This is a genomic window from Rhizobium sp. RAF36 (assembly GCF_052114105.1).
Taxonomy (GTDB): Bacteria; Pseudomonadota; Alphaproteobacteria; order Rhizobiales; family Rhizobiaceae; genus Rhizobium.
The window spans coordinates 498,906-724,699 of sequence record NZ_JBFREC010000001.1 but is presented as its reverse complement, the minus strand read 5'-3'; the positions used below and the strand labels follow the sequence as shown (position 1 = coordinate 724,699).

Annotated in this window: 216 protein-coding genes, 1 tRNA gene and 2 riboswitches (2 of these 219 cut by a window edge); of the genes, 85 read left to right on the top strand and 132 right to left on the bottom strand. The window is 61.2% G+C overall.

The window, feature by feature from the left end; translation table 11 throughout:
• Positions 1-1,128: the 3' portion of a multidrug effflux MFS transporter gene (locus AB4Z25_RS03580; RefSeq protein WP_112516152.1), read on the top strand. The gene continues 153 nt to the left of window position 1, outside the view; the window shows 1,128 of its 1,281 coding nt (coding positions 154-1,281); the start codon falls outside the window, past its left edge; its stop codon occupies positions 1,126-1,128.
• 56 nt (positions 1,129-1,184) lie between these two features.
• On the opposite strand, the gene AB4Z25_RS03575 is transcribed toward AB4Z25_RS03580, so the two are convergent.
• From AB4Z25_RS03575 to AB4Z25_RS03565, 3 genes are all read right to left on the bottom strand, one after another.
• On the bottom strand, positions 1,185-1,349 hold the full coding sequence (locus tag AB4Z25_RS03575; protein WP_442207863.1) for a hypothetical protein: 165 nt from the start codon (positions 1,347-1,349) through the stop codon (positions 1,185-1,187).
• Between the two features lie 111 nt (positions 1,350-1,460).
• A complete protein-coding gene (locus AB4Z25_RS03570; protein WP_112387250.1) occupies positions 1,461-1,670 on the bottom strand; it encodes a cold-shock protein in 210 nt (69 codons plus the stop codon).
• A 209-nt stretch (positions 1,671-1,879) separates the two neighbouring features.
• Positions 1,880-2,116, bottom strand: coding sequence for a DUF982 domain-containing protein (locus AB4Z25_RS03565; RefSeq protein WP_112516151.1), 237 nt, complete (start codon positions 2,114-2,116; stop codon positions 1,880-1,882).
• Between the two features lie 195 nt (positions 2,117-2,311).
• Between AB4Z25_RS03565 and AB4Z25_RS03560 the strand changes: the two genes are divergently transcribed.
• Complete coding sequence (locus AB4Z25_RS03560) at positions 2,312-2,440, top strand: hypothetical protein (protein WP_310300038.1); 129 nt, start codon at positions 2,312-2,314, stop codon at positions 2,438-2,440.
• 115 nt (positions 2,441-2,555) lie between these two features.
• On the opposite strand, the gene AB4Z25_RS03555 is transcribed toward AB4Z25_RS03560, so the two are convergent.
• The 5 genes from AB4Z25_RS03555 to AB4Z25_RS03535 form a co-directional block, all read right to left on the bottom strand.
• Positions 2,556-3,380 (bottom strand): inositol monophosphatase family protein, encoded by an 825-nt coding sequence (locus AB4Z25_RS03555; protein ID WP_442207862.1) that lies wholly within the window; start codon positions 3,378-3,380, stop codon positions 2,556-2,558.
• A 30-nt stretch (positions 3,381-3,410) separates the two neighbouring features.
• Positions 3,411-4,295 carry a tRNA 2-thiocytidine(32) synthetase TtcA gene (gene ttcA, locus AB4Z25_RS03550; RefSeq protein WP_442207861.1) on the bottom strand — a complete coding sequence of 295 codons (885 nt, stop codon included), beginning with the start codon at positions 4,293-4,295 and terminating at the stop codon, positions 3,411-3,413.
• 59 nt (positions 4,296-4,354) lie between these two features.
• Positions 4,355-5,284, bottom strand: coding sequence for a glutaminase (locus tag AB4Z25_RS03545; protein WP_112387246.1), 930 nt, complete (start codon positions 5,282-5,284; stop codon positions 4,355-4,357).
• 72 nt (positions 5,285-5,356) lie between these two features.
• The gene (rpsD, locus tag AB4Z25_RS03540) at positions 5,357-5,974 is read right to left on the bottom strand and encodes a 30S ribosomal protein S4 (protein ID WP_112387245.1); all 618 of its coding nucleotides are present in this window, start codon (positions 5,972-5,974) and stop codon (positions 5,357-5,359) included.
• 198 nt (positions 5,975-6,172) lie between these two features.
• Positions 6,173-6,700: a MarR family transcriptional regulator gene (locus AB4Z25_RS03535; RefSeq protein ID WP_112539243.1), complete on the bottom strand. Its 528-nt coding sequence runs from the start codon at positions 6,698-6,700 to the stop codon at positions 6,173-6,175.
• Positions 6,701-6,799: 99 nt separating this feature from the next.
• On the opposite strand from AB4Z25_RS03535, the gene AB4Z25_RS03530 reads away from it, so the two are divergent.
• Positions 6,800-7,135: a cupin domain-containing protein gene (locus AB4Z25_RS03530; RefSeq protein ID WP_112539244.1), complete on the top strand. Its 336-nt coding sequence runs from the start codon at positions 6,800-6,802 to the stop codon at positions 7,133-7,135.
• A gap of 6 nt (positions 7,136-7,141) precedes the next feature.
• Here the strand turns inward: AB4Z25_RS03530 and AB4Z25_RS03525 are convergent, their stop codons facing one another.
• The 6 genes from AB4Z25_RS03525 to AB4Z25_RS03500 all read right to left on the bottom strand — a co-directional run bounded on the left by AB4Z25_RS03525 (position 7,142) and on the right by AB4Z25_RS03500 (position 14,288).
• A complete protein-coding gene (locus AB4Z25_RS03525; protein WP_112539245.1) occupies positions 7,142-8,656 on the bottom strand; it encodes an ATP-binding protein in 1,515 nt (504 codons plus the stop codon).
• Between the two features lie 97 nt (positions 8,657-8,753).
• Positions 8,754-9,941: an MFS transporter gene (locus AB4Z25_RS03520; protein WP_442207899.1), complete on the bottom strand. Its 1,188-nt coding sequence runs from the start codon at positions 9,939-9,941 to the stop codon at positions 8,754-8,756.
• Between the two features lie 83 nt (positions 9,942-10,024).
• On the bottom strand, positions 10,025-10,828 hold the full coding sequence (gene murI / locus AB4Z25_RS03515; protein WP_112539246.1) for a glutamate racemase: 804 nt from the start codon (positions 10,826-10,828) through the stop codon (positions 10,025-10,027).
• On the bottom strand, positions 10,809-11,639 hold the full coding sequence (locus AB4Z25_RS03510; protein ID WP_112539247.1) for an RNA methyltransferase: 831 nt from the start codon (positions 11,637-11,639) through the stop codon (positions 10,809-10,811). The genes murI and AB4Z25_RS03510 overlap by 20 nt, the downstream gene beginning before the upstream one ends.
• 56 nt (positions 11,640-11,695) lie before the next feature.
• Positions 11,696-13,690, bottom strand: a complete 1,995-nt coding sequence (locus AB4Z25_RS03505) for an FUSC family protein (RefSeq protein ID WP_112539248.1) — start codon at positions 13,688-13,690, stop codon at positions 11,696-11,698.
• 73 nt (positions 13,691-13,763) lie between these two features.
• The gene (locus tag AB4Z25_RS03500) at positions 13,764-14,288 is read right to left on the bottom strand and encodes a hypothetical protein (RefSeq protein WP_112539249.1); all 525 of its coding nucleotides are present in this window, start codon (positions 14,286-14,288) and stop codon (positions 13,764-13,766) included.
• A 189-nt stretch (positions 14,289-14,477) separates the two neighbouring features.
• Between AB4Z25_RS03500 and AB4Z25_RS03495 the strand changes: the two genes are divergently transcribed.
• The 3 genes from AB4Z25_RS03495 (at position 14,478) to AB4Z25_RS03485 (ending at position 16,938) form a co-directional block, all read left to right on the top strand.
• Complete coding sequence (locus AB4Z25_RS03495; RefSeq protein ID WP_112387238.1) at positions 14,478-15,692, top strand: NADP-dependent isocitrate dehydrogenase; 1,215 nt, start codon at positions 14,478-14,480, stop codon at positions 15,690-15,692.
• Positions 15,693-15,767: 75 nt separating this feature from the next.
• The gene (locus AB4Z25_RS03490) at positions 15,768-16,211 is read left to right on the top strand and encodes a GNAT family N-acetyltransferase (RefSeq protein WP_112539250.1); all 444 of its coding nucleotides are present in this window, start codon (positions 15,768-15,770) and stop codon (positions 16,209-16,211) included.
• An 88-nt stretch (positions 16,212-16,299) separates the two neighbouring features.
• A complete protein-coding gene (locus tag AB4Z25_RS03485) occupies positions 16,300-16,938 on the top strand; it encodes a glutathione S-transferase family protein (RefSeq protein ID WP_112539392.1) in 639 nt (212 codons plus the stop codon).
• Here AB4Z25_RS03485 and AB4Z25_RS03480 read toward each other — a convergent pair.
• The 3 genes from AB4Z25_RS03480 to recA all read right to left on the bottom strand — a co-directional run bounded on the left by AB4Z25_RS03480 (position 16,930) and on the right by recA (position 21,827).
• Entirely contained in the window at positions 16,930-17,781 is an 852-nt protein-coding gene (locus AB4Z25_RS03480) for an AraC family transcriptional regulator (protein WP_112539251.1), read from the bottom strand. The genes AB4Z25_RS03485 and AB4Z25_RS03480 overlap by 9 nt on opposite strands.
• 133 nt (positions 17,782-17,914) lie before the next feature.
• The gene (gene alaS / locus AB4Z25_RS03475) at positions 17,915-20,578 is read right to left on the bottom strand and encodes an alanine--tRNA ligase (RefSeq protein WP_112539252.1); all 2,664 of its coding nucleotides are present in this window, start codon (positions 20,576-20,578) and stop codon (positions 17,915-17,917) included.
• Between the two features lie 163 nt (positions 20,579-20,741).
• On the bottom strand, positions 20,742-21,827 hold the full coding sequence (gene recA, locus AB4Z25_RS03470; protein ID WP_112387234.1) for a recombinase RecA: 1,086 nt from the start codon (positions 21,825-21,827) through the stop codon (positions 20,742-20,744).
• Between the two features lie 241 nt (positions 21,828-22,068).
• Between recA and AB4Z25_RS03465 the strand changes: the two genes are divergently transcribed.
• Positions 22,069-23,013 carry a carbohydrate kinase family protein gene (locus AB4Z25_RS03465; protein WP_112539253.1) on the top strand — a complete coding sequence of 315 codons (945 nt, stop codon included), beginning with the start codon at positions 22,069-22,071 and terminating at the stop codon, positions 23,011-23,013.
• Positions 23,014-23,043: 30 nt separating this feature from the next.
• Positions 23,044-23,970 (top strand): pseudouridine-5'-phosphate glycosidase, encoded by a 927-nt coding sequence (locus AB4Z25_RS03460; protein ID WP_112387232.1) that lies wholly within the window; start codon positions 23,044-23,046, stop codon positions 23,968-23,970.
• A gap of 36 nt (positions 23,971-24,006) precedes the next feature.
• On the opposite strand, the gene cckA is transcribed toward AB4Z25_RS03460, so the two are convergent.
• Positions 24,007-26,613: a cell cycle histidine kinase CckA gene (gene cckA / locus AB4Z25_RS03455; protein ID WP_112539254.1), complete on the bottom strand. Its 2,607-nt coding sequence runs from the start codon at positions 26,611-26,613 to the stop codon at positions 24,007-24,009.
• A gap of 277 nt (positions 26,614-26,890) precedes the next feature.
• Here cckA and AB4Z25_RS03450 point away from each other — a divergent pair, with 277 nt between their 5' ends.
• Positions 26,891-28,003, top strand: a complete 1,113-nt coding sequence (locus tag AB4Z25_RS03450; protein WP_112539255.1) for a flagellar biosynthetic protein FliO — start codon at positions 26,891-26,893, stop codon at positions 28,001-28,003.
• A 76-nt stretch (positions 28,004-28,079) separates the two neighbouring features.
• Here the strand turns inward: AB4Z25_RS03450 and dksA are convergent, their stop codons facing one another.
• A complete protein-coding gene (gene dksA / locus AB4Z25_RS03445) occupies positions 28,080-28,499 on the bottom strand; it encodes an RNA polymerase-binding protein DksA (RefSeq protein WP_112387229.1) in 420 nt (139 codons plus the stop codon).
• Between the two features lie 275 nt (positions 28,500-28,774).
• On the opposite strand from dksA, the gene AB4Z25_RS03440 reads away from it, so the two are divergent.
• The 4 genes from AB4Z25_RS03440 (at position 28,775) to AB4Z25_RS03425 (ending at position 32,661) form a co-directional block, all read left to right on the top strand.
• Positions 28,775-29,269, top strand: coding sequence for a SixA phosphatase family protein (locus AB4Z25_RS03440; RefSeq protein ID WP_112539256.1), 495 nt, complete (start codon positions 28,775-28,777; stop codon positions 29,267-29,269).
• Between the two features lie 76 nt (positions 29,270-29,345).
• Complete coding sequence (locus AB4Z25_RS03435) at positions 29,346-30,821, top strand: YcjX family protein (RefSeq protein ID WP_112539257.1); 1,476 nt, start codon at positions 29,346-29,348, stop codon at positions 30,819-30,821.
• Positions 30,818-31,900, top strand: coding sequence for a TIGR01620 family protein (locus AB4Z25_RS03430; RefSeq protein ID WP_112539258.1), 1,083 nt, complete (start codon positions 30,818-30,820; stop codon positions 31,898-31,900). Before AB4Z25_RS03435 ends, AB4Z25_RS03430 begins: the two co-directional genes overlap by 4 nt.
• 212 nt (positions 31,901-32,112) lie before the next feature.
• The gene (locus AB4Z25_RS03425) at positions 32,113-32,661 is read left to right on the top strand and encodes a hypothetical protein (RefSeq protein WP_112387226.1); all 549 of its coding nucleotides are present in this window, start codon (positions 32,113-32,115) and stop codon (positions 32,659-32,661) included.
• 54 nt (positions 32,662-32,715) lie between these two features.
• On the opposite strand, the gene folK is transcribed toward AB4Z25_RS03425, so the two are convergent.
• From folK to folP, 3 genes are read right to left on the bottom strand one after another with little or no spacing between them, the layout of a single operon-like run.
• The gene (gene folK / locus AB4Z25_RS03420) at positions 32,716-33,234 is read right to left on the bottom strand and encodes a 2-amino-4-hydroxy-6-hydroxymethyldihydropteridine diphosphokinase (RefSeq protein ID WP_442207860.1); all 519 of its coding nucleotides are present in this window, start codon (positions 33,232-33,234) and stop codon (positions 32,716-32,718) included.
• Complete coding sequence (gene folB, locus AB4Z25_RS03415) at positions 33,224-33,595, bottom strand: dihydroneopterin aldolase (RefSeq protein WP_112387225.1); 372 nt, start codon at positions 33,593-33,595, stop codon at positions 33,224-33,226. Before folB ends, folK begins: the two co-directional genes overlap by 11 nt.
• A complete protein-coding gene (folP, locus tag AB4Z25_RS03410) occupies positions 33,592-34,461 on the bottom strand; it encodes a dihydropteroate synthase (protein ID WP_112539259.1) in 870 nt (289 codons plus the stop codon). The genes folB and folP overlap by 4 nt, the downstream gene beginning before the upstream one ends.
• Positions 34,462-34,560: 99 nt before the next feature.
• Here folP and AB4Z25_RS03405 point away from each other — a divergent pair, with 99 nt between their 5' ends.
• The gene (locus AB4Z25_RS03405; RefSeq protein WP_112516137.1) at positions 34,561-35,187 is read left to right on the top strand and encodes a DUF922 domain-containing protein; all 627 of its coding nucleotides are present in this window, start codon (positions 34,561-34,563) and stop codon (positions 35,185-35,187) included.
• A gap of 286 nt (positions 35,188-35,473) precedes the next feature.
• Here the strand turns inward: AB4Z25_RS03405 and AB4Z25_RS03400 are convergent, their stop codons facing one another.
• Together AB4Z25_RS03400 and AB4Z25_RS03395 are read right to left on the bottom strand one after the other, a co-directional pair.
• Positions 35,474-35,794 carry a 2Fe-2S iron-sulfur cluster-binding protein gene (locus AB4Z25_RS03400; protein ID WP_112387222.1) on the bottom strand — a complete coding sequence of 107 codons (321 nt, stop codon included), beginning with the start codon at positions 35,792-35,794 and terminating at the stop codon, positions 35,474-35,476.
• Between the two features lie 228 nt (positions 35,795-36,022).
• Positions 36,023-36,391 carry an Hpt domain-containing protein gene (locus tag AB4Z25_RS03395; protein WP_112539261.1) on the bottom strand — a complete coding sequence of 123 codons (369 nt, stop codon included), beginning with the start codon at positions 36,389-36,391 and terminating at the stop codon, positions 36,023-36,025.
• A gap of 464 nt (positions 36,392-36,855) precedes the next feature.
• Between AB4Z25_RS03395 and AB4Z25_RS03390 the strand changes: the two genes are divergently transcribed.
• Both AB4Z25_RS03390 and AB4Z25_RS03385 read left to right on the top strand, forming a co-directional pair.
• Positions 36,856-43,281, top strand: a complete 6,426-nt coding sequence (locus AB4Z25_RS03390) for a hypothetical protein (protein WP_442207859.1) — start codon at positions 36,856-36,858, stop codon at positions 43,279-43,281.
• Positions 43,282-43,522: 241 nt separating this feature from the next.
• Entirely contained in the window at positions 43,523-44,383 is an 861-nt protein-coding gene (locus tag AB4Z25_RS03385; protein ID WP_112539263.1) for a D-alanyl-D-alanine carboxypeptidase family protein, read from the top strand.
• A 6-nt stretch (positions 44,384-44,389) separates the two neighbouring features.
• Here the strand turns inward: AB4Z25_RS03385 and AB4Z25_RS03380 are convergent, their stop codons facing one another.
• From AB4Z25_RS03380 to AB4Z25_RS03360, 5 genes are all read right to left on the bottom strand, one after another.
• The gene (locus AB4Z25_RS03380; protein ID WP_112539264.1) at positions 44,390-45,043 is read right to left on the bottom strand and encodes a glutathione S-transferase family protein; all 654 of its coding nucleotides are present in this window, start codon (positions 45,041-45,043) and stop codon (positions 44,390-44,392) included.
• 99 nt (positions 45,044-45,142) lie between these two features.
• Positions 45,143-45,757 (bottom strand): ABC-type transport auxiliary lipoprotein family protein, encoded by a 615-nt coding sequence (locus tag AB4Z25_RS03375; RefSeq protein WP_112539265.1) that lies wholly within the window; start codon positions 45,755-45,757, stop codon positions 45,143-45,145.
• A gap of 32 nt (positions 45,758-45,789) precedes the next feature.
• Positions 45,790-47,160: an MlaD family protein gene (locus AB4Z25_RS03370; protein WP_112387216.1), complete on the bottom strand. Its 1,371-nt coding sequence runs from the start codon at positions 47,158-47,160 to the stop codon at positions 45,790-45,792.
• Positions 47,161-47,169: 9 nt separating this feature from the next.
• Entirely contained in the window at positions 47,170-48,018 is an 849-nt protein-coding gene (locus AB4Z25_RS03365) for an ABC transporter ATP-binding protein (RefSeq protein ID WP_112387477.1), read from the bottom strand.
• Between the two features lie 9 nt (positions 48,019-48,027).
• The gene (locus AB4Z25_RS03360; RefSeq protein ID WP_112539266.1) at positions 48,028-49,209 is read right to left on the bottom strand and encodes an MlaE family lipid ABC transporter permease subunit; all 1,182 of its coding nucleotides are present in this window, start codon (positions 49,207-49,209) and stop codon (positions 48,028-48,030) included.
• Positions 49,210-49,292: 83 nt separating this feature from the next.
• On the opposite strand from AB4Z25_RS03360, the gene dgcA reads away from it, so the two are divergent.
• Positions 49,293-50,276 (top strand): N-acetyl-D-Glu racemase DgcA, encoded by a 984-nt coding sequence (gene dgcA / locus AB4Z25_RS03355; protein WP_112539267.1) that lies wholly within the window; start codon positions 49,293-49,295, stop codon positions 50,274-50,276.
• Here the strand turns inward: dgcA and AB4Z25_RS03350 are convergent.
• Positions 50,228-51,448, bottom strand: coding sequence for an MFS transporter (locus tag AB4Z25_RS03350; protein ID WP_112539268.1), 1,221 nt, complete (start codon positions 51,446-51,448; stop codon positions 50,228-50,230). The genes dgcA and AB4Z25_RS03350 overlap by 49 nt on opposite strands.
• A 150-nt stretch (positions 51,449-51,598) precedes the next feature.
• Positions 51,599-52,402, bottom strand: coding sequence for a UDP-2,3-diacylglucosamine diphosphatase (locus AB4Z25_RS03345; RefSeq protein WP_112387475.1), 804 nt, complete (start codon positions 52,400-52,402; stop codon positions 51,599-51,601).
• Positions 52,403-52,615: 213 nt separating this feature from the next.
• Between AB4Z25_RS03345 and AB4Z25_RS03340 the strand changes: the two genes are divergently transcribed.
• Both AB4Z25_RS03340 and AB4Z25_RS03335 read left to right on the top strand, forming a co-directional pair.
• Positions 52,616-54,928: an NADP-dependent malic enzyme gene (locus tag AB4Z25_RS03340; protein ID WP_112539269.1), complete on the top strand. Its 2,313-nt coding sequence runs from the start codon at positions 52,616-52,618 to the stop codon at positions 54,926-54,928.
• Between the two features lie 124 nt (positions 54,929-55,052).
• Entirely contained in the window at positions 55,053-56,150 is a 1,098-nt protein-coding gene (locus AB4Z25_RS03335; RefSeq protein WP_112539396.1) for a DUF2865 domain-containing protein, read from the top strand.
• Here the strand turns inward: AB4Z25_RS03335 and bluB are convergent.
• From bluB to AB4Z25_RS03315, 4 genes are all read right to left on the bottom strand, one after another.
• On the bottom strand, positions 56,147-56,830 hold the full coding sequence (gene bluB / locus AB4Z25_RS03330) for a 5,6-dimethylbenzimidazole synthase (protein ID WP_442207858.1): 684 nt from the start codon (positions 56,828-56,830) through the stop codon (positions 56,147-56,149). The two genes, AB4Z25_RS03335 and bluB, sit on opposite strands and share 4 nt — an antisense overlap.
• A 43-nt stretch (positions 56,831-56,873) precedes the next feature.
• Positions 56,874-57,054, bottom strand: a riboswitch (cobalamin riboswitch).
• Positions 57,055-57,072: 18 nt separating this feature from the next.
• Positions 57,073-57,903 carry a TolB family protein gene (locus AB4Z25_RS03325; protein ID WP_112539271.1) on the bottom strand — a complete coding sequence of 277 codons (831 nt, stop codon included), beginning with the start codon at positions 57,901-57,903 and terminating at the stop codon, positions 57,073-57,075.
• 141 nt (positions 57,904-58,044) lie between these two features.
• Positions 58,045-58,251 (bottom strand): hypothetical protein, encoded by a 207-nt coding sequence (locus AB4Z25_RS03320; RefSeq protein WP_112539272.1) that lies wholly within the window; start codon positions 58,249-58,251, stop codon positions 58,045-58,047.
• A 44-nt stretch (positions 58,252-58,295) separates the two neighbouring features.
• On the bottom strand, positions 58,296-59,975 hold the full coding sequence (locus AB4Z25_RS03315) for an NAD+ synthase (protein ID WP_112539273.1): 1,680 nt from the start codon (positions 59,973-59,975) through the stop codon (positions 58,296-58,298).
• Between the two features lie 242 nt (positions 59,976-60,217).
• On the opposite strand from AB4Z25_RS03315, the gene AB4Z25_RS03310 reads away from it, so the two are divergent.
• Complete coding sequence (locus AB4Z25_RS03310) at positions 60,218-62,107, top strand: LTA synthase family protein (RefSeq protein WP_442207857.1); 1,890 nt, start codon at positions 60,218-60,220, stop codon at positions 62,105-62,107.
• An 82-nt stretch (positions 62,108-62,189) separates the two neighbouring features.
• Positions 62,190-62,723 carry a DUF1003 domain-containing protein gene (locus AB4Z25_RS03305; RefSeq protein WP_112387207.1) on the top strand — a complete coding sequence of 178 codons (534 nt, stop codon included), beginning with the start codon at positions 62,190-62,192 and terminating at the stop codon, positions 62,721-62,723.
• Here the strand turns inward: AB4Z25_RS03305 and AB4Z25_RS03300 are convergent.
• Positions 62,720-63,115 (bottom strand): GFA family protein, encoded by a 396-nt coding sequence (locus tag AB4Z25_RS03300; RefSeq protein ID WP_112539398.1) that lies wholly within the window; start codon positions 63,113-63,115, stop codon positions 62,720-62,722. The genes AB4Z25_RS03305 and AB4Z25_RS03300 overlap by 4 nt on opposite strands.
• Before the next feature lie 300 nt (positions 63,116-63,415).
• On the opposite strand from AB4Z25_RS03300, the gene AB4Z25_RS03295 reads away from it, so the two are divergent.
• Together AB4Z25_RS03295 and AB4Z25_RS03290 are read left to right on the top strand one after the other, a co-directional pair.
• On the top strand, positions 63,416-63,838 hold the full coding sequence (locus AB4Z25_RS03295; RefSeq protein WP_112387206.1) for a TadE/TadG family type IV pilus assembly protein: 423 nt from the start codon (positions 63,416-63,418) through the stop codon (positions 63,836-63,838).
• A complete protein-coding gene (locus AB4Z25_RS03290; protein ID WP_112539275.1) occupies positions 63,839-65,566 on the top strand; it encodes a pilus assembly protein TadG-related protein in 1,728 nt (575 codons plus the stop codon).
• Between the two features lie 44 nt (positions 65,567-65,610).
• Here AB4Z25_RS03290 and AB4Z25_RS03285 read toward each other — a convergent pair whose 3' ends face one another.
• A complete protein-coding gene (locus AB4Z25_RS03285) occupies positions 65,611-66,984 on the bottom strand; it encodes a class II 3-deoxy-7-phosphoheptulonate synthase (protein WP_112387204.1) in 1,374 nt (457 codons plus the stop codon).
• Between the two features lie 315 nt (positions 66,985-67,299).
• On the opposite strand from AB4Z25_RS03285, the gene AB4Z25_RS03280 reads away from it, so the two are divergent.
• On the top strand, positions 67,300-68,589 hold the full coding sequence (locus tag AB4Z25_RS03280; protein ID WP_112539400.1) for a pilus assembly protein TadG-related protein: 1,290 nt from the start codon (positions 67,300-67,302) through the stop codon (positions 68,587-68,589).
• A gap of 3 nt (positions 68,590-68,592) precedes the next feature.
• On the opposite strand, the gene gor is transcribed toward AB4Z25_RS03280, so the two are convergent.
• The 3 genes from gor to rpiA all read right to left on the bottom strand — a co-directional run bounded on the left by gor (position 68,593) and on the right by rpiA (position 71,453).
• A complete protein-coding gene (gor, locus tag AB4Z25_RS03275; protein WP_112539276.1) occupies positions 68,593-69,978 on the bottom strand; it encodes a glutathione-disulfide reductase in 1,386 nt (461 codons plus the stop codon).
• Positions 69,979-70,096: 118 nt separating this feature from the next.
• Positions 70,097-70,738: a DUF2059 domain-containing protein gene (locus AB4Z25_RS03270; protein WP_112539277.1), complete on the bottom strand. Its 642-nt coding sequence runs from the start codon at positions 70,736-70,738 to the stop codon at positions 70,097-70,099.
• Between the two features lie 16 nt (positions 70,739-70,754).
• Positions 70,755-71,453: a ribose-5-phosphate isomerase RpiA gene (gene rpiA, locus AB4Z25_RS03265; protein ID WP_112539278.1), complete on the bottom strand. Its 699-nt coding sequence runs from the start codon at positions 71,451-71,453 to the stop codon at positions 70,755-70,757.
• A 177-nt stretch (positions 71,454-71,630) separates the two neighbouring features.
• Between rpiA and AB4Z25_RS03260 the strand changes: the two genes are divergently transcribed.
• Positions 71,631-72,356, top strand: coding sequence for an HAD family hydrolase (locus tag AB4Z25_RS03260; protein ID WP_442207856.1), 726 nt, complete (start codon positions 71,631-71,633; stop codon positions 72,354-72,356).
• 63 nt (positions 72,357-72,419) lie between these two features.
• Here AB4Z25_RS03260 and AB4Z25_RS03255 read toward each other — a convergent pair whose 3' ends face one another.
• Positions 72,420-74,294 carry a L,D-transpeptidase family protein gene (locus tag AB4Z25_RS03255; RefSeq protein WP_112539280.1) on the bottom strand — a complete coding sequence of 625 codons (1,875 nt, stop codon included), beginning with the start codon at positions 74,292-74,294 and terminating at the stop codon, positions 72,420-72,422.
• 392 nt (positions 74,295-74,686) lie between these two features.
• Between AB4Z25_RS03255 and fumC the strand changes: the two genes are divergently transcribed.
• From fumC to AB4Z25_RS03235, 4 genes are all read left to right on the top strand, one after another.
• The gene (fumC, locus tag AB4Z25_RS03250; protein WP_112516063.1) at positions 74,687-76,078 is read left to right on the top strand and encodes a class II fumarate hydratase; all 1,392 of its coding nucleotides are present in this window, start codon (positions 74,687-74,689) and stop codon (positions 76,076-76,078) included.
• Positions 76,079-76,572: 494 nt separating this feature from the next.
• Positions 76,573-77,670, top strand: a complete 1,098-nt coding sequence (locus AB4Z25_RS03245; protein ID WP_112539281.1) for a porin — start codon at positions 76,573-76,575, stop codon at positions 77,668-77,670.
• A 149-nt stretch (positions 77,671-77,819) separates the two neighbouring features.
• Entirely contained in the window at positions 77,820-79,427 is a 1,608-nt protein-coding gene (locus AB4Z25_RS03240) for a fumarate hydratase (protein ID WP_112387196.1), read from the top strand.
• A 381-nt stretch (positions 79,428-79,808) separates the two neighbouring features.
• Positions 79,809-80,876 (top strand): GGDEF domain-containing protein, encoded by a 1,068-nt coding sequence (locus AB4Z25_RS03235; RefSeq protein ID WP_112387195.1) that lies wholly within the window; start codon positions 79,809-79,811, stop codon positions 80,874-80,876.
• A 21-nt stretch (positions 80,877-80,897) separates the two neighbouring features.
• Here AB4Z25_RS03235 and AB4Z25_RS03230 read toward each other — a convergent pair whose 3' ends face one another.
• Together AB4Z25_RS03230 and AB4Z25_RS03225 are read right to left on the bottom strand one after the other, a co-directional pair.
• Positions 80,898-81,509, bottom strand: coding sequence for a pyridoxamine 5'-phosphate oxidase family protein (locus AB4Z25_RS03230; protein ID WP_112539282.1), 612 nt, complete (start codon positions 81,507-81,509; stop codon positions 80,898-80,900).
• 50 nt (positions 81,510-81,559) lie between these two features.
• Positions 81,560-82,513 carry an alpha/beta fold hydrolase gene (locus AB4Z25_RS03225; protein WP_112539283.1) on the bottom strand — a complete coding sequence of 318 codons (954 nt, stop codon included), beginning with the start codon at positions 82,511-82,513 and terminating at the stop codon, positions 81,560-81,562.
• Positions 82,514-82,558: 45 nt separating this feature from the next.
• On the opposite strand from AB4Z25_RS03225, the gene AB4Z25_RS03220 reads away from it, so the two are divergent.
• Positions 82,559-83,026 (top strand): MarR family transcriptional regulator, encoded by a 468-nt coding sequence (locus AB4Z25_RS03220; RefSeq protein WP_112539284.1) that lies wholly within the window; start codon positions 82,559-82,561, stop codon positions 83,024-83,026.
• Between the two features lie 3 nt (positions 83,027-83,029).
• Here AB4Z25_RS03220 and AB4Z25_RS03215 read toward each other — a convergent pair whose 3' ends face one another.
• Positions 83,030-84,220: a low temperature requirement protein A gene (locus AB4Z25_RS03215; protein WP_112539285.1), complete on the bottom strand. Its 1,191-nt coding sequence runs from the start codon at positions 84,218-84,220 to the stop codon at positions 83,030-83,032.
• A 25-nt stretch (positions 84,221-84,245) separates the two neighbouring features.
• The gene (locus tag AB4Z25_RS03210; RefSeq protein ID WP_112516058.1) at positions 84,246-84,620 is read right to left on the bottom strand and encodes a gamma-butyrobetaine hydroxylase-like domain-containing protein; all 375 of its coding nucleotides are present in this window, start codon (positions 84,618-84,620) and stop codon (positions 84,246-84,248) included.
• Between the two features lie 134 nt (positions 84,621-84,754).
• Between AB4Z25_RS03210 and moaA the strand changes: the two genes are divergently transcribed.
• Positions 84,755-85,801 (top strand): GTP 3',8-cyclase MoaA, encoded by a 1,047-nt coding sequence (gene moaA, locus AB4Z25_RS03205; protein ID WP_112539286.1) that lies wholly within the window; start codon positions 84,755-84,757, stop codon positions 85,799-85,801.
• A 28-nt stretch (positions 85,802-85,829) separates the two neighbouring features.
• Here moaA and AB4Z25_RS03200 read toward each other — a convergent pair whose 3' ends face one another.
• Positions 85,830-86,021 (bottom strand): hypothetical protein, encoded by a 192-nt coding sequence (locus AB4Z25_RS03200; protein WP_112387188.1) that lies wholly within the window; start codon positions 86,019-86,021, stop codon positions 85,830-85,832.
• 216 nt (positions 86,022-86,237) lie between these two features.
• On the opposite strand from AB4Z25_RS03200, the gene AB4Z25_RS03195 reads away from it, so the two are divergent.
• The 3 genes from AB4Z25_RS03195 to mobB are packed head-to-tail and all read left to right on the top strand — an operon-like array spanning position 86,238 to position 88,305.
• Positions 86,238-87,146 (top strand): DMT family transporter, encoded by a 909-nt coding sequence (locus AB4Z25_RS03195; protein ID WP_112539287.1) that lies wholly within the window; start codon positions 86,238-86,240, stop codon positions 87,144-87,146.
• Positions 87,147-87,154: 8 nt separating this feature from the next.
• Positions 87,155-87,787, top strand: a complete 633-nt coding sequence (gene mobA, locus AB4Z25_RS03190; RefSeq protein ID WP_112539288.1) for a molybdenum cofactor guanylyltransferase MobA — start codon at positions 87,155-87,157, stop codon at positions 87,785-87,787.
• Entirely contained in the window at positions 87,784-88,305 is a 522-nt protein-coding gene (gene mobB / locus AB4Z25_RS03185) for a molybdopterin-guanine dinucleotide biosynthesis protein B (protein ID WP_112539289.1), read from the top strand. The genes mobA and mobB overlap by 4 nt, the downstream gene beginning before the upstream one ends.
• 48 nt (positions 88,306-88,353) lie before the next feature.
• Here mobB and AB4Z25_RS03180 read toward each other — a convergent pair whose 3' ends face one another.
• Entirely contained in the window at positions 88,354-90,618 is a 2,265-nt protein-coding gene (locus AB4Z25_RS03180; RefSeq protein ID WP_112539290.1) for an OmpA family protein, read from the bottom strand.
• A gap of 320 nt (positions 90,619-90,938) precedes the next feature.
• Between AB4Z25_RS03180 and AB4Z25_RS03175 the strand changes: the two genes are divergently transcribed.
• From AB4Z25_RS03175 to AB4Z25_RS03135, 9 genes are all read left to right on the top strand, one after another.
• The gene (locus AB4Z25_RS03175; RefSeq protein ID WP_112387471.1) at positions 90,939-91,709 is read left to right on the top strand and encodes an ABC transporter substrate-binding protein; all 771 of its coding nucleotides are present in this window, start codon (positions 90,939-90,941) and stop codon (positions 91,707-91,709) included.
• Between the two features lie 112 nt (positions 91,710-91,821).
• Positions 91,822-92,625 carry an ABC transporter permease gene (locus AB4Z25_RS03170; protein ID WP_112387183.1) on the top strand — a complete coding sequence of 268 codons (804 nt, stop codon included), beginning with the start codon at positions 91,822-91,824 and terminating at the stop codon, positions 92,623-92,625.
• Positions 92,622-93,452, top strand: a complete 831-nt coding sequence (locus tag AB4Z25_RS03165) for an ABC transporter permease (RefSeq protein WP_442207855.1) — start codon at positions 92,622-92,624, stop codon at positions 93,450-93,452. Before AB4Z25_RS03170 ends, AB4Z25_RS03165 begins: the two co-directional genes overlap by 4 nt.
• 161 nt (positions 93,453-93,613) lie before the next feature.
• Positions 93,614-93,880, top strand: a complete 267-nt coding sequence (locus AB4Z25_RS03160; RefSeq protein WP_112387181.1) for an usg protein — start codon at positions 93,614-93,616, stop codon at positions 93,878-93,880.
• A gap of 94 nt (positions 93,881-93,974) precedes the next feature.
• Positions 93,975-94,787 carry a methyltransferase gene (locus AB4Z25_RS03155; protein ID WP_112539292.1) on the top strand — a complete coding sequence of 271 codons (813 nt, stop codon included), beginning with the start codon at positions 93,975-93,977 and terminating at the stop codon, positions 94,785-94,787.
• 174 nt (positions 94,788-94,961) lie between these two features.
• Positions 94,962-96,485 carry a hypothetical protein gene (locus AB4Z25_RS03150; RefSeq protein WP_442207854.1) on the top strand — a complete coding sequence of 508 codons (1,524 nt, stop codon included), beginning with the start codon at positions 94,962-94,964 and terminating at the stop codon, positions 96,483-96,485.
• 92 nt (positions 96,486-96,577) lie between these two features.
• Positions 96,578-97,270, top strand: a complete 693-nt coding sequence (locus AB4Z25_RS03145; RefSeq protein WP_112539294.1) for a glutathione S-transferase family protein — start codon at positions 96,578-96,580, stop codon at positions 97,268-97,270.
• Positions 97,267-97,602 carry a metalloregulator ArsR/SmtB family transcription factor gene (locus tag AB4Z25_RS03140; RefSeq protein ID WP_112539295.1) on the top strand — a complete coding sequence of 112 codons (336 nt, stop codon included), beginning with the start codon at positions 97,267-97,269 and terminating at the stop codon, positions 97,600-97,602. Before AB4Z25_RS03145 ends, AB4Z25_RS03140 begins: the two co-directional genes overlap by 4 nt.
• The gene (locus AB4Z25_RS03135; RefSeq protein ID WP_310300215.1) at positions 97,599-98,075 is read left to right on the top strand and encodes an SRPBCC family protein; all 477 of its coding nucleotides are present in this window, start codon (positions 97,599-97,601) and stop codon (positions 98,073-98,075) included. Before AB4Z25_RS03140 ends, AB4Z25_RS03135 begins: the two co-directional genes overlap by 4 nt.
• 5 nt (positions 98,076-98,080) lie before the next feature.
• On the opposite strand, the gene AB4Z25_RS03130 is transcribed toward AB4Z25_RS03135, so the two are convergent.
• The 4 genes from AB4Z25_RS03130 to AB4Z25_RS03115 are packed head-to-tail and all read right to left on the bottom strand — an operon-like array spanning position 98,081 to position 101,939.
• Positions 98,081-98,902 carry an ATP-binding cassette domain-containing protein gene (locus AB4Z25_RS03130; protein WP_112539299.1) on the bottom strand — a complete coding sequence of 274 codons (822 nt, stop codon included), beginning with the start codon at positions 98,900-98,902 and terminating at the stop codon, positions 98,081-98,083.
• Positions 98,903-98,912: 10 nt separating this feature from the next.
• Positions 98,913-99,749, bottom strand: a complete 837-nt coding sequence (locus tag AB4Z25_RS03125) for an ABC transporter permease subunit (protein WP_442207853.1) — start codon at positions 99,747-99,749, stop codon at positions 98,913-98,915.
• Between the two features lie 25 nt (positions 99,750-99,774).
• Entirely contained in the window at positions 99,775-100,944 is a 1,170-nt protein-coding gene (gene ssuD, locus AB4Z25_RS03120; protein ID WP_112539303.1) for an FMNH2-dependent alkanesulfonate monooxygenase, read from the bottom strand.
• A 26-nt stretch (positions 100,945-100,970) separates the two neighbouring features.
• On the bottom strand, positions 100,971-101,939 hold the full coding sequence (locus AB4Z25_RS03115; RefSeq protein ID WP_112539305.1) for an aliphatic sulfonate ABC transporter substrate-binding protein: 969 nt from the start codon (positions 101,937-101,939) through the stop codon (positions 100,971-100,973).
• A gap of 262 nt (positions 101,940-102,201) precedes the next feature.
• On the opposite strand from AB4Z25_RS03115, the gene AB4Z25_RS03110 reads away from it, so the two are divergent.
• Complete coding sequence (locus AB4Z25_RS03110; protein ID WP_442207852.1) at positions 102,202-103,071, top strand: NAD(P)-dependent oxidoreductase; 870 nt, start codon at positions 102,202-102,204, stop codon at positions 103,069-103,071.
• Positions 103,072-103,244: 173 nt separating this feature from the next.
• Here AB4Z25_RS03110 and AB4Z25_RS03105 read toward each other — a convergent pair whose 3' ends face one another.
• From AB4Z25_RS03105 to AB4Z25_RS03095, 3 genes are all read right to left on the bottom strand, one after another.
• Positions 103,245-103,733, bottom strand: coding sequence for an Lrp/AsnC family transcriptional regulator (locus tag AB4Z25_RS03105; protein ID WP_112387170.1), 489 nt, complete (start codon positions 103,731-103,733; stop codon positions 103,245-103,247).
• A 67-nt stretch (positions 103,734-103,800) separates the two neighbouring features.
• Entirely contained in the window at positions 103,801-104,418 is a 618-nt protein-coding gene (locus tag AB4Z25_RS03100; protein WP_112539402.1) for a uracil-DNA glycosylase family protein, read from the bottom strand.
• Complete coding sequence (locus tag AB4Z25_RS03095) at positions 104,415-104,963, bottom strand: thermonuclease family protein (RefSeq protein WP_442207851.1); 549 nt, start codon at positions 104,961-104,963, stop codon at positions 104,415-104,417. Before AB4Z25_RS03095 ends, AB4Z25_RS03100 begins: the two co-directional genes overlap by 4 nt.
• A gap of 105 nt (positions 104,964-105,068) precedes the next feature.
• Between AB4Z25_RS03095 and AB4Z25_RS03090 the strand changes: the two genes are divergently transcribed.
• The gene (locus AB4Z25_RS03090; protein WP_112539311.1) at positions 105,069-106,604 is read left to right on the top strand and encodes a sensor histidine kinase; all 1,536 of its coding nucleotides are present in this window, start codon (positions 105,069-105,071) and stop codon (positions 106,602-106,604) included.
• A 2-nt stretch (positions 106,605-106,606) separates the two neighbouring features.
• On the opposite strand, the gene AB4Z25_RS03085 is transcribed toward AB4Z25_RS03090, so the two are convergent.
• The 3 genes from AB4Z25_RS03085 to cobT form a co-directional block, all read right to left on the bottom strand.
• Positions 106,607-107,677 (bottom strand): hypothetical protein, encoded by a 1,071-nt coding sequence (locus AB4Z25_RS03085; protein ID WP_112539313.1) that lies wholly within the window; start codon positions 107,675-107,677, stop codon positions 106,607-106,609.
• 97 nt (positions 107,678-107,774) lie between these two features.
• On the bottom strand, positions 107,775-108,212 hold the full coding sequence (locus AB4Z25_RS03080) for a diacylglycerol kinase (RefSeq protein ID WP_112539404.1): 438 nt from the start codon (positions 108,210-108,212) through the stop codon (positions 107,775-107,777).
• Positions 108,213-108,297: 85 nt separating this feature from the next.
• Entirely contained in the window at positions 108,298-109,314 is a 1,017-nt protein-coding gene (gene cobT, locus AB4Z25_RS03075) for a nicotinate-nucleotide--dimethylbenzimidazole phosphoribosyltransferase (RefSeq protein WP_112387164.1), read from the bottom strand.
• A 157-nt stretch (positions 109,315-109,471) separates the two neighbouring features.
• Here cobT and AB4Z25_RS03070 point away from each other — a divergent pair, with 157 nt between their 5' ends.
• The 5 genes from AB4Z25_RS03070 to AB4Z25_RS03050 all read left to right on the top strand — a co-directional run bounded on the left by AB4Z25_RS03070 (position 109,472) and on the right by AB4Z25_RS03050 (position 114,450).
• Positions 109,472-110,254 carry an adenosylcobinamide-GDP ribazoletransferase gene (locus tag AB4Z25_RS03070; protein WP_112539315.1) on the top strand — a complete coding sequence of 261 codons (783 nt, stop codon included), beginning with the start codon at positions 109,472-109,474 and terminating at the stop codon, positions 110,252-110,254.
• A gap of 18 nt (positions 110,255-110,272) precedes the next feature.
• Positions 110,273-110,485, top strand: a complete 213-nt coding sequence (locus AB4Z25_RS03065) for a DUF1289 domain-containing protein (RefSeq protein WP_112387162.1) — start codon at positions 110,273-110,275, stop codon at positions 110,483-110,485.
• The gene (locus tag AB4Z25_RS03060; RefSeq protein WP_112539317.1) at positions 110,482-111,183 is read left to right on the top strand and encodes a retropepsin-like aspartic protease family protein; all 702 of its coding nucleotides are present in this window, start codon (positions 110,482-110,484) and stop codon (positions 111,181-111,183) included. The genes AB4Z25_RS03065 and AB4Z25_RS03060 overlap by 4 nt, the downstream gene beginning before the upstream one ends.
• A gap of 90 nt (positions 111,184-111,273) precedes the next feature.
• Entirely contained in the window at positions 111,274-112,776 is a 1,503-nt protein-coding gene (locus tag AB4Z25_RS03055) for a UbiA family prenyltransferase (protein ID WP_442207850.1), read from the top strand.
• A gap of 21 nt (positions 112,777-112,797) precedes the next feature.
• Positions 112,798-114,450 (top strand): hypothetical protein, encoded by a 1,653-nt coding sequence (locus tag AB4Z25_RS03050; protein WP_162698784.1) that lies wholly within the window; start codon positions 112,798-112,800, stop codon positions 114,448-114,450.
• A gap of 418 nt (positions 114,451-114,868) precedes the next feature.
• On the opposite strand, the gene tet is transcribed toward AB4Z25_RS03050, so the two are convergent.
• Positions 114,869-116,044 carry a Tet(A)/Tet(B)/Tet(C) family tetracycline efflux MFS transporter gene (tet, locus tag AB4Z25_RS03045; RefSeq protein WP_112539406.1) on the bottom strand — a complete coding sequence of 392 codons (1,176 nt, stop codon included), beginning with the start codon at positions 116,042-116,044 and terminating at the stop codon, positions 114,869-114,871.
• 76 nt (positions 116,045-116,120) lie between these two features.
• Between tet and AB4Z25_RS03040 the strand changes: the two genes are divergently transcribed.
• Entirely contained in the window at positions 116,121-116,735 is a 615-nt protein-coding gene (locus tag AB4Z25_RS03040; RefSeq protein WP_112539323.1) for a TetR/AcrR family transcriptional regulator C-terminal domain-containing protein, read from the top strand.
• A gap of 7 nt (positions 116,736-116,742) precedes the next feature.
• On the opposite strand, the gene AB4Z25_RS03035 is transcribed toward AB4Z25_RS03040, so the two are convergent.
• From AB4Z25_RS03035 to AB4Z25_RS03015, 5 genes are all read right to left on the bottom strand, one after another.
• On the bottom strand, positions 116,743-117,504 hold the full coding sequence (locus AB4Z25_RS03035) for an ABC transporter permease (RefSeq protein WP_112387159.1): 762 nt from the start codon (positions 117,502-117,504) through the stop codon (positions 116,743-116,745).
• Entirely contained in the window at positions 117,501-118,427 is a 927-nt protein-coding gene (locus tag AB4Z25_RS03030) for an ABC transporter ATP-binding protein (protein WP_112539333.1), read from the bottom strand. Before AB4Z25_RS03030 ends, AB4Z25_RS03035 begins: the two co-directional genes overlap by 4 nt.
• A gap of 386 nt (positions 118,428-118,813) precedes the next feature.
• Complete coding sequence (locus AB4Z25_RS03025) at positions 118,814-119,062, bottom strand: hypothetical protein (protein WP_112539335.1); 249 nt, start codon at positions 119,060-119,062, stop codon at positions 118,814-118,816.
• Positions 119,063-119,127: 65 nt separating this feature from the next.
• Positions 119,128-120,417 carry an extensin-like domain-containing protein gene (locus AB4Z25_RS03020; RefSeq protein WP_442207849.1) on the bottom strand — a complete coding sequence of 430 codons (1,290 nt, stop codon included), beginning with the start codon at positions 120,415-120,417 and terminating at the stop codon, positions 119,128-119,130.
• A gap of 125 nt (positions 120,418-120,542) precedes the next feature.
• Entirely contained in the window at positions 120,543-122,363 is a 1,821-nt protein-coding gene (locus AB4Z25_RS03015) for a methyl-accepting chemotaxis protein (RefSeq protein ID WP_112539410.1), read from the bottom strand.
• 567 nt (positions 122,364-122,930) lie between these two features.
• Between AB4Z25_RS03015 and AB4Z25_RS03010 the strand changes: the two genes are divergently transcribed.
• Positions 122,931-123,317: an acyl-CoA thioesterase gene (locus tag AB4Z25_RS03010; RefSeq protein ID WP_112516033.1), complete on the top strand. Its 387-nt coding sequence runs from the start codon at positions 122,931-122,933 to the stop codon at positions 123,315-123,317.
• 11 nt (positions 123,318-123,328) lie between these two features.
• On the opposite strand, the gene AB4Z25_RS03005 is transcribed toward AB4Z25_RS03010, so the two are convergent.
• From AB4Z25_RS03005 to AB4Z25_RS02995, 3 genes are all read right to left on the bottom strand, one after another.
• Positions 123,329-124,501: a DUF1501 domain-containing protein gene (locus tag AB4Z25_RS03005; RefSeq protein ID WP_112539337.1), complete on the bottom strand. Its 1,173-nt coding sequence runs from the start codon at positions 124,499-124,501 to the stop codon at positions 123,329-123,331.
• 11 nt (positions 124,502-124,512) lie between these two features.
• Positions 124,513-126,024, bottom strand: a complete 1,512-nt coding sequence (locus AB4Z25_RS03000; RefSeq protein WP_112539339.1) for a DUF1800 domain-containing protein — start codon at positions 126,022-126,024, stop codon at positions 124,513-124,515.
• An 80-nt stretch (positions 126,025-126,104) separates the two neighbouring features.
• Positions 126,105-126,341, bottom strand: coding sequence for a hypothetical protein (locus AB4Z25_RS02995; protein WP_112539341.1), 237 nt, complete (start codon positions 126,339-126,341; stop codon positions 126,105-126,107).
• A 193-nt stretch (positions 126,342-126,534) separates the two neighbouring features.
• Here AB4Z25_RS02995 and AB4Z25_RS02990 point away from each other — a divergent pair, with 193 nt between their 5' ends.
• Positions 126,535-126,756, top strand: coding sequence for a hypothetical protein (locus AB4Z25_RS02990; RefSeq protein ID WP_112539343.1), 222 nt, complete (start codon positions 126,535-126,537; stop codon positions 126,754-126,756).
• A gap of 1 nt (position 126,757) precedes the next feature.
• Here the strand turns inward: AB4Z25_RS02990 and AB4Z25_RS02985 are convergent, their stop codons facing one another.
• Both AB4Z25_RS02985 and AB4Z25_RS02980 read right to left on the bottom strand, forming a co-directional pair.
• On the bottom strand, positions 126,758-127,222 hold the full coding sequence (locus AB4Z25_RS02985) for a phage regulatory CII family protein (RefSeq protein WP_112539345.1): 465 nt from the start codon (positions 127,220-127,222) through the stop codon (positions 126,758-126,760).
• A gap of 197 nt (positions 127,223-127,419) precedes the next feature.
• A complete protein-coding gene (locus AB4Z25_RS02980) occupies positions 127,420-127,773 on the bottom strand; it encodes a DMT family protein (protein WP_112387466.1) in 354 nt (117 codons plus the stop codon).
• Positions 127,774-127,997: 224 nt separating this feature from the next.
• Between AB4Z25_RS02980 and AB4Z25_RS02975 the strand changes: the two genes are divergently transcribed.
• A complete protein-coding gene (locus tag AB4Z25_RS02975; protein ID WP_112539347.1) occupies positions 127,998-129,254 on the top strand; it encodes an MFS transporter in 1,257 nt (418 codons plus the stop codon).
• 320 nt (positions 129,255-129,574) lie between these two features.
• On the opposite strand, the gene AB4Z25_RS02970 is transcribed toward AB4Z25_RS02975, so the two are convergent.
• Positions 129,575-130,825 (bottom strand): MFS transporter, encoded by a 1,251-nt coding sequence (locus tag AB4Z25_RS02970; protein WP_112539349.1) that lies wholly within the window; start codon positions 130,823-130,825, stop codon positions 129,575-129,577.
• Between the two features lie 173 nt (positions 130,826-130,998).
• Positions 130,999-132,999, bottom strand: a complete 2,001-nt coding sequence (locus tag AB4Z25_RS02965; protein WP_442207848.1) for a putative bifunctional diguanylate cyclase/phosphodiesterase — start codon at positions 132,997-132,999, stop codon at positions 130,999-131,001.
• 318 nt (positions 133,000-133,317) lie between these two features.
• Between AB4Z25_RS02965 and AB4Z25_RS02960 the strand changes: the two genes are divergently transcribed.
• Together AB4Z25_RS02960 and uvrB are read left to right on the top strand one after the other, a co-directional pair.
• Positions 133,318-134,361, top strand: a complete 1,044-nt coding sequence (locus AB4Z25_RS02960; protein WP_112539353.1) for a class I SAM-dependent methyltransferase — start codon at positions 133,318-133,320, stop codon at positions 134,359-134,361.
• A 150-nt stretch (positions 134,362-134,511) separates the two neighbouring features.
• Complete coding sequence (gene uvrB, locus AB4Z25_RS02955) at positions 134,512-137,436, top strand: excinuclease ABC subunit UvrB (protein WP_112539355.1); 2,925 nt, start codon at positions 134,512-134,514, stop codon at positions 137,434-137,436.
• Positions 137,437-137,456: 20 nt separating this feature from the next.
• Here the strand turns inward: uvrB and AB4Z25_RS02950 are convergent, their stop codons facing one another.
• Together AB4Z25_RS02950 and AB4Z25_RS02945 are read right to left on the bottom strand one after the other, a co-directional pair.
• Positions 137,457-140,591, bottom strand: a complete 3,135-nt coding sequence (locus AB4Z25_RS02950; RefSeq protein ID WP_442207847.1) for an NACHT domain-containing protein — start codon at positions 140,589-140,591, stop codon at positions 137,457-137,459.
• Positions 140,592-140,676: 85 nt separating this feature from the next.
• Positions 140,677-141,282, bottom strand: coding sequence for a DnaJ domain-containing protein (locus AB4Z25_RS02945; protein WP_112516125.1), 606 nt, complete (start codon positions 141,280-141,282; stop codon positions 140,677-140,679).
• A 397-nt stretch (positions 141,283-141,679) separates the two neighbouring features.
• Between AB4Z25_RS02945 and dusA the strand changes: the two genes are divergently transcribed.
• Positions 141,680-142,726, top strand: a complete 1,047-nt coding sequence (dusA, locus tag AB4Z25_RS02940; protein WP_442207846.1) for a tRNA dihydrouridine(20/20a) synthase DusA — start codon at positions 141,680-141,682, stop codon at positions 142,724-142,726.
• 74 nt (positions 142,727-142,800) lie between these two features.
• On the opposite strand, the gene AB4Z25_RS02935 is transcribed toward dusA, so the two are convergent.
• Positions 142,801-143,013, bottom strand: a complete 213-nt coding sequence (locus AB4Z25_RS02935; protein ID WP_007533154.1) for a cold-shock protein — start codon at positions 143,011-143,013, stop codon at positions 142,801-142,803.
• 395 nt (positions 143,014-143,408) lie between these two features.
• On the bottom strand, positions 143,409-143,618 hold the full coding sequence (locus AB4Z25_RS02930) for a hypothetical protein (RefSeq protein ID WP_112537640.1): 210 nt from the start codon (positions 143,616-143,618) through the stop codon (positions 143,409-143,411).
• A 3-nt stretch (positions 143,619-143,621) separates the two neighbouring features.
• Here AB4Z25_RS02930 and AB4Z25_RS02925 point away from each other — a divergent pair, with 3 nt between their 5' ends.
• Both AB4Z25_RS02925 and AB4Z25_RS02920 read left to right on the top strand, forming a co-directional pair.
• Positions 143,622-144,320: a fumarylacetoacetate hydrolase family protein gene (locus AB4Z25_RS02925; protein WP_112537641.1), complete on the top strand. Its 699-nt coding sequence runs from the start codon at positions 143,622-143,624 to the stop codon at positions 144,318-144,320.
• A gap of 8 nt (positions 144,321-144,328) precedes the next feature.
• Positions 144,329-144,859 carry a gamma carbonic anhydrase family protein gene (locus tag AB4Z25_RS02920; protein WP_112537642.1) on the top strand — a complete coding sequence of 177 codons (531 nt, stop codon included), beginning with the start codon at positions 144,329-144,331 and terminating at the stop codon, positions 144,857-144,859.
• Here the strand turns inward: AB4Z25_RS02920 and AB4Z25_RS02915 are convergent, their stop codons facing one another.
• From AB4Z25_RS02915 to AB4Z25_RS02895, 5 genes are all read right to left on the bottom strand, one after another.
• Positions 144,860-145,216, bottom strand: coding sequence for a hypothetical protein (locus AB4Z25_RS02915; protein WP_112537643.1), 357 nt, complete (start codon positions 145,214-145,216; stop codon positions 144,860-144,862). It lies immediately after the preceding gene.
• A 12-nt stretch (positions 145,217-145,228) separates the two neighbouring features.
• Positions 145,229-145,672, bottom strand: coding sequence for a hypothetical protein (locus AB4Z25_RS02910; RefSeq protein ID WP_112537644.1), 444 nt, complete (start codon positions 145,670-145,672; stop codon positions 145,229-145,231).
• Between the two features lie 106 nt (positions 145,673-145,778).
• Positions 145,779-146,177 carry a Fur family transcriptional regulator gene (locus tag AB4Z25_RS02905; protein ID WP_112387139.1) on the bottom strand — a complete coding sequence of 133 codons (399 nt, stop codon included), beginning with the start codon at positions 146,175-146,177 and terminating at the stop codon, positions 145,779-145,781.
• On the bottom strand, positions 146,174-146,986 hold the full coding sequence (gene znuB / locus AB4Z25_RS02900) for a zinc ABC transporter permease subunit ZnuB (RefSeq protein ID WP_112387138.1): 813 nt from the start codon (positions 146,984-146,986) through the stop codon (positions 146,174-146,176). Before znuB ends, AB4Z25_RS02905 begins: the two co-directional genes overlap by 4 nt.
• On the bottom strand, positions 146,979-147,875 hold the full coding sequence (locus AB4Z25_RS02895) for a metal ABC transporter ATP-binding protein (RefSeq protein ID WP_162698672.1): 897 nt from the start codon (positions 147,873-147,875) through the stop codon (positions 146,979-146,981). The genes znuB and AB4Z25_RS02895 overlap by 8 nt, the downstream gene beginning before the upstream one ends.
• A 101-nt stretch (positions 147,876-147,976) precedes the next feature.
• Here AB4Z25_RS02895 and znuA point away from each other — a divergent pair, with 101 nt between their 5' ends.
• Together znuA and zigA are read left to right on the top strand one after the other, a co-directional pair.
• Positions 147,977-148,981: a zinc ABC transporter substrate-binding protein ZnuA gene (znuA, locus tag AB4Z25_RS02890; RefSeq protein ID WP_112537646.1), complete on the top strand. Its 1,005-nt coding sequence runs from the start codon at positions 147,977-147,979 to the stop codon at positions 148,979-148,981.
• Positions 148,982-149,076: 95 nt separating this feature from the next.
• On the top strand, positions 149,077-150,282 hold the full coding sequence (gene zigA / locus AB4Z25_RS02885; RefSeq protein WP_112537647.1) for a zinc metallochaperone GTPase ZigA: 1,206 nt from the start codon (positions 149,077-149,079) through the stop codon (positions 150,280-150,282).
• Between the two features lie 213 nt (positions 150,283-150,495).
• Here zigA and AB4Z25_RS02880 read toward each other — a convergent pair whose 3' ends face one another.
• The 10 genes from AB4Z25_RS02880 to AB4Z25_RS02835 form a co-directional block, all read right to left on the bottom strand.
• Positions 150,496-150,819 (bottom strand): RcnB family protein, encoded by a 324-nt coding sequence (locus tag AB4Z25_RS02880; protein WP_112516013.1) that lies wholly within the window; start codon positions 150,817-150,819, stop codon positions 150,496-150,498.
• 413 nt (positions 150,820-151,232) lie between these two features.
• On the bottom strand, positions 151,233-152,846 hold the full coding sequence (locus tag AB4Z25_RS02875; protein ID WP_112537648.1) for a glycoside hydrolase family 43 protein: 1,614 nt from the start codon (positions 152,844-152,846) through the stop codon (positions 151,233-151,235).
• A 247-nt stretch (positions 152,847-153,093) separates the two neighbouring features.
• Positions 153,094-154,125 carry an L-glyceraldehyde 3-phosphate reductase gene (gene mgrA / locus AB4Z25_RS02870; protein WP_112537649.1) on the bottom strand — a complete coding sequence of 344 codons (1,032 nt, stop codon included), beginning with the start codon at positions 154,123-154,125 and terminating at the stop codon, positions 153,094-153,096.
• A gap of 85 nt (positions 154,126-154,210) precedes the next feature.
• Positions 154,211-155,344, bottom strand: a complete 1,134-nt coding sequence (locus tag AB4Z25_RS02865; RefSeq protein WP_112537650.1) for a Gfo/Idh/MocA family protein — start codon at positions 155,342-155,344, stop codon at positions 154,211-154,213.
• An 8-nt stretch (positions 155,345-155,352) separates the two neighbouring features.
• Complete coding sequence (locus AB4Z25_RS02860; protein WP_112537651.1) at positions 155,353-156,114, bottom strand: sugar phosphate isomerase/epimerase family protein; 762 nt, start codon at positions 156,112-156,114, stop codon at positions 155,353-155,355.
• Positions 156,115-156,149: 35 nt separating this feature from the next.
• Entirely contained in the window at positions 156,150-158,615 is a 2,466-nt protein-coding gene (locus AB4Z25_RS02855; protein WP_112537652.1) for a glycoside hydrolase family 2 protein, read from the bottom strand.
• Between the two features lie 121 nt (positions 158,616-158,736).
• Complete coding sequence (locus tag AB4Z25_RS02850; protein WP_112537653.1) at positions 158,737-159,822, bottom strand: ABC transporter ATP-binding protein; 1,086 nt, start codon at positions 159,820-159,822, stop codon at positions 158,737-158,739.
• A gap of 2 nt (positions 159,823-159,824) precedes the next feature.
• Positions 159,825-160,769 carry a carbohydrate ABC transporter permease gene (locus AB4Z25_RS02845; protein WP_112537654.1) on the bottom strand — a complete coding sequence of 315 codons (945 nt, stop codon included), beginning with the start codon at positions 160,767-160,769 and terminating at the stop codon, positions 159,825-159,827.
• Entirely contained in the window at positions 160,762-161,667 is a 906-nt protein-coding gene (locus AB4Z25_RS02840) for a carbohydrate ABC transporter permease (RefSeq protein WP_112516006.1), read from the bottom strand. The genes AB4Z25_RS02845 and AB4Z25_RS02840 overlap by 8 nt, the downstream gene beginning before the upstream one ends.
• A gap of 197 nt (positions 161,668-161,864) precedes the next feature.
• Positions 161,865-163,097, bottom strand: coding sequence for an ABC transporter substrate-binding protein (locus AB4Z25_RS02835; protein ID WP_112387125.1), 1,233 nt, complete (start codon positions 163,095-163,097; stop codon positions 161,865-161,867).
• Between the two features lie 456 nt (positions 163,098-163,553).
• On the opposite strand from AB4Z25_RS02835, the gene AB4Z25_RS02830 reads away from it, so the two are divergent.
• Positions 163,554-164,591, top strand: coding sequence for a LacI family transcriptional regulator (locus AB4Z25_RS02830; RefSeq protein WP_112537655.1), 1,038 nt, complete (start codon positions 163,554-163,556; stop codon positions 164,589-164,591).
• An 84-nt stretch (positions 164,592-164,675) separates the two neighbouring features.
• Here AB4Z25_RS02830 and gndA read toward each other — a convergent pair whose 3' ends face one another.
• Positions 164,676-166,106 carry an NADP-dependent phosphogluconate dehydrogenase gene (gene gndA, locus AB4Z25_RS02825; RefSeq protein WP_112537656.1) on the bottom strand — a complete coding sequence of 477 codons (1,431 nt, stop codon included), beginning with the start codon at positions 166,104-166,106 and terminating at the stop codon, positions 164,676-164,678.
• A 187-nt stretch (positions 166,107-166,293) separates the two neighbouring features.
• Here gndA and AB4Z25_RS02820 point away from each other — a divergent pair, with 187 nt between their 5' ends.
• The 3 genes from AB4Z25_RS02820 to AB4Z25_RS02810 are packed head-to-tail and all read left to right on the top strand — an operon-like array spanning position 166,294 to position 167,642.
• On the top strand, positions 166,294-166,692 hold the full coding sequence (locus tag AB4Z25_RS02820) for an SRPBCC family protein (RefSeq protein WP_112516122.1): 399 nt from the start codon (positions 166,294-166,296) through the stop codon (positions 166,690-166,692).
• Positions 166,693-167,046, top strand: coding sequence for a VOC family protein (locus AB4Z25_RS02815; protein WP_112537657.1), 354 nt, complete (start codon positions 166,693-166,695; stop codon positions 167,044-167,046). It begins immediately after the preceding gene.
• 2 nt (positions 167,047-167,048) lie between these two features.
• Entirely contained in the window at positions 167,049-167,642 is a 594-nt protein-coding gene (locus tag AB4Z25_RS02810) for a YdeI/OmpD-associated family protein (RefSeq protein WP_442207845.1), read from the top strand.
• A gap of 39 nt (positions 167,643-167,681) precedes the next feature.
• Here the strand turns inward: AB4Z25_RS02810 and AB4Z25_RS02805 are convergent, their stop codons facing one another.
• The 14 genes from AB4Z25_RS02805 to AB4Z25_RS02740 all read right to left on the bottom strand — a co-directional run bounded on the left by AB4Z25_RS02805 (position 167,682) and on the right by AB4Z25_RS02740 (position 180,471).
• Positions 167,682-168,392, bottom strand: a complete 711-nt coding sequence (locus tag AB4Z25_RS02805; RefSeq protein WP_112537659.1) for a PAS domain-containing protein — start codon at positions 168,390-168,392, stop codon at positions 167,682-167,684.
• Between the two features lie 186 nt (positions 168,393-168,578).
• Positions 168,579-169,514: a lipid A biosynthesis lauroyl acyltransferase gene (locus tag AB4Z25_RS02800; protein ID WP_112516001.1), complete on the bottom strand. Its 936-nt coding sequence runs from the start codon at positions 169,512-169,514 to the stop codon at positions 168,579-168,581.
• A 4-nt stretch (positions 169,515-169,518) separates the two neighbouring features.
• Entirely contained in the window at positions 169,519-170,547 is a 1,029-nt protein-coding gene (locus AB4Z25_RS02795; RefSeq protein ID WP_112516000.1) for a zinc-binding dehydrogenase, read from the bottom strand.
• A 55-nt stretch (positions 170,548-170,602) separates the two neighbouring features.
• A complete protein-coding gene (locus AB4Z25_RS02790; RefSeq protein WP_112515999.1) occupies positions 170,603-171,889 on the bottom strand; it encodes a beta-ketoacyl-ACP synthase in 1,287 nt (428 codons plus the stop codon).
• Positions 171,890-171,900: 11 nt separating this feature from the next.
• Positions 171,901-173,106 carry a beta-ketoacyl-ACP synthase gene (locus tag AB4Z25_RS02785; protein WP_442207844.1) on the bottom strand — a complete coding sequence of 402 codons (1,206 nt, stop codon included), beginning with the start codon at positions 173,104-173,106 and terminating at the stop codon, positions 171,901-171,903.
• A complete protein-coding gene (locus AB4Z25_RS02780; RefSeq protein ID WP_112387113.1) occupies positions 173,106-173,585 on the bottom strand; it encodes a 3-hydroxyacyl-ACP dehydratase FabZ family protein in 480 nt (159 codons plus the stop codon). The genes AB4Z25_RS02785 and AB4Z25_RS02780 overlap by 1 nt, the downstream gene beginning before the upstream one ends.
• A gap of 113 nt (positions 173,586-173,698) precedes the next feature.
• The gene (locus AB4Z25_RS02775; protein ID WP_112387112.1) at positions 173,699-173,977 is read right to left on the bottom strand and encodes an acyl carrier protein; all 279 of its coding nucleotides are present in this window, start codon (positions 173,975-173,977) and stop codon (positions 173,699-173,701) included.
• A gap of 173 nt (positions 173,978-174,150) precedes the next feature.
• Positions 174,151-174,579, bottom strand: coding sequence for a L,D-transpeptidase (locus AB4Z25_RS02770; protein WP_112387111.1), 429 nt, complete (start codon positions 174,577-174,579; stop codon positions 174,151-174,153).
• A gap of 146 nt (positions 174,580-174,725) precedes the next feature.
• Positions 174,726-175,706 (bottom strand): adenosylcobinamide-phosphate synthase CbiB, encoded by a 981-nt coding sequence (gene cbiB, locus AB4Z25_RS02765; protein ID WP_112537661.1) that lies wholly within the window; start codon positions 175,704-175,706, stop codon positions 174,726-174,728.
• Positions 175,703-176,704 (bottom strand): threonine-phosphate decarboxylase CobD, encoded by a 1,002-nt coding sequence (gene cobD, locus AB4Z25_RS02760; protein WP_112537662.1) that lies wholly within the window; start codon positions 176,702-176,704, stop codon positions 175,703-175,705. The genes cbiB and cobD overlap by 4 nt, the downstream gene beginning before the upstream one ends.
• Positions 176,701-178,008 (bottom strand): cobyrinate a,c-diamide synthase, encoded by a 1,308-nt coding sequence (locus AB4Z25_RS02755; protein ID WP_112537663.1) that lies wholly within the window; start codon positions 178,006-178,008, stop codon positions 176,701-176,703. The genes cobD and AB4Z25_RS02755 overlap by 4 nt, the downstream gene beginning before the upstream one ends.
• Complete coding sequence (cobA, locus tag AB4Z25_RS02750; protein WP_112537664.1) at positions 178,005-178,844, bottom strand: uroporphyrinogen-III C-methyltransferase; 840 nt, start codon at positions 178,842-178,844, stop codon at positions 178,005-178,007. The genes AB4Z25_RS02755 and cobA overlap by 4 nt, the downstream gene beginning before the upstream one ends.
• Before the next feature lie 186 nt (positions 178,845-179,030).
• Positions 179,031-179,981: a nucleoside hydrolase gene (locus AB4Z25_RS02745; RefSeq protein ID WP_112537665.1), complete on the bottom strand. Its 951-nt coding sequence runs from the start codon at positions 179,979-179,981 to the stop codon at positions 179,031-179,033.
• A 70-nt stretch (positions 179,982-180,051) separates the two neighbouring features.
• Positions 180,052-180,471: a cobalamin biosynthesis protein gene (locus tag AB4Z25_RS02740; protein WP_112537666.1), complete on the bottom strand. Its 420-nt coding sequence runs from the start codon at positions 180,469-180,471 to the stop codon at positions 180,052-180,054.
• 104 nt (positions 180,472-180,575) lie between these two features.
• Between AB4Z25_RS02740 and AB4Z25_RS02735 the strand changes: the two genes are divergently transcribed.
• Positions 180,576-181,361: a TSUP family transporter gene (locus tag AB4Z25_RS02735; RefSeq protein WP_112537992.1), complete on the top strand. Its 786-nt coding sequence runs from the start codon at positions 180,576-180,578 to the stop codon at positions 181,359-181,361.
• On the opposite strand, the gene AB4Z25_RS02730 is transcribed toward AB4Z25_RS02735, so the two are convergent.
• Entirely contained in the window at positions 181,358-182,035 is a 678-nt protein-coding gene (locus AB4Z25_RS02730; RefSeq protein WP_112537993.1) for an isochorismatase family protein, read from the bottom strand. The two genes, AB4Z25_RS02735 and AB4Z25_RS02730, sit on opposite strands and share 4 nt — an antisense overlap.
• Positions 182,036-182,203: 168 nt before the next feature.
• On the opposite strand from AB4Z25_RS02730, the gene AB4Z25_RS02725 reads away from it, so the two are divergent.
• Positions 182,204-182,566: a nuclear transport factor 2 family protein gene (locus AB4Z25_RS02725; protein ID WP_112537667.1), complete on the top strand. Its 363-nt coding sequence runs from the start codon at positions 182,204-182,206 to the stop codon at positions 182,564-182,566.
• 2 nt (positions 182,567-182,568) lie between these two features.
• Positions 182,569-183,366, top strand: coding sequence for a helix-turn-helix transcriptional regulator (locus AB4Z25_RS02720; protein ID WP_112537668.1), 798 nt, complete (start codon positions 182,569-182,571; stop codon positions 183,364-183,366).
• Here the strand turns inward: AB4Z25_RS02720 and AB4Z25_RS02715 are convergent.
• From AB4Z25_RS02715 to cobU, 5 genes are read right to left on the bottom strand one after another with little or no spacing between them, the layout of a single operon-like run.
• Positions 183,363-183,788, bottom strand: coding sequence for an EamA family transporter (locus tag AB4Z25_RS02715; RefSeq protein ID WP_112387101.1), 426 nt, complete (start codon positions 183,786-183,788; stop codon positions 183,363-183,365). The genes AB4Z25_RS02720 and AB4Z25_RS02715 overlap by 4 nt on opposite strands.
• On the bottom strand, positions 183,788-184,420 hold the full coding sequence (gene cobO, locus AB4Z25_RS02710; protein WP_112537670.1) for a cob(I)yrinic acid a,c-diamide adenosyltransferase: 633 nt from the start codon (positions 184,418-184,420) through the stop codon (positions 183,788-183,790). The genes AB4Z25_RS02715 and cobO overlap by 1 nt, the downstream gene beginning before the upstream one ends.
• A gap of 19 nt (positions 184,421-184,439) precedes the next feature.
• The gene (cobN, locus tag AB4Z25_RS02705; RefSeq protein ID WP_442207843.1) at positions 184,440-188,552 is read right to left on the bottom strand and encodes a cobaltochelatase subunit CobN; all 4,113 of its coding nucleotides are present in this window, start codon (positions 188,550-188,552) and stop codon (positions 184,440-184,442) included.
• Between the two features lie 3 nt (positions 188,553-188,555).
• Positions 188,556-189,602: a cobalamin biosynthesis protein CobW gene (gene cobW / locus AB4Z25_RS02700; RefSeq protein ID WP_112537672.1), complete on the bottom strand. Its 1,047-nt coding sequence runs from the start codon at positions 189,600-189,602 to the stop codon at positions 188,556-188,558.
• Positions 189,603-189,607: 5 nt separating this feature from the next.
• On the bottom strand, positions 189,608-190,132 hold the full coding sequence (cobU, locus tag AB4Z25_RS02695; RefSeq protein WP_112537673.1) for a bifunctional adenosylcobinamide kinase/adenosylcobinamide-phosphate guanylyltransferase: 525 nt from the start codon (positions 190,130-190,132) through the stop codon (positions 189,608-189,610).
• Positions 190,133-190,411: 279 nt separating this feature from the next.
• A riboswitch (cobalamin riboswitch) is annotated at positions 190,412-190,802 on the bottom strand.
• A gap of 222 nt (positions 190,803-191,024) precedes the next feature.
• On the opposite strand from cobU, the gene AB4Z25_RS02690 reads away from it, so the two are divergent.
• Positions 191,025-192,815, top strand: coding sequence for a chloride channel protein (locus AB4Z25_RS02690; protein WP_112515983.1), 1,791 nt, complete (start codon positions 191,025-191,027; stop codon positions 192,813-192,815).
• Here AB4Z25_RS02690 and AB4Z25_RS02685 read toward each other — a convergent pair.
• On the bottom strand, positions 192,812-194,266 hold the full coding sequence (locus tag AB4Z25_RS02685; protein WP_112537674.1) for a cobyric acid synthase: 1,455 nt from the start codon (positions 194,264-194,266) through the stop codon (positions 192,812-192,814). The two genes, AB4Z25_RS02690 and AB4Z25_RS02685, sit on opposite strands and share 4 nt — an antisense overlap.
• Before the next feature lie 453 nt (positions 194,267-194,719).
• Here AB4Z25_RS02685 and AB4Z25_RS02680 point away from each other — a divergent pair, with 453 nt between their 5' ends.
• On the top strand, positions 194,720-195,718 hold the full coding sequence (locus AB4Z25_RS02680) for a glycine betaine ABC transporter substrate-binding protein (RefSeq protein WP_112537675.1): 999 nt from the start codon (positions 194,720-194,722) through the stop codon (positions 195,716-195,718).
• 90 nt (positions 195,719-195,808) lie between these two features.
• Positions 195,809-196,159 carry a hypothetical protein gene (locus tag AB4Z25_RS02675; RefSeq protein WP_112537676.1) on the top strand — a complete coding sequence of 117 codons (351 nt, stop codon included), beginning with the start codon at positions 195,809-195,811 and terminating at the stop codon, positions 196,157-196,159.
• Here the strand turns inward: AB4Z25_RS02675 and AB4Z25_RS02670 are convergent, their stop codons facing one another.
• Positions 196,160-196,315 (bottom strand): entericidin A/B family lipoprotein, encoded by a 156-nt coding sequence (locus tag AB4Z25_RS02670; protein ID WP_112387092.1) that lies wholly within the window; start codon positions 196,313-196,315, stop codon positions 196,160-196,162.
• A 96-nt stretch (positions 196,316-196,411) separates the two neighbouring features.
• Positions 196,412-197,353, bottom strand: a complete 942-nt coding sequence (locus AB4Z25_RS02665) for a LysR family transcriptional regulator (RefSeq protein WP_310294781.1) — start codon at positions 197,351-197,353, stop codon at positions 196,412-196,414.
• A gap of 65 nt (positions 197,354-197,418) precedes the next feature.
• On the opposite strand from AB4Z25_RS02665, the gene AB4Z25_RS02660 reads away from it, so the two are divergent.
• The 3 genes from AB4Z25_RS02660 (at position 197,419) to AB4Z25_RS02650 (ending at position 199,215) form a co-directional block, all read left to right on the top strand.
• Positions 197,419-197,643 (top strand): hypothetical protein, encoded by a 225-nt coding sequence (locus tag AB4Z25_RS02660; protein WP_112537678.1) that lies wholly within the window; start codon positions 197,419-197,421, stop codon positions 197,641-197,643.
• Between the two features lie 64 nt (positions 197,644-197,707).
• Entirely contained in the window at positions 197,708-197,902 is a 195-nt protein-coding gene (locus AB4Z25_RS02655) for a hypothetical protein (RefSeq protein WP_112537679.1), read from the top strand.
• A gap of 293 nt (positions 197,903-198,195) precedes the next feature.
• Entirely contained in the window at positions 198,196-199,215 is a 1,020-nt protein-coding gene (locus AB4Z25_RS02650) for a GlxA family transcriptional regulator (protein WP_112387088.1), read from the top strand.
• Between the two features lie 37 nt (positions 199,216-199,252).
• On the opposite strand, the gene AB4Z25_RS02645 is transcribed toward AB4Z25_RS02650, so the two are convergent.
• The 7 genes from AB4Z25_RS02645 to AB4Z25_RS02615 form a co-directional block, all read right to left on the bottom strand.
• A complete protein-coding gene (locus AB4Z25_RS02645) occupies positions 199,253-200,584 on the bottom strand; it encodes a diguanylate cyclase (RefSeq protein ID WP_112387087.1) in 1,332 nt (443 codons plus the stop codon).
• A 210-nt stretch (positions 200,585-200,794) separates the two neighbouring features.
• The gene (locus tag AB4Z25_RS02640; RefSeq protein ID WP_112387086.1) at positions 200,795-201,625 is read right to left on the bottom strand and encodes a response regulator; all 831 of its coding nucleotides are present in this window, start codon (positions 201,623-201,625) and stop codon (positions 200,795-200,797) included.
• Between the two features lie 215 nt (positions 201,626-201,840).
• Positions 201,841-202,104 (bottom strand): hypothetical protein, encoded by a 264-nt coding sequence (locus AB4Z25_RS02635; protein WP_112537680.1) that lies wholly within the window; start codon positions 202,102-202,104, stop codon positions 201,841-201,843.
• Positions 202,105-202,227: 123 nt separating this feature from the next.
• The gene (locus AB4Z25_RS02630; RefSeq protein WP_112537681.1) at positions 202,228-204,816 is read right to left on the bottom strand and encodes a mechanosensitive ion channel family protein; all 2,589 of its coding nucleotides are present in this window, start codon (positions 204,814-204,816) and stop codon (positions 202,228-202,230) included.
• 88 nt (positions 204,817-204,904) lie between these two features.
• Positions 204,905-205,456 (bottom strand): DUF924 family protein, encoded by a 552-nt coding sequence (locus AB4Z25_RS02625; protein ID WP_112537682.1) that lies wholly within the window; start codon positions 205,454-205,456, stop codon positions 204,905-204,907.
• 13 nt (positions 205,457-205,469) lie between these two features.
• On the bottom strand, positions 205,470-206,525 hold the full coding sequence (locus AB4Z25_RS02620) for a sensor histidine kinase (RefSeq protein ID WP_112515973.1): 1,056 nt from the start codon (positions 206,523-206,525) through the stop codon (positions 205,470-205,472).
• A 273-nt stretch (positions 206,526-206,798) separates the two neighbouring features.
• Positions 206,799-208,250, bottom strand: a complete 1,452-nt coding sequence (locus AB4Z25_RS02615) for an MFS transporter (protein ID WP_442207842.1) — start codon at positions 208,248-208,250, stop codon at positions 206,799-206,801.
• A gap of 212 nt (positions 208,251-208,462) precedes the next feature.
• Here AB4Z25_RS02615 and AB4Z25_RS02610 point away from each other — a divergent pair, with 212 nt between their 5' ends.
• From AB4Z25_RS02610 to AB4Z25_RS02595, 4 genes are all read left to right on the top strand, one after another.
• Complete coding sequence (locus AB4Z25_RS02610) at positions 208,463-208,723, top strand: hypothetical protein (protein WP_112537684.1); 261 nt, start codon at positions 208,463-208,465, stop codon at positions 208,721-208,723.
• 98 nt (positions 208,724-208,821) lie between these two features.
• The gene (locus tag AB4Z25_RS02605) at positions 208,822-209,757 is read left to right on the top strand and encodes a DMT family transporter (RefSeq protein ID WP_442207841.1); all 936 of its coding nucleotides are present in this window, start codon (positions 208,822-208,824) and stop codon (positions 209,755-209,757) included.
• A 70-nt stretch (positions 209,758-209,827) separates the two neighbouring features.
• A complete protein-coding gene (locus AB4Z25_RS02600; protein ID WP_112387078.1) occupies positions 209,828-210,058 on the top strand; it encodes a hypothetical protein in 231 nt (76 codons plus the stop codon).
• 58 nt (positions 210,059-210,116) lie between these two features.
• Positions 210,117-210,353, top strand: a complete 237-nt coding sequence (locus AB4Z25_RS02595; protein WP_112515970.1) for a hypothetical protein — start codon at positions 210,117-210,119, stop codon at positions 210,351-210,353.
• A 15-nt stretch (positions 210,354-210,368) separates the two neighbouring features.
• Here AB4Z25_RS02595 and AB4Z25_RS02590 read toward each other — a convergent pair whose 3' ends face one another.
• Positions 210,369-210,557, bottom strand: coding sequence for a hypothetical protein (locus tag AB4Z25_RS02590; protein ID WP_112537685.1), 189 nt, complete (start codon positions 210,555-210,557; stop codon positions 210,369-210,371).
• A 311-nt stretch (positions 210,558-210,868) separates the two neighbouring features.
• Here AB4Z25_RS02590 and AB4Z25_RS02585 point away from each other — a divergent pair, with 311 nt between their 5' ends.
• Entirely contained in the window at positions 210,869-211,273 is a 405-nt protein-coding gene (locus AB4Z25_RS02585) for a hypothetical protein (RefSeq protein WP_442207840.1), read from the top strand.
• A 45-nt stretch (positions 211,274-211,318) separates the two neighbouring features.
• On the opposite strand, the gene AB4Z25_RS02580 is transcribed toward AB4Z25_RS02585, so the two are convergent.
• Positions 211,319-211,474, bottom strand: coding sequence for an entericidin (locus tag AB4Z25_RS02580; RefSeq protein ID WP_112387074.1), 156 nt, complete (start codon positions 211,472-211,474; stop codon positions 211,319-211,321).
• A 251-nt stretch (positions 211,475-211,725) separates the two neighbouring features.
• Between AB4Z25_RS02580 and AB4Z25_RS02575 the strand changes: the two genes are divergently transcribed.
• The 3 genes from AB4Z25_RS02575 (at position 211,726) to AB4Z25_RS02565 (ending at position 213,109) form a co-directional block, all read left to right on the top strand.
• Positions 211,726-211,932, top strand: coding sequence for a hypothetical protein (locus tag AB4Z25_RS02575; RefSeq protein WP_112537687.1), 207 nt, complete (start codon positions 211,726-211,728; stop codon positions 211,930-211,932).
• Positions 211,933-212,025: 93 nt separating this feature from the next.
• The gene (locus tag AB4Z25_RS02570) at positions 212,026-212,742 is read left to right on the top strand and encodes a YoaK family protein (protein WP_112537688.1); all 717 of its coding nucleotides are present in this window, start codon (positions 212,026-212,028) and stop codon (positions 212,740-212,742) included.
• Positions 212,743-212,800: 58 nt separating this feature from the next.
• Positions 212,801-213,109, top strand: coding sequence for a hypothetical protein (locus AB4Z25_RS02565; protein WP_112387071.1), 309 nt, complete (start codon positions 212,801-212,803; stop codon positions 213,107-213,109).
• Between the two features lie 90 nt (positions 213,110-213,199).
• On the opposite strand, the gene AB4Z25_RS02560 is transcribed toward AB4Z25_RS02565, so the two are convergent.
• The 7 genes from AB4Z25_RS02560 to AB4Z25_RS02530 all read right to left on the bottom strand — a co-directional run bounded on the left by AB4Z25_RS02560 (position 213,200) and on the right by AB4Z25_RS02530 (position 220,031).
• Positions 213,200-213,275 (bottom strand) — tRNA-Lys (locus AB4Z25_RS02560).
• A gap of 146 nt (positions 213,276-213,421) precedes the next feature.
• The gene (locus AB4Z25_RS02555) at positions 213,422-214,336 is read right to left on the bottom strand and encodes a PhzF family phenazine biosynthesis protein (protein WP_112537689.1); all 915 of its coding nucleotides are present in this window, start codon (positions 214,334-214,336) and stop codon (positions 213,422-213,424) included.
• A 65-nt stretch (positions 214,337-214,401) separates the two neighbouring features.
• Positions 214,402-215,148, bottom strand: a complete 747-nt coding sequence (locus AB4Z25_RS02550; protein ID WP_442207839.1) for an NUDIX hydrolase — start codon at positions 215,146-215,148, stop codon at positions 214,402-214,404.
• Entirely contained in the window at positions 215,145-216,254 is a 1,110-nt protein-coding gene (locus tag AB4Z25_RS02545) for an endonuclease/exonuclease/phosphatase family protein (RefSeq protein ID WP_442207838.1), read from the bottom strand. The genes AB4Z25_RS02550 and AB4Z25_RS02545 overlap by 4 nt, the downstream gene beginning before the upstream one ends.
• A 69-nt stretch (positions 216,255-216,323) precedes the next feature.
• Positions 216,324-217,352 (bottom strand): ABC transporter ATP-binding protein, encoded by a 1,029-nt coding sequence (locus AB4Z25_RS02540; protein WP_112537692.1) that lies wholly within the window; start codon positions 217,350-217,352, stop codon positions 216,324-216,326.
• On the bottom strand, positions 217,340-219,034 hold the full coding sequence (locus AB4Z25_RS02535; RefSeq protein ID WP_112537693.1) for an ABC transporter permease: 1,695 nt from the start codon (positions 219,032-219,034) through the stop codon (positions 217,340-217,342). The genes AB4Z25_RS02540 and AB4Z25_RS02535 overlap by 13 nt, the downstream gene beginning before the upstream one ends.
• A 16-nt stretch (positions 219,035-219,050) precedes the next feature.
• Entirely contained in the window at positions 219,051-220,031 is a 981-nt protein-coding gene (locus AB4Z25_RS02530; RefSeq protein ID WP_112537694.1) for an ABC transporter substrate-binding protein, read from the bottom strand.
• 178 nt (positions 220,032-220,209) lie between these two features.
• On the opposite strand from AB4Z25_RS02530, the gene AB4Z25_RS02525 reads away from it, so the two are divergent.
• Positions 220,210-221,268, top strand: coding sequence for an aldo/keto reductase (locus AB4Z25_RS02525; protein ID WP_112537695.1), 1,059 nt, complete (start codon positions 220,210-220,212; stop codon positions 221,266-221,268).
• A gap of 54 nt (positions 221,269-221,322) precedes the next feature.
• On the opposite strand, the gene AB4Z25_RS02520 is transcribed toward AB4Z25_RS02525, so the two are convergent.
• Positions 221,323-221,769: a GNAT family N-acetyltransferase gene (locus AB4Z25_RS02520; RefSeq protein ID WP_112537696.1), complete on the bottom strand. Its 447-nt coding sequence runs from the start codon at positions 221,767-221,769 to the stop codon at positions 221,323-221,325.
• 103 nt (positions 221,770-221,872) lie between these two features.
• Complete coding sequence (locus AB4Z25_RS02515; protein WP_112537697.1) at positions 221,873-223,096, bottom strand: aminotransferase-like domain-containing protein; 1,224 nt, start codon at positions 223,094-223,096, stop codon at positions 221,873-221,875.
• A gap of 283 nt (positions 223,097-223,379) precedes the next feature.
• Here AB4Z25_RS02515 and AB4Z25_RS02510 point away from each other — a divergent pair, with 283 nt between their 5' ends.
• Both AB4Z25_RS02510 and AB4Z25_RS02505 read left to right on the top strand, forming a co-directional pair.
• Positions 223,380-224,480 (top strand): branched-chain amino acid aminotransferase, encoded by a 1,101-nt coding sequence (locus AB4Z25_RS02510; RefSeq protein ID WP_112515956.1) that lies wholly within the window; start codon positions 223,380-223,382, stop codon positions 224,478-224,480.
• Between the two features lie 79 nt (positions 224,481-224,559).
• A complete protein-coding gene (locus AB4Z25_RS02505; RefSeq protein ID WP_112537698.1) occupies positions 224,560-225,147 on the top strand; it encodes a class I SAM-dependent methyltransferase in 588 nt (195 codons plus the stop codon).
• 52 nt (positions 225,148-225,199) lie between these two features.
• Here AB4Z25_RS02505 and ilvC read toward each other — a convergent pair whose 3' ends face one another.
• A protein-coding gene (ilvC, locus tag AB4Z25_RS02500; RefSeq protein ID WP_112387060.1) for a ketol-acid reductoisomerase crosses the window boundary here: on the bottom strand, positions 225,200-225,794 show its 3' portion. 425 nt of this gene lie beyond the right edge of the window; 595 of the gene's 1,020 nt are visible here — the last part of the coding sequence; its start codon lies off the right edge, out of view; the stop codon is at positions 225,200-225,202.

Below are 225,794 nucleotides of genomic sequence, written 5' to 3'. Positions count from 1 at the left end.
TCGCTCAACGTCACCAATACCAACGACGCCCAGCTGGTCATCGCCGTGTTCTTCTTCGGCTTCGGTGTGTCGCAAATCCTGTTCGGCAGCCTCTGCGATGCCTTCGGCCGCCGCAACATCCTGCTTGGCGGTCTCGCCGTCTACGTGCTTGCGATGTTCGGCGCGGCCGCGACCTCGAGCTTCGAAATGCTGCTCGTCATGCGTTTCGTCCAGGGCATCGGCGGCGCGGCGGTGCGCATCACCAGCATGGCGATCGTCCGCGATTGCTTCGGCGGCCGCGAAATGGCCCGCGTCATGTCCTTCGTGATGATCGTCTTCATGATCGTGCCGATCGTCGCCCCGTCGGTCGGCCAGCTGATCATCAGCTATGCCAACTGGCACTGGATCTTTATACTGCTCGGTCTCGTCGGCTCGATCCTTTTCATATGGGCAGCCGCCCGGCTGAAGGAATCGCTGCCGCGTGAGGAGCGCATACCGCTCTCGTTTGCCGCCGTCGGCAATGGCTTCAAGACCGTTTTGACCAACCGCATTACCTGCGGCTACATGATCGGTCTCACGATGTTCACCGGCGTCATCAGCGCCTATGTCATCTCCGTCCAGCAGGTATTCGGCGAGGTCTATGGCCTCGGCGACTGGCTGCCGATCGCCTTTGCGGCGACCGCCGGTGGCATCGCCGTCGCCAACTTTGCCAACGGCTTTTTCGTCCGCACCTTCGGCATGCGCCGCATTTCCCATGCAGCGGTGCTTCTCTTTACCGTCATCTCCGCCTTCGGCTTCGTCGTAGCGCTCGGCGGCACAGTCAATTTCGCGCTCGACTACGCCCTCTTCACAGTGCTGCTGATGCTGTTTGCGGTGATCGCCACCAATTTCACGGCAATCAGCCTTGAGCCGATGGGCAACCTGGCCGGCACAGCAACCGCGATCACCGGCTTCGTATCGACGACTTTCGGCGCCCTTCTCGGCGGCGGCGTTGGCCAGCTGTTCAACGGCACGGTCCAGCCGCTCTTCGCAGGCTTTGCCGTCTTCGGTGCGATCAGCGTTGCCGCAACGCTCTGGGCCGAAAAAGGCAAGCTCTTCACCCATCCCGGCGACAGCCCGCAGCTCGATCCCGGTGCTGCCCACTTCTAATAAAAAAAGCCCGCCGGATTGGCGGGCTTTTTTGATTGCGGCACTGATGGCGAAGCTTATCGCTTGCCCATCGGCTTGCGGCTCTTGTCGCCCTTTACCGACGATGTCTTTGCATCGTAGGCCTGACCGAAATTCGTGCCGCCGAGATGGCCGCCGCCGCTGGTGTTGGCAACCTGGCGTTCGGCTCTGCGAAGAAGCAATTCTGCATTTGTCTTTTTCATCATGGCTCTCAATATTGGATCAATGAAAAAAGGCTGGGCGAAAACCCAGCCTCCCGATCGTCTGAAGACCCGTGCCAGTACATCCGTGGTCAAAGGTCGAAGACGGTAGTGTTATGCAGTCGCGAGGTTCTCGGCAGCATTCTTGCCGCTGCGATTATCGCGCACGACGTCGAAAGTGATCTTCTGACCTTCAACGAGGTTGCTCATGCCCGACCGTTCGACGGCCGAGATATGAACGAAGATGTCAGGCGAGCCGTCGCTCGGCTGAATGAAGCCGAAGCCCTTGGCGGAATTGAAAAACTTGACGATTCCATTGTTCATGACGATTTCCTTTCAATCGCGTTGAGATTACCGCCCGGCGCACGCCGTCGGTGTGTGATCGATTTGAGAGGAAAGATTAGCTCGGGCGCTCGAAGCGCAAAAACGAAGCTCAACAGGCAAGTTCGATGCGCCGGTATATAGACCTCAATTGTGCTCGCATAAAGGCAGAGCGTGATTTGGCGAAAACTATTGCGTGTGGAGCGCCGAAATCACCCAATGAGGTGCGCCTCTGTAGCGGCCACCAGAAATTTCTTCCGGGCCTCGCCGGCATCCGCCAAACCATTGAAGGCGTCGAGACAGGTAACCTCCGCACGATACAGAGCAGGTCCTTCCTTCAACGGCCACTCCGTCACCATCAGGCGGTAGGCGTCATGAACAGTCTTGACGACGCGGTAACGGCCACCGAGCCTGATACGCACTGGAGAAAATGCAGGGGCGCTCTTCATGACATCAACCTCACGCAAAACATGCGACTCAACGAATCACCTTGCGAGTCGTTCCGGACCAACGCGCGCCCATGCCAATCACGGTTCAAGACCGCTTCGGCATGGGATTGATGGCGTTTCGTTCATCTGGCGTTCATATTCCTTGCTGCCATCGCTCTTTGGGGCTACTCTCCGTGGGCAACGTTGGAGCAAGAGATGATCAAGACCACCGTCGCGGCGTCCGTATTTGCCGCTTATGCCTTTGCGATGTTCGCAATCGCCTCCCTTCCGCAGAACCTGCCGGCAGTGCCGGTCGACCAAATCACCACGAGTTCGACGAACTGACAAAACGAAAAACCCCGCTCGATAAGCGGGGCCGTTTCGTGATCAAAATGCTTGGGAGGAAATATGCTTTTCCTCCTATATATCGAGCATGGATCGAGGCTTTCGGCCTCGCCACTTAAACGGTGAAAACTTCTCTCCGCAACAACTCCCAGGACGCTTTGTCCGGCGCGATCAGCAATCCGCCATCGACGTGATGCGGCAGATAAAGCGTGCCGTCGAAACGCGCCGCATGGGCTCCTGATTCCTGAGAGATCAGCGTCCCTGCCAGATGATCCCACGGCATCAGCTTGTTGTACGAGAGATAGTGCACGTGCCCGGATGCAAAGGCGCGATATTCATGCGCGGCGCAACGGTAGTTGGCGAGAAAGCGCACCTTGGCCAGATTTCCGAGGATTTCGGCGCGCTTTTCCTTGGCAAAGAAACCGGTCGAGGCCATGCCGACCATCTGGTCAAGTTCGACAGGCTCAGCAACCTTCAGCCGCTCCGTGTCACCATCCGGCCGCTTCAACCAGGCGCCGCCACCCTTCTCCGCCAGAACCCAATCGTCACCCATCGGATCGTAGATGATCCCCGCAACGGTTTCGCCCTTCGACACCACCGATGCCATGACGCCGAAAGCCGGAATGCCGGACGCGAAATTGAACGTGCCGTCGACTGGATCGACGATGATCGCGAGATCCGCGCCTTTCAGGCGCTCGAGCAATACCGGATCGGCAGCCACCGATTCCTCGCCGATAAACAAGGCGTTCGGCCAGAGTTTGGCAGCCTCGGCCTTGATCATCCGCTCGGCCTGCTCATCGGCCTCCGTCACCAGATCGGTCGCCTCACTCTTGGCGCGCACGTCGCCGGCGCTAAGCCTGCGGAACCGCGGCAATATTTCGGCCTTCGCCGCCCGCCGAAGGAGATCGGAAAGCGTCGTGATATCAACTGTCGAGGTCATGATAAGTCCCTGTTTGAGCGTTCCGCCCAGTTACTCGCTCTTCGGTGACGGTTCCGTGACCATCAGGCTCGAAAAATCGAAGAGCTTCGGATCGAGAAGATGCGACGGGTTCACATGCGAGAGTGCGCGCAGCATCGTGTCCTTGCGGCCAGGCATCCGCCGTTCGATATCGCCAAGCATATCCTTCATCGCATTGCGCTGCAGACCGTCCTGCGAGCCGCAGAGATCGCAGGGAATGATCGGGAACTGCATCGCCGCCGCAAACTTCGCCATGTCATCCTCGGCGCAATAGGCAAGCGGCCGGAGAACCATGAGGTTGCCTTCGTCGTTGAGCAGCTTCGCCGGCATCGAGGCCAGCCGCCCGCCGTGGAAGAAATTCATGAAGAAGGTCTCGAGAATATCCTCGCGGTGGTGGCCGAGCACCAGCGCATCGCAGCCCTCTTCCTTGGCAATACGGTAGAGATTGCCGCGGCGCAGGCGCGAACAGAGCGAACAGTAGGTGGCCCCCTCCGGCACCTTCTCCTTCACGATCGAATAGGTGTCGCGATATTCGATCCGGTGCTTGACGCCGATGCTCTTCAGATATTCCGGCAGAATATGTTTCGGGAAGTTCGGCTGGCCCTGGTCGAGATTGCAGGCGATCAGTTCGACAGGCAGCAGCCCGCGCCATTGCAGGTCGAGCAGAAGCGCCAACAGACCGTAGCTGTCCTTGCCGCCGGAAACGCCGATCAGCCAGCGCTTCTGGCCCTTCAGCATATCGAAATCGTCGAAGGCCTGGCGCATCTGCCGCAGCAGACGCTTGCGCAGCTTGTTGAACGAAACCGAAGACGGCGCATCGGCAAACAGCGCATGGCCGATCCCGCCTTCGTCGGCGGTTTCATCGAGTGCATCGGCAATGTTGGCTGCAATATTCATCGTTTCTTCCAGATGGTCAGGACTTTGCCTTTAGCAGAAAGCGGCTGGCAGACACAGCATCAATCGCCGAAAATGGACCAGCCGGTGCGCGCCGCCAGCATCTCCAGCGCCACGGCGCCGAGCTGCGAGTTGCCGACCTTGTTCAGCCCCGGAGACCAGACGGCGATCGAGGCGACACCCGGCGCCACCGCAAAGATCCCGCCGCCGACACCGCTCTTGCCAGGCAGGCCGACATGATAAGCGAAGTCGCCGGATCCATCATAGTGGCCGCACATCAGCATCATCGCGTTGATACGCCGCGCCCGCTTCGGCGAAACCACCGAATGGCCGGTCACCGGATTGCTGCCGCGGGCCGCCAGGAACAGGCCGGCACGGGCGAGCTGCTCGCAGGTCATCGACAGCGCGCATTGATGGAAATAGACGCCGAGCACATGCTCGACCGGATGATCGATATTCTTGTAGGCGCGCATGAAATTGGCGAGCGCGAAATTGCGGTAGCCGGTCTGTGTCTCCGAGCGTGCCACCTTCTCGTCGATCGTCACCGATTCGTCGTCGGCGAGATAACGGACGAAGCGCAGCAGCTCACCGATCGCCTCACGCGGCGCATGTCCCGCCATGACGACATCGGTCACGGCGATGGCGCCGGCATTGATGAAGGGATTGCGCGGGATGCCGCCCTCGTGCTCCAGCTGGACGATGGAATTGAAGGCCGAACCTGATGGCTCGCGGCCGACGCGCTTCCACAGGCTCTCGCCCACCTTGCCGAGCGCCAGCGTCAGCATGAAAACCTTGGAAATGCTCTGGATCGAGAAGGGCACGGCGGCATCGCCGACGCTGTAGACCTTGCCATCGACGGTCGAGATCGTCATCCCGAACTGGTTCGGATCGATCTTGGCGAGTTCGGGAATGTAATCCGCAACCTTGCCCTCGCCGATCCGCGGCGTCAGTTCTTTGTAGATGCTGTCGAGGACTGCCTGCAAATCCACCATGACTTCTCTCCAGAGAACAAAAAAGCCGCCCTGTGAGGCGGCTTTTCCGTATGCGAAAACGCCTCGCGTTGATTAACGCGAATAGAATTCGACCACCAGATGCGGCTCCATGACGACCGCGTACGGCACGTCGGAGAGCGTCGGGACGCGAGCGAAGGTCGCAACCATCTTGTTGTGATCCACTTCGATGTAGTCAGGAACGTCACGCTCAGCGAGAGAGACGGATTCCAGAACCGTTACGAGCTGCTTCGACTTCTGACGAACTTCGATGACGTCGCCGGCCTTGCAACGGTAAGAACCGATGTTGACGCGAACGCCGTTCACAGTCACGTGGCCGTGGTTGACGAACTGACGTGCAGCGAAGACGGTCGGAACGAACTTGGCGCGATAAACGATCGCATCCAGGCGCGACTCCAGCAGACCGATGAGGTTTTCAGAAGTGTCGCCCTTGCGGCGGTCGGCTTCAGCGAAGATTGCGCGGAACTGCTTCTCACGCAGGTCACCGTAGTAACCCTTCAGCTTCTGCTTGGCGCGCAGCTGCACACCGAAGTCCGAAAGCTTGCCCTTGCGGCGCTGACCGTGCTGGCCCGGGCCGTATTCGCGGCGGTTCACCGGGGACTTAGGACGGCCCCAGATGTTTTCGCCCATACGGCGGTCAATTTTGTACTTAGACGATTCGCGCTTGCTCATCGTATTTCCTTTCAGAGTGTTAGAGCGGTCTGTTGTCAGATCGCTCGAAGGAAACACGCCCTCCTTTGGCCCCTTTTGGGAGGCCCGACAGGATTTTCCGGTTACGCGAACTGGAAAGATCCACGGGACATGTCAAATGAAACACGGGACATTGCTGCCCCGTGCTGGCGCGGTCTTTAGGGATAAGTCACGGGATTGTCAAACGGAATTTGGCTCCGCCGCGTCTGCGCCAGCCGCCTCGATCGAACCGGCAAGCTTGCGCAGCAGACCGGCAAGCGCCCGCCGCTCGCCCTCATCCAGCACATCCAGATGACGGAGCTCACGGGCCATGTCTTCGCGGAACGCAGCCTCGGCACGAGCGATACCCGTTTCCGTCAGCGCCACCTCGAAGCTGCGCTTGTCCTGCTCCGACCGCCGCCGTTCGATCAGCCCCGCCTTCTCCAACCTGTCCAGCCTGTGCGTCAGACCGCCGGACGAGATCATCAGCAGGCGATAGAGATCGGTAGGGATCATCCGGTAGGGCGGCCCTGCCCTGCGGATCGTCGAAATCACATCGAACTCGCCACGATCGAGACCAAATTCCGCGAAGGTCGCTTCGATCGACGGCCGCACTAGATTGGAAAGCCGGTAGATGCGCCCGAGGATGCTCATCGGCACAGTATCGAGATCGGGCAGCTCCTCGGCCCAAAGCGCGCGTAGCCGGTCAACGTGGTCTTCCGTCGCCATCAACAGCTCCAATTTATCTTGACGAGAAGATAAATTGGACTATCTTCCCACTAAGATACTTAGATAGCGAAGTCCGGCGCACGATCCAAGGAGGAAATCATGTTCCACGTCATCCCGCGTGCAGATCAGAACCAGTTCCCCAATCGCACCATTCTCTTCGAAGGCGGAAATTTCGGCGCACCCGTCTCGGTCTTCCTGATCGACAGTGAACCCGGCCAGGGGCCGGCACTCCATACGCACCCCTACACGGAAATGTGGATCGTCCGCTCCGGCCAGGCGCGCTTCACGGTCGGCAACGAAACGCTCGACCCCAATCCAGGCGACATCGTCGTCGTCAACCCCGAGACGCCGCACCGCTTCAAGAATATCGGCACGACGCGGCTCGAGCTCACCTGCATCCATGCAATCCCCGAGATCATTCAGACTTGGGTCTGAGCAAGATTATTCCGCGGCACTCTTCAGTGCGTCATCGTCTGGCGCGTCCGCAGAGCCCGGCGCCGTCTCGGCCTGCAGATCGGGGAATGCAACGATGCGCTTGCCGGTGAAGTCGGTGTGGACGACGATCAGGCCCTGTTCCTCGAAATAACCGAGAAGACGGCGGGCACGGCGGGCGGAGTGGGTACCGTAGGCGCGGGCGATCCGGGCATCCGACGGGCATTGTTCGCCGCCGATTGCGGCCTTCGCCATCATCAGGAACACGCCCTGCAGGTCGTCGGTGACGCCGTTTGAAAGCGAGAGCGCCGTCGCCCAGGCTTCGCCTGCTGCCATGTCCGCATCGACGCCGGAGCGCGACACCGCAACGCGGCGGCGGAATTCCGGCAGCGGCATCGGCGGGCCCGGCACGCGGCGCATGCGCAGACGCACCAGGAACTCCTGGTAGAGCACCGAATCCGTGCGGAAACCCGAGGCCGGATCGTCGAGAATTTCGGCAAGAACGGCCGACAGGCGCTCTTCGCGCTCGTCCGCCGAGAGCTCCGGCTGGCTGCTGCGCGGCTCGGATGGTGCCGGCGTGGCTGCTGGTGCCGAGCGGGCCAGTTCGGCAAGGATATCGGTGGTCGGGCGTGGTGCGGGCGGAGCGCGGCGAACGAGCGGCCGCTGAAACTCTTCCGGGTCCGGCGTGAAGATCAGGTCTTCGACATCCTGCGGAGCGTCCGGCAGCGGCATCAGCTTCGGGCTCGACGAGCGCGCCGACGTCTCGACATTGCCGATCTGGATCGGCAGCGGGCGGCGCGACAATGCCGGACCGAGCGCCACGAAGTTTCCGCGCTTCAGGTCGCGGAACATTTCCGCCTGGCGCCGGTCCATGCCGAGAAGATCGGCGGCGCGGGCCATGTCGATATCGAGGAAGGTACGGCCCATCAGGAAGTTGGAGGCTTCGGCGGCAACATTCTTGGCAAGCTTTGCCAGACGCTGCGTAGCGATGACTCCGGCCAGGCCGCGTTTACGGCCACGGCACATCAGGTTGGTCATCGCGCCCAGCGACATCTTGCGCGCATCTTCCGAAACATCGCCACCGACCGATGGCGCGAACATCTGTGCCTCGTCGACAACGACGAGAACCGGATACCAATATTCGCGGTCGGCATCGAACATGCCGTTGAGGAAGGCAGCGGCAGCGCGCATCTGCTGCTCGATATCGAGCCCTTCCAGCGTCAGGACGCAGGAGACACGGTGCTGACGGATGCGGTTGGCGATACCGGCAAGCTCGGCCTCCGTCCGCTCGCCATCGACGACGATATGGCCGAAGCGGTCGCTCAGCGTCACGAAGTCGCCTTCGGGGTCAATGATGACCTGCTGAACCCATTGGGCAGACTGCTCAAGCAGCCGACGCAGCAGATGTGATTTTCCGGAGCCAGAATTGCCCTGCACCAGCAAACGGGTTGCCAGCAGCTCCTCGATATCGAGTGTCGCCGGGCTGCTGCCGGACGCCGTTCCCATATCGATGCCAACCTGCAAGTCGAATTCCTTTTAAGATCTGTCCGCCGTCTCTAGCACATTCGCCGCTGTCTTTGTTACCCGTCTCTGATGGAAACCCACAGAAAGACTGCAGGCTTCAGACAGCCTCGCGTTCCACAAGACGGCTCTGCGCATCGCCGCTGCGTGGCGTCAGCATCCGGGTGAAGATCAGGCTGACGGAAAGCGGCACGATCAGCACCGCAAGCCCTGCCCTCAGTCCCCAATATTCGCCGATGAAGCCAATGATCGGCGGACCGATCAGGAAGCCGAGAAGTGCGACGAAGGACAGGATCGCAAGACTCGCGGCCGCCGGCCGGTCGGTCAGCGCTGCAGCCGCCGTAACCGCAAGCGGAAAGCCGACCGAGACGCCGACGCCAACAGCCGCAAATCCGATCAGCGCCAGGGGAGCTGCCGGTGCCAGCAGGATGATCGCCATCCCAGCAAGCGAAGCGGTGCCGCAGGCCCGTGCGATCGCCACCGCGCCGAAGCGGCCTTTCAGATAGTCGCCGCTGAACCGCCCGGCGGCCACCATGCATGCGAAGACCGAATAGCCCAGCCCCATCTGCGCTCCCTCTGAGCCAAAAACATCACGCAGATAGACCGCCGACCAATCGGCGATCGCTCCCTCGGTCATGGTCACGCCGAAGACGAAGGCACAGACACCAAGCAGCGCCAGTCCCGGAAGCTTGAAGCCGCTCTTCACCGCAGTCTCCGCATGGTGACTTTCCGGCAGTTTCGGCAATCGGGTGCTGACGATGAGCGCGATCGGCAGCACGATCACCGATATCGCCAGGATCGACCAATGCGGCGCAGCGCCGATGGCGATCGCGCCAACGCCGAGCAGACTGCCGAACATGATGCCGAGACTCCAGAAGCCATGCGACCGGCTCATGATGATCAGCCCGGTGACTTTCTCCGTCAGGTCCGCCTCGACATTCATGCCGAGCTCGACGGTCGACAACGCAACGCCGAGGATCAAAAGCGAGAAGAACAGCAATGTGACGGTCGGCGCAAAGGCCGGCAGCGAGACAACGGCCAGGAAGAAGACGAAGCCATAGATAATCGCCGCCCGTCCGCCGATATGCGAGACGACGCGTCCCGCAAAAGAGAGCGTCAGCAGCGTGCCGACAGGCAGGCCAAGCAGGGCGATCGCCAAATCGGCGGTGCCGAGCTGCAGTTTCGCCTGAATGTCGGGAATCCGCGGCAGCCAAGCGCCGAAGGCGATCGGCTGCAGGAAAAAGATCAGCATGACAAGTCGTTGAAGCGGCACGGCGCATTCCTTCATTCTCAGGCACGGAAGGCGCCGCACCTGATTCCCCGGCAGCGAGTCTGCGTCATCACCAGAGCGAAAGAAAGCGTTGAAACGCCTTAGCGGGTGCTGAGACCGAAGCCCTGCATCAGCCGTGTGGTGGCAAAATCCGGGTTGCCCGACGTGAAGACCGCAAAATCGAAATTGTCAGGATGAACCGCATCGGCAACCTCAGGCACGAGGCTGCGGGCGCGGCGCGCAATCGCCTCGGCCGGATCCAGCCAATCGACAGGCCACGGTGCCAGCCGCCGGAAAAGATTGGCCATGAACGGATAATGCGTGCAGGCGAGCACGACGATATCGGTCTTGCGCCCGTCCTTCTCGACGAAACATTGCTCGATCTCGCGCATCACCGCGGCGTCCGATACGGTCTCGCCGCGGATATAGGCCTCGGCCATCCGCGCCAGATTTTCCGATCCGACCAGACGGACATGGCATTGTTGCGCGAAGGACTGGATCAGGTCGCGCGTATAGGCGCGCTTGACGGTGCCAGGCGTTGCCAGCACCGAAACCAGCCCGGAACGTGTCCGCTCGGCCGCCGGTTTGATCGCAGGCACCGTTCCGACGAAGGTCATCTGCGGAAACGCCGCGCGCAGATCGGCGCCGACAAGCGTGAAGGCCGTATTGCAGGCGATGATGCAGACTTCAGGATCATGCTCTTCGAGCAGCCTGGCAAACAGGCTGACGACACGCTCCTTCAGCGCCTGCTCCTCCCAGCCGCCATAGGGAAAGCCGGCGTCGTCAGCGATATAGATGAAGCCGCGCTCCGGCATCAGCACGCGCGCTTCGCGCAGCACGGTCAGCCCGCCGATACCGGAATCGAAAACCAGGACCGGTTTCAGCTCATTCCCCGCTGCTGTCATCTTTCGGCCGTTCCTTGGTCTTTTCGGGAGCCCGGCTGCCACGCGGATATTGCCGCGAGAACCGGTCGAGGGAGGAGATCACTCCGCGCAGCACGCTGATTTCCTGCTCAGTGAAGGCGCGGCGCGACAGGACGGCACGCAGATTGTCCACCATTTTGGGCTTTTTCGCGGGCGGGTGGAAATAATTGCGCGCATCCAGCGCCTCCTCCAGCTGGTCGAAAAAGCCGAACAGCTGCTCCTTGGTCGATGGCGTCTGCTCCATGGCCTGGAAGCGCACCTCGCCCAGATCGTCCATCCCGGACTTCATCCATTCGTAGGACATCAAAAGCACCGCCTGGGCGATGTTGAGCGAGGCGAATGCCGGATTGACCGGAAAGGTGACGATCTCGTCCGCCAGCGCCACTTCCTCGTTGCTGAGGCCCCAGCGTTCGCGCCCGAAGAGAATGCCGACACCCTCCCCGGCGCGAAATCTCGTCCGCAGCGTCTTGGCAGCAACCACGGGAGAACGCACCGGCTTGAAACCGTCCCGCTCGCGCGCCGTCGTCGCATAGACGAAGTTGAGGTCGGCGATCGCCTCCTCCAGCGTGTCGTAGACCTTCGTGCCGGCTATGACGTGATCGGCCTTCGACGCCGTCGCTTGCGCCCTTTCGTTCGGCCAGCCGTCGCGCGGATTGACGAGCCGCAGCTCCGCAAGGCCGAAATTGGCCATGGCGCGTGCCACCATGCCGATATTCTCGCCCATCTGCGGTTCGACCAGAATGATCGCCGGTCCTTCGGTCAGAAGTTCCCGCTCGCTGTTTGTGCCTGCCATGAATGCCGTCCTTGCTTTCGAGCCGGAATAGCCTTGCGCGCGGCAAACGGCAAGACTTATGCGGCCGGATAGAGCCGGTCGAGGACGCCGCCGACCATCTCCACGCCGAGCCTTGCGCCGCTCATCGAGATCGGCAGATGACGGGCGGCCGAGGCGGCCGACTGGCGCTCGACGAAGAAACACTCCGAACCCCGCGGCGCCACCGCCGAGAGCCGCGTCCGCGCAGCCGCCAGCGCCGCCCTCACCTTTTCACGGTCCGCATCGCTCAGACCCTCGCCATAGGAGCTGGCGACGATCCGGGCCCAATAGGTGCCCGACAGAAAGATCGCCAGCGTCTGCCGGATCCGGCCGGGACGTGTCACCACCGACCAGGCCGACCCGAGAGGCCGTGCGGCGACGGTGACATCGCGATAGGCACCATCGAGCGTCTGAGAAAGCGAGATGAGCTCGTAGCGCGGCTTGCCGTCGAGGATCGCCGAGAGCAGCGCATCGAGCGCGTCGAACCATTTCTGAAGTGCGGCATCCAGTGCGCCGCGGGTGCGCGCCGGAAAAACCAGGAAGGCGACCGCCGTCCCGGCCAGCGTCCCGATCAACGTCTCCTCGATGCGCAGCGCCAGCAGATCGACAGTCAACGCACCGGTCATCCCGTAAACAAGACAGAGCACGATCGACACGAAGAAGGTCATGGTCGCATAGGAAATCTGCAGGAAGTAGAAGGCCAGGAAGATGCAGACGACCGCGACGGGGATGGCGATCGCGTCATGGCCGGTCAGCAGCGTTGCAAGCCCGAGGCCCACGACGATGCCGAACAGCGTGCCGAGCGACCTCTGCAGCGCCTTCATCGCCGTGTCGCCGCGGGAATTTGTATTGGTGAAGACCAGAAACGAGGCCAGCACCGCCCAGAACCATCGTTCGCGCGACAGCATCAGCCCGAAGCTCATGGCCAGCGCGGCGGCGAGCGTGATCTGCAAGGCGGACTTGATCAAAGGATTGGCAAAAGAAAAATCGATCGCCGCAGCGGTCGGCTCGTCATCGGCGGGCTCCACACCGGCGAACGCGGTCATCTGCGCCTGCGCGATCGTCTCTACAAGGTGACGTCTGGCGTCACCGAGCCAGAAAAGCGCCCGCCTCGTCTCGGCTGCCGGGTCGGAAGATGCGTCGTCCTGTTGAGCAAGGCTTCCTTGCTTGCCTTCGATGACGGCGTGAACCAGCGCAAAATCCGGCAGGCTCTGCTGGCTGAGCACGATCGCGCTTTCGGCGGCGAGATGCAGATCGAAAAGACGGATCGCCAGTTCCGCGGCCGGATCCCCGCCCTTGTCGAAGACGCCGCCGGCCGGCCGCGGAATGAAGCTTTCCGCCATCAGCACCACTTCCTTCAGCCGATCCTCCAGCTGGCGCAGTTCCTGACGGTCGTGTTCACCGACCTGCCCGTCCGAAGCAAGTGCTGCCAGCTTGAAGAGGATCTGGTTGACCCTGCCCCGCACGCTTTCCAGGGATCGCAGCAGATCGCGCCGCCAGTTATCCGGCAGCAGCATCGCGCGGACGACATGGCCGGTCAGCGCCGAAACCACGGGACCGACCGCGATCAGGGGCAACTCGCCGATGTCTGGGTGGAAATAGGCCCCCATGAAATAGGAGGTAAAGGCAAACATGCCGATGGCAAACCCGCGTGGCCCAAAGACGCGCGCCGAGGCCGCAAGGCAGATCACCACCAGAAAGGCCAGATCGGTCAGCACCCGATGATCTTCCAGCGCCGCGGCGATCGCCACGACGGCAAGACTGGCCAGGCATCCGAGCAGCCGCGTGATCAGCTGCCGCGAATTGCCCTTGTCGCGCACGGCGACGCCCCCCTCGATCGACAGCACGATGCCGAGACCATAGGAGGCCGTCGGTAGCGGCACAGCAAAGAGATGGATCGCAAACAGGATCGCAAAGGAGATGACGATCGTCAGCGTCACCCGCGATGCCATGCGAAAGCGCGACAGCGCCGGGTCGTTGGCAAGCAGCCAGTCACGAAGATCGAAGCCCGAAAACAACCGATGAGCCCTCATCCGGCGCAGTCACGAAACATGCCCTCTCCGGACATACCGCCAAACGGGGCGAAATCAAACGCCGGGCCGGCGCTCACTGGCCCTTGGCGATCTCGTCCATCGTCGCCTTCAGCGAACTGGTGGCCTTGGTCTCGGGATCCTCGAGCATGATGTCGTCGATCACGGCCTTGCCGCCTTCCGTCGCCATCTCGAAGCGCACGGTTGAGACCGCCTGGGCTTCTTCAACCTCGCCGCATGCCATCTTGCGGAACGATGCCACCACCTCATCCTGACCATCGGCCGTCTTCTGCGGCGTCAGCTTCAGATCTTCCAACGGGCAGGCATCCTGTCCGTTGACGATGACGTCATAATCGAAGGGTGAAATGCCGTCGTCCACGGCGGGATGCTTTGACGCCTCGCGGTACTTGGCGGCGAAATCCTTGCTGTAGCGCGTGTCGAGTTTACCGGGGTCGAAGATGTCGACCCATTCGATGTCGTCGCCCGACCAGTTGTTGACCGTGGCGTCCATGACCTCCTGAACCGGCGCCGGGATTTCGGCAGCTTTTGCAAGGGTTGGAAGACCGGCGAATACGGTAAAAAGCAAGGCAATCGTCTTCATGATGAAATGTCCGTTAACGAAGCAATTGCCGCGGACACTAATCAAATCCGCGGACTTGGCAATGGCCCCAAAATGCTCTTTCCGGGGTGCTTGCGGCTTTGCGTTCCAAGCACACAATGCTATAGCGCTCGGGATTTCAAAAATCACCCGCCACGGGACCTAGTCCCCACCAGCTTACGAGGCAGATACATGAAAAAGATCAAGGTCGCTAACCCCGTCGCCGATCTCGACGGCGATGAAATGACGCGTATCATCTGGCAGCTTATCAAGGACAAGCTGATCCATCCGTATCTCGACCTCGATATCGATTACTTCGACCTTTCCGTCGAAAACCGCGACGCCACCAACGACCAGGTGACCGTAGACGCCGCCAACGCCATCAAGAAGCACGGCGTCGGCATCAAGTGCGCGACGATCACGCCGGACGAAGACCGCGTCAAGGAATTCAATCTCAAGCAGATGTGGAAGAGCCCGAACGGCACGATCCGCAACATCCTCGGCGGCGTGATCTTCCGCGAGCCGATCATCTGCCAGAACGTTCCGCGCCTCGTCCCCGGCTGGACCAAGCCGATCGTCGTCGGCCGTCACGCTTTCGGCGACCAGTACAAGGCAACCGATTTCAAATTCCCGGGCAAGGGCAAGCTCTCGATCAAGTTCGTCGGTGAAGACGGCGCGGTCATCGAGAAGGACGTTTTCGACGCTCCCGGCGCCGGTGTTGCCATGGCGATGTACAACCTCGACGAGTCGATCCGCGAATTCGCCCGCGCCTCGATGAACTACGGCATCATGCGCGGCTGGCCGGTTTACTTGTCGACCAAGAATACCATCCTGAAGGCCTATGACGGCCGCTTTAAGGACATCTTCGAAGAAGTCTACCAGGCCGAATTCAAGGCCAAGTTCGTCGAGCTCGGCATCACCTACGAACATCGCCTGATCGACGACATGGTCGCCTCGGCGCTGAAGTGGTCCGGCGGTTACGTCTGGGCCTGCAAGAACTACGACGGCGACGTCCAGTCCGACACGGTTGCACAGGGCTTCGGCTCGCTCGGCCTGATGACCTCGGTCCTGCTCTCACCGGATGGCCGCACGGTCGAAGCGGAAGCCGCGCACGGCACGGTCACCCGCCACTACCGCCAGCACCAGAAGGGCCAGGAAACCTCGACGAACTCGATCGCCTCGATCTTCGCCTGGACCCGCGGCCTCGCACACCGCGCCAAGCTCGATGACAATGCCGAACTTGCAAAGTTCGCGGCAACGCTCGAAAAGGTCTGCGTCGATACAGTCGAAGCCGGCTTCATGACCAAGGACCTGGCGCTGCTCATCGGCCCGGATCAGCCGTGGCTGTCGACGACTGCCTTCCTCGACAAGATCGACGAGAACCTCAAGAAGGCCATGGGCGCCTGAGGCGGCCAGAACCAGAAAACAGCAGAACGGCGGGATCTTCCCGCCGTTTTCATTTCAACAACAAGGGAACAGCACATGACGACGATCCGCCTGCTTGAGCCATCCGACCGCTCGCAATGGGAGCCCTTGTGGAAGGGCTATCAGACCTTCTACGACGTCGTCATTCCGCCTGAGACCACTGAACTGACCTGGGCGCGCTTCCACGCTGCAAACGAGCCGATGCATGCCTTTGGCGCCTTCGATGACGACGGCAAGCTGAAGGGCATCGTCCACGCCATCTTCCATCGCTCCACCTGGCTGCCGAAATGGACCTGCTACCTGCAGGATCTCTATGTCGAGGCGGACCAGCGCGGCCTTGGAACCGGTGCCGCACTGATCGAGCGCGTTGCCGATCTTGCCCGCGAACAGGGTGCCGGCCGGCTCTACTGGATGACGCACGAGAGCAACGAGCGCGCCCGCCGCCTCTACGATCAGATCGCCGAACGCTCCGGCTTCATCCAGTACCGAAAGCAGCTCTGACTGCTGACAGAAATTGGCAGCATCCTCCACTAGACATTGCCGCGTCGCTGGCCTGCGCCAGATATCAGCAATCGATGAGGAGACAATGATGACCGAAGAGCTGGTGTTCTACACAAACCCGATGTCGCGCGGCCGGATCGCCCGCTGGATGCTGGAGGAAACAGGCGTTCCCTACCGCACGGAGATCAAGACCTTCGACGGTACGATCAAGGGAACGGACTATCTCTCGGTCAATCCGATGGGCAAGGTTCCGGCGATCTCGCATCGCGGCACCATCGTCACTGAATGCGCCGCGATCTGCGCCTATCTGGCCGATACCTTTCCGGAGAAGGAGCTGGCGCCGCGCCCTAAAGAGCGCGGCTCCTATTACCGCTGGATGTTCTTCGCCGCCGGTCCGCTGGAATCGGTCGTCACCATCCGTATGCTCGGCTTCGTCACCCCTGCCGACAAGGCCCGAAGCGTCGGATATGGCAGCTTCGGCGATGTCATGGACACGCTGGAAAAGGCAGTGACCGACAACCCCTATATCGCCGGCGACCGCTTCACGGCCGCCGATGTCTATGTCGGCTCGCATATCGGCTGGGGCCTGAATTTCGGTTCGCTCGAGCAGCGGCCGGCCTTTGCCGATTATCTCGGCCGTGTCGCCAACCGGGATGCCTACCGCCGGGCCAACGCACTGGATGATGAAGCGATGCAGGACATGCAGCTGAAGGCCCACTCACACTAGCGGCATGTAGATATCCGTCAGCAGCCCGGTCGGCGCCGTGTCGCGCGGGTTGTTCAGATATTCTTCGAACATCAGCCCATCGCGGAGCTGCCGACCGGAAACCGGCAGCCATTCGGCATAGAGCCACTGATAGGCCTTGTGCATATCCGCATAGGGACCCTTGTGGCGCAGGACCGCATAGTCGCCGCCGCTGAGAGACTGCCGGACGAAAGGCGGCTCGGCGGCGATGGTCTCATCAGCGCTGACGCAGGCAACCGACCGCAGTCTTTCAGCCGGAACAATATCGGGATCGTCAAAATAGACACCGATCATCCGCATGCCGGGTGACGCCAGCCCACGGGCATAGAGCGTTCCGAACAGCGTCTCGAACGCCTTGCTGATCTGCATGTAGGAACCGGTATGCGGCACGCCGATCAATTCGATCGGCCCAATGGTTTTCAATGTCACGTCAAACATGGCTGTCGCCTTTCCTGAAATCGAGGGTTCGAAGACTGTATGGCTTCCCTCTTTCCGGTAGCGCGCCGGCGGCATGCCGTAGACCGACTTGAAGATGCGGTTGAAGGATTGGAGATTGGGATAGCCCGATCGCTTGGCAATCTCACTGATATCAAGACCGGTGCGGACGATATCGCCCGCCGCGCGATGCAGCCGCAGCCGCTTGACGGTGGCCGCCAGCGTCTCGCCGTAGATCGCCCGGTAGATCCTGTGCCAGTGATAGCTCGACATGCAGGCGATATCGGCCAGCCGCTCCATATCCAGCTCCTCGTCGAGGTGGTCGTGGATATAGGCCGAAACCCGCCTCAGGCGGTCTTCATAGAGAGACCAAGCCGTTTGCCCGTTCATGTCAGACCTCATGCAAATCGATCACCTGCAGACAACCATAGTCCGGTTTGACAAATCCTGCGGAGTTCAGGCGTAAAACAAAAAAAGGCGGAGACCGAAGTCTCCGCCTTTCACTATCACTATCCGGTGACGATCAGCCGGCGAGCGCTGCCGCAACGGCTTCAATCGCCTCGTCGGCCTTCGATCCGTCCGGACCACCGGCCTGGGCCATATCGGGACGGCCGCCGCCGCCCTTGCCGCCGAGTGCTGCCGAAGCGATGCGCACCAGATCGACGGCGCTGAAGCGACCGACGAGATCTTCGGTAACGGCAACCACGGCGCTGGCCTTGCCGTCGTCGGAAACGCCGATCAGCGTCACGACGCCGGAGCCGAGGCTGGCCTTGCCGTCGTCGGCAATGCCCTTCAGATCCTTGGGATCAACGCCAGTAATGGTCTTGCCGAGGAACTTGACGCCGGCGATCTCACGGGCTGCGTCATCCGCCGAACCGCCCTGACCGCCGCCCATGGCGAGCTTGCGCTTGGCATCGGCCAGTTCGCGTTCCAGCTTGCGGCGCTCGTCCATCAGCGCTTCGACGCGCGAAACCACATCGCCTGCCTGCACCTTGAGGGCCGAAGCCAGCGTCTTCACGCGGTCGTCCTGTTCCGCCAGATAGACACGGGCCGCTTCACCGGTGACTGCCTCGAGACGGCGCACGCCGGAGCTGACGGCACTGTCGCCGAGAATGCGCACCAGCCCGATATCACCGGTGGCAGACACATGCGTGCCGCCGCAGAGCTCGATCGAATAAGGCTTGCCGGTCTTGGCGCCATGCAGGCCTTGGCCCATGGCCACGACACGCACTTCATCACCGTATTTTTCGCCGAACAGCGCCATGGCGCCCTCGGCACGGGCATCGTCGACGCTCATCAGACGCGTCGTCACCGGCGAGTTCTGCAGAATGATTTCGTTGGCCATATCCTCGACCACCTTCAGCTCTTCTGAAGACATCGGCTTCGGATGCGACACGTCGAAGCGCAGGCGTTCCGGCGTCACCAGCGAGCCCTTCTGGGCAACATGGTGGCCGAGCACTTCGCGCAGCGCCTCATGCAGCAGATGCGTTGCCGAATGGTTGGCGCGGATCTGCGAGCGGCGGGCGTGATGGACGGTCATCGCAACCGCGTCGCCGGTCTTGATCGTGCCTTCGACGACGGTGCCGATATGCACGAACAGCCCCTCGCCGCGCTTCTGCGTATCGGTGATCTCGATCTTGGCACTATCCGAAGAGATGATGCCGGCATCACCCACCTGACCGCCGGACTCGCCGTAGAACGGCGTCTGGTTGACAACGATCTGCACCTTCTCGCCGCTGACGGCCTGCGGAGCAGAGGCGCCATCCTTGACGATCGCCTGGACGACGCCCTCGGCGCTTTCGGTGGCATAGCCGAGGAATTCGGTTGCCCCATGCGCTTCACGCAGCTCGAACCAGATGGTTTCGGTCGCCTTGTCGCCGGAGCCGGCCCAATGCGAACGTGCCTCCGCCTTCTGGCGCTCCATGGCATCGGTGAAGCCGGCGAGATCGACGTTGATCTCGCGGGCGCGCAGGGCATCCTGCGTCAGGTCGAGCGGGAAGCCGTAGGTATCGTAGAGCTTGAAGGCGGTCTCGCCGTCGAGCATGTCGCCCTTGCCGAGCGTGGTCGTGGCTTCCGACAGCAGCGACAGGCCGCGCTTCAGCGTCGTGCGGAACTTGGTTTCCTCGAGCTTCAGCGTTTCGGTGATCAGCGCTTCGGCGCGCACCAACTCCGGATAGGCGCGGCCCATCTGCTGGATCAGCGCCGGCAGCAGCTTCCACATCAGCGGTTCGCGGGCGCCCAGCAACTCGGCATGGCGCATGGCGCGGCGCATGATGCGGCGAAGCACGTAGCCACGGCCCTCCGCGGAGGGCAGAACGCCGTCGGCGATCAGGAACGCCGAAGAACGCAGATGATCGGCGATGACGCGGTGGCTGGCTCGCTGATCGCCCTCAGCCTTGACGCCGGTTGCCTCTTCGGACGCCTCGATCAGCGCCCGGAACAGATCGATATCGTAATTGTCATGTTTGCCCTGCAACAGCGCCGCAACGCGCTCCAGGCCCATGCCGGTGTCGATCGATGGGCGCGGAAGATCGACGCGCTCTTCCTTGGTGATCTGCTCGTACTGCATGAAGACGAGGTTCCAGATCTCGATGAAACGGTCGCCGTCTTCCTCCGGCGAGCCGGGAGGGCCACCCCAGATGTGATCGCCGTGATCGTAGAAGATTTCCGAGCACGGACCGCACGGACCGGTATCGCCCATCGCCCAGAAATTGTCGCTGGTCGGAATGCGGATGATCCGGTCTTCGGAGAGACCGGCGATCTTCTTCCAGAGACCGAAGGCTTCGTCGTCGGTGTGATAGACGGTGACCAGCAGGCGCTTGGCGTCGATGCCGAATTCCTTGGTGATCAGGTTCCAGGCAAGCTCGATCGACCGCTCCTTGAAATAATCGCCGAAGGAGAAGTTGCCGAGCATCTCGAAGAAGGTGTGGTGGCGCGCGGTGTAGCCGACATTGTCGAGGTCGTTATGCTTGCCTCCGGCGCGCACGCATTTCTGCGCCGTCGTCGCTGTCGAATAGGGGCGCTTTTCAAGACCGGTGAAGACGTTCTTGAACTGCACCATGCCGGCATTGGTGAACATCAGCGTCGGGTCATTGCGCGGCACGAGAGGGCTCGACGGAACGACTTCGTGGCCGTTGGTCTTGAAATAGTCGAGGAAGGTCGACCGGATATCATTCACACCGCTCATGCTATGCCCTTCAATGCTGCCCACGGCAGGTCAAATCTTAAATCCAGTGGCTTTTATCGTCCGCATTAACCACTGTCCAGCAGGCAAACCCGCCTGCAAAACGAAACGGCCGCATTCCTGGTGGAATGCGGCCGTTTCGAACGCAAAAATGCTAGGGCGAGGATCAGGGCTCGCCGTCGCCATCGCCGTCATTGGCATCCGGTCCGCCGTTCTGCAGCTTCTCTGCAAGCAGGCCGGCATTCTGGCGGATCGAAGTCTCGATCTCGCGCATCGTATCCGGATTGTCGCGCAGGAAAATCTTGGCGTTCTCACGCCCCTGCCCGAGCCGCTGGCTGTTATATGAGAACCAGGCGCCTGACTTCTCGACGATGCCTGCCTTGACGCCGAGATCGACCAGCTCGCCGGTCTTCGAGACGCCTTCGCCATACATGATGTCGAATTCGACCTGCTTGAAGGGAGGCGCCATCTTGTTCTTGACGACCTTGACGCGCGTCTGGTTGCCGATCACCTCTTCACGCTCCTTGACCGCGCCGATACGGCGGATGTCGAGGCGAACCGAGGCGTAGAATTTCAGCGCGTTGCCGCCGGTCGTCGTTTCCGGAGAACCGAACATCACGCCGATCTTCATGCGGATCTGGTTGATGAAGATGACCATGGTCTTCGACTTCGAGATCGATGCGGTCAGCTTGCGCAATGCCTGGCTCATCAGACGCGCCTGGAGGCCCGGCAGGCTGTCGCCCATCTCGCCTTCGATTTCAGCGCGCGGCGTCAGTGCAGCGACCGAGTCGACGACGAGAACATCGACGGCGCCGGAACGAACCAGCGTATCGGTGATTTCAAGCGCCTGCTCCCCGGTATCCGGCTGCGAGATCAGGAGATTGTGCAGATCGACGCCGAGCTTGCGGGCATAGACCGGGTCGAGCGCATGTTCTGCATCGACGAAGGCGCAGATGCCGCCCTTCTTCTGGGCTTCTGCAATGGTCTGCAGCGCCAATGTCGTCTTGCCGGAGCTTTCCGGTCCGTAAATCTCGATGATGCGGCCCTTGGGAAGACCGCCAATGCCGAGTGCGATATCCAGTCCGAGAGAGCCCGTCGAAACAGTCTCGATCTCGACCACGCTCTCATTCGAGCCGAGCTTCATGATAGAGCCCTTGCCGAACGACCGCTCGATCTGAGAGAGTGCCGCTTCAAGTGCCTTGCTTTTGTCCACCGATTTGTCCTCTACAAGCCGCAATGTATTCTGTGACATTCGATCCACCTTTAGGTTATTGAAGCCGCTCTAGCAATGTTGCCGCCGATGCCGATTTTGTACGTGATTTGTTCTCATTGCGCAAGTGGCGTTCAAATGATTGAAACGAAAAGGTAAATCAGTACGTGTTCTACATTTGTTTTATTGATGTGGCGCAAGAGCTTAGCAGCGTGACACGGCCTGACGGCGAGCTGCAGCGGATGGCTCGATTCGGCGAAATCGCCCCCTCTGGAGCTCACGCATGAAGCGCAAGATTCTCGTGCTCGGCGGCGCCCATATCGACCGGCGTGGACGCATATCCGGCGACACGGCGCCGGGCTCCAGCAATCCGGGATCCTGGTTCGAGGAAGCCGGCGGCGGTGGCTTCAATGCGGCGCGCAATCTAGCCCGCCTCGGCTTCGACGTGACGATGATTTCGCCGCGCGGTGGCGACCCGACCGGCGAGATGGTGACGGAGGCTGCCTATGCAGCCGGTGTCAACGACCGCCCCTTCGTCTTCCTCGACCGCAAGACGCCGAGTTACACCGCAATCATCGAGCGCGACGGCAATCTCGTCATCGCGCTCGCCGATATGGACCTCTACCGCTATTTCTCGCCCCGCCGCCTCGCCATCCGCGCGGTGCGCGAGGCCTTTGCCGACAATGATCTGATCCTCTTCGACGCCAACCTGCCGGAAGACACGATCGCGGCAATCGTCACCCGGGCAAACGGCCTTGGAAAACCGGTGGCGGCGATTGCCATCTCGCCAGCCAAGGTGATCAAGCTGAAGGCCTGTGCCGAAGGCATCGACTTCCTGTTCCTCAACGAGGCGGAAGCCACGGCACTCGCCGGAGCACGCCCTGACGATGCGACAGACTGGGTGTCTCTGCTCGGTGACACCGGATTGAAGGGCGGCGTCGTCACCCGCGGACAGCGCGAACTCATCGCCTTTGCCGGCAAGCAGTCGATCGCGCTTCAGCCGCCTGCGGTCGATAGCGTGGCCGACGTCACGGGCGCCGGGGATTCGCTTGCCGCAGGCGTGCTGTCGGCATTCATGCACGGCTTGCCGCTGGAGGAAGCCGTGCGTCATGGCGCTGCGGCAGCAGCGGTCACCGTCCAATCGCCGCTTGCCGTCAGTGAAAAACTGACACCGGAGCTCCTCCGCGACACGCTGGCCCTTGTTCCGGCCGCCAGAATTCTGCATTGAAGCGCGCTTATCGATGAACTGGAAACGACAATGACGAAACCGATCTCCCCTCTGCTGCCGATCTCCTATTCGAAGGAAGTTGCCGCCGCCAAGCAGCGCGGCGCACCGCTGGTCGCGCTGGAATCGACCATCATCACCCATGGCATGCCCTACCCTGGCAATATCGAGATGGCCCGCAGCGTCGAGGCGATCATCCGCGAACAGGGCGCCATTCCGGCGACCATCGCGGTCATGCACGGTGTCCTGCATATCGGCCTGGAGCCGGAAGAGCTTGAAAGGCTCGCCAAGGAAAAGGACGTCATGAAGGTGTCGCGCGCCGACCTCGCCTTCTCGATCGCCGAGCGCCGCACCGGCGCCACGACCGTGGCTGCGACAATGATTGCGGCGGCGCGTGCCGGCATCAAGGTCTTCGCCACCGGTGGCATCGGCGGCGTGCATCGCGGCGCCGAAGAGAGCTTCGACATTTCGGCCGACCTGCAGGAACTCGCCCGCACCGGCGTCATCGTCGTCTGCGCCGGCGCCAAGGCGATCCTCGACATTCCGAAGACGCTAGAAGTGCTGGAAACCTCCGGCGTTCCCGTCGTCACCTATGAGAACGAAGAATTCCCGGCCTTCTGGTCGCGCAAGTCGGGCCTCAAGAGCCCGCTGACCCTGAACAGCCCGGCGGCAATCGCCAATTTCCAGACGACCCGCGAGCAGCTCGGCATCGACGGCGGCATGCTGATCGCCAATCCGGTTCCGGAGGCTGACGAAATTCCGCGCGAGGAAATGGAAATCTATATCGAGCGCGCGCTCGACAGCGCCGAGCGCGACGAGATCACCGGCAAGGCGGTCACGCCCTACCTGCTCAGCACCATCTTCGACCTGACCGACGGCCAGAGCCTGAAGACCAATATTGCGCTGGTTGAAAACAACGCGCGGCTGGCGGCCGAAATCGCCGTGGCGCTGGACGCCTGAATGAATTGAGAATCCGGGAGGCGGAAACGCCTCCCGTCATTTGCTGTCGAGCGTTTCCTTGACGACGACGGCCAGCTGCTTCAGCGAGAACGGCTTCGGCAGGAAGCCGAATTTCGATCCCTCCGGCAAGTTGCGCGCAAACGCATCTTCGGCATAACCGGACACAAAGACAAATTTCATATCAGGATATGTCTTGCGCAGCTCGCGCAGCAGGCTCGGCCCGTCCATCTCCGGCATCACTACGTCCGAAACGACGATATCCACCTTGCCGTCGAGTTCTTCCAGAATGTCGAGCGCCTCGATGCCCGATCCGGCCTCGTGAACAGTATAGCCGCGGGTCTCCAGCATGCGCTTGCCGCCGCGGCGCACCGCTTCCTCATCCTCGACAAGCAGGATAACAGCATTGCCGGTCAGGTCTTCCGGCTGTTCCGGCTGCACCGCGACAGGCATCTGCACGACGTTGCTCGCACCGACACCATCTGCGCCGCCTTCGGCTGCTATGACCGGCTCGACGATATGGCGCGGCAGGAACACCCGGAAGGTGGTTCCCTTGCCCACTTCCGATTCCGGCTGGATATAGCCGCCGGATTGCTTGACGATGCCATAGACCATCGCCAGCCCGAGGCCGGTTCCCTTGCCCACTTCCTTGGTGGTGAAGAACGGCTCGAAAATCTTGTCCATGATCTCGGGCGCGATACCGGTACCGGTATCCTTGACCTCGACCAGAACCATGTCTTCGTTCGGCATATAGGAATAGTTGAAGGCCGCGACTTCGTCCGCCGTCACATTGCGTGTCCGCACCGTCAGTTTGCCGCCTTCGGGCATGGCGTCGCGCGCGTTGACGCAAAGGTTGATCAGCACCTGTTCGAACTGCGAGAGGTCGGTTTTGACCGGCCAGAGGTCGCGGCCATATTCGACATCGAGCTTGACGTTGGTGCCCGACAGCAACCGGTCGACCAGCATGCGCAGATCGCCGACGACATCCGTCAGGTTCAGCACCGACGGCCGCATCGTCTGCTTGCGCGAGAAGGCCAGCAGCTGGCGCACCAGCACCGCCGCGCGGTTAGCGTTGCGCTTGATTTCCATCAGGTCGGCGAAACTTGCGTCGGCCGGCCGCGCCTGCAGCAGCAGGTGGTCGGAGGATAGCAGGATCGCCGTCAGCACGTTGTTGAAGTCATGTGCGATGCCGCCCGCCAGGGTGCCGACGGCGTTCATCTTCTGCGTCTGCGCCATCTGTGCCTCGAGCGCCTTCTGCTCGGTCACCTCAACGGCATAGACGATCGCCGCCTCTTCCGGCGCCTCATCGCTCTGGTCGATGACGGCATTGATGTAGAAGCGGAAATGGCGTGCATCGTCGTCAGGCGTGCGGGAATCGATCGGCGGAATGTCGCCCTGCCGGTCCTTGGCGGCGTCGAGCGCGCCCTGCAGCCGTTCGCGGTCGCTTTGCTGGACGATGGCTTCTAGCCGTGCACCATTGTCCACGTCATCGCGGGATACGAGGCCGGAGAACAGCTTCAGGAACGGCGCATTGGTACGCAGGATCCGGCCTTCGCCATCGACGGAGGCGATCGCCATCGGCGTATTGTTGAAGAAGCGGGTAAAGCGCATGACCGCGGCAGAGGCGGATTGCTCGTTCTCGGTGCCCGGCTCGCGCCGCAGCACGATCGTCCGGCTTTCGCCCGGCGCCCCGTCGCGCATCGACGTGACGCTATGGACGATCTGCACCGGCAGGCTCTGGCCGTTCGACTTTTTCAGATCGAGATCCAGCGTATCGGTCTTTTTCAGACCCGGCTCGGCCTGGACAGACTGGATCAATGCCAGCCCCTCGCCCGCCACCACGTCGCCGATCGTCATCGAGCCCGGAATGAATTTCGTCAGGTCGAGACCAAGCCATTCGGCCAGCGTCGCGTTGAGATAGAAAATCTCGCCCTTGCGCCCGGCGGAAAAGAAGCCGGCCGGTGCATGGTCGAGATAGTCGATGGCGTTCTGCAATTCCTTGAAGAAGCGCTCCTGATCGTCGCGCTCCGAAGTGATGTCGCTGATCTGCCAGATATGCAGCGGCTTGCTGCCGCTCTCTTCGGTCTTCAGCGTCCGTGCCTTCAGGCGGTACCAGTGTGCCCCGGAACCATTCGGCGATGGTCCGAGCGCCCGCAGCAGCCGGAACTCTTCCTGCCCCTCGCGGCCCTCGCGCAGCCCGTTCGACAGACGGTAGAGCGCCTCGTTGGACTCGCGGTGACGCGACAGCAGCGCTTCCAGCGTCTGCACCTCGGTTGCCTTGCGCGCGCCGGTCAGCTTTCCATAGGCGCCGTTGGCATAGATGATCCGGCCCTTGTCATCAGTAATCAGCGAACCATCCGGGTGACTGTTGAGAAATGAGCGGGCCAGGCTGTCGGACTGGCGCTGCGGCATCACTTCTATGAAGCCGATCACCGAAGACACCAGAAAGAAGATACCGACCATGGCCAGCACGCCGAGAACGCCGAGCACCATCTCGTTGTCGAGCGAACTCTTGAACACCACGAAGGCGGCGGCGGCGGCGATCAGCACCAGCGCCAGGAGGAGGATGCGGATAGCCGTGCCGGAACGTCCTCCTCGATCCACGATCGGGGAATTGTAGTCGTCAGCCTGACGCGGTGTCGTCATCTAGTCCTCGCATGCGCCGATCCGGCATGGCGCTTTGTCACCGGAAGACAAAGCAGGAATCAGGCGTTCGTTCCTTCTTAGCAATTTGTAGGCCTTGCAAAAACAGTGCCGTACCGCCGGAACGCTTGAATTCACAAGGAACAGCGCCAGTTTCGCAAGCCATCGGGCTTCTGAGGTGTTCTTCTCGCGCGGGCGTGACTGGACAAGCACACAGCCTATTGCCTAAGGAACTGAAAAGCCTTCATGATGCGGCCTGCGTATAGGGGAGTTTAAGATCATGTTTGACAGCGTAGTGAGCGACTACGGCAGCCGTTTCCTCCTAGCAGCAGGCGGCGTCGGCCTTGGCCTGGTCGTCCTGATCGGCGTACTCTGGCTGATGCGCAACCGCGCACCCTCGCCTTTCGTGCGCGGCGGCAAGAACCGCCAGCCGCGCCTGCAGGTTCTTGACGCCGCTGCCGTCGATACCCGCCGCCGCCTCGTGCTGGTGCGCCGCGACGACGTCGAGCACCTGATCATGATCGGCGGACCGAGCGATATCGTAATCGAAAGCCGCATCCTGCCTGAGGGCGCCGAACAGGCGAAACCGTCGTCGGAGCTCCGCCCGGCGCCGGTTGCACCACCGGCAGCTCCCGTAATCGAACGGCGCCCGGCCGTGGCCGAACGCCCTGCACTCCGCGCCGTCCCCGAACAGCGGCCGGAGCCCCGGGTTGAACCGAAGCCGGAACCGGTGGCGATCTTCGGAGAAGAGGAGGCCGAGCCTTACATCTCTGCACCTGCCCCTACGCCCGCTCCGGCACCTTTCATCGAGCCGCGCCGCCCGCAACCTATCGCACCCGCCGCCGCCGCACCCGTCTTCGCTCCCGCTCCCCCTGCACCGGCTCCCACTCCGGCCATCAGCGTTCCTCCGGTCATTGCCGCGGCAGAAAACCGTGTCCCGCCAACGATCACCGTCCGCCCGATTGAGCAGCAGCAAGCGGCACCGTCGCTCGAAACCACCAATGCCGCCGATATCCTGGATGCCGCTCGCGCCCGCGTCCTGCCGCAACAGGCGCGTATCGAACCCGAAGTGCTAACGCCGCCGGCACAAAGCCTGCCGACGATTTCGGAGGGCCATCCGGTGGTGACCGCCGATGCGGGAGCGCCGCCACAACAGCCGAAAGGCGATTTTCAGCGCATTCTCGAAGAAGAGATGAACACAACGCTGGCCGCCGAACGTGTCGTCCAGCCGGTGCAATCCATTCAGAGCACGCCGATCCGCACCATTGCGCCGCAGCCGGTCAACCTGCAGCGCCGCGACCCGGAAGCACCGCCGGTCACCGGCGCCGATGCCGAGTTGCAGAAGGAAGTGGCGCGCATCTTCGGCGAAATGAGCGTCAACCGAGACAAGTAACCGGTCAGCCAGACCGCCAAAACGAAAAAGGCACCGCAATGCGGTGCCTTTTATTTTATGCCTGCTCCCAGGACGCTTATTCGTCGCGGTAAACCTTTTCGCGGCGTTCGTGGCGTTCCTGCGCTTCGATCGACAATGTGGCGATCGGGCGGGCGTCGAGACGCTTGAGGCCGATCGGTTCGCCGGTTTCTTCGCAGTAGCCGTAAGTGCCTTCCTCGATCCGCTGCAGGGCAGCATCGATCTTGGAGATCAGTTTTCTCTGACGGTCACGCGCTCGAAGTTCGATGGCGCGGTCTGTTTCGGAAGATGCCCGATCCGCGAGGTCGGGGTGGTTGGCGCTTTCTTCAGCGAGATGATCCAGTGTCTCGCGCGCTTCTCTAAGGATGTCATTTCGCCATGCGACCAGCTTCGTGCGGAAGTATGCTCGCTGGTTTACGTTCATGAACTCCTCGTCTTCCGAGGGAACGTAGCTGCTAAGATCGATCTTCTCACTCAACGCGATTCTCCTGAAGAACATCTCATGTGGCGGGCTGTATATCTCATGCGCCAATATCGATTCAAGCCAAATACGACATGTAAACAGATTTTTAAATCTGTCATATTTTTAGGCTAACAGTCTATTTTCTCACCACTATTCCAGATTCGCTTTCTCACCCCGCCTTCAACAAGCCGTGTAGGCCCAGCGCTTTTGCACCACCACGGCACGTCACCGGTTGACGCCGGCAATACCCGGCGGCTACTGAAAAGGCTCCTTCGCACGTGGATTTTTCTATGGCCGCAACCTTGCATACGCCTTCACGAATCTACCTGTTGCGGCATGCCGAAGCCGCCTGGGCGCAGCCCGGAGAACGCGATTTCGACCGCGCGCTGAGCGAAAAGGGATACGGCGATGCCGAGATCCTCGCCGACCGCGCAGCGGACAAGGGCTATCGTCCGGACATTATCCTGAGCTCGACGGCGAAACGCTGCCGCCAGACGGCCGATGCCGTCCACCGCGCCATGGGGCTATCGCTGGAGCTGCGCTATATCGACGAACTCTATAACGCGGCCCCCAATGTCTATCTCGAGCTCCTCGATACGCAGGAAGCCAATGCGGTGATGCTCGTCGGCCATAATCCGACGATCGAGCAGACGCTGGAGGCGCTGATCGGCCACGAACAGCTGCTGCGCGCTCTGCCCGGCGGCTTTCCCGCAGGCGGCCTCGCGGTTCTGGATTTCGACGCCGCGGCGGCAGCGTGGAAGCTGCGTGAATTTCTGAGCGGCTGACGCCGTTGCATGCCGGTTCTTTTTCCGGCGGCCTCGCCATCCTATATGCTTGAGCAATGACAACCGAGACACCGCCTTGCCGCCAAGCTTGACCTCCTTCGCTGACGATGCCCGCATCGCTCTCGACAATCTCACCGACCGTGCCGCGGGTCTGGTCAATCCGACCGTCCGTCTCGGCGTCACCGGTCTTTCCCGTTCCGGCAAGACGGTCTTCATCTCTTCCCTCGTCCATAACCTCCTGCATGGCGGCCGCCTGCCGCTGTTCGAACCGGTGCAATCGGGCCGCGTTTCGGCGATACGCCTCGAAGAGCAGCCCGATGATGGCGTTCCGCGCTTTCAGTACGAAGATCACATCCGGGCGCTGGTGAAGGATCGCGTCTGGCCGGATTCCACCCGCGCCATCTCAGAACTGCGGGTCACCATCGACTATCAGAGCGCCAGCGGCTGGAACCGCATGTTTTCGCCAGGGCGCCTGTCGATCGATATCGTCGACTATCCGGGCGAATGGCTGCTCGACCTGCCGCTGCTCGCCAAGGATTTCCGGACCTTCAGCGAGGATACCCTGGCGCTCGCCCGCACCGGCATCCGCGCCGAACTCTCGAAGACCTGGCTCGAGCTCACGCAAGCAGCAGACATCCACGCGGCCGCAGACGAAATGCAGGCCCGCGACCTCGCGAGTTCCTTTGCTGCGTATCTGAAGGCCTGCAAGGCCGACGAACGCTCGCTCTCGACCCTGCCCCCCGGCCGTTTCCTGCTGCCGGGCGATCTCGACGGCTCACCGGCGCTGACCTTTGCGCCGCTGCTCCTACCCGCGGACGGCAGAGCTGAAAAAGGTTCGCTCTGGGCGATGATGGAGCGGCGCTACGAGGCCTACAAATCGGTCGTCGTCAAACCGTTCTTCCGCGAGCACTTTGCCCGTCTCGACCGCCAGATCGTGCTTGTCGATGCGCTGCAGGCAATCAACCGCGGCCCCGAAGCCGTGCAGGACCTTGAACGGGCGTTGACGGACGTGCTGGCCTGCTTCCGTCCGGGCACGAACTCGCTCCTCTCCTCGCTTCTCGGCCGCCGCATAGATCGCGTGCTGGTCGCCGCCACCAAGGCCGACCACCTGCATCACGAAAGCCACGACCGCCTCGACGCCCTGACGCGGCGCCTCGTCGAACGCGCAGTCCACCGCATCGGCATGGCCGGCGCGGGCATCGACGTCATGGCGCTTGCCTCGGTGCGCGCCACCCGCGAGGCGACCGTCAGGCGCGACGGGCACGACCTGCCTGTGATCGTCGGCACGCCGATCGATGGCGAGACGATCGGCGGCGAGCGTTTCGACGGCATCCGCAAGACCGCCATCTTCCCCGGAGACCTGCCCGAGAACCCCGAAAGCCTGTTCGCAGCCATTGAATCCAATGCGGGAGATATCCACCTCCCGGATGTCAACGTCGTCCGCTTCAGGCCACCGCAGCTTGAGGAAACCGGTGGCGGCATCAAGCTCTCGGTGCCGCATATCCGCCTCGACCGCGCCATGCAGTTCCTGTTTGGAGACCGTCTCGCATGAGCAAGTCCAATCCAGAAAATGCCGCGGGCAACACGCGCAAGCCCGCAGCCTTCGTTTACGAAGACGAGCCTCGCCCGCTGGAAACGGCTGTGCCGGCCCAGCGCCGCAAGCCGTCCAGCTTCGAGGCCGACGTCGTCCTGACACCGGATGAAGATGATCCCTTCATTAACCCCGACAAGGATGCTGCGCCGCTTCCGGTCGCAATGCCGCGCAGACGCCGCACATCCTTCGCGAAAATCGCCGGAGCGGCGTTCGGCGTGCTTTTGTCGCTCGCCTTCGGTCTCTGGACCGACAGCCTGATCCGCGACCTCTTTTCCCGCGCCGACTGGCTGGGTTACGCCGCCCTCACCTCCCTTGCGATCGGCATCCTTGCCGTGATCGGTATCGTCATCCGCGAGACCGCGGGCATGATGCGGCTCGCCGCCGTCCAGACGATCAAGGCCGAGGCCGAGGCAGCCATTCTGGAAACCAAGCCGGCCAAGGCGCGCAGTCTCGTCAAACGGCTAGCGGCAATGCTTTCGGCAAAGCCCGAGACAGCCAAGGGCCGCGCCACGCTGAAGGCCTCCGAAAACGACATCATCGACGCCCCGCATCTGGTGGCGCTTGCCGAACGCGAGTTGCTCGGACCGCTCGACCGTCAGGCGCGCGCATTGATCGTCAATTCCTCGAAGCGCGTCTCGATCGTCACCGCCGTCAGCCCCCGAGCCATCGTTGACCTGCTCTACGTGCTGTATGAGGCATCGCGGCTGATCCGCGCCATGGCGGAGCTCTATGGCGGGCGGCCGGGTACGCTCGGCATGGTCAGGCTGATGCGCGACGTCCTTGCCCATCTCGCGGTCACCGGCTCGATCGCCGTCGGCGACAGTCTGGTGCAGCAGGTTCTCGGCCATGGACTGGCGTCGAAGCTGTCAGCGCGCCTTGGCGAAGGCGTCATCAACGGCCTGATGACGGCCCGCATCGGAATCGCCGCCATGGATCTCTGCCGCCCGCTGGCATTTCACGCCCTGAAGCGCCCGGGAATCAGCGATTTCATCGGCGATCTCACGCCTTCGATATCGGGCCGCGACCAGCAGAAGTGATCCCCACGGTTTTTTCTCAGCTTCGTCGCCTGACGCAACGGAAGCAATCAGGAAACCTATAATTTTCATGGGCGTAGCTACGCAGGTTGAAGGCTGTCCAGACGCCGAAAATGCTGGTTTTCCAGAGCCCTTTGTCATCCCGGAAACCAACCGTTAACCATTATTCGGCAAAACTCCAAGGCAGTAGCGGGTAGGTGTGCCAAGGAAAATCCATGTATTTGCGCAAGCTTCTTTTCGTCTGCGGCCTGGCCGCCGTGGCCCTGTCGCCAATGGCTGACGTCACTCCTGCAGCAACCGCTGCGACACGCGATAAGGCCTTCTTCGAATCGGTGGCCGGATCCTGGCGTGGACCGGGCGAAATCGTCGCTGGCAAGTACAAGGGCACGAAGTTCACCTGCAACCTCGTCGGCTCCTCGGTTACCGATGGCACGGGCATAAAGCTTGACGGCTCCTGCCGCGTCGGCGTCTTCAAACAGCCGATGACCGCGACGATCACCCAGTCGGGCAGCAGCTACAAGGGACAGTTCCTGGATGGCGCCGCCGGCAAGGGTCTGGACGTTGTATCCGGCACCGTCACCCCGGATACCGTCGTCGTTGGTCTCAACCGCTCCAAGCTGAACGGCGCGATGATCGCCCGCATCCGCGATGACAAGACAATGAATGTCACCGTCTCGGTCAAGGTCGAAGACCGCATGATCCCGGTGATCGGCCTCACCCTCACCCGTCAGCTGGACGAGATGACGGTCGGCTCGGTTCAGTAAGGCCGATCATAGTCAGGACACACCCAGGCGGCGGATTTTCCGCCGCTTTCCGTTTCAGGGCTTCCGCCACCACTCGAAGCTGGCGTCGGCGACTTCGATCCCCTGAACATCGGCAGCAGCAAGCCAATCCCGGACCGCCCGCCCCTTCACCAGAAGATCCGCCGCAAAATCGGCGAGCGGCATCAGCACGAAGCCGCGATCCGTCATGCGTGGATGAGGTAGCTCCAGCCGCGGCGCTTCCTGCTCGACACCTTCGTAGGTCAGAACGTCGATATCGAGTGTGCGAGGGCCCCAGCGCTCGATCCGCTCGCGCTTCATCTCCCGCTCGATCTCAAGACAGACATCGAGCAGTGCCTCCGGCGCCAGACACGTCTCAACCCCGGCACAGGCATTGAAGAAGAAAGATTGATCGGTCTTTCCCCATGGCGGCGTCCGGTAAAGCCTGGACACCGCAGTCAGCCGACAATCGTCCCGCGCATCGAGGTGCTGCAGTGCCGAGGCCATCGCGTTGACGGGATCGCCGATATTACCGCCGAGACCGAGCGTGGCCGCCTTGAAACGATCAGTGTGCAAAGTGTTCGACGCTCACCTGAACGAAATCGAGCACGCCCGGAACCGGCGCGCTCGGCTTGCGCACCGTGATCTTCGCCCGCGTGATCTGGTGGAAGCGCTCACAGAGCCCCTTGGCGATATCGAGCGCCAGTGCCTCGATCAGATAGCGCCGCTTGCCGACGACGATCTCCTCGATGACCGTGAAGGCGATACCGTAATTGACGGTATCCTCGATCGAGTCGCTTTCCAGCGCTTTGCCGGCCGTCACGTCGAGTTCGGCATCGACAAAGAACCGCTGCCCGAGGAACTCTTCCTCGTCATGCACGCCATGGCGCGCGAAGAACGCACAGTTCTGCATCAGGATCGTGTATTTCATGGTCATTGGCCCCGGCGTCCTTCGTAATTTCGGCGTGCCGCCAGCATAGCATCGGCAACAGCCAGCGCATCCCTGTTGATTGCGACATTGTGGACCCGGAAAACCGCAGCCCCCGCCAATCTGAGCAGCGCGCTGCTGGCCGCCGTCGCCGCGTCGCGATCGGCGGAATCTCGGCCGGTGACCGCGCCGATGAAGCGCTTGCGCGAGGTTCCGGCCAGCAGCGGAAAGCCGAAGCGCGACAGCTCCGCAAACCGCGCCATCAGCTCGAAATTCTCGTCGGCCGTTTCCTTGGCAAAACCGAATCCCGGATCGAGAACGATCTGCTCATTGGCAATCCCCGCCTCACCTGCCAGCGCTAGAGACCGTTCCAGGAAAACCGCTTGGTCAGCGACCATGTCGGGCAGCTTATCGCGCTCGCGGCCCGTATGCATGATGCACACGCCGGCATTCGCCCGCGCGACAACGCCAGGCATCGCCACATCCTTCTGCAGCCCAAACACGTCGTTGACGATATGCGCGCCCACTTCGATCGCGAGCCTTGCGGTCTCCGCGCGGTAGGTATCGACAGAAATCAGCGCCTCGGTCTTGCCGCGCAGCGCCTCGATGACGGGCAGCACGCGCCGCTGCTCCTCGGCCGCATCGACCTTGGCGGCACTCGGCCGCGTCGACTCGCCGCCGATGTCGATGATCTCAGCACCTTCGGCCACCGCCGCCAGCGCGTGCGCGACGGCCGCATCGGAGTGATCGTACTTCCCGCCATCGGAGAACGAGTCCGGCGTCACGTTGACGATCGCCATGATCACGCTCGTTGCGCCGAGCGCCAATTCGCGGTCATGGGCGACCCGCCATCGGCTGACCTGAAGCTCACTCACCGGCGTTTATCCTATTGATAATAAAAATCCTGCGCCTATTGCGCTCGCGGTGGCTATGCCCCAAGCTCCGCCAAACTTCAACATGGGTCACCGTCTAGAATGCCTTCCGCATCGCCGAATATGCGTCTTCTCCTTGCTTTTTCCATGACGATTGCCCTTTGCACCTCAGCGTCGGCCGAAGTGGTCGCCACGAAGAGCTATTCCTATTTCGACATCCGCGGCAGAACCGCCGACGAGCTCGACCAGCAGCTCAGCACCCGCGGCCCGACCGCAAACGGTTCATCGGCCCGCCACCCCGGCGCCACCAAGATCCGCTTCGGCGGCGAAGCCACCTATATCCAGCACGACGGACGCTGCAAGGTCGGCAGCGCCAAGGTCACCGTCCACACGCAGATCATCCTGCCGCGCTGGCGTAATCGCAAGGGCGCGACGAAGGACCTGTCGATGATCTGGGATGCGCTATCGAGCGATATCAAGCGCCACGAAGAGCGCCACGCCGAAATCGCCAGAACACAGGCACGCGCCATGGAGCGCGGCATCCTCTCGCTTCCCGCACAGCGCAACTGCGAGGCAATGCAGGAGTTGGTATCGGAAGAATCCACTCGCGGAATAGACGAGCACGACCGCCTTCAGGCGCGCTTCGACAAGGTCGAGGCGGTCAATTTCCAGAATCGGATGATGCGGCTGCTCAACAACCGACTCAAATCATCCGGCGGCAAAAACTAGCGCATTTGCCGGCAAAATACGACGCAAGATCGTTAGCTGCACAACGAAACCTGTGCGAAACTTACGTCCTCCCCAGCCTCTCAATGGTGAAAATTAGCGATAGGCGACTCAACTGAGGCGCGCTAATATGAACACATTCGAAAGTTCAGGACTGAACTACCTGATCTTTCTGTCGCTGGGTTCTCCTGGCGCGTTCCAAGCCGCGGACGGTCCTCCCTCGTCCGATGGTTATGCGCCCGCCTCGCCTCGCTCGTCATCCGGCGCGCGAGGCTTTTTTTGGGCGAGATCAGGCCTGACGTTCCGGTACGTGAACCGTCAGCCCATCCAGCACAGCCTTCATGCGGATCTGACAGGAGAGGCGCGAGGTCGGGCGGACGTCGAAGGCAAAGTCCAGCATGTCTTCTTCCATGGCTTCGGGCGGACCGACGCGTTCGACCCATTCTTCGTCGATATAGACATGACAGGTGGCGCAGGCGCAGGCACCGCCGCATTCGGCTTCGATGCCCGGGACGGAGTTGCGCACGGCATTTTCCATGACGGTGGAACCCTGATCGACGTCAAGGTCAAAGCGCGTGCCGTCGAAGGCGACAATGGTCAGTTTGGGCATTGTGATTTCCGGTAACCGTATTGAGGGAGGATCAGAATTTTTCTTCCAACAAATCTGCGAGGCAGTCAACATCGACAGCCCCGGCAGTGTCATCCCATACTTAAAAGCGACAGGCTTGCTTGATTGCGGCATGCCGCTGGTCACAAAAAGACCCGCTGCTCATCGGAAACAGATAGGCCTGTTCCGGAATGATGCAGCGGGTCCAGCTTTGCGACTGATGCCTGGCTCTTAGCGGCTCAGCTTCAGGATGAAATTCTCGGCCTCGACGACAGCAGCACCGACGGCTGCCATCGATGCGGCGTCACCAGCATTGTCCTCAAGCGTTTCCGCCGTCTCCGACACCCGGAAGGCACCGACAGCGCTTGCCGCGCCCTTCAGCCGGTGCGCGGCTGCGACGATCTTCTGCGCCTCTCCGGAGGCGATCTCTCCGAGACACGCGCGTGCCTGGCGCGCGAACATCTGGAGGACTTCGATTTCGAGGGCCTTGTCGCCCATCGTCTGCTTTGCAAGATGCACCAGGTCGATCGGACGGACCTTGGAGGGGCACGGCCCCTTCGAATTATCCGGCGCCTCGAACGCGATACTGACTGCTGCCATGTGCCAAACTCCCGTCTTTATCCCCGCGGTTGAACTCTACAGTGCGGTTGGAGAGTGGCGATCGCGTTAAATTCCGGCACATTGAGGGCGGGATTCTGGCGCTATGGTTAATATCCGTTAAACATCGCTAAATTATTGGTTTTTCAACAGGCTCTGCCGTTAAATCATGTTAACAACCCATTAACGGCAGGTGATTAGCAAGCCTTCGTTAATTGTCTCCGAAGCCCGGATGTGTCACTACGATACTGGTACAGTGGGTTTGTGCTACGCGCCTTTGCGGGCCAAGTGGATAATGGTAATGTTTTGATACCGTCCGTTTGAAAAAGCGGCTATCCACTCTGAAATGACATGCTTATCCGTCCGTCGTCTTGGATGGGAAGGTCAGAGGCAAAAGGTTGACGTCCGGACGCGGCGATGTCCGGACCAGCGGCTGAACCGGCTGAGATGTAACGAGGCGTAACGGAATGGCGAACAACAAGTACAACGAGTCGATCGAGGACAAGGCGTTCAAGGCATTGGACGAGGCGCTCCAGATCGATTTCAGCCAGCAGAAAGCGCCGTCTCGCAGCGGCAAAACGCCCGACGCCCCGGAGGCCAATGTGTCTGAGAACCCATCTGCGCGTAATCAGCAGGACCAGGACGACAGCCAGCGCCGCCGCGGTCGCTCAAAGGCTGCAGAGCAGCAGGCACCCCGCGCTCCCGCCTTTGCTCCGGCAAACGATGCCAACCGCAACACGCCCGCTTCGCTGCTGAAGTCGCTCGACGGCAGCTCGACGCGCGTCGCCGTGCGCAACGCCACCCTGTTTTCGCTGATCTGGATTGTCGGCGGCATCGGTCTGATGTCCCTGCTCTATTCGCCTCAGATCTGGCAGATCCGTTCGGTCGCCGATCTGGTCGGCCTGCCTGGCGTGATCGCCGGCATCGTCGGCATCATCGTTCCCGTGCTGCTGTTCTACGCCTTCGCGATCATGATTTCGCGTGCCCAGGACATGCGCAATGCCGCCCGCTCCATGGCTGAAGTGGCGCTGCGCCTCTCCGAACCTGAGACGATCGCCTCCGAGCGCATCATGACCGTCGGTCAGGCCGTACGCCGCGAAGTCTCCGCCATGAACGAAGGCATCGAGCGCACCATTGCGCGCGCCTCCGAGCTGGAAACCCTCGTCCATTCTGAAGTGAACGCGCTTGAGCGCAGCTACGCCGATAACGAACTGCGCGTGCGCGGTCTCGTCCACGAACTCGGCTCCGAACGCGAAGCGATCGTCAATCACGCCGAGCGTATCCGCAGCTCGATCGTCGGCGTTCACGACCAGCTGAAGGAAGACCTGTCGCTGGCGACGGAAGAAATCGCCGTCCGCCTCTCGACCTCGGGCGAAGCCTTCGCCTCGATGATCGACACCCGCGCCGCGACGCTGACCGAAAAGTCGGAAGCCGCGATCCAGTCGCTCGGCTCGCTGCTTGCCGCCAAGACCGATTCCCTGCTGCAGACCCTGACCTCGTCGGGCTTTGCGCTAGCCCATGAATTCGACACCCGCCTGGACACGCTGACGTCGAGCCTCAGCGAACGCGGCGAGCACCTGCTCAGCCAGTTCGAAACGCGCGCGTCCACCATGGACAGCAGCGCCGAGAAGCTGAACGCCGCGCTCAACGACCGCGCCCGCCAGCTGAACGAAATCCTGATTGCCCGCACCCGCGAGATCAACGAGACGCTGACCGGCAGCGAACGCGAGATCACCGGCTCGCTGGATGGCGTGCTTGCCAAGCTCAACAGCGCTCTCGACGAGCGTGGCCAGAGCTTCCGCCAGAGCCTGCAGTCCAGCGCCGACGACGCGATCATGGACCTCGACCTGCGTTCGGGCTTCTTCGAAGAGCGCCTGCAGAGCACGGTCGCGCAGATGTCCACCGCTTTCGACGAACGCGTCGCCGAATTCGCGACCGCTTTCGACAAGCGCGCGGGTTCTCTCGACACCAAGCTGATGGAAAGCCTTGCCCGCATCAACGAGACGCTGGCTGGCGGTTCGGAATCGCTGGATGGCATCCTGACCTCGAGCATCGAGCGTCTCGGCGCATCGCTGACCGACCAGTCCTTCGCGCTGGCAACGGCATTCGGCACCGGCCAGGAAGTTCTCGAAAGCTCGCTCGGCAGCAAGGTCGATGAGATTTCCGAAGCGCTGGCCGCCCGCACCAAGGAAATCAACCAGACGCTGAAGAGCGCCTCTGGTGAAGTCAACGAAGCGCTGGCAGCAGGCATGGCCGATTTCCACGGCAGCCTCGCAGGCCGCACCAGTGAATTCTCCGCAGCGCTGCAGGGCGCTACCGGCGAGATCACCAACGCGCTGGCCACCGGCACGTCCGAACTGCATGCCGGCCTTGCCGACCGCACCGCAGCCCTGTCGTCTGCCCTCCACAACGCCACCGGCGAAATCTCGCTGGCGCTGGCAGCAGGCACTTCGGAACTGCACAACAACCTTCAGGCCCGCTCGACCGAATTCCGTGACACGCTGCTGTCGACGACAGCGGAACTGACGGCAGCGGTCTCCTCGGGCACCGAGCAGATTACCTCGGCCTTCGGCCGCGCCGACGACCTGAACACTGTCATCTCCGAGCGCGCAGCAGCGATCACCACGGCCCTGGATTCTGCCCATGAGCGCATCGACAGCGCCATGGCCGAACGCGCCAACGCTCTGGAAAGCACGCTGTCCGGTCACCACGACCGTGTCGCCGACGCTCTCGACGAGCGCACAATGGCACTTGCCATCTCGCTCGACTCCGCTCAGGAGCGCTTTGAGAACACCATGTCCGAACGCAGCAATGCGCTTGTCGATGCCATGGCAGGTCATCATGACCGTCTGTCGGACTCGCTCGACGAGAAGACGATGGCAATGGCGATTTCGCTGGATGACAGCCAGAGCCGCTTCGACAGCGCGCTCGAAGCCCGCGCCAATGCGATGCTGGATACAGTTGCCGGCGCCGAAGCCCGCGTTGCCGGCGCCTTCGCCGACAAGTCGGAAGCCATCCGCAGCGCCTATATCGACAGCCAGGAGCGCCTCGAACGCTCGCTGAGCGACCACGCGGCCGCCCTGCACTCTTCGCTGTCGAGCAACAGCAACCGTATCGAGACCGTCACCGGCGATGCAGCCACGCGCCTGCAGACGCTGACCGGCGAAGCCGCCGATCGTATCGAGGCCGTTACCGGTGATGCCGCTGCCCGCATGCAGTCGCTGACGGGAGAAGCTGCCGATCGCATCGAAGCCGTCACCGGCGATGCTGCTCAGCGCCTGCGGACATTGACCGGCGAGGCCGCCGACCGCATCGAGGGTGGCCTGGCATCGGCGCATGACCGCATCCGCTCGACGCTCGAAGACCGCACCAACGCCATCAGCCTGGCGCTCGGCGAAGCCCATGCGCAGATCAGCGATACGCTGTCGGAGCAGGCAACGACGATCAGCGCCTCTGTCGCCGCCAGCGCCAGCATGCTGGAAATGTCGCTCGAAGATCACGAAGCCTCGCTGCGTCAGACGATCGACAACAGCTCCCGCGCACTCGACGAGCGTCTGCGCGAAGGCGCCGGCCAGATCGCCGAGCGCTTCCAGGGTGCTGCGGCCGAGATTTCCCGTACGGCCGAAACCTTCTCGACCCATCTCGATCATTCCGTCGGCGGCATGACCGAACGCTTTGCCGCAACCGGCTCGCGTGTCGAGGCCGGCCTGACGGCGCTCGAAAACCGCATCCGCGACGGCGTCGGCGGCGTTGCCGAACAGGTGGATTCAGCTGGTGCGCGTCTCTCCGAAACGCTCTCCGACAGCATCAATCAGCTGCGCGAACTCGGCGATGATGCGGCCTTCCGCGTCACCACGGTTCTCGAAAGCACCACCGACACGCTGACCGGCGCGATCGACGATCGCACCGCCAACCTCGCTTCGACGCTTGAAGAGCGCGCTCGCAGCCTTTCGTCCTCGATCGAGGCACAGGCCTCCAGCCTCGCTGCGAGCCTCGATGGCCGCGCATCGCAGATGAACGCCTCGCTTGCGGCGAGCTCCGCAAGCCTGACGACAGCACTCGATGAGCGCACCACGCATCTCTCCTCCGCGCTCGATGAGCGCACCGCCCGCCTCGCCTCGTCCCTCGATGATCGCACGGCGAGCCTGACCTCTTCGCTCGATGAGCGCACGGCGACGCTTTCGTCGTCGATCGACGAGCGCACCGCCAATCTCGGCGACACCATGGACCGCGGCGGCGAACGTCTCGGCGAACGCCTGTCCACCATGGACCGGGCGCTGACCATGGGCCTCGACGCCGTCAACCAGACGATCGAAGGCAAGGCTGCCGGCCTCGCCTCGACGCTGCGCAACGCCGTTGCCGATGCAGCCCAGGGCATGGATGCCGAAGCACAGCGCACCGCAGACCTGATGGGCCGCACCGGCCAGCAGTTCACGGAAACGCTGGACAATAAGACCGGCGAATTCGCCCGCTCGATGGACGAGCGCTCCGAGCAGATCGTCGGCCGCGTTTCCGAGGCGCAGAACCGCCTCGCAGGCCAGGCCGCCGCCGTCGCCCAGACCTTCTCCGAAGCCGGCAACGCCATCGTCAACAAGGTTGCCGAAGCCGAGACCCTGGTCAGTGGCCAGGTCAGCGCCATCTCGCAGGCTCTCTCCGAAGCCCAGTCGTCGCTCGAGTCACGCGGCGACGCCATCCGCACGACGATCACCAGCGCCAGCGAAGGCATCGCCAGCACCATGTCGAATGTCGACCGTGCGCTGGAAGCCCGCAGCACGGCGATCCGCACCGGCCTCGAAGATCGTGCCCGCGAAATCGACGCATCGCTGACCGATGTCGAGAAGGCTCTCGAAGCCCGCGGAACCTCGATCCGTGCAACGCTCGACGAGCGCACCCGCGAACTGAACTCGATGCTGGCCGGCCGCTCCTCTGAGCTCTCGCGCCTCATCGACGAGACCGCCCGCCCGATGATCGAGCGCTATGCCGAAACCGGCCACGAAGCCGCTGCCCGCATCGCCGCTGCTGCCGAGCAGAGCGCCGATCGCCTGCGTGCCGAAAATGCCGCTCTCGCCAACGCGATTGCGGCCCGCACGGAAAGCGCCTCGACGGCCGTCAACGCCATCGAGACCAGCCTGCTTGCCAACGTCAATTCGCTGATAGAGCGCCTCTCTGACAACAGCGCCTCGATGGCCCTGATGATGAACCGCGCCGCCCAGGATCTGACCGATGTCGACGGCCGCCTCGGCGACACGACCTCGCGCTTCACGGACTCGGCTGCCAAGGCTGCCGAAATGGTCTCCGCCTCCACCCGCCTTCTCGAAGGCAAGGTGGATCGCCTGTCGGATATCTCCGGCCAGACGCTCGCCCAGGTCGGCTCGATCATCGGCCGATTCGACGAACACTCCAAGGTTCTGACGCAGGCCTCCGGTCTGCTGGGTGCCGCTCAGTCGAACCTCGTTTCGACCCTCGAAGAGCGCGAAGGCGCTCTCCAGAGCCTGTCGATCGGCCTTGTGCAGCGTTCGGAAGAAATCGAAAAGACGATGCGTGCGCTTGGCACCATGGTCGAAGGCGCCTTCGAGCGCGCCGAACAGCGTTCCAATCAGGTCAGCGGCAATCTGCGCCAGAGCGTGCAGTCCTCCTTCGCCGATATCGGCCGCGTGCTCTCCGACACCGAGAAGCGTGCCGAAGAAGCCGCCGAGGCCATGCGCAGTTCGATCGTCAAGGCCGGCGAAGAAGCCAATGCCACGATCGACGGCACCTTCGGCAATGCCGAACGCCGCTCCGCCGAACTGTCGAACCGCCTGCGCGGTGGCCTCGCGGCCTCCCTCTCGGATGTCGAGCGCATGCTCGGCGAAGCAGGCCGCGCCTCGGATGGCGCTGCCCAGCAGCTGCGTGAATCGCTGCGCGAAGCCGTCGATGAGGCGGTTGCCCGCTTCTCGGGTGCGACGGAAGAAATCCGCCGCTCGGCTGGCGATATCCGCAAGGAACTCGACATGACCCGCAGCGAGCTGAAGCGCGGTGCCTTCGACCTTCCTGAGGAAGCCAAGGAAAGCGCTGCCGCCATGCGCCGCGCCGTCGCCGAACAGATCAAGGCGCTGCAGGATATCTCGCATATCGTCGGCCGTTCGGTGCAGCAGTTCGAAGTCTCCGAACCGGCACCGCGCGCCGCCCAACCTGCCCCGGCGCCCGCGCCGCGCCAGGCTCCGCCGGCACCTGCTCCGGCTCCTGTTGCAGCACCGGTCGTTGCTGCACAGCCGGCCCCGCAGCCTGTCGCAGCTCCGGCACCCCGTCCGCAGATCGAAGATGGCTTCGCACTTCGCGGCACCATCGCTCCGGCACCGGCGGCAGCGCCGCAGCGCGCTGCTCCCGTTGCGCCCGCACCCGTGGCCGCAACACCAGCGCGCCAGGAATCCGGTGGCTGGATCAGCGATCTGCTGCGTGGCGCCTCGCGTGACGAGGATACCGAGGAAGCACCTGCACGTTCGGCAGCACCGCGCGCCGAAGCAGCCGCTCCGGCACAGCAGCGCGCCGCCGACAGCCGCAATCCGCGCCACGTCGTCGAGTCGCTCAACTCGCTCTCGGTCGATATTGCCCGCGCCATCGATCACGACGCCTCGGTCGATCTCTGGCGCCGTTACCAGCGCGGCGAGCGCGACGTCTTCACGCGCCGCCTCTATACGCTGAAGGGCCAGCAGACCTTCGACGAGATCAAGCGCAAGTATGACCGCGAGCCGGAATTCCGTACCGCCGTCGATCGCTACATCGCCGACTTCGAAAAGCTGCTCGCCGACGTTGCCCGCAGCGACCGCGACCGGACGATCACCCAGTCCTATCTGACGTCCGATACCGGCAAGGTCTACACCATGCTGGCCCACGCCGCGGGCCGCCTGACCTAACGGAAGAAAACCTGCAGTTTGCTACACAAAGGGCCGCTTCATCAGCGGCCCTTTTTCATTCGGCATGAAGCGCCTCACGGCAAAGTGAGACAAACGGCCGCCGCAAATCCGGGCTTATAAGCAAGACACGCTTGTCATAATGCCGTAGATTTGCTCAATCCGGTGGCCAGACAACGTCACTCCGTCACGACCCTATTCAGGTTGCCAGCGCGCTGCCGCCGTTTTGAAGAGACCACATTCGATGCCAAAGACCATGCCGCTGCTTCTCTCCGCAGCGTTCTCCGCTTCCCTGTTCCTCGGCCTCTCCTCCACATCCTCGGCCGGACAGGCGAGTTTCCTGATCGACGCGCAGACGGGCCAGGTGCTGGCAAGTGCCAATCAGGACGAGCTGAACTACCCGGCGTCGCTGACCAAGATGATGACACTCTACCTGGCATTCGAAGCCATGCATGCCGGCCGCCTCGGCTGGGATCAGAAGCTCACGATGTCCGAGAATGCCGAGAGCAAGGAGCCGTTCAAGCTCGCCGTCGGCGCCGGCCGCAAGGTCACGGTCCGCGAAGCCGTCGAGGGCATCATCGTTCTCTCCGCGAATGATGCGGCGGTGGCGATCGCCGAACAGCTCGGCGGTTCGGAAGATGCCTTCGGCAAGCTGATGACCGCCAAGGCCCATCAGCTCGGCATGACCAATACGACCTTCAAGAACCCGTCCGGCCTGCCCGATCCGGAACAGATGACGACGGCGCGCGACATGGCGACGCTCGGCGCCGCGCTGATCCGCGACTATCCGGAAGAGTTCAAGATGTTCTCGATGCGCGGCTTCCAGTTTCGCGGCATGAAGCTGCGCGGCCACAACAATGTCATGTATCGCTATCAGGGCGCCGATGGCATCAAGACCGGCTATACGGATGCATCCGGCTATAACGTCGTGACCTCGGTCAACAAGGACGGCCGCCACGTCGTCGGCGTTGTCATGGGCGAAAAGACCGCAGCGATCCGCGACGACAAGATGGCCGCCATGCTGGACGCTGCATTGATCGGCGCTCCCGCCGCGGCGACAGCCTCGGCCGATCCGGCGGCAGCCACCGCCGTCCCTGCCAACTGATCGCGTCTACGCCGGCTGCCTGATATCGGCAGCCGCGAAATGCGCCATCTGGTCCGCATGGGCCTTCGCAAAAGCCGGCCGCGCCGTCGCGCGCTTGACATAGGTGCGGCAAGCCGGAAAGTCCGACAGCCCGTCGAAACGGTCGACGAGGCGCAGCACATCCGCCATCAGGATATCGGCGACGGAAAACTGCCCGGCCAGCCATTCGCGCGCGGCAAGCACTGGCTCCATATGCTTCAGTCTGGCCTTCAGGAAGGAATCCAGGCTTTTCCAGGCCGGCGTATCGCCATCCTGCCCGGAGAAGATCATGATCGTCCAGGGCAGGCTTGCCGCCTCGACGGAGTTGAGCGCTGCAAACAGCCACTCCAGCGCCTCACTGCGGCCCTTCGCGTCATCTGGCATTAACGCTTCGCTCTTGCTACCGAGATGCAGCAGGATCGCGCCACTTTCGAAGATCGAGAGATCATCATCGGTCAGCCACGGCACCTGGCCGAACGGCTGATGCGCGAAATGCTGCGCATCGCGCTTTGCAAAGGGTATGCCCGCGACACGGTAAGGCAATCCCGCCTCCTCCAGCGCCCAGCGCACGCGGATATCGCGCACATAGCCGCGCGGCAGATCGGGAACCCAGTCGAAGGTGGTGAGGACGAGGCCGGTCATTGTCTGTCTCCTTGATATCTCCTTAGCAAAGGACGTCCCGGCACTTCATGTTCCGACACCGGCATGTGATTTTTCTCGCTCGCCCGCCGGTCTCCGGTATCAGATCGACTGCAGCGTCCAGTCGACGATCTCGGTTGTTACTGTCGAGAAGGACCGGTCGAGCGACTTAATCATGCCCTCGACTGCACCTCCAGCCGGAGCAGCAGCTCGGAATACCTTCTGGGCGCGCACCGTGCCGTTGCGATCGTTCAGGATCTTCGCGGAGATCTCCACCACGGCCTGGCTTCCCTTGCTGCTGTCGATCTCAAAGGCGCGAATATCGGTCACGACCTGATAGTCGATCGCCAGACCCTGGCCGGGCTTGCCGACGCCACCGAACTTGCCGGAGTTTTCATAGGCCTCGACCAGCTTCGACTGCACCATGCGGGGCAGCTTGTCGCTCCATTGCGAGCGGGCCAGATACTGGATTTCGGAGGGCGAGACGCGAACGACGATCTGCTCGCTGTTCAGCGCTGCCAGCGCCGTTGGCTCCGGCACCAGGATCTGGCTGCGCTTGGCGGCCGGACCTGCACCGCTGCCGACGGCCGCAGACAGATCGTAGGTGTCGTTCTTGGCGCCCGTGCCGCAACCGGCAAGGGTCAGCGCCACCAGCGGCAGCGTGAAGGCTGCTCTCGCCAGCAATGAACGGCGCGCCAACAGATGCGATACGGCCATATTATGCTTCCCCTGCTTTTCTCATATCGAAATCAACGGCGCGAGCGGCCGTCGGTCTGTTTGACCGTATCGCCACCGAAGATCAGGCGCTGCGGGTTTCTGTCGAAATTGCTGATCGCGTCGTTGAGGTTCTGCACCGTGTTGCGCGTATCGTTGACCAGCGACTGCACGTCCCGCAGCCCGCCGCTCGAGAACTTCTGCAGATTGTCGGCGATCGGCCCGATACGGGCATTCAAGTTGTCGGCAACCTTCTTAAAGGATTCCAGCGTGTCGCGCGCTTCGGCAAACAGCGACTGCGAATTGTCGGTTCCGAGCAGCGCGTCGAGCTTGATCAGGATGCCGTCGACGCGCGTCGAAGCCGAGTTCAGCTTGTTCGCCATCTGCGATACGTCCTGGATCGTCTGGTTGATGTCCTTCTGATGCGACGAGACGGTATTGGCCACATCGCGGATCGACGCGACGGCAACGCGTGCATCCTTGGTCGCCTGCGAGATATCGTCGACCGAGCCCTTCAGCTTCTGCGGATCGATCTGCGCCACCAGCGTATCGACCCGATCAAGTGCCGACTGCGCCTTCTTGCCGACATCGTTGAAGGTCGTCGCAGTCTGGTCGAACTTGTCGATCGCGCCCTTCAGACCACCGGATGCGTCGGCGATGTCCTTGCTGACCTTCTCGGCATTGGCGAGGATCGTATCTATCTTCTTGGCATCGACGGCCTTCACCAGCGCCTCGACGGCAGCCAGTGTCGAATCCACCTTGCCGGAAACGTTGCGAACGGTCTCGGAAAGCTGACCCACACTCTGCAGGAAGCTGTCGATATTGCCGGAATTCTTGGCAAGCGCATCGGAGAAGGTCTCGGCATTCTGCAGCGTCTTGGTCAGCGGCCCGCGCGCATCCTGCACGAAGCCCTGAACCTGGCCGACGGCGTCATTGGCGCGGTCGAGAATCTTGTCGGCAGTGGCGAGCAGGTTGGTCACGCTCGACTGGTCGGCGACGATCACCGCCCGCTTGCCTGAATCGATCGACTTCTGGAGAATGTTCTCTTCGCCCACCTTGCCGCCAGACATCTCGATATAGGCAGCACCGGTCAGACCCTGAATTTCAAGGATCGCCTTGGTCGACGGGTAGATCGGCGCATCGACGCGCACCTCGGTGAAGGCCAGCGAATATTGCGGATCGTCGGCATCGATCGACAACGACTTCACCGATCCCACCTGAATGCCGTTGAAGCGCACCGGCGAACCGACGCTGAGGCCGTTGGCCGATCCGGGAATACGCACGACAAGCTCGGCCATCGGGCCGCTGCGGCCATATTCCGCCATCCAGTAGACGAAGCCGAACGCCGCTGCGATCACCAGAACGGTGAAGATGCCGACAATCGTATAGTTCGCTTTGGTTTCCATCGTCTCCGGTCACTTCCCGCGGCTGTCGTGACTGCCCGCGCGCGAGGCGCCGGCAGTCTCTTCCTGCGGCACGATCGAGCGTGCACGCTTGCCCTTGAAATAGGACTGAACCCACGGATCATCGTAGGCCAGCATATCGTCGATCGTCCCTTCCACCATTACCCGCTTCTTTCCAAGCACGGCAATACGGTCGCAGACGGAAAACAGGCTGTCGAGATCGTGGGTCACCATGTAGACGGTGAGCCCCAGCGTATCGCGCAGCCTGGCAATGAGATCGTCGAATTCGGCGGCACCGATCGGATCGAGACCCGATGTCGGCTCATCCAGGAAGACGAGATCCGGATCGAGAGCCAGCGCACGGGCGAGCGCCGCGCGCTTGATCATCCCGCCAGACAGTTCGGACGGGTACTTGTCGGCCGCGTCGGCAGCCAGTCCCACCAGCTTGATCTTCAGATGCGCCAGTTCGTCCATCAATGACTTCGGCAGATCCAGATATTCGCGCATCGGAACCTGGATGTTCTCCTTGACCGTCAGCGACGAGAACAGCGCACCCTGCTGGAAGAGAACGCCGAGGCGCATGTCGAGCGAGTTGCGCTCGCTCTCGTTCAGTTCGTCGAAATTCTGCCCGAGGATCTCGATCGAGCCCGAACGGCGCGGCAAAAGACGCAGGATCGTGCGCATCAGCACCGACTTGCCGGTACCGGAAGCGCCCACGAAGCCGAGGATCTCGCCGCGGTAGATATCGAGGTTCAGCTTGTCGAGCACGATCTTCGAGCCGAAGCCGACCGTCACATCGCGTGCCGAAAGCACGATGTCCCGCTCCTTTTCTCCGCCCGTTTCCGTCTGTTGCTCGTTCACGCTCAAACCCTAGAAATTGATGGCCGCATAGAAGATGGCGAAAAGCCCGTCCATGAGGATGACAACGAAAATCGCCTTAACGACCGCAGCCGTCACATGCTGGCCCAGCGATTCGGCACTACCGCCGACCTTAAGCCCTTCGACGGCGGCGACAATGCCGATAACCAGCGCCATGAACGGCGCCTTGATCATCCCGGCAAGCACGGTGGACAGCGTCACAGCCTCGTGGAGGCGCGACGTGAAGGTTGCGAAGGTGATACCGGAATAGGCCCAAGCAACGGTCGCAGCCCCCAGCAGCGATGCGAAATTGGCAAGCACGGTCAGCAGCGGCAGCGCAACGGTCAGCGCCACGAGACGTGGAAAGATCAGCACGCCGACCGGGTTGAGGCCCATGACCTTCAGCGCATCGACCTCTTCGCGCATCTTCATCGAGCCGATTTCGGCGGTGATCGCGCTGCCCGAGCGGCCGGCAATCATGATTGCCGTCAGGAGCACGCCGATTTCGCGAAGCTGCAGAATGCCGACGAGATCGACGACGAAAACCTCGGCACCGAAATAGCGAAGCTGGAAGGCGCCCTGCTGCGCAATGATCGCACCGATCAGGAACGACATCAGCAGGATGATCGGCACTGCGCGAACGCCCATATGATCGATCTGGTTGACGATCGAGGCCGGCGAAACACCGCTGCCGCGGCCGAACTTCATCTGCGCGCCGCGCACCGCGGAGCCGAGAATATACATCGCTGCCGCAAAATTATCCCACAAATCGTAGGCCATCTTGCCGACTGGCGCAAAAATCCTCTCGGCGAGTGAGCGCTTCTTCGCGGGTTCGGATTCCTGTTTTTCCGGCCGCTGCGAGAATTCCTCGATCATCTCGTCGATGTGCTGATTGGTGCCCTCGAAATGCACCTGGCGGCCAGCGGCTTCCTCTTCGAGCTTCAGCCGCACCAGCAGCCAGACACCGGCAGTATCGATATCGGTGACACCGGAAAGATCGAGCGTCAGATCGCCGTCGCCGCGCGACAGCGCTTCGAAATCCTTGAGAACGGTGTGGATGTTGGCGCTGCGCCAATTGCCTTCGAGATGCACCAGCCGTCCGGAGCCATTGGCTTGGTCGTCCACGTGGAGTGAGGCGGCTTTGCTGGGCTCGGGCTTCAAAATGCTTGTGTCTTTCAGGGCTTGCAGCGACATTGCCGACTCGCGAACATCTCTCGCACCCGGCGGGTTAATATACTCAAGCCCCGCAGAATTTCCATGCGTTCAGGATTGCAAATATGCCACGGTCCCTCGAAATCCAAATGAATTCGTTCCCGATTGCGGGTACTTTCACCATCTCGCGCGGCGCAAAGACCTCCGCGGAGGTGATCTGCGTCACGCTGAGGGAAAATGGCAGAATCGGTTGGGGCGAATGCGTGCCCTATCGACGCTACGGCGAGACGATGGAAAGTGTCGAGGCACAGATCGAAGCGGCACGGCCGTTGATCGAGGCCGGTATTTCAAGAGATGACCTGCAGTCGGCGATGGCGCCCGGTGCTGCCCGCAACGCCGTCGATTGCGCCCTTTGGGATCTGGAGGCCAAGCTGACCGGTGCCACCGTCGCGGCCAACATCGGCCTTGCGGCGGCAAAGCCGCTGACGACCGCGTATACGATATCGCTCGGCGAGCCCGAGGTGATGGCGGCACAGGCACGGGAACATGCCGGACGCACGCTGCTGAAAGTCAAGGTCGGCACCGGCGACGACGAAAGCCGTATCCGCGCCGTTCGCGCCGCTGCCCCCAGCTCGGCTATCATTCTCGATGCCAACGAGGGCTGGTCCGAAGCGGCGCTGGAGCACCACCTACGGATCTCCGCCGAAATGAACATCGCACTCGTCGAACAGCCGCTACCGGCGGGCAAGGACGAGATGCTCGCGGTGATCAAGCGGCCTGTCATCGTCTGCGCCGACGAGAGCGTCCATCACACCGGCGATCTTGCCAGCCTCCGCGACCGTTACGATGCGATCAACATCAAGCTCGACAAGACAGGCGGCCTGACGGAAGCCTTGGCGATGAAGCGCGAGGCGCAGCGGCTGGGCTTCCAGATCATGCTCGGCTGCATGGTCGGCACATCGCTCGCCATGGCGCCGGCGGTGCTGCTGGCGCAGGACGCCGAATTCGTCGATCTCGACGGACCCTTGCTGCTCGCCAGGGATCGTGAGCCCGGCCTGCACTACGAAGCTTCCCTCGTCTTCCCGCCGGACAAAGAGCTCTGGGGCTGAAGGTAATAGGCGACGAACACCAGCGCCATGCCGATGGCCGCGACCAGCGCCATGACGTAGTAGCTGGCGAGGCCGAGCCAAGCATACAGATAGCCTGAAGCGAGCGTCATCAGGCCCAGGAACATGCCGTTGTAGAAGAAATAGGCGCCCTGCGCCGAGGATTCCTGCGTCGCCTGTACCGAAGCCACGATCCGCCGCTGCACCCCCGTATGCACGAAGGCATAGGTGCAGGAATGGAAACATTGCAGGAAGAAGAATCCGGCAAAGTCCCAGTGCATCGGGAACAGGATCCAGCGGCAGATGCACATGGCGCAGCCGAAGCGGATCAGCGTCCAGGCATTGAAGCGGCGGCTGAGATGCTTCGAGACGAAGAACACCAGAACCTCGGAGGCCACGCCGGCGCTCCAGAGAATACCGACCTGCGTGCCGGTGAAGCCGAGCTGATGCCAATAGATCGATGCGAAGGCATAGAGCAGCGCGTGGCTGGACTGCTGGATCGCCACGCCCCAGAGCAGCACCAGCAGATGCGGCTGACGCAGCGAGCTGCCTGTTGCCTGCTGCAGATCGACAGGCGTATTGCGCCGCCGCGTCGGGCCGATACGCGGACAGTAGATCGCCATCGCCATGGTCATCGCAAAGCCGAAGATCATGACCGGCAGCACCATATCGCCGCCCCACAGGCCGATCATCTCGCCGCCGATCATCGTCGAGACGATGAAAGCGATCGATCCCCAAACGCGCATCGAACCGTAATCCAGCCCCCAGCGCCGGACGCCTGAAATGACGATCGATTCGACGATCGGCACGTAGGGCGCAAAGGTGGCGCCCTGGACGCTGTAGACGATCAACACCGGCCAGAAGCTCGTCGTCCAGTAAAGCGCGATCGCCGTCAGCAGCGACAGCCCGCCAGACCATAGGAGCACATCGGCGCGCTCCTTCATCCGGTCGGCATACATCGCTACGACAGGTGCCACGAGGACGCGTACGACCATCGGCACGGCAAGGATGACGCCGATCTCGTGATCGGTGAATTTGTGAACAGCAAGCCAGACAGGGAAGAATGGAAGCGCGACACCGTTGACGATCAGCGGGGCGCAGTAAGACAGGGCGCTGAGCAGCCGGAAACGCGGCGGAGCCCCCTCATCGACAGAGGCATTCTGGGCGGGAATCATGGTGGACCTGCAGGAAACTGTGCGCTGCCTAACACATCAACCTAGGGGCGACTATGGCGAGAAATAGCCCATTTGAAACGTTTTAAAAAATAGATAGGGCCGTTGCCCGGAGGCAACGGCTAAATGTCTTGCAATATGGCGGGTTGAAAATCAGGCGGCCTGCGGCGCGCGCTCGGGCTGGTGCGTCAGCTTCAAAGTCACCGGCTCGCTGCTGGCGATCGCATTCCAGGTGATAAGTTCGAAAGTGCCGTCCTCATGCTCGGCAATCGCCGTGCAGCTCTCGACCCAGTCGCCGGTATTGATGTAACGCACACCGTCCATCTCCTCGATGACGGCATGGTGGATATGGCCGCAGATGACGCCGTCGGCGCCACACTTGCGGGCCTCGTCGGCGACGACGCGCTGGAACTCGCCGATGAAGTTGACTGCATGCTTGACCTGCAGCTTGGCCCAGGCCGAGAACGACCAGTAGGGCATGCCCATGCGGCGACGGATGGCGGCCAGAACGATATTGATGCGGATCGCCATGTCATAGGCCCAGTCGCCGAGATAGGCGAGCAGGCGGGCATTGCGGACGACGACGTCGAATTCGTCGCCATGCAGCACCAGATACTTCTTCCCGTCGGCGCCCTCGTGCATCATCCGCTCGGCCACTTCGATGCCGCCGAAATGCATGCCCGGGAAGTCGCGGAGGAATTCGTCGTGATTGCCGGGAATGTAGACAACGCGCGTACCCTTGCGCGCCTGGCGCAGCAGTTTCTGGATGACGTCGTTGCAGACCTGCGGCCAGTACCAGCTGCGCTTCAAGCGCCAGCCATCGACGATATCGCCCACGAGGACGATCGTGTCTGCCTCGTGGTGGCGCAGAAAGTCGATCAGGAAGTCGGCCTTGGCAGCCTTGGAACCGAGATGCACATCGGAAATGAAGAGCGTACGGAAGTGTCGCGTATCCATGTAATCCATCACAGGCATCCTGCCCGTGCCCCATCGTTCATCTGGCCTTCCAAAATCAGACTCGTGTTTCAGGAAGATGACAGCGCGGTTGTTTGACGCATCCTCCGGGCATAAGAGTTTTCCGCTTTCAACCTCAAATTCCCGCTGTCCCGCCGCACCGATTGTTGTATGGAGAAGGCTTCAAACGACATGACTGCGGTATTGGAGAAGGCAATGGATAATCAGGACAAATCCAAGACGGAGAAGAACCTGACAGGTGGAACTCTTGACGAACAGGCGCTGTTCTTCCACCGCTATCCCCGCCCCGGCAAACTCGAAATTCAGGCGACCAAGCCGCTCGGCAACCAGCGCGATCTGGCGCTCGCCTATTCGCCTGGCGTCGCCGCGCCGTGTCTCGCGATCCGCGACGATCCGGAGACGGCCGCCGACTACACCTCGCGCGCCAATCTGGTCGCCGTCATCTCCAACGGAACCGCCGTTCTCGGCCTCGGCAATATCGGCCCTCTCGCCTCCAAGCCGGTGATGGAAGGCAAGGCCGTTCTCTTCAAGAAATTCGCCAATATCGACGTCTTCGATATCGAGGTCGATGCCTCGACCGTCGAGCAAATGGTCTCGACAGTCGCCTCGCTTGAGCCAACCTTCGGCGGCATCAACCTCGAAGACATCAAGGCGCCGGAATGCTTCGAGATCGAACAGCAGCTGCGCGCAAAGATGCGCATTCCCGTCTTCCATGATGACCAGCACGGCACCGCGATCATCGTCGCCGCCGCCATCCTCAACGGCCTGGAACTGGCCGGCAAGTCGATCAGCAACGTCAAGATCGTCACGTCTGGCGCCGGCGCTGCGGCGCTCGCCTGTCTCAATCTGCTCGTCGAACTCGGCGCCAAGCGCGAGAACATCTGGGTCCACGACATCGAAGGCCTCGTCTACGAGGACCGCAACGTGCTGATGGACCAATGGAAAGCCGTCTACGCGCAGAAGAGCGATACCCGCACGCTCGCCGAAAACATCGGCGGCGCCGATGTGTTCCTCGGCCTCTCTGCTGCCGGCGTGCTGAAGCCGGAACTGCTCGAGCAGATGGCCGAAAAGCCGCTGATCATGGCGCTCGCCAACCCGACGCCGGAGATCATGCCGGAACTCGCCCGTGCCGCCCGGCCGGACGCGATGATCTGCACCGGACGCTCGGACTTCCCGAACCAGGTCAACAACGTTCTCTGCTTCCCCTTCATCTTCCGCGGCGCGCTGGATTGCGGCGCCGAGGAGATCAACGAAGCGATGAAAATGGCAGCCGTCCGCGCCATCGCCGGCCTCGCCCGCGAAGAGCCGTCCGATGTCGCCGCCCGCGCCTATTCCGGTGAAACGCCGATCTTCGGACCGAACTATCTGATCCCCTCGCCGTTCGATCCGCGCCTGATCCTGCGCATCGCGCCTGCCGTCGCCAAGGCAGCGGCCGAGAGCGGCGTCGCACGCCGTCCGATCACCGATTTCGACGCCTATCTCGACCAGCTGAACCGCTTCGTCTTCCGCTCCGGCTTCATCATGAAGCCGATCTTCACGGCCGCCAAGGCTGCCGAAAAGAAGCGGGTGATCTTCTCCGAAGGTGAAGACGAACGCGTGCTCCGCGCCGCTCAGGTTCTCATCGAAGAAGGCATTGCCGAACCGATCCTGATCGGCCGTCCGCAGGTCATCGAAACCCGCCTGCAGCGCTATGGCCTGCGCATCCGCCCGCTTTCCGACTTCGCCGTCATCAACCCGGAAGACGATCCGCGCTTCCGCGAATATGTCGATCTCTATCTGTCGCTCGTCGGCCGCCGGGGCGTTATCCCGGAAGCGGCCCGCACGATCGTGCGTACCAACACCACCGTCATCGGGGCGCTGGCGCTGCGCCGCGGCGAAGCAGACGCGCTGATCTGCGGCCTCGAAGGCCGTTACGAGAAGCACCTGCGCGACGTTCGCCAGATCATCGGCAAGCGCAAGGATGTCCGCGATTTTTCAGCGCTCAGCCTGCTGATCTCGCAGCGTGGCGCCACCTTCTTCACCGACACCTACGTGACGTTCAATCCGAGCGCCGAGGAAGTGGCTGAATCAGCCGTTCTGGCTGCCGAGGAAATCAAGCGCTTCGGCATCACGCCGCGCGCCGCCCTCGTCTCGCATTCCAACTTCGGCTCGCGCGAAAGCGAAAGCGCCACGAAGATGCGCGGTGCCCTGCAGCTGATCCGTGATGCCGCCCCTGATCTCGAAGTCGATGGCGAAATGCATGGTGAGAGCGCAATCGCCGACGAAATCCGCAAGCGCGTCATGCCGTCCACCACGCTGCACGGTGAAGCCAACCTGCTGGTCTTCCCGAACCTCGATGCGGCCAACATCACGCTCGGCGTCGTCAAGTCGATGACCGACGGCCTGCATGTCGGCCCCATCCTGCTCGGCACCGCGCTCCCGGCCCATATTCTGGCGCCGTCGGTGACGTCGCGCGGTGTGGTCAATATGGCGGCGCTTGCCGTCGTCGAGGCCCAGCAGCCGGCGTGATTTGCCGTCGATCGGAAAAATGCGTTAGAATTCCTTCGTTAGCTTGTTAACGGAAGGCAGCTAGACAGAACGGATGCGGCAAATGCTCTGCCGCTTCCGGTTTATTATGCTGCGGGATGATACCGTGAAACGCCGAAGCCTGACCCTTGCTCTCTTTCTCGCTGCTGCCGCGCCCGCGGCGGCGCAGACCAGCGCGATCTGCGAAGATCTGCGCGGACGCCTTGCCGACCTGCCGCAGGTGATCGGCAACGGCCCGGAGATCCGCCAATATGCAAGCGCCATAGCCGAACAGAACCTCGAGCTCCGCAAGCTGCGCAACGACCTGCGCAGCAACGGCTGCAGCGTCGACAGCATGGTCGTCATCGGCGGCGAGAACGACCGCTACTGCGGCGATCTGCAGGAATCGGAATCGCGGATGATCGACAACATCCACTACCTCCAGGAGCGCCGCAACCAACTGCGGGAGGCCGGCGGCAGCGACGTCAACGAACGCCGCGAACTGATGGCGGCCCTCGACGATAACGGCTGCAACGACGATCCGGGCTATCAGCCGGACGAGCGCGCCTATGTCCCGGCGCCAAGTACCGAAGAACAGGCGATGCGCGGCGATACCTTCATTCCGCTCGGCAACGGCGAGGAAGGCAACACCCAATATGGCGTGCCCCGCGGCGAGATGATGTCGCATGTCAGCACCATGTGCGTGCGAAGCTGCGACGGCGGCTTCTTCCCGATCAGCACCAATGCGACCTCGATCGATTTCAGCCGCGACGCCTCCACTTGCTCGAAAATGTGCCCCGGCATCGAGACGGAGCTGTTCTATCAGGACGTCTCCAACACCGACGCGGCCAACATGATCTCGGCCGCGACCGGCGCGCGCTACAGCGCCATGCCGAACGCCTTCGCCTACAAGAACCGGGCGCCCGGTGAGAAATCCTCCTGCAGCTGCAATCTGACCGCCTATTACGAGCAGATGCGCAAGAACCAGACGGTCAGCGCGCCGCCGCCAAAGGGCTCGATCACGACGATCACGACCAAGCCGCCGGCAACTGCAGCCCCCACACCGGCTGCGCCGCAGGCACAGGTACCGGACCGCCCCTACGACCCCGGCAACAGCAAGGTACGCCAGATCGGCCCGCAATTTCTCGCGGGCGACCAGGGCAGTATCGACCTGAAGAACCCGGCGACATCTGGGCCGCAGCCGCAGCAGCAACAACAGAATTAGCGGCGGCCCCAGCCATCGCGGAAGATCAAATCGTCGAGCGAAAGCCGCTGCCGCCAGCCTTTAACGGCCAGCTCGGGCTCGCTATAGAGCGTATCGACATAGCCGACGCATAGCCAGGCGACGATCTCGATATGCGCGGGCACGCCGAGAATGTCCTTGAGCTCGCTCTCATGGAAAATGCTGACCCAGCCGACGCCAATGCCTTCGGCCCGTGCCGCGAGCCAGAGGTTCTGCACCGCACAGACGGTTGAATAGCTATCCATCCGCGGATTATGCGTGCGCCCCAGCACGACGTCACCGCTGCGTGACGGATCGCAGGTGATGCAGATGCCGAGCGGCGCCTTGAGGATACCCTCGAGCTTCAGCGACCGGTATGTCGCCTGCCGCTCACCATCGAACATCCCGGCCGCCTCGCGGTTCGCCCTGTCGAAGGCGTTCCACACGCGCTGACGCACACCTGCATCTTCGACAACGATAAAATTCCAGGGCTGCATGAAGCCAACCGAGGGCGCGTGGTGCGCGGCTCCGAGTAGCCGCATCAGCACGTCGGATGGTACAGGATCAGGCAGAAACTGGTCGCGCACATCGCGCCTGGTCATGATCGCCCGGTAGACGGCGTCGCGCTCGTCAGCGGAAAAGGCGGACGCGCCTTCAAGCGCATCCTTGTTCATGGGCCGCATCGTCAAATCCCCAACAACGCAACCGCCCCGCCGTCCGCGCGGGATCAGTCTATGATGCCAGGCCGGTCTTCTGACTTGGCGTCATCCGCCCACCGCAGCCTTCCCGGTGTCAACCAGTGGCATGATGCGGCAGGCGTCGGCCTTACAGCGTTGGGCACGTTCCGGGCTTGCACCGGATTCCCGATTCTCCCGCGGCAAGCGGGCACCTGACCCATGCCTCTTGCCCGCTTTTACGAGAAGCTTCAAGTAGCCGGGAAATACCGGACATAGGCAAACTCGTCACCATCAGGTGACCAGCAGGGAACATTGATCGTGCCCTGCCCGCCGAACAGCTCGAAGAGCGTCGTCAGATTGCCGCCGTCCATATCCATCAATCGCAGGCGCACATGCAGGTCGCGCGGATGATCGAAGACGTCAGGATCGTAGGAAAGCAGCAGCACCTTGTCGTTGGTAGGCGCCGGATGGGCAAACCAGTTGCCGTAATTGTCGTGCGTGACCTGCTCCAAACCGGTCCCATCGGGATGAATGCGCCAGATCTGCATCAGCCCGGTGCGGCTGGAATTGAAATAGATCCACTGCCCGTCGAAGGAATAGTCAGGCCCGTCATTGCGCCCCTCGCCATGCGTCAGCCGCCGCTCGGCGCCGCCATCGACGGAAATCGTGTAGATATCGAAGAGATCGCCGCGAATGCCGCAATAGGCGAGTTCCTTTCCGTCAGGCGACCAGCCATGCCAGTAGGACGGCAGGTTTTCGGTGATCTGTTTCGGCGCGCCGCCTTCCGACGGCAGGGTATAGATGCAGGATTTGCCATGCTCGGTCTTGTCGGAGATCACATACTGCCTTCCGTCGGGCGAAATGCCGTGATCGTTGTTGCAGGCCGTGGCAAAGCCGGTATCGACCTGCTGCAGACCGCCCTCACCGTCCGGTGACAAGCGATAGAGAAGGCCATCACCGTTCAGCAGTAGGTAGCGGCCATCGGGCGAAAAATTCGGCGCCTCGATCAGCTGCTCCGTCTGGAACACGACCCGGCTCCGACCGGTGCGGATATTGTAGATCTCGACCGAACTGCGCATGCATGCCTCCCGCATTTGCTGCGGCCCGGCGCTTAGCCGTTCCGCTTCATTCTGATTTGCATGCGGTTTGTGCCATGCATCTGCGTTTCGATAAAGGCGCATCGCTTCAAAAGCGAGCTGAGGTTCAAGGACACGAAATCCTCAGTTCAGAAGATGCCAACTCACTAGGAAAGGATGAATTCCAGATGCGACAGCGCCGACCGTAGCCAATGTAGCGAGAACAATCTGATATGTTTCGAGCTTCAACCGGCGCTCAAGAACGACCGTCTCGCCCCGCCAATAAAGCCGGTTTGCTTCGTCCAATTGAAAACCATCGAGCTCATCCAAGGCAATTGTGCGCAATGCCATGCTCGTCCCCTCTCAATCTAGACAAACTGCAAATGATAATACCCCTACCGATCCCTAAAACGGTTGGTGATCGGATAGCGGCGGTCGCGGCCGAAATTCTTCTTGGTGATCTTCACGCCTGGCGCCGACTGGCGGCGCTTGTATTCGGCGAGATAGAGCAGATGCTCGATCCGGTGCACCGTCGCGACATCGTGGCCGCGCGCGACGATCTCATCGACGCCCATTTCCTTCTCGACGAGGCATTCGAGAATGTCGTCGAGAACCGGATAAGGCGGCAGCGAATCCTGGTCGGTCTGATCAGGCCGCAGTTCGGCAGAGGGCGCCTTGTCGATGATGTTTTGTGGGATCACCACGCCTGATGGGCCAAGCGCATCCGGCGGCACATGCGCATTGCGCCAGCGCGAGATCGCATAGACCTGCATCTTGTAGAGGTCCTTGATCGGATTGAAGCCGCCGTTCATATCACCGTAGAGCGTCGCATAGCCGACCGACATTTCCGACTTGTTGCCGGTGGTGACGACCATCGAGCCGAACTTGTTGGAGATCGCCATCAGGATCGTGCCGCGGGCGCGGCTCTGCAGGTTTTCTTCGGTGATGCCGCTATCGGTGCCTTCGAAGAGATCGGAGAGCGCCGAGGTAAAGCCGGTCACCGGCGCCTCGATCGGCACGATGTCGTAGCGGCAGCCGAGCGCCTTGGCGCATTCGGCGGCATCGTTCAGCGAATCCTCGGACGTGTAGCGGTAGGGCAGCATGACGGTGCGGACCCGCTCCTCGCCCAGCGCATCGACGGCAATTGCCGCGCAGATCGCCGAGTCGATGCCGCCGGAGAGCCCAAGCACGACATTCTTGAAGCCGTTCTTGTTGACGTAGTCGCGGAAGCCGAGCAGGCAGGCCCGGTAATCGGCCTCCTCTTTCTCCGGAATATGCGACATCGGTCCTTCGCTGCAACGCCAGCCGTTGTCGCCGCGCTTCCAAGTGGTCACGGCAAGCGCCGGCTCGAACTGGCTCATCTGGAAGGCCAGCGACTTGTCGCCGTTGAAGGCAAAGCTCGCGCCGTCGAAGACCAGTTCGTCCTGGCCGCCGAGCTGGTTGGCGAAGATCAGCGGCAGGCCCGTTTCGATCACCTGACGCAGCGCCACCTGATGGCGCACATCCACCTTGCCGCGATAATAGGGCGAGCCGTTCGGCACCAGCAGGATTTCGGCGCCGCTTTCGGCCAGCGTCTCGCAGACGCCGAGATCGTTCCAGATCTCCTCGCAGATCGGCACGCCGATCCTGACACCACGGAAATTCACCGGTCCCGGCATCGAGCCTTCGCTGAACACACGCTTCTCGTCGAATTCGCCGTAATTCGGCAGATCGATCTTGTCCCGGAACACCAGGATCTTGCCGCCATCGAGCACCGCGACGGAATTGTGCCGCCCGGTCTCGCCCTGCCGCGGGAAGCCGACAATCAGACCCGGTCCGCCATCCGCGGTATCGGCTGCGAGGTCCTCGATGGCCTTGAGGCAGGCCTTCAGGAATGCCGGTTTCAGCACCAGATCCTCGGGCGGATAGCCGGAAATGAACAGCTCGGTCAAAAGCAGCAGATCCGCGCCCTGACGGGCCGCATCGGCGCGTGCCTCGCGGGCTTTGGCAAGATTTCCAGCAACATCGCCAACCGTTGGGTTGAGCTGGCCGACGGCAATCCGGAGCGTGTTCAAGGGAGCGTTTTCCTGTGTCATGTCATCTATTTAGCGCGCGCGCGTTCGCCCCGCAACGTGTCCTGCCATGAAAAGCCGCCGGGTCTGCTCAGACGAAAATTCAAATCTTCGGGAAAAGCAAGGAAACATTAACGGTTCATCTAGCGTTCATGGCGGGCATGTGACAGTTCGGTGAAGGTTTTATGACGCCGGGATGACGGCGGGAATGACATTGGAGTCCGCCCTTGATCGCGTTGGTCATGAAGTCCGCGCAGGCCAGAAGAATGGCGCTGCTTTCTGCTGGTCTCGGCGCGAATGTCCGCTCTCCCGCCGCCCGAGCCGCCCTCAGCATCGCATTCACCTTTTCGATGGCACTGCTCAGCGTCATCGCCGTCGAATGGATCGCCCGCAGCACGCTTGCCGATGTCGGCGATTTCCTGACCTCGACGGCCCGCCCCGGTATGACCACCGTCGTCATGCTGACCATCCTGATGCTGACGCTCGATGCCGCCTTCGGCCGCCGCTATCTCTCGGCGCTGATCCTCGTTCCGCTTGTCTTGATCCCCGCGTTCGTCTCCAATCAGAAGCAGCATTACCTGTCCGATCCCTTCTATCCCTCGGATATCCTCTTCGGCCGGCAGATCATGGAGTTGCTGCCGGTGATGGTGCGCGACCGGCCGTTCACGGCAATCGCCATCGTTGTCGGCCTAGTGCTGCTCGCCGCCGGCATGGTGTTCGGCTGGCGTTATGCCTGGCGCACCTTTCCGAAGCTGTCGAACCAGGCGCGTCTTCGCCGCCTCTGCCTCGGCCTGCCGGTGATCGCCGCCTTCGGTTCGCTGATGGATTATTCGCAATATTCCTACATCCGCGACCGCCTGCAGGTCGTGCCGATGATGTGGGACCAGAAGGAAAATTATCGCAGCAACGGCTTCATCCTCGCCTTCATCTTCAATGTGCCGATGGCCGATGTCGCCGCCCCTGCCGGCCTCAACGCCGAGGCGCTCGACGCGATCCCGGCCCGCAATTACGGCTATCTCGCCGGTCCGCGTGAAAAACCCGATGTCATCATGCTGATGAGCGAATCCTTCTGGGATCCGACGCGGCTGAAGAAGCTGAATTTCAGCGCCGACCCGATGCCGACGATCCGCGCCTCCCAGTCCGGCTATGTCTTCTCGCCCGAATTCGGCGGCATGACCGCCAATGTCGAGTTCGAGGCGCTGACGGGGTTCTCCAATGCCTTCCTGCCCTATGGCAGCATTCCCTATCAGCAATATATCCGCCGCGACGTCCCCTCGCTCGCGACCTTCTTCCGCGGCGAAGGCTACACGGCGCGCGCGCTCCATCCCTTCAGCGGCTGGTTCTGGAACCGCAACGAGGTCTACAAGGATTTCGGCTTCGAGGAGTTCCGCACCGAGGAAACCCTGCCGCCGATGGAAAAGCGCGGCATCTTTGCCTCCGACGACTCGCTGATGAAGGAAATCATGCGCGAGGGCGACGGACTGGATAAGCCGTTCTTTTTCTTCGCTGTCACGCTGCAGGGACATGGCCCGTACGAGGCCAACCGCTACGCCCATAACTCGATCGATATCCAGGGCGACATTCCGGAAGCCGACCGCGCAACGCTCGCAACCTATACGCAGGGCGTCAAGGAAGCCGACGACAGCCTGAAGATGCTGATGGACTGGGCCTCGCACCGCGACCGCGAGACGATCATCGTGCTCTGGGGCGACCACCTGCCTCCGCTCGGTAATGTCTATATGAGCGCCGGTTACATGCCGGACCAGGTCGCCACCCGCAAGGCGCCGCTCGATGTCATGAAGCAGCAGCACGAGACGCCGCTGGTGATCTGGTCGAACAAGAAGGGCGTCAAGCAGGATGTCGGCACCATCAGCCCGTCGCTGATCTCCTACAATCTTCTGAAGTTCGCCGGCTTCGAGCATCCCTACTACACCGGCTTCCTCGGCCGGGTGCAGAAGAAATACGACATCATCGACCGCTACCAGCTGGCAACCCGCAAGAACGAGGTGACGCCGGACTGGGTGCTCGATCCGAAGAAGCTCGATCCCTTGGTGCGCGATTACCGCTACCTGCAGCACGACGTCATGTTCGGCAAGGCGCAGACGCTCGACCGCTTCTTCCCGCAGCATGTGATGGTCAACGAAGCCAGCTACTGAGCAGCTAAGACACTAATTCGCATTGCATTCAGGCCATCAGCGGGAATACTGGCTCCGACGCGATACAGCATCGGAGCCTCGCATGTATAACCTCCCCAATTTCATCCACACGCATTTCGGCAAGAGTGCCGACGAACTCGGCGACATCGAGAAGCGCGTGCTGCAGAAGGCGCATGAACGGAAGATCATCTCCACCAACGTCAATGCCGTCCTTTCGGCCGAGTCGTCCTTCGGTCAGCGCATTGCCGATGGCATCGCCCGCGTCGGCGGCTCCTGGTCCTTCATCCTGACCTTTCTGGCCTTCCTGGTGATCTGGACTGTCATCAACACCATCATCCTGGCGACCGGCGCCTTCGACCCCTACCCCTTCGTCTTCCTCAATCTCATCCTCTCGATGCTCGCCGCGATCCAGGCACCGATCATCATGATGTCGCAGAACCGCCAGGCCGAGCGTGACCGGCTGGAGGCAGCCAAGGATTATGAGGTGAACCTGAAGGCCGAGCTGGAAGTGCTGGCGCTGCACCAGAAGATCGACATGCGCGTGCTGACCGAGCTGACCTCTTTGCGCGAGGACGTCGCAAGGCTCAGTGCCGCGCTCGACGCCAAACGCATCTAGGCACTTTCGGGATATTGCGGCAGGCCGTCGTTGATCTCGTAGAAATCGGCCTTGTCGGCGCAGTAGATATGGTAGCCGATGGACAGCCCGCTCGGCTGATCGAAGGCACCGGCAAGGATCGAGACCGTGTCGGCGCCGGTGCGCTGCCAGAACAAGCCCGATCCGCAATTGCGGCAGAACCCGCGCTCTGCCGCATCGCTCGACTGATACCAGTGCAAAGCCTCCCGGCCGTCAATGACAAGCCCCTCAAGCGGGACGTCGGTTGAGGTAAAATACAACCCCGTCTGCCGCCGGCACTGCGAGCAATGGCAGGCAACGACAGGCCCCGGCTTGCCAGTGCCCCGAAACCGCACGGCGCCACAGGCGCATCCTCCAGCATAGTCTCCGCTCATTGCCGCCGTCTCCATTTGAACTCCTGCTGAAACTGACGGCAGACGGCGAAGGGGTCAAATCCAATCTGTTGATGGAAAAGCTCAGTGTTTTTGATGGTTTGAAAGACCGCCCCGCACTGGTCGAGTCAGGCCCTCTCCGGCCGAAAGCCATCGGGAGTTGCATGGAAAAGCAGGAAGGCCTTCCCGAAATAGGTCATCTTGCCGCAGCAAAACACACGCATTACTTTTATTAGCTAATCCAAAATTAATAGTTTCAGGCCTATACAGAACACAGCTTACAAAGCTCGCATGAGGCGCAGTATGACAGTGTTTCGCCGTTTCCGTTCGAACGACAAGGGAGCCGCCGCGATTGAATTTGCGATCATCGCTCCGCTGTTCCTGCTCGTGATGTTGACGCTGATCGCCTACGCGATCTACCTGACCGCCGCCCATTCCGTCCAGCAGATCACCGCCGACGCCGCCCGCACGGCTGTCGCCGGCATTTCCGCCAAGGAGCGCGAAACGCTGGTCGACAATTTCATCACCGCTTCGACGATCAATCATCCTTTGCTGCAGAAGGACAAGATCCACGTTACCGTGACCACAGATCCCGGCAACGTCAACCAGTTCACGGTGACGACGGAATATGATTCCGCCAATCTACCCATATGGAATTTATACACTTTTCCGCTTCCGGACCATACCATCAAGCGCTTCGCGACGATCCGGATGGGAGGCATCTGAATGACATTGAATGCCTTCAGGCTTTGCCGTGACAAGCGCGGCAACATTGCCATCAGTGCCGCTCTCTGCGCGCCCCTCATCATCTACTCCCTTGGCCTCGGGGTCGACTACGGCATGCTGACGCTGCAGCAGCGCCGGCTGCAGCAGATGAGCGATATAGGCGCCATCGCCGCCGCGTCGGACATCAACCGTGCCGCTGACCAAATTCTTGCCAATTTCACAGAGAACGGGATCAACGTGGCGGTGCTTACCGAGAACGGTTACCTGACCGGCAAGGGATCGCTCCCGAAGGGCTCGGATACGTCACAATTCCAGGCTGTCGTCAGCTATTCGCTGGGCGCCTATCTCGCCGACGAGACCGTTGCCCCCGATCAGCGCTTCGTATCCGGAAAGCAGCCCTACGATGCCGTAAAAGTTGCAGTATCGCAGAAGGGTGAATTGGCCTTCGCCAATATCTTCGCCAGTGCCCCGACGCTGAGTGCCACCGGCACCGCCTCGGCAGCAAAAGTCGCAGCCTTTTCCGTCGGCTCGCGTCTGGCAAGCGTCAATGATGGCGTGCTGAACGCCCTGCTCAGCGCCCTCCTCGGCACCACTGTCTCGCTGAAAGCGGTCGATTACGAAGGCCTTGCTTCGACCGACATCAACCTGCTCTCCTATCTCGATCTCCTGGCGACCAATCTCAATGTCAACGCCGCGACCTATGACGAGTTGCTGGCGACCGATGTCTCCTATCCGCGTCTGTTGAACACGCTCGGCAAGACGCCCGGTCTCCCGGCTGCGGTCAACAAGACGATCACGGCGCTGGAGAAGGGCCTCGGCTCCACCCAGCTCAAAGTAAAGCTTGAAGATATCCTCAATCTCGGCTCCACCGGCGAACGCGCCATCGGCAGCGGTTCGCATCTGCAGGTCGATGCCACCGCGATGGAGCTGATCTCGGCAACCGCGCTGGCCGCCAACCAGAAGAAGCAGGTAGCTGCCAACGTCAACAGCACCGTTCCCGGTCTGCTGAACGTCAAGCTCAGCGTCGCCGTCGGCGAGCGGCCGGTCGGCTATGCGGCGACAGCTGTGGGCTCTGCAGGTTCCGCCGTCCGCACCCCGCAAATCCGTCTGGCGATCGAAACCAGCGTGCCGGGTCTCGGCTTGCTCGGCGGCCTGAAACTCCGCGTACCGCTCTATGTCGAGGTGGCCTATGCGGAAGCGAGGCTTTCGAACATCACCTGCCTTGGCGGCGGCGCCAAGAATACTAGCGTCGGCGTCGAAGCCGTGCCTGGTGTTGCCGAGATCGCGCTCGGCGATGTCGATACGACGGCATTCGCGAATTTCGGCAGCAAGCCACGCGTCAATCGCGCCACGCTTCTCGATGTCTTCGGACTTCTGAAAGCAAGCGCCATGGCCGACGTCAATGTCACCAACCTCGACAAGAGCAAGCTGACCTTCCAGCCCGCCGACATCGCGGCAAAGACGGTCAAGAACATTTCGACGAAGGATAGCCTGACCTCAACGGTTCAGAGCCTGCTCGGCAACACCGATATCGAGGTGCAGCTGCTGACCCTGACGCTCGGCACACCCAAAGCGGTGACCGCGGCCGTGGCACAGACCCTGACCGGGTTGACCAAGCCGCTCGACGAGCTGCTCTACAACACGCTGATGATGCTCGGCATCAAGATCGGCGAAGCCGATATCCGCGTCACCGATGCGCGCTGCCAGCAATCGGTCCTCGTCCAATAAAAAAGCCCCGCAGTGCGGGGCTTTTCCAATTCAGTCATTTGCACTTAGGCGCTGACGGCCAAACGCTTCTCGTCGCGGCCGCCCTTCATGCGCTCGGCAAGCAGGAAGGCAAGCTCGAGGGCCTGGTCGGCATTGAGACGCGGGTCGCAATGCGTGTGGTAGCGGTCGGACAGCGAGTCCGCCGTCACGGCGCGGGCGCCACCGGTGCATTCCGTCACGTCCTTGCCGGTCATCTCGATATGGATGCCGCCCGGATGCGTGCCTTCGGCGCGATGGATCTGGAAGAAGCTCTCCACCTCCGACAGGATCCGTTCGAACGGACGCGTCTTGTAGTGGTTGAGCGTGATCGTGTTGCCATGCATCGGATCGCAGGACCAGACGACCTTCTTGCCTTCCTTCTCGACGGCGCGGATCAGCTTCGGCAGGCTGTCGGCAACCTTGTCGTGGCCGAAGCGGCAGATCAGCGTCAGGCGGCCGGCTTCGTTGGCCGGGTTCAGCGCATCGATCAGCTCGATCAGGTTGTCGGGCGTCAGCGACGGGCCACACTTCAGACCGATCGGGTTCTTGATGCCGCGGAAATATTCCACATGCGCATGGTCGAGCTGACGCGTGCGGTCGCCGATCCAGAGCATATGGCCCGACGTCGCATACCAGTCGCCCGAGGTCGAATCGACGCGGGTCAACGCCTCCTCGTAGCCGAGAAGCAGCGCTTCGTGGCTGGTGAAGAAATCCGTCTCGCGCAGGCTCGGCTGGTTCTCGGCAGTGATACCGATCGCCTTCATGAAGTCCATGGTTTCGGAGATACGGTCAGCCAGCTTGCGGTAGCGATCCGCCTGCGGGCTGTCCTTGATGAAGCCGAGCATCCACTTGTGAACGTTTTCGAGGTTGGCATAGCCCCCCATCGCAAAGGCGCGCAAGAGGTTCAGCGTTGCCGCCGACTGACGGTACGCATCGAGCTGGCGCTCCGGGTTCGGAATGCGGGCTTCTTCCGTGAATTCGATACCGTTGATGACATCGCCGCGGTAGCTCGGCAGTGACACGCCGTTCATCGTTTCGATGTTCGACGAACGCGGCTTGGCGAACTGACCGGCGATGCGGCCAACCTTGACGACAGGAAGCTGCGCGCCATAGGTCAGAACCACGGCCATCTGCAGGAAGGCGCGGAAGAAGTCGCGGATATTGTCAGCGCCATGTTCGGCGAAGCTTTCGGCGCAGTCGCCACCCTGAAGCAGGAATGCGTCGCCATTGGCAACGCTGGCGAGCTGCTTCTTGAGGCGGCGTGCTTCACCGGCAAAAACCAGCGGCGGATAAGTGGCAAGCGTGGCTTCCGTTGCCGCCAGAGCGGCCTGGTCCGGATATTCCGGAACCTGCTGGATCGGTTTTTGCCGCCAACTGTTCGGGGTCCAAGTCTGTGCCATCTTACTCACCTTTGCTACACCGGATAACGCCGGGCATCGTCCTTGAAGAATAACGGCGGCTTATAAACCTTTAGGCCCGGCTTGCCTAGCGGCGTTTCGGACACTTTCAAGGGCAAAAGACGACGTTTTTCCTGCATATAAAGGAACGCCGCGTCTGCACTTCAATCCCCGCCATTAAGACAAACTATACCACGTCGTTTTGCTGACGATTTAGCTTTCGCTGTTACAACACCCTTCAATATTAATGGGCCGCACTGGTGCCTTTCCTGAAAATGCAGGCGAGCGGCCGAGACAGGGATTTCGACGCCGATGACCATGCGCCGTTTGCTCGCCGACCGTTCCGGAAACTTCGGTTTGCTGACTGCCCTGCTCGCCGTGCCGCTGATCGGCTCGGCCGGCATGGCGATCGATTTCGGCCATGCAATGAGTCTGCGGACACAGCTTTATGCTGCGGCAGACGCCGCAGCTGTCGGCTCCATCTCGCAGCAGTCCAGCGCGGTCACACAGGCGATGACGAGTGGCGATGGCCCGCTTTCGACCGGCCTGGCGGATGCGCGCAGCATCTTTCTTGCCCAGATGCAGGGAGAACTGAAGGCAAGCGACGTCAGCCTTGACGTTCAGGTCAACAAGGTCGCCAATCAGCTGAATTCCCAGGTGTCGTTCAGCGCCAGCATTCCGACGACCTTCATGCAGATCTTCGGCCGGAACAGCATCCAGATCGACGGCACGGCAAATGCCGTCTTCCAGACCGCCGCCTTCATGAATTTCTACATCCTTCTCGACAACACGCCGTCCATGGGCGTCGGCGCGACGCCGACCGATGTCGCGACAATGGAAAAAAAGACGTCGGATACCTGTGCCTTCGCGTGCCACGTCGTCTCCGACGCCGGCGTCGAAGACCCGAACAGCTATTACAATCTCGCCAGGAAGAACAACGTCACCCTGCGCATCGACGTCGTGCGCCAGGCGACGCAGCAGCTGACGCAGACAGCGAAAGTCCAGCGCGTCACCGATAACCAGTTCGCCATGGGGGTCTATACCTTCGGCAAACGCGCGCAGGATGCCAACCTGACGACGATTTCCGACCCGATCACTGATCTCGACAAGGTGGCGAATTACACGAATGCCGTCGATCTGATGTCGATCCCCTTTCAGGGATATAACAACGACCAGCAGACCAGCTTCGACAACGCCCTGACACAGATGAAGACGATCATCGGCAACCAAGGTGACGGCAACAGCCAGACCCAGCCGCAGAAGATCCTGTTCTTCGTATCGGATGGTGTCGGCGACAGCTACAAGCCGTCAACCTGCACCAAGGCGACGACAGGCGGACGCTGCCAGGAGCCGATCGACACGTCCTTCTGCAAGCCGCTGAAGGACAAGGGCATCAAGATTGCCGTACTCTATACGACCTACCTGCCGCTGCCCAACAACAGCTGGTACAATAGCTGGATCAGGCCCTTCCAGAGCCAGATCCCGACCAAGATGGCAGAATGCGCCTCGCCCGGGCTCTATTTCGAAGTGACGCCGACCGACGGTATCGCTCAGGCGATGAATGCCCTGTTCCTCAAGGTCATTCGTATGCCGCGCATCACCAGCTGACGATCAGACCTTCTGGCCGTCGACGATGCGATAGCTCGGCGCATACATGGTGACGAGCTCTTCGGCGGCGGTCGGATGGACTGCCATGGTGCGATCGAAATCGTCCTTGGTGCAGCCGGCCTTCAGTGTGATGCCCAGAATCTGCGCCATCTCGCCTGCGTCATGCCCCAGGATATGGGCGCCCACGACCTTGCGGCTGGCAGCATCGACGATCAGCTTCATCAGCATCTTCTCGCCACGGCCTGACAGCGTTGCCTTCAGCGGCCGGAACTGGGCGCGATAGACCTCGATCTCGCGGTATTTCTTCGCAGCCGCTTCTTCCGTCAAACCCACAGTGCCGATCTCCGGCTGCGAGAACACCGCCGTGGCGATCAGGTCGTGATCCGGCTTGGTCGGGTTGTTCTTGTACTCGGTCTCGATGAAGCACATCGCTTCGTGGATCGCGACCGGCGTCAACTGTACCTTGTCGGTGACATCGCCGAGCGCGTAGATGTTATCGACGCTGGTGCGCGAATAATCGTCGACGACGATCGCGCCCCGCTCGTTGGTCTTCACGCCCGCTGCCTGAAGCCCGAGGCCATCGGTATTCGGATCGCGGCCAAGCGCCAGCATGACGACACCGGCGTTCAGCGTGCCGTTGTTCTTGGTCTCGACAACGAGGCCTTCACTGCCCTTGGAGACCTTCTCGATCAGATCGTGGCAAAGAATGCGAATGCCCTTGGCCGTCATCGCTTCGTGCAGGCCGCGGCGCAGATCGTGGTCGAAGCGCGAGAGGATCTCCGCGCCGCGATAGATCAGCGTCGTCTCGACACCGAGGCCATGGAAGACATTGGCGAACTCGACGGCAATATAGCCGCCGCCGGCAATGACGATCGACTTCGGCAGCACTTCAAGATCGAAGGCTTCGTTGGACGAGATGCAGAGCTCGTGGCCGGGAAGCGCTGCATGCGCATTCGGCTTGCCGCCAGTGGCGATCACGATCGTCTTGGCCGTCACCGTCTTGCCGGTGTTGATGAGCCGAATGGTATGATTGTCGACAAGCTCGGCGCGGGTCTCCAGAATCTCCGCGTTGGCGGTGGAAAGTCCCTTCTTGTAGAGCCCTTCCAGCCGTGAAATCTCGGCATCCTTGGCCGCGATCAGCTTCTTCCAGTCGAAGCTGGTTTCACCAACGGTCCAGCCGAAGCCAGCCGCATCCTCGAAATGCTCATGATACTGAGAAGCATAGACAAACAGCTTCTTCGGCACGCAGCCGCGGATGACGCAGGTGCCGCCGTAACGATACTCCTCCGCGATCGCCACCTTCTTGCCGAGCGAAGCCGCCACGCGCGCGCTTCTTACGCCTCCCGAACCGCCGCCAATGACGAAGAGGTCGTAATCATATGCAGACATGAGGAAATGCTCCGGTTGGGAATCGGGAGGGAAGGCTGACAAAGCATATAGTATCGGTGGCCACGAAAACAAAAGCCCGGCGCGAGCCGGGCTTTCGTCATGGTAATCGTGAAACCGCTTATTGCGGGGTCTGCAGGTTGAGGGCCGGAGCGGCCGGAGCCTTGGCAGGTGCCTTTGCCGGAGCCTTGGCGGGCGCCTGAGCCGGAGCGCCGGAAGCATCGGCCGGTGCTGCCGGCGTGTCGAGCTGAACCGGCTCGACCTTGATGATCTTGCCAAGTTCGTCGCTGGCATTCTTCTGCAGGTCGCGGGCGATACCCTGAGCCCAGATATCGGCCGCACGGTTGGTCTCGCGCGAAGCGATCGGGCCGTCCTTGAGCAGCTTCTTGCCGACGTCGGACCCGTAGAAATCGGCGATCGCCTTCAGCTCTTCAACGGTGAAAGCCTTGGCATAGTTGGTCGCAGCTTCCTTTTCGAGGTCAGCGCGGCGCGGCGCCAGGGCGAGAGCGGTCGCATCGACCGTCTGCGAAATCTGGTCTTCATAGTTCGGCGAATCCTGGATCAGGCCGGCCTTGAGGCGCTCTGCCAAACCCGGCAGGATGTTGTCGAACTGAGCGGTGGCGCCGATCGCAGCGATTGCCGCGCGTGCTGCCTTCAGCTGCTCTTCCGTGACTTCCTGAGCCTTGACGGCAGTACCGAAAGCGAAGCTGGAGAGAATTACGGTCGCAGCGGCGATGCGGCCAAGACCTGCAAATGTCTTCATGAGTTCAATGCTCCTGTTATCTGTTCGCTTGCAGCGTGCGGGCACCGGATGGACCAGCAATGATCGCAAGTGCCGCCATATTGAGAAAAAGCCCGTGTTCAACGACACCGGGTATTGAATTCAGCTCGCTCGAAAGCGCCTCTGCATCAGGAATGCGGCCAAATGATGCATCGATAATGTGGTGGCCGCCATCCGTGGTAAAATCTCCGTCACCCGATCGGCGGATCGCAAGACTGCCGCTGAGGCCAAGTTTCGCGGCGACCTTCTCGATCGTAATCCGGGTCGAAACCAGACCGAACGGATTGACTTCGATCGGCAGCGGAAACTGGCCGAGCGTCTCCACCAGCTTGCTTTCGTCGGCAATGACGATCATCCGTCCGGATGCTGCGGCGACGATCTTTTCACGCAGCAGCGCACCGCCGCCACCCTTTATCAGACGCAGGGCGCCATCCACCTCGTCGGCGCCATCGATGGTCAGATCGAGTTCCGGCAATTCATCGAGCGATTTCAGGGGTACGCCGAGTTCGACGCAAAGCCGCGCCGTGCGTTCGGATGTCGGAACGCCTTCGATCTTGAAGCCGCCTGCGACCTTTTCCGCCAGCAGCCGCACGAACTCTTCAGCCGTGCTCCCCGTGCCGATACCGAGGCGCATACCGCTTTTCACATGGGTCAGCGCAACCGCGGCAGCCTTGATCTTCATCTCGCGGGCATCCATGCGCCGCTTACTCCGATTGTTTCGTTGGATGTGCTGTTAACACGGCTCGCATGCCAAACGAAAGCCAAAATAACCGAAGCAAACTGAAAAGCAAAAGCATCGCGGCGGGCCCGAAACAGGCTAGTCTTGACGTTGCTTTTTCACCGCCCTTCGCCTACTCCGGACCGACCCGTTTTCATGAAGAGGCAACAGACCTTGACCCCTGCCCTTGTCGTACTCGATCTCGATGGCACGCTTCTCGATACCCATGCCGATCTCATTGAGAGCCTCAATCACTCGATCGGCTCGATCGGCCTCGAGCCCGTCAGTTATGACAACCTGACCCATCTCGTCGGTCACGGCGCCAAGGTGATGATCGAGCGCGCCTGCAAGCTGCGCGGTCACCCGCTGACCGAAAGCGAGGCCCCATTGCTGCTGGAGCGCTTCATCGCGCATTATACGGAGACCATGCCCGGCCACACGAAGCCTTATCCCGGCCTTGTCGCCGCCATGGACAATCTGAAGGCCAACGGCTTCAAGTTGGCCGTCTGCACCAACAAACTGGAATCGCTGGCACGCACGCTGCTGGAAAAGCTTGGCCTCACCGGCTATTTCGACGCGATCACCGGCGGAGACACCTTTCCGGTACGCAAGCCCGATGCCCGTCATCTCCTCGGTACGATCGAAAAGGCCGGCGGCACGCCTGAGCGGAGCATCATGGTCGGTGACAGTTTTAACGATATCGCCGTCGCCAAGAACGCCTCGGTCGCCTCTATCGGCGTCCCATTCGGCTATTCCGACGTGCCGATCGCGAGCCTGGAACCCACCCGTATCATCCAGCATTTCGATGAACTGACGCCCGATTTCGCCAACGCGCTGATCCGCGATTATGCGGCAGGCAACAAGGCCGTACAGACCGCCTGAGCCCGCCAGCATGGCAAACAAAAAGGCGGCCACCGGCCGCCTTTTTCATGACTATTAAAACGCTCAAATCTGAGCGCCGCGCGCCTTGCTGGTGATGTCGAAGGCCTTCATCGTGTAGGTATCGCGATCATAGACGTCGTTGAAATATTCAACATTGCCGTCCTTGTTCGGCCAGGCCGTGAAGTAGGCGATATAGATCGGGATCCGCTGCGGCACCGAAACAGCCTTGTTCTGGCCACTGGCGATCTGCTTGGCGACATCGTCGACCGTCGTGTTCAGCACGGCAGCCGCCATCGCCCGCGGATCGGCAAGACGCACACAGCCATGGCTCAACGCGCGCATATCACGCTTGAAGAAGCTCCGCTGCGGCGTGTCATGCATGTAGATCGCATGCGAATTTGGGAACAGAATTTTCAGTTCGCCGAGCGCATTGTCACCGCTCGGTGGCTGGCGCACCGAAACGTTGGCGGTCGAACCGTACCAGTCGACACTCGAAGACGGAACGGCACGGCCGTTGACGGCGACTTCATAGCCCATGCGATCGAGATAGTTCGGATCGGCGCGCAGCTTCGGCAGCATCTCGTTGATGATGATCGACTGCGGCACGCCCCAGAACGGATTGAACTCGACGGTTTGGATCTCATCTTCGAAGAAATTAGTCTGATGCGTCGGCTGGCCGACGACCACGCGCATCGACAGCTGTTCCTTGTTGTCGTTGTGGTAATAGACCATGAAGGCAGGCTGGTTGATCATCACGTAACGCGAGCCGAGATCTTCCGGCAGCCAGCGGGCCTGCTCCATGGCGACGACGAGCTTGTTGATCTTCGCCGTGTTGCTGTCGCCGCCGGTCATGACGCGGACGGTCGCCTGACCGATGACGCCATCAGGCTTCAGGCCATGCTCTTTCTGGAAGTCCTCGACCAGCGACACCACCTCGGGCGAATAGTCCGAGCCGCCGGTATAGGCAGCGAGCATCGCAGCATGCTGGGTCTTCAGTGCTTCCGAACCATGCTTGCCGACAGCCTTGACGATATTGGCGATCTCCGGCGAGCTGTCGCCCGGGCGCAGCAGGCCGTTGAGCGAGATGGTGATCTGCTCCTGGTCGCCGCCTTCGGCCTTCAGCTTGGCAAGCTCCTTCTTCAGGATATCGAATTCGCGCCCATCCGGGCTGCGGCTGGCGAGATAAGAGCCGACATCCGGGCTCATGCGCGCGAGCTTCAGTACCGGATCGAGATTGACGACCTTGCGCTTGAAATCGTGATAGCCCGACAGCTTGTTCGGATCGATACGACCGCGCACCGTGTCCTGAACATAGGCCAGAACCTTCGACGACAGCTCAAGTTCGAACTGCGTCAGCGCGTGATCGCGAACGGTCGAGTCAGGATTGGCGGCATCGGCAGCCGGAAGATCGACGGCGTAGTCTGCCGGATCGAGACCGATGGAACCGGCGCTTGCCAGGAAGCTCATGGCGGCCTTGGCGCGATCGTTCACTTCCGTGCCGCTGACCCAGACGAGCGGGTTCTTGGTGTCGCCGTAATAGGTTTCGAGCGACTTCGCGACATTGCCGTCGGCGCGAACCTTGGCATCGGCGAGATAGCGGCGCTGAACGCCGGACTGGTCGCCCGACGTTGCCGACGCATCGACGACGGCACCGGTTACGACCGGGTCTGCAAACTTCGCCGTGTTCACCAGACGCATCGGGTCCGGCTTATACGTATAATAGGTCGGCGACGTCACCTTCGGCAGCGGCGCGTCGACGGGGGCCTGCATGGCCGGCATCTGCGCGGGATTGGAAGGATCGATGATGGTGCTCTGGGTGCGCGGCCGGTCACCGCGGATCATGTCCATCAGCGTATAGGCATGCGCGGGCGCAGCAAGTGCCGCAAAGCCGCAGGAAAGTGCCAGTGCGGAAACCGCACCCTTGAAAAACGATGTCATGCTTTTTCCAGTCCCAGTGTCATGCTGTCTTGGCGTGGGCCCGAGCCCATTCGAGATTTCTACCGCCTGGCTCACTGCTCCATTGGCAGAATCCAGCCTGCGCCGCCAGCGCCGGACGACTCAACTTTGCGTGACGTGATCCTTCGCGGCGGCGCTCCGCAGTTCACACAAAATTATGAAATTATTGGTTAATTTTTTACCCAATTTCGCGCCGCCGCCAAAGCCCGTTTTTCAGCTGTTCCGCATAAAATTCCGGCCGTGTCCCAAATACCACGCCAACCGGGCCTAAAACATGAAAATAACTCTCATATTTTAAGCTGCGAGACGGTTTTCTTGGCGGCGCTCCAGGCCTATAAGACGCCATCCTGACGACAGCAGAGGAAGGCACTGCGATGAGCACGACCCGTACCGAAACAGATACCTTTGGCCCGATCGAAGTTGCGAGCGACCGCTATTGGGGCGCACAGGCCCAGCGCTCGCTCGGCAACTTCAAAATCGGCTGGGAAAAGCAGCCGCTGTCGATCGTCCGCGCACTCGGCATCGTCAAGCAGGCGGCCGCGCGCGTCAATGTCGAACTCGGCCAGCTCGACCCTGAGATCGGCAAGGCGATTTCAGTGGCGGCGCAGGAGGTCATCGACGGCAAGCTCAACGACCACTTCCCGCTCGTCGTCTGGCAGACGGGCTCCGGCACGCAGTCGAACATGAATGCCAACGAAGTGATCTCCAACCGCGCCATCGAAATGCTGGGCGGCGTTATGGGCTCGAAGAAGCCTGTTCATCCGAACGATCACGTCAATATGAGTCAGTCGTCGAACGACACCTATCCGACAGCGATGCATATCGCCTGCGCCGAACAGCTCGCTCATCACCTGCTGCCCGCCCTCAAGCACCTGCACGCCGCGCTCGACATGAAGGTGGTCGAGTTCAATCACATCATCAAGATCGGCCGTACGCATACGCAGGACGCCACGCCGCTGACGCTGGGACAGGAGTTTTCGGGCTATGCTGCACAGGTGGGTTCGGCGATCAAGCGGATCGAGATGACGCTTCCCGGCCTCTGCGAACTCGCACAAGGCGGCACGGCCGTCGGCACCGGCCTGAATGCGCCGGTCGGCTTTGCCGAAGCGGTTGCCGATGAGATCGCCAAGATCACCGATATGCCATTCGTAACGGCGCCCAACAAGTTCGAGGCGCTGGCATCGCATGACAGCATGGTCTTCAGCCATGGCGCCATCAATGCCGCAGCTGCAGCCCTCTTCAAGATTGCCAACGACATCCGCCTCCTCGGCTCCGGCCCGCGCGCCGGTCTCGGCGAGCTGGCACTGCCGGAAAACGAACCCGGCTCGTCAATCATGCCAGGCAAGGTCAACCCGACCCAGTGCGAAGCGCTCACCCAGGTCTGCGCCCAGGTCTTCGGCAACAATGCCGCCCTCACCTTCGCCGGCAGCCAGGGCCATTTCGAACTCAACGTCTACAATCCGATGATGGCCTATAACTTCCTGCAATCGGTTCAGCTCCTTGGCGATGCCGCGATCTCCTTTACCGACAATTGCGTCGTCGGCATCGAAGCCCGCGAAGACAACATCAAGGCAGGCCTCGAGCGATCACTGATGCTGGTCACCGCCCTTGCCCCGACAATCGGCTACGACAACGCCGCCAAGATCGCCAAGACGGCTCACAAGAACGGCACGACCTTGAAGGAAGAAGCGCTCGCCAGCGGGCTGGTGACGTCGGAACAGTATGATTCGGTGGTCCGGCCGGAGCAGATGATCGGACCGAAGTAAGGCTGATCAAGCAACGCCTGTTGAACAAGAAAGGCTCGCGGAGGTCACTTCGCGAGCCTTTCGCCGTTTTTTCCCGGCATAAACGGGCCTTGGGTTTGCCCGGGGCGAACCTCTAGCGCCGCTCCATGACGGACGTATAAAAACGCCGAGACTTCGGAAAATAAGATTAATATTCGAATATCGAAATGTAATTACAATATATTATAAAATATAAACTCAACATCAGGATTCATTATAATTATGTAATATATTACCTATAGTTCAGTATATTACTGTACGTTGGCGTTTATATATACATACGCGTGACAAATACGCAACATCGATACTTTACCACCCGTTGTGACAAACTTGTAATTTTGACGTTTCGTTCGCCCTGTACCCACCGCCTCGAAGTTGGGGGCATGCCACCTTCTTCTCAAAAACAAGGGCCGGGAAAGGGAATGCTGTTGGCAAAAAATCCCAGCCCAATCGAAACTTTGAATTGGAGGTTATCCATGAACATCAAGAGCCTTCTCCTTGGCTCCGCTGCAGCTCTCGCAGCAGTTTCCGGCGCTCACGCCGCAGACGCCATCGTCGCTGCAGAACCGGAAGCCGTCGAATACGTTCGCGTCTGCGACGCCTACGGCACCGGCTACTTCTACATCCCGGGCACTGAAACCTGCCTGAAGATCAACGGCTACATCCGTTTCGACGTCAACTTCGCGTTTGGCGACGGCACCGACAATCCGGCCACCGGCAAGGGCGGCGAAGACTGGAACGTCCGTACCCGCGGTCAGGTTCAGTTCACTGCCAAGAGCGATACCGAATACGGCCCGCTCACCGGCGTTATCGTTTACCAGGCCAACTATCGTGGCCCGTCAATCAAGGACGGCGCTCTGAGCCCAAGCGGCGCTCAGAACGCAACCGTTCTCGACACCGCCTACATCGACATCGCTGGCCTGCGCGTCGGTAAGTTCGTCAACTGGTGGGATAACGACTTCTCGGGCGAATTCGACATCACCAACTCCGGCACCACGAGCTTCAACACGGCCCGTTACCAGTACGAAGCCAACGGCTTCTACGCTGGCGTCGCGCTCGAAGAACTCGGCGGTAACGGCTTCGCTTGGGAAACCGGCGGCAACGACCTCGGTATCGACGCTGCGATCGGCGGCAAGGCCGGCAGCTTCACATACGAAGTTCTCGCTGGCTACGACGTCGATGCTGACAACTTCGCTGTTCGCGGCAAGATCGGCGCCGACATCGGCCCCGGCACGCTCGGCATCGCAGCGATCTGGGCTGACGGTCCTAGCGCCTACTTCACCAAGGGCGAATGGACTGTTGCAGCCCAGTACGCCATCAAGGCGACCGACAAGTTCACGATCACCCCTGGCTTCCAGTACACCGGCAATGTCGATGTCACCGGCCTGGCTGGCGAGCAGGAATTTGACGGTGGTAGCGAGTGGCGCGCAGGCGTAACGCTCGACTATCAGGTCGTTCAGAACCTGGCAGCGAAGCTGGCAGTCACCTACGTCGATCACGACTCTGACACCTCTACGGTTGGCGCAAGCTACACCGGCGTTACGGGCTTCTTCCGCCTGCAGCGTGCATTCTAATCTGATCTGACTCCTTCGGATCGAGGCCCGTCCGGCTCTGCCGGGCGGGCTTTTTGCCGCGGCGGAACCAAGACCCTTCTCCAGCGCATTGCATTTCGCCGCGCCCGGATTTAGATCGCTTCCAAACTAGCCCATTCGAAAGGTTTCCAATGGCTGACGATCTCTTCCCGCTCGGCAAAGACACGACGCAATACCGCAAGATCAGCAGCGACTACGTCTCGGTCGACAGCTTCAAGGGTCAGGAGATCCTGGCGGTCGAGCCAGAGGGCATCCGGTTGCTGGCCGAGACCGCCTTTGCCGACATCAACCACCTGCTCCGCCCCGGCCATCTGAAGCAGCTCGCCTCGATCCTCGACGATCCCGAGGCCACAGACAACGACCGTTTCGTAGCCTACGATCTGCTGAAGAACGCCAATATTGCCGCCGGCGGCGTTCTGCCAATGTGCCAGGATACCGGCACCGCCATCATCATGGGCAAGAAGGGCCGCCGCGTCTGGACCGAAGGCGGCGATACCGCGGCGCTCTCCAGGGGCGTGCTTGACGCCTATGAAAAGAAGAACCTGCGCTATTCGCAGCTGGCGCCCATCAAGATGTTCGAGGAAAAAAACACCAAGAACAACCTGCCGGCCCAGATCGATATTTATGAAGAAGGCACCGACAGCTACGACTTCTTGTTCGTCGCCAAGGGTGGTGGTTCGGCCAACAAGACCTTTCTTTACCAGGGCACGCCGTCGCTCCTGACGCACGACCGGATGATCGACTTCCTCAAGGAGAAGATCCTGACGCTGGGTACGGCAGCCTGTCCCCCCTACCATCTGGCGATCGTTATCGGCGGCACTTCCGCCGAGATGAACCTGAAGACGGTCAAGCTCGCCTCGACGCGCTATCTCGACGACCTGCCGACCGAGGGCTCGGAAAGCGGTCACGCCTTCCGCGATATCGAGATGGAAAAGGAAATCCACAAGCTGACGCAACAGATGGGCGTCGGCGCCCAGTTCGGCGGCAAGTATTTCTGTCATGACGTGCGCGTCATCCGCCTGCCCCGACACGGCGCTTCGCTGCCGATCGGCCTCGGGGTTTCCTGTTCCGCCGACCGTCAGGCCAAGGGCAAGATCACCCGCGACGGTATCTTCGTCGAACAGCTCGAGACCGACCCCTCGAAATACATGCCGGAGATCGACGAAACGAAGCTGTCGGAATCGATGGTCCGTATCGACCTCAACCAGCCGATGGCCGGCATTCTCGCCGAGCTTTCCAAGCATCCGGTCAAGACCCGCCTGTCGCTGACTGGCACCATTATTGTCGCCCGCGACCTTGCGCATGCGAAAATCCGCGAGCGCCTGGAAAATGGCGAAGGCATGCCTGACTATATGAAGAACCACCCGGTCTATTACGCCGGTCCGGCCAAGACCCCGGCAGGCTATGCCTCCGGCTCCTTCGGTCCGACGACTGCGGGCCGCATGGACAGCTATGTCGACCAGTTCCAGTCCTTCGGCGGTTCGATGGTGATGCTCGCCAAGGGCAACCGCTCGCGCGCCGTGCGCGAAGCCTGCAAGAAGCATCAGGGATTCTATCTCGGCTCGATCGGTGGCCCGGCCGCCCGTCTGGCACAGGACTGCATCAAGAAGGTCGAGGTTCTCGAATATCCCGAACTCGGCATGGAAGCCGTCTGGAAGATCGAGGTCGAAGACTTCCCCGCTTTCATCGTCATCGACGACAAGGGCAACGACTTCTTCCAGGAACTCAATCTCGGCTGATGCCGGGACTACACGCATTAGCTTCCGGAGCGTTCAAAATAGCTTCGGAAGCAATGATCTTGATATCTCTCTGACGGCAGGGCAAAGCCGCGTTCACAAAAGACGGACGCCGTCGCCGTCACCGTCAATGAAATAAGAACACGCTTATGCAAATTTTTTCAGAGATTTTCCGGGAAACTTTCAACCGGCCACAGCCGGAAGACAGCCTCAGGTGTGAGCATCCCTCAGATTCCTGAGTTTTTTCAATGCTATAGTATTTCTGGAATATACAACCAGAATAATCACATGTAATCGTTGGTATATATCGTCTTAATTGTTTCCCAACGAATTTAAGCTAACCAATAGAAGATTGCTTTTCTAATTCCTTGAGGAGTATGCCGGATGAATACGGCTGCAGCGCAGAAAGCGCAGATCCCGGATGTCGCAGGCCAGATCACTTTTGCCATGCGTTCTATGGGCGTCGCGCCAATCCCGCGCAATTACGAACTCTTCTACGAAGCCTATATCGGTTCCAATCCGGCCCTGACGCGCGATCTCGCGGCACTCGGCGGACAGGCGACGCAGGAAGAACTCGACGAGCTCGGCTCGCAATACTTCACCCACTCTCCCGCCCGCGTCTTCGACGATGTCCATTCCCGCATCGCCGCCGAACTTGAGGGATTGCTCAGAGTGCTGCGCCAGGAGCAGACCTCTCTCGAGAGCTACAACAAGCTGCTCGGCGAAACCTACCGCCGTATCAACACCAAGAACACCACCAGTGTCGATCTCCTCGAAAACGCCATCACCCTACTGACCCAGGCAACCGGCGACACCATGGCCCACGGCGAACGTACCGTCGAGAATGTCGCTCAGCGCTCGCAGGAAATGGATGAGGTCCGCAAGGAACTCGACGAGTACAAGCGCATCGCCAACACCGACTCGCTGACCCGCCTGTCCAACCGCCGCGCCTTCGACGACCGGCTCGCCGCTGTCTTCGACAACGTCGCCCTGAAGCCTGTGACCGCTCTGGTGCTGGCCGATATCGACAACTTCAAGAAGATCAACGACACCTACGGCCACCCGGTCGGCGACAAGATCCTGGCCACTGTTGCCTCGGTCATCCGAGCCAATGTCCGCCGCGATATCTTCGTGGCACGCACGGGCGGCGAAGAATTTGCCCTGATCATCGACGGCAACACGCAGGAAGAGGTCATGGGCATGGCCGAGCGGATCCGCCGCACCCTCGAAGCGACACCGTTCAAGAACTCCCGCACCCGGATCAACTATGGCCCGGTCACGGTTTCCATGGGTGTCTGCATGGCATCCCATGCCGACGACGCGGGAGAGCTCTATTACAAGACCGATATCGCCCTCTACGGCGCCAAGCACGCCGGCCGCAACTGCAGCGTCCTCTATGAGGATGGCATGCAGAAGGACTTCACCAAGAGCTGGCTGATCTACAAGGCCTGACCATCACCATCCGGTGACGCGCTACCACATCGTCTTCGCAGCGCGTCCCGCCCATTCGCGATCATAGGTTTCGTAGTCGAAATCGCCTGCTGCCGCCTTCAACATCATGCCCGGTGTCGGCAGGCTTGCCGGATCGGCGAAGGTTTCCGGGTTCCAGATCTGCGAGCGCATCAGCGCCCTGGCGCACTGGAAATAGACTTCATCGACAGTGATCACCACGACCGTGCGCGGATGCCTGCCGTCCATCTCGAAGCTTTCGAGCAGGCTCTCGTCATCGGAGACCACGCCGCGGCCATTGATCCGCATCGTCGTGTTCGATCCGGGCACCAGAAACATCAGCGCCAATCGCGGATCGCGAACGATGTTGGAAAGCGAATCGACGCGATTGTTGCCGCGCCAGTCCGGAAGATGGAGGGTCTTCTCGTCGACGATCCTGACGACGCCGCCGATGTCGCCGCGCGGTGAGCAGTCGAGACCCTCAGGTCCAACCGTCGCCAGCGCCACGAATGGCGAGGCCTCGATCATCTGCCGGTAGAGCGGCGTCAGCACCTTGGTGACCTTGGCAACCGAAGCCTGCGTCAACCCGCCTGCATAGATCTCGCCGAGCTCTTCCACTGTCCTGATGATTTTCATGATCGCCTGCCATCCTGGTTCACGGCTTTCATTAGCCGCCTAAGATGACGCTACAATGACGCGCGCCTCGCCGGAAGCTCGAAAAGAGAAACGATCTCGGCATCGCTCTTGCCGGGCGCGGCATCAACAAACGACTTAATCTCCTGCAGCACCGGTTCGGCGCCGATGATCCGCCGGTGGCCGAAGCCGTTGGCCCAGAAGAGTCTGACATTCTCTCCCGACGCTGCATAACGCCGCGCATGATAGGCGCCTACTTCCTTGTCGTCTTCGGCATGGACGGCAAGAACCGGCACTGCGAGACGGCCAGCCGAAGTGCCGACATCGAAATCGGCGAGCTTGCGCCCGGTTACGCGCTGAACCTTGCGCTCCAAGAGCGCCTGCGCCTGCTTGCCAAGGCCGATCATCCGGCCGAAATCATGAAACAGCCAAGCCATCTCGCTTGGCGATCCGATGGTGACGATCTTTTCCGCTTCCAGTTTGTGGATCTGCGGCAAGATGCCGGTCGCCGATACCATCAAAGCTGCACCGCCGAAGGAGTGACCGATGGCGGCATCGAAGCGGCCAAAACGATCTTGGGCTACAGCAATCGTCTCCACCGCCAACCCCATATGCAGCGAGCGCCCGCCGGAGATACCATGTCCCGGGAAATCGAGCGCGATGACTTCGGCACCGTCCTTGGCCAGCACCGCGATCAGATCGGTCATATAGGCCATGCCCGAGCCCCAGCCGTGGGTTACGAGATAGCGCTTGCGCTGCCCGCGCGCGCCGCCATTGATCCTGTAGGCTCTCGCGCAGCGGCCGTTCGCAAGCCGGATCGCGATGCGCTCCGCATCTTTCAGCCACAAGGATCCAGCGGCGTGTGCGGCCTTGGCCTTTGGTCCCTTCGGGCGAAGCGAGGGCGTACGGCAGAACAGGCGGAAGGCCGCCTCGCCCGACAGATCGGGCGAAAGAGCCTGCAGCGCGCGAAATCCGAAGCGGGTGACCGCAAGCGCAAAGTTTGCCATAGTGGGAATCCAATAATGTTCAACACTGAACAATAAAGTACAACGATGAACAAAAATCAATCCCTTCCCTGGGATCATCCGCGTTTTCGCAGCTGGATCGCCGTTGCCCGCGCCTGCCAGCTGATGCAGCAATCGCTCGGCCGCTCGCTGGCCGAGCTCGATATCAAGACACCGCATCTCGATATCCTGATCAATCTCTACCGCTTCGAAGGCCTGACGCAGCAGGATCTGGCCCGCAAGCTGCTGGTTGGCCGCTCCAACATGAGCATGTTGCTGCCGCAGATGGAAAAGCGCGGCCTGATCGAGCGGCGCGGAGACGAGCGCGACAAGCGGGTGCTGCGGCTCTATTTCACGGAAGACGGCCGCGCGCTGACGGAAAAGGCCATGGTGATCCAGACCGACCTGATCGACCGCATGCTCTCCGACGAGCCGCTGGAGCAATGCATGGCCATGGCCGGCTCAATGGAGCGCATCATCGCATTGCTCCAGCAGGACCTGAAGGACGACGACTGAGCGCTAGTGCAGCGTCGGCGCGGGCGCCGCCGAACCCAGCGACCGGTACTCCCAGACCGCGACGATGACGAGCACCAGTGCTGCCAGTATCCCCATCACGTAGATCTCGACGGCTGGCGAAAGAAACGCGAGCAGGATCAGAAGGATGATGCCTGCCAGATGCGAGAGTGGCGCCCGTCCGCTGACGGCACCCTTGAACCAGAGATTTCCCGCCAGGAACAACCCGGCGCCGCCAAGCACGGCAGCGGCAATGCCGATATCGCCAACCTCGTGCGGATGCGAGAACATGAATTCCACAGCCACGGCATCGACGATGATGCCAGCCAGAATCGGGATATGCGCATAGGTGAACGCCTGGCGTGCCAGACTTCCTGGCGTCTCCTCGTGTTCGATCCGATGCGCCGCCCGCTCATGGCCGAAACGGAAATATAGCCACCACATGGCAACGGTCGATGCAAAGCTGGTGACCAGAACGAGGCCGGTCATCGGCGAGAACGGCATTTCGGAAAAGGTCCGGCCCGAGACGAGAACGGCCTCGCCGAGGCAGATGATGATGAACAGAGCGCAGCGCTCAGCCATATGCGCACCGGAAACATCCCAGTCGGCGGTGGTCGATTTGCCAAGACCCGGCACGAAGAAACCAGACGCAGGACCGGCATATTCGATGGCGAGCGCAATCACCCAGGCGATCAGTCTCGCCTCATGCTCGAGCAGGCCTCCGGCGATCCAGAACACACCTGATACCGCCAGCCAGATGCTGATACGCGTGAAATTCAGATAGTTGGAATGGCTGGAATGCCGCACCGCATAGACGGTGAAAAGCGAGCGCCCCACCTGCATCAGCACATAGGCGCCGGCAAACAACAGCCCCTTGTCGCCGAAGGCTTCGGGGATCGACGAGGATAGAACGAGGCCGAGCAGCATCAGGACGATCAGCATCGCCCGCACCGGCATTTTATCGGGGTCCAGCCAGTTGGTCACCCAAGCCGTGAAGATCCAGACCCACCAGACCGCAAATGTCATCAGCGCCGCTTCGGCGGCACCGAGCGGTGTGTAGTGGGCGGCAAGCGCGTGTGAGAGCTGCGAAATCGAGAAGACGAAGACAAGGTCGAAGAACAATTCCAGAAAGGTGACCTTGCTGCCGCCCGGGCTGCCCTTCGCCCGGAGCCAGTTTCTCATCGCAGTTCCTGCCATCCATGCCCCCTATGGCTGTTGTCAATCAACGCGGCTGTTCCGCCACGTCCCGGCTCATGCCTTTTTCGGCCAGTTCCTTCTCGTAATCTGCAAACAGCTCGACACCCCGTTCGCCGAGTTCCCGCAGATAGGTCCAGGTGAAGATGCCGGTGTCGTGCATATCGTCGAAGCCGATGCGCACGGCGTAGTTCCCGGTCGGCGTCATGGCTATGATCGCCACGTTGCGCTTGCCGGGAACCGTGAGCTTTTGCCCCGGGCCATGCCCCTGCACCTCCGCCGAAGGCGATAGAACACGCAGCATTTCGGCCGAGAGATCGAAGCTCTGACCATCGTTGAACGTCACGGCAAGACGCTGCCGGTCTTTCGAAACCCTGAGTTCGGTGGGCCAGATGTCGCTCATTGCTGCACTCCGTTCGCATTCGTTGAGTAGGCATTGAGGCGTTTTCTGGCAAGCTCAATCTACCGTGTGCCTGTACCGTTTACCTTGACGGCACAGTCACATATGACCACATTAACATGATTGCGGAGGTATTGGTGAACAGCAATGTCGGCACGATAGGAAGCGCTGCACCGCTCGTTGCGGATGCAAGCCCGATGATCGACCCGTTCGGACGGGCCGTCAGCTATCTGCGTGTGTCCGTCACCGACCGCTGTGATTTCCGCTGCACCTATTGCATGGCCGAGAACATGACCTTTCTTCCGAAGAAGGATCTGCTTTCGCTGGAAGAGCTGAACCGGCTCTGTTCCGCCTTCATCGCCAAGGGCGTCCGCAAGATCCGCCTGACGGGCGGCGAGCCGCTTGTGCGCAAGAACATCATGTTTTTGATCCGCGAGATCGGAAAGCAGGTCGGCACCGGCCTCGAGGAGCTGACGCTGACCACCAACGGCTCCCAGCTCGCCCGTCATGCCGAGGAGCTCTATGATTGCGGCGTACGGCGCATCAATGTCTCGCTCGATACGCTCGACCCGGACAAATTCCACAAGATCACCCGCTGGGGCGACCTGGAAAAGGTCATGCAGGGCATCGATGCGGCGCAGAAGGCCGGTTTGAAGATCAAGCTCAACGCCGTCGCGCTCAAGGATTTCAACGAGCATGAGATCCCCGGCATGCTGCGCTTCGCCCATGGCCGCGGCATGGACCTGACGGTGATCGAGACGATGCCGATGGGCGAAATCGATGAGGATCGCACCGACCAGTATTTGCCGCTTTCGGAGCTGCGCGCTTCGCTGGAAAAGCAGTTTACTCTGACCGATATCGGCTACCAGACCGGCGGCCCGGCGCGCTATGTGACCGTCGGCGAAACCGGCGGCCGCCTCGGATTCATCACGCCGATGACCCATAATTTCTGCGAGAGCTGCAACCGCGTACGGCTGACCTGCACCGGCACGCTCTACATGTGCCTCGGGCAAAACGATGCCGCCGACTTGCGCTCCGCGTTACGCGCCACCGAAGATGACGGCCTGCTCTACGCGGCGATCGACGAAGCCATCACCCGCAAGCCCAAGGGCCACGACTTCATCATCGACCGCACGCATAAAAAACCCGCCGTCGCACGCCACATGAGCGTCACCGGCGGGTGACTTCGTGGAATTTGCGTTAGCGCCTGCGCTACGCCGCCCCCGCGGGATCGCCGATCGGCAGCAATGCCGGATTCGGCGGCGTCGGGTCGTTGGGGTTCTTGTTGTCGGCCGGATCCTGAGCCGGCGTCAGCGGCGGCTTCTCCTGAACACGATCCGGTATCCCGGGTGTCGGCGTCGGGCCGCGGGGCGTTTCGGCCGGGTTTGGAATTTCGGTCGGCATGATGATCTCCCTGGATTTTCGAAAGCCGCGGACATGCCGCTTTCACTCATAAGGGAAACGCTACCGCTCCGCTTTTGTTCAAGTGGCCGTCGTCGCGACGGACTGCTGCCTATTGTGCACTGCGCCATCGATTTATGCAGACTGTGACTTGCAATCGATTTCATTCCCGCTTCTTCCCCTCTAAAAGGGCCTCAGCATTATCGGGAATCTCTTAGCATGCCGCGGTCTCGCAATACCCAGGGCGCCATTTTCATGAGCATGGCCATGGCCGGTTTTTCGGCCAGCGACGCCCTCTCGAAATCGGTGATCGGTGACATGAATGCCGGGCAGATCATGTTCATCCGCGGCCTGTTCACCAGCGTCCTGGTCTATCTGATCGCCCGCAAGATGGGCGCCCTGCGCTCCTGGACGATCATTCTGAAGCCGATCATCATTCTGCGCGTCATCTGCGAGATGCTGGCTGCCGTCACCTACATCACGGCGCTCGGAATGATGCCGATCGCCAATGCCTCGGCGATCCTGCAATCGCTGCCGCTGGTGGTCACTTTCGGCGCCGCGCTGTTCTTCAACGAGCCGGTCGGCTGGCGCCGCTGGTCGGCGATCCTCGTCGGCCTGATCGGGGTGATGATCATCATTCGGCCCGGACCGGAAGGCTTTACGCCGGCAGCCCTGCTCTGCGTTGCCAGCGTTTTGACAACAGCTGGACGCGATCTCGCGACACGCTCGATCGATCCGGAAATTCCGTCGCTGATGGTGACTGTCGTCACCGCCATTTCGGTCGCCTTCTTCGGCGCCCTCTTGATGCCGCCGCTTGGCGGCTGGCACCCGACGACATGGACCGCGCTGTCCCATCTGCTACTCGCTTCTGTTCTCGTGCTGATCGGCTACCAGTCGGTGATCACGGCCATGCGGACCGGCGAAGTCTCCTTCGTAGCGCCCTTCCGCTACACGAGCCTGATCTTTTCCGGCCTCCTCGGTTTCCTGTTCTTTTCCGAACTGCCGGATGCCTGGACGCTGACGGGTGCAGCGATCGTCATCGCGTCCGGCCTCTATACGTTCTATCGTGAGGCCAAACGCCGCGTTGCACCGCTTGCGCAGGAATCCGAACCGAGAAGCCCAGTCTGAGATCCACCATGGCCGATTTCCCGCCACAGAAGACCAATATCCCGGGCGTCATCCTCGCCGGTGGACGCTCCTCGCGCATGGGCTCCGACAAGGCCTCGGCCCATCTCGGCGGCCGCACGCTGCTGGACCACGCGATATCGCGGCTCTCGCCGCAGGTCTCGTCGGTTGCCGTCAACGCCGGGAGCGAACCGCAATGCGGCCTTGCCTTCATTCCGGATATCATCCCCGGCAAGGCCGGACCGTTGGCAGGCATCCACGCTGCCATGGCCTATGCGGCGAAGCTCGAAGGCGTCAGCCACGTCGTTACCATCTCGATCGACAGCCCGTTCTTCCCGGCCGAACTGGTAGCAGATTTCATCGGTGCGCTCGATCACCCGGAAAGGATCGCGATCGCCGCATCGGAAGGCCGCAGCCACCCTGTCTTCGGCCTGTGGCCGGTTGCGCTCGCGGCAGACCTGGAATCCTGGATCGCCACCGACGAAAAGCGCCGCGTCCGGGACTTCCTGTTACGTCATGACGTTGCGGAAGTTCAATTTCCGCTCCGTCCGACTCGTGCCGCTATGCTCGATCCCTTTTTCAACATCAACACCCCTGACGATCTCATCGAGGCCGAGCGCTGGCTGCAGGCGCTGCCGTCATGAGCGGCCCGCGGGTCTTCGGCATCGCCGGCTGGAAGAACTCCGGCAAAACCGGACTTGCCGTGCGCCTCGTCGAAGAATTCACCCGCCGCGGCTATCGCATCTCGACGATCAAGCACGCCCATCATGACTTCGATATCGACAAGGTTGGCGCCGACAGCTACCGCCACCGGCAGGCCGGCGCCCATGAGGTGACGATCGTCTCCGGCACGCGCTATGCCATCATGCACGAGCTGCGCGGCGAACCTGAGCCCGCCTTCGAAGAAATACTGGCTCGCCTAGCCCCTTGCGACCTGGTGCTGATCGAAGGCTACAAGCACGAAAAGATCCCGAAGATCGAGGCCCGCCGCCTGCAGGCCGCCAAGCGCGAGCCGCTGGCGCCCACCGATCCCTACATCTGCGCCATCGCCGCCGACCATCCCGTCACGGATACGGCCCTGCCGCGCTTCGACCTCGACGACACGCTGGCGATCGCCGATTTCATCGCCACAACCCTCGACCTTCCCGCCTTTCAGCCATAGAAAAAGCCGCCGGTCGCCCGGCGGCTCTTATTTCGATATCGGCCCGCCTCAGTTGTTGGAGGCGACTGGACGCACCAGCGGCGTGACGCGGCGGATGGTGACGCGGCGGTTTTCCTGGTTCGGACCGGCCGTGTTGACCTTCAGGTAGCGCTCGCCATAGCCCTGCGTCGCCATGTTTTCAGGCGGGATGCCATAGACATCCGACAGCACGTTGGCGACCGATTCCGCACGCTGGTCCGAGAGAACCAGATTGCTCTGGTCGGAGCCGACGGCATCCGTGTGACCTTCGATCAGGAACGTCTCGCTCGGATCCTTCTGCAGCACCTCATTCAGCGCATCCGCGACCTTGCGCAGGCTGCGCGCCTGGCTCATCGGGATTTCGGCACTGCCGGTGGCGAAGGTGATGGTATCAAGGTCGATACGGCGCACCTTGTCGCGGATACGAGCCGAATACTTCACTTCGTTCAGCGAGTAGACGCGCTCGACCGGCTCGACCGGCGGCTCGCGCAGGAAGTCGTAATAGTCACGATCCGGATCGCTGCTCGTATCGATGATGTAGTCGCGAACCGGGATCCGCAGACGCATCGGCGGCAGATCGGCACCCGGATCCTCGAAATAGTCCTGATCCGGATTGTCGTAGAGCTCCGGCGAGTAGTAGAGAACATACTCACGGCCGCGGCTATCGACACGCGAACGCTGGATGATGTCGCCATAGCGGTTGCGGATCGTCACGATGCGATAGCCGTCCGGGCGGTCGATCGTTTCGCGATAGCGGTCACGCGGCAGCTGCTCATACATCGGCCGTTCGCCATCGCGGATGAAGCGGCGGTCGTCGTCGCTGCGCACCACGATATTGTTGTTGATCTGCAGCAGAACGCGGTTGTCGTCGCCGACACGTCCTTCGACCTGCGCGCCGTCAGGACGCTGGAACTGCGGACGGCGGTCGAGCCGGCGGCCTTCCTCGGCGGTAACGGCTTCGATCTTGACCGGCGGACGGGCTTCGCCGCCAGCTGCGCGCTGTGCATCAGCATCCGACTTCGGCACGAAGACCGGCTGCTGCTCGTCCGCACGCTGCTTGTCGCGCTGGCGGCGGCCGTCACGGCCGCCCGAACGGTCGGCATCCTTGTCGCTATCGAGAACGGCCGCACCATTCTCGACCGGCAGAACCACCGTCTCCGTGCTCTTGCTCGGATCGGCAGCGATCTGCTTGCGGCGCTCAAGCTCCTGTGGCGTCACCTTTTCGGGTGCCGGGATTGCCTGTTCGGCCACCGGCTGCTGACCGTTCACGGCGGGCTGTTCGGCAGTATTGGCACCGGGCTGCTGACCGGGAGCCGGCTGCTGCTCACCCTGCTGCGGCTGGCCTTCGGCTGCAGGCTTCTGCGCCTGGCCGGGTTCTGCCGGAACCGGCGGCTTTGCCGGTACCGGCGATTCGGCCGGTACGGGTGCCTGATCGGGGGCTGGCGATTCCGTCGGCACAGGCGTCTTGCCTTCGGCAGGCTGCACGGCCTGCTGGGCATTCTTCTTGCCGGGCTTTGCGGCAGGCTCTTGCTGCTGCTCGCCTTCGGTCGCGGGCTGCTTCTTGTCGCCCTTGCGCGGACGCTGCTGCTCGGGCTGTGCCTCTTCGGTTACTGCAGGCTTCGCTTCACCGGCCTGCGGCTTGGCTTCTTCGGCCTTTGGCTTTGCCTTTTCTACTTCCGGCTTCGCCTGCTCTACCTGAGGCTGGGCTTCATTCTGGACCGGAGCGGCCTCCTGCTGTGCAGGCTGCTGATCGCGCTTGCGGCGCGGCTTCTCGGCTGGCTGTTCGGTAGGTTCTGCCTGCGGAGCTGCCTGCTCCTGCTGTTGAGCTTCGGGAGCCGCCTCGCGCTTCTTGCGGCGTGGCTGTTCCTGGTTTTCAGCGGGCTGTGCCGGCTCGGCCTGAGGGGCAGCCTGTTCCGGCTCGGGGGCTGCTTCCCGCTTCTTGCGGCGCGGCTGCTGCTCTTCCGATGGCTGCGCCTGTTCTGCCTGCGGGGCTGCTTCCTCGGCCTGCGGCGCGGCCTCGCGCTGCTTGCGGCTCGGCGCCTCCTGCTGCTGCTCGGCCTGCGGAGCGGCCTCCTGCTGTTGCTGTTGTTCGGCCTCCGGCTGCTTGTGGCGCTTCTTCAGCAATTCCTCTTCCGAAGGCGCATCCTGGGCAACCTCATACGAGCCGCTGATCGCCTGGGGCGACTGCGCCGCGCCGGTACCGCCGAGCGCTGACGCATGCACCGGCGTGACGGCCAATGTCAGCGAAAGCAGCGGAAAGGCAGCGCTGGCGAACAATCTCGATTTCATTCCCATAGGGTTTCCTCGTTCCTTATTGGCTTTTCAGAGTGCTTGTTGCGCGCACCCCGCATGTTGAGTCGGGACCGAAATTTCCGAGGCCCGGATTTGTTCCATGCGTTTTTTTAGGAACACCTCCATTAACCCGCTATGAACACCTCGGTCCGCCTCCGTTCATCTTCGCCATAGTTTGCGACGCAACAAAGGCGCGCGGATTCCAGTTGCAATTTGCGACAAAAAGGTTTGATTATCGCGCCAAGGCGGTGCTTATGCCCGCCGCATTCTGGCCGCTGGCGGATAAAAAGAAGACGCAGCGGTCGCCAACAGAGAGGATCTCTATGCGTATCTCCAATCTCCTCGCCGCAGCGTCGCTTGCAGCGTTGTCCCTCTTCGCCGGCTCGGCAATGGCCGATGGCGAAAAGCTCGTGATCGGTACCGATTCCACCTACCCGCCTTTCGAATTCGTCGACGCCAGCGGCGAGATCAAGGGCTTCGACATCGACATCGCCAAGGCTCTCTGCGCTGAAATGAAGGCTGAATGCTCCTTCGTCAGCAACGACTGGGACGGCATCATCCCGGCTCTCCAGGCCAAGAAGTTCGACATGATCGTTTCGTCCATGTCGATCACGCCGGAGCGCTCGAAGCTCGTCGACTTCACCAACAAGTACTACAACACCCCGCCGGCAATCGCCGTACCGAAGGATTCGACGATCACCGACGTCGCCGGTCTGAAGGGCAAGACGATCGGCGCCCAGACCTCGACCACCCACGCCAACTATGCTGAAAAGCACCTGGCTGACACTGAGCTGAAGCTCTACCCGACCGCCGACGAGTACAAGCTCGACGTTTCGAACGGCCGTATCGACGCCGTTATCGACGACGTCGTCGTTCTCTCGCAGTGGGTCAAGTCTGACGCCGGCGCTTGCTGCAAAATCCTGACCACGCTTCCCGTCGACAAGGAAATCAACGGCATCGGCGCCGGTATCGCCGTCCGCCAGGGTGACCCGCTGAAGGACAAGCTGAACACGGCGATCGCCGCGATCCGCGCCAACGGCAAGTACAAGGAAATTCAGGACAAGTACTTCGATTTCAACGTTTACGGCGATTGAGAAAAACTGTAACTGACCTGTAAAGATGATGGCGGAAGGCTTGCTCTTCCGCCATTTTTGTCTGACAACATGCTAAAGATCAAAACGGCATAAGCCGTGAGGGGAAAAGTGGATGGGCGGATTGTTTTCCGCGCTGGGCTCGCTCTGGGCCTGGATAGGATATGTTTTCGATCCGCTATGCGGACCTGCCGGTCTTTTCACCTGGTTCGGCCAGTCGACGATCCTCGCCTGCGGCGATACCGGCTGGGGCGATGAAATCGCCGTCGGCCTGAAGACCACCGTCGCTGTCGCGCTGCTGACGCTGCCCGTCGGTCTGGTGATCGGCTTTCTGGTGGCGCTCGGCCAGCAGTCGGAAGAGAAGTCCGTGCGGCTCGCCGCCGGCATTTACACCACGATCTTCCGCGGCCTGCCCGAGCTTCTGACGCTGTTCATCATCTATTACGGCATGCAGATCCTGATCCAGTCGGTGCTCGCCTCTTTCGGCTATGACGAGCGGATCGAGATCAACGCCTTCGTCGCCGGCATGATCGCCCTTTCTGTCGTCTTCTCGGCCTATTGCTCAGAAGTGCTCCTCTCGGCCTTCCGCGCCATTCCTAAGGGACAATATGAAGCAGGCGATGCGCTCGGCTTTCACCGCGGCCGCACGCTGCGGCTGATCGTTCTGCCGCAGCTGATCCGCATTGCCCTTCCCGGCATGACCAATCTCTGGATGATCCTGCTGAAGGATACGTCCTACGTCTCGATCATCGGGCTCGCAGATATCCTGCGCCAGACCGCCGTTGCCGTACGCGTCACCAAGCAGGCCTTCTTCTTCTATCTTCTCGCCTGCATCATCTATCTGGTGCTTGCAGTCATCTCCTCCTACGGCCTCAGCTATATCGAACGCTGGGCCAAGCGCTCGGAGGTTCGCCGGTGAGCATTGCAGAAACCCTCATTCCGCCGCAGCCTGCGCCGAAGCATATCGCCAAGCCGCTCTCGGCAGCGCGCGTTACCGGCACGGTTCTCGTCCTCATCTGGCTGGCGCTCGCAGCAACGCTGATCTACATGGTCATCGCCGGCTGGGATCCGGACAAGTTCACCCGCTACGGGCCGCGCTACCTGCATGGCCTGATGACGACGATCATCCTGGTGGCTATATCTGTGGTTTGCGGCGCCGTCCTGTCGCTGCCGCTGGCCTTCGCCAGAATGTCGAAGAACCGGATCCTTAGCACTTTTGCCTATTGCTACGTCTACGTCTTTCGGGGCACGCCGCTGCTGGCGCAGCTCTTCCTGATCTATTACGGCCTCGGCGGCTTCCGTCCGCAGCTCGAGTCCGTCGGCCTCTGGTGGTTCTTCCGCGATGCCTGGTATTGCGGCCTGTTCTCGATGACCATCAACACGGCCGCCTATCAGGCCGAGATCCTGCGCGGCGCCCTCGAAAGCGTGCCGAAGGGCCAGCATGAGGCAGCGGATTCGCTCGGCGTGTCCAAGGCCGTATCCTTCCGCAAGATCATCCTGCCGCAGGCGCTGATCGTCGCACTCCGCCCCTACGGCAACGAAATCATCCTGCTGATCAAGGGCTCAGCGGTCGTCGCTATCATCACCGTCCTGGACCTGATGGGCGAGACCCGTTACGCCTTCTCGCGCACCTTCGATTACCAGATCTATCTCTGGGCTGCGATCTTCTATCTGACGATGGTGGAAGCGCTGCGCCATTTCTGGAACTGGATCGAGCGCCGCCTGACCCGGCATCTAATCCGCTGACAGCTTTGGCAGCACTCGCGATGCGATGCTGCCAAACTATTGAAATCAAAGAAAAATGAATGGTTCTTTTGCCCGTTTGATGTCAATCTTCGGTTAACCACGCCGTGTTTCCATTTTAACTGCCGCTCATAGGCGGGAGTGGGAACGAAAGCGAGACTGACATGACAAAGGACATGGAAAAACAGCTCCAGGGTTACGGTCTGACGACGGCCCAGATCCTCTATCGGATGCCGGATCATCCGGCGATCCTGCAGACCTATCTCTGGCAGGAATACGACCTCGCCCCGGATTTTCCAGAGATGCGCGGCTTCCTGAAGTTCTGGCAGGAAAAGCTCGACGGCCCGCTGCACTCCGTCCGCTACATCCACCGCAAGCTGATCTCGGCGACCGAATGGCGCGCGCTGCGCGGCGAATTCATCATTCACTGAGCGGCCCGCCGCGTTCCATCACCGTCACGCTTGCCATTGCCAAAGCCGCCTCGCCGCCTTAGAGGCATCCATAAAGCGAAAAGGTGGACCGGCAATGGCAAAGAAGATCGACGAAGACGCACTGGCAGAAGCCTATAACCGCGCGCTCGCCCTCGAAAAGGCAGGCGACGTCGATGCGGCCGTCAAGGCCTACGAAGACGTACTTGCAATCGATCCCGACGACCACGGCGGTGCTGCCGTCCGCATCGCCTCGATGGGCCGCGGCGAAACGCCTGCAAAGGCGCCGGACGCCTATGTCGAGACCCTGTTCGACCAGCATGCCGAAGTCTTCGAAGACGTGCTCGTCGAGCAGCTCGGCTACCACGTGCCGATGATGGTGCGCCAGCGCCTGCAGGAGCTCAAGCTCGGCCCCTTCAAGCGCCTGCTCGACCTCGGCTGCGGCACCGGACTGACCGGCGGCACGCTGCGCGATCTCTGCGAAGACATGACCGGCATCGATCTCTCCGAAAACATGGTCGAGATCGCCCATGAAAAGGATCTCTATGAGACGCTGTTCGTCGCCGAGGCCGAGGATTTCCTCGAAGACAACGACGAAGACGCCTTCGACCTGATCACCGCCACCGACGTTCTGCCCTATCTCGGCGCCCTCGAACCGCTGTTCTTCGGCGCCGCCGAAAACCTCACGCCGCGTGGCCTCTTCATCTTCTCCTCCGAAAGCCTGCCCGCCGTCGACACCCGCCCCTACGCCGTCGGCCCGCACCAGCGCTTCCTCCACGCCGATACTTACATCCGCGAACGCCTCACGGCGACCGGCTTCGAATTGGTCGAGATGACAGAGATCAATGTGCGCATGCAGGAAGGCGAGCCAAGCCCGGGGCATTTGGTGATTGCACGGCTGGCTGGGTGAACGCCAAAGACCAGTCACAACTTAGGCGTTTATGACGTTGGTGGACGGCAGGCTTTAAACGACGGAAGCTCCTCCTGGGATGGGGGAATGTCCATGTTCGAAGACTTGTATGCGGTTTGGGAAAAAGCCGGCGTCCTCGGCCTTTTAGATTCGGTATGGCAATAAATTGCGACGATGAGCTGGGCGGCGCTTCTTCTGGCGCTTTTCGTTCCCGTACTTCTGATCTATTGCCGGAATGAAATACGAGTTCGCCGGCTGCGGCTCATAGCCGATTTCGTGCTCTCCTATCCGACGACGCGTGACAAGCGATCGGCCACATCCTCGGCAGGGCTTGAACCAGCAAGCAATCCGTCGCTTGAGCTGGTCACGGCGAAATACCTGGCCGATCTCGGTGACCCCGACTACAAACTCTCTCGCTCGAACTCCATGGAACTCGTCGAAGAGATCGAGCGGCGCATCCGGTCTTCTCGAATTTTCGGGAACCTCGGTGACTATAGACTGCTCGCCGCCTCGGCAGGCTTTGCTGTCCTCTGCTATTTCGGCTTCCTGAACCTGTTCAGCGTCGTAACCAACGGTTTCGAGATCCTGACGGCTTCCGGTGGCCGCGTATGCAGTATCGCCGCCGGTGCAACCACTTGCTGCCCGGAAGGTAGCGTCAACAGCCAGCTTCAAATAGTCGGATCACTCGCCTTTGCTGGGGCCTTCATTGCAGCATCTCGCCAGTTCGTCCGCAGTCTCGCGGTCTTCGACCTTTCTGCCTACACCTTCCTTTGGCAGACGGTCGAAATCTTCGCCTCGGTCATCATCGTGATCTTCCTCTACGAAGCGTTCGAAGACCCTTCAAAAGCGATTGAAGCGATCGTCGCAGGCGGAGACGCAGCGGCACGTCAGTGTGACGAAGTGCCTTGGATTTGGATGGCGCTGGCGCCGCTTCTTGGATTACTGCCGCAGAGCGCAACAAAATTTCTGTTGTTGAAGATGCAGTCACTCGTGGCTTGGGTCAAAACGGACGATGACCGCTTCAACGCGGTAACGCGCCTGACGCCGCTGGATGTAATTGATGGCATCGATTACTCGACGCGTTTCAGGCTTGAAGAGTGCGGCATCTACGATGTTCAGAACCTCGCGACCTATAATCCGATCATGCTGCATGTCGAGTCACCCTACGGGATCTATCAGACGATCGATTGGGTCGGACAAGCGCAGCTTTGTAACATCCTTGGCCTCGACAAATTCCTGCTGTTGAAACAGATGAACATCCGAACCGTTTTTGACCTTGAGAGGTCGCTGGATTTCTGGAGCATCGACGAGCGTCGATGGCGACCGTTCGAAGGACCGGACGAGTTCGATAAGATTTATGCCGGTGTCCTCTTTGCTGCGACAAACGCAATGCGGAAAATCGGCGAGGTGAGCGGCATTCAGCCACTCGTCAGCAGACAACCCAAAGCCGACTTACCTCCAGTGATCGAAGCCGTAGGCATAGATGCCTACTGCATCTGGGCATGCGAAGTTATCACCGCCGATCCGGCGACCACAAAGCGTTGCATCGAACACTTGATGGGCTGGATTGCCGACGATCTCCATGTCAGACGCTTGCGGCGTATTTGGCAGGAAATGTCGGATGACCTCGGAGAGCGTTCCAAGCGCATGGATACCTCATTCGTTCTTCGCCCTCCCGCGCCGGAGCCCGCTCAATAGTTACCCAATCAGCAAACTATCCCTTGCCACATCCATCCCATCCTGATACTTAGCCAATCAGCAAAGTTTTATCCCAGCTGAAAGGCCGCCTCATGTCGCTCGTGCTTTACGGACATCCGCTCGCCTCCTTCTGCCACAAGGTCCTGATCGCGCTTTACGAGAACGGCACGCCCTTCGAAGACCGGCTAGTCGATCTCTCGGACGAAAGTTCGCGGGCCGACCTCTTCCGCTACTGGCCTGTCGGCAAGATGCCGATCCTCAGGGATGAAGCGCGTGACAGCACCATTCCCGAAACCAGCATCATTATCGAATATCTCGACCGGCACTATCCCGGCGAAGCGCATCTGATCCCGGTTGATCCGGACCGCGCCCTGCAGGTCCGTCTGTGGGATCGTTTCTTCGATCTCTATGTCCAGACGCCGATGCAGAAGATCGTCGCAGACACGATGCGCGCCGCCGATTCGAAGGACCCGCAGGGCGTTGCCGACGCCCGCGGCACGCTTGAGATGGCCTATGACATGATCGAGCGGCAGCTGGCGGGCAATCTCTGGATATCAGGCGATGCCTTCACCATGGCCGATTGCGCTGCCGCCCCTGCGCTCTTCTACAGCGAGACATTGGTGCCCTTCGGTACGGAACGGCCGAAACTTGCCGGCTACTACCGCCGGCTCGTCGAGCGCCCCTCTTTTTCCCGGGTGTTGAAAGAGGCGCTGCCCTATTTCAAATTCTATCCCTACAAGCACCAGCTGCCCGAGACGATCCGCAAGGCGATGCCCGCCGAATGATCATCGAAGCCGCCACACTCGACCGGATGTTCCACGCGCTCTCGGATCGCAGCCGCCGTGGCATGATCGATCGCCTCGGCCGCGGCCCGGCATCGGTCACGGAACTTGCCGAACCCCTGACGATGGCATTGCCAACGGTCCTGAAACATCTGAACGTGCTTGAAGACAGCGGCCTTGTTCAATCTGAAAAGACCGGCCGCGTCCGCACCTACCATCTGCGGCAGGAACGGCTGGCAGAACTCGAGCGCTGGATCGGCGAGCGCAAGGCCGAATGGAACGCTGCCTTCGACCGCCTGGACCAGTTTCTTGCCGAAGAGGAACCGACACCGTGACCCAGCCATCCGCAACGCATACGACCTTCACGATCGAGCGTCAGCTGAAGGCGAAGCCCGAGCGCGCCTTTCGCGCCTGGGCCAATCCGGCCTCGAAGCAGACCTGGTTTGCCTGCCATGACGGCTGGGTGACGATCGAATACCGGCTGGATTTTCGCGCCGGCGGCAGCGAGCGCAATCACACCGCTGATGGCGAAGGGTTGCTGCATGCCTATGACGCCCATTATCTCGACGTCGTCGAGAATGCCCGCATCGTCTACGCCTACGAGATGAAGCTCGGCGAGACCCGCATCTCCGCGTCCCTTGCCACCGTCACTTTCGAGCCGTCAGCGGCGGGCACCCGCATGCTGTTTACCGAGCAGGTGGTGTTCCTCGACGGCTATCCCGATGATGGCCTGCGCCGCCAAGGCACCGAAATCGGCCTCGACAATTTCGAGGCCTTCCTGGATCGCGAGGCAAGCGGCACGCATTGACGCCTTCAGCGGCCGGTGCCCAGAATGGCGCCAAGCAGCTTGCCTTCGAGTTCGGCGAGCTCCGGATTGCCATGACGGCGCGGATGCGGATACGGAACCGCAACATCAAGCGCGATCCGTCCCTCTTCCAGCACGATCACCCGGTCGGCCAGATGCACGGCTTCGCTGACGTCATGGGTCACCAGCACGCTGGTAAAGCCGAGTTCGCGCCAGACGCGGTTGATCAGTTCCTGCATGCTGATGCGGGTCAGCGCATCGAGCGCGCCGAGCGGCTCGTCTAGCGCCAGAACGCCGGGCTTGCTCACCAGCGCGCGCGCCAATGCCACGCGCTGACGCTGCCCGCCGGATAGCCGCGAAGGCCATTCCTTCGCCTTCTCCGCCAGCTGAACTTCGGACAGCACGGCCACGGATTCTGCAAGTGCCCGCCGCTTATCGACGCCGTCGCCAAGGCCAACCGCAACATTCTCGACGACGCTCAGCCATGGCAGAAGCCGCGGCTCCTGGAAGACGATGCGAGCGTTCGGCTGGCTTTCCTCGCCATTGCTGCTTTCGAAGCGGATGCTGCCCGCCGTCGGCTGGTCGAGGCCCAGCAGCACGCGCAGCAGCGTACTCTTGCCGCAACCGCTCTTGCCGATGACCGCGATAAATTGACCGGCCGGGATATGCAGGTTGATGCCGCGCAGCACGCGGTTGCCGTCAAAGCTCTTCTCGAGCCCCGTCAGGGTAATCGCGGCCGCAGTGCCCGGCGCAATCCGGGCGGCATCGACGTCTGTGTCATACTCTGCCTCGACAGGCTCGCGGAAGCGTTCGTGGGTGATCGCGGTCATCGTCTCGCTCCTACTTCTGATAGATCGGGTTCCAGGTGAGCGTGCGCCGCTCCAGAGCCCGCGCCACGACATCGGCGAGCTTGCCGAGCACCGCGTAGATGACAAGCGCCAGCACCACGACGTCCGTCATCATGAATTCGCGGGCATTGTTGGCCATATGGCCAATACCCGAGGAAGCGGCGATCGATTCCGAAACGATTAGCGTTAGCCACATGATGCCCAGCGCATAGCGCAGGCCGACGAAGATCGAAGGCAGCGCGCCCGGAAAGATAACCTTCCGGAACAGCGTCCAGTTGCCCATCCCATAGACCCTGCCCATCTCGATCAGGTCGCGCTCGACATTTCGAACGCCATGATAGGTGTTGAGATAGACGGGGAAGAGAACGCCGAGCGCCGTCAGGAACAGCTTGGATTCCTCGCCGATGCCGAACCACAGGATAACAAGCGGGATCATCGCCAGATGCGGGATGGTACGCAGCATCTGCAGCGTCGTGTCGGTCAGCTGCTCGGAGAGTTTCGACACGCCATTGGCGATGCCAAGCAGGAAGCCGATCGAGCCACCAACCAGCAGGCCGGCAAAGGCGCGCCCGGCGCTGACCAGCACGTCATGCGGCAGCTGGCCCGAGGTCGTGGTCGACCAGAAGGCGACGGCGACATCGGCGGGAGACGGCATGATGCGCGAGGAGATGAGCCCTGCCGACGACGCGATCTGCCAGCAGATCACGATTGTCACCGGCAGAAGATAGGGCAGCAGCGCGGAGCCGTCAGGTAGCCGCGGCAGCGCCCGGCCCTTCCGGCTTGCCTGCCTTGCGGCGACGCGTGCGAGCGGCGTTTCGAATACCGACATGATCATCTCCTCGTTATTATCCGGATCAGGAACCCGAAACGACCTTCAGGTTGCCGCCATGGCTGCCGCCGCCGAAGACCTGCTTCGAGCCGAAATCGTTGCGGAGACCGTGACGCTGTTCGCTCTGTCCAAGACCGAGCTCGGGGAACAGCAGTTCGGCGACACGGTAAGCTTCTTCGAGATGCGGATAACCGGAGCCGATCACCGTCTCGATGCCGAGCTTCTGATATTCGCGAAGCCGCGCGGCAACCGTCTGCGGCGAGCCGACAAGCGCCGTTCCGGCACCAGCGCGCACTAGGCCGACACCGGCCCACAGGTTCGGAGAAACCTCCAGATTGTCCCGGCGACCGTTATGAAGCGCTGCCATGCGAGCCTGGCCGACGGAGTCGGATTCCTTGGCGAAGCGCGCCTGCGCTTCCTCGATCGTCGCATCATCGAGCTTGGAGATCAGCCGGTCGGCAGCGGCCCATGCCTCCTCGTCCGTCTCGCGGACGATGAAATGCAGGCGGATGCCGAAGCTGACTTCGCGGCCCACTTTCGCAGCAGCCGCACGCACGCGCTCGATCTTCTCGCCGACCTGTGCAGGCGGTTCGCCCCAGGTCAGATATTTGTCGACGCGGCCGACGGCAAAATCTATCCCGGCATCGGAGGAGCCGCCGAAATAGAGCGGCGGGCGCGGGTTCTGGTAGGACGGGAAGCCGAGACGCGCATTGGTCGCCTTGATATGCTTGCCATCGATGCTGGCCACACCCTTTTCGAGAAGCTCTTCCCAAACGTCAAAGAACTCGTTGGCATGGTCGTAGCGCTCGTCATGCGGCAGGAAGATGCCGTCACCCGCGAGTTCTGCGGGGCTGCCGCCGACGACGATGTTGAGGAGAACGCGGCCGTTCGAGACGCGGTCGAGCGTCGTCGCCAGACGCGCGTAATAGGCGGGAGACGCCGTCCCGGGACGGATAGCCACCAGGAACTTCAGCTTCTCGGTATGCTGCGAAAGAGCCGCCGCCGTGACGAAAGATTCCTCGCAGGCAACGCCCGTCGGCAGCAGTACACCGGAAAAGCCAAGACGGTCGGCCGCCTGGGCGATCTGCGTCATGTAGCCGATTTCAGGCGCGCGCGTCTGGTCGGACGAACCGAGATAGGCGCCGTCACCTGAGGTCGGGATGAACCAGAGAAAATCGATTGGTTTGGAAGTCATGAAATTTACCTTTCTTCAAAAACGGATCAGCTGGCCTTCGGGCGCCAGACGATGTCATTGGTGGTGAGCTTCTTCGGCACGATGCCCAGCTCGTAGAACTCGTCGGCAAGCGCCTGTTGATAAGCAGCAGCGCCATCGGTGATCGTCGTCACTGCGCCGAGATCGGCGCCGGGACGGCTGAGCGTCACCCGGGTCACCTCGGCAGGCACTCCGGTGATCTCGGAAAGCTCCTTGGCCGTCTCGTCGAGCTTGCCCTGCGCCGACTTGCCGACCTTGGCGAGTTCGTCGATGACATCGACGATCACCTGGCCGTTGTTGTCGGTGAAATCCTGGTTCGCCAGGAAGAAGCTGTAGGAATCGACCAACCCTTCGGCCGTCGTCAGTATCCGCGTATCCGGATCGGCCTCGGCGATCGCCAGATAGGGATCCCAGATCGACCAGGCATCGATGCTGCCGGTCTTGAAGGCGGCTGCGGCATCCGGCGGAGACAGATCCAGCGCCTGCACGTCTTCGACCTTGAGGCCACCCTTGCGCAGCGCCTTGACGGCGACGTTGTGAGCGCTCGATCCGCGCTTGAAGGCCAGCTTCTTGCCCTTCAGATCCTCAAGCGTCTGGATCGGCGAATCCTTGTGCACCAGGATCGCGGAACCGGCCGGGCTGCCGCGATAGGTGCCGACATAATAGAGATGGCCACCGGCTGCCTGGGCAAACAGCGGTGGAACGTCACCGGTGGCGCCGAAATCCAGGGCACCGGCGCCAAGCGCCTCCAGCAACGGCGGTCCGGACGTGAATTCCGACCAGCTGACAGTGATCCCCTTGTCGGCAAGCCGCGCTTCCACCGCCCCGCGGCGCTTGGCGAGCGCCAGCACGCCATTCTTCTGCCAGCCGATGCGAAACTCCGTTGCTGCTGCGGCACGCGCCGGCTTGATGGACGGAAGCACGGCTACAGCGGCGGCCGCACCAAGGAGACCGAAGGTCTGACGGCGTGAGATCATGGCTTTCCCCTTTTCGGCGGCAGTGCAGACGGCGTGCCTGCGCGTTGTGATGGCTGATAATGAGAAACTCTATAAATTAGATCGACATTTATATTTGTGAGTTTTGTCCCAACGGAAACTTTCCTCACCTCAAACCGGCTATCCCGCAGAATTTTATTCCCCGGCAGCCGGCAGCGGGCCGTACCGCGCTTGCTCGTGACGACTTTTCAGCAACGGCGGTTTCCGCTAAGCATGCCCCCACATCACGAAAAGGATCTGGCATATGGCAAAAGTCGCTTTCATCGGTCTCGGCGTCATGGGTTTCCCGATGGCGGGTCATCTGAAAACGAAAGGCGGCCACGACGTTACGGTCTATAACCGCACTGCCGCCAAGGCCGCCGATTGGGTCGCCAAGTTCGGTGGCGCCTCCGCACCAACCCCGGCCGAAGCTGTCGCCGGTGCCGATTTCGTCTTCACCTGCGTCGGCAACGACGACGATCTCCGCTCGGTGACCACGGGCAAGGGCGGCGTTTTCGAAGGCATGAAGAAAGGCGCGATCCTGATCGACAACACGACGGCCAGCGCCGAAGTCGCCCGCGAACTCGATGAAGCCGCCAAGGCCAAGGGTTGCGACTTCATCGACGCCCCGGTTTCCGGCGGCCAGGCCGGCGCCGAAAACGGCGTGCTCACCGTCATGTGCGGCGGCGACGAAGCCGTTTTCGAAAAGGCCAAACCCGTTATCGACGCCTATGCCCGCATGGTTGGCCTGATGGGACCTGCCGGTTCCGGCCAGCTGACGAAGATGATCAACCAGATCTGCATTGCCGGCGTTGTTCAGGGCCTCGCCGAAGGCATCCATTTCGGCAAGCGCGCCGGCCTCGACATCGAGAAGGTTGTCGATGTCATCTCCAAGGGGGCTGCGGGCTCCTGGCAGATGGAAAACCGCCACAAGACGATGAACCAGGGAAAATACGATTTCGGCTTCGCCATCGACTGGATGCGCAAGGATCTCGACATCGTGCTGACCGAAGCCCGCCGCAACGGCGCCAAGCTGCCCGTCACCGCCCTCGTCGACCAGTTCTATGGCGACGTTCAGGCGATGGGCGGCAATCGCTGGGATACGTCCTCGCTGCTCGCCCGCCTGGAAAAATGATCGGGCTTTCGCCCAGCGCAGCGGAGTTGATCACGCTGCTCAGGACCTGCCATGCGCAGGCGCTAAAACTGGCTCGCCGCCCTGCGGATAACTCCGGCAAGACGGCGAGATGTATCAGCAAGGATGCAATGAGCGAGCTGGCGAGCGATGCAATATCGCCTGTCTGAAATAGCTCAGTCCTCGTTGGACTTGGCGCTGTCGAGCAGCATGTAGTCGAGTGGCAGCTGCGTCGAATACTTGATCTGTTCCATCGCGAAGGCTGAGGACACATCGCGGATTTCGATCTTGGCGATCATCCGCTTGTAGAAGGCGTCGTAGGCGGCGATGTCAGGCACCACGACACGCAGCAGATAATCGACATCGCCGCTCATCCGGTAGAACTCGACCACTTCGGGGAATTCCACCACGACTTCGGAGAAGCGCTTGAGCCATTCGATTGAATGCGTTGCCGTGCGGATCGACACGAAAACCGTGACCTTGGTGTTGACCTTCTCGGGATCCAGAATGGCGACACGGCGCTTGATGACGCCATCTTCTTCCATCTTCTGGATACGGCGCCAGCAAGGCGTTGTCGAAAGGCCGACCTTCTTGGCGAGATCAGCGACCGCCAGGGTCGAATCTTCTTGCAGCAGGCGCAGTATCTTACGGTCGAGACGGTCCATATGCGAAAGCCCTTTCGAATTATATTCTCTGTATATCGCGATTCCGGCGCGGGAAAAGAATTTTGTTTCAGTTTATAAGCAGTTTAATTCTACTGCGAAGAACTGGAAGCAACTCTTCCTCGAACCATGGATTGCGCTTCAGCCAGCCGCTGTTGCGCCAGCTCGGATGCGGCAGCGGCAAGACCGCGGGTGACCGGTTCGAAAACAGCGTGTCGCGCCACGCCTTGACCGTATCAGTCATGTTGGCCTGCCGCGCCGTGCCCATATGCCAGGCCTGCGCATACTGGCCGACAGTCAGGATCAGCTCGATCTGCGGCATCAAATCCATCGCTTGCTTTCGCCATTGAGGCGCGCATTCCCGGCGCGGCGGCAGATCGCTTCCTTTCTCGTCATATCCCGGAAAACAGAAGCCCATCGGCACGATCGCAAAACGGTTTGCATCGTAGAAGGTCTCGCGGCCGACCTGCAGCCAGTCGCGCAGGCGATCGCCCGAGGCATCGTTGAACGGAATGCCGCTTTCATGGACGCGAAGGCCAGGCGCCTGCCCCGCAATCAGCACGCGCGCGGTTTGCGACAGGATGACAACAGGACGCGGCTCATGCGGCAAAGGTTTCGACGGATTAAGCGGCGCATCCCGGCAGATGCGGCAGGCAGCAATCTCGCCCTGCAACGTCTCGATCGTCATTCCCATCCGACCGCCTGCCCGATCATCCTGACGATGCCGCCGGAATGCAGCCTCTCGTCATCGCGAAAGTCCCGCGGCCGCTCGAATGTCCCTGCCCAGAGACCCGAGCGTCTGGCGCGGGCCTCGTCCTCCTGCCGCCGGTAATCGCCATAGGAGACCGCCATGCCGGTTCGAACCATCTCGCCATTGATGTCGAGAGTGCCGCTCCGGCAGATCACCAGCAGCCGTTGATATTGGTCGCGCTCGATCCCGCCGCATTGCGTGCCAGCGCCGGCGACCAGCCGCTGCACCGCATCCCGGGCCTCCCGGCCACATGACCACGGCCTACCGTTCCGCTCGCAGCTCTGCACGAGCTCCGGCGCATCGATGCCTTTCAGCCGCATGCGTTCGCCGCCGATCGCCAGACTATCGCCATCCGCCGCATGAAACGCGCCGCTATGCACCGTTTCCGGCTGATCGTTGAGCTTGGCCGCGATCAGCCAGATCAGCGCCAGCATGGCAAAGGCAGTCACGCCGTCGCGTATCGTCCTGAAGCCGCGCGTCACGCTTCCGCCTCCTTCAAAAACAAACCGTTGAGAGAAATGGCAAACACCTTCTTAAGATTTGCCGGTTACGGTGGAAACACCCGCGGATCAAGTATTCAAGTGCAAATGAGTAACGGCGTCAGCACATCGACCGATAAGATTATCGTCGACAAGTCCCGCAGTCACCGCAACAAGCCCGTTTCCAAGGCTGTTCGGCAGACACGCGAGCGCTTGCAGTCCGGCCATTCTTCGACCGCAGCTTTCGACCGCGACGTCCTGCGCATGTATATGACGGCCTTCACGCAGGGTGCCGCCCTGATGCCGCTCTTCGTCATCATCATCGCCGCTCTCGGCATCTATTTTACCGGTGACACGCAGATCTTCTTCTGGGCGGTCGCAACGCTGGTCGCCTATGCCGCCAACGTCTATCTCGTCCGGCGCGCCCGCAAACAGGAAATGACGGCAGAATCCGCCCGCAAATGGCGCCGCGCGCTTCTCGCCGGCCAGTTGCCGATCGGACTTGCCTGGGCCTTTTTCGCCTTCCAGAGCTGCCCTGCCTGCGAGCCCTCCAGCTTCATTCTCTACAAGGGTGCGACGCTGCTGATTGCGTTGTCGGTGACGGCAATGTCGAATTTCATGCTGGCGCCATCGGTGCTCGTCACGTTTACGCCTGCGATCATAGCGCTCGCCGCCAAGGCCGGGATTTCCCGCGACGTCCTCGAACTCAGCCTCACGGCACTCTTCACCACCACCGTTATCTTCTTCAGCTATATCAGCGACCGTCTGTTCAAGCAGAACCTGCGCATCCTCTCCTTCCAGTCGGAAAAAGACGACCTGATTGCCGAGCTCGAAGTTGCCAAGTCGATGTCGGACGAAGCGCGCCGCCGCGCCGAGGAAGCGAACCTTGCCAAGTCCCGCTTCCTCGCCTCGATGTCGCATGAGCTGCGCACGCCGCTGAACGCCATCCTCGGCTTTTCCGAAGTCATGTCGTCGGAGGTGATGGGCCCGCTCAACAACCCAACCTACAAGGAATATACCGGCGACATTCACCGCTCCGGCCAGCATCTGCTGAACCTGATCAACGAGATCCTCGACCTCTCCCGCATCGAAGCCGGAAAATACGAGCTCAGCGAAGAGGCGATCTCGCTGCTCGATATTTCCGAGGATTGCATCGGCATGGTGCAGCTGCGCGCCAGCGGCAAGAACATCGCCATCAGCCAGCAATTCGAGCCAGAGCTTCCCTCCGTCTGGGCCGACGAGAAATCGATGCGTCAGGTCGTGCTCAATCTGCTGTCGAACGCCGTCAAGTTCACGCCCCAGGGCGGCGAGATCCACGTCAAGGTCGGCTGGACCGCCGGCGGCGGGCAGTACATCTCGATCAAGGACAATGGTCCCGGTATTCCGGAAGAAGAAATCCCGATCGTCCTCTCCGCCTTCGGTCAGGGCTCGATCGCAATCAAGAGCGCCGAACAGGGCACGGGCCTCGGCCTGCCGATCGTCCAGGCGATCCTCGCCAAGCACGACGGCCAGTTCGTGCTCAAATCGAAACTCCGCGAAGGCACCGAAGTCATCGCCATCCTGCCTGGCAAACGCGTCCTGCAGAGCCTTCCTGCCGTCGAGGAAGCGCACGCCGTCTCCCGTAAGCGCAAGAGTTTCGCCTAACGTCAGCCTGCGAGAAGCGCACGGAACGCCGGGTCATCACGGAAGTCTCCCAGGTCGTTGTCGATACTATCCAGCCGCGTCAGATTTCTCAGATTCTCCTTGTAGGACGGGTCGAGCAGGATCGCCTGCTTTGCGGCACTCAGCACCGCCTTCTTCGTCTTCGCCAACTCTTCCGGAGCAGCCTCGCTGACGCGCAGTGCGCGGTGCCTCTGCCCGTAGGCCGCAGCCATCAGGAACCAGAACTGGGCTATCTTCGAGGCCGGTGTACTCGCAAGCTTGGTGCCGATCGCGATCGCCTGTTCATAGCCGCCGGGCTGATAAAGCAGGTCGAAAATGATCTCGATCCCCTGATTGACGGACAGACGGTCACTGCTCGTCAGGTAGGACAGAAAGGCGTCTCGATCCTCGACAGGCACGCTATCGACGATCTGCTTTGTCGTCTGCTCGCCGAGCTTCTGCTCACCCGGATCCTTATCCAGCAGGATTTCCACCTGTTGGAACAGCGGCGACAGATAGATCCTCGTGTAGAGGTAGAAGAAGATGAAGCCGGCGATCAGCCCGAAGACAAGCAGGAAAGGCGACGAGACGGTGACAGCATTCAGCAGCGGCGCATTGGCTCCCGCGAAGAGGCCACTGGCCTGCTTGTCGATGAAATCGGCAAACGAATTCAGATGCGAAGGCAGACTCGCCACCTGCGTCAGCCCGACGCCGACCAGCATCGTTGTCAGCCATTCGGAAATTCGCTCCAGATTGGTATTGGACGACAGCAACCTCTCGCGCCGCGGCGATTTCCCGCCGTCCGCGCTGGCTTTGGCATCGGCAGGCGGAACGGCAGGTGCCTCTTTCGTCATGATACGCGGCACGGAAAACAGAAATCCCATGACACCGCCGACGGCAGCGGAGGCAGCAACGATAAGCCCGCCGATGCCGATCGCCGACGAGACGCCGCCCTGTTGCGACAGCCATAAGAAGAGAAAGGTCAGGCCAAGCGCGGCCAGCCCCATATAGCCAAGGTCTCTGGCCTTCTCGCCGCCTTCAACCTGGTGAACCGCATTCGCCTGAAGATGTGCCAATCGTCGCCCCCGTATGCACCTGTCGCGCAAAACGAAAACAACCGAAACGTACAATTATTATTTACACAACCTTAATATTTAAGGGTCGGCCTGAATATCATCCGAAGACGATGGCGATCAGATGCTTGCCGATCGTGAACAGCAGGAAGAGCCCGCAGGCGCTGAGCATACAGAGCACGGCGAAAGACCCGAGGTCCTTGGCATGCTTGCCGACCATCGAGATTTCAGGCGAAATGCGGTCGATGACTTCCTCGATCGCCGTGTTGAGCGCCTCGATGGCAAACAGTGCCAGCAGCAGGATCACCGCGATCACCAGTTCGGACAGCGTCGCGCCGACAGCGATCAGCAGGATCAGCGAAACGGCGCCGAACAGCAGTTCCTGCCGGAAAGCCGATTCCTTGATCAGACGCTGAAATCCCGCCCAGGAATAGCTCGCAGCGGCAAAGAAGTGGCTGACACCGGTCAGCTTTCGAACGGCAGGTTTTTCCAAGGCGTCCTCGTCTTGCGGTCGGGGACGGCGCCCTGCGCCGTCCATCAGTGAAAATGCGAATACCGTTTCCTGGTCCGCGCCGCAAGCGTCCGTCATCAACCTGTCACAAAGCTGAACGCAAGGCGCCCGATCAATGCTTGTTGGTGACACCTGCCTGCGCGAAGGTCGCCATGCCGGAATGGCAGGCGGCAGCCGCCTTGACGATACCGGCCGCCAGAGCAGCACCAGTGCCCTCGCCAAGCCGCATGCCGAGCGCCAGAAGCGGCGTCTTCCCGAGCATCTCGATGGCCCGGAGATGGCCGGGCTCGCCAGAGACATGGCCGATCAGGCAGTGGTCGAGCGCCGACGGATTGGCCGCCTGCAGGATAGCACCGGCAGCTGTCGCCACATAGCCGTCGATCAGGACCGGGATCTTCTCGACACGGGCCGCCAGGATCGCACCGGCCATCGCCGCAATTTCGCGGCCGCCAAGGCGGCGCATGATCTCCAGCGGATCGTCGAGATGATCGCGGTGCAGCTCGACGGCGCGCTCGACGGCCGCCACCTTGCGCTCCAGCATCTCGCCTTCCGAACCCGTACCCGGACCGACCCAGTCGCGTGCCGAACCGCCGTAAAGGGCGTAGTTGATCGCTGCAGCAATCGTCGTGTTGCCGATACCCATCTCGCCGATGCAGAGGAGGTCCGTACCACCGGCAATCGCCTCCATGCCGAAGGCCATTGTGGCGGCGCAGTCGCGCTCGGAAAGTGCGGCTTCCTGGGTGATGTCACCGGTCGGGTAATCGAGTGCCAGGTCGAACACCTTGAGGCCGAGATCGTAAGCGACGCAGATCTGGTTGATCGCAGCACCGCCAGCGGCAAAGTTCTCGACCATCTGCTGCGTGACGGATGGCGGGAACGGCGTGATCCCCTGACGGGCAACGCCGTGGTTACCGGCAAAGATCGCCACCAGCGGCCGGTTGACGGCAGGTGCCCTGCCCGTCCACGCCGCCAGCCAGAAGGCGATTTCTTCCAGGCGGCCGAGAGCGCCCGGCGGCTTTGTCAGCTGCGCGTCGCGTTCACGCGCCGCAACCAGCGCCCGGGCATCCGGTCCCGGCAGCTCGCGCAGCAGCGCACGGAAATCGTCGAACGGCAGGCCTGAAACGCTCATGGATGGGGATTCCTTGTCTTCTTGCTCTTTCCCGGCGATCCGGGGCCAACTTGTCTTTTCGCAGCAAATCGGCTTCTTTCGTCGCGACTCTCTTAAAGCCAGCGGCAGAGGCGAACAACTCCAAAAGCGCCGCAGCTTCCATGCATGAAGTGGGGACATGATCATCAAGGCCTATGCGATCGATACCGCCCGCGCCGTCGCGTTCCTGAGCCGTATTCCCATGCCCTCCTTCGTCTTTGCAGGCGACGACGGCAAGCTCGGCCGGACTGCCCGCGCCTTCCCGCTGGCCGGCCTGTTGATCGGCATCATCCCTGCTGCAATTTTCCTGATGATGCTGGGCCTGCGTGCCGACCGGCTGATGTCGGCGCTGGTGGCGATCGCAGCGCTCACCGTCATCACCGGCGCACTGCACGAGGATGGCCTGGCCGATGCCGCCGACGGCATCGGCGGCGGACGTGACCGCGACCATGCTCTCGTCATCATGAAGGATAGCCGCATCGGCAGCTACGGCGCCATTGCGCTGATCCTCTCGATTGCGCTTCGCGCCGCAGCACTCGCCGCCATCGCCCGCGAAGCATCGGCCTTCGAGGCCGCGCTCGCCATCCCGGCCGCCGCCTGCCTCGGCCGCGCCGCGCTCGTCTGGCACTGGCATCGCCTGCCGCCGGCGAAGACAGACGGTGTTGCCGCCTCCGCTGGCAAGCCCGGCGAAGGTGCGATGCATATGGCGCTGGTCTCGGGATGCCTGCTCGCCGCCCTCATCATCTGGCCGGCACTCGGTCTGCTGCCGCTTGTCTGCAGCCTGCTGGCCTCCGGAATCTCGGTCCTCGCAGTGACCCTCTATATCCGCCGAAAACTCGCCGGCCATACCGGCGACACGCTCGGCGCCGCCGAACAGATTTCCGAGATCGCCGCGCTCTGCGCCCTTGCCATGGCCTTGTGAAACAACGATATATCCTTCATGCAAACACCCTGCATCCATGTATGCGCCATCGATCCTGCAACCGGTTTTTGCACGGGTTGCGGCCGCACGATCGAGGAAATCGGCGCCTGGATGCGCTATTCCGATGCCGAACGCGCCAGCCTGATGGCGATTCTGCCCGCCAGGCTCTTCGAAGGCGCGGCGCACGCGGAGAGTAGCCGGCAAAGCATCGATACGGGGCGGCCTGCATGAGCCGTCTGACGATCTTCCTGCTGATCCTCGGCATCGGCCTCGCCATCCTCGTCTTTAACAACGGCAACGATCGCATCATGGGCATGGAGACCGACGATTTCGGGCGCATGGTCTATCTTCTGCCGATCGCGCTGATGCTCTCGGCCGGCATCTGGGCGAGCCGTCGCAATATCGGCGAAACGATGCGCAACCTGATGATCTGGCTTGTCATCATCCTGGCGCTCGCCACCGTCTATCTCTACCGGCAGGATCTGCTCAGCGTCGGCAACCGGCTATTGGCCGGGCTCGTCCCCGGCCGTGCCGTCGTCGTCACCACCAGCGAAGGCGGCAGCGAGATCATCCTGCACAAGCTGCTGAACGGCCATTTCGAGGCCGACGTCTCGGTCAACGGCCAGACAATTCAGATGCTGGTCGACACAGGCGCCAGCATGGTCGCGCTCTCGCATGCCGACGCCGAACGCATCGGCATCATCCCCGAAAACCTCGACTACTCGATGACCGTCATGACCGCCAACGGCCGCACCCGCGCAGCACCCGTCACGCTCGACCGTGTCGCCATCGGCCCCATCGTCCGCACCGGTGTCGCCGCCAGCGTCGCCGAAGACGGCAAGCTCGACCAGAGCCTGCTCGGCATGAGCTTCCTGGAAACGCTGGGCTCGATGCAGATGCAGACAGACGAACTGCGCCTGCGGGATTGAGAGCGGGTAAGGCACGGCTTTCGTAGCGGCACCCACGATTTGATTAATCTTTTTCGCCGATTATAGCCCGGTTCCTTTGGTGGTCGGCGCATGATGAGTCACGAATTCAAGGCAGACGCCGAATACGGCGCACCCTTTACGGGCGATGAGACCGGGATTGATCGCCCGGCCGAAGACACCAATATCGCGCTCGTCGTGGATCTCGATGGTACGCTGGTGCGTTCGGATCTCTTCCTGGAAAGCATATTCGACTCGATCGCCAGAAATGGATGGCGTGCCCTTCTCCCATCGAACTCTGCGATAGGCTCCAGAGCCGGATTAAAAGCGCATTTCGCCGGGCTATCGCAGATCGACTACGCCAGGCTTCCATTCAGCGAACAGGTGCTGGCATCGATCGTCGCCGCCAAGGATCAGGGGCGCAAGGTCTATCTCGCAACGGCGGCTAACCGGCAGCATGCAGAAGCCGTGGCCGCACAAATGCCGTTTCTTCTCGATGGGATCTTCGCGTCGGATGAAGCGATCAATCTGAAAGGCCAGCGGAAAGCCGATGCGCTGATCGCCGCGTTTGGCCGCAATGGCTTTGATTACATCGGCAATAGCGGCGATGATTTTCATATCTGGCCGCATGCCCGCAAGGCACTCAGCATCGGCTTATCGGCCCGTCAATCGAACCGGCTTGATGCCGCCCATCCCTCGCATGTGAAACTGGCACCCCGCCATGATAGATACCGGGCGCTCTGGGCGGCAATGCGGCCGCATCAATATGCCAAAAACGCCCTGATCTTCGTTCCGGCCCTGACGTCGCACGAATTTACACCTGCGGCCTTATTGGCCGCGGCGCTCGCATTCATTGCTTTCTCGCTGTGTGCCTCGGGCGTCTATCTGCTGAACGACCTGCTCGATCTGCAGGCCGACCGAGCTCACCCAAGCAAGCATCTGCGGCCGTTTGCTGCCGGCAGGGCATCCCTGGCATCAGGGCTGGTGCTCATACCTGCACTGACAATCGCAGCATTCGCCGTCGCGTCGTTGCTGCCGCCGCTATTTCCGCTCCTTCTGGCAGTCTATTTCGCCGGAACGCTGATCTACTCGCTGTCACTCAAGAAGAAAATGATCGTCGATGTGGTAACATTGGCAATCCTCTACACGATCCGGATCTTTGCAGGTGCAGCGGCGATCGACGTTGTCGTATCGGAATGGCTGTTCACGTTCTCGCTTATGATTTTCGCCGCGCTGGCGTTGACGAAGCGGCATATCGAACTCGCCGCGCGCTTCGACAACGGCCTCGCAGATCCGGACAATCGCGACTACCGTCTTACCGATCTTCCGGTGATTGCCGCACTTGCCGCCGCAGCCGGAATGAACTCGATCACCGTTCTCGCTCTTTATGTGTCATCTCCTGAAGTGGCCAGCCTATACAGCCATCCGCATATCCTCTGGGGTCTGTGCCCGCTCTTCCTCTACTGGACCAGCAGGACGCTTATGCTTGCCCATCGCCGCATGTTGCACGACGACCCGATCACTTTCGCGCTGCGTGATCGCAAGAGCTGGCTGGTAGGATTTTCCATCATTGCCGTCATCCTTGCCGCCCGTTGAGACATGCCTGTGGATAGCCAAGTGCTGACCCGATCTCGCAATCCCCTCGCCCGCATCCTGAGGTGGCACCCTTATTCAGTGGTTTTGCTGGCAACTGTGCTCAGCTTTCTACGCACCGGCTATCTGCCGATCGATAACAACAACGTCTATCATTTGCCGATACTGATGAATTCGTTTGCGCTGCCGCAGTTTGCCAGCGATCCCTTCATCCAGTCACTGCAGCACTTTTCGTCCGGTTTCTGGATCGTCTTCATCGGCGCCGGAGAGATCGTCAATCCCAAACTGTTCCTGGCGTTTTGGCTCGCCGTCACGCATTCTTCGCTGCTGGCCGCCGCGCTGCATCTGGCGCGAAGCTTCGGATTCCACGAAAGACGGGTGCTCAATATCTACGTGTTGCTGCTCGCTATGGCTGCCTGCCTGCAAGGCACGACAGTGGGCGGCGCCGGCGTGATGCTCAACTATTTCACCCATTCCGAGCTAGCGAACGCGCCGTTGATCCTCGGCTTTTCCTATGCCGTGCGCGGCAGATATGCGCAGGCCGCCATTGCCACGGCCCTGACATTCTTTCTCAACGCCTTCATGGCGGTGTGGATGATCCTGCCGCTTTGCTTTCTGGCGGCCTATCAACTCCGCATCGGCGCCATCTCTTGGCGTGCGTTGATGGTCCGCGGCCTGCTCGGATCACTGATCGGCGGCGTGCTCCTGGTGCCGCCGCTGCTCAACGTCCTGTCGAACCACCAGATCCTTGAAGCTCCAGCCTTCTCCTACAGGCAGTTTCTGAGAGGGTTCTATCCCGCTCACTTCTTCCTCGACGGCAACAGCTGGCTGGAAGTGGTTGCCTTGGCCGCTGCCGCCCTGTCATGCTTTCTCGCCGCCGCGCAGCTCGGCCGTCAGGCGAACGCCTTGCGACATCTGGCGGGAGGCGCGAGTGCGCTGCTTGTCATCGGCGCAGCAGCGCCGCTCGTCACCGATTCAGCGTTGGTCCTGAACCTGCACCTTATTCGCAGCGCGGTGATGATCATGATGCTTTCGACATTCGCTGTCGCACTGCTCGCTGCCGCATGGATGGCGGCGCCAGACCGAGCAGTTGCTTTTCGCGGACTGACCCTTTCCATCGCGCTCGTCGCCGTCTGGTTCAGCGCCGCCTTCGCTTGCGTGCTGCTTGCTTTCTATCGAGCGGCAAACCGTCGTGGAAAGGACGAGGATCGGCAAGGAAAGCATACCGTTGCGATCGTAGCCCTTTGCACGATTGCCGCGATGACCGTGATCTTCTTGTCTTATCCAACATACCTCTACCAGCGTAAAAACCTCGAAGTGAGCCATGAATGGCAGGCGCTGGGCAGTTGGGCCGATCACCAGCTTCCTCCGGATACAAAGTTCCTGATCTGGCCGAAACGGCTGCCCGAAATCGCGGCGCTCGGTTTCGAGTATACGTCTCGCCGGCAGCAGATATTCGCGACCAAGTTTGGCGCGGCCGTCATGTGGTCGCCTGCCTATTTCGATATATGGAACGGAAGCGAGCAACTGCGCCGCAAGTCTGCGACGTCCCAGGATATATTAGCCTATGCGAGCGCACACGGCGCCGCATATCTGGGTACGGATTGTGATCCGGTCTTCGGAGAAAGCGTTCATCAGGAAGGCGATAGCTGCGTTTATGCAGTGAGCAACCGCTAATCGAGGCATCCTTGCGCTCAGCCCTCAGCTCAACTGGAAGCCGAGAGCCAGAGGAAGCCTGAGCTTCCGTTGGTGTGGCTATCGCTTGTCTTCGAATGGTTGTAGCTGACCGCAAATGCCAGCGAACACATCGCAACCATGAACGCGACGGCGAATAAAATGTGAAGTCTGATCATAATCGGCGTCCGTATTCTAATGGCGGTAGAATATCGAAGCCCACCAGGTGGCGGGCCAGGAACGGAAACGCTAGCGATCCCCTCGCTTCGCAGGGCTTATTAAGCACACTATCGATAAGCTTGTCGCGTGACGAAGGCGTGACATGGGGCGATTTCCACACCTCTATCGCGATTTACGCCACCATAGGTGAAATATTCCCTGCAGATATCAGGTATTGCACAGCCATGCATTGCAAAATGGCTCATGACGAGACAGCAGGGCGGCGACTGAAAATCAGCGGCAGAAGTCCCAGATAAACGGCAGCACCAAGCACCCAGACAAGCCCCGGAAAGACGTCCCGTGAGGCGAAATAGATGGTGCTGATCGCCAGCGGCCCGGCGATCGAGGCGAGGCTGACCATGCTTGCCAAAAGGCCCTGGACCCTGCCCTGCGCCTCCGCATCGACATTCGCCGTGACGAGCGACTGCAACGCCGGCGCGCCGATGCCGCCTAGGCAAAACAACGGCATCAGGAAAAACACCATCCACCCCTCACTCAGAAACGCGATCGTCACATAGGCTATACTGTCGGCAATGACGCCGATCAGCACTGCGCGCCGCTCTCCCCAGCGTTCGCTGACCGGTCCGGCCACGAAAGCTTGTACCACCGCATGGAAAAATCCGAAGGCGGCCAGCGAAATGCCGACCATCATCGCCGACCAAGCGAACTTGTCCTGGCCATAGAGAACCCACACGGTGCCGCCGACTTCGCCGATGAAAGCCAGCAGGAAATAAGCCGCCATCAGCGTCAGCAGCGGCTTGAAGCTGAACAACCATTTGAAATGCGTGAAGGGCGACAGCGGTTGCCCCTCCTCTCCCTCGCTGCGCTTGCGGGTTTCCGGCAGCAGGAAAATCGCCACGGCAAAGTTCAGAGCGTTCAGCACCGCGGCGGCAATAAACGGCAGCCGAACGGAATATTCGCCAAGGATCCCGCCGATAGCAGGCCCGGCAATGAAACCGACGCCGAAGCAGGCACTTAGCTGTGCGAAGCGGCGCGCGCGCTCATGTTCTTCTGTTACATCCGTGACGCAGGCCGCCGCGACGGCATTGCTCGCGCCGGTAAGGCCGGCAATCGCACGGCCGAGAAACAGCATCCAGAGTGCCGGAGCCAAGGCCATAAACACGTAGTCGATCGCAGCGCCCGCAAGCGAGACGAGCAGAACGGGCTTGCGTCCGAACCGGTCGGATAGCGATCCCAACACGGGCGAAAACAGAAATTGCATCAGCGCATAAAGCGCCAGAAAGGCGCCGAACCGCCATCCGAGATCGTCCGTATGGCCGACATCGCGCAGAAGACGCGGAAAAATCGGCAAGGTCAGGCCGATCCCCGCCGCATCGAGAACCACGGTCGCATAGACGACGCTGAGCGCTTTCTTCATATCGTTCACCAAAATTTATCAGTGATAAGTTACTTATCGATGATAAGGTGAAAACGCAACCAGGATTGCCAACGAGATGAAGATCGACCGCCAGCGTATTGTCGATGAGGCGCTTCTGCTTTTGAACGAAGCGGGATTGGACGCGCTCTCCACCCGCGCGCTGGCCGAGCGCCTCGGCATCCGCCAGCCAGCACTTTATTGGCATTTCAAGGGAAAGCGCGCGCTGATCGACGCGATGAATGCCGAGATTCTGAGACGCGGCCATACGCATGCGGCACCAAAACCCGGAGACGTGTGGAGCGCCTATCTGCTCGCCAACTGCCGCAGCTTTCGCAACGCTCTGCTTGCCTATCGTGATGGCGGGCGCGTGCATGCTGGAACGGAGGCCGACCCGCAGGATCTTGCCAAGGTCGAAACTCAGATCGGCCTGCTCGTGGATGCCGGGATGACGCCGGAGACCGCGATGGAGCTTCTCGTCGCCCTCGGGCGCTATACGCTCGGCTGCGTGATCGAAGAGCAGGCGGAGCCGCAGCCCAACACGAAGCAGCTTGACGAGGCAGCCGTCAAATATCCGCTGACGAGCCGCGCCGTTCTGCACTACCGTGACAGCGGCGCCGGGATGTTCTTCGAGGCCGGTGTCACCCTGATGATCGAGGCCGCGGCGATGCGCCTGGCAAAGCGACAGGCTTGATCCGGCGTCAGTTTCTCAGCCGGTAACCCGTCCTGAACATCCAGCCGAGTGTGCCAAGGCAGATCGCCAAGAACAGCGTGATCATTCCGAGGCTGATCAACGGATTGACGTCGGCGATGCCGTAGAAGCTCCAGCGAAAACCGCTGACGAGATAAAGTACCGGATTGAAATGGCTGACCGCCTGCCAGAAGGGCGGCAGCATGTTGATCGAATAGAAGCTGCCGCCGAGGAAGGTCAGCGGCGGGACGACGAGCATCGGGATCAGGTTCAGCTGCTCGAAATTGCCGGCCCAGATACCGATCATGAAGCCGAACAGGCTGAAGGTGATCGCCGTCAGCAGGAAGAACAGCATCATCATGAAGGGATGCTCGATCCTCACTTCCACGAAGGCATTGGCCGTCAGCAGGATGATCAACCCGATCAGCAATCCCTTGGTGGCCGCCGCGCCGACATAACCGAGCAGGATTTCCGTCATCGCAACAGGCGCCGACAGCACTTCGTAGATCGTCCCGGTGAATTTCGGGAAGTAGATGCCGAAGGAACCATTGCTGATGCACTGGCCGAGTAGCGTCAGCATGATCAGGCCGGGCGTGATGAAGGCACCATAGGAAACTCCCTCCACCGTCTGGATGCGCGAACCGACGGCGGCGCCGAAGACGATGAAATAGAGCGAGGTCGAGATGACAGGCGACACGACGCTCTGCAGCAGCGTACGGCGCGTACGGGCCATTTCGAAGAAGTAAATGGACTTGACGGCTTCGATATTCATTTGGCGCCTCCCACGAGTGCCACGAAGATATCCTCGAGCGAGCTTTGCCGCGTCGAGAGATCCTTGAAATGGATGTTGTCTGCCGAAAGCCGGGTCAGAAGCGCCGCAATGCTTTCCTGCTCGTTATGCGCATCGAAATTGTAGACCAGCCGCGTGCCGCCCTGTTCCAGCGACAGGCCGTTTCCGGCAAAATGCTCCGGCAGCTTTTCGAGCGGCTCGGTGAGTTCGAGGATCAGCTGCTTGCGGCCGAGCTTGGCCATCAGCGCCGCCTTGTCTTCGACGAGCAGCAGCTTGCCGCCGTTGATGACGCCGACGCGGTCGGCGATCTCTTCGGCCTCTTCGATATAGTGGGTCGTGAGAATGATCGTCACGCCAGACTCGCGCAGCTGCTCGACGACGCGCCACATGTCCTTGCGCAGCGTCACATCGACACCGGCCGTCGGCTCGTCGAGGAAGAGGATTTCCGGCTCATGGCTCAGCGCCTTGGCGATCAGCACACGCCGCTTCATGCCGCCGGAAAGCTGCCGCAGCGTGTTGTCCTTCTTGTCCCAGAGGGACAGGTCGCGCAGCACCTTCTCGATATGCGCCGGATTCGGCTTCTTGCCGTGCAAGCCGCGTGAGAAGCTCACCGTGTTCCAGACGGTCTCGAACTGGTCGGTCGTCAGCTCCTGCGGCACAAGGCCGATCATCGTCCGCGTCGCGCGAAAATCCTTGACCACGTCGTGGCCGCCGACGAGCACCTCGCCGCCGCTTGGATTGACGATGCCGCAGACGATCGAGATCATCGTCGTCTTGCCTGCGCCATTGGGGCCGAGTAGCGCCAGGATTTCGCCCTTCTCGACATCGAGATCGATGCCCTTCAGCGCTTCAAATCCATTGGCATAATGCTTGGTGAGATTGCGGATCGAAATGATGGGTGTCATGCGGCTTTTGGATGTTTCCTCTTATTGGGCCGCTATATAGCCCCTTTGTGACACTTTGACATCCCGTACCCCGTGAACACACTATTCAGCGGGCCAGCCATAGTGGCGCGAAGAAAAGCGGCCGGCGGAAAATCGTCTTTCCACCGCCTTTGTCATCAACCGGTGATCTTCGCGGAGGATAACCGCCACAGAGGCAAGCAACGGTTTCTGCCCCGCCGCCCATCCCTTTGCGGAACCGTCAACGGGCGCTCGTTACGCTCATATTTCCGCTGCCTCTATTTGTAGAGAAATGCCGCCGTAAGCACGAACACTTTTAGAACCCGGTCGATTTCCCCTGAAGGCCGGTCAGTCTGAGCCGGCGTTTCGCCGGCTTTCTTTTTGAGCGCTCACCACTGTCCGTTGAGGCCGCAGCCGAAGGGCGGCAGCGTCTTGCCTTCGAAACGGCTCTTCAGCATGCCGCAGCCGATCTCGCGGATGGGTCCTGGCATCATCGTGTTGAGGCTGATCCCGACCTCGTCGAAGGGGTCGCTCGCATAGGCGACATACACATACCAGCGCCCGCCGAAAACGGCAGCTGCGGCAATCACCACCACAAGACAAAGCATCACGAAATTCGGGCGCCTGCGGTCTGCCATCTCTGCTCTCCTCTTTCAGGAGTGCCCGTCAGATCAGATTCCCCGGCATGCGCCAAGAAGGCACGCTAGCTGCAATAGACCCGGCCGCTCTTGCGGTCTCTCAGATCGAAGTGGAAATGATTCCAGTGTTCGGGGTTGCTGCCGGGGCCAAGCACCGTGTTGAAATATTTGCAGCTGTCGCTACGCACGGCTTTCAGCAGCCGCCCTTCGCGGAAAGAGAAGAGCCCCTTCTTGCGGATATCGATCTCGTGACCGTTCTTCAGCACGAACTTGCCGACATCGATCGCATTGCCATGCGCATGCTCCGACATCGGATTGTATTTCTGGCGACTGTTGTTCATGCGCCGGCAGGAATAACCGCCGAGCGGCTCGATCGTCTTCATGCCCGACCAGTAGCGAAAGCGTGCCGAGGGCGCGAGCTCGTTCTTCACCCATTTGGCGAAGGCGAGCGTCACCTGGCAGTTCAGCGTCACAGCAGGCCGGACGCCGATATTGCCGGAAAGCCCCTGCAAGGAGATTGGGTAAGGCACCTGGCAGGCGGGACCATTGGAGATCGCCGGCTTGTCGGTGAAGACCACGCCCATGCGCTTCAGTTCGCGGCGGCAGGAAAGCTCCGAGGCCGGCATCACGCTCGGATCGGCGGGCATGGCCGGCGTGCTCATCATTGGATCGTTCGGCCGCAGCATCGCCACTTCCTGGCTCTCGCTCTCTTCGGGAACGCGCTGCGGGGCAACCACTGCGCTGCCATCATTCCAGACGGCGGCCTGGCTCATCTCGGTCTGCGCGGTCGGGCGCGGCATACGCCGCTGGTTGGTCTGAACAGGCGCATCGGTGCCGATGCCGTCGACAACGGGCTCGGCCGTTTCACCTTCGGCGATCTGCTGCTGTTGCTCCTGGGCAAGGCCGACCACCGGTTCGGCGCCGAGTTCGGAATCCATGTTGACGCCGCCCTCGGGAACGGAAAGCTGGCGCGTGCCGCCCCAGTTGCCAGGCTCATTCTGCGAACGCGGCACCTGTTGCTGGGCAAGCGCCTCGTCACTGTCGATCATCGGCAGCTTGCGGCCAGGGGCCGGAGCAGCATCGGTGGCAGAACGTCCCTCGCCTGCAAGGTTCGGCGTATCGAGGTAATCGACCGATCCGCCGGCGCGCGAAACGGGCGCCGAAGCGGGATAGGATTGCGCCGTTTCCATCGGCGCCATGCGCATGGCGGACTGTCTTGGCGGAGAAATGGAGCTGACTTTGGTGCCGCGATCGACATTGGCAGGCGGCACGAGGCCGTCACTGACGGAACAGGTCGTGAGCGCCGTGGAAACCAGCGTGGTCAGCACGATACGCCGCAGAAGAGAGACAGACACAATACCCTCCATCGCCCCGCAGCCCTGCTTGCAACCTGAAGAATTCAAATCAAATTTAAATAAAACTGGTGAAGGAAAGCTTACCCCTGGTGGAAAAGGCGGTTTCCCGCCTTTCCCGGATGTTATCAGGCCGCCCGGTTATAGGCGCGCGGCGCCGTCGCCTGGCTCTGGCCGAGACGGAAATTGGAAAGCAGGGTGCGCAACTGATTGCTCTCGGCGGCCAGCGTCTGGCTGGCTGCGGTCGTCTCCTCGACCATCGCCGCGTTCTGCTGCGTCATCTGATCCATGTGATTGACCGAGGTGTTGATCTCTTGCAGCCCGGTTGCCTGTTCGCGTGCCGCAGTGGCAATCGAATTCACGTGGTCATTGACCTTGTTGACCAGCGCCTCGATCTCGACAAGCGCGTCGCCGGTCGAGCGAACCAGCGACACGCCGTTGCCGACTTCGGCAGCCGAATTGCTGATTAGGGTCTTTATCTCCTTGGCGGCGTTGGCCGAGCGCTGCGCCAGCTCGCGGACTTCCTGCGCGACGACGGCAAAACCGCGGCCGGCCTCGCCCGCACGCGCCGCCTCGACGCCTGCATTGAGCGCCAGAAGGTTGGTCTGGAAGGCGATCTCGTCGATGACGCCGATGATCTGGCCGATACGGTTGGACGAATCCTCGATCCGGCTCATCGCCGCAACGGCATTGCGGACGATCTCGCCCGACTTGCCGGCGCTGGTCTTGGTCTCGGACACCATCTCGCGCGCTTCCGTCGCCCGCTCGGAGGCTGTGCGGACGGTCGCCGTGATCTCGTCGAGCGCCGCTGCCGTCTCTTCCAGAGCGGCCGCTTGCTGCTCGGTGCGCTTCGAAAGATTGTTGGTCGCTTCGCTGATATTGGCGGCGCTGTCGTTGACGATATGGCTCGATTCCGAAATCGCCTGGATGACGCTGCTAAGCGCACCGGCAGCCGCATTGAAATCCGAACGCAGCTTGGCATATTCCTCGCCGAAATCGCCGACCGTGACCGTCAGATCACCGGCGGCAAGACGCTCGAGGCCCTGGCCAAGCGTCATCATCGCGTGGTTCTGGCGTTCGGCCGAATTGCGCATCCGCTGCTCGCTGTTGCGGCGCTCGCCATCGAGTTCGCGCTGACGCGAATCCTCGCGCGATCGCATCTCGCTACGCTCGATCATCGAGTCCCGCAGGACAAGCAGCGCCTTGGCCATGTGGCCGATCTCGTCGCGGCGTTCGCCGTCGACGACTGCCGCAGCGGAGCCGTCGGCAGCAATGGCATGCATCGCAGCACCGATACGCGCAACCGGACCGGTGACGCTGCGGACGATCGCATAGGCAATGAGGAGGGTGACGATGGCGCCCGCACCACAGAGCAGCGCGGCCCAGAGTGCGTTCTGGCGGTAAAGCGCGGCAAGGTCGTCGCCATAGACGCCGGTGCCGACAACCCAGCCCCAGGGCTCGAAGCCGGCGACATGCGAGTATTTCAGAACCGGCTGCTCGGCGCCCGGCTTGGGCCAGTAGTAATCGACGAAGCCCTGGCCATGCGCCTTGACCGTATTGACGAACTCGACGAACAGGAACTTGCCGTTCGGATCCTTGTTCTGCGACAGGTCGGTGCCATTAAGCTCCGGCTTGATCGGATGCATCACCATGTTGGGATGCATGTCATTGATCCAGAAGTAGCCGCTGTCGCCATAGCGCATGGAAGCGATGACGTCCTTGACGGCCGTCTGCGCCTGTTCGCGCGTCAGCGTGCCGTCCTGCTCCATCTTGTAGTATTTCTTCATGATGTTGATGGCCGTCGCATCCATCTGCGCCAGACCGGCTTTCCGCTCAGCCTCGAGCTCCGAGTAGGAATAGTTCAGGAAGAAAGCCATCACGCCGACGAAAATCGCCAGTGTAAGCCCGACAAGCCCGTACAGACGGGTCGAAATCTTTGTATTGCGCACGAAGTCCCCTCGCATTCACGCACTGATGATCGGCGCAAATTCTGCAGGGCATGTCTTACCGGCCAGTGAAGCATTATTAGCTCGACTTCACATAACGTAACGGAAACAACCTTCCTGAACCGCCATGCAAGAGATAAATATATGAATTCTATTATATTTAAGCTCAGCGAATTTTTTGCGGGCTGCCAAGAATAAAAATTGTCCGGTCAGCCATGGAAGACACACGGAGCACTGTTCCAGCCGTGGGATCCCAAGATCTTACGATACCGCGCCTCCCCCATTTTGAGTATTTCGCTCGCCATCCTAACGCGTCTTGGCGGACACGAAGGGATTGGGGCTCGCGTCTGGGGTCGCGAGCCCCTTTTAACCACGAAGGGGAGCTCCTATGACGGAACGCGCAATCGGTTTTCTGGTAGCCGCCGAGCTTTCGGCGCTCTTCTGGGCCGCGCTCTTCTTCACGCTCGGCCGTCTCTGAGAATCCCTCCCTGCATAACCGCCGCATTGCCCTTGCCATCCGGCCGTCAAGCCTGCCATCTTCACTCTCCGTGACATGACAAGGACTTGATGATGAACGACAGCCCGAAGCCGAAAGGTGAACTGACCCTCCGCACGCTCGCCATGCCCGGCGACGCCAATCCGGCGGGGGATATTTTCGGCGGCTGGGTCATGGCGCAGATGGACTTGGCAAGCGGCATCCGCGCCGCCGAACGCGCCCGCGGCCGCGTCGTCACCGCCGCCGTAAAGGAAATGGCCTTCGAACTGCCGGTCAAGATCGGCGATACGCTCTCCGTCTACACCGATATCGACCGCGTCGGACGCACCTCGATCACCCTCTGCGTCGAGGCCTGGGCGCACCGTTCCCGTTACAACAAAATGGAAAAGGTCACCGCCGGCACCTTCATCATGGTGGCCCTCGACGAAAACGGCGCACCGAAGCCTGTCCCTGCGGAGTGACTTGGCTCTCATCAGGCTCGCAGGAACTGCGAGCCCTTGTCAAAACTCAACCCCGGAAAGATCTTCGCCGTCAGGTCTTCGGCAGTAACGTCGAACTGCCGGTAGAGCATCGCCGCGGCGATCTCCCGAACATCGGCCGTCGGCATCAGATCACGGTCGTCGAGCAATTGGGCATCGCCGATCCCCGGCCATTTGCCGAGGATACGGCCGCCATTGATGGCTCCGCCCGCAAGTAGCGCGCAACCGCCCGTCCCATGATCCGTGCCGCCGGAGCCATTCTGGCGAACAGTGCGGCCGAACTCGGTCATCGCAAGGACGACTGTCTTCGACCAGATATCAGCGCCTAGCGTGGTTTTCAGTGTGTTGATCGCTTCCGCCAGATCCTGAACCGGCCGCTTGAACTGCGCGGCTTGCCCGACATGCGTATCCCAGCCGGTGATCGAGAAACTGGCGATCCGGTAGTCGCCCTTCAGCATGTTGCCGGCAAGTGCGGCGACATCGGCAATCTTCTCGCCGCGCTTGCCGTCGGGTTCGGCAATCATCGCAGCGCCATTGGCCCGGGTCGCCTCCTCCATCGCCTTGGCAAAGGCGGGGTCCACGGCATAGAGCCGCATCAGAAACTGCATTTCGTCCTTGGCGGTGCCGAGATTGGAATCCGACGCCCACACATCGACATTGTTCGGACCTGAAAGGATCAGCTCCGTCGATGTGTTGACGTCGATCGCCTTGCGCGCATCCGAGCGCGGGATGACGGCAAGCGCCCTGTTGAGCCAGCCCGTCTTTTCTTCGGCCACATGTTCGCCGCCCGATTCCAGCATATCCTGGCCGTCGAAATGGCTGCGCTGGTCGCGATAGGGCGTCGAGACCGCATGAACGAATGCCAGCTCCTTCGATTTCCACAACGGCAGAAGATCGGCGCCCGCCGGATTGAGGCCGAAATGACCGTCGAGATCGATGAGCCCCTTGTCCGGCATTAGCGCCAGGGTCGGGCGAAGCATCGCAAAACCGGCCTCGCCATAAGGCTGGACCAGATCGAGGCCATCCATGGCGCCGCGCAGCACGATGGTGACGAACCTGTTGTCGCCCGGCATGGCGGCGAAGGTGACGGGCGTGAAAACCGGGGCAGCGGCGAGACAGCAGGCGGAGGCCAGAAAACCGCGGCGGGAAAGCAGAAACTCTGTCATGACCGGTCTCCTTATCGGCGGTTGAATTCGGGTGAGGCAAGAACCAGCGTCAGCCCGCTGACCTTGCTCGGCGCCTGCGAAACAACGCGGATCGTCTCGTCGCGCGCCGCATCGCCGAGCGTTGCCTTGAGGAAGTCGCGAGGATCCTCGTCCCTCCCGAATTGCGCCGAAGCCCGCCGGGCCCAGGCGAGCCGCTCGGCAAGCTGGCTTGCGGTAATCCAGGCACCGAACGTCTCCTCGAAACCTGCGGGGCTCGGCGGCAGCCAGACCGGTTGGCCCATGCGGCGCAACGCACCCTGCCCCAAAGCTCTGGCGGTTTGAGACGCCTTGCGCCGCTTGACCGCCTCTTTACCGGCGGGATCGGCAGGCGCCACGCTCTTCACCGCATCGCCGCCAGCCATCTCCGCAGGCGGTGCGGCCATCGCAGTATCGGCATCGCCGTCATCATCCTGATTGGCTTCCATGAAGCTCCCGGCATTCAGCGCCCGCAGCCCGGCAACCACGAAATCGAAAGGCTGGCGCGCCTTCGAGCCTTCGTCGCGCCAGGCGGCCGGGTGGTCGAGCATCGCGCCATAGACAGCCGTCAGATCGCCGTCTGCGCGCTTCCAGACATCCGCCATCGCCGAGATCATTTCGGACGGCGGCTGATCGGAGATGAAATGGATGCAAAGCTTGCGGCAGATGTGCTCGGCCGTCTTCGGATGCGCCGCGAGGTCATCCAGCATCGCGAGGTAGTCCTTGCGCGTTCGCCGTTCGCCGCCGTAGCCAATGCCAAGCATGCTATGCTGTCCGGGTTCGGACAGACGCGGACGAAAGACGGTATCTACATCGTCACGATCCACGGTAAGTCCAGTCAGCACCATGGCGGCGCCCCGCACGTCGGCCTGCGTATAGCCGCTGCCTGCGCCGAGCGTGTGGAGTTCCAGCAATTCGCGCCCGAGATTTTCGTTGAGGCCTTTCCTCTGCCGTATCCCGCCGGGCGAATCCGGCCCCTGAGACTGTGCCTGATCGAGATAGATCAACATCGCCGGATGCTCGGTCGCCGCCCGCAAGAGATCGCGGAACGAGCCGCCGAGATTCGGGCGGATCGCCTCGGCCTCGTAGAGTGGCACGATCATCCGCATCGGCAGGCTCTTGTTGGCGCTGGTCGAGAAGTGGTCGGTCCAGAACGCCGCCAGCCGCTCGTAGAAGCCGTTGGCCGAAAGCACGGACTGCATCAGCCGCTGATTGGCATCCCGCTGGAACCCACGCTGCACTTGGCGTTGCAGCTCGCGGCGCCGGTTGCGGCGCTCGCCGTCGTCGCCGCCAGCATTGGCATCCTGACGCATCGCTTTCAGCTGATCCTGCAGCGCCGTCAGCCGCTGGCGGCATGCATCAGTGCCGCCGGCCGGAAAAGACGGCGGGCTCTGCGCCCCGGTCTTCAGCTGGCCGAGAAGCGCCTGGATATCCTGCGGCCCAGACTCGCCGGGTCGGAAGCCGTAACCGAAACGGATAGCCGCCATCGTCTGAAATGACACGCTCATGGCCGATCACCTCATCATCACCTGATGGTGACAAGGTCTCAACCAAATGCGACTGCATTCAGGCAGATTGCAGACATGGACTATTTGTAATTATTGGGTTTTCGGCCCGCTGAACCGACAGACGCAACAGCATGCTGCTCCAGCTCCTTAATCGGAATATACACATCCGTCTCGCCTACCTTATGATCGGGATGCGAGACCTTGGCGTCGATATCATCGGGCAGAGCCAGCGCCTGCTCCGTGTTCATGATGCCCATCGGCACCTTGCCTTCGGCGGTGGATACGACGACTTCGACGAGTGGTTTGTTCTTCTGCATTATTGATCTCCGGTTCTGGAAACCAACGCAGAACGCCTCCACCCGTTCCCCGCCGGCCGGTCACTCGATGTTACCGGCCGTCATGAGGCCACCACCTCCCCGTTGAAAAACGCCGCTCGTTTTGATGTCGCGGTTGTGTCCGGCGCGATAGGGGCTGCGCGTTTGAAACGCAGATCCAGCCAGCCGACAGTCGATGCCAGATCCCAATCCTCTCAGCGAATATATGCGCGTCGTGCGCACGCTTAACCTCTACAAGCTCCAGCTTCTTGCAATCGAGTCCAAGCTTCGCAAGGGCGGCACGCCGGCGCGCAAGAGTTTGCTGGAACAACGCCACGGCGACATTTCGGCCGAGATGGAAGTGCTGCGGGCAGAAGGCGATGACTGGCTGGACAAGCTCCGCCGCCGCGTCCGCTGAATCACGCCTCGGCGATCCGCAGTCGCAGGGTGGCAAGCGACCGCTCGGTCTCGCTGATCTCGTTGCGGACGAGCGCTTCCCGTCTGTGGTCCATTCCGCCTCCGGCGAGTGCAGCATCGACAAGCTCCAGGATGCCGGTTGCGTCGACAACCACCCGCGTCGCGATGCGCTGGAGGCCGATCGTCTCGGCCGGCTGGCCATCGTGGCCCGCGGCATCAGGCACTGGACGATCGGCCGCCACGAACCCCGTTTCCTTCAGCAGGCAATTGACGAGCCGCACATCCGGTACCGCCCGCACCAGGGCATTGATTTCGTCGGCAGAAAAGCAGGTCCGGTTGATCAGCCTTGAATGCAAGACGGCATAGGTCATGCCGAGCGCCGCGGCCACCGCCTCGATACCCGGCTTTTTCTCGACGACGAGGACGGTATAGGCGATATCTGCAAACTCGCGGCCGCGCTCTGCCATGGTCCACTCCCTCTATGGGTAAGAGTGTCCATGCAGCGAAAGACAATGGCAAGTGGCAACGTGCTGTTGAAAAGACGGCGCCGATTTGATGGAACTCGCATGCGCGGCCGGCTAGGCAACCGGCGCGCTGCGATCACCACCCCGGTCGCGGCGAAGGCCGCCCGTTCGCTTACGCCGCATCGCGGGCGGCCGCTTGCTCATCCGCGGAAGATGAAGGACGCGCCGAGCGCAATGAGCGCAAAGCCGATCGCGTGGTTCCAGGTCAGGTTCTCGCCGAGCCAGAAGATCGAGAAGCCGGCGAAAACGATCAGCGTGATCACCTCCTGCATCGTCTTCAGCTGCGCCGTCGAATAGACTTCCGAGCCCATCCGGTTGGCGGGAACGGCGAGGCAATATTCGAAGAACGCAATGCCCCAGCTGGCAAGAATGGCCAGGAAAATGGCGCTGCTCTTGTGCTTCAGATGCCCGTACCAGGCAAAGGTCATGAAGATGTTGGAGGCAAAAAGCATGATGACCGGCCAGACGGCGGCGGGGCTCAGCGAAAACGGCATATGAGAATCCTTGGAAGGCGTGACTGCTGGCGCCAGCATGTATCCCGAAATTCACGCTCTTCAAGCCCCGCGGAACCCATTGGGCGCATTTGAAGAAAATCGGAGCGGCCCTGCCGCAGGCGCGGAACTTTTGATCCGGGCCGCCGTTCATGGCGAGCGCCGGAAGCGGCCCGCAAACCGCGGAGCCACCTTCAGGACACCACCGTCCTGAAGGAAGAGCAGAGATGCCATCGCCGCAACAATCCGCCCTCAGCCGCCGCTCGCTGGTCGCGCTGGCGACGCTCAACTTTTTTCTCGCTGACGCCCGCGACGGACTGGGGCCATTCCTCGACGGTTTCCTCGCCACGCATGGCTGGTCACCGATGACGCTCGGCATTGTCGCAACGCTCGGCGGCATCCTCGGGCTGATCGCCACGCCGTTGTTCGGCGCCTTGGTCGATGCCTCGCCACACAAACGGCTGCTGATCATCATCCCTGTCGTCCTGGTCACCGCAGCTGCGCTCTGGACGCTGGCCAGCCCCGGAAACGCGTCCGTCTTCGGCGGCCAGTCGGCAACCGCAATTGTTGGCGCTGTGATCGGCCCGGCGCTGATGGGCCTGACGCTTGGTCTCGTTGGCGAGGCAGCCTTTCCGGATCAGGTGGCGCGCAACGAATTCTGGAACCATGCCGGCAATGTTGTCTCTCTGGCCGGGGTCTATCTCGCCACTCTGCTTTTCGGGCTCAACGGCATTATCTGGCTAATGATCGCGACGGCCATCGCCACGATCGGCGCCACGCTGGCGATCGATCCGCGCAGTATCGACAACGCCGTCGCGCGCGGTCTGGCCCACGACGACGGCACGCCAGGCCCGTCGGGCTATTCGATCATCGCCAGCTCGCGCGGCCTCATCCTGCTTGCTGTAACGCTCCTGATCTTCCATTTCGGCAATGCGCCGATGAGCCGCCTGATCGCCCAGGATTTCTCGATCCAGCTCGGCACACCCTTCCGCACGACGGCAATCGTCACCGGCGTCTCTCAACTGTCGATGATCGCCATGGCGCTGGCCGCACCTTTCCTGATCCGCCGCTTCGGCCTCGCGCTCGTCTTCATCATAGCGCTCTGCGCCCTGCCGCTGCGCGGCGCCATCGCCGGAAGCTTCGGCAATTTCGCAGCCATCTATCCGGTGCAGTTCCTCGACGGCGTCGGCGCCGGACTGATCGGCATCGCCACGCCGCTTGCCGCCGAGCGCATCCTCTCCGGCACCGGGCGCTTCAACGCCGGCCTCGCAGCCGTCATGACGGTCCAGGGTATCGGCGCATCCCTCAGCAATATCGTTGCCGGCTGGTTGACCAAGGAAGGCGGCTATGCGCTCGCCTACTGGGTCCACGGCGCCGCAGCTATCGCAGCCATCGGGGTGTTCTGGTATGGGCGGCGGGCGATCGTGCCAGAGCGCCCGAAGGCCCAGACACCCGCGCCGGCCGCTACCACCGCAGCCCTCTAGATTGCCGCATCTGATTGTACTCAACTCGTTTCAAATGACCCAGCGGCTTCGCAATCGAAAAAGCGCCGGCGTCGTCTCGTACGCCGCATTGGAAACGGTGCAAAAATCGAGATGCCGGCTGGTCTGCAAGAATTCATTGGGAAAGGTAACGGCGAAATTTATCGCCTTCATGATACCGGCCATCGTGTAAACCGGATCATAAAAAGTCGCAGTGGAACGCAATACCTGACCACCGCAGGGGAAGATTAGAAGACGCTGGTTAAGAAAAGACTACAGTCGGCGAAGATCGGCGGCGGACGGCTCGCGTCCGCCGCAGTTACTCAGGCCCGGAATGCGCCTTCTGGCGTCTCGGCCTTCGCCGCGCCAAAGCGCACATCCTTTTTCTCGTACCCGAAGCCCGCAAGCAGCGCGACGACGGCGGCGACAATCGCCGCGACGACGAGCAGCGCTGTGGCATAGTCGCCGTTCCAATGGGCAGCCAGCCCCGCCTGCATCGTCGCATTGCCCGAGGCCAGCAGATTGCCGAGCTGGTAGGCGAAGCCCGGGAATGTGCCGCGCACTTCGTCTGGCGACAGTTCGTTGAGATGCACAGGCACGATGCCCCAGGCGCCCTGCACGAAGAACTGCATCAGGAACGCGCCAATCGCCAGCAGCACTGGCCCGGGCGCGTAGACCCATAGCGGTGCCACGAGGATCGCCAGCAGCGCCGCGATAACGATCGCCTTCTTGCGGCCGATCCGCTGCGACAGCGCACCGAAGAACAATCCGCCGCAGATCGCCCCGATATTGTAGACGATGGCGATCGCCCCGGTCGTGTAGCTGTCATAGCCGCGCTGGGTTTCCATGAAGGTCGGATAGATATCCTGCGTGCCATGGCTGAGGAAATTGAACGCAGTCATCAGCAGCACAGACCAGATGAACAGCGGCACGTTTTCACGCAGGATCGTCAGGAACGGCCTGCGCCCTTCCCGCTGCCTTCGAAGAAAGGCCGGGCTCTCCTCGACGTTACGGCGGATATAGAGCACCAGCAGTGCCGGCAGCGCGCCGACGAAGAACATGCCGCGCCAGCCGATGACCGGAAATAGCAGGAAGAAGACGATCGACGCCAGAAGATAGCCGGAAGGATAGCCTGCCTGCAGGATACCCGAAACGATACCACGGGATTCGTCTGGCACCGTTTCCATGACGAGCGAGGCGCCGACGCCCCATTCCCCGCCCATGGCGATGCCGTACAGCGCCCGAAGGATCAGGAACATCGTCAGCCCGGTCGAAAAGCCGGTCAGGAACTCGAAGATCGAATAGAGCAGCACATCCGCCATCAGGGTGACGCGGCGGCCGAACCGGTCTGCCGCCAGCCCGAAGACCAGAGCACCAACCGCGCGCATCGCCAGCGTCAGGAAGATTGCCGCCGAGACGGCAGGAACGTCGGTGTGAAATTCTTCGGCAATGTGTTTGAGAACGAAGACGAGAATGAAGAAATCGAAGGCATCGAGGGTCCAGCCGAGATAGCTGGCGATCAGCGTATTGCGCTGCTGCGGTGTAAGTGCACGCAGACTTGCCAATTCGGACATCTGTTGTCCTCCATCCGAAAACGGCGGCGAGGCGGGGCAATTCCGGATGCCGTCGGAAAGAGTGCCCTAGAAGCGGGCGGGAGCGCTGTTTGAAGACAGCGGATCACAACGTCAGCGCTGCTGACATTGTTCCCCCAAGCTGACTGCGGCATTTTGGCAGGCCTCGGAAGGCTTTAGCGGCCGGCTGGCCGGGATGCGACGAGCGCCGGACGGCTCGGCTTTGCCGGCGTGGAATCGATTGCCTGAACCGGCGCCGGGCGGCCGAGATGATAGCCCTGCGCATAGTCGATCCTGAGCTGGCGCAACAGCGACAGCTGATCCGCCGTCTCCACGCCTTCAACGAGGATCTTCGGTCCACGGTTGCGGATCAGCCCGACGATGTCTTCGAGCATCGCCTTGCCGCGCGGCGTGGCGCTGCCATGCAGGAACGAGCGGTCGATCTTGACGGTGTCGAAATCGATGAGGCGCAGCCAGGAGAGGCCGGCAAAACCGGTGCCGAAATCGTCGAGCCAGATCTTGATGCCCAGCGTCTTCAGATCGCTGATGCACTTCAGGACGTCGGCATGCATTTCCATTTCCTGGCCTTCGGTGATTTCGAAGGCAAGGCGGTTACCGGCAACGCCGGTCTCATAGAGTACGGCGGCAACGCTGGCAGCAAAGCCCGGCATGCGCAGCTGGATCGGCGAAACGTTCACGCTGGCGATCTGTGCCAGGTTCGGAGCCAAAACCTCGCGGCAAGCCGTCTGGATGACCCAGCGGCCAAGCTCGAGGATCATGCCTGTACGCTCGGCAATCGGGATAAACAGGCTCGGCGGGATGGAGCTGCCATCCAGCGTCTTCAGGCGCATCAGCGCTTCGACCGCATCGCGGCGGCCGGTGCGGATATCCTCGATCGGCTGATAGACCAGCGAAAGCAGATCCTGCGCCACGGCGATCCGCAGCAGGGCCGCGATATTTTCGCTCTCGTCGCTGCTGAACGGATCGTTCGGATCGAACAGGCGGGCGCAGTTGCGACCAGCCGCCTTGGCACTGTAGAGCGCCCGGTCGGCCTCGTGGATGATCTTTTCAAGCTTGCCGCTCTGGTCACGCGTATAGGCCGCGCCGACGCTGACGGTAACGATCGAGGTGCCGTCGCGGCGCTCCTCGTGGATCAACCCCATCTGCTCGACCGTATCGCGAATGCATTCGGCCAGATCGGTCACGCGCGCGACCTCGTCGAACTGCGCCAGCACGATGAATTCCTCGCCGCCGTAACGGCCGATCGACGCGCCATAGGGCTCGATCGCGTCTTTGATTGTACGCGCAACATGAATGAGGCAGCGGTCACCTTCCTGGTGACCATAGCCGTCATTGAATTTCTTGAAGAAATCGACATCGACGAGGATGGCGGTGAAGCCGACGCCCTTGCGCTGCCATTCCTTCCAGTAGTCACGCAGCCGCTGGTCCACGGCCCGGCGGTTTTCGAGACCGGTCAGATAGTCGGTGTTCGACATGCGAAGCAGCGCCTCGCCGCGATCCGTCGCTTCTTTCTGCTGCATCCTGGCTTCAAGCGCATTGAAGAAGACGTGATAGCGCTCATGGTTCAGCTTCCAGTTCACATAGGAGGTGAAGACGAAGCACGACACGTAGAACATGCCGAAGGCCATGGCGTAGACGCTCGTTGGCCAGAAGAACACCAGCGAGATCAGGAAGGTCACCAGCACAGCGCTGGAGGCCAGAACCGAAAGGCCGAACCGGAAATTGAAGAACTGGTTGGCGCCCATCATGAAGATGGCGCCGAAGATCATGTAATAGGAAAGGCTGTCGGCATGGACGGTGCGGACGGCCGGAAAGCACCAGATCGCGAAGCCCAGCACCAGCGCCAGCGCACTGGTGCGGTCGAGCCACTGGATGCTTTTCTTCAGATAGACTTCGGCTTCCAGGAACAGCAGCGCGAAGCTGCCGACGCTGACGCGGGCCAGAATCGTGAAGGTGGCAACATCGGGGATCAGCAGCAGGTCGGTGGCGGAAAACAGGATATAGACAATAACAGCGATCCACAGCCCCTGCCGTGTCGCCATCTTTCGTTCAGCTTCCCCCTCGATGCGATAGAGATCCCGCAGTTCGCCCGGCGTCGGCCGCAGCAACTTCGGTTCAAGATCGATCTCTGCCGCATAGGCAATTTCGTGCTTCATGCACTGTTCCACCGCTCCGTACTACGCTTCGCCAGAGCTCTCCGCTGATACTCTGGGCGGAATTGACTGACGCATTCGTGCGGTTCGCTTAGCCCCTTCTGATGAGGAAGCACGGCAACACCGGCAATCTAATACCACCAAAATACAGGGGCTCGATTAAAGCTTGCTAAATGAGCGGCAGACCGGCGCCGTTAATCATGTTTATGGATTTCAATGGTTAATGAAAAGTTTCTCGCTAATATACAATTCAAGGTAACGCCCAAAACGGTACAGGTGTGACCCGGTAATATAACCCCAATTGATTAGAGGACGTATCGCGTGACCCAGCCCAAGATGGATTTCGACGGCCATAGCCTTATTACGCCCAAAGCCATAGCGACCGAGCTCGAAGCGCCGAAGAGCGACCGATTCGAAGAGCATCTGGCCATCAGCAAGGGTGAAGTCGCCCTGCTGCTCGAACTGGCCCGCCAGCAGTTTGCCAAATCCGAAGACCCAACCAAGATTATCGATCGCGTCACGATTTCCCTGCACGAGATGCGCGCCCGCATTCATCCGCGCGTCTGGCAGGAACTGGTGCCGCTGATCCAGAATCACGCCGTCACCAGCTATTTCCTCGAGGACCCGCTGACCAAGTGGTCCTGGGACAAGCCGCGCGGCTATTCGGGCGATGCCACCCTGCTCGACTTCATCTACCGCCACGAAAGCGTGATGGATAAGGTCGCGGCCGCCTCCGATCTCGGCAAGGCTCTGTTCGAATATACCAGCACCGCGCCCTCCTCGCAGGCCAACTGGGACCGCCGCGACATCCTCGCCCGCCAGGTCGATGAAGTTGCCGCCGAACGCGGCCCGGGCACGGAAGTGCTCAGCGTCGCCGCCGGTCACCTGCGCGAAGCCGCCTATTCCGAAGCGATGAAGCAGAAGGCGCTGAAGCGCTGGGTCGCTCTCGACCAGGATCCGATCAGCATCGGCACCATCGCCCGCGATTTCCAGGGCACGGCGGTCGAGGCGATCGACGGTTCGGTGCGCGAACTGCTGATGCGCCGTTCCAACCCCGGCACCTTCGACATCGTCTATGCCTCCGGCCTCTACGACTATCTGGTCGATCGCGTCGCCATCAAGCTCACCCAGCGTTGCCTGGAGATGGTCAAGCCGGGCGGCACCTTCCTGTTCGCCAATTATTCCTACCCGATCCTCGTCGACGGCTATATCGAGACCTTCATGAACTGGGCGCTGCTGCTCCGTTCGGAAGCCGATATGTGGAAGATCATCCACGAGGCGACGGCGGGCCAGGATTGCGAATCCAAGGTCTTCTTCGGCAAGAATCGCAACATCGTCTACGGCGTCATCAAGAAGCGCGGCTGAGACATTTTTAGAGCATGACAAAGCCGGCCGGGGCACCCCGGCCGGCTTTCCGTTTGGCGCCATTATTCGCCGAATCCGAACGATTCATTCGTTTCCCTTTTGTACCCTTTGCCTCTTCACTTTCGCGCTGACTCTCTCCATATTCCGGCCATGGCAAAACCGACGAAGAAATCCCCCGCCCCGAATGGTTTCGAGGAAGCTCCCCAGTCGTCTTTCGAAGGCGCCCCGCTCGAGGGTTCCGTCGCCGATTGGGTGAAGCAGCTGGAGGCCGATGCGGAGGCATCCTCCGTCGAGACACAGCGCCAGATCGCCTCGAAAGCCGGCAAGCACCGCAAGAAGGTGGAGATCGCCGCGTCGAAATCGGCCCGCGGCACGTCGATGGGCGGATCCACCGACCCGAAGACCCGCGCCGCCGCCGGTCTCAATCCCGTCGCCGGAATGGACACAACGCTGGAAGAGGCCGCCTCGCTGCAGGCAGGCACCGCCGTGACCGCCACCGTCGAGGCGCTGTCGGCGCTGATCGAATCTGGCAACCCGCTGCACAAGAACGGCAAGATCTGGACGCCGCATCGCCCGGCGAGACCCGACAAGTCCGAGGGCGGCATCACCATCCGCATGGACTCCGAATACAGCCCCGCGGGCGACCAGCCGACGGCGATCCGCGACCTCGTCGAGGGCCTGGAGAATGGCGACCGCAGCCAGGTGCTGCTCGGCGTCACCGGTTCGGGCAAGACCTTCACCATGGCCAAGGTGATCGAGGCGACGCAGCGCCCGGCCGTCATCCTGGCGCCGAACAAGACGCTGGCCGCCCAGCTCTATTCCGAATTCAAGAACTTCTTCCCGGATAACGCCGTCGAATATTTCGTCTCCTACTACGACTATTACCAGCCGGAAGCCTACGTCCCGCGCTCCGACACCTATATCGAGAAGGAATCGTCGATCAACGAGCAGATCGACCGCATGCGCCACTCGGCGACACGCTCGCTGCTCGAGCGCGACGACTGCATCATCGTCGCCTCGGTTTCCTGCATCTACGGTATCGGCTCGGTCGAGACCTATACGGCGATGACCTTCCAGATGGCGGTCGGCGACCGCCTGGATCAGCGCCAGCTGCTGGCCGACCTCGTCGCCCAGCAATACAAGCGCCGCGACATGGATTTCACCCGCGGTTCGTTCCGCGTCCGCGGCGACACGATCGAAATCTTCCCGGCCCACCTGGAAGACGCGGCCTGGCGCATCTCGATGTTCGGCGACGAGATCGACGCCATTACCGAGTTCGACCCGCTGACCGGCGCCAAGACCGGCGACTTGAAATCGGTGAAGATCTACGCCAACTCGCACTATGTCACTCCGCGCCCGACGCTGAACGGCGCCATCAAGTCGATCAAGGAGGAGCTGAAGCTCCGCCTCGCCGAGCTCGAAAAGGCCGGCCGCTTGCTGGAGGCCCAGCGCCTGGAGCAGCGCACCCGCTACGATATCGAGATGCTGGAGGCCACCGGCTCCTGCCAGGGCATCGAGAACTATTCGCGCTACCTGACCGGCCGCGACCCCGGCGATCCGCCGCCGACGCTGTTCGAATATATCCCCGACAACGCCATCGTCTTCATCGATGAAAGCCACGTCACCGTGCCGCAAATCGGCGGCATGTACCGGGGCGACTTCCGGCGCAAGGCGACGCTGGCCGAATACGGCTTCCGCCTGCCCTCCTGCATGGACAACCGTCCCTTACGCTTCGAGGAATGGGACGCGATGCGCCCCGACACGATCGCCGTCTCGGCGACCCCCGGCGGCTGGGAAATGGAACAGTCCGGCGGCGTCTTCGCCGAACAGGTCATCCGCCCCACCGGCCTGATCGACCCACCCGTCGAAGTCCGCTCCGCCCGCTCCCAGGTCGACGACGTGCTCGGCGAAATCCGCGAGACCGCCGCCAAGGGCTACCGCACGCTCTGCACCGTGCTGACCAAGCGCATGGCCGAGGACCTGACCGAATATCTGCATGAACAGGGCGTGCGCGTCCGCTACATGCACTCCGACATCGACACGCTCGAACGCATCGAGATCATCCGCGATCTGCGCCTCGGCGCCTTCGACGTCCTCGTCGGCATCAACCTTTTGCGCGAAGGCCTCGACATTCCCGAATGCGGCTTCGTCGCCATCCTCGACGCCGACAAGGAAGGTTTCCTGCGCTCCGAGACTTCGCTGGTGCAGACCATCGGACGTGCCGCGCGTAACGTCGACGGCAAGGTCATCCTCTATGCCGACAACATCACCGGCTCGATGAAGCGGGCGATGGAGGAAACCACCCGCCGCCGCGAAAAGCAGATGGCCTACAATGCGGAACACGGCATCACCCCGGAATCGGTCAAGGCGAAGATCTCCGACATCCTCGACAGCGTCTACGAGCGCGACCACGTCCGCGCCGACATTTCAGGCGTCAACGGCAAGGGCTTCGCCGATGGCGGCAACCTCGTCGGCAACAACCTGCAGGCCCATCTCAACGCGCTGGAAAAAAGCATGCGCGACGCCGCCGCCGACCTCGACTTCGAAAAGGCCGCCCGCCTGCGCGACGAAATCAAACGCCTCAAGGCCGCCGAACTCGCCGTCATGGACGACCCGATGGCCCGCGAGGAAGCCAAGTCGATGGAAGCCGGCAGGAAGGATGCTACGAGGCTGCGGTCGACGGCGTCAAAGCTGGAAAGCGGAGCGAGCGATCGCGCCCAGCCAATCTCCCCACCCGTGGCGGGGTCTGAAGGACGGGACGAGACCCGTGGCTCGTCCCAGCAGGCCGGCAGGCCAGAGGGGGGCGATCTTGCTCCAACCTCCCTCTTCCGCCGCAACGACCTCGACGAAATGACCGTCGGCCGCACCGAAAAACCGGTCAGCGGCAAGCTGCCGGAAAAGCCCGAGGCATCAAAGAGCACCAAACGCTTCTCGCCCCTGCTCGAAGGGCAAGCGGAGCGTGATGACCCGCGACCGTTGGTGCGCGGCAAGACGGGTGTCGGGAGCTATGAGGATCCGGGCGAGCAGAAGCGCAAGAGCCGGACGAAGGGCAAGACTGGGCGGCCGGGGCGGTGATGCTCCGACCATTACGGCCATTAGTATAAATCAATTTTCAGCCAACGCGCGTCCAGCTTTGCTAACGACGTACTTGCCGGATCCCCCCCAAAGCTTGGGCGTCCCGAGCTCGGCCAAGGGTTCTCCTTCATATTGCTAAGTCGTTCTTCAAATCTTGAATCCCGCGATTCTTCCTCCAACCAATTGACGTATTTAACCCGATACTTGAAACTTGCAAAACACTGATAGTCCTGCGCTATCTCCGCCCTCACACCCGAAAATGGCCCACGAGACCGCCACCGTTTTCGATCTCCGTACCAGCGAAAAACCTCACGAAACTTAGGCACTATTTCATCATATGCGATCTTCGCGGTAAATAAAAACGCCATAAAAGCGATTGCCGAGAATATATACTCTCTTATTTCTTCACTCAAGCTTAGAAACGCAAGAACCGCGCCGTAGCCAATCATAGAAATAGACAATAGCAAAATCAGAAAGGCGAATAATTTAAGCTTCCGACGACGGAGCGATAAAAATATATTGTGAAGCGAAAAATTAGATAAGTACCCAAATAGCGCTTTCGAAACAAAAATAGGCGTCGACAGTATCGTACATATACCAATAACATAAAAATGAGATTGAACATATTCTTCAAAGTATATAAATTTCAGTTCATGGTCTGCTGGGATTACACCCAAGCCCGGCAGCAGAGAGACAATCAAGAGACCGTATTTCGAATAGATAATACTATTAACGAGCAAACTATCGATATTTAACATAGACGGAGAAATAATTTCGAACGCCTCCAAATATCTATTTCTAAAAAATTTTAGTCCAAATCCACCACGGCCGAATAAGGGGACGGTCAATAACACCATGAATATATAAGTCGACGAGAACAGAAAAATATTTATAGATCGGCCACCCAAAAGGCAGAAACCAATAAAATATACAAATAATGTCGACAGTACCCCGAATATTATATCAATTCTGATTAAAGAAAACACACCCCTGACCTTAGAAAGAGACTCTGAAGACTCTAATAAAAACATATCTTCGTCAGACCTAAAGACAATTGTTATGATGCTTTTACTTCGCAAATAGATGTAAATTTCACGCTCAATAGATTGAGGTATTTGCGGCAAAAACCTGCAGGAACGGAATGCAGCCTCTTGTATCCAAATACTTTTCACCCGCAACGCCGACAACAACGCCTTCATCATCGACTCAAAATCCAGTAGGCCAACCGCTTCTACGACCACGCGCGACGTCATCAGATCACGCCCGTCAGACAAGATCGAAACGACTTTTTGACCTAGCTCCTCTCGAAAGGCGCCGATTGCGCTGGTGCGAGCTCTGAAGGCTTCGGCTACGAAACGCAAAGCATGAATAGCCCGAAGAAAAGCAATTACCCCATCTGCGCTTGTTTCTGAAAGATTCCTGATTTCCTCCCAGCAAAACTCCGCGATATGCGCAGCCTCCTCGTCGGACGCCACCTCCGCGTAAAGTACTAGAGCATCTCTGTATCTAGAATCAGCAGGAATAGCTTCGAGTGGGGGAGCCGCCTCGCCCGAAAGCCACTTCTTAACAAGGAAAAACTCATTAAATCGCCTATGAACAAAGCTGACATTGCCGGTAAACGCCGCGCGGCGCGCCAACCTCGCAGAGACCATGACGTCGACGTAGATATCGATATCATCGCGCTGAAGTCGCCGCCTCAGATCAGAGGTTGTGATCTCCAAGCCCAAGCTTGTAGAATTGAACATGATCCATGAAATATCCTCCATTATCGCGATAGTCTCATCTTTACTGATTTTTAGGCGCTTAATAGTTTCTCCGGCATCGTCCAAACTATCCGAGATATAATTTTCGTATAGCGCGGCTTGAGTGGGAGGTAACTCTCGGTTCTTGTTCCAGTAAAGCATTATCAGATTTAGCGAAAATGGATTGCGAGCCATTGAACCAAGCTCTGTCCGCTCGGCGAAAAGTGCACGCTGCAGCTCTGCAAACTGCACCGCACTTCCACGCAAAACTTTAGATATTTGGCGCTCGGAAAATGGCCGCACCTCCAACGTTCCATGAGGTTCGTGTCCTAAGTTTGGCTTCCTGTAGTATCTTGAAGCTATTATACCCCGGGATGAAGCGTTCGACTTTATATATCCAGAGATAAGATCCGAAACTTTCCCAAGTAACAGTGACGCTTCATCCGCATCAAGTATTCCTGGGATCTCGTCAAAACTATCAAATATAAAGAACAATTGCCCAGTTTGAAAAAGACGATCAAAATGTTCGTGAAAGAATGACTTGCTGTGATCTGGGAGCCTATCAAGGACATTATTTCGAACAAAATCAGAGAAATCGCTCGACGTTGGAGGGGTATCAGACGACCATGTCCTGTTCGATACCCATTCTTTCAGGTTAATATAAATAGGCAAACGCTGTCGCGGAGACCACGCGTCAAGCAAATCGATGCAGCACTTTCGCAACGCAACGCTTTTTCCAGCGCCGGGCACTCCCAAAACCACAAATATGTTTGCGGACGTGTTTCTCTTTAATGCTTCAAGCAGATCTACTACGCGCCGCGATTTGCGCGACGAATTCATGATATCGACCTCGGCCTTTAGCTCTACAAAATGCCGATGATGCCACCTAAGTTCTTCATCAACGCGTCCAAGATGACTTTTCAGAACAGCTACAAAAGTTTCAAGCCGTTCAAGATAGCTGGGCTCGCGGTAAAACGGATCCACTGGCGGACGACCAAGCACGGCGCTGGAAGGCTTCGATATGAAGTATATTGTTGCTAGAAAAAATATCAGAGCACATGTAATAACAAAATAGCTCGGAATATCACTCGCACTCGCTTGAAGATTTGTTGCGAGCGCTGGATCTATCTTGTTCGCAATCCACAGCAACAACGATTCAGTGTATACATCGAAGAGCGAGAACAAAGAGAGTGTGGCGGAGAATGAGACTATACATAGGCGGATATTACGATGCCTATGCACGTCACTGGAGGTGAGAGTTTTAGACGAAAGCCAAGCAAGGCACAGCATGAAAATCAGCAGCGCTAGGCGCCAAATCAAATCCGAAACGGTGGTGACGATAAAATACGCGCAAACTGCATAAGCAAAGCACAAAGCAATGAATAGAGACCTGTGGTCCAGCTTCTGAAACATATCGACTCACATTCCTACGGTGAGCCCAACGGTAACCTTTGCATGGTATGGTTGCAATACGTGCGGAGTGCAATGATGTCCCACACTACTCCGCAGCCTCACCCCTTCTCACCACCTGCGGCTCGCTCTCCCGCTCCGCCACCATCACCAATGCCTCCAGCTCATAACTATACCCCTCGAGCATCTGATACGCATGCTCGATAGCCTCGATCTGGCCCTGCGCCTTCTGGATGGCGTCGGTGATCGACTGGCTGCGGGCGCGCAGCATGGAGCCGAGGACGTCGGTTTCGGGGCGGCGGCCGAGGCGGTCGATGTGCTGGCGGACGCGGTTGCGGTGGCGCTCCAGTTCCAGGATGTGGAAGCGGTTCTTGACGATGTCGTCTGAGAGTTTGCGGCGGATGGCGGCGACGGGGTCGAAGCTGCCGGGTTCGCGCTCGTCGAGAATGATGTCGTTGACCAGCTTCTCCAGCATCAGCACGCCCTCGAGATCCTTCGGGTCGGCAAGCTGGGGGTCGTAGCCGGTATCGTCATAGACGCGGCGGCGCACCGGGTCCTTCAGGAGATCGTAGGCGGCCTGCAGCTTGCCGAAATGCTCGGCATCGCCGCCGGAATCGGGATGCGCGGTCTTGGCGGCCTTGCGCCAGGCGCTGCGGATCGCAGGCTCTCCGGCATCGCGGTCAATTCCGAGCATAACATAGGGATCGATCAAACCGCCCACCTGTCCTTCCGCATTCCCATTCCTGTCTCCGGCCACCCGTCGAAAGCAGCCCGGCACCGGCCGCCGTAAGGCAGCATTTGCGCCGTCAGCCGCACGCGCGAGAGCGCCGTCTTTGACCTACGCCCTCACCCTGATTGCATCAAGTCCCGGCATCCGGCGCCCACATTATTCCGCCGGTCGGGACGAAATTGTGAACAGCGGGCGATTTTCACAGTCGAAACGACGCCCGGCATCCGGATTTTGCCGCTCGCCATGCCGGGATTTGTTCTGTATAGGACCTCGTCCCCGGCGGTTGCGCATCGTGCGCCGTATTCCCATCTGTGATGGGCCATTTGATGGCGGGACCACAGCGAAACAGGATCGGAACGGCATGACGGCGCAGGGCGGCGGCACATCGGTGACGGAAGGCAAGGCTCATTATTCGAATGGCCCGGTGTTTTCCGTGGCACCCATGATCGACTGGACCGATCGTCATTGCCGCTATTTCCACCGCCAGATCAGCCGCAACGCCTTGCTCTATACCGAGATGGTGGTGGCCGATGCGATCATCCATGGCCCGCGCGAGCGGCTGCTGTCCTTCGACGCGGCGGAACATCCGGTGGCGCTGCAGCTCGGCGGCTCCGATCCGGCCAAGCTCGCCGAAGCCGTCAGGATCGCCGCGCCCTATGGCTACGACGAGATCAATCTGAATGTCGGCTGCCCCTCCGACCGCGTGCAGTCGGGCACCTTCGGCGCGTGCCTGATGCTGACGCCTGAGGTGGTGGCCGAGTGCGTACGTGCCATGAAGGCGGTGTCGGCGGTGCCGGTGACCGTGAAATGCCGCATCGGCGTCGACGAGCAGGAACCCGAGGCCGCCCTGCCCGAGCTGATCACCCGCGTTCTCGATGCCGGAGCCGACGCGATCTGGATCCATGCCCGCAAGGCCTGGCTGAAGGGCCTGAGCCCGAAGGAAAACCGCGAGATCCCGCCGCTCGATTACGAGATGGTCTATCGCATGAAGCAGCGCTGGCCCGATGTCTTCATCGGCATCAACGGCGGCATCCACACGCTGGATGAGGCTGAGGCGCATCTCGGGCATGTCGATGGCGTCATGCTCGGCCGCGCCGCCTATCAGAATGCCGCCATTCTCGCCGAGGTCGACCAGCGCTTCTATGGCGCCGCGGCCCGCGAGATGGATTGGGATCAGCTGCGCGACCGGATGATGGCCTATGCGCAGGCGCATATCGACAATGGCGGTCGTGTCCAGCATATCGCCCGCCACATGGTCGGCCTGTTCACCAGCCTGCCCGGCGCCCGGCGCTACCGGCAGATCCTCTCGACCGATGCCACCAAGCCCGGCGCCGGTCCGGAGGTGATCGCCGCCGCCTTCGCAGCGGTTGATGTCAGCGCGGCGCCGGCCGAAGCGCTCAGCGCCTGAGCGCAGGAATGCACACAAACGAAAAACGGCGCCCGAAGGCGCCGTTTCCCATTTCTGCCGAAGCAGAAATCGAATTAGTTGGCCGAGATGTTGACGGCCTTCGGGCCCTTGCCCATGCGATCCGGCTCGGTGTCGAACGTGACCTGCTGGCCTTCGCGCAGCGACTGGATGCCCGAAGCCTGGAGAGCGGAGATGTGGACGAATACGTCCTTAGCGCCGCCTTCCGGAGTGATGAAACCAAAACCCTTGTCCTGGTTGAAGAATTTTACGGTGCCCTTGGTGGCCATGTGGGATAGTCCTTTTCCCTTAGTCTTGTCTTAGTATCCGCCCCCTCGAGAGGAAGCGGACGGCTTTAGCTTTCGTCCCGCGAACCGGGCGCGAAGGGTCAGTCGGAGAAGTCACGTACGGGGAAAGAACGTCTACGAAGCGGTTTTGCCGCTCTGCCACCCTTGCGGGAGAGCTACCAATCTGTCCAGTCACCGGCATGCTAATGCCCGAGTACTGCATGACGTGACAGCATTCGGAATAAAAAGCAAGCGGCAATATTGTGGCACGCCCTCCGCGAAGCCCGGAAATACCAAAGATTCAGATAGTTGACCAAATGTGACAACCCACAGATTCGGCTGTCCCATTTCGGGACTCCGTGCCGGAACGGGACCGTTATACGACCTGCAGAGATATATCAGGGCGCAATCAACAGCATCACATGGGCGATTACAGTCACCATCGATCCGCGGAAGGCGAGCGTCATGCGACGGTACTTGCCGCGGGCGATCGCAATCGCTTTGTTGCCGGTGTTCGCTGCACGGCACGCGACCGATAATCGCGCCCGCGTCCTTTCATTGCCTGCCGCTTTGCGTCTAAGATCGCCGGACCGCAACAGCAAGAGCATGCCATGTCATCCGCCATGAACACCGTCATTCCTGTTCCGCAGCCCGTTCTCCTGCCGGTCGAAGGCAGTGCCAGTTTCTTTCCGGTGCGCCGCGTCTATTGCGTCGGGCGCAACTATGCGGACCACGCGATCGAGATGGGCCATGACCCGAGCCGCGAGCCGCCTTTCTTCTTCCAGAAGAATCCCGACAATCTTCTGCCCGCCGGCCAGCCCTTCCCCTATCCGCCGCTCTCCGAGGACGTGCATTACGAAGCCGAGTGCGTGATCTTCCTGAAAGAAGGCGGCGAGAACATTCCGGTCGAAAAGGCGCTCGCCTGCGTCTACGGCTACGCCATCGGTATCGATTTCACCCGCCGCGACCTGCAGGCGGTTGCCAAGAAGATGGGCCGTCCGTGGGAGGTGGCCAAGGCCTTCGAATATTCGGCGCCCGTCTCGCCGATCGTCCCCGCCGATGAGCTCGGTCATCCCGAAAGCGGCCGGATCTGGCTCGATCACAACGGCAAGCGCGTGCAGGAAGGCGATCTGAACCAGATGATCTGGAAAGTGCCGGAGATCATCGCCGAACTCTCCAAGCTCTTCATCCTCGCCCCCGGCGACGTCATCATGACCGGCACGCCGGCCGGTGTCGGCGCAGTCAGGAAGGGCGACACGGTCGAGTGCGGCATCGACGGCATCGCCACCCTCACCGTCACCGTCGGCTGAGGCGCGCCATGCCCGTCTATGCACTTGCAGGATTGAGGCCGAGGCTGCCGGCAGACGGCCTCTATTGGATCGCCCCGGATGCCCATGTGATCGGCGATGTCGCGCTCGGCGAAGGCGTTGGCATCTGGTTCGGCGCGGTGCTGCGCGGCGACAATGAGCCGATCACCATCAGCCGCAACACCAATATCCAGGAAGGCGCCATGCTGCATACCGATCCGGGCGCCCCGGTGACGATCGGCGAAGGCTGCACCATCGGACACCACGCCATCGTCCACGGCTGCACCATCGGCGACAACTCATTGATCGGTATGGGCGCGACGGTGCTGAACGGCGCCAAGATCGGCAACAACTGCCTGGTCGGCGCCAATGCGCTGGTCACCGAAGGCAAGGAATTTCCGGACGGTTCTCTGATCGTCGGCTCACCGGCGCGCGCCATCCGCACGCTGGATGAAAAGGCGATCGAGGGACTGACGCGCTCGGCGGAAAAATACGTCGCCAACTGGCAGCGGTTTGCGCGGCATCTGCAGCGGCTGGATTGATCAGAACAGAAGAGTGACGCCGGTGACGTTCTTCACCGCCACTTTGATGAGGCCGAACACCGCGGAGAGGATCTTCTGGGCGGCGTTGTAGAGAAGGAATTCGAACTCCTTCAGAGCGCTGTTGAGATTGATCTCAAGCAGATGAAGCGTCAGGTCGGCGTTCTTGTCGCTAATTTCCCCGGCAACAAGCTGCGCGATGACCTTGCTTGTTTTCTGGGCGATGAATTCAAGCTGGAAGGTCATTTCCTGCTTGATACCGCTCCATTGGTCTTTTGCCTTGAGGATCGCCACCTCGAGGAGACCTTCGAGAAGCTCCTTGGCAGACCCCGGTGCGAAGTTCGCAGTATCGATCGGCATGAACACCCCCTATTATTTCAAGGCGCCTTCCATCGTCTTCGGAATGGCGCAAACGTTTCGAACAACGGAAATATTGTCGGCCTCGTTAGGCGCCTGGCCGTCGGCCTTGAATGCTGCGCGCGAGGCCTCGATCGCCCGGCGGCAATTATCGATATCATCGACAAGAAGCTGTGCGGCATTGGCCGCCGGCCGCCCGCGGAGGTAGGCCGGCCGCTTGCCGGCAATGTCCGCAGCCTCCTTCACACCCGCCAACGCGTCGATATAGTAGGGCTCCACCTTGCCATAGGGCACACGCGAGGGGCTGCTTGCCTCGATAGAGGTTTCGATCTTGGTGAGACTGGCGTGCGCGCCGTCCAGCTTCGTATAGATCGCCTCATTGTAGGTGGGCGCGAAAATGGTACAGCCGCCGAGCAGCAGCGGTAGCGTCAAGCTCATCAGTTTGCGGATAAGACCCATGGGATGCCCTCCATTCACGGACATCCTAGCGCGTGCAAAATCAAATGCAATCTTAAATTACATATAAAATAAAATACACCAAATAGGTGCATTCGATTGCATGACGTCAGGCCGCGCAGCTCTCGCAAACGCCGCGGATCTCGATCGTCGTCTTCTCCGCCTTGAACTTCTTGCTTCGCATCCAGTTCATCAGCTGATGATCGACGGCGTGGTCGTGGAATTCGATGACCTGGCCGCAGCTTTCGCAGATGGCGAAGGCGACGGTGCCGTGGCTATGGCAATTCTCATCCGGATGGGCGCAGACGACGAAGGAGTTGATGCTCTCCAGCCGGTGCACGACGCCATATTCCAAAAGCTTCTCCAGCGCCCGGTACACCTGCAACGGCGCCCGGAACCCGTGATCGCGCAATTTGTCGAGGATCGTATAGGCGCTGAGCGGCCCCTCCGCCTTTTCCAGGACATCGAAGACGAGCGCCTGGTTCTTGGTCAGCTGTGGCGTGTTCATGTGCCTTGTCCTTGCGGTTCCTTGCGCCCCAGCCGCGGCAGCAGGCTGAGGATGAAGAGAATGAGGGCTGCGACGACGATCGACGGGCCTGACGGCGTGTCATAGGTGAGCGAGCCGAAGAGACCGCCGACGACGGCAACGGCGCCGATCAGCGACGCCAGCACCGCCATGATCTCGGGCGTCGGCGAAAAGCGGCGTGCGGCAGCGGCCGGAATGATCAGCAGCGATGTGATCAGCATGATGCCGACGATCTTCATGGCAATGGCGATAACGACCGCCATCAGCAGCATGAAGAACAGCCGCGCCCGCTCGGGCTGCAGGCCTTCGGCTTCGGCAAGCTCCGGATTGACGGTCGAGGCCAACAGCGGCCGCCAGAGCCAGGCGATCGCCGCGACGACGAACAGGCCGCCGCCCCAGATCATCGCGATATCGGTCTTTGATACGGCAAGGATATCGCCGAACAGGAAGGCGATCAGATCGATCCGCACCCAGCTCATGAAGGCGACCATGACAAGGCCGATGGCAAGCGTTGCATGCGAGAGAATGCCGAGCAGCGCATCGGCCGAAAGCGCCTGACGCTTCTGCAAAAAGAGCAGCAGGATCGACACCGTGGCCGCAACGCCGAAGACCGCGAGCGTCAGATTGAGCTGAAAGAGCAGCGACAGCGCCACCCCGAGCAGCGCCGAATGGGCGATCGTATCGCCGAAATAGGCCATTCGCCGCCAGATGATGAAGCAGCCGAGCGGCCCTGTCGTCAACGCCAGGCCGACGCCGGCGAGAACAGCACGGACGAAGAAATCGTCAAGCATGGCGCTCTCCCGCATGGTGATGGTGATCGTGGCCATCATGATCGTGAGCACTATGATCGTGCCCGTCCCCATGATCGTGCTCGTGGTGATGGCCGTCTTCTGGATGGCAGTGATCGGTCACCGAACCGTCCGAATGCAGGACGCGCCCATCCGGCAGATGCGTATGGTCGTGGTGGTGGCTATAGACGGCAAGCGTCTGCGCCGCACGGCTGCCGAACAGCCGCACATATTCGGGGCTCTGGCTGACGGCCTGCGGCGTACCGCGGCAGCAGACATGGCCGTTCAGGCAGATGACAGTATCGGTCTCGGCCATGACCACATGCAGGTCATGGGAAATCAGCAGAATGCCGCAGCCGGTTTCGTTGCGGATCTGCTTGATCAGATCGTAGAGCGCGATCTCCCCGGAAAAATCGACGCCCTGCACAGGCTCGTCGAGAACCAGCAGATCGGGCTTGCGGGCAATGGCGCGCGCCATCAAGGCGCGCTGGAATTCGCCGCCGGAGAGATGCTGAACTTCGGCGTTCAGCATATGCGCCATGCCGGCAGACTCGAGCGCGGCCATCATTTCCTTTTCGGCGAGCGGGCCGGTTAACGTCATCAGCCGGCGCACAGTCAGCGGCAATGTCCAATCGACTGCAAGCTTCTGCGGCACATAGCCGACCTTCAGCCCAGGCAGCCGTTCAACGCTGCCCTCGTCAGGCTTGAGCACGCCGATGGCAGCCTTGGCGCTTGTCGATTTTCCGGAGCCGTTCGGCCCGATCAGCGTCACGATTTCACCGCGTGAAACGGAAAAATCGACGCCGCGCACCAGCCAGCGGCCATTGCGGCGGATACCGGCATTATTGAGGGAAACCAGTGGCTTCGCCCCGGAATTGGCGGGAGATAACATCATTTTTCCTGATGTGCTGTTGCGTCCTGCTATCGCACACGTTATAGCATTACGCAATTGATGTAATAACATAACAAACGCAATTCAAGCGGAGCGTGCACATGAAACTGGCTGCCGGCCTCTCCCTCGCCCTTCCGGCTCTGATGCTGGCAGGAGCCGCCAAGGCTGCGGATGCGCCTGTTGTCGTCACCTCGATCAAGCCCATTCATTCACTGGTCGCCTCGATCATGCAGGGCGTCGGTACGCCAGAGCTGATCGTCGATGGCGCCGCCTCCCCGCATACCTACAATCTGAAACCATCCAACGCGCGGGCGCTGCAGGATGCAAAGGTGATCTTCTGGGTCGGCGCCGGGCTGGAAGCATTTCTCCAGAAGCCTCTGGAGGCGCTGGGCAGTGATGCCAGCATCGCCGAACTCGACAATGCGCCCGGCCTCACCAAGCTGAAATTCCGCGAAGGCGGCGCCTTCGAGCCGCATGATGACGGCGACGAGGCCGAAGGCCACGATCATGACCACGATCACCAGGCTGCGGAGGCCACCGGTCACGATGGCGGGCACGACAATGACCACGATCACGGGCATGGCGAATTCGACACGCATCTCTGGCTCGATCCGATGAACGCCAAGGCAATGGCCGCCGAAATCACCACCACGCTGGTCGCCGCCGACCCGGCGAACGCCCTGACCTACCAGGCCAATGCCAAGACGCTCGATGACAAGCTCGATGCGCTTGACAAAGAAGTGGCCGCGACAGTCGCTCCGGTCAAGGACAAGCCTTTCATAGTCTTCCACGACGCCTACCAGTATTTCGAACATCGCTACGGCATCAAGGTGGCAGGATCGATCACAGTCAGCCCGGAAACCATTCCCGGCGCAGAACGGGTGTCGGAGATCCACCAGAAGGTCGGCGAACTCGGCGCCACCTGCGTCTTCGCCGAACCGCAATTCGAACCACGCCTCGTCGATGTCGTCATCGAAGGCACCAAGGCCAAATCGGGCGTGCTCGATCCGGAAGCTGCAACGCTGAAGGCCGGCCCCGATCTCTATTTCACCCTGATGCGCGGCATCGCCGCCAGCATGAAGGATTGCCTCAGCCGCGATAGCTGAGCGCGTTCGAGCACCGGCCAGAGAAGGCGAGCGCTTCTGCTCGCCTTTTTTAGACCAACACATGTAATGGTATAACATTTACAATGGAGATATCCATGGACAGCAGACTTCCGGTGACGGTTCTCTCGGGCTTTCTCGGCGCGGGCAAGACGACGCTTCTCAATCATGTCCTCTCCAACCGGCAGGGAATGCGCGTGGCGGTAATCGTCAACGATATGAGCGAGGTCAATATCGACGCCACGCTGATCCGCGACGGCGGCGCCAATCTTTCGCGCACCGAGGAGCAGCTGGTCGAAATGACCAATGGGTGCATCTGCTGCACCCTTCGCGACGATCTGCTAAGCGAAGTCCGTAAGCTCGCCGCCCAGGGCCGGTTCGACTATCTGCTAATCGAATCGACCGGAATTGCCGAACCCCTGCCCGTCGCCACCACCTTCGAGTTCCGCGACGAGAAGGGTGAGAGCCTCTCCGATATCGCCCGGTTGGACACGATGGTCACCGTCGTCGATGCCGCAAACCTCCTGACCGACTATGGCTCGACCGATTTCCTGGCCGACCGCGGTGAAACGGCGGGCGATGGCGACAACAGGACGATCGTCGACCTCCTCGTCGAACAGATCGAATTCGCCGACGTCGTCGTGCTGAACAAGAGCGGGACCGCAACGCCAGAACAACGCCACGCGGCCCGCACCATCATCACCGGGCTGAACCCGGACGCGCGGCTGATCGAGACCGATTTCGGCCGTGTGGACCTCCGCGACGTCCTCGATACCGGCCGCTTCGATATCGACAAGGCCGAGACCCATCCCCTCTGGTACAAGGAGCTCCATGGCTTCCGCGATCATGTGCCGGAGACCGAGGAATACGGTATCCGCTCCTTCGTCTATCGCGAGAAGCGTCCCTTTCATCCCACCAGGCTGCAGGCCTTTCTCGATCAGTCATGGCCGGGCGTGGTGCGTGCCAAGGGCTTCTTTTGGCTGGCCACCCGGCCTCACTATGTCGGGGAGATCAGCCAGGCTGGCGCGATCGTGCGGACCGGCAAGATGGGATTGTGGTGGGCAGCCGTGCCGAACGAACAATGGCCCCGCGATCCGGGCTTCACGGCAGCACTCGCGCCCTATCTTGACCCGATCTGGGGCGATCGGCGTCAGGAGATCGTCTTCATCGGCGCCGATCCGATGGACGAGGCGGCGATCCGCGTCAGTCTCGATGCATGTCTTGTCGAAGCCGACGATTTCACACCGGACCAATGGCGCAACCTGCCGGATCCCTTCGCCAGCTGGGCGCTGCGTGCCGCATGACCGCAAGGCCGATCAAGCCGTTCCGGTGCGTCTGCGAGGAATGCGAACCGCTGCCGCCGATCCCGGGCCTCAGCGCTCCGGCAGAAGAGAAGAGCAAGCCAGCAGCGCTCGGAGCGGCACTCCTCACTGCCGCTATCTGGCGCCGTCCATCCGGCACCACGAACAAATGAAAAGGGCGGCATCGCTGCCGCCCTTCTCATCGATCCCGGCTGCTCAGCGGCCGGAAATGATGCTGGAGATGATGCCGCTTGCCACGCCAACCAGCAGGAAGTCGTTATCGACCTTCACCCAATGGTAGCCACGCGGCGGAGCCGACAGGCGGTAGCGGCGGTAGTCGCGAACGTCAGACATGCGGCGGCGTTCAGCAGCACTGACGCGGTGACCCTTGGTCCAGCGGTACTTCTTGACGATGACCTGCTTGTGCACGTCCCGCTCGACGACACCGGGGCGGCGGTAATCGTTAGCGCTGGCTTCCGAAGCAACGATCGGCGACAGCAGGAAGGAGGCGGAGAGCAGAGCGGCGAAGATCTTTTTCATTGGGGTTTCCTCGTGTTGAACACGCCCCGAAATTACGTCTGTAAAGATGAACCGAATCTGAAACTTAAATTAAACTTTCGTAATCAAATCTGCACGATAAAGGGAGAAGTTTATAATTTAGTTTTATCTTGTTAGCGATTATTGCTTGGCATCTCTGGTGGCCAACCTCGTCCTTCGAGGCCCCTCTGGGGCACCTCAGGATGAGGTTGGAGTGGATGTTTTCGCCAGGACCAAGAAATCAAGGATCTGAGCTACCGCAAATCCATCAGCGACCAAACCACTCGAAAAGCCATCAACGCAGACCGCCCGCAAAGCCATCAACAACCAAGGCCGCAAACGACCAGCCCTCATCCTGAGGTGCCCCGCAGGGGCCTCGAAGGACGAGGGCGAGTGGCAGACAGGCCGCCACTCCCTCACAACTCCTCGTAATTGAACCAATCGAAATCAGCCATCTTCGCCCTGCCCGACGTGTCGAAGGCAAACACACCGGCAAAGGCACCGGTAAACGAGCCATGCTCCCCACGCCCGCCCTCGTCGGAAACCACACCGGCATCCAGCTCCGGCCCGATCGGCTGCCAGGCGCCCATCCCTTCCGTCTGCCAGAAAAATTGCAGCCCGTTCTCGCGAATTTCCATAGATAGCTGCACGCGCCCTTCCGGCGGTAATGCGGCACCGCTTCCGGCCGGAAATGTCATGCGCCCATTCGGATAATCGCCATCGCAGGAGAAGATCGTCACGCAACGGCCGAGCTTCTCGTGCAGCGTCACGACGGCAGCGTGGAATTTGTGACGGTTATAGTAGTGCGTCAGCCCAGCCACCTGCTGATAGGTATCCGGCTGAAACTCCACCACCGTCTCGGCGCGAAAACTGTGGTGCTCCTGACGGCGCGCCACCAGAGCCTGCTCGAACCACGAGCCGATGCTCTCACGGCCGATCAGCCTCAGATGGCCAGGCCGGTCCGTGAGATTGAAGATGCGCTGCGGTTCCGGCGTGCGCAGCCATTGGAAATCGGCAGGCAGCTTTCCGCCGTCGAAGCTGTATTCGGTGCGCACCTGCTTCTCGGCGAGTGTCGCGCCATTAAGGCCAGGAACCTCGACATCGGGCACCACGGTGCCGTTCTCGAGATAGAGCCAGCCGTCCTCCTTCCAGACGCATTTCTGCAGCGCCGTTTCGCGCCCCAGCGTGCAGCGCCGCTTCGGCGGCATCGGCCGGCCGCAGAGATGCGTGTGATAGACTTGGCCATCCGGCGTCTCGACATACTGGCCATGCCCTGCCCGCTGCAGCACCGCGCCCGGCTGGTCCTTGGAGGTGATCAGATGCATGCTCGGATGCATCTCGTAGGGACCATCGATGTTGCGCGAGCGCGCCATGGTCACCGCATGGTCGTAGCCGGTGCCGCCCTCGGCAGTCGTCAGATAATAGTAGCCGTTCTTCCTGAAGAGATGCGGTCCCTCGACCAGCCCCAGCGGGCTGCCGGCAAAGATGTTCTTGATCGGACCGACAAGCTCGCGCGTTTTCGGATCCCATTCCTGTAGGAGGATACCGTCGAAAGCCGGCGATTTCGGCGCTCCGCCATAGCTTTCCGTACGGTGGTTCCACTGCATGTTGACGAACCATTTGCGCCCGTCATCGTCATGGAACAGCGACGGATCGAAGCCCGAAGAATTGACATAAATGGGCTCGGACCATTCGCCCTCAATCGTCGGCGACGTGACAATGTAATTATGCGCATCCTTGAAATTGCCGTCGAAACGCTTGACGTCGGTATAGACGAGCCAGAACAACCCGTCCGCATAGGAAAGACACGGCGCCCAGACGCCGCAGCTGTCGGGGTTGCCGCGCATATCCAGCTGCGACTTGCGTTCCAGCGGCCGCTTCACCAGCGTCCAGTTCGCCAGATCGCGCGAATGATGGATCTGCGCGCCCGGATACCATTCGAAGGTCGAGGTCGCGATATAATAGTCCTCACCGACGCGGCAGATCGATGGATCCGGATTGAAACCCGGCAGAATGGGATTACGGATCATGGCGGCTCCTCCAGAATTTGCGGTACGTACGTCAGTATAATAAGAGGTACGGGCGACGTTTCCCCAACTCCTCATTCCTGTGCTCGTCACAGGAATCCAGCCGGCACAAGTCCTTGGGCCGGAAAGAGTCTATTCGTCGCGCAGACGCGCGACGGCTGGATCTCTGTGACATCCCGTGGGCGCAGCCCTAAGGGCACAGAGATGAGGGAGCGGGGATTAGCCCCCAAACTCCCCCAATCGCCCTGCCCTAGTCCAGCTCGGCCGACTTGGCCCACAGATTGATATCCGCTTCCTTGGCATAGACATCGATCTGCTTCAGTTCGTCCGCCGTGAACTCGAGATTGTCCAGCGCCTTGACGCAGTCGACGATCTGCGAGGAGCGGCTGGCGCCGATCAGCGCCGAGGTCACGCGGTCGCCGCGCAGCACCCAGGCGATTGCCATCTGCGCCAGCGTCTGGCCGCGCTTTTCGGCGATCTCGTTGAGCTTCTTGATATTGTCGATGATCGAAGGACGGATGAAATCCTTCTTCAGGAAGTGGTTCTGCGCCGCACGGCTGTCCTGAGGAATGCCGCCGAGATATTTGGTCGTCAGCATGCCCTGTGCCAGCGGCGAGAAGACGATCGAGCCCATGCCGGTTTCGTCGAGCGCGTCGAGCAGCTTGTCGTCCTCGACCCAGCGATTGAGCATCGAATAGCTCGGCTGATGGATCAGGCAGGGCGTGCCGAGTTCCTTGAGGATCTTTGCCGCTTCCCGTGTGCGCTGCGAATTGTAGGACGAGATCCCGACATAGAGCGCACGTCCCGAGCGGACGATGTGATCGAGCGCGCCGCAGGTTTCTTCGAGCGGGGTCTCCGGGTCGAAGCGGTGCGAATAGAAGATATCGACATAGTCGAGGCCCATGCGCTTCAGGCTCTGGTCGCAGGAGGCGATCAGATACTTGCGGCTGCCCCACTCGCCATAAGGACCGGGCCACATGTCGTAACCGGCCTTCGAAGAGATGATCAGTTCGTCGCGCAGGCCGGCGAAATCGGTGCGCAGAATTTCGCCGAATGCGAGCTCGGCGCTGCCGGGAGGCGGGCCGTAATTGTTGGCGAGGTCGAAATGGGTGATGCCGAGATCGAAGGCCGTGCGGCACATATCGACCTTACGGTCATGCGGGGTATCGCCGCCGAAATTGTGCCAGAGGCCGAGAGAGACGGCTGGCAGCTTCAGGCCCGAACGGCCCGTGCGGTTGTACTTCATCTTCGAATAACGGTCGGAAGCCGGTTGCCAGCTCATAATTCTATTCCTTTAAGAAAATCGCGCGGGCAGATTTTGCCCGCGCGGGACAATAGTCGTTTGAAGCCTTACTTCAAGAGCGGCCTTACCGGAGCAGCGCCTGCGCTTCCTCGATGCCGAGGGCGGCCGGCTGGGTGCAGGTCGTCGTCAGTTCGATGAACCGGCCCTCTTCGCCCGACTTCAGGATCGAGGTCATGACATCGACGCCGTGCAGCGTGCGATCGAGCGAGCAGCGCGCGTCACGCCCCTCGATGATCGCCATCGCCATGTCGGCGAGACCAGCCGTGCGGTAGTTGGCGCGCGGTCCCTGCGGGCTCTCCTGGTTGAAGATGCCGAAGGGATGTTCCCAGCCCTCAACCGGCTTGATGTCCTTGTCCTTGCCGCTCGCCTCGACGACGCCGCCGAAGAAGTTCGGGTCCGGCACGTAGATCGAGCCCTCAGTGCCGTAGAGCTCCATGTTGGCATGACGGTGCGACCAGACATCCCAGCTCGCCGTCAGCGTCACGGTGGCGCCGCTGACGAATTCGAGGATCGCCTGGATCGTCGTCGGGGTCTTCACCGGGATGACTTCGCCGTTGCGCGGGGCGCTGGTGATGGTGCGGGTTTCCGATGCCATCGAGGTCATGGCGCCGACGCGCTTCACCGGCCCGATCAGGTTGATCAGGTTGGCGATGTAGTAAGGGCCGAGATCGAGGATCGGGCCGCCGCCCGGCAGGAAGAAGAAGTCCGGGTTCGGATGCCACATCTCCATGCCGGGGCTCATGACGTAGCAGGCGCCCGAGGTGATGCGGCCGACGCCGCCCTCATCGATATATTTGCGGGCGAGCTGATGCGCGCCGCCGAGGAAGGTATCCGGTGCGCAACCGACCGACAGGCTCTTCGCCTTGGCGATGCGGCGAAGCTCTTCGCCCTGCTCAAGCGTCAGAACCAGCGGCTTTTCCGAATAGACATGCTTGCCGGCTTCGAGGATCGACTTCGACACCGGGAAATGCGCGTCGGGGATCGTCAGGTTGACGACGACGTCGATCTCGTCGTTCTGAAGCAGCTCCTCGATCGTCTGTGCCTTGACGCCGTATTCGGCGGCGCGGGCTTCGGCGGCCTGCATGTTGATATCGGCGCAGGCGAGGACCTTCAGGCCCTTGAACAGCGGCGACAGCGAGAAATAGGTGGTGGAGATGTTGCCGCATCCGATGATGCCGACGCCAAGTTCCTTGGTCATGATAAGCCTCAATAGGTCTTGTAGGATGCGATCGAGCGGGTGATCAGGCGGTCGATATCAGCCGGATTGTCATGTTCGACGACGAAATGCTTTGCCTTGGTGCCCTTAAGAGCCGCGATCAGCTTTGCCCAGGGCAGCGTGCCGTGACCGACGTCGGCCCAGCCGTCTTCGTTCTTGTTCTCGCCTGCAGGCGCAATGTCCTTGACGTGAACCGCCGTGATCCGCGAGCCGAGCTTTTCGATCCAGGCGAAGGGATCGGCACCGCCACGGACGACCCAGGCAATATCGGCTTCCCAGGAAATATCCGGCGCGCCTTCGAAGATACGCTCGATCGGCAGCGAGCCGTCGGCGAGCTTGACGAATTCGAAGTCGTGGTTGTGCCAGCCGAACTCGTAACCTGCATCCTTGAAGGGCTTAGCCATCTCATGCAGGCGCTTGCCGAATGCCAGCCAGCCGGCACCATCGCTCGGGCGCTGTTCGGCCGCCAGATGCGGCGCATAGATCGAATCCATGCCCAGCGTCTTTGCGATGTTGAGCGACTTCTTGACTTCGCCGTCGAGGAAATCCGGGCTGAAATGGCCGGTCGCCATCGTCAGACCGTTCTTGTCGAGTTCGGCGCGCAGGCTCTTCAGGCCGGCATCGTCGAGATCGGCATAGATGCCGCCGAAGCCTTCGACTTCCTGATAGCCGGCCTTGCCGAGCTTTTCGAAGATCGCCGAATAGGGCTGGAAGTTGCGCGCGCTGTAAAGCTGGAAGCTGAGTTTCGTCATAGTATCCTCCTCGGGCCTCGTGCCCATCTTTCAAATCATTCTGCCGACTGGCAGGAATGCAGATCATAGAAACGGAAGTCCGGCAGCTTGTCCTTCTCGAGCGGATTTGCCGGGGTGAAGGTGATGCGGCGGGTTTCACCAGCCGCGAGATCGAAGGCGTTGTCGGAATATTTGCCGTCCTCGTCCGTCTCGATCATCACGAAAAGCGCCAGTCCCTTGGCGGTGACATTGAGGCAGACGGAACCGTCCTCATCCAGATATTCGTGGGTCACCTGCAAGCCGGCGGGTTCGAGCTCCAGCGCCTTGTAAGTGCCGTGGACATAATGCCCCTCGCCGGCCATGCCGTTCGACGCCGTGAAGCGCCAGGCAAGCAGCGTCCCGTCGGGAACGTCGGACAGGTCGATCGAGGCAGCCGTGACCGCCGCATCCGGCGTGCAGATCGCCTGCACATCCTTCAGATGCTTGCGTTCGCCCTTCATCGTCAGAATCGAGATCGAAAGATCGACGCTGACTTCATCCAGCGTATCGTTGACCAGCGAGAAACGGATCGCCTTGCCATCGTCATTGGGGATCGCTGCGACCGCCACCGGCTGGAAGAAGCGCTTGACGAGATAGTGCATCGCCTTCCAGCGGCCACCGTAATCAAGGCTCGACCACGAGGCGACCGGCCAGGTGTCGTTGAGCTGCCAGTAGATCGTGCCCATGCAATGTGGCTTCAGCGATCGCCAGTATTCCACCGCCGTCTTGATCGCCAGGCCCTGCTGGATCTGGCTGAGATAGACGAAATTCGGGAAATCCTTCGGGAAGCGGAAATAGCGGAACATCGTCCCGGCAATCCGCTCGTTGCCGCCGGCATTCTTCTGGTGCAGCTCCATCACCGGCGATGCGACATTCATGTCCTTCGCGTCCGCATAGGTCTTGATGACAGGCAGCGACGTGTAGGACTGGAAGCCGAATTCCGAGCAGAAGCGCGGCCGCACCGTGCGGTAATTGTCGAACGACTTGTTCTCGTGCCAGACCGACCAGTAGTGCATATCGCCGGAACCATCGGCATGCCAGGCATCGCCGAAATCGAGATAGCCGGAAGCCGGGCTGGACGGCCACCACAGCGCGCCCGGAAGCGCCTTCTTCACCGATTGCTCAATGGTCCGGTTCAGCCGGTCGTAAGAGACGAGATACCGGTCGCGATCCTTCTTCGATTCATCGAACCAGGTGAGCGCGCCCACCAGCTCGTTGTCGCCGCACCAGAGCGCGATCGACGGATGCGACGACAGCCGCTTGACCTGGTAATCGACCTCGACGGCGACGTTATCGAGAAAGTCTTCGGTCGAGGGATAGAGATTGCAGGCGAACATGAAGTCTTGCCAGACCATCAGGCCTAGCCGGTCGCAGAGATCGTAGAAATAATCCTGCTCGTAGAAACCGCCGCCCCAGACGCGGATCATGTTCATGTTGGCGGCTTTCGCAGATTGCAGCAGATCTTCGGTCTTCTCTGGTGAAGACAGCGAAAACAGCGCATCTGCCGGGATCCAGTTGGCGCCACGGCAGAAGATCTCGTGGCCATTCACCTTGAAGGCAAAGCGGCTACCGGCAGCGTCAGGCGTGGTGATCAGTTCGATGGTGCGAATGCCGATCTGCTTCGTCACCACGTCCGTCGGCAAATCGACGGTCAGCTCATAGAGCGCCTGCTCGCCGCTGCCCGCCGGCCACCAGAGCTTCGGCTTGTCGATCTGGAAGACGTGATTGACGACGGTCTCACCGCCGCTGACGCCGACATCCAATCGCACGCGCTCGCCATCCAGCGTAAAATGAACCTGCACGATGCCCGGGTTCTTGGAATGGAGCGTGGCCGTCACCAGCACCTCGACGCTGCCATCGAGATTGTGCGTCTGGCGCGTCGTCACCTGCTCGATGCGTGCCGTCTCCAGCTTCTGCAGCGTAATGGTGCCATAGAGGCCGAGCGGCGCAATCGCGATGTTCCAGTCCCAACCGAAATGGCACTGCGGCTTGCGCAGCAGGTTGCCGTTGGCGATCGGCGAATTGCCGGGATGGTACGGAATGTAGAAAGGCTGCTTGCCCTGCCTGTCGGCACCTTCGGCGATGCTCGACTTGAAGACGATGCGGATGGTGTTGTCACCAGCCTTCAGCATCGACGAAACATCCGGCCGGTAGCGGCGGAAGCAGTTGTCGGCAGACAGCGCCAGGAAGCCGTTGACGAAGACCGAGGCCACCGTATCGAGATAATCGATATCCAGATACCAGTCGCCCTCCGTCTCCTTCAGCTTGAAGCTGCGCTCGATCGCCCATTCCTGGTGCGCCACCCACTGGATCGTTTCTTCGTTGCGGCCGAAATACGGATCCGGGATGAGCTTGGCGGCATGGAGCGCGGAATGCACATCGCCGGGGATTGCGATCGTGCTCTTGATTTCGCCATCGGCGGAGGCCAGCTGCCAGCTGCCCGCGAGATCGATGGAGGAACCGTTCTTCGGCAAGGACGTCATGATAGTACCCGATCAGGCCGCCTTGGGAGGTGCCGGACGAACCGGACCGCGGCCGAATTTGGACGGCTGGAGGGCCGCTATTGAAGATCAGGCGGAGCCATCGCCCCGCCTGTATTGCGATTTAGATACGGTCTTCGCTGGCTGCGTCAAACAGCGAGGCAAGCGACATATCGAAGCTGAGCTTGACCGGCGTACCCGGGGCAAAGCGGCGCGAACCGGCGATGCGCACGGACATGGTATGCCCGGCATGCTTCAGCCACAGCAGGTTGTCGGCGCCCATCGGCTCTTCGATATCGACCGTCGCCTCGTGCACCTCGGCGCCGATATTCTCGTTCACCTTGATATGCTCGGGTCGGACGCCGAGAACCACCTTGCGGCCAGGCTGCAGCGTCTGCTCGGTCTGATAGCCGTCGAGCGAGAAGGTCACGCCGTTGGAAACGAAGGCCGTCTTGCCACCGGCATTTGTGAGCTCGCCGTGCAGGAAATTCATCGACGGTGAGCCGATGAAGCCTGCAACGAAGAGATTGCGCGGCTTGTTATAGATCGTCGTCGGATCGGCGAGCTGCTGGATGATGCCGCTCTTCATGATGGCGATACGATCGGCGAGTGTCAGCGCCTCGATCTGGTCATGGGTGACGTAGATCATCGTGTTCTTCAGCGACTGGTGCAGACGCTTGATCTCGACGCGCAGTTCCGAGCGCAGTTTCGCATCGAGGTTCGAGAGCGGCTCGTCGAACAGGAAGACATCGACATCGCGCACCAGCGCACGGCCGATCGCCACACGCTGACGCTGGCCGCCGGAAAGCTCCGCCGGCTTGCGCTTCAGAAGCGACTGGATCTGCAGGATTTCGGAAGCGCGGGCGACACGCTTGTCGATCTCGGCCTGCGGGATCTTTGCGACCTTCAGGCCGAAGGACAGGTTCTTCTCGACCGTCATCTGCGGATAGAGCGCGTAGGACTGGAACACCATGCCGATGCCGCGGTCCTTGGGTTCTTCCCAGGTGACGTTCTTGCCCTTGATGTAGATCTGCCCTTCGGACGCGTCGAGCAGTCCGGCAATGCAGTTCAACAGCGTGGACTTGCCGCAGCCGGATGAGCCGAGCAGAACCAGGAACTCGCCGTCGTTGATTTCGAGGTTCAGGTCCTTGAGGACGCTGACGGCACCGAAATTCAGCGACAGATCTTTGATGGAAACGCTTGTGTTCATGATCAACCTTTCACTGCGCCGGCGGCGATACCGCGGACGAAAAGACGCCCGGACACGAAGTAGACGATAAGCGGCACCAGACCCGTCAGGATCGTTGCGGCCATGTTGACGTTGTATTCCTTCACACCCTGGACGGAATTGACGATGTTGTTCAGCTGAACCGTCATCGGATAGGTGTCAGGACGGGTGAAGACGACGCCGAAGAGGAAGTCGTTCCAGATACCGGTGACCTGCAGGATCATCGCCACGACGAAGATCGGCAGCGACATCGGCACCATGATGCGCAGGAAGATCTGCCAGAAGCCCGCGCCATCGACGCGCGCCGCCTTGAAGAGTTCCTGCGGCAGCGACACGAAGTAGTTGCGGAACAAGAGCGTCAGGATCGGCATGCCGAAGATCGAATGGACGATGACGAGGCCCGTCAGGCTGCCATAGAGGCCGATTTCGCGCAGCACGATAACGATCGGATAGATCATCACCTGATAGGGAATGAAGGCGCCGATGATCAGGATCGAGAAGAACAGTTCCGATCCTTTGAAGCGCCAGTTGGCGAGCGCATAGCCATTGACCGAGGCAATGGCGATCGAGATCACCACCGACGGAACGGTGATGCGCACCGAGTTCCAGAAGCCGCGCGAAAGGCCGTCGCAGTTGAGACCCGTGCAGGCCTCAGCCCAAGCCTTCACCCAGGGTTCGAACGTGATTTCCATCGGCGGCGAGAAGATGTTGCCCATGCGGATTTCGGGCATGCCCTTCAGCGAGGTGACGACCATCACATAGAGCGGCAGCAGGTAATAGAGAGCTGCTACCGTCAGCGTGCCGTAGAGCATGATGTTGCGGCCCGACAGCATCGGCTTCGGCCGCGGCCCGCTCGGCCCGGCGCCGAGCTTCGGCCTGACGGCGTCTATGCCGGCAGCAGTGGTGTTGAGGGTTCCTGTATCAGCCACGCTTGCGCCCTCCACCGAATTCCAGATAGGCCCAGGGAACGATGATGATCGCGACAGTGATCAGCATCATCGTCGATGCGGCAAAGCCCTGACCGAGATTCTGCGCCTGGAACATGTAGTCGTAGACGTATTTTGCAGGCACTTCCGACGAGATGCCCGGACCGCCCGAGGTCTGCGCCACCACGAGGTCGTAGACCTTGACGATGCCGGACGCGATGATGACGAGCGTGGTGATGAAAACAGGGCGCATCATTGGGATGACGATGAACAGATAGGTCTTCCACATCGGGATGCCGTCGACGCGCGAGGCCTTCCAGATGTCTTCGTCGATGCCGCGAAGACCCGCCAGCATCAGGCACATGACCAGCCCCGTGCCCTGCCAGAGGGCGGCGATCAGGATGCCGTAGATGACGATCTCAGGCGTATAGAGCGGATTGAAGGTGAAGCTCGTCCATCCCATCGAACGCACCACGGACTGCACGCCGAAATCGGGGTTCAGGACCCATTGCCAGACGAGACCGGTGACGATGAAGGACAGCGCGAAAGGATAGAGGAAAATGGTGCGGAAGGTGTTTTCGAAACGGATCTTCTGATCCATCAGCGCCGCCAGCACGAAGCCGATCACCAGGGAGAAGATCAGCGAGAGAATGCCATAGACGGCAAGATTCTCGATCGCCGTCACCCAGCGCGGCGCGGCCCAGAGCCGCTGATACTGATCGAAGCCGACGAAGCTCATGCGCGGCAGCAGCTTCGAATTGGTGAAGGAATAGAATACGGTCCAGACCGTTCCGCCGAGGAAGATAACCACCGCGGTCAGGATCATGGGAATGGATGCAATCTTCGCATTCAGATTGCGCAGTAATTGGTTTGGCCGGCCTGCTCGCGCTTGACCCGTCATTGTGGCTCCTCCTGAAATCGCAATCGCGTTTCGTGATCCGGAATGGAAGACGGCCCTGCGGGCGAACTTCCAATCGTCTCCATCTCAGCGCCGCCCTCTCAAGGACGCCTGAGACCTAGCCCGCCCGCCGATCCCGAAGATCAGTGCAGATCCGGCCCTGAAAAGCAGGGCCGGACCGCAAGGGCAGATATACGGGATCAGTCAGCGGAGCCGATGATACCGGCGAAGCGCTTCTGAGCGTCTTCGACAGTCATCGCCGTGGAGAAGAACTCGGAGAAGAGGTCTTCCTTCTGCTTCTGGCTGTCTGCCGAAAGCAGCTGGTCGGTCCATTCGACGACATTGCCCTTGGCAAGGATGTCGAGACCCTTCTTCATGCAGTCGTTGGCAGCCCCGAGATCAACGTCACCACGAACCGGCAGCGAACCCTTTTTCAGGTTGAAGGCAACCTGGGTCTTGGGGTCGAGCAGCGTCTTGGCGAGAACGGCCTGCGCCTTGGACTTCTCTTCGTCCTTCAGCAGCGGGAAGTAGAAGGCATCGCCGCCCGTTGCGATCATGTCAGTTACGCCGAGGCCCGGAAGGCAGGTATAGTCCACACCGGCCTTCTGACCGGCAAGCTGGAATTCGCCCTGCGCCCAGTCACCCATGATCTGACCGCCGGCCTTGCCGGTGATGACCATGTTGGTTGCCTGGTTCCAATCCTGGACGTTGGTGCCCTTGGACATCTTGCGGGCGTCGTCTGCAGCCTTGAAGACCTTGGCGATCTCGGGGCCAGCGGCGACTTCCGCATCCTTGTCCTTGTAGACCTTGTAGAATGTATCCTTGCCGGCGAGAGCCAGCAGCAGAACGTCAAACGCGCCTGCGGACTGCCATGCCTGACCGCCGACGGCGAGCGGCACGATGCCTGCCTTTTCGAGAGCCGGTGCAGCAGCGACCAATTCGTCCCAGTTCTTCGGCACTTCGACACCGGCCTTCTTGAAGGCGGCATTCGAGAGCCACAGCCACTGCCAGGAGTGGATGTTTACAGGGGCGCAGTAGATCTTGCCGTCGATGGTGCAGGAATCGAGCAGGTTCGACGGACGGACGATGTCCTTCCAGTGTTCTGCCGTAGCGACATCGGTCAGGTCGCGCATCAGGCCGGCCTGGACGAGTTCTTCAGCCTGACGGCCGTGGTTGAACTGCGTGGCGCCCATCGGATCGCCACCGGTGATGCGGCTGATCATGATCGGACGTGCGGTGCCGCCGGAACCTGCAATGGCACCGTCGACCCACTTGTTGCCGGTGGCATCGAATGCCTTGGCGAGTTCTGCGACAGCCGCAGCTTCGCCGCCCGAGGTCCACCAATGGGTGACTTCGAGATCGGTCGCCTGCGCGGCGCTAAACGGAATGATGACCGAAGCGGCAAGCATGGCCGCGAACGAACGGATATTCATGAGTTCTCCTCCCTCACTGAAACGTTGCCGGAAAAACTTAGTGCAATCGATTTTTTGACGCAACAGCCTGCACGTAAAATTTTCTTTAGCGCCTGCGATTGCTACCCATACCTGTCAAAAAACCAGGAAACGTGCATCTATGGCGCCAACTTGTGCGGTCAATACCGCAGCGCACTTCATGACATAAATAATTGTTATAGCTTATATATTTACAAGTATTCTCAAAAAAATCCAATTGCGACCCTTCGCAGCCGCAAAAAATCTGTGCGATTTCCATCGATTCAACCTATGCGTCTATCCCTGCCCTAAAGGCATCAAAAAGTGCTCGACTTTTCTACTGTATCGTTACAGATTTTGTGACTTAGGGAGGAGCGGCTTTTCGATGCGGATGCGCTTACGGCGCGTTCAAAAAGCATCTATAAGCAGACGCAAATCGCGTGAGGGTAGCTTAGACCTATGGAAAACAAGGGAAATTTCGCAGGGGCGGCGACGGTCCAGCGCGAGCGTCCGACGCTGAAGACGATCGCCTTCATGACCGGTCTTGGCATCACCACCGTCTCGCGCGCCCTGAAGGACGCACCGGATATCGGCGCTGAAACCAAGGAGCGGGTGCGCATGGTGGCGCGTCAGCTCGGATACCAGCCAAACCGCGCCGGCGTCCGCCTTCGCACTGGCAAGACTAACGTTATCGCGCTGGTTCTGTCGATCGACGAGGAGATCATGGGCTTTTCAAGCCAGATGGTCTTCGGCATCTCGGAAGTGCTGACCGGAACGCCCTACCACATCGTCGTCACGCCGCATTCCCACAGCCGCGATCCGATGGCGCCGGTGCGCTATATTCTCGATACCGGCTCGGCGGATGGCGTCATCATCTCGCGCATCGAGCCGGATGATGCGCGCGTGCGCCTGCTGGCCGAGCAGAACATTCCCTTCGCGACCCACGGCCGCACCGATGCCGGCCTCGTTCATCCCTACCACGACTTCGACAACGAGGCCTTCGCGCACGAGGCCGTGAAGCGGCTAGTCGAGCGCGGCCGCAAGCACATCGCGCTGCTGCAACCGCCGAGCAAACTCACCTATTACACCCACACGCGGATCGGCTTCCAGACCGGCCTGCACGACTACGGCGCCGAGGAAGTGCCGCTCAGGGTCAATATCGATGCGCCGCTCGACGAGATCAGGAATGCTGTGGAGACGATGATGCGCTCGCCGGGCGCACCCGACGCGATCGTCTGTTCCGCCGGAAGTGCTGCCATCGCCGTCAATGCCGGGATCGAGGCCGCCGGCAAGCGCCTCGGCAAGGACGTCGACATGGTCTCGAAGGAATCCGCGCCGATCCTCAACTGGATCCGCCCCGAGATCATCACCGCCTATGAAGACGTCCGCCACGCCGGCCGCGAAATGGCCAAGGCCGTCATCGCCCGCATCGACGGCATCGAACCGGAACTGCTGCAAAGCGTCAGCAAACCGGTGTGGCCGGATGGGCGGCGCTAAGAGTTCGGAAGCCGCATCCCCACCTCTTACAAACGAAAAAAGCCCGGTCGAAACCGGGCTTTTCTCACTCCAGATAGACAGACCTCAGAAGGTCGCGGCACCACTGCCCCACGGGCCGTGGTGGAAGTCCTTGCCGTCCAGGCGGTCGAAGCCGTGGGCGCCGAAGAAGTCGCGCTGGGCCTGGATCAGGTTGGCGGTGCCACGGCCCTGGCGGTAGGCGTCGAAGTAGGTCAGCGCCGAGGTCAGCGCCGGAACCGGCAGACCAGCCTGAAGAGCGGCGGTGACGACGCGGCGAAGCGCCGGGATCGATTCCTTGACCATCTCCGAGAAGGCCGGCGTGACGATCAGGTTTGCTGCATCCGGCGCCTTGGTGAAGGCCGAGGTGATCTCGTCGAGGAACTGCGAGCGGATGATGCAGCCGTCGCGCCAGATCTTGGCAATTGTCGGCATCGGCAGCGACCACTTGAATTCGCGGGATGCTTCCGCCATCACGGCGAAGCCCTGTGCGTAAGCGCCGATCTTGGCGGCGAAGAGCGCCAATTCCAGATCCTTGTCGAGTTCCGGACCGTAAGCGATCGGGAACTTGTATTCCGGCTTGCCGAAGATCTTTTCAGCCGCTTCGCGCTCGCCCTTCATCGACGAGATCGAACGCGCAGCAACGGCCGCTTCGATCGCAGTCGCGGGAATACCCATGTTCTGCGCTTCGATCGCCGACCACTTGCCGGTGCCCTTCTGGCCGGCCTTGTCGAGGATCATGTCGACCATCGAGCCCTTGGAGATCGGGTCGGTCGCAGCAAGCACCTTCTCGGAAATCTCGATCAGGTAGGAATTGAGGCGGCCCTTGTTCCACTGGCCGAAGATCTTGCTGATATCGGTCGAGCTCTTGCCGAGGCCGTCGCGGAAAATGCCGTAGATTTCGGCGATCATCTGCATGTCGGCATATTCGATGCCGTTATGGATCGTCTTGACGAAGTGACCGGCGCCGTCATTGCCGAGCCAGGCAACGCAGGGGTCGCCCTTGTACTTGGCAGCAATCGAGGTCAGCACCTTCTCGACACGCTTCCAGCTGTCTTCCGTGCCGCCGACCATGATCGACGGGCCGTGACGCGCACCTTCCTCACCACCGGAGACACCCATGCCGATGAAGGTCAGGTCGGTATCCTTGAGGCGGTCGAAACGGGCGATGGTGTCGCGGAAGTTGGCGTTGCCGGCGTCGATCATGATGTCGCCCTTGGAAAGGTAGGGGCGCAACAGCTCCATCTGCTGGTCGACCGGCTCGCCGGCCTTGATCATGATGATGATTGGGCGCGGCGGGCGGATCGCCTCGACGAATTCCTCGATCGTCTTGCACGGAACGATCTGCTTCTTCAGATCACCGGCGCTCTCGTAGAACTCGTCGGTTTTCTCGGGTGTGCGGTTGAAAACCGCAATCTTGTTGCCCTTTTCGGCAATGTTCAGCGCCAGGTTGGAACCCATGACGGCAAGGCCGATCAGTCCGATTTCTGCCTTTTCCACGACAATCCTCCGATGAGTCAAATTCGACCGGTGTTGTGGCACTCTAAGCCGGAAACGGCAAGTATCGAAGGCGCCAAAATCGGCCCCTCCGGTGGACCCGATCGGCAAGGCGCGATATTGATCGATGGCGATCGCGCGCCATCTCGCATGGGACAGATCAGGCGCAGCCAAGTGCCGGGAGGACTTGATGACAACGATGACCGCAAGGATCGTCCATTGCTCGATCGATCGCGATTGGCAGGATGTCTACGCGTTTGCCGGCGAGCCGGAGAATATGCCGCTCTGGGCATCAGGCCTCGCCTCCGGCCTTGAAAGAGATGGCGACGACTGGATCGCCAAGGGCGTGCTCGGCACCGTCAGGGTCAGCTTCGTGCCGGCCAACAAGTTCGGCATCATCGACCATACGGTGACAATCGAAAGCGGCATGCGCGTCTATAATGCGCTGCGCATCGTTCCCAATGGCGATGGCTGCGAGGTGATGTTCACGCTGCTGAAGCAGCCCGGCATGACGGATGAGCAGTTCGCCGCCGATGGCGCCCATGTCGAGAAGGATCTGCATGCGCTGAAGGCGCTGATGGAGAAATAAATGGCCAGTGATCAGACGGTGCTTCGCATCGACTATATCGAATTCAATGTCGCCGATATCGAGGCATCGAAAGCCTTCTATGGGGCGGCCTTCGGCTGGAGCTTCAAGGATTATGGCCCTGCCTATTGCGAATTCAGCGACGGCAGGCTGACGGGCGGTTTCACGGCGCTGGACAAGCCCCGGCCGGGCGGCCCGCTGGTCATTCTCTATGCCAGCGATCTGGAAGCCGCTTTGGACGCAACCGGCAAAGCCGGCGGTACAATCGTCAAGCCGATCACCGCCTTCCCGGGCGGTCGGCGCTTTCATTTCACCGATCCCGACGGCTACGAACTCGCGGTCTGGAGCAAGGATTGAGCATGGCGGCGCAAACAACCAACCCGAAGGTCGATGCCTACTTCGCCCGCAAGGATACCTGGCGCGAGGAAAGCGCCAGACTGCGAACGATCGTCCTCGATTGCGGCCTGACCGAAGAGCTGAAATGGGGCGAACCCTGCTACACAGTCGGCAAGGCCAACATCGTCCTGATCCACGGTTTCAAGGATTATTGCGCCCTGCTCTTCTTCAAGGGCGCCTTGATGAAGGATGAAGCCGGTATCCTCATCCAGCAGACGGACAACGTCCAGGCTGCCCGCCAGATCCGCTTTACCAGCGCCGAACAGATTTCCGGCATGGAGAACCTGCTGAAGTCCTACGTGCAGCAGGCGATCGAGGTCGAGAAAGCAGGGCTGAAGGTCGACTACAAGAAGACCACCGAGTTCACGGTGCCGGACGAGTTTCAGACAAGGCTTGATGGCGACGCTGCCCTCAAAGCCGCGTTCACCGCCCTCACCCCGGGCCGCCAGCGCGCCTATCTGCTGCATTTCGCACAGCCGAAGCAATCGAAGACCCGCGAGTCCAGGATCGACAAGGCTATCCCGCAGATATTCGAGGGCAAGGGGCCGAACGATTAGCCATCCCCGGCGCGTCGCCACACAGGCAAAGCCCCGATCCTAGACCCTTACCGTTTCAGGCGCTTTGACATTCTCCATCATGATCAGCGCCCCGATCACCCGCCCGCCATTGTCGCGCAGGGGCGACATGCGGCAGCGCATCAGTTTCGCGCCCTCGCCGCTGGTGCGTTCGTAATTGTATTCCACCCGGTCCCCCGCAAAGCAGGCGTCGAAATGTGCCTTGGTTTTCTCGAAGCGCTCGGCGCCGATGAACTCGGCGACGTGCCGGCCGATCATGTCGATCGGCTTGCGGCCGAGATAAGTGCAGTTCGTCGGGTTGGAATAGAGATAGCGATAGTCGCGCGTCAGCACGGCAACACGATCCGGCAGCGTCTCGAGAATAGCCGAGTTCAGGAAATTGCCGTTGTCCATGTTCGGGACATAGCCATCCGGCTTCGGCAACCGTTCCGCCGGTGCCGGGATCTGGCGCGGCTTGCCGGAATTGCCGAAATAGCGGTCCAGCAGATTTGAAAGCGTCGCCGCATAGCCCATCACGCTCGCGCAATCATCGGCATTCTGCTCCAGCAAACAGACGACGAATTGCAGCTGCATGTGAATTTCGACGATATTCGACGCCTGATACGTAACAATAGCGCCGATCAGCGCCTCGAACTCGCTATCAAGAGTTGAAACTTGATGATCGTCGCCCGCGCGGATCGCCGCATCGATTTGTGAGCAACGTGAAGAAAATGCCTGCAGAAGTTCCAGCAATATGCCCCCCAATCCCCTGACACATAGGGGAAACCAGCATATGTCAGTTTTCACGGCAGGTTTCGTCGATTCCCGATCTTCCCCAACCGGCTACTCGCCTTGGTGGCAAGCACTAACATGAACGCCGTTCACATTCAATGTGAACGGCGGTCATATTTTCACATACGAAATTTAGGGGTATAAGCTCTAGTTGAGCACGCTTTCCTTGATTTTCCACCGGTCGTGGTACCAGAGCCATTGCTCTGGATATTCCCGGACCCAGCTTTCGACCTTGTCGTTCAGCATCTGCGCCATTGCCGTCAGGTCGAGATTGCCGGCTGAGTCGCGGGGGATTTCCAGCTGCGGCTCGATCTCCAGCCGATAGCGATTTCCCGGCAGGCGAATGCAGCGCGCCGGGTAGACTTCGCATCCGAACTGGCGCACGAGCTTGGGAACGAGAGGATTGGTCGTCGTATCGATGCCAAAGAAGCGTGTCTTCAGCCCCTTCTTGAACTTCTGATCGACGAGAACACCGACGCCCTGCCCGGCTTCGAGCTGCCGCGCCAGCGTGAAGGACGAACCGGCATGCGATGGCACGAGCTTACCCATGCGCGCACTGCGGAAATCGAAGACCTTCTGCGCCACGTAAGGGTTGTTCGGCGGGCGGAAGAGAACCGTCACATTGAGGCCAAAGGCGGCACCAGCCACCGGCAGCAGCTCGAAATTGCCGCTATGCGCGGTAAAGACGATGAACGGCCGCGGATTGTCGCGAAGATCGAGAAACAGCGGGATGCCTGTCACCTCGATCCGGCCGGGCTCAGATCGTTCCGGATCGAAGTCGAAAAGCCTGTCAAGGAAGACATACTCGGCGGCAAGGCGGCCCATATTGCCCCAGCTGCCAAGCGCGATCGCCTGAATCTCGTCTTCGCTCTTTTCGGGAAAGGCGTTGCGCAGATTGACGAGCATCAGCTTGTGGCGCCGCGTCCGCGGGCCGATCTTGCGGGTCAGCCAGTCGGCAAAGCGGATAGCCCCATCAGCCGGAAAGATCTTCAGGAAGTTCAGGAAGCCGAACATCAGCTGGGCGATCAGCCACTGGCGAAAATGTTCGAGCTTGAGAACGATCCGGGTAATGAAAAGCTTCACAAGGTCAGTCCATCTTCAGGATGATCTTGCCGAAGATCTGACGCGATTCCATACGCTCCAGCGCCCGGTCGATATCGTCGAAGCCGACTTCGGTGTCGATGACCGGATGCACCAGGCCGCGGCCCATCTTCTGCATGGCGTCCGCCATGTTCTCCATGCGGCAACCGAAGGAGCCGAGCAGCTTAAGCTGCTGCTGGAAGAGCATCATCAGGTTCATCTCGGTGGATACGCCCGAGGTCGAGCCGCAGGTGACAAGACGGCCGCCGCGCTTCAGGCAGAACATCGAGGCGGCGAAGGTGTCCTTGCCGACATGTTCGAAGACGACGTCGACGCCCTTCTTCTTGGTGAGCTTGCGCACCACGCCTTCGAAACGGTCGGTGCGGTAGTTGATGACGTGATCGGCACCCAGCGCCTTGGCCTTCTCGATCTTGTCATCGGAGCCGACGGTGGTGATGACGGTGCAGCCGATCTTCTTGGCAAGCTGGATCGCCGCCGTGCCGATGCCGGAGCCACCGGCATGAATCAGGATCGTTTCGCCGGGCTCGAGCTTGGCGTTGTCGAACAGCATATGCTCGACGGTACCGAAGGTCACCGGTGCCAGCGCGGCACCGATCGCATCGACGCCAGGAGGTGCCGGAACGAGAAGGCGCGCCGGAAGGTTGACCTTCTCCTGCGCAAAGCCATCGAGATGGAAGCCATGAACGCCGGAGACGTGTTCGCAGAGATTGTCACGGCCTTCGCGGCACGGACGGCAGAGGCCGCAGGTGCGCGCACCATAGATCGACACGAGCTGGCCAGGCAGCACGTTGGCAACGCCCGGGCCGATCGCCTCGACGACGCCGGAGGCTTCGGCACCGATCACCAGCGGCATCTTGCGCTTGGCAAACGCCATGCCGCGCCAGCCCCAGACGTCGATATGATTGAGCGCCACCGCCTTGACGCGCAGCGTCACTTCACCGGCAGAAGGGGCTTCCGGCTCCGGCAGGTCGGTGATCTCAAGCTTGCGGTCATCGACCAGTTGCAAAGCGCGCATAGCAAAACCTCTCGCCTTTCAGGCGTTCTTATCTCTGAATTTTGTCGGCAACCGCTTAAGCCGGTTCAAGCGCCATGACAAGGCTTGCGTTCTGTCCGCCGAAGCCGAAGGAATTCGACAGCACGGCCGAAACCTGCTGATCGCGCTTCTTGTTCGGCACGACATCGAGAACGATGGCCGGATCAGGATTGTTGTAGTTGATTGTCGGCGGCAGCGTACCCGTCAGCATCGTCTGGAACGAGAAGACAGCTTCGACGGCACCGGCAGCCGTCAGCGTATGGCCGATCATCGACTTGTTTGACGATAGCGGGATGGAGGCCATGCGTTCGCCGAAGACGGCGAGCATCGAGCCATATTCCATCTTGTCGTTCTCCGGCGTCGAAGTGCCGTGGGCATTGATATAGCCGATGCCGCCTTCATCCAGGCCAGCGTCTGCGAGTGCTGCACGGATCGTCGCAATCGCCGGGCCGCCGTCGGGCGAGGAGCGGGTGCGGTGGAAGCTGTCGGCCTTCTCGCCGGCGCCCTTCATGATGCCGAGGATCTTGGCGCCGCGGGCGATCGCCGATTCCAGCGATTCCAGCACCAGCGTTGCAGCGCCTTCGGCGATGACGAAGCCGTCGCGATCCTTGCTGAACGGCTTGGAGGCCTTGGTCGGCGGATCGTTCTGGGTTGAAAGAGCAGACAGAAGCGAAAAGCGGATCAGCGCTTCGGCGCTCAGCGAACCATCGGTCGCAACCGCGAGCGCCCGGTCCGTCCGGCCCTGGCGGATCGCCTCGATGCCGAGCTGAATGGCGGTGGCACCCGAAGCACAGGCCGTCGACAGCGTCACCGGCAGGCCGCGCGTGCCGAAGCGGTCGGAAAGGCGCTCCGAGATCGCACCGAAAAGTGCTGCCTCATGGAAGGCCGCATCCGGCCGCTGACGCATCGCCGTCAAAAACCGGTCATAGGCGTCGCCCGGATGATCGGAAGGCGGCGAACGGTCGGCGAGTTCGAAACGGGCACTCCATTCCGGCTCGATCGGTGGCGCTGCCAGAAACAGTGGACCATTGAAATCGCCTGAGATATCGGCATCGGCAAGCGCTTCGATCGTCGTCTCGCGGGCAAACGCATAGGAGCGCTCGACGGCGTTCGGCACGGGAATGTCGATGAAATCGACGGTACCGGCGATCCGCGTCGACAGGCCATCGGTCGGAAAGCGCGTGATGTCGTGGATACCCGACGTACCCGATGTCAGCGCCGCCCAGTTATCCTTCAGACCCTGGCCGAGCGAGGTGATGATGCCCATGCCGGTCACGGCGACGATCGGGCGGCCGAGATGATCCTTGTAAGCCTTGTCTGTCATTTGATCACTCCTCACGCTTCCGCGGAAAGAACGGCGACGCCCTCGCCGCGCTGGTGGCCGACTGTGGTGACGACGGCGGCATCGGCCGCAGCAATCATTGCTTTCTCATGAGCCGGATCGAAGGCCGGAACCTTGGCTTTCGCATCGACGGCAAGGGCTGCGAAGGCGAGACCCAGCGTAAACTGCGCTTCGAGCGCATGGCCCGAAATACCGCCGAAACCGCGGATGGCAGCGCCCGGCAGCGTGTGCTCCAGCACGGCCTTTTCCCGCTCGGCCAAATCATGCATGCCGGTCGAACCGGAAAAGATTGCCGTGCTCTCGGGCGCCAGCTTCGCAGCGGGTTCCAGCAGGCGCTCAAGGCGCTTTTCGAAATTCCCGGCATTGCGGTTGCCGCGGTCGCCTTCGATGGAGGTGATCGTAGCATAGATATGCGCGCCGCGAGCTTCCGCATGCTGGCGCGATTCCAGCACGAGAAACGCACCGGCGGATCCGGTTATCATTCCGCCGCCGTCCTTGTCCTTGCGCGACCAGAGCGGAGCCCACTCGCCGCGCGTATGCGCGCCGATTGCTTCAGTGAGCAGGATCATGTCCTGGCGTTCGGCAGCGAAAGCGCCGCCGACGAGCGCATGCGAGGATTCACCCGACTTGATGCGGTAGAAGGCAGTCTCGACAGCCGAGATACCGGCCGCCTCTTCGCCCATGAAGGTGCGCGAGGAACCGGTGACCTTGTGAACGATGGAGATATTGCCGGCCAGCAGATTGGACAGCTGCGCCAGAAACAGCGTCGGGCGAAGCTCGGTGGTCAGCTTCTCGTTCAGCAGCACTTCGCGGTCATTGCGCTTCAGGCCTTCATCGACGATCAGCGTATCGACATTGATGTCGCGCTCACCACCACCGGCCGCAACGATCATGTCCATCGTACCGCAGGCTTCGGCATCATCCTTGAAGCCTGCATCGTCGAGCGCCAGACCGGCGGCAAAGACGCCGATGCGCTGCCAGTTCTCCATCTGACGCTGGTCGCCACGCTTGGCGATCTGCTGCGACCAGTCGATCTCGGGTAGCGGATGCACCGGATATGGCTTGAACTTATCGGTCTCGACGATCGCCTTCGGCGCCTCGCCTGCCGTCAGCAGCGCCAGATGCGCGTCCTTGCCGACGCCCTGACAGGTGACGATGCCGATGCCGGAGATAACGACGTCATTCGCAGACTTGCCCATCACTTCACTCCCTGCGCCGCGATCGCGTCCATCAGGCCGACTTCGCTTGCGCGCTTCTTGACGATATCGCCGAGCGGAACTTCGCTGAACGGCATGGTGCGCAGCTTCAGCTGCGCGTCGCAGACCTTCTTGCCGCCACTGGTGATCTTGGCCTTGGTAACCGCGAAGCCCGAACCGTCATGTTCGAGAAAGGCTTCGATGTCGAGCACGGCTTCGGGCTCGACGAAGGTGCGCATCTTGGCGCCATCGACCGACATCAGGAACGGCATGGCGGCGAAATCGGTCGCGGCGAGCACCAGCATGCCCGAGGCCTGCGCCATGGTTTCGATCAGAAGCACGCCCGGAACGAGCGGCATGCCTGGAAAATGCCCCTCGAAGACAGGGCTCTTGGCGGGCACTACGGAACGCGCCTTGAGCACGCCCTTTTCAAGATCGACCGTCTCGATGCGGTCGATCATCTGGAAATATTCCAGTAGCATCGGATCCTCCGGCCCGGCAGATCAGAAGCGCCGGTTACGCCTAGTTAGGAACAAAACCGCCCGGCCGCTACGGTTTGCAGAGGCAGGGCGGATAAAAAAGATGGCGGTGTCGCTCAGGCCTTGGCGGCGCGCAGCTCGTCGATCTTGGCACAGAGGTTCTTGAGCACGAAGTATTCTTCGGTCGTCACCTTGCCTTCGTTGACCTCCTGCGTCCACTTCTCGAGCGGGATCTTGATGCCGAATTCCTTGTCGATCGCGAAGACGATATCCAGGAAGTCGAGGCTGTCGATACCGAGGTCGTCGATCGTATGGCTTTCCGGCGTGATCGTTTCGCGATCGATTTCGCTGGTTTCAGCAATGATGTCGGCAACTTTATCGAATGTAGCGGTCACGCGCTTACCTCTTTGAATAACGGATTTATCCCCCTCATAGGCAAATCCATTTCAAAAGCCAATGCTTTCGAGCGCGCTGCCCTCAAAATTGGGTGGGAACTGTTGCCGAAACAGCAATGCGCAAAAGGCCCGGAAATATGATCTCCGGGCCGTATATGCGATTGGAAAGCCGGTCAGCGGGTGATGACGACCCGGGTATTGGCAAGCCCCACCTGCTTTGCCATCGAGAAGAATTGCGCGGCATTGTTGGGATGAAGGCGCACGCAGCCATGCGACGCAGGCATTCCGAGCCGCTTGAGGTCATATGTGGCGTGAACCGCATAGCCACCGTTGAAGAACACGGCGTAGGGCATCGGCGCATTGTCATATTTGCGCGAGCGGTGATTGAGCGACAGCCACTTGGCGCTCCACGAGCCCGTCGGCGTCACATAGCCGCGCCGTGCAGTCGATACCTTCCAGCGGTATTTGACGAAACCGTTCTCCGTCACCGTCATCGTCTGCGCGTCGAGACTGACCCGGGCGACGAGATTGGCCGCGCTGGCGGCAACCGGAGAAAACTGCAGCAACAGACAAGCGGCAGCCGCCGCCAGAAACGTCTTCATGACTATCCCTCTTCACCGGAACGTTTGTCCGGCATCACGAAGAGCAGTCTACGAATAGACTGATTATTTTGCTTTAAAGCGCTTGGTAATCAGAAAGATAACGGAAGGCGGAAAGATCTTTACTTTGCCGATCGCCAGCAATGCTGTCAAAGCAGGAAAAGGAACGCCACGAAGACGGAAATCGAGAGAATCATGCAGGCTCCGTTGAAGACGAGAACGCCGTCTTCGACATCCTTGACTGTCGCTGTGTCGCGTCCGGCGCCGTTGATCATCGGTTCGCTGACGACGATACCGGAATAAACGCGCGGACCGGCCAGCTGAACGTCGAGCGCGCCCGCCATTGCTGCCTCCGGACGGCCGGAATTCGGCGAACGGTGCAACCCGCCGTCACGGATCGCCACCTGAACCGCCTCGCGGCAGGCGCGCGCGCCACGGCGCAGCCAGGCGCCCGCAGCGATGAGCAGGATCGACAGCCTTGCCGCCGGCCAGTTGGCGATATCGTCAAGACGGGCCGACGCCCAGCCGAAGTCGATATAACGATCCGACTTGTGGCCGATCATCGAGTCGGCGGTATTGAGCATCTTGTAGATGAGGAGGCCCGGGAGACCGAGCACCGCATACCAGAGTGCCGGTGCGACCACGCCATCGGAAAAGTTTTCCGCCAGGCTCTCGATCGCCGCGCGGCAGATTCCGGGCTCGTCGAGAGTTTCGGGATCACGGCCGACGATGCGCGAGACCGCTCTGCGCCCACCGGCAATTCCTTCCGCCCGAAGCGCGTCCGCGACATCGGAAACGTGATCCGCCAGGCTCTTCTGCGCCATGAAGATGGCAACGCAGACGACTTCGAGGACGATGCCGATCATCCCGAACAGCTCGAAGAACCAGTGCAGGAGCAGCCCGGCAACGGCGCTACCGAACAGCATAGCGGCAATAGACGCCGTTCCGTTCAGTCGCCGCTCGGGCCGGGTCAGCGTCTCGCTGTTATAGGTGCGGTCGAAATAGGAGATCGCCTTGCCGAACAAGACGACCGGATGCGGAACGCGCGACCAGAGCCAGTCGGGATCGCCGGCGATCCGGTCGAGAAGCAGGGCCAGCAGAAGAACCAGAAGATGTTCGTCGATCGTCATGCGTCAAAACTCTCAAGCGCAGCTGCAAGTCTTTGGTCAGCCAGACTGTCCGACCCCAGTCCGAAGCGCAACCAACTGGGCGCGTAGTCGAACCTGCGGACCAGAATGTGATGCCGGCAGAGATGCGTATAGAGGGCTGCCGCACGTTTGTCTTCGACCAGCGTGAACAAGGCTGCGTTACCGGCAATCGTCAGACCGGCGCCCTGAAGAACGGCGTTCAGCGCCGCACTGCGCTCGGCGATCGCGGCAGCAATAGGCGCCGGATCGGCGCGCAGCAGCGATGCGGCCAACGAGAGCGCCGGGCCGGAAACCGCCCAAGGGCCAAGCCAATCCTCGAAGCCGGCCCGAATATCGTCGCGCGCGATCACGAAGCCGAGGCGCAGGCCCGCCAGCCCGAAGAATTTTCCGAAGGAACGGAAGATGATGAGGTTCGAAAGCCCGTCCGCCAGCGTCACCAGGCTCGCTTCAGGATCAGCATCGCCGAAGGCCTCATCAACCACGAGATACCCGCCCCTCGCCTTCAGAACACTATGGACGGCGATCAGCCGGTCGCGATCATGCAGCCTGGCGTCCGGATTGTTCGGATTGACGGCGACGACCAGCCGATGCCCCTCGCCGATCTCTGCAAGCCCGGCGATCTGGTCGACCCGGCACCCGGCATTGGCGAAGGCTTTCTCGTATTCGCCGTAGGTCGGAGAAACGATCGCCACGCGGCTCTCGCGCTCGAGCAGCCGCGGCAGGAGCTGGATGACGGATTGGGTGCCCGGAACCGGCAGTGGCGACAGCCCCCGGCTTCGATAATAATCCCGCGCCGCTTCCACGGCCGATTGCACCACATGCCTGTCGGGCAGGCGGTGCCAGACGGCAGGCGGGATCATCGGAAGCGGAACCGGACAAGGGTTGATGCCCGTCGACAGATCCAGCCAGTCCTCCGGCTGCCCGCCGAATTCGGCAGCAGCGGCGGTGATGCCGCCGCCATGCACGATCGGACCGCTCATGCCGGCTCCCCGGCAAGATCGATCATATGCATGTAGGAGCCTGCGACCTGGCCACGGCGAAGCCCGGCCTGGCCAAGATCGGCGCCAAGCGCATCGGTGACATCGAACAGCCGCTCGCCCTCGCCCTCCGAAACCACATTGGAATAGTGAAACTCATGACCCGTCATCGGCTGCTCGAAAAAAGCTTTGTCGACGGGACGGACACGCCGGTAGCCGAGGTGGCGGCTGCGCTGCTCGTAGCTCGTCACCAAGGGCAGCAATCCGAGCATCTCGTGGCGGATGCCGCCGGCAGCGATCAGCCCCTCACCGAGCGTCATGTAGCCCCCGCATTCGCCATATATCCGCGTCCCGCGGCTTGCCGCATCCAGCATCCCGCGCCGGAAGTTCGCGGCTGCGGCGATCTCCCCGGCATGCAGCTCGGGATAACCGCCCGGCAGGTAGATCGCATCGGCATCATCGGCGGGTGCCTCATCGGCGAGCGGCGAAAAAAACGAAATCTCCGCGCCGCGGCGGCGCCAGCCGAGCAGCATGTGTTCGTAGCAAAAGGCAAAGGCGATATCGCGGGCGACGGCGATCTTGCGTCCCAACGGCGGCAGACGGCGAATGTTGGCGGTCGAGGCGACGTTCAGCCCCTGACGGGCGATCCGCAGCAGGAACTCAAAATTGCACTCATCCGAGACCGCTTCGGCCGCATGATCGATAAAGGCTTCCAGACTTGCATGCTCACCGGCCTGCACCAGCCCCAGATGGCGCTCGGGCAATGCCAGCGTCTTGTCGCTGCGAATGACGGCGACCACAGGCATGCGAATGGCATCCAGCGCCTGACGCAACATCATCTCATGCCGCTCGCTGCCGACCTTATTGAGAATGACACCGGCAATGCGGACATCCGCGCGGAAACTCGCAAAACCGCTGACCAGAGGCGCAACCGACTGCGACATGCGCGAGGCATCGACGACGAGAATGACCGACAGTCCAAGCATGGCCGCGAGATCGGCAGCCGTTCCCTTGCCGTCGGCCGCGCCATCGAACAGCCCCATCATCGCTTCGATGACGAGAATACGGTCGCCCTGCCGGTGGATGGCGGCATTGGCCGAGATCAGCTCGCGGCGCATCGCCCAAGGGTCGAAATTGAGACACGGCGCGCCGCTGGCCGCCGCATGAAAGGCCGGATCGATATAATCAGGGCCCGCCTTGCCGGGCGCCACCGCCACGCCGCGATTTCTCAAGGCGCGCAGGAGCCCGAGGGTCACCGTCGTCTTTCCGGAGCCCGAGGAAGGTGCAGCGATCAGCAAGCCGCTCATGCCGTCTCCTTTCCGCCCTGCCTGAAAGGATCGGGCTGCAGGCGGCGTCCAGCCAACGCGCCCAGCCAATCGAGCGAAGACCGCAGCCGCACCACCTCACCGACAACCACGATCGCCGGCGGCTCCAGCCCAGAGGCTTCGACCGCTGCGACAGCTTCACCGAGCGTCGTTTCCAGCACCTGTTGACCGCTGGTGGCTGCATTGCAGACGAAGGCCACAGGCTCATCGGCGCGGCGCCCGGCCGCTATCAGGGACGCGCTGATCTGTGCGATATGCTTCATCGCCATATACATGACAATCACAGGCGAGCCGCGGCCGATCGCATCCCAGTTGATCGCGTCCGGAACGATACCCGAAGAATCATGCCCCGTCAGGAATGTGACCGCGTGATTGATATCCCGATGGGTCACCGGAATGCCGGCATAGGCAAGTCCGCCGATCCCCGCGGTAATGCCGGGTACGATGCGGAACGGGACGTTATGCTCGACCAGCGTCAGCGCCTCTTCGCCGCCGCGTCCGAAGACGAAGGGATCGCCGCCCTTCAGCCGCAGCACCCGTTTGCCGGAGCGCGCCAGTTCGACGAGACGCAGCGAAATGTCTCGCTGCTTAGCTGACGGCTTGCCGCCGCGCTTTCCGGCATATTCGAGAGCGGCATCCGGCCGCGCCAGCCTCAGACATTCCTCATTGACCAGCGCGTCGTGAACGACGACGTCGGCCTCCGAAAGCCCTTTCGCCGCAAGCAGCGTCAGCAGCCCGGGATCGCCGGGACCGGCGCCGACGAGCCAGACGGTTCCCGGCTCCAATACCGGCAAATGGGCGAATGCATTCTCGATCATAAGGGTGGTCTATGCCCGCCGCTTGGCGAGGTCAACGGCGGCGAAACGCCGGCAATTACCGATTGCCGTTTCACCGCCGATTCAATTGACGAACAACCGGACTCACAATCTGAGGAAATGGCCGGATCGAATTGATAGGACTCAGCAAAGTTGAACCGGGCGGGAGCCGCCCGGTCCCAGGCTGCATCAGGCTCGAAGAAGCGTATCCCGGATCAGATCGACGACCTTGTCCGACTGGATGCCGGTGCAGACGATCTGGCTCGGCAGATTGTCCCAGTCGCCCGGCGGGAAGCGGCGTCCGTCCGGCTTGACGATCGTCTGGCCGTCGGCAATGCCGCCGCAAACGACGCGCACCGCACCCGTCACTGTCGTGAACAACTCCGGCGCCACGACATAAACCGCGGCGCAGCTGTCATGCACCATCATGCCGTCTTCGACCGCATGCTTGTAGAAATCGATATAGAACTGCGAGAGGTCGTTCAGCAGCTTCACCGCCGCATCGCCCTTCTCGGCGGCAGCCTTCAGATAGCTGCGGCTCATCGTCGTGATCGCCGTGACGTCGAGCCCGATGACCGCGACCTTCCATGGCGCCGTCATCACCACATCGGCGGCTTCCGGATCGCCATGGATATTGGCTTCGGCGACCGGCGAGACATTGCCCGGCACATAGAAATTGCCGCCCATGATGACCACCTGCTTCACCAGCTTGGCGATCTCAGGATCTTCTTTCAAAGCCAGTGCCAGGTTGGTCATGCGGCCGACGGCAACCAGCGTCACCTCGCCGGGATTGGCCCGCACCGTCTCGATGATGAAGCGATGCGCCGGACGCGGATCGGTGGGAAGGTCGATCACCTCGGGGACGCCGATATTGCCGAGACCATCATCGCCATGCACGAAGGTCGGCCAGCCGATTTCCTTGCGCGATGGATCGAAGGTGACGTTCGCGCCCTTGGCGACGGGTGCCGAGATGTTCCATTCGCGTTTCAGGAACAATGCGTTGCGCGTCGTCGTCTCGATCGAGGCATTGCCGAAGATCGTGGTGATGCCGATCAGATCGATGTCGGGGTGGCGGTGCAGGAAGAGGAGCGCCATGGCATCATCGACGCCCGGGTCCGTGTCATAAATGACCTTGTGCATGAAATATCCTTCTCATTCTCGTCGCAGAAATCCGGGGATCTCCGCGAGGTGGCCGACACCATAGCGCCGGCTATTCTTTCTGCAACAGGATGCGCGCGATGGCGGCCGTCGCATGGGCAGATTTGATTTTCGGCACCAGCAACTCTGCCGCCGCTCCCGCAGCAGCCAGCGCCGCCGACTCGGCAACACCATGGCAGCCGACAAGCCTAAAGACTGCGGCCGAAGGGTTCTTGAGACGCGGCGTCTCCTGCTCCAGGCGCGCGGCAGCAAAGAAGACCGGCGTGATTTGAAATTCCTGCGACAGCGTCAGGATTGCAGGCTCCCCCGAACGGCTGCCGATCGAGGCAATGGCCGCAAGCTCGCCCGGTCCGATCCCGGCAAGCTCCATGGCTCGCTTCGCCAGTGTCCGCACCTCCTCCACCGGCGTTCCCCGCTCGCAGCCAAGGCCGAGCACGTATGATTTCGATTTGTCGGTGGCGAAGGACGGCATTGCATGAACCTGAAAGGGCAGACTGTGTCTCCGCAGCCATTGCAGGCGAGTGCGGGAAATGCAACATGGCGCCGCTTTCTCCCGCCTGCCCACAGAGTCCCGCCGTGTCCGATATTGCCCCTCATCTCCTCGCCCTTCTCTGCCTCGCCGCCTTCTGCGCAGGCTTCGTCGATTCGATCGCCGGTGGCGGTGGACTGATCACCGTGCCCGTCATGCTGATATCAGGCATTCCGCCGCTGCAGACGCTGGGGACCAACAAGGTGCAGTCGATGTTCGGCGCCGCCTCGGCCACGCTTGCCTATTCGCGCAAGGGCCATGTGAACCTGCGCGAGCAGCTGCCGATGGCGATGATGGCCGTGATGGGCGGCGCGCTTGGCGCGGCGCTGGCAACGATCGTGCCCGGCGACGTGCTGCGCGCCCTGATGCCGGTTCTGCTGGTCGCGATCGCCCTCTATTTCGCCTTCAAGCCCAATCTCAACGACCTCGACACCCACCGCCGCATCACGCCCTTCGCCTTCGGCATGAGTTTCGTGCCGCTGATCGGCTTTTACGACGGCGTCTTCGGCCCCGGCACCGGCTCTTTCTTCATGCTCTCCTTCGTCACCCTTGCCGGTTTCGGCATGCTGAAGGCGACGGCGCATACCAAGCTTCTGAACCTCGGCTCGAATATCGGCGCCCTCATCGTCTTCGCCTCCTTCTGCGCGACGCTCTGGACGATCGGGCTGATGATGGGTGTCTGCCAGTTCCTCGGCGCGCAGGTCGGCTCTCGCCTTGCCATGCGCACGGGCGCGAAGCTGATCAAGCCGCTGCTGGTCGTCGTCTGCATCGCCTTCGCAATCAAGCTGATCGCCGACCCCGCCAATCCGCTGCGCGTCTGGCTGGGCGTCTAGCCCGGCGCCTTACCGAACTTGATCGAGTCTATCTTCGTCAGCTTCGTCCTCGCCGAAACACCGGGCGCATTGGCAAAATGCCAGGTGACATATTGCTCGGCATAGGGATCGGTGGACGACATGCCATCCACGGGCAGTACCACGTCCATGCCCTTCAGTGCCGCATAAGCAGCCGTATTCAGTACCGCTCCCTCCGAAGCCGTGCCTGTGACGATGACGGTCTTGATATGCCGGTCGGTGAGGATCTTTTCGAGATCGGTATTGATGAACTTGTTGGCGCCCGACTTCACGATGGGATCGCCATCCTTGGGCGCCAGCACCGTTGCGATATCCTCAGGCGCCGCATTCGAGGTAATGCTATAGACGACCGGCGTCCCGCTATCACGCGCCTCCTTCATCAGCTTCGCCACATGGGGCAGTTCGGCAATGCAGCGCGGCTTGACCTTGGTATTGCACGGCCCCTTGTCCGGATTCTGCGCCCCGTTGAAATCGAGCAGCAGCAGCGCCGTCGTCGAGGGATCGACGGTGACATCACCGAGCTTCGGCGCCGGCGGAGCCTTGATCTTCTTCCACTCGTCGACAACGGTTGCCGCATGCGCGGAAGACCAGCCGAGCGCGGATGCCAGAAGCGCCAGTTGCGCCACCCGTGCCGCATATGCCGAAAGCGATGTCATCAGGCTGTCCTCCATCTTCGAAATCGATCGCCAAGCCTTCCGGCGGATGACGGCACTGTCAAATCACCAAGCCGCGAGCCTGATTACCTCTCGCGTAATTGATGAGCGAACGGCCATTGCCGATGATCGCAATGCCTGGACGAACCGGGCGATCAAAGGAGACATGACATGACCGACGCGAGCAACACCGCCGAACGCTACATCGCCATCTGGAACGAGGAGGATGCAGACCGCCGCCGCGCGCTGATCGCCGAAAGCTGGGCCGAAAACGCCACCTATATCGACCCCCTGATGCGCGGCGAAGGTCACGAGCAGATCAACGCGCTGGTGGAAGCCGTACAGACCCGCTTCCCTGGTTTCCGCTTCAATCTGATCGGTTCCGCCGATGGCCACGGCGACAATCTGCGCTTCTCCTGGGGTCTCGGCCCGGACGGCAGCGAGGCGATTATCAAGGGAACGGACTTCGCCCTGCTTGAAGGCGGACGCCTGAAGGCCGTACACGGTTTCCTCGACCTCGTTCCGGAAGCCTGACGATGATGACCTCAGCCCGCTCCCTCGGTGACCACCTCCGCGACTGGCGCAAGCTTCGCCGCATGAGCCAGCTCGATCTCGCCCTCGAAGCGGAGATTTCGCAGAGGCACCTGAGCTTCATCGAGAGCGGGCGCTCGACACCGAGCCGCGACATGTTGCTGCATCTGGCAGAACGGCTCGGCGTTCCCCTTCGGGAACGCAATCCGATGCTGCTCGCAGCCGGCTACGCCCCGCTCTTTGCCGAGCGCTCATTGGACGATCCGGCCCTGAAACCGGCAAGACTGGCTGTCGATATGGTCCTGAAAGCGCAGGAGCCCTTTCCGGCCCTCGCGATCGACAGGCACTGGACGCTGCTTGCCGCCAATGCGGCAATCGCACCGCTGCTTGCGGATGTCACTGAGAAAAGCCTGCTCGAAGGCCCTGTCAACGTCCTGCGCCTCAGCCTGCATCCCGGAGGATTGGCACCTCATATCGTCAATCTCGCCGAATGGCGCGCGCACCTTCTGGAGCGGCTTCGCCAGCAGATCGACAACTCGGGCGATCCGATCCTCGGCGCACTTCTCAGGGAATTGCAGGAGCTGTCTCCTGGCGGCAACCCGGCGGATGAGACAAAGCACGATCACGCAGGGATCGCCGTGCCACTACGGCTGCGCACTTCTGCAGGCACGCTATCGCTGATCTCGACCACCACGGTGTTCGGCACGCCTGTCGATGTCACGCTCTCCGAGCTGGCAATCGAATCCTTTTTCCCCGCCGACGAGGAAACGGCCGCAATCCTGCGAAAGCTGGCGATCGGCTAGAACAGCGCCAGCAGCAGCGCCCCGCCCGCAATCATCACCACGCCGAGCCAGTTCACCAGCCCGAGCTTTTCGCCGAGGAAGACGACGCCGAAGACGGCGACGAGCACGATCGACAGCTTGTCGATCGGTGCCACGCGCGCCGCATCGCCGAGTTTCAACGCCCGGAAATAGGCGAGCCAGGACGCTCCCGTCGCAGCGCCCGAGAGCGCCAGAAACAGCCACGTCTTGCCGGATATGCTGGAAAGCGGCTGCCACTGGCCGGTGGCGGTGACGATACCGGCCAGAATCGCGATGATGACGACGGTGCGGATCAGCGTCGCCAGATCCGAATTGACGCCAGCCACCCCGATCTTCGCAAAGATCGCCGTCAGCGCCGCAAAGGCTGCCGACAGAAACGCCCAGAATATCCAGCTTTGCGCCATCAGAACTCCACGCCCGGCTGCCCCTTGATGCCGGAGCGGAACGGATGCTTGATCAGCTCCATCTCGGTTACGAGATCGGCTATTTCGATCAGCTCGTCCTTGGCATTGCGGCCGGTCAGCACGACGTGAGTCATATAAGGTTTTTCGGCCTTCAGGAATGCGACAACGTCGTTGATGTCGAGATAATCGTAGCGCAGCGCGATGTTGATCTCGTCGAGCAGCACCATGGAATTGCGCTCGTCGCGGATCAGTTCCTTGGCCTTTTCCCAGGCGGCGGAAGCCGCCGCCACGTCGCGGGCGCGGTCCTGCGTCTCCCAGGTAAAGCCCTCGCCCATCGTGTAGAACTGGCAGATATCGGAAAAATGCTTCTCGATCAGATCACGCTCGCCGGTCCACATGGCGCCCTTGATGAACTGGACGACGGCCGACGGCTTGCCATGGGCGATATGGCGGAAGATCATGCCGAAGGCGGAGGACGACTTGCCCTTGCCCTTGCCGGTGTGAACGATGATCAGGCCCTTCTCGTCCGTCTTGGTGGCCATGATCTTGCCGCGCGCGGCCTTCTTCTTCGCCATCTTTTCGTTGTGGCGCGCATCGTCCTTTTCGGCGGTGTCTACTGGTTCTTCGCTCATTGTCTTTCCTGATGAAATGTCATGCTGTCTGTTTATGGTATGATGGCGCCAGATCGAAGCGCGCCGAATTGCTGCGTGGCGTCCAGAGATGCCGGTCGATCGCCTCCATCAGCCGCTCCTTCATCTCTTCGAGAGCGGCCGGGTTCTTCTCCGCCATGAAATCACGCACCTTGGGATCGGCGACGAAGGCCTGGTAGACGGCTTCGAAATGATGGTTGCCGACGGCTCCCGTCGTTGCCGCAAAGGCAAAGAGATAATCGACCGTGGCGGCGATCTCAAAGGCACCCTTGTATCCATGGCGCATCACGCCATCGATCCATTTCGGATTGACGACGCGCCCGCGCACCACACGGCCGATCTCTTCCTCCAGCGAACGGATCACCGGCTTTTCCGGCCGCGAATGGTCGTTGTGATAGATGGAAGGACGCACACCGCCGACATGCTCCGCTGCCGCCGCCATTCCGCCCTCGAACTGATAGTAATCGTCGCTGTCGAGCAGATCGTGCTCGCGGTTGTCCTGGTTTTGCACCACCGCCTGGATGGAGCGCAGCCGCTCCTCTAAGATGCCGCGCTCGGCCCGGCCTTCCTCGGCCGCGCCATAGGCATAGCTGCCCCAGACGAGATAGGCCTCCGCCAGATCAGCGCGACGTTCCCAGCCCTTCTCGTCGATCAGCGCCTGCAGCCCCGCGCCGTAAGCGCCCGGCTTTGAGCCGAAGATGCGATATCCGGCGCGTTTGGCCGCCGACGCTTCATCCAGGCCGGACGCCGCAAGCCGCGCCGCCTCGCCGCGCATCCGCTCGGCAATCGGATTATCCGCCGCATCCTCATCCAGAGCGCCGACGGCGCGGATCGCCTTGTCGAACAGCGCGATCTGCTCCGGAAAGGCATCGCGGAAGAAGCCCGAAATCCGGAGCGTCACATCGACCCGTGGACGTCTGAGCATTGCAGGCGTAATGATTTCATAGCCGGTGACGCGGCGCGAGGTCATGTCCCAGACCGGCTTGACGCCGATCAGCGCCAGCGCCTGGGCGATATCATCGCCGCCGGTGCGCATGTTGGACGTGCCCCAGGCCGTCAGCCCGAAGGACACCGGCCACTCGCCGTGATCCTGCACATAGCGGCGGACAAGCAGCTCCGCCGATTTCTTGCCGAGTTCATAGGCTGCTGGCGTCGGCACCGCGCGGCTGTCGACGGAATAGAAGTTCCGCCCCGTCGGCAGCACATCAGGCCGCCCGCGCGTCGGAGCGCCGGAGGGGCCGGGAGCGACGAAACGGCCGTCGAGGCCGGTGAGTAGCGCCGAAATCTCGGCGGCTCCGCAGGCGAGGATCGAGGGTTTCAGGCGGGATTCGATCTCTGTGAGGACGGATTTGGTCTGGGGCCAGCCAGCCGGGCATTCGGTTTCGGCGGAGACGAGCTTGGCGGCCAGCAGTTCGATGCGTTCGACGGTGTCACCATTGGTACGCCAGGGGGCGTCGAGGATGTCGGCCAGGATGGCAGGGCGTGAGCCGGTCCACGGCGCGGCCATGTTGCAGTCGAGGGGATCGAATTTGGCGCTTGTATGCGGGGTACCCCCCTCTGCCTTGCCAGGCATCTCCCCCTCAAGGGGGGAGATCGACTCGTGGTTGGCCTCTCGCAAAACAGTTGAGGTGGAAGCGAGCGGTTCCGCCCAGCCCATCTCCCCCCTTGAGGGGGAGATGTCCGGCAGGACAGAGAGGGGTACTGCACCCGCCAACGCTGCATCGAGCGCAATCGCCCGCTGCAAACTCTGATCCCCGCCCTCGCCCAATCCCCGCGGCACCCGCGCCAGCGCCACGGTCAGATCCGTCAGCAACCGCCCCGCGGGCGATCTGCCGAACACATGCAGCCCATCGCGGATCTGCATTTCCTTGAGATCGCAGAGATAGGCGTCAAGCTTCCTCAGCGCCTCGTCCTCGGTCTCGCCCTTGGCAATCCCGGCATCGCTGTCGAGGCCGATATCGGCGACGAGATCGAGGATCTGCTTCGACAGCAGCCGGATACGGCGCGGATCGCTGCCGGATGCCTCGTAATATTCGTCGACCAGCGCTTCCAGATCCTTCAGCGGACCATAGCTTTCGGCGCGCGTCAGCGGCGGCGTCAGGTGATCGATGATGACCGCAGCCGTCCGGCGTTTGGCCTGCGTGCCCTCGCCGGGGTCGTTGACGATGAAGGGATAGAGATGCGGCAGCGGCCCGAGGATCGCCTCCGGATAACACTCCTCCGACAGCGCCAGCGCCTTGCCCGGCAGCCATTCGAGATTGCCGTGCTTACCCATGTGAACAACCGCATCGGCGCCGAATTCCTGGCGCAGGAAAGCATAGAAGGCGACATACCCGTGCGGCGGCACGAGATCGGGCGAATGATAGCTTTCCTTCGGATCGATATTGTAGCCGCGGGCTGGCTGGATACCCGCCAGCACATTGCCGAACCGCGTGAACGGCAGAGCGAAGTGACCATCCACAACGTAGGGATCACCCTCCGGCACGCCCCAGCGCGCCGCCATCTCGTCTTGAATCTTTTTCGGAAGAGACGCGAAGAACGCCTTGTATCGCCTCATGGAAAGCGTTTCGCGGATCACCTTTCCGTCACGCCCGGAATTCGTCGGCCCCTCCGAGAGATGGCGGATCAGCGCATCGCCATCATCAGGGAAATCCGTGACACCATAGCCCGCCCCGCGCATCGCCTTCAGCACCTCGACGGTACCCGCAGGCGTATCGAGGCCGACGCCGTTGCCGAGGCGCCCGTCACGGTTCGGATAGTTGGCGAGCACCAGCGCCACGCGCCGCGCCGCAGCCGGCTTGCGCCGCAGCCGCGCCCAGCCAGCGGCGAGCTTGGCCGTGTAGCGCATCCGCCCTTCATCAGGCTGGCTGGTAACGATATTCGCTTCGACAGCCGCGTCATAACGCGCTGCCGACTTGAACGAGACGGCACGCGCCAGAACCCGTCCATCGACTTCGGGCAGCGCCACGTTCATACCAAGATCGCGCGCCGACAGCCCCTGCGATGACCCGGCCCACGCCTCAAGTGATGAAGCCGACAGGATTGCCTGCAGCACGACGGAGCCGCTTTTTTCCAGCACGGTCGGTTCACGCTGAGCACCCGGCGCGGACACAGCAAAGCCCGTCGTGTTGACCACGACATCGGGAGGCGCCTGATCAAAAATGCTGTCGATGATGCCCTTGGAGACCGGGTCTTTCAGGCTGTAGGCAAAGACCGGCAAGGGCCGGAGACCTTCCGCCGCCAGGGCCTCGATCATCGCCTCGACCGGTGCGGTCTCGCCGCTCTGGACCAGGGCTCGGTAGAAGCTGATGGCGGCGATGGGTTCGGACCCCAGCTCCTCCGTCGCAGCAAGTTCGCCCCCCTCTGTCCTGCCGGACATCTCCCCCGCAGGTGGGGAGATTGGCTGGGCGCGCCCGCTCATTCCAGCCTCAATTGCCTGGGGAAACGCCAACCACGAGTCGATCTCCCCCCCTGAGGGGGAGATGTCCGGCAGGACAGAGGGGGGTGCCACGTTCAGCAGCATCGCCGCAGACAACACTCTCCACTCCTCAACCCCAACGACTCCCCGCCCCGGCCACCAGATCCCGGCCTTCATCAGCGGCGCAGCCGCACCGGGCTTCTCACCACCCGACAGCATCGCCGCCGCATAATCCAGCAGCCGCCGCGAATTCTCGTCGCCGCCCTCGATCAGGTAAGCCCACAGCGCATTGAGATCATCGAGCGCCACATTGGAAAACGGCGTCAGCCCCGCATCCGGCTTGGAATCGCCGGGCAGAACGGCAATCCGCGCGCCATGCAGGGCCGCACAGGCATGCAAAGCCTCCAGCGCATAGTGAAAATAACTGGCACCGCCGAGCGCGCGGACAATGATGAGTTTCGCATGCCGCGCGGTGCGCTCGACATAGGCATCGACCGACATCGGATGCTTGAGGCTCATCAGGCTGGCAAGCCGAAGCGTCAACGGCGAGCCGCCGCCCTGTCCGTGGGCGGCGGCGATGGCCGCAAGCTCCGTATCCGCCGCAGACAGGAACAGGATATCGCCCGGCGACTGGCCAAGATCGATGGCCTCGTCACCGTCGCTAATCGTTCCTTTCTGGGCGAGAAGCAGATGCATGGATCAGACGAGCGCCTCGATGGCCTTGCGCACGGCCGCCTCGTCCATGTCATGCAGGCCGATGACGACGAGACGCGTGCCGCGGGTCTCGCCCGACGCCCAGGCGCGGTCGAAATACTGGTCGATACGGCTGCCGACAGCCTGGATCTGCAGGCGCATCGGCTTGCCCTCAACAGCAGCAAAGCCCTTCAGGCGGAGCACGTCATGCTCTGCAATCACGCCCTTCAGCTTCTCGATGAAACCGGCCGGATCGACGATCGCGCCGAGCTCGACGACGAAGCTGTCGAACTCGTCGTGGTCATGCGGCGTGCCGTCCTCATGCTCCAGCTCGTGATGGGACTTGCGATTGACGATATCTTCCTCGGTGCCGACGCCGAGGCCGAGCAAGACGCTGGCCGGAACTTCGCCGTTCTTCGCCTCGATCAGCGCCGGCTTGCGCGAAATGCGCGACGCCACTTCGTCACGGACGCGGATAATGCCTGCGGCATCGAGCAGATCCGTCTTGTTGAGCACGATCAGATCGGCGCACGTCAGCTGATCCTCGAACAGCTCTTCGATCGGGCTCTCATGATCGAGCGACTCGTCTTCGGCGCGGCGCGCATCGACGGCATCGTGGTCGTCGGCGAAACGTCCGGCGGCAACGGCGGCGCTATCGACGACGGTGATCACGCCATCGACGGTGACTTCGCTACGGATATCGGGCCAGTTGAAGGCGGCGACCAGCGGCTGCGGCAGCGCTAGGCCCGAGGTCTCGATGACGATATGATCGGGGCGCTGCTCGCGCTCGAGCAGCTTGGTCATCGTCGGAATGAAATCGTCGGCAACGGTGCAGCAGATGCAGCCATTCGTCAGTTCGATGATGTCGTCCTCGGTGCAGTTCTCGGCGCCGCAGCCCTTCAACACGTCGCCATCGACGCCGAGGTCGCCGAATTCGTTGATGATCAGCGCGATCTTCTTGCCGCCGGTATTGGAAAGCAGGTTGCGGATCATCGTCGTCTTTCCGGCACCGAGAAAGCCGGTGATCACGGTTGCGGGGATCTTCTGGTTCATAAATTTCAACCCTTCATTTTCAGCGGCAGCCCGGCCGCGATAAAATACACGTCCGCGGCGGAGGCCGCGATCATCTGGTGCAGCCGCCCGGCATGATCACGGAAATCCCGCGCCATCCGGTTCTCGGGCACGATCCCGAGGCCGACTTCATTGGAAACAAACACGAGCCGAGCCCTGGCCTTCGGCAGCCAGGCGGCAAGGGCCGCAGATTCCGCCGCCATATCCCGCTCGCCCATCATCAGATTGGTGACCCAGAGCGTCAGGCAATCCACAAGGATCGCCCGCCCTTCGCCGTCGACGGCCGACAGGCATTCGACAAGCTGCAGCGGCTCCTCATGCGTCGTCCAGGATGGCCCGCGATCGTCCCTGTGAGCGGCAATCCGCGCCCGCATCTCGTCATCCCAGGCCCGCCCGGTAGCGACGTAGTGGCGCTCGAGGCCGCTATCGGCGATCAGCTGTTCGGCGAAACGGGACTTGCCGGAACGGGCACCGCCAAGGATGAAGGTGGTGCTGGAAGGAGAGCCGCTCATGCGCAAAGGCCTGCGGCGAAACGTATGCGCTCTCCCCGCACTCCCTCATTCCTGTGCTCGTCACAGGAATCCAGCCACGGCACGTCGGCGCCGTGAATGAAACCTAACAGCAAGGAAATGAGTCTTCTGTGCCCAAGGACTTGGGCACGCTGGATTCCTGTGACAGGCACAGGAATGAGGGAGCGCCTGGGGGCCGCCCGACGTGACGGCATGCAAATTCGCGTTTCAGCCACGACAACCTCCGTGCTGGCAGCGGACAGGATTGCCCTTGGGTGGGCTCTTCGCCCGGCACGGTTGGCAGGTCTCCTGGCTCGCGGTTTGAGGCCCCGACAGGGATGGCGCAAGGCCATCCCTGATCGTGCCAGCGGATCTTCCTCGCCTTCCCGGCTGCATTCTCGTGAAAAGGCGGACGATTCGTAGAAATGGAGGCGTCCAGCCCCTGCTGATCACGATGCATTCCAGTGGCTTTTCCGGTGTCCTTGAGCCACCGCCCTGCCGCGGAATGCGGCGATCAGGCAATGGTGCCGGTGCACCGGATGGAAGACCCTGACCGCTCTACAGTCGCGGGGTCGGCTGTGATGAAGACGCCCGGTTTGGGTCCGCCCCGTCACATTCCCTTTTCATCCAGGGCGGCAATCACCGCTCCGGAACCATCCGTTATTGATTTCATCGTTAGGCGCGCGGCAGTGCGAAGTCAATCGAGCCCGGCGCGATGAAAAATGCCGCACCTTAACACGACTGAGTCTACCAAACAGATAGTCTATTAAATTCATTAACTTAAGACGCGATTTCGCTTGCCGTCGCCTCGCTTTTGCTGCAATTGCTCGCGAAATCATGCGGCGCACAAAGCGCGCTTCCTTGATCCTGCTCCCCGTCGCCTAGTTCTGTCATCATGCTCACGAAAACCGATATCGGCCGCCTGACGCGGCGCCATCTCAAATTCGATTTGGCGCGGCTGCGCGCGCTGGCGCGCCAGAACGAAATGGGCATGGTTTTCGCCGGTGGCGCGGTCGGCGTCATCTCCGGCTGCGCGGTCACCGGCATGAGCCTGATCTCCCGCGAGATGCACAGCCTGATCTTCGGCATCAGCGATGTCGATCGTCTGAGCTCCTCCGATATCAGCAACAAGCTGCTGCTGCTCTTGGCACCGGTCTGCGGCGGCATGCTTCTCGGCCTGCTGCTCTTCATCCTTAGCAGGACGCGCAAGAAGCCGATGGTCGACCCGATCGAGGCCAATGCACTGCATGGCGGCCGCCTGTCGCTGACCGACAGCATCATCGTCGCCATCCAGAACCTGATCTCCAACGGCTTTGGCGCGTCCGTGGGCCTCGAGGCCGGCTATACACAGCTGGCGGCGGGCCTGGCCTCGAAGCTCGGCCTGAAGCTGCAGCTGCGCCGCGCCGATCTGCGCGTCCTCCTCGGCTGCGGTGCGGCAGGCGCTATCGCCGCAGCCTTCAATGCCCCGCTAACCGGCGCCTTCTACGCGTTCGAGCTGATTATCGGCACCTACACCATCGTCTCGCTGACACCCGTTGTCGTCTCCGCCCTGCTCTCGACGCTGGTGGCGCGGCTGCTCGCAGGCAACGATTTCACCATCGACGTAGGCAGATTCGGCACTGTGGTGCCGGCCGATTATGTGCCGGCCATTCTGCTTGGCGCCTGCTGCGCCGGTGCCGGCATCCTGATCATGCAGGGCGTTTCCTTTGTTGAGGAACTGGCCCGCAAGAGTTCCGTGCCGACACCGGTACGCCCGGCGCTCGGCGGCATCGTTGTCGGCCTGCTGGCCACCATCTCTCCACAGGTGTTGTCGGCTGGGCATGGCGCCTTGCATCTCAACCTGGCGCATCAGGTGGCAATCCCGACGCTCGTCGGCATCCTGCTGTTGAAGTCGCTTGCATCTGCAGTGTCGATCGGCTCCGGCTTCAGGGGCGGCCTGTTCTTTGCATCGCTGTTCATGGGCGCGCTTCTCGGCAAGCTCTTTGCCTATTCCGCGCCGTTCTTTGCGCATGCCTCGCTGACACCCGAGGTCTACGCCGTCGTCGGCATGAGTTCACTCGCCGTCGCCATCATCGGCGGACCGCTGACGATGACCTTTCTGGCGCTCGAAATCACCGGCGACTTCCCGATCACCGTATTGGTGCTCGCCGCGGTCATCACGTCGTCGCTGGTCGTGCGCACCACCTTCGGCTACTCCTTCGCCACCTGGCGTTTTCACCTGCGCGGTGAAAGCATCCGTAGCGCCCACGATGTCGGCTGGATCCGCAATCTGACGGTCGATAAGCTGATGCGCGCCGACGTCAAGACCGCCAATGCCGCAACCACTGTCGAAGAGTTCAAGAAGGCCTTTCCGGCCGGCGCCACGCAACGCGTCATCCTTGTCGATGACACAGGCAAATATGCCGGTCTGGTGCTGGTGCCGGAAATCCACGCCAACCCGATCGCCACCGACGACGAGGGCAAGGGGCTGGAGAGCTTCGTGCGCTACAAGAACGATTTCCTGCAGCCGCAGATGAATGCCAAGCAGGCAGCGGCCATCTTCGACAAGAGCGAAAGCGAAGCGCTCGCCGTGCTCAACAATCTGATCGAGCGCAAGGTCGTCGGCCAGCTCAGCGAAAGCCACACGCTGCGCCGCTACAGCGAAGAGCTCGACCGGCGGCGCCGCGAAATCTCCGGCGAAATCTAGCCAAGCAGCCGGTTCAGCCAGTCGCCGTCGAGATGCGCCTCCAGTTCGTCCGCAACGGCATCCAGCGCCCGGTCGACGCTCTCCGCGTAATTGCGCCTTTCGCCCTGAAGGCCGAAACTCTGCAGCAACCGGCTGCGATAGGGATCGCTGGAAAACAGGCCGTGCAGATAGGTGCCGACGATACGTCCATCCGCAGATACGGCACCATCCGCGGCACCGTCCACCACGGCCGACGGCCGGCTGCAATCCGGCCCCTCGGTCACGCCGAGATGGATCTGATAGCCTGACAGCGGCGTACCATATTCGGCAGAAACAGCATGGCTGTTGCGAACGGTCTTCTCCGGCGCCATGACGGTTTCGACGTCGAGCAGCCCGAGCCCGTCAACCTCCGCCGTTCCGCCCTCGATGCCGAGCGGATCGTGCACCTTGCGGCCGAGCATCTGATAACCGCCGCAAATGCCGATCACCCGGCCGCCGCGCCGGACATGGGCGGCCAGATCACGATCCCATCCCTCGGCGCGAAAATCGGCAAGGTCGCTGATCGTCGATTTGGAGCCCGGCAGCACGACGAGCGCGGCGTCTTCGGGAAGACGCTCCCCGGCACGCACGAACACCAGCTCGACGTCGTCTTCGGGTCTCAGCGGGTCGAGATCGTCGAAATTGGCAATCCGCGGCAGAACGGGGACGGCGATCTTCAATGCGGCCCCGCTTCCCCGCGCCAGCTTTTCAAGAACGACTGAATCCTCCGCAGGCAGCCCGCCTGCCGCCTTCAGCCACGGCACGACGCCGAAGCACGGCCAGCCGGTATAACGGCCGATCGCGGCAATCCCCTCGTCGAAAAGCGAGACGTCGCCGCGGAACTTGTTGATGATATAGCCGGAGATCATCGCCCGATCGGTGTCGTCGAGGATCGCATGTGTCCCGACAAGCGAGGCGATGACGCCGCCGCGATCGATATCGCCGACCAGTACGACCGGCACGCCGGCCCTTGTCGCAAAGCCCATATTGGCGATATCGCCCGGGCGCAGGTTGATCTCCGCCGGCGATCCCGCGCCTTCGACGATCACCAGATCGGCGCCCTCGGAAACCGTGGCGAAGCTCGACAGCACGAATTCCAGTAGTTGCGGCTTCAGACGCTGATAGTCACGCCCCTTCGCCTGCCCCCAGACCTTGCCCTGGACGATGATCTGGCTGCCGTTCTCCGATTGCGGCTTCAAAAGCACCGGGTTCATATGAACAGATGACGGCGTGCGCGCAGCCAGCGACTGCAGCCACTGCGCCCGGCCGATCTCGCCGCCATCGTCGGCAACGGCTGCGTTGTTGGACATGTTCTGCGGCTTGAAGGGCCGCACCGTCAGTCCGCGATTGGCCGCCAGCCGGCAGAGCCCGGCGACGAGCACCGTCTTGCCGACATCCGATCCTGTTCCCTGCAGCATGATGGCTCTGGTCATGTGACGAGGCCTACAACGCGTTGCCTCGCGCGGTCAACGGCAGGGCCAAAAACACGAAAACCGCGCAGGCAGTAAGCCGCGCGGTTTGCCGTAAACTCTGGCGTATTCGCCCATACACGGCGAAACTCGTCTTCTCCGGGACGCAAAACCTGATCCGGAGAACCGGCGGTTTGTCCCCCGCCGTGGCTACACTGATAACGCGACATCCTTACCGGAGAGTTATTGAGGCCTTAAGCAAACATGAATTTTGACCTTTTTTTGAACTTTTGTTGGCAGCGGCGTGTGCGCCGCATCATTGAAGCGCCCAATCACAGGCGGCAGCAGTCGCTAATATTAGCTGTTGTAAATCAATGTTTTAGGCCAAAAAAGTTCAACTGCGGAAAGTTGACCGCAACCTTTTCTGCGCTAGCATCTGTAAATTTAAAAATCCTGAGTGGAAATAAGGATGTGCAGATGAAGACCGCAGGAAAAATGCTGTTATTCGCCGCCCTTGTCTGCGCGTTTGCGACCTCGGCCGCGGCATCCGGCTGCGGAAACGTCTCGATTGCCGAGATGAAGTGGGGCTCGGCCGCCATCGCAGCGAATTTTGACAGGATCATTCTCGAAGCCGGCTATGGCTGTGACGTCAAGATCGTCCCCGGCGACACCATGCCGACCTTCGCCTCGATGAACGGAAAATCGACGCCGGACGTCGCGCCGGAACTCTGGGTCAAGGGTGTTCAGACCGAACTGGACGATGCCATCACCGCCGGCCGCCTTGTCGAAGGCGCGGAGATCCTTTCTGAGGGTGCAGTCGAAGGTCTTTGGATCCCCAAATTCGTCGCCGACGCCAACCCATCCATCAAGACGCTGGAAGACGCCCTCGCCCGCCCGGATCTCTTTCCGGGCGACGGATCGACGGACAAGGCTGCGATATTCAATTGTCCAACCGGCTGGGCCTGCAAGATCTCGACGCAGAACATCTACAATGCCTTCCATGCAGAAGAGAAAGGCTTTGACCTCATAGGAGCTGAAACGCCGCGGGCGCTCGATGCATCGATTGCCGATGCCTTTGCCGACAAACGCGGCTGGCTCGGTTATTACTGGGCGCCGACTGCGGTCGCCGGAAAATACGAGATGGTGCGGCTGGCGATGGGTGTCCCCTTCGACCAGGCAGAGTGGGACAACTGCACCTCCGTCCCCGGATGCGCCAAGCCCGAGCGCAACGCTTATCCGACATCCCAGGCGTTCACCGTCACCACAAGGTTATTCGCAGACCGCGCCGGTCCGGCGATGGATTATCTTCGCAAGCGCAGATGGGACAACGGCACGATCAACGACGTGCTGGCATGGCAGGATGAAAACGGTGAAAGCAGCCGCAACGCCGCCATCTATTTTCTGCAGAATTACCCGGAGCTCTGGACCCTCTGGGTGCCCGAAGAAGTGGCGGCCCGGGTGAAGCGAGCGCTTTAGCAAGCTTCGCGAAGGCCAGCGCCGTCATGATATGCCTTCGACAACGAAAACGCAGCCAGGCTGCGCCCATTGATATTGCAGGTGCTTGAAATGACCCCCGCCGCTTCTTTTCCCGATCGCGACACCGTTGCCAAGAAATTTGCCGGAAGCAGCGATGCCGACAAGTCCTATCTCCAGCTCCTGATGGAGAATGCGGCGCAGGACGACAATCTGGTCGACGGCCTGCACCGCTATCTCGATCAATCGGCCGAGAGCCGGTTTCTCAATTCGCTGAAGCTTGAGACGACGGGGAAATGGATCGGCTCGGCCGCTCCGGACCGCCTTCAAGTCCGCCTGATGGAAGCCGCCAAGTCCAGCCAGCATCCGGCCTATGAGGCTTTCCGCACGGGATTGGTGCGCTCCGGCGGCCTTGAAAGGGCCTATCCGGCAGCCAAGATCTGATTAGCGGCGTGCGGCCCGGTCGACAGAGCGGCCGGCATCCTGCGTCGCATTGACGGCATTGGCCGTATCGCGGCCGACGCCGCGGATCGTGTTACCGCAGGACGAAAGAGCAAGCAGGAGCATGAGGGCAGCGCCGATTTTGGCTGTGGTCGTCATCGTGGAATTCCTTTGAAAATATGACCTCTCCGAAGCGGCGAACGCCGCTCCGGCCGATAAACGCATCAAAGCCAAAAAGGTTCACGCCAGAATGGTTTAGGCAGCCGCGGCCTTCGCTTTTTCAGCAAAGGCAAAGCGGATGCTGTCGGCAACCGCCTGCATCGGCCCAGAGAGCTGCGACGCCGTTAGAAGGCGAATCTCGAAGGAGGCGAGCTCCGGCAGGCCCTCCTGCGCGCCGAGGATCACCATATCGTCGCTGACATAGGAGCGCGGTAGCGGCGCAATCGCCAGATCGGAAACCACAGCCGCCCTCTGCGCCATCGTATGGCCGCTGAGATAGGCCACGCGATAGGGCCGCTTGTTGCGCTCAAGCTGCGATAGCGCTTCCTGGCGCCATATGCAGCCCTCTTCCCAGATCGAGATCGGCAGCGGTTCCTTGCGATGCGCAGTGCCGCACTTGGCGCCGGCCCAGACAAGCTTCTCGCGGTAGACGATCTCGCCGCCGGTCGGGAACGGCCTGGTGGCGAAATTGACGAGCGCCAGATCGAGGCGCTGCTCTTCCATCCGCTTCTTCAGCCCGATGCTCATGTCGATGGTCACATCGACCATGATGCCGGGATAGCTTTCGGCGAAGCTCTTGAGAATGCTCGGCAGCAGCCGTTCGCCGATATCTTCGGGCGCGCCGAGGCGCACCACGCCGCTGAGCTCGGGCATGATGAAGCGCGAAACCGCTTCGTTCGAGAGCGCCAGGATATTGCGCGCATAGGTGAGCAACAGCTCGCCATGCTGCGTCAGCGTCACCGAGCGGGCGTCGCGCAGGAACAATGTCGCGCCGAGCTGTTCTTCGAGCTTCTTGATCTGCATGGAAACAGCCGAAGGCGTTCTGAACACCGCTTCGGCGGCCGTCGAAAAATTGCCGGTTTCCGCGATCGCCACGAAAGTGCGCAGAACATCATTATCGAGAAGCGGGATTGGCCTGCGAAAGGGCATCGTCATCGGCGCATCTTTCAATTTTTCTGATCTTAAGCACCATATCATTTCGTTTGGCTGAAAGTCAATCGAACCTTATATTTCACTCATGGCTGATAGACAAAGAGGAGGCCATGATGACTGACACCGTCCATTCTGCAATCGACGCCTTCTTCGCGTTCCGTTCGCGGCAGATCCAGCGGGCCGCATGGGACAACACCATGCGTCAGATGACGGCCTTGCCGCACCACCTGATCGCCGATGTCGATCCCTACGCTTCCGCATCTGCCGAACGCGAAATGATGCGAAAGACCTTCAACAAAACTGATGGTATCCATAAAATCTATTCGTTTGATTGATGGATACCAAAAGCCCATATCAGGTAACGGGCGCAAGACGCTCAACGATCAAAGGACAAGGAAAATGACCACCATCACCTATCGGGATAGCAAGAGCTCATCCGGCCTGCATTTCGACGTCGGCACCCTTCTGCATAAGGCGTCGCACGCATGGCACCAGTGGCAGGCAGCACGCGAAATCGAATCCATGCCGTTCGACATCCGCAAGGACGTGGGCTATCCGTCGGCAGAAGCAGCGGATGACCGCAAGGATATGTAATGAATGCGACATACCTCCCAGCGTGAGGGCGGCGCCCTGCCAATGGCAGCGCCGCCCTCATCGTTTCCGGACTGGTGAAATTTAATCTTGAATTTCAGACGCATATATTTGAAATCAGTTTCAGCTTGCGACTTTTGACGAAGCCGTCGCGCATTTGGCAGGCCGCTTAGCGTGGCATGTCGCAAAATAGCGCTTATCAGCCGCAGATTTCCATGCGAATGTCGCTTTCAGAACATCTAAGCGACGCATTCCACGCACCAATAGCGCATCGCCCTCCAGCATGGATTTTGCTCATGAACAAGATGCTGACCAAGAAGCGCTCTCTCGTCTTCTTTATGGTTCCCCAGTTCACCATGCTGCCCTTTTCGGCGGCGATCGACACGCTGCGTATTGCCAACCGCATGCTCGGCTATCAGGCCTATACGTGGCGCCTCACCTCGGTTGACGGCAACAAGGTCTATTCGTCCTGTGGCATCGGCGTCGAGGCGAATTCATCGCTCGCCGAAGAGCGCCGTCATCTCGGCGGCGAGAACCGCCCGAGCATGGTGCTGGTCTGTTCCGGCATCGATGTCGAGGATTTCAACAACAAGTCGGTCAATGCCTGGCTTCGCGAAAGCTATAACCGCGGCGTCGCCGTCGGCAGTCTCTGTACCGGCGCGCATGTGCTTGCTCAGGCCGGGCTCCTGAATGGCAAGCGCTGCGCGATCCACTGGGAAAACCTGCCGGGCTTCTCCGAAGCCTTCCCGCAGGCGGAGGTCTATGCCGACCTCTATGAAGTGGACAGCAATCTCTATACCTGCGCCGGCGGCACCGCCTCGCTGGACATGATGCTGAACCTCGTCGGCCAGGATTTCGGCGAGAGCCTCGTCAACCGCATCTGCGAGCAGCACCTGACTGACCGCGTCCGCAGCCCGCACGACCGCCAGCGCCTGCCGCTGCGTGCCCGCCTCGGCGTCCAGAATGCCAAGGTCCTGTCAATCATCGAGCTGATGGAAGGCAATCTGGCCGAGCCGCTGTCGCTGCTGGAGATCGCCGATGGCGCCGGTCTTTCGCGCCGCCAGATCGAGCGCCTGTTCCGTCAGGAAATGGGCCGCTCCCCTGCCCGCTACTATCTCGAGATCCGCCTCGACCGCGCCCGCCATCTCCTGGTGCAGTCGTCGATGCCTGTCGTCGAAGTGGCAGTCGCCTGCGGTTTCGTCTCCGCCTCGCACTTCTCCAAGTGTTATCGCGAACTCTACAACCGCTCGCCCCAGCAGGAGCGCGCCGAGCGCAAGATGACGATGGCGACCGCGCGTCAGGCGCTGGCAGCCTGAATACCGGACGATTGAGATCGAAAATGCGAAGCGGCGTCTATTGCGCCGCTTCTTGCGTCATGCGGGCATCCGAATAGACCATGTTCCGGCCCTTGTGCTTGGCCATGTAGAGAAACTGGTCGGCAGCGTTCAGATAGTTCTCGAAGCTCTCGTAGCCGGCAATCTCGGCAACGCCGATCGAAACCGTCACCGACAGCTCCTCGTCATCAGCCGACACTTTCAGCCGCGACAGATCGGAACGGACTTCGTCGCAGAGCTTCGTGGCCGCATGCGAATCCATCATCGGAAACAGGATCGCGAACTCCTCGCCGCCGAGCCGCGAGAGAAGATTGTCGCTGCCTTCGAAGATCGTTGCCAGGCGCGCGGCGACGGCGATCAGAACCTTGTCGCCGATCTCGTGGCCATAGGTGTCGTTCAGCCGCTTGAAGTGGTCGATGTCGAGAATGGCAACGGAGCTTACCGCCTTCTGGCGCAGACACTGGTTCACGACCTTGGGGCCGGAATCGTAGAAATAGCGGCGATTGTAGAGGCCGGTGAGATAATCGCAGGCCGCCGCCGCCCTCAGCTGCTTCAACTGCGTCAGCGTCTCGACATTGTTGGCGATCCGGCACTGCAGCTCTTCGGCAACGAAGGGCCGGTAGACGAAGTCGCTGGCGCCGGCCTTCAGGAAGCTCGCCGACAGCATCCTGTCATTCGACGACGACACGCCGATCACCCGGATTTTGTCGGAGCCGAACCGGTGACGGATGCGCCGCGTCAGCTCGTAGCCGCTCATATCGGGCATATGATGATCGGTAACCACAAGCTCGATATCGCTGTATGCCTCCAGCGCCGCCAGCGCCTCAAGTCCGGAATTCGCCTCGACCACCATATATTGCTGCGCCGTCAGCAGATCGACCAGGACCTGGCGGGCGGATTGGACGTCATCGACGACGAGAACCCGGGTCTTGCGGTTCAGGATTGCCCTGCGCACGGTGCCGACCAGGTTATCGAGCGCAAACTCGTTGTCCTTAAGCACATAGTCGATGACGTTGCGCTCCATGATCCGGTTGCGCGTCGCAATGTCGAAGGTGGCGGTGAAGACGATGGCCGGGATCTTGTGCTCGATGGCGCAATCGAGTGCCTCGCCATAAGGCGAATCCGGCAGGTTCAGATCGACGACGGCCATCGTATAGCCATGCGGATCCTGGGCCAGCGCTTCCTGAAGCGCCTTGAGCGAAGGGCACGTCTTGACGTTGAGACCGAGCTCGGTCTGGAAGCGGTGGCACAAAACGGCAGAAAACATCCGGGAATCTTCAACCAGAAGTATTTTGTGCCCGCCAAAACGCGGCACAGAGCTATCCCGATTGAAATCCGCCTGAAAAGCCATCCAGTCCCTTACTCCCCGCGGCGCCTGGAGCAGCCGAATCGGCTGTCCCCATAACAGCTTGGACGATAGCGGACACACCCAATTGGGTGAAGAGGCAGAACAGGCTCAAAATAACCTGAAATTGCAGAAATTCGAAGTCTCTTAACAACGGCGACAGGTCCCCGCGTCGATCGGGGACCTTTCGTACTCCGCGGCTCAGGATCACTCGTCTCAGGCAACCGCCCGTTCCCGTTTCATCGTCTTGATTTGCAGCAATGTGTCGAGGTTCTGATTGACGCGGCAATAGAACTCCTCGTCGATGAACGGACGCAGCATGAAATCGTTCCCGCCGGCCTTCAGGAAGCGCGCCGACAACAGCCGGTTCGACGACGACGAGACGCCGATGATGCGCAGTTCGTGGGAGCCGATGCTGGCGCGAATACGGCGCGTCAGTTCAAAGCCGTCGATGTCAGGCATGTTGTAATCGGTGACCATCAGGCCGATATCGCGGTTGGCCTTGAGGATCTCAAGCGCCTTGGCGCCGCTTTCGGCAACGCTGACGCGGAAATTGTAGCGCTTCAGGCGGCTGGAGAGCAGCGCGCGGGCCGTGGCACTGTCATCGACGATCAGCACGTGATGGCGCTTGTTGGTGAGGAAGCGGCAAATGGATTCGGCCAGCAGATCGACGGCGAAAACATTGTCCTTGAGGATGTAGTCGACGATATCCTTGGCCATCAGTTCGTCGCGCAGGCCCTCGTGGAAAGTACCGGTAAAGACGATCGTCGGGATGCTGAGATCCACCAGATATTCGAGCGCTTCACCCTTTTCGGCGCCGGGAAGATTGATGTTCGAGATTGCCAGCGTGATCGGGTCAGAGGACTTGTCATAGGCCAGCTGGAGGTCTTCGAAGTTGCGGCAGACCTCGACATTGATATCGAAAAGCTCCTTGAGCCGGGCGCTGATCATCGACGTGAAGACATTGGAATCTTCTGCGAGAATAATACGCGCACCCGCAAACATTTCGCCGGAATATTGCATTCCCGAAATACCTAAAAACGACATAGCAAAACCTTTGAATGAAAATGTGTCCCTGGATGAGACAGATATATCAATTCATTTGAATAATGATTAATCGAGGCACCCGGAAAACCCGCCCGGAAGTTCTTGCAGAGCGCGCCAAATGCTTTCTTATTCTTATGATTAAGAGATCGTGCGCAAGCATACCGGTCAGGCTGCGAAAAACCGCAGCTCTGCGCGGCCAGGATGTGAGTCACCGGCTACTTGATGACGGCCGAGCCCTTGACGATATCGATCGTCTCTCCGCCATCGAGCCCGATCCGGTCGCCATCAGGTGCGGTCATGAAGCACCCGGACGCACACAGCGTCTCGGAAGCGCCGCTATCGACGACGATCTCGACCTTGTTCCCGCCCTCGGTGATGACAACCACGACGGCGGCGGGATCGGTATTGGTGACGGTTGCCGCCCACGCGTTTGCGGCGGCAAAGAGGGAAAGAAGCAGTCCAACGGCAAGTCTTGCCATTCACAACGGCGCCTGCAGGCGCCCTCCCCAAGGGCTTATCGGCGCTGCTGCCCCCAGCAGCGAAAACCCGATTGCCAGGATCTTATAGCCAGCGGCGCGTGAATGGCCGCTGAATAAGACCCCTTACCCCTTGAGACTGCCATCGGCGGCCTTGCCGCGCAACTGGCGGACGGAGCCACCATCATCCTTCGGCGTTTTATCCTGAAGATTTTCCTCCATCGACGGCTTTGCCGCTGGCGCCGGAGGCAAAGCATTCTCGCGATGATAGGTAATGTCGCTCTGCGGCAGCGGGATCTCTATGCCCTCTTCCCTGAACCGCTTGAGGATGGCGATGCGCAAACCGTTGCGCACCTTCAGGCCGTCGCCCATATCGGCGAGCATGAAGCGCAGTTCGAAATCCAGCGAATAGGTGCCGAAGCGCAGGAACTCGACATGCGGTTCCGGATTGCGCAGCACCTGCGGTACGGCGTTCACCAGTTCCAAGAGGATATCCATCACCTTCTGCGGATCGGCCTCGTAGCTGACGGACACCGGAATTTCCGAACGGCCGACCTTGTTGCGATGCGTCCAGTTGCCAACCGCGGCATTGATCAGCTCCGAATTCGGCACGATGATAGACTGCTTGCGGAAGGTCTCGATCTCTGTGGCGCGCACCGAGATACGCGTGACAATACCCTCGGCCGTGCCTGAGACGACATGGTCGCCGACCTTGAACGGCCGCTCGACCAGCAGGATCAGGCCGGAAACGAAATTCGAGACGATGTTCTGCAGGCCAAAACCGATACCGACCGACAGGGCAGAGGCGACGAGCGCCAGGCTCGAAAGGTCGATGCCAGCAGCCGAGACGCCGACGATCGCCGCAACGCCGACACCAAGATAGCCGATGCCGGTCTTGACCGAGTTGCGCACGCCGATGTCGACATGGCTGCGCGCCATGACATTGCCGTCAAGCCAGCGCTGTACCCAGCGCGTCACAAGATAGCCGCCGGCAAACAGCAGGATGCCTGTGAAGATCCCCACAAGCGAAATGCTGATGCCGCCGAGGCGAACCTCGGTGAATAGCCTGTAGGCGATCTGCTGGAGATCCTGGATATGGAAGCCCCAGAGAAGGAGCACGAGCGGTATGCCGGTCATCAACGCCACGGCATAGATCGCAAGACCTGCCACAAGACCCGCCTGATCGATGGCAACCGCCCCCAGCTTGAAACGCTGGCTGAGGAAGCGGCCGATGAACGTATCGCCGAACGTTTCGGTCTTCGAGATCGCCTTGCCCGACAGCAGGCCGATATAAGTGGTGACGACGATCGCGCCCGTGATGATCAGCTGGGTTGCGACGAAGCGTGCCAGGCCAACATAGCCCGTCAGCGCGGTGACGATCAGGCCGACGCCAAGCACCCGGAGGATGATCGCCATGCCGCGCGGCCAATGGCGGCCCGGCGCATCCGGATCGCCGCCCCGGGCGAGCATCGGCCGTCCGAAAGAAGCGGCAATCAGGATCAAACCGATGATCATCGCGGCGATCAGGCTGCGCACCACGGTCAGCACCAGCGGCGATCCCATCGCCTCGCTGACGCTGCCGAACAGATAATCGAGCGCGTTGACGACAGCCATGGCCAGCAGGCAGGCGCCGATCGACTGCGCGCCGCGATTGGAAAGCCTGACCAGCCGCCAGTGCGGTTCGCGCGGTGCAAACACGGCATTGGTGAAACGCCGGACGAAATAGATGAGCCCGATCGCACCGAACAGCGCGGCAATCACAGGGGCAATATCCGGCCGGAGCACATTGAAACTGTCGAGGAAGAAATAGGACGTGACGAGCAGTGCGACCAGCGACGAGGTGCGGATAACCGTTGCCCAGAAGGCAATCGACAGGCGGCTGATATAGCTCGGATGCTCGATGCCATCGTCGCGCTTCAGGTAGCCGCCGAAGATCCGGTAGCCCCCCGACAACAGGATCAGCGCGGTCGCCAGCGACAGCAAGAGCGCGGTGAACAGCGGCAACCGCTTGAACTTCCAGACGAACACCATCCAGCCGGTCATGGCGTCGTTGAACTTGCCGATCTCGGTGAGGAAGGCGCTGCCGGCATCGTCGAGAACCGACATCGACACATCGGTGCGGCGCAGCAGCGTTGCGGCAAACAGACGGCGGCGGGTTTCGGCAACCTCGTTGATCAGCTTGTTGACCGCCATCGACAGGTTCTCGGCATCACCAGTCACGGCGTTGATCTGCGACCGCTCGGCGGTCAGCGCGTTGCGCTCGTTGGTGACGATCTCCGCTTCCGGCGGCTGCCCGTCCTTCGGCGGCTCGCCGATTTCGGCAAGGCGGTTCTTGATCTGGTCGAAGCGCGGACGCAGGCCGACGGATGTAGCGATCACGGCACGGCCGAGCTCGTCGACCTGACCGGAGAGCGTCACCAGCCCATCGTCATTGTCGGAATTGACTTTGGCGCTCTCCTGATAGGCCGCGAGCTTCTTCTTCGCCGCCTCGATATCCTTCAGCGCCTGATCGAGGCCGCTATTGGCAAGCGGCGCATCTGCGGCCGGGGCCGGAGTTGCGGCGGGTGCAGGCGCGGGTGCCGGCTGCGGTTGGGAAACGGCGGGAGCAGCCGGCTGGGTGACCTGCGCCAGCGGCACACCCACGGACTGCACGAGCGTCGCCAGCGTCAGCGCTACGAGTACGAAGTGTCGAAGCAGGAAGTGATTGAGCCGCAAAATAATCCCCGCAGGATTCGCTTTTATCGATGAGGCCGCTTCTTATAGCAAAGAAAGGCGACAGAAAGGCGGAAGTCGAAATCCGCCGTTAGAAGCCTGCGCCGGGCTTTGCCAGATACGCAAGCTCTGCCGCGCTGGAATCGCGCCCGACAATGGGGTTCCGATGCGGGAAGCGTCCGTAAGCAGCAATCACCTCCCGGTGACGCCGGGCATAATCTGCATATTCCTCATCGCCGAGAGCCGCAAACAGCGCCACCGAGCGCTCCTGCTCTGCCAGCACCTCGGAATGCTCGAACGGCATGTAGACGAAACAGCGATGCGCCGCGTCGATCGCCATGTCGGCGCCCGCATCGACGGCAAGCTTCGCTTCGCGCAGTGCCAGAGGATCAGTGGCAAAAGCGAGCGGCGTCGCTCTGTAGATATTCCGCGGAAACTGGTCGAGCACGATGATTGCCGCCAGCCGCTGCTCCGGGCTCGCCCGCCATGTTTCCACCGCACCTCCGGCCAGAGCCAGATGCGTGTCGCGAAACCGCGCCGTGATTTCCGAGTCCAGTTCCGGGGACGAGCGGAACCATTGATCGCGTCCGCATTCCTCCAGCCAGAAACGCAAAACCTCATCGGGCGTACAGATCGCTGCCAATACGGCCTCCAGCTCAGTTGATCGAAAAGACGAGCGTAGCCCGGGTTCCACGGTGCTGGCGGTCGTAACCGAGCTCGGATTTCAGACTTGCAGCCATCGCCGTCAGGATCTTCGTGCCAAGACCGGTTCCCTTGGCGGGGCTTGCATCGTCGAACCCCGCGCCATCGTCCTCGACGATCACGGAAAGCTGGCCGTCCGTGTGGTCGATGATGACGCGAACCTCGCCTTCGACGCCGTCGCCATAGGCATATTTGAAGGCGTTGGTCACCAGTTCGCTAACGATCAAGCCGAGCGTGATCACCTTGTCGGTGGCGAGATTGACTGCCTGGGCCGTCAGCACCACGCGATGCGGCCGCTTGTCGTCACGCATCGACGCTTCGAGTTCGCTGAGCAGGCTGCCGAGATACTCATCGATCTGGACGGTACCGACCTGCCGGTTGGTATAGAGGCGCCGGTGTACGCTGGCGATCGCGTTGATGCGCATCTGCGTTTCCTGCAGCGCGTCGATCGCCACCTGATCCGTCGTCACCGAAGACTGCATGCGGATCAGCGCGCCAACCAGGCCGAGACTGTTGGCGATGCGGTGGTTGACCTCGGCGAGCAGCATTTCCGCGTGATCGCGCTGCTGGCGGATAACCTCCTGCGCATGCGCCGTGTCGCGGCGGAACCGCGCCCGCTCCAGCCCCTGCTCGAGGGCCGCCGCCAGAAGGTCGAAATAGTCGTGTGAGATTCCCTTCAGCACATAGTCGTCGGCGCCGGCCTTCAGGGCGGCGACGGCAACGCTGGTATCGCCGGAAGCCGTTGCATAGATGACCGGCGGATGATCCGGCAGCTCCATCAGCTTCGGCAAAATGTCGAGCCCGGTCTCAGCCTTCAGGAAATGGTCCAGAATGACGGCATCGATTGCACCTTCGGCAACCCGCTTCAGGCCGGTCGCGCCATCTTCGGCCCATTCGACGGTGAAGCCGCGCCGCGACAGATTCCGGCGCATGAGCATCGCCAGCGCTTCATCGTCGTCGATGTAGAGGATACGGATCGTCTTCTCCGTATCGCCTTTGACCTCACCCATTCCGCCTCCGGACTCTGCCGCGCAGAAACGTGGCAGCCTGTCGGCCGAATCGTCTGCTCCCGATTGTGGTATTGCATCGATCATCGCGCGTAAACAGCGGCAAATCCTCCGCTTCCCGGCAACTGAATCGACTGTCCGATTTCAAACGAACTCATCCGGCAATAAGACCTCAGCCTCCCGGAAAAGCCCGGCAGAGGCGCAATATGTGAAAGGCAAAACTCAGGAAGACACACTCACCCGCGCTGAAAACGCCTACGGGCGGAAATGGTTCCATCACTTTTCCAGTTTTTTCACATAACGCCGGTGGCGCGAAACCTCGGCCCCTGCATTATCGGCAAGCTTGATGAAACGCAGGCAGGCGATCACACCGATGATGCCGATGGTTAGAAACGCCCAGCGGAAATCCGCAAGCTCCGGACGCAGCGCGCCCCGGCTTGCAGCCGAGATGTTGAGGGCGGCAGCAGCGACCGCCACGCCAAGCAGCATCGACACCTGCTGCAGCATGCTCGACAGGGTCGACGCAGAACTGCGCTGCGCTGCATGGATATCGGCGAAAGACAGCGTGTTGAGCGCCGTAAACTCCATCGACCGCGAAAGCCCGGCAATGAAGAGAACCGCGTAGATCAGCAGCGTCGATGTATTCTCGCCGAAAAATCCGCGGGCGATGATCGAGCCCGAGGCGATGAGACCGTTGACGACGAGGACGTTACGGAACCCGAAGATCGCCAGCAACGGCGTCGTCACCGTCTTCATGCCGAGATTGCCAAGGAAATAGACGAGCAGATAGGCGCCAGCCGCAATCGAGCTCATGCCGAAACCCAATTGAAACAGCAGCGGCAGCAGGAACGGCGTCGCATTGATGGCGACCCGGCAGGCAGTACCCGCCGATAGTGTCGAGAGGGCAAACGTCTGCACTTTGAAGGCAGACAGGTCGAGCAGCGGATTGGGCACTTTCAGGAAATGCCGCGTGGCGAGATAGGAAAACAGCACGCCGCCGCCAAACATCGCCGCGACGGGCAGCAGCCCGCCGCTCCATTTCACCGACAACTCAAGTGCCGCCAGCAGCAAAGTCAGCCCTGCAGCACTCAGCACGAAGCCGAGGACATCGAGCCGCCCGGCCTCCTCTTCCCGCTGTTCGGGAACGAAGCGCAGCACCAGCGCGAGACCAATCAGGCCGATCGGAATATTGATGAGAAAATTCCAGTGCCAGCTGGCATAGGTGGTGATGAAGCCGCCAAGCACCGGGCCGACGACCGGTGCCGTCAGCGCCGGCCAGGTGATCAACGCGATCGCCTGGACGAGCTCCGATTTCCGGGCGTTCTTCAGGACGATGATCCGTCCGACAGGCGTCATCAAGGCACTGCCTGCGCCCTGGATCGCCCGAGCAACGATGAATTCGCCCAAGGTGCTCGAAAGACCGCAGAACAGCGACGCCGCAGTGAACACGGCGATCGAGAGCAGGAACACCCGCCGGGCGCCAAAGCGGTCGCCGAGCCAGCCGGACAGCGGAATGAAGGCCGACATGGTCAGCATGTAGACGGTAATGCCGATGCTCATCGAGACAGGCTGCACGCCAAAACTCGCCGCCATCTGCGGCAGCGAGGTCGCGACGATGGTGCCGTCGAGGATCTGCATGAAGAAGGATACGGCGACGACGAGCGCCACGATCTTCGCCTGGCGTGCGCTGGCGGCTTCGTTAGTGTCTGTCATGTCCGCCGGGGTCATCGAGTGGCCAATGCGATTGCAATTCCGTAGCACCGGCATTAAGCAGCCGAAAAGGCCAGCCGGCAGGGCGATGACAGTGCATACGCCGGTTATCGGATACCGGAAAGGCCAAATCTTGCATCATCTGACGGTTCGCTTGGCACAAAACGCCTCGCCGCACGTTCTTCGATCGTAAGGGCAATTCGCCACTTTTTTCGATTGAGGACATTTTCATGACGCCGGAAGACAGACGAACCGTTTTCAGCAACCGTAAGATTGAAGCCGTCGTTGAAGGAATGACCCTGGATGACGGCACAGACAATCCGATCACCGGCAAATCGCTTGGTGATGCCATTCTCTTCGTCGTCGAACAGGCGGCCACCGATGCATCGAGCGTTCATATCATCTATGGCGGCAAGGGCACGCTCAGCTATACGGATTGCCTGAGCATCTATCGCGAATACGGAGCGCAGCTGCGCAGCGAGGCAAGCTGACCGGGTACCGCATGGCAGCTATTCGCGGTTACCCCTGCCCGCGCCTGCTTTTCTTGCGTATGTGAGGGTGCGATCCCTCTCAAACGCGATTCTATATCATGCCCTTTTCTGCCTCGCCGCTCCGCGGCGTTCTCGTCGCGTTTGCGGCTTACGCCGTTTTTGCCTTCAGCGACGCCTCCATCAAGATCCTGCACGGCGCCATCCCCGCCTATCAGATCGCCTTCCTCGGCTGCGCTTTCGGTCTCGTCGTCATGCCGTTCATCAAGTCCAGGGACGACAGCTGGTTCGACATGGTCAAGACGTCGAACCGCACGCTCTGGATGCTGCGTTTCGTCTGCGGTGCCGTCGGCGCCATCGCCTCGATCATCACCTTCACCAAGCTGCCGATGGCCGAGGCCTTCTGCCTGCTCTTCCTGCTTCCGTCCTTCGTCACCATCCTGTCGGTTATCTTCCTCAAGGAAGATGTCCGCTGGCAGCGCTGGACCGCCGTCGTCGTCGGCTTCATCGGCGTGCTGATTGTTCTTCGCCCGGGATTCCGCGAATTGTCGGTCGGTCATCTGGCGGCCGCGATCGGCGGCCTCAGCGCGGCGATCTCCATCGTCATCCTGCGCGCCATGGGACCGGCCGAAAAGCGGCTGTCCCTCTATGGCGCCGGTCTTCTCGGAACATTGACGGTCAGCGGCCTGCTGATGATCTCCAACATCGCCGTACCGACCGCGCAGGAATGGTTCTTCATCGCCAGCTACGGCATTCTCGGCGCCATCGGCAACGTGCTGCTGATGAGCGCCGCCCGCCTGGCGCCAGCGAGCCTTGTCGCGCCGCCGCAATACAGCCAGATGATCTGGGCAATCGCCTTCGGCTACCTGATCTTCGACGACGCCATAGACCTGCCGATGGCAGGCGGCATCGCGCTGATTATCTGCTCCGGACTGCTGACGCTGATCCGCGAACGCAAGCGCGGCACTCCGCTGCCGACGGCCGTGGTATCGACCGACAATCAGGCGCCCGCCGTCACCACGGCAGCAACCGACTGAGCCGATTTGAGGCTTCGTAAGGGGAACAATCCCGTCAGCGGCCTGTTCCCCATAAAACAACGGAGGCTTCATGGCTGACACAAAACCAGACGAGGGCCGGCAACCCTCGCTTTCCCCGGCAGAGGAAGAACAGCGTATCTACGCGGCGGAGCGCCGCAGCTGGCTGATCTGGACCTTCGGGATCGCCGGCGCCATCGTCGCGGTCATCATTGCCGGAACGGTGGCGATTTCGCCGTGGCCGGATCCGGCAACCACAGGCTCGACGCCGAAACCACAGCATATCGAGGCGCCGGCGCCGTGAACGGCTTTCCCGGCGCGGATTTCGTCTGTATGACCGGCTCAGTTGAAGAGGATAGCAGATGGCCGCACGCGACCGTTTTTCGAAGAAGCTCACTTGCCCGCAATGCGGCAACAGCGGTATCGCGGAAGTCTCGGAAGACGATCACCCGACCCGCAAGCACCCGGCTTTCCTGGTCGATGAAATGCCGCGCGGGTTCTTCGAGGAAAAGGCCTCCAACTTCCAGGAGACCTATATCATCCGCTGCGAATGCGCCCGGAAATTCCCCTTCCGGGCATTAACGGAAAAGACTGCCTGACGCCGGAGAAAGCGCTCAGGCAAGCCCGAGCGGCATTTCTGCAACCTTGCGGCCCGGACCGTAGTCGCGCTCATGCGAAGAGCGGTAGCGCCCGTCGCGGCGGGTGCTGACATCGATGCGCTGGCTGTCGAAAAGGCCATCCGCATAGGTACCGGTATCCTCGCTCTGGACTTCCGATTTTGCGGCAAAAATTTTAAAGATCATCGTTTCCTCCAGTTCGCTACCTTAACGGCAAGCAGCTCGCTTCCGTTCCACCCTAACGCCCATATAGTTAAAAAATTAACCATAACCCGGCGAGAAATTTCCGCTCCCCAGGGCTGGCCTGTCGCTGGCCGTGCCCTACCTCATTCCTGGCGATGGAGATCGCTTTTACTCTCACTTCCCCAGCTACCCCCGCTTCGGCGGGGTTTCTTTTTCCTCGAAGAAAAAATAGGACGAGACCACTAACAAAGCATGGATTTTCCCATGCCGGAACAGGTGGTATTCTTGCTGTGGGTTAACAGAGGGAAAATGTCATGCCGCGCTTAGCAGAACTGTACTTCAAGACTGCCGTTATCTTCTTCATCATCGGTATATCGATTGGACTGAAGATGGCGATATCGGAATATCACACCGTCATCGGCGCCCATGCGCACTGTAATCTCTTGGGTTGGGTCAGCATGGCGCTGTTCGGCGGCTACTATGCGCTCAATCCAAAGAAGGCAGAGCGGCGGATCGCGATGATTCAATATTATGTCTATACGCTGGGCGTCGCGATCATGGTCCCGGCGCTCTACATGATGCTCGAAGGCAACATGGCGATGGAGCCGCTGGTGGCGGTCTCCTCCCTGATCGTCTTCGGCGGCGTGCTGCTGTTTGCTTTCGTCATCTTTTCGCCGAAAGACAGCGTCGCCACACCGACGCCACAGCCGCTGCGCTAGCCGCATCCGGCACCAGCATCAGGCGTCGTTCGCCAGCGGACGGCGCTATTTCTTCGCGCCTGCAGACAGCACGCGATGCGTGGCATTGTCCATCGCGTGGCTCGCGTCTTGGCCGTCACGCTTCAGGCCCCAGGCGGTATTTCCGCAGGATGCAAGCAAGAGAGCGGAAAGGCAGACGAAAGCGAGAGAAAATTTCGGCATCGATATCCCCTGTGTCAAAACTGGCAATGGGATGAAGATGTTACCATGCTCGCCGAAATCAATAGCCGCGGCAGGCACGCGCCGCTTTATTCAACGCGGCCGTGAAAAAGCCTGTGTCACGGCCATGTCACGCGAAATCCTCAGTGGCGGATGTTACAAGAATAACGAGGCGCCTGTTTTGCGTTATGCCTCCTGTTCGTAGGCCCGCCTCACCCCAAAAGCGGCGGGCCTCTCCACCTTCGGGATCCGACATGTTCAAGAGATTGGCCAAGTTCCTGAATCCGCCACCGCCGAACAGCTATATCTGGCACGAATGCACGTCACCCTACCCGCCGCGCAGCACCGTCGACGGCGCCTTCACGCGCGACGGCCAGCCGACATGGCGCCGGATCACCGCTGATGGCTGGGAGTACCGCCAGGACGGCGAAACCGCAGCCCTCCACCGCCTCTCCGCCTGAGGCCGCCACCGGCTATTTCTAGCAGCTTGCGCTACAGCGAGACTCACGGCTGACTGCGGCAATCGCAAAGCCGTTTCAGCGAGCCGTCTGCACATGCTGGTCCATGAAGGCGAAAGCCGGACATCGAAGATCGATCTGCTTCTTGCAACCGCCCTCGCCTTCGTCGCTGGTGGCGTCAACAGTGCCGGCTATCTGGCCTTCGGCTATTTCTCGGCGAACATGACCGGCAACGTCTCGATGATCTCCGATCATCTGTCCATCCGTGAACTCAACGCCGCCATCGCCTTCGCGACCATCGTCGTGATGTTCATCCTCGGCGCCTTCTGCGCCTCGTTGTTCATCGAGATTGGCAGGCAACGGCGGCTTTCGAATATCTATGCGCTGACGCTGCTGGCTGAATCCGCCCTCCTGATGTGTGTCGGCGTCTATACAGCTTCATCGGACGCCGGCGGCATCACCATTGCCGGCCTGCTCGGCTTCACCATGGGCATCCAGAACGCGGCCTCGACCCGCATATCAGGCAGCCGGGTGCGAACCACCCATGTCTCCGGCATCGCAACCGATATCGGTGTCGGCCTTGCGCTTCTGATCGGCAGCAGCGCCGCACCCGACCGGGCACAGACCGTCCGCCGCCTGAGCCTGCACAGCACCACGATCCTTTCCTTCCTGCTGGGCGGCATCGCTGGCGTGCTTGGCTACAAGCTGGCAGGCGGGATGGTCTTCTGTGTCTTCGCAGTCATCCTGCTGGCTCTGTGTGCCGGCTATCTGCGCAGCCGCACGGCAGTGGCCTTGCCGGGGACGAAAACATAACCATCTGATTGGGATGAGGCTGCTTCAGAGCGATCAGCGGCCCGAACTGGAGGCTAGAATGAAGATCCTGATTGCCGCGCTTGCCGCAGCTGCCCTGTTGCCATCGGCAGCCCTTGCGCTAGACGCGATCGAGGTCAAGGCGCGCGACCATTCCTGCGAGGAACTGGCAAAGATCATCCGCCAGAACCCGGCGGTCTTCGTCCGGATCGGCATCGGTGGCCGCAGTTTTCGCCACCCGCCGTCGCAGTGCCGTCTGGGCGACAAGTGGGCAACCACGAGCCTCAGAGACGCCACGGGCAAGCAATGCGTGCTCGACTATGCCTGCGTCTACGATCCGGAATCTTTCTACAACAAATTCCCGCACTGACAGCCGCAGACGCATGGCCGAAGAAACGAAAAAGCGGCCTTTCGGCCGCCTGCGTCATCAGCGATATATCTAATCTTTTCAAAGAGAAGATGGTGGGTGATGTAGGGCTCGAACCTACGACCCGCTGATTAAGAGTCAGCTGCTCTACCAACTGAGCTAATCACCCATTCCCTAGCGTTTCCGCCGGTGTCCCGTGCATCTCTGCGCGGTGTGAGGGGGCGTATAAACAGGATATTCGACCTTGTCTAGCGCCCCTGGAAAAATTCTTCGATTAATTCGGAGATTTTTCTGCATGGCTGAAATGCAATGAAATCAAAGGTCGAGCGAACCCGTTGCCAGACGCACTGCCTGGCCGCCGATCCGGGCATTCGAGATCGCCCCGCCCTCCACATCCATGTGCAGATGGATCACCGAGGGCCGCCCCATTTCCACACCCTGCTCGACAGTGATCGGGTGATGACCATCGGGCAGCCGGTCGAAATGATGGATCGCGCCCGACAATGCGGCGACCGCGGAGCCCGTCGCCGGGTCTTCGGTGATCCCCATTCCGCTCGCAAACATCCGGGCATGGAACTTCGCCGAATGGTTCGGCCCGCCGCGGCAATAGATATAGGCCGACGCCAAGGCCCCATCGACGAAGGGCACGGTCTTCTCCCAAAGCTGCGGGTCGAACTCCATGCGCTTGGCCGCGCCGATATCGTGGATGGGCACCAGCAGGAACGGCACGCCGGCGCTCCAGATGCAGGGCACATGATTCTCGAAGCCGATCTCGGTCACCTTCAGCGACAGCGCGTTGGCAATCCCGAGCTTTTCGAGCGGCATGCTGATCTGTTGCGATTTGCGCGGCAGGTCGAACTCGGCGAAGCTCGCCTCGCCCTCGCGCAGCTTCACGGCACAGCGCACCGGGCCAACATTCTCCTCCAGCACGCAGACGAGATCGAGCGCTCCATCCTTGCCATGTGTCCGCTCGGCCAGCGCGATCGCCGTGCCAACGGTCGGGTGACCGGCAAACGGCAGCTCACGCCCCGGCGTGAAGATGCGGATCCTGGCGCTGTAAGCCGGATTCGTCGCCTTCTGGACGAAAACGGTCTCGGAAAGATTGGTCTCACGGGCGATCGATTGCATCGCCTCATCGCTCAAGTCCTCGCCGTCGAAGATGACGGCCAGCGGATTGCCGGCGAGTTTGCGGTCGGTGAACACGTCATAGACGCTGTAGCTGCGCGCCACATCGGCCTCCTTGAATCGGTCATCGAAGGCTCAACCTGCCCGACCGGCGAAACGAGTGCAAGATATTAGGTTTCGATTGGATTACCGAAATACCAATCGATCACGGGGAACATCGCGACGTTATAGGGAAAGGCGGCGTGATCGGCCGAACGGATGGCGACGGCACCGGCGATTTCCTTGTCCTCGGCAACAAGCATATGGGCCGCGATCCTCGCGACGATTTCGTCGGCGGTCAGATCGAAACGGAACATCCGGAAGATCGTCACCGTACGCCTGAAATGGCTGGCATAGTAGCGTTCGCCCGGCGTCGAATCGGCAAGGTCGAGGCCGGTTTCCTCCAATACCTCGCGGCGCATGTTGAATTCGACGTCGCAGACACCGGATACGATATCCTCGGGCTCCAGCGAACCGGCGGCGAAATAGACCTGGCCGGGATTGGCGGTATGCGCCCCCATGCGGATCGCCACCAGCGCGCCGTCGGCGCTTTCAATGACAGGATAGGCGAAGAGATGCGTGCCGCCCATGCGATCCTGCTGGCGGCGCCAGTACATGAAGGTCGAGAAGGGTATGATATATCCCTGCCCCTGTAGCCCCTCCTCCCCAAATGCCAACTGGTGCTGAAACACCATGCGCCCGTCGAACAGAGCCGGATTGGCCTCGACTTCAGCCTTCCAGTTCGCGGCGATCTCGTCTCGCCGCGATTCGCGGTAGGGATGTTCGCCATCGAGCACCCGAAGGTTCAGGGCAGCGACGGGAAATACGGTCTGCTCCGGCGGCCAGCCGGCAAAATCCTCGGAAAATATGGAATTCATTTTAAATCCAATGTCATGACTACGGGGCAATGGTCGGATGCTTTCGGCCGGTCCCAGCCGGTGCGCGGATAACGCTCCACCTCCTGGCCCGGCGGAAACACGGTGCGGAAGGGCTGGCCGTTGCGGATGATCTCGGGCTTGCGCCCGCTATTGGCGGCGGAAAGCGCCGGTGACAGCCAGATATAGTCGAGCTGGCAAAGCCACTGCTCCTGCGGGCCGCGGGCGTGGTAGAGCGTCCAGCGATCGATCGGGTCGCGGCGGCGCATGACATTCTCCGCAAAGCCGTCATGGCTGAAAGCGTCGAGCGCGCTTTCCGTCTCGTCGCGATGCTCGAAACGGTAGCCGGTCCGCCGGCTTCCGATCACGTCGACGCGCTCCTGATAATCATTCATGTCGCCGCAGATGGCGAAATTCTTCGAGGCTGTCGCGCCCGCGCCAAATCGAGCCTCGATGATCCGCCGCACCGCCCTCGCCTCGGCCCGCCTCACCGGCATGGTCGATTGCCGGCCATCGAGGCCATCGCGCGGACTGCCCATCGATTTGAAATGCACGACATAGAGCGTGAAAGGCACCCCGCCGATCAGGAGATCGAGCTCCAGGCAATCACGCTTGAACACCTTGTCGTCGATATGTCCATGCGCCGCAAGTGTGTCGTCGAACAGACCGAGATCGCGATAGGTCACCATCGCGTGGCTCTTGATCTCGCGAAGCTCGATCTTCTGGCCGTCGCGGGTCTCCTCGCGCATCAGCACGGCGACGTCGATGCCACGGCTGTCATTGCCCTCGACCAGATATTTCTGCCGGTAGCCGTTGCCGACCATGCGGAACAGATAGCCGTATTCGAAGGCCTGCAGCGCCGCCATGTTGTCGATTTCCTGCAGGCAGAGGATATCGGCGTCGGCATCGGCAATCGCGAGCGCCGTCATCTGCCGCGTGTCATCGGTGGAGGCAATCACACGCGCCTGCTCCAGCTGCTGGTAGACACCTTCGTTGCGCACTTCGAAGAGTTGGATGACCCGGTCCTGGCGCAGCTGGTTGCGAAAGCCGGTGAAGTCGAAACGCGTCATCAGGTTTTCGACATTGAGCGTGGCAAGGCGAAGCGACATCAGGCATTCCCGGTTGGCATCGCAGCCATTAGTAGAGTCGAAAATCGCGTTCGTGAAGGCCGCAAAAGATTAGAGCCGCCACGCCGACCGCAAGGTCACCGCCAGCCGGTCGCCCGCCGAAACCGGCTGGCGGCTGAAGGCGCGCAGGATTTGCCCATCGGCCAGCGACAGCTTCAGGGCGTAGCGCTCGCCTTCGAAAAGCACGGATTCGACCAACGCAGGGATACCTTCACCGCCAACGCTCACATCTTCGGGGCGAACGAGGATGTCGCAGCCGGCGCCATCGGCAGCAGCGCCGTCAAGCAAGTTCCGCATCGTCTCCCAATCGAGATTTCTGACATCACCGGCAGAAGACTTCAGATGAAGGATAGCGCCGCGGCCGATCAATCCGCCGACCATGCGGCCCTCCGGGCGGGCATAGATTTCGGCGGGTGGTGCGACCTGCAGCAGCCGTCCTTCGGACATCACGGCGACATCAGTCGCCAGGGCCATCGCCTCACTCTGATCATGCGTCACATAGATCATCGTCGCGCCCGAACGCTGGTGAAACTCGCGAAATGTCTCTTCCATCTCCTGCTTCAGGTGGCGGTCGAGATTGGCCAGCGGCTCGTCGAGCAGCACGACATCCGGCGACGTCACCAGGCAGCGCGCGAGCGCCACACGCTGCCGCTGGCCGCCCGACAGGTCCGCGGGACGCCGCTCCGCATAGTCGCCAAGCCTGACGGTCGCCAGCGCCTCCTGCACCTTGCGGCGATAGGCATCGCCGGTGATACCCCTGACCTTGAGCGGATAACCGGCATTGTCGGCAACGCTCATATGCGGCCACAGCGCATAGGACTGGAAGACCATCGCCATATTGCGCTTCTCGGGCGGTAGCGATTGCGATGCATCGGCAAGCAGCCGCTCGCCGAGATGGATCGAACCGTCCGTCGGCGTCTCGAAACCGGCAATCATCCTCAGAACCGTCGTCTTGCCGCAGCCGGAAGGACCGAGCAGCGCCAGGAACCCGCCTTCCCGCACATCGAGCGACAGACCATCGACCGCCGCTCGTCCGGTGCCGAAATCCTTGCTGACGTGATTGAGCGTCAGTTTCGCCACGGCACCACTCCCTTGGGCAGCCGCTTTGCCAGCAATTCCAGAAGCAGCATCATGAAGACGACCATCAGCACGACAAGCACGGACAGCGCCGAAGCGAGGTCCGAGCTGCCGCTGTCGTCGAGATTATAGATCGCTACACCGAGCGTCTGCGTCCCCGCCGACCAGAGCAGCGCCGAAATCGTCAGCTCGTTGCAGGCGATCAGAAAGACGAGAATGACGGAAGCACCGGCCGCAGGCGCAATCAGCGGCACGATGATATCGGCCAGCCTGCGGAAAAAGCCGGCGCCCGCAAGACGCGCCGCCTCTTCCAGAGCCGGATCCAGCTGATGGAAGGCGCTGACGACGGGCTTCAGGCTGACAGCAAAGAAGCTCGACAGATAGGCGAGAAGAATGATCCAGACAGTACCGTAAAGCGTGATGTTGAGCACCGGCAGCGGCGCAGCAAAGACGAGGATGAACGAGACGGCGACGACGATGCCCGGCAGCGAATAGGGAATTTCGATCACGCTCGAGACGGCACGCGCCAGGAGATCGCGGCGCCGGCTAAGCGCATAGGCAGTCAGCACCGTCACCAACAGGAGACATACCGCAGCACCTGCGGCCAGCGACAGCGAATTGACGAATGCCGTCCGCGTCACCGCCTGCCGGAACAGGATCTCGTCAAAGGCATGGAAGGTCATGGTCTTGAATGTCAGCGGCACGCCATAGGCGGGCACCAGCGCACCGGCGACGAGCGCGAAGAACGGTGCTGCCAGCATGAAGAACAGGATAAGCCAGAGAAGCGGCGTCAAGAGAATCTTCCACGATCCGAGCTCGAAGGCAGCCGTCGCCCCCGACAGGCCGAGCACCCGGTAATCGCGGCCGCGCAGCGCCCGGTCCTGGATCGCCAGACCGGCGACCGAGATCAGCGCGATGATGGCGGAGAGCAGCGCGACGTCGCCGAATGTCCGGCTGGTGAAGGCCGAGAATTTCGAGAAGATCAGCGTCGGCAGCGTATAGATCGATGCCGGAATGCCGAGAATGGCAGGAATGCCGAAATTGCCGGTGCAGGAAACGAAGGATATCGCCGCACCGGCGATAACGCCGGGCAGTGACAGTGGCAGAATGATATCGCGGAACACGCGAAGGCTCGACGCACCCGATAGCCGCGCCGCCTCGACGCCATCGCGCGGCAGGCTCATCAGACTGGCCCGCAGCGCCAGGTAAACCAGCGGCGCATGCTGCACACCGTAAAGCAGCGCGATGCCGCCGACCGAATAGAGCGGCTGTGGCGTGCCGAGCGGCGGAGCGATATGCAGCGCCTTCAGAAGCGGACTGGAGGGTCCGGACATCTGCACCCAGGCAAGTGCCGTCACCTGCGGCGGGATCATCATCGGCAGCACGAAAAGGAAGCTGACGAGCCCCCTGCCGCGGATATCCGTCAGCGTCAGCACGAATGCGAAGATGCAGCCGATCACCAGCGAAATGACGGTGCCAAGAATGGCGGTCACCAGCGTGTAATAGGTCGCCGACCAGAGCGCCGGATCAGAGAGCACTGCTGCTGCGCCGCCCTCTGCGAATGCCTCAATGCCGGCGACGGCAAGTCGCGCCAGCGGCAGCACGCTGAGAATAAGCACCACCAGAGCGATAAAAGGAAACAGCCAGACTGGCTGGCTGTTTCCCGGACGAACATAACCTTGCATCGGCGATCCGGTTCGATCAATTCGATCCGTAGATGCCCGAGAAGGTCTTCAGATCCTGATCCGTGTTCTTCAGTGCTTCAGCGGCATTGATCGGCAGCACCTTGATGCTGTCGCGTGCCGGAAAGCCTTCCGGAACCTTCATGCCGTTGCGGGCCGGAATATAGCCGAGTTTCAGGAAGCCTTCCTGGCCTTTTTCCGACAGAACGTAGTCGACGAATTTCTTCGCCGCGTCGGCATTCTTGGCGCCGGCGAGAATGCCGACAGGTTCGGTCACGGCCGAAACACCCTCTTCCGGGAACACGAATTCGACAGGCGCGCCCTTGGCCTTTTCGCGGATCGGCATGTAATCGACGACGACGCCGTAAGCTTTTTCGCCCGAAGCCACCGACTTCAGGATCGCGCCGTTACCACCGGCAGCCGTCGCACCATTGCCGGCGAGCGCCTTGTAGTAATCCCAGCCGAGGCCCGGAACGGCCGCCAGCGTCTGCGCATGAATCAGCGCTGCACCGGAGGTCAGCGGGCTCGGCATGGTCACGAGGCCCTTGGCTTCGGGCTTTGCCAGATCCTTCCAACTCGTCGGCTTCATGCCGGCCGAGGTGTTGTACATGATGCCTGTCGTGATCAGCTTGGTGGAATAGTAGTAGCCGTCAGCGTCGTAGAGCGCCGCATCGTAGTTGACGGCTTCCGGCGACTTGTAGGCGAGCAGCTTGCCCGCTTCCTTCAGGCGCTCAAGCGTCACGGTATCGGCGATCAGCAGCACGTCGGCAACCGGATTGCCGGCTTCGATCTCGGCCTGCAGCTTCGCCATGATCTTCGGCGTGCCATCGCGCACCCAATCGACCTTGATATCGGGATTGGCGGCCATGAAGCCATCGACGGTCGCCTGCGCGTCCTCGTTCGGCTGGCTGGTATAGAGAACCAGATTGCCGGCATGGGCCGAAACGGAGGCAAGACCTGCCGCGATCAGCGCGGCCAGTGCGGAGAGCTTCTTGTTCATGGCGATATCCCTGAGCGTGAATGTTAGCCGTTCCATAGACAGGCCGAATAACATGATTGTGACATCCGGCCAAAGATGCCGGAGGCGTGACATCAGCTCTGCGCTTGACCGCAGCGCGCCGGCGCTATTTTCTTGCGGCGGATTGCGTGTTTCCGTTCAAATTTTGGGAGAGAGAATTATGGAATACCGTCTGCTTGGCCGTTCCGGCCTGAAAATCTCGACAGTCACCATGGGCACCATGACCTTCGGCGGCGTCGGCTGGGCCAAGGCAACCGGCAGCCAGGACGTGGCTGAGGCAAGCCGCCTCGTCGACATGTGCCTGGATGCCGGCGTCAACCTGATCGATACCGCCGACGTCTATTCGTCCGGCGCCTCGGAGGAAATCATCGGCGAGGTACTCGGCGGCAAGCGCAAGAGCGGCGTCATGCTCGCCACCAAGGCGCGCTTCCGCATGGGCGACGGACCGAACGACGTCGGCTCCTCGCGCCAGCACCTGATCGAAGCCTGCGAAGCCAGCCTGCGCCGGATGAAGACCGATGTCATCGATCTCTATCAGCTGCATGAATGGGACGGCCAGACGCCGGTCGAGGAAACCATGGAGGCCCTCGATACGCTCGTGCGCCAGGGCAAGGTCCGCTATATCGGCTGCTCGAACTTTTCCGGCTGGCATATCATGAAGGCGCTCGGCGTCTCCAGGGAGCACAACTACCAGCGCTTCGTCAGCCAGCAGATCCACTATACGCTGGAAGCCCGCGATGCCGAATACGAGCTGCTGCCCGTGTCGATCGACCAGGGCCTCGGCGTTCTCGTCTGGAGCCCGCTGGCCGCTGGCCTCCTTTCCGGCAAGCACCGCCGCAACCAGGCAACGCCCGAGGGCACGCGCCAGTTCGCCGGCTGGCCGGAGCCGCCGATCCGCGACGAGAACCGCCTGTGGAATATCGTCGATGTGCTGGTCTCGATCGCCGAAACCCGTGGCGTCTCGGCCGCCCAGGTGGCCCTCGCCTGGCTCATCGGCCGCCGGGCGGTGACTTCAGTCGTCATCGGCGGACGCACGGAAGCGCAGTTCAAGGATAATCTCGCCGCCGCCGAACTGACGTTGACCGCCGAAGAGCGGAAGCGCCTCGACGATGTCAGCGTCCCGCCGCTGCTCTATCCCTACTGGCACCAGCGCAACACCGCGAGCGACAGGCTGAGCGAGGCCGATCTCGAGCTGCTCGCCCCGCATCTCAACCCGTAATCAGAGCATGATCGGCGCCCACGGGCGCCTATTTCCTTTGCGATCAGCGAGGCGTTATCCGCCGAGCCCTTCAAGCGTCTTCGTGAATCTCAAGCCGGTATGTTGATACCCGCAACGTTCATAGAGGCGGTGCGCGTCTTCGCGGCGGGAGCTGGGTTTCACTGTCGCGAGGCGGGCGCCGCTATCATAGAGCCAGCGCTCGCCATGTGCGACTAACAGTCCTGCGATACCTTTGCCTCTGAAGTTCGAGGAAACCACCAGCGCTGTGATGGCGCCATCGAGATCGTCTCGATAGAGAGTAGGAATGACGGACAAGGCGATCATTCCCGCCACTGCACCCTCTTCATCGGCGACAAAGATCGCGTAGTCCTCGCGGTCGCTCAGCCGCTCGATTCGGGCGGCCATGTTGTCCGACGTTGTCGGATACCCCAGCTCAGCCATCAGTTTTGCCAGGTCCTCGACATCCGACGGAGTAGCACTCCTGACCTTGATCCCGCTCATCGTCTTCCCTCAACCTTCGAAATTGGCGGGAAGATGCAGCGCGAGGCGAGTCGATGCAACCAAGCATCCGGCGTGAAAAAGCCAACCTTTGCCGGACCGGCTCCTAGAGCGCACCAACCTCGCTGGCCACCAGCTTGCCGAGGCGGCCGATACCCTCCTCGATCATCGTATCGTTGGCGCAGGAGAAACTGAGGCGGATGGTGTTGGCGCCCGAGCCGTCGGCGAAGAACGCCTTGCCGGGCACGAAGGCCACCCTCGTGGTCTCGATCGACTTGGCCAGCAGCGCCGCGCCGTCCATGCCCTCAGGCAGGGTGATCCAGATGAACATCCCGCCCTCGGGCTTCGTCCAGCTGACGCCGGCAGGCATGTGCCGTGCAAGGGCATCAAGCATCGCATCGCGGCGATGGCTGTAGGCCGCCTTGATCTTCGCCACCTGCGCATCGAAGCCACGCTCGGCAACCTCGGCAATGGCCATCTGGTTGATGGTCGAGGAATGCAGGTCGGCCGCCTGTTTCATCAGCACCAGCTTGCGAATGACCTGGGCATTGGCAACGATGAAGCCGACGCGCAGACCCGGCGCCAGCGTCTTCGAGAAACTGCCACAATAGATCGTGCGGGTAAGGCTGATATGACCCTTCCTGGCGATCTCGAGTGCCAGGATCGGCGGGATCGCCTCGCCGTCGTAGCGCAGGTTCTGATAGGCCGCGTCTTCGATGACCGCGACATCCAGCTCTTCGGCCAGCGCCAGCACCTTTTCGCGCCCCTCGCGATCGACGCTCTCGCCGGTCGGATTGGAGAAATCGGACGAGAGATAGGCGAACTTCACCTTGCCACCATTCTTTTCGGCCGCCGTCCGATAGCTGTCCGGCGTCCGGTTGCCGTTGGGCGTCAGCTGGTCGTAGGACGGCTCATAGGCGTTGAACGCCTGCAGCGCACCGAGATAGGTGGGCCAGGTGACCAGCGCGGTATCCTTCGGCGACAGGAACAGCTTCCCGAGATAATCGAGCCCCTGCTGCGAACCCGAGACGATGAAGACGTTTTCGGTCTCGCAGGCAATACCGAGCCCGGCCATCTGCGTCACCAGCCATTCGCGCAGCGGCTTGTAGCCTTCGCTGACGGAATATTGCAGCGCCGAATTCACCGCCGCGCCGTCGAAGATGCCGGCATAGGCCGCCTTGAATTCCCTGTCCGGAAACAGCGCCGGATCCGGAATGCCGCCGGCAAAGGAAATGATATCGGGCTGGTCGAGCAGCTTCAGCAGCTCGCGGATCTCAGACGCACGCATCCGCGACGAACGCGTCGCAAACATTTCATCCCAGTTCAACATGGGGTTTCCTCGCACTCTTTTTATAATATCAGCAGATCATCACGCTCCGGAATTTATGTCAACAATACTGACCTATTTTCTTGTCGCGGTGACAAGTTCGTACAGATTGGCATCCAGAAGGCCTGCGCATGCGGAAATCGGCCGGAATTCCCGGGACATTCGCCGCATCCCGCCATGATTCCGCTCAGGAAATGCGGAAACTCGGCGAAACAGACCTTTCCAAAACAGGGGCGGCAGCAGTAGTGTGCCGCCCATTATTCAATGGACTACCAAGGTGCCAGCAATGACCGCGACGTCGCCCTCTCCTGAAATCACAATCGAATTCCACAAATCTCCCGTCTCCGACGCAGACCGCACCAAGGCGATCGAAACGCCGGGCTTCGGCAAGGTCTTTACCGATCACATGGTTCTGGCGAAATGGACGGCCGACAAGGGCTGGCACGACGCAAAGGTCACCGCCCGCCGCCCGCTGGAACTCGACCCGGCAAGCGCCGTTTTGCACTACGCCCAGGAAATCTTCGAGGGCATGAAGGCCTACAAGGCTGATGACGGCCGCGTGCTGCTCTTCCGGCCGGAAGAAAATGCCCGCCGTTTCGCCCAGTCTGCCGCCCGCATGGCGATGCCCGCCGTGCCGGAAGAACTGTTCCTGAAGGCCGTCGAGGAGCTCGTCCGTGTCGACAAGAACTGGATCCCCACGGGTGATGCCAGCCTCTACCTTCGCCCCTTCATGTTCGCCAATGAGGCGTTCCTGGGCGTTCGCCCGGCGCAAGAATATATCTTCTGCGTCATCGCCTCGCCGGTCGGCGCCTATTTCAAGGGCGGCGCCAAGGCCGTCTCTCTTTGGGTCGAGACCGAATATACCCGCGCAGCCGCCGGCGGCACCGGTGCAGCGAAGTGCGGCGGCAACTACGCAGCCAGCCTCGTGGCACAGGCAGAAGCCTCAAAGAAGGAATGCGACCAGGTCGTCTTCCTCGATGCAGCCGAACACCGCTGGGTCGAAGAACTCGGCGGCATGAATGTCTTCTTCGTGATGAACGACGGATCGGTCGTCACCCCGCCGCTCGGCGGCACCATCCTGCCCGGCATCACACGCGCTTCGGTCATCGTGCTTGCCGAAGAAAAGGGTCTGCGCGTCGAGCAGCGCCCCTATTCCTTTGCCGAATGGCAGGCCGATGCCAAGAGCGGCAAGCTCGTCGAAGCCTTCGCCTGCGGTACCGCCGCCGTTCTCGCCGGTATCGGTCTCGTCCGCCATGCCGGCGGCGAGTTCCTGGTCGGCGACGGCCAGACCGGCAAGCTGACCACCGATCTACGCCAGCAGCTCGTCGGCCTGCAGAAGGGCACCACCAATGACGAGCGCGGCTGGACCCGCCTCATTCCGGCCTGATCAGCATTTGGCCGAAACACCAAACGTTTTACGGAAACCGGGCCTCTCGCCCGGTTTCTTGCTTTAGGGAGCAGAGCAAGTGTCCAAAGACGAAACCTCAGCCTTCTATGACGGCAACGCCGAGACCTACGCGTCGCGCGAGCGCCGGCTTCCAACCGCAAGGCTCGACGCTTTGCTTGCAACCCTGCCATCGGGCGCGAAAATCCTCGAACTCGGCTGTGGCGGCGGGCAGGACAGCGCCTACATGCTGGAGAAAGGCTTCGACGTCACGCCGACCGACGGCTCGCCCGAACTCGCCAGGCAGGCGGAAAAGCTGATTGGCAGGCCTGTGACGGTCATGCGCTTCCAGGATCTGGAAGCAGTCGAGGCATTCGACGGCGTATGGGCCGAAGCCAGCCTGCTGCATGTTCCGCGCGCCGAACTCCCCGATGTCTTCACCCGCATCCGCGGCGCGCTGAAGCCCGAAGCGCCGATGCATGCGAGCTTCAAGAGCGGCGAGGCCGAAGGCCATGACGGCCTCGGCCGCTATTACAATTACCCCTCTGTCGATTGGCTGACCGAATGCCTGTCTTCAGGCGGCTGGCGCGACATTGCGCTATCGGAAGCCGATGGCGGCGGATACGACGGCAAGCCGACCCGCTGGCTTTTTGTAACCGCCCGCAAATGAGAAAGGCCGGAGCTTGCGCCCCGGCCTCTCGCAAAATCAGTCGCGGAAGCGATCAGTTGACCGACTTGTCGACCAGCTTGTTCTTGCCGATCCACGGCATCATGCCGCGCAGCTTGGCGCCGACTTCTTCGATCTGGTGGCTGTCGTTCATGCGGCGGATGCCCTTGAAGCGCGAGCCGCCTGCGCGGTATTCCTGCATCCAATCCGAGGTGAACTTGCCGGTCTGGATGTCGTGCAGAACGCGCTTCATTTCAGCCTTGGTTTCAGCCGTGATGATGCGCGGGCCGGTGACGTATTCGCCCCATTCTGCAGTGTTCGAGATCGAGTAGTTCATGTTGGCGATACCGCCTTCATAGATCAGGTCGACGATCAGCTTCACTTCGTGCAGGCACTCGAAATAGGCCATTTCAGGAGCATAGCCTGCTTCCGTCAGGGTTTCGAAACCGGCGCGGATCAGCTCGACGAGACCGCCGCAGAGAACGACCTGTTCGCCGAAGAGGTCGGTTTCGCACTCTTCGCGGAAGTTGGTTTCGATGATGCCCGAACGGCCGCCGCCGACGCCACAGGCGTAGGAGAGAGCGAGTTCAAGAGCGTTGCCCGAAGCGTTCTGGTGAACGGCAACGAGGCAGGGAACGCCGCCGCCTTTC

Bases quoted from the DNA above. Each gene is read 5' to 3' on its own strand.
- recA (WP_112387234.1), bottom strand. From the start codon at position 21,827: ATGTCACAGAATACATTGCGGCTTGTAGAGGACAAATCGGTGGACAAA.
- AB4Z25_RS03345 (WP_112387475.1), bottom strand. From the start codon at position 52,402: ATGGATACGCGACACTTCCGTACGCTCTTCATTTCCGATGTGCATCTC.
- AB4Z25_RS02835 (WP_112387125.1), bottom strand. From the start codon at position 163,097: ATGAATATCCGTTCGTTCGCGGCCATGCTTGCCGCTTCGGTCATCATT.
- AB4Z25_RS02610 (WP_112537684.1), top strand. From the start codon at position 208,463: ATGACGCCGGAAGACAGACGAACCGTTTTCAGCAACCGTAAGATTGAA.
- AB4Z25_RS02570 (WP_112537688.1), top strand. From the start codon at position 212,026: ATGCTGGTCCATGAAGGCGAAAGCCGGACATCGAAGATCGATCTGCTT.
- dusA (WP_442207846.1), top strand. From the start codon at position 141,680: ATGACGGCGCAGGGCGGCGGCACATCGGTGACGGAAGGCAAGGCTCAT.
- AB4Z25_RS03520 (WP_442207899.1), bottom strand. From the start codon at position 9,941: ATGAAGGAATGCGCCGTGCCGCTTCAACGACTTGTCATGCTGATCTTT.
- AB4Z25_RS03565 (WP_112516151.1), bottom strand. From the start codon at position 2,116: ATGAAGAGCGCCCCTGCATTTTCTCCAGTGCGTATCAGGCTCGGTGGC.
- AB4Z25_RS03555 (WP_442207862.1), bottom strand. From the start codon at position 3,380: ATGACCTCGACAGTTGATATCACGACGCTTTCCGATCTCCTTCGGCGG.
- rpiA (WP_112539278.1), bottom strand. From the start codon at position 71,453: ATGGATGCCCGCGAGATGAAGATCAAGGCTGCCGCGGTTGCGCTGACC.
- AB4Z25_RS03255 (WP_112539280.1), bottom strand. From the start codon at position 74,294: ATGACATCGTTTTTCAAGGGTGCGGTTTCCGCACTGGCACTTTCCTGC.
- AB4Z25_RS03325 (WP_112539271.1), bottom strand. From the start codon at position 57,903: ATGCGCAGTTCGGTCGAGATCTACAATATCCGCACCGGTCGGAGCCGG.
- AB4Z25_RS03290 (WP_112539275.1), top strand. From the start codon at position 63,839: ATGACATTGAATGCCTTCAGGCTTTGCCGTGACAAGCGCGGCAACATT.
- AB4Z25_RS02585 (WP_442207840.1), top strand. From the start codon at position 210,869: ATGCCGCGCTTAGCAGAACTGTACTTCAAGACTGCCGTTATCTTCTTC.
- AB4Z25_RS02920 (WP_112537642.1), top strand. From the start codon at position 144,329: ATGCCCGTCTATGCACTTGCAGGATTGAGGCCGAGGCTGCCGGCAGAC.
- AB4Z25_RS02575 (WP_112537687.1), top strand. From the start codon at position 211,726: ATGTTCAAGAGATTGGCCAAGTTCCTGAATCCGCCACCGCCGAACAGC.
- AB4Z25_RS02945 (WP_112516125.1), bottom strand. From the start codon at position 141,282: ATGCTCGGAATTGACCGCGATGCCGGAGAGCCTGCGATCCGCAGCGCC.
- AB4Z25_RS03030 (WP_112539333.1), bottom strand. From the start codon at position 118,427: ATGACACCCATCATTTCGATCCGCAATCTCACCAAGCATTATGCCAAT.
- AB4Z25_RS02795 (WP_112516000.1), bottom strand. From the start codon at position 170,547: ATGCGCGCTTTGCAACTGGTCGATGACCGCAAGCTTGAGATCACCGAC.
- AB4Z25_RS03065 (WP_112387162.1), top strand. From the start codon at position 110,273: ATGCAAACACCCTGCATCCATGTATGCGCCATCGATCCTGCAACCGGT.
- AB4Z25_RS03395 (WP_112539261.1), bottom strand. From the start codon at position 36,391: ATGGCAGCAGTCAGTATCGCGTTCGAGGCGCCGGATAATTCGAAGGGG.
- uvrB (WP_112539355.1), top strand. From the start codon at position 134,512: ATGGCAAAACCGACGAAGAAATCCCCCGCCCCGAATGGTTTCGAGGAA.
- AB4Z25_RS03280 (WP_112539400.1), top strand. From the start codon at position 67,300: ATGCGCCGTTTGCTCGCCGACCGTTCCGGAAACTTCGGTTTGCTGACT.
- cckA (WP_112539254.1), bottom strand. From the start codon at position 26,613: ATGACGACACCGCGTCAGGCTGACGACTACAATTCCCCGATCGTGGAT.
- AB4Z25_RS02615 (WP_442207842.1), bottom strand. From the start codon at position 208,250: ATGACCCCGGCGGACATGACAGACACTAACGAAGCCGCCAGCGCACGC.
- AB4Z25_RS02875 (WP_112537648.1), bottom strand. From the start codon at position 152,846: ATGATCCGTAATCCCATTCTGCCGGGTTTCAATCCGGATCCATCGATC.
- AB4Z25_RS02915 (WP_112537643.1), bottom strand. From the start codon at position 145,216: ATGCCGATCGATACTGCGAACTTCGCACCGGGGTCTGCCAAGGAGCTT.
- AB4Z25_RS03080 (WP_112539404.1), bottom strand. From the start codon at position 108,212: ATGGACGGCGCAGGGCGCCGTCCCCGACCGCAAGACGAGGACGCCTTG.
- AB4Z25_RS03510 (WP_112539247.1), bottom strand. From the start codon at position 11,639: ATGGCAGGCACAAACAGCGAGCGGGAACTTCTGACCGAAGGACCGGCG.
- mobA (WP_112539288.1), top strand. From the start codon at position 87,155: ATGGCCGATTTCCCGCCACAGAAGACCAATATCCCGGGCGTCATCCTC.
- AB4Z25_RS02675 (WP_112537676.1), top strand. From the start codon at position 195,809: ATGACCCCCGCCGCTTCTTTTCCCGATCGCGACACCGTTGCCAAGAAA.
- AB4Z25_RS02665 (WP_310294781.1), bottom strand. From the start codon at position 197,353: ATGATATGGTGCTTAAGATCAGAAAAATTGAAAGATGCGCCGATGACG.
- AB4Z25_RS03505 (WP_112539248.1), bottom strand. From the start codon at position 13,690: ATGAGGGCTCATCGGTTGTTTTCGGGCTTCGATCTTCGTGACTGGCTG.
- mgrA (WP_112537649.1), bottom strand. From the start codon at position 154,125: ATGAGCTGGCAACCGGCTTCCGACCGTTATTCGAAGATGAAGTACAAC.
- AB4Z25_RS02865 (WP_112537650.1), bottom strand. From the start codon at position 155,344: ATGACCAAGGAACTTGGCGTCGGCATCATCGGATGCGGCAACATCTCC.
- AB4Z25_RS02660 (WP_112537678.1), top strand. From the start codon at position 197,419: ATGATGACTGACACCGTCCATTCTGCAATCGACGCCTTCTTCGCGTTC.
- cobD (WP_112537662.1), bottom strand. From the start codon at position 176,704: ATGAGCGGTCCGATCGTGCATGGCGGCGGCATCACCGCCGCTGCTGCC.
- AB4Z25_RS03225 (WP_112539283.1), bottom strand. From the start codon at position 82,513: ATGGCAAACTTTGCGCTTGCGGTCACCCGCTTCGGATTTCGCGCGCTG.
- cobW (WP_112537672.1), bottom strand. From the start codon at position 189,602: ATGAACCAGAAGATCCCCGCAACCGTGATCACCGGCTTTCTCGGTGCC.
- AB4Z25_RS02860 (WP_112537651.1), bottom strand. From the start codon at position 156,114: ATGACGAAACTCAGCTTCCAGCTTTACAGCGCGCGCAACTTCCAGCCC.
- zigA (WP_112537647.1), top strand. From the start codon at position 149,077: ATGGACAGCAGACTTCCGGTGACGGTTCTCTCGGGCTTTCTCGGCGCG.
- AB4Z25_RS03005 (WP_112539337.1), bottom strand. From the start codon at position 124,501: ATGACAGAGTTTCTGCTTTCCCGCCGCGGTTTTCTGGCCTCCGCCTGC.
- AB4Z25_RS03220 (WP_112539284.1), top strand. From the start codon at position 82,559: ATGAACAAAAATCAATCCCTTCCCTGGGATCATCCGCGTTTTCGCAGC.
- AB4Z25_RS02810 (WP_442207845.1), top strand. From the start codon at position 167,049: ATGGCGGCGCAAACAACCAACCCGAAGGTCGATGCCTACTTCGCCCGC.
- AB4Z25_RS02990 (WP_112539343.1), top strand. From the start codon at position 126,535: ATGCCAGATCCCAATCCTCTCAGCGAATATATGCGCGTCGTGCGCACG.
- cobO (WP_112537670.1), bottom strand. From the start codon at position 184,420: ATGAGCGAAGAACCAGTAGACACCGCCGAAAAGGACGATGCGCGCCAC.
- folB (WP_112387225.1), bottom strand. From the start codon at position 33,595: ATGACCATGAAATACACGATCCTGATGCAGAACTGTGCGTTCTTCGCG.
- AB4Z25_RS02980 (WP_112387466.1), bottom strand. From the start codon at position 127,773: ATGCCGTTTTCGCTGAGCCCCGCCGCCGTCTGGCCGGTCATCATGCTT.
- AB4Z25_RS02785 (WP_442207844.1), bottom strand. From the start codon at position 173,106: ATGGGCAAGTCTGCGAATGACGTCGTTATCTCCGGCATCGGCATCGTC.
- AB4Z25_RS02635 (WP_112537680.1), bottom strand. From the start codon at position 202,104: ATGGCAAGACTTGCCGTTGGACTGCTTCTTTCCCTCTTTGCCGCCGCA.
- AB4Z25_RS03125 (WP_442207853.1), bottom strand. From the start codon at position 99,749: ATGTCGGTATTCGAAACGCCGCTCGCACGCGTCGCCGCAAGGCAGGCA.
- AB4Z25_RS03385 (WP_112539263.1), top strand. From the start codon at position 43,523: ATGCCAAAGACCATGCCGCTGCTTCTCTCCGCAGCGTTCTCCGCTTCC.
- AB4Z25_RS02935 (WP_007533154.1), bottom strand. From the start codon at position 143,013: ATGGCCACCAAGGGCACCGTAAAATTCTTCAACCAGGACAAGGGTTTT.
- cobT (WP_112387164.1), bottom strand. From the start codon at position 109,314: ATGAGCGTTTCAGGCCTGCCGTTCGACGATTTCCGTGCGCTGCTGCGC.
- AB4Z25_RS03560 (WP_310300038.1), top strand. From the start codon at position 2,312: ATGATCAAGACCACCGTCGCGGCGTCCGTATTTGCCGCTTATGCCTTT.
- fumC (WP_112516063.1), top strand. From the start codon at position 74,687: ATGAGCACGACCCGTACCGAAACAGATACCTTTGGCCCGATCGAAGTT.
- AB4Z25_RS03315 (WP_112539273.1), bottom strand. From the start codon at position 59,975: ATGACACAGGAAAACGCTCCCTTGAACACGCTCCGGATTGCCGTCGGC.
- AB4Z25_RS02830 (WP_112537655.1), top strand. From the start codon at position 163,554: ATGGAAAACAAGGGAAATTTCGCAGGGGCGGCGACGGTCCAGCGCGAG.
- alaS (WP_112539252.1), bottom strand. From the start codon at position 20,578: ATGAGCGGTGTGAATGATATCCGGTCGACCTTCCTCGACTATTTCAAG.
- AB4Z25_RS03235 (WP_112387195.1), top strand. From the start codon at position 79,809: ATGAATACGGCTGCAGCGCAGAAAGCGCAGATCCCGGATGTCGCAGGC.
- AB4Z25_RS02970 (WP_112539349.1), bottom strand. From the start codon at position 130,825: ATGTCCGAATTGGCAAGTCTGCGTGCACTTACACCGCAGCAGCGCAAT.
- AB4Z25_RS03170 (WP_112387183.1), top strand. From the start codon at position 91,822: ATGGGCGGATTGTTTTCCGCGCTGGGCTCGCTCTGGGCCTGGATAGGA.
- AB4Z25_RS03215 (WP_112539285.1), bottom strand. From the start codon at position 84,220: ATGGCAGGAACTGCGATGAGAAACTGGCTCCGGGCGAAGGGCAGCCCG.
- ssuD (WP_112539303.1), bottom strand. From the start codon at position 100,944: ATGACTTCCAAACCAATCGATTTTCTCTGGTTCATCCCGACCTCAGGT.
- AB4Z25_RS03350 (WP_112539268.1), bottom strand. From the start codon at position 51,448: ATGATTCCCGCCCAGAATGCCTCTGTCGATGAGGGGGCTCCGCCGCGT.
- AB4Z25_RS02545 (WP_442207838.1), bottom strand. From the start codon at position 216,254: ATGTCGCTTCGCCTTGCCACGCTCAATGTCGAAAACCTGATGACGCGT.
- AB4Z25_RS02950 (WP_442207847.1), bottom strand. From the start codon at position 140,591: ATGTTTCAGAAGCTGGACCACAGGTCTCTATTCATTGCTTTGTGCTTT.
- AB4Z25_RS03175 (WP_112387471.1), top strand. From the start codon at position 90,939: ATGCGTATCTCCAATCTCCTCGCCGCAGCGTCGCTTGCAGCGTTGTCC.
- AB4Z25_RS03150 (WP_442207854.1), top strand. From the start codon at position 94,962: ATGAGCTGGGCGGCGCTTCTTCTGGCGCTTTTCGTTCCCGTACTTCTG.
- AB4Z25_RS02605 (WP_442207841.1), top strand. From the start codon at position 208,822: ATGCCCTTTTCTGCCTCGCCGCTCCGCGGCGTTCTCGTCGCGTTTGCG.
- AB4Z25_RS03405 (WP_112516137.1), top strand. From the start codon at position 34,561: ATGCCTTCCGCATCGCCGAATATGCGTCTTCTCCTTGCTTTTTCCATG.
- AB4Z25_RS03240 (WP_112387196.1), top strand. From the start codon at position 77,820: ATGGCTGACGATCTCTTCCCGCTCGGCAAAGACACGACGCAATACCGC.
- AB4Z25_RS03450 (WP_112539255.1), top strand. From the start codon at position 26,891: ATGTTTGACAGCGTAGTGAGCGACTACGGCAGCCGTTTCCTCCTAGCA.
- AB4Z25_RS02640 (WP_112387086.1), bottom strand. From the start codon at position 201,625: ATGTCGTTTTTAGGTATTTCGGGAATGCAATATTCCGGCGAAATGTTT.
- AB4Z25_RS02600 (WP_112387078.1), top strand. From the start codon at position 209,828: ATGGCTGACACAAAACCAGACGAGGGCCGGCAACCCTCGCTTTCCCCG.
- AB4Z25_RS03400 (WP_112387222.1), bottom strand. From the start codon at position 35,794: ATGCCCAAACTGACCATTGTCGCCTTCGACGGCACGCGCTTTGACCTT.
- AB4Z25_RS02975 (WP_112539347.1), top strand. From the start codon at position 127,998: ATGCCATCGCCGCAACAATCCGCCCTCAGCCGCCGCTCGCTGGTCGCG.
- AB4Z25_RS03090 (WP_112539311.1), top strand. From the start codon at position 105,069: ATGAGTAACGGCGTCAGCACATCGACCGATAAGATTATCGTCGACAAG.
- AB4Z25_RS03285 (WP_112387204.1), bottom strand. From the start codon at position 66,984: ATGGCACAGACTTGGACCCCGAACAGTTGGCGGCAAAAACCGATCCAG.
- AB4Z25_RS02685 (WP_112537674.1), bottom strand. From the start codon at position 194,266: ATGACCAGAGCCATCATGCTGCAGGGAACAGGATCGGATGTCGGCAAG.
- AB4Z25_RS03230 (WP_112539282.1), bottom strand. From the start codon at position 81,509: ATGAAAATCATCAGGACAGTGGAAGAGCTCGGCGAGATCTATGCAGGC.
- AB4Z25_RS03390 (WP_442207859.1), top strand. From the start codon at position 36,856: ATGGCGAACAACAAGTACAACGAGTCGATCGAGGACAAGGCGTTCAAG.
- AB4Z25_RS03305 (WP_112387207.1), top strand. From the start codon at position 62,190: ATGTATAACCTCCCCAATTTCATCCACACGCATTTCGGCAAGAGTGCC.
- AB4Z25_RS02855 (WP_112537652.1), bottom strand. From the start codon at position 158,615: ATGACGTCCTTGCCGAAGAACGGTTCCTCCATCGATCTCGCGGGCAGC.
- AB4Z25_RS03340 (WP_112539269.1), top strand. From the start codon at position 52,616: ATGGATAATCAGGACAAATCCAAGACGGAGAAGAACCTGACAGGTGGA.
- AB4Z25_RS02530 (WP_112537694.1), bottom strand. From the start codon at position 220,031: ATGAACAAGAAGCTCTCCGCACTGGCCGCGCTGATCGCGGCAGGTCTT.
- AB4Z25_RS03105 (WP_112387170.1), bottom strand. From the start codon at position 103,733: ATGGACCGTCTCGACCGTAAGATACTGCGCCTGCTGCAAGAAGATTCG.
- AB4Z25_RS02595 (WP_112515970.1), top strand. From the start codon at position 210,117: ATGGCCGCACGCGACCGTTTTTCGAAGAAGCTCACTTGCCCGCAATGC.
- AB4Z25_RS03195 (WP_112539287.1), top strand. From the start codon at position 86,238: ATGCCGCGGTCTCGCAATACCCAGGGCGCCATTTTCATGAGCATGGCC.
- AB4Z25_RS02780 (WP_112387113.1), bottom strand. From the start codon at position 173,585: ATGCTACTGGAATATTTCCAGATGATCGACCGCATCGAGACGGTCGAT.
- AB4Z25_RS02510 (WP_112515956.1), top strand. From the start codon at position 223,380: ATGACCGCGACGTCGCCCTCTCCTGAAATCACAATCGAATTCCACAAA.
- AB4Z25_RS03270 (WP_112539277.1), bottom strand. From the start codon at position 70,738: ATGAAGACATTTGCAGGTCTTGGCCGCATCGCCGCTGCGACCGTAATT.
- AB4Z25_RS03575 (WP_442207863.1), bottom strand. From the start codon at position 1,349: ATGAAAAAGACAAATGCAGAATTGCTTCTTCGCAGAGCCGAACGCCAG.
- cobA (WP_112537664.1), bottom strand. From the start codon at position 178,844: ATGATCGAGAATGCATTCGCCCATTTGCCGGTATTGGAGCCGGGAACC.
- dgcA (WP_112539267.1), top strand. From the start codon at position 49,293: ATGCCACGGTCCCTCGAAATCCAAATGAATTCGTTCCCGATTGCGGGT.
- AB4Z25_RS03295 (WP_112387206.1), top strand. From the start codon at position 63,416: ATGACAGTGTTTCGCCGTTTCCGTTCGAACGACAAGGGAGCCGCCGCG.
- AB4Z25_RS03110 (WP_442207852.1), top strand. From the start codon at position 102,202: ATGGCAAAAGTCGCTTTCATCGGTCTCGGCGTCATGGGTTTCCCGATG.
- AB4Z25_RS03200 (WP_112387188.1), bottom strand. From the start codon at position 86,021: ATGCCGACCGAAATTCCAAACCCGGCCGAAACGCCCCGCGGCCCGACG.
- AB4Z25_RS02650 (WP_112387088.1), top strand. From the start codon at position 198,196: ATGAACAAGATGCTGACCAAGAAGCGCTCTCTCGTCTTCTTTATGGTT.
- AB4Z25_RS03480 (WP_112539251.1), bottom strand. From the start codon at position 17,781: ATGAACGGGCAAACGGCTTGGTCTCTCTATGAAGACCGCCTGAGGCGG.
- AB4Z25_RS03115 (WP_112539305.1), bottom strand. From the start codon at position 101,939: ATGATCTCACGCCGTCAGACCTTCGGTCTCCTTGGTGCGGCCGCCGCT.
- AB4Z25_RS02690 (WP_112515983.1), top strand. From the start codon at position 191,025: ATGCTCACGAAAACCGATATCGGCCGCCTGACGCGGCGCCATCTCAAA.
- AB4Z25_RS03500 (WP_112539249.1), bottom strand. From the start codon at position 14,288: ATGAAGACGATTGCCTTGCTTTTTACCGTATTCGCCGGTCTTCCAACC.
- AB4Z25_RS02655 (WP_112537679.1), top strand. From the start codon at position 197,708: ATGACCACCATCACCTATCGGGATAGCAAGAGCTCATCCGGCCTGCAT.
- AB4Z25_RS02565 (WP_112387071.1), top strand. From the start codon at position 212,801: ATGAAGATCCTGATTGCCGCGCTTGCCGCAGCTGCCCTGTTGCCATCG.
- AB4Z25_RS02790 (WP_112515999.1), bottom strand. From the start codon at position 171,889: ATGACAGACAAGGCTTACAAGGATCATCTCGGCCGCCCGATCGTCGCC.
- AB4Z25_RS02730 (WP_112537993.1), bottom strand. From the start codon at position 182,035: ATGACATCGCTTTCGGCATATGCGGCACGGGTGGCGCAACTGGCGCTT.
- AB4Z25_RS03440 (WP_112539256.1), top strand. From the start codon at position 28,775: ATGGCCGCAACCTTGCATACGCCTTCACGAATCTACCTGTTGCGGCAT.
- AB4Z25_RS02620 (WP_112515973.1), bottom strand. From the start codon at position 206,525: ATGGGTGAGGTCAAAGGCGATACGGAGAAGACGATCCGTATCCTCTAC.
- AB4Z25_RS02670 (WP_112387092.1), bottom strand. From the start codon at position 196,315: ATGACGACCACAGCCAAAATCGGCGCTGCCCTCATGCTCCTGCTTGCT.
- AB4Z25_RS03210 (WP_112516058.1), bottom strand. From the start codon at position 84,620: ATGAGCGACATCTGGCCCACCGAACTCAGGGTTTCGAAAGACCGGCAG.
- AB4Z25_RS03570 (WP_112387250.1), bottom strand. From the start codon at position 1,670: ATGAACAATGGAATCGTCAAGTTTTTCAATTCCGCCAAGGGCTTCGGC.
- AB4Z25_RS03070 (WP_112539315.1), top strand. From the start codon at position 109,472: ATGATCATCAAGGCCTATGCGATCGATACCGCCCGCGCCGTCGCGTTC.
- AB4Z25_RS02535 (WP_112537693.1), bottom strand. From the start codon at position 219,034: ATGCAAGGTTATGTTCGTCCGGGAAACAGCCAGCCAGTCTGGCTGTTT.
- AB4Z25_RS02995 (WP_112539341.1), bottom strand. From the start codon at position 126,341: ATGCAGAAGAACAAACCACTCGTCGAAGTCGTCGTATCCACCGCCGAA.
- AB4Z25_RS02895 (WP_162698672.1), bottom strand. From the start codon at position 147,875: ATGTTATCTCCCGCCAATTCCGGGGCGAAGCCACTGGTTTCCCTCAAT.
- cbiB (WP_112537661.1), bottom strand. From the start codon at position 175,706: ATGACGATCGACGAACATCTTCTGGTTCTTCTGCTGGCCCTGCTTCTC.
- AB4Z25_RS03320 (WP_112539272.1), bottom strand. From the start codon at position 58,251: ATGGCATTGCGCACAATTGCCTTGGATGAGCTCGATGGTTTTCAATTG.
- AB4Z25_RS02590 (WP_112537685.1), bottom strand. From the start codon at position 210,557: ATGATCTTTAAAATTTTTGCCGCAAAATCGGAAGTCCAGAGCGAGGAT.
- AB4Z25_RS03375 (WP_112539265.1), bottom strand. From the start codon at position 45,757: ATGGCCGTATCGCATCTGTTGGCGCGCCGTTCATTGCTGGCGAGAGCA.
- AB4Z25_RS03310 (WP_442207857.1), top strand. From the start codon at position 60,218: ATGGCGCTGCTTTCTGCTGGTCTCGGCGCGAATGTCCGCTCTCCCGCC.
- AB4Z25_RS03100 (WP_112539402.1), bottom strand. From the start codon at position 104,418: ATGACGATCGAGACGTTGCAGGGCGAGATTGCTGCCTGCCGCATCTGC.
- AB4Z25_RS03530 (WP_112539244.1), top strand. From the start codon at position 6,800: ATGTTCCACGTCATCCCGCGTGCAGATCAGAACCAGTTCCCCAATCGC.
- AB4Z25_RS03495 (WP_112387238.1), top strand. From the start codon at position 14,478: ATGAAAAAGATCAAGGTCGCTAACCCCGTCGCCGATCTCGACGGCGAT.
- cobU (WP_112537673.1), bottom strand. From the start codon at position 190,132: ATGAGCGGCTCTCCTTCCAGCACCACCTTCATCCTTGGCGGTGCCCGT.
- AB4Z25_RS03160 (WP_112387181.1), top strand. From the start codon at position 93,614: ATGACAAAGGACATGGAAAAACAGCTCCAGGGTTACGGTCTGACGACG.
- AB4Z25_RS02515 (WP_112537697.1), bottom strand. From the start codon at position 223,096: ATGTTGAACTGGGATGAAATGTTTGCGACGCGTTCGTCGCGGATGCGT.
- AB4Z25_RS02720 (WP_112537668.1), top strand. From the start codon at position 182,569: ATGATGACCTCAGCCCGCTCCCTCGGTGACCACCTCCGCGACTGGCGC.
- tet (WP_112539406.1), bottom strand. From the start codon at position 116,044: ATGAAGAAAGCGCTCAGCGTCGTCTATGCGACCGTGGTTCTCGATGCG.
- AB4Z25_RS02965 (WP_442207848.1), bottom strand. From the start codon at position 132,999: ATGAAGCACGAAATTGCCTATGCGGCAGAGATCGATCTTGAACCGAAG.
- AB4Z25_RS02550 (WP_442207839.1), bottom strand. From the start codon at position 215,148: ATGAATTCCATATTTTCCGAGGATTTTGCCGGCTGGCCGCCGGAGCAG.
- AB4Z25_RS02520 (WP_112537696.1), bottom strand. From the start codon at position 221,769: ATGAGCGGGATCAAGGTCAGGAGTGCTACTCCGTCGGATGTCGAGGAC.
- AB4Z25_RS02580 (WP_112387074.1), bottom strand. From the start codon at position 211,474: ATGCCGAAATTTTCTCTCGCTTTCGTCTGCCTTTCCGCTCTCTTGCTT.
- AB4Z25_RS02985 (WP_112539345.1), bottom strand. From the start codon at position 127,222: ATGGCAGAGCGCGGCCGCGAGTTTGCAGATATCGCCTATACCGTCCTC.
- AB4Z25_RS03300 (WP_112539398.1), bottom strand. From the start codon at position 63,115: ATGAGCGGAGACTATGCTGGAGGATGCGCCTGTGGCGCCGTGCGGTTT.
- AB4Z25_RS03370 (WP_112387216.1), bottom strand. From the start codon at position 47,160: ATGGAAACCAAAGCGAACTATACGATTGTCGGCATCTTCACCGTTCTG.
- rpsD (WP_112387245.1), bottom strand. From the start codon at position 5,974: ATGAGCAAGCGCGAATCGTCTAAGTACAAAATTGACCGCCGTATGGGC.
- AB4Z25_RS03140 (WP_112539295.1), top strand. From the start codon at position 97,267: ATGATCATCGAAGCCGCCACACTCGACCGGATGTTCCACGCGCTCTCG.
- AB4Z25_RS03260 (WP_442207856.1), top strand. From the start codon at position 71,631: ATGAAGAGGCAACAGACCTTGACCCCTGCCCTTGTCGTACTCGATCTC.
- AB4Z25_RS02715 (WP_112387101.1), bottom strand. From the start codon at position 183,788: ATGGCGCAAAGCTGGATATTCTGGGCGTTTCTGTCGGCAGCCTTTGCG.
- AB4Z25_RS03130 (WP_112539299.1), bottom strand. From the start codon at position 98,902: ATGACCGCGATCACCCACGAACGCTTCCGCGAGCCTGTCGAGGCAGAG.
- bluB (WP_442207858.1), bottom strand. From the start codon at position 56,830: ATGCGGCCCATGAACAAGGATGCGCTTGAAGGCGCGTCCGCCTTTTCC.
- AB4Z25_RS02815 (WP_112537657.1), top strand. From the start codon at position 166,693: ATGGCCAGTGATCAGACGGTGCTTCGCATCGACTATATCGAATTCAAT.
- AB4Z25_RS03025 (WP_112539335.1), bottom strand. From the start codon at position 119,062: ATGGCAGACCGCAGGCGCCCGAATTTCGTGATGCTTTGTCTTGTGGTG.
- AB4Z25_RS03360 (WP_112539266.1), bottom strand. From the start codon at position 49,209: ATGTCGCTGCAAGCCCTGAAAGACACAAGCATTTTGAAGCCCGAGCCC.
- AB4Z25_RS03430 (WP_112539258.1), top strand. From the start codon at position 30,818: ATGAGCAAGTCCAATCCAGAAAATGCCGCGGGCAACACGCGCAAGCCC.
- AB4Z25_RS02905 (WP_112387139.1), bottom strand. From the start codon at position 146,177: ATGAACACGCCACAGCTGACCAAGAACCAGGCGCTCGTCTTCGATGTC.
- AB4Z25_RS02755 (WP_112537663.1), bottom strand. From the start codon at position 178,008: ATGAGCGGCTTGCTGATCGCTGCACCTTCCTCGGGCTCCGGAAAGACG.
- AB4Z25_RS03245 (WP_112539281.1), top strand. From the start codon at position 76,573: ATGAACATCAAGAGCCTTCTCCTTGGCTCCGCTGCAGCTCTCGCAGCA.
- gor (WP_112539276.1), bottom strand. From the start codon at position 69,978: ATGTCTGCATATGATTACGACCTCTTCGTCATTGGCGGCGGTTCGGGA.
- znuA (WP_112537646.1), top strand. From the start codon at position 147,977: ATGAAACTGGCTGCCGGCCTCTCCCTCGCCCTTCCGGCTCTGATGCTG.
- AB4Z25_RS03485 (WP_112539392.1), top strand. From the start codon at position 16,300: ATGACCGAAGAGCTGGTGTTCTACACAAACCCGATGTCGCGCGGCCGG.
- cobN (WP_442207843.1), bottom strand. From the start codon at position 188,552: ATGCATCTGCTTCTCGCCCAGAAAGGAACGATTAGCGACGGTGACGAG.
- AB4Z25_RS03010 (WP_112516033.1), top strand. From the start codon at position 122,931: ATGAACGACAGCCCGAAGCCGAAAGGTGAACTGACCCTCCGCACGCTC.
- murI (WP_112539246.1), bottom strand. From the start codon at position 10,828: ATGACAGCAGCGGGGAATGAGCTGAAACCGGTCCTGGTTTTCGATTCC.
- AB4Z25_RS02850 (WP_112537653.1), bottom strand. From the start codon at position 159,822: ATGAACACAAGCGTTTCCATCAAAGATCTGTCGCTGAATTTCGGTGCC.
- AB4Z25_RS03380 (WP_112539264.1), bottom strand. From the start codon at position 45,043: ATGACCGGCCTCGTCCTCACCACCTTCGACTGGGTTCCCGATCTGCCG.
- AB4Z25_RS03460 (WP_112387232.1), top strand. From the start codon at position 23,044: ATGACGAAACCGATCTCCCCTCTGCTGCCGATCTCCTATTCGAAGGAA.
- AB4Z25_RS02925 (WP_112537641.1), top strand. From the start codon at position 143,622: ATGTCATCCGCCATGAACACCGTCATTCCTGTTCCGCAGCCCGTTCTC.
- AB4Z25_RS03040 (WP_112539323.1), top strand. From the start codon at position 116,121: ATGAAGATCGACCGCCAGCGTATTGTCGATGAGGCGCTTCTGCTTTTG.
- znuB (WP_112387138.1), bottom strand. From the start codon at position 146,986: ATGCTTGACGATTTCTTCGTCCGTGCTGTTCTCGCCGGCGTCGGCCTG.
- ttcA (WP_442207861.1), bottom strand. From the start codon at position 4,295: ATGAATATTGCAGCCAACATTGCCGATGCACTCGATGAAACCGCCGAC.
- AB4Z25_RS03180 (WP_112539290.1), bottom strand. From the start codon at position 90,618: ATGGGAATGAAATCGAGATTGTTCGCCAGCGCTGCCTTTCCGCTGCTT.
- AB4Z25_RS03535 (WP_112539243.1), bottom strand. From the start codon at position 6,700: ATGGCGACGGAAGACCACGTTGACCGGCTACGCGCGCTTTGGGCCGAG.
- AB4Z25_RS02745 (WP_112537665.1), bottom strand. From the start codon at position 179,981: ATGCACAAGGTCATTTATGACACGGACCCGGGCGTCGATGATGCCATG.
- AB4Z25_RS02770 (WP_112387111.1), bottom strand. From the start codon at position 174,579: ATGAAGACGTTTCTGGCGGCGGCTGCCGCTTGTCTGTTGCTGCAGTTT.
- AB4Z25_RS02680 (WP_112537675.1), top strand. From the start codon at position 194,720: ATGAAGACCGCAGGAAAAATGCTGTTATTCGCCGCCCTTGTCTGCGCG.
- AB4Z25_RS03060 (WP_112539317.1), top strand. From the start codon at position 110,482: ATGAGCCGTCTGACGATCTTCCTGCTGATCCTCGGCATCGGCCTCGCC.
- AB4Z25_RS02820 (WP_112516122.1), top strand. From the start codon at position 166,294: ATGACAACGATGACCGCAAGGATCGTCCATTGCTCGATCGATCGCGAT.
- AB4Z25_RS02725 (WP_112537667.1), top strand. From the start codon at position 182,204: ATGACCGACGCGAGCAACACCGCCGAACGCTACATCGCCATCTGGAAC.
- AB4Z25_RS03055 (WP_442207850.1), top strand. From the start codon at position 111,274: ATGATGAGTCACGAATTCAAGGCAGACGCCGAATACGGCGCACCCTTT.
- AB4Z25_RS03145 (WP_112539294.1), top strand. From the start codon at position 96,578: ATGTCGCTCGTGCTTTACGGACATCCGCTCGCCTCCTTCTGCCACAAG.
- AB4Z25_RS02910 (WP_112537644.1), bottom strand. From the start codon at position 145,672: ATGGGTCTTATCCGCAAACTGATGAGCTTGACGCTACCGCTGCTGCTC.
- AB4Z25_RS03000 (WP_112539339.1), bottom strand. From the start codon at position 126,024: ATGAGCGTGTCATTTCAGACGATGGCGGCTATCCGTTTCGGTTACGGC.
- AB4Z25_RS03545 (WP_112387246.1), bottom strand. From the start codon at position 5,284: ATGGTGGATTTGCAGGCAGTCCTCGACAGCATCTACAAAGAACTGACG.
- mobB (WP_112539289.1), top strand. From the start codon at position 87,784: ATGAGCGGCCCGCGGGTCTTCGGCATCGCCGGCTGGAAGAACTCCGGC.
- AB4Z25_RS03465 (WP_112539253.1), top strand. From the start codon at position 22,069: ATGAAGCGCAAGATTCTCGTGCTCGGCGGCGCCCATATCGACCGGCGT.
- AB4Z25_RS02525 (WP_112537695.1), top strand. From the start codon at position 220,210: ATGGAATACCGTCTGCTTGGCCGTTCCGGCCTGAAAATCTCGACAGTC.
- AB4Z25_RS02880 (WP_112516013.1), bottom strand. From the start codon at position 150,819: ATGAAAAAGATCTTCGCCGCTCTGCTCTCCGCCTCCTTCCTGCTGTCG.
- AB4Z25_RS03425 (WP_112387226.1), top strand. From the start codon at position 32,113: ATGTATTTGCGCAAGCTTCTTTTCGTCTGCGGCCTGGCCGCCGTGGCC.
- AB4Z25_RS03490 (WP_112539250.1), top strand. From the start codon at position 15,768: ATGACGACGATCCGCCTGCTTGAGCCATCCGACCGCTCGCAATGGGAG.
- AB4Z25_RS03155 (WP_112539292.1), top strand. From the start codon at position 93,975: ATGGCAAAGAAGATCGACGAAGACGCACTGGCAGAAGCCTATAACCGC.
- AB4Z25_RS02840 (WP_112516006.1), bottom strand. From the start codon at position 161,667: ATGACGGGTCAAGCGCGAGCAGGCCGGCCAAACCAATTACTGCGCAAT.
- AB4Z25_RS02930 (WP_112537640.1), bottom strand. From the start codon at position 143,618: ATGCTCTTGCTGTTGCGGTCCGGCGATCTTAGACGCAAAGCGGCAGGC.
- AB4Z25_RS02740 (WP_112537666.1), bottom strand. From the start codon at position 180,471: ATGCCGTCCTTCGCCACCGACAAATCGAAATCATACGTGCTCGGCCTT.
- AB4Z25_RS03035 (WP_112387159.1), bottom strand. From the start codon at position 117,504: ATGAATATCGAAGCCGTCAAGTCCATTTACTTCTTCGAAATGGCCCGT.
- AB4Z25_RS02645 (WP_112387087.1), bottom strand. From the start codon at position 200,584: ATGGCTTTTCAGGCGGATTTCAATCGGGATAGCTCTGTGCCGCGTTTT.